Annotated in this window: 196 protein-coding genes, 1 tRNA gene and 19 pseudogenes (2 of these 216 only partly in view); 97 read left to right on the plus strand and 119 right to left on the minus strand. The window is 65.9% G+C overall.

The window, feature by feature from the left end:
* The 4 genes in view from kdpB to M0765_RS07095 are tightly spaced (at most 12 nt apart) and all read right to left on the minus strand, a layout consistent with a single transcriptional unit that may run on beyond the window.
* Window positions 1-105: the start of a potassium-transporting ATPase subunit KdpB gene (gene kdpB / locus M0765_RS07080; protein WP_258502790.1), read on the minus strand. It extends 1,995 nt beyond the left edge of the window; the window shows 105 of its 2,100 coding nt (coding positions 1-105); its start codon is at window positions 103-105; its stop codon lies beyond the left edge, outside the window.
* Between the two features lie 12 nt (window positions 106-117).
* Entirely contained in the window at window positions 118-1,848 is a 1,731-nt protein-coding gene (gene kdpA, locus M0765_RS07085; protein WP_258502792.1) for a potassium-transporting ATPase subunit KdpA, read from the minus strand.
* Window position 1,849: 1 nt separating this feature from the next.
* A complete protein-coding gene (kdpF, locus tag M0765_RS07090; RefSeq protein ID WP_041943086.1) occupies window positions 1,850-1,948 on the minus strand; it encodes a K(+)-transporting ATPase subunit F in 99 nt (32 codons plus the stop codon).
* The gene (locus M0765_RS07095; RefSeq protein WP_258502796.1) at window positions 1,945-2,085 is read right to left on the minus strand and encodes a hypothetical protein; all 141 of its coding nucleotides are present in this window, start codon (window positions 2,083-2,085) and stop codon (window positions 1,945-1,947) included. The genes kdpF and M0765_RS07095 overlap by 4 nt, the downstream gene beginning before the upstream one ends.
* A 177-nt stretch (window positions 2,086-2,262) precedes the next feature.
* Between M0765_RS07095 and M0765_RS07100 the strand changes: the two genes are divergently transcribed.
* Entirely contained in the window at window positions 2,263-2,931 is a 669-nt protein-coding gene (locus M0765_RS07100; protein WP_258502797.1) for a helix-turn-helix transcriptional regulator, read from the plus strand.
* A gap of 38 nt (window positions 2,932-2,969) precedes the next feature.
* Complete coding sequence (locus M0765_RS07105; RefSeq protein WP_258502798.1) at window positions 2,970-3,551, plus strand: superoxide dismutase; 582 nt, start codon at window positions 2,970-2,972, stop codon at window positions 3,549-3,551.
* A gap of 30 nt (window positions 3,552-3,581) precedes the next feature.
* Here M0765_RS07105 and M0765_RS07110 read toward each other — a convergent pair whose 3' ends face one another.
* Window positions 3,582-3,959: a VOC family protein gene (locus M0765_RS07110; RefSeq protein ID WP_258502799.1), complete on the minus strand. Its 378-nt coding sequence runs from the start codon at window positions 3,957-3,959 to the stop codon at window positions 3,582-3,584.
* Between the two features lie 207 nt (window positions 3,960-4,166).
* On the opposite strand from M0765_RS07110, the gene M0765_RS07115 reads away from it, so the two are divergent.
* Window positions 4,167-5,162 carry a Bug family tripartite tricarboxylate transporter substrate binding protein gene (locus M0765_RS07115; protein ID WP_258502800.1) on the plus strand — a complete coding sequence of 332 codons (996 nt, stop codon included), beginning with the start codon at window positions 4,167-4,169 and terminating at the stop codon, window positions 5,160-5,162.
* A 61-nt stretch (window positions 5,163-5,223) separates the two neighbouring features.
* Complete coding sequence (locus tag M0765_RS07120) at window positions 5,224-6,267, plus strand: MBL fold metallo-hydrolase (protein ID WP_258502801.1); 1,044 nt, start codon at window positions 5,224-5,226, stop codon at window positions 6,265-6,267.
* Between the two features lie 135 nt (window positions 6,268-6,402).
* Here M0765_RS07120 and M0765_RS07125 read toward each other — a convergent pair whose 3' ends face one another.
* From M0765_RS07125 to M0765_RS07140, 4 genes are all read right to left on the minus strand, one after another.
* On the minus strand, window positions 6,403-6,660 hold the full coding sequence (locus tag M0765_RS07125) for a hypothetical protein (protein WP_258502803.1): 258 nt from the start codon (window positions 6,658-6,660) through the stop codon (window positions 6,403-6,405).
* Window positions 6,661-6,689: 29 nt separating this feature from the next.
* A complete protein-coding gene (locus tag M0765_RS07130; protein WP_258502804.1) occupies window positions 6,690-7,454 on the minus strand; it encodes an SDR family NAD(P)-dependent oxidoreductase in 765 nt (254 codons plus the stop codon).
* 62 nt (window positions 7,455-7,516) lie between these two features.
* Window positions 7,517-7,987 carry a hypothetical protein gene (locus M0765_RS07135; protein ID WP_258502805.1) on the minus strand — a complete coding sequence of 157 codons (471 nt, stop codon included), beginning with the start codon at window positions 7,985-7,987 and terminating at the stop codon, window positions 7,517-7,519.
* Entirely contained in the window at window positions 7,984-8,754 is a 771-nt protein-coding gene (locus tag M0765_RS07140; protein WP_258502806.1) for a Crp/Fnr family transcriptional regulator, read from the minus strand. The genes M0765_RS07135 and M0765_RS07140 overlap by 4 nt, the downstream gene beginning before the upstream one ends.
* 84 nt (window positions 8,755-8,838) lie before the next feature.
* On the opposite strand from M0765_RS07140, the gene M0765_RS07145 reads away from it, so the two are divergent.
* The 7 genes and pseudogenes from M0765_RS07145 to M0765_RS07175 all read left to right on the plus strand — a co-directional run bounded on the left by M0765_RS07145 (window position 8,839) and on the right by M0765_RS07175 (window position 17,624).
* Entirely contained in the window at window positions 8,839-10,794 is a 1,956-nt protein-coding gene (locus M0765_RS07145) for an AMP-dependent synthetase/ligase (protein ID WP_258502807.1), read from the plus strand.
* A complete protein-coding gene (locus M0765_RS07150; protein WP_258502808.1) occupies window positions 10,791-11,579 on the plus strand; it encodes an ABC transporter ATP-binding protein in 789 nt (262 codons plus the stop codon). Before M0765_RS07145 ends, M0765_RS07150 begins: the two co-directional genes overlap by 4 nt.
* A gap of 168 nt (window positions 11,580-11,747) precedes the next feature.
* Window positions 11,748-12,677: a branched-chain amino acid ABC transporter permease gene (locus M0765_RS07155; protein WP_258502809.1), complete on the plus strand. Its 930-nt coding sequence runs from the start codon at window positions 11,748-11,750 to the stop codon at window positions 12,675-12,677.
* Between the two features lies 1 nt (window position 12,678).
* Window positions 12,679-13,737, plus strand: a pseudogene (locus tag M0765_RS07160) (branched-chain amino acid ABC transporter permease); the annotation flags it as partial.
* Between the two features lie 59 nt (window positions 13,738-13,796).
* Entirely contained in the window at window positions 13,797-15,128 is a 1,332-nt protein-coding gene (locus M0765_RS07165) for an ABC transporter substrate-binding protein (RefSeq protein WP_258502810.1), read from the plus strand.
* 88 nt (window positions 15,129-15,216) lie between these two features.
* Window positions 15,217-16,029: an ABC transporter ATP-binding protein gene (locus tag M0765_RS07170; RefSeq protein WP_258502811.1), complete on the plus strand. Its 813-nt coding sequence runs from the start codon at window positions 15,217-15,219 to the stop codon at window positions 16,027-16,029.
* A gap of 348 nt (window positions 16,030-16,377) precedes the next feature.
* A pseudogene (locus tag M0765_RS07175) lies at window positions 16,378-17,624 on the plus strand (phenylacetate--CoA ligase family protein).
* Here the strand turns inward: M0765_RS07175 and M0765_RS07180 are convergent.
* Both M0765_RS07180 and M0765_RS07190 read right to left on the minus strand, forming a co-directional pair.
* On the minus strand, window positions 17,615-18,625 hold the full coding sequence (locus M0765_RS07180) for a hypothetical protein (RefSeq protein ID WP_258502812.1): 1,011 nt from the start codon (window positions 18,623-18,625) through the stop codon (window positions 17,615-17,617). The pseudogene M0765_RS07175 and the gene M0765_RS07180 overlap by 10 nt on opposite strands.
* Before the next feature lie 126 nt (window positions 18,626-18,751).
* A pseudogene (locus tag M0765_RS07190) lies at window positions 18,752-19,872 on the minus strand (citrate synthase/methylcitrate synthase).
* Between the two features lie 77 nt (window positions 19,873-19,949).
* Between M0765_RS07190 and M0765_RS07195 the strand changes: the two are divergent.
* Window positions 19,950-21,116, plus strand: coding sequence for a citrate synthase (locus tag M0765_RS07195; RefSeq protein ID WP_258502813.1), 1,167 nt, complete (start codon window positions 19,950-19,952; stop codon window positions 21,114-21,116).
* Window positions 21,117-21,140: 24 nt separating this feature from the next.
* Here M0765_RS07195 and M0765_RS07200 read toward each other — a convergent pair whose 3' ends face one another.
* The 3 genes and pseudogenes from M0765_RS07200 to M0765_RS28990 form a co-directional block, all read right to left on the minus strand.
* Window positions 21,141-21,710, minus strand: coding sequence for a type 1 glutamine amidotransferase domain-containing protein (locus M0765_RS07200; protein ID WP_274708767.1), 570 nt, complete (start codon window positions 21,708-21,710; stop codon window positions 21,141-21,143).
* A 158-nt stretch (window positions 21,711-21,868) separates the two neighbouring features.
* A pseudogene (locus M0765_RS07205) lies at window positions 21,869-22,138 on the minus strand (peptidase M48); the annotation flags it as partial.
* A gap of 15 nt (window positions 22,139-22,153) precedes the next feature.
* Window positions 22,154-23,059 carry a M48 family metallopeptidase gene (locus M0765_RS28990; RefSeq protein ID WP_274708768.1) on the minus strand — a complete coding sequence of 302 codons (906 nt, stop codon included), beginning with the start codon at window positions 23,057-23,059 and terminating at the stop codon, window positions 22,154-22,156.
* A 204-nt stretch (window positions 23,060-23,263) separates the two neighbouring features.
* Between M0765_RS28990 and M0765_RS07220 the strand changes: the two genes are divergently transcribed.
* Window positions 23,264-24,241, plus strand: coding sequence for a tripartite tricarboxylate transporter substrate-binding protein (locus tag M0765_RS07220; RefSeq protein WP_258502815.1), 978 nt, complete (start codon window positions 23,264-23,266; stop codon window positions 24,239-24,241).
* Window positions 24,242-24,319: 78 nt separating this feature from the next.
* Here M0765_RS07220 and M0765_RS07225 read toward each other — a convergent pair whose 3' ends face one another.
* Window positions 24,320-26,440, minus strand: coding sequence for a PQQ-dependent dehydrogenase, methanol/ethanol family (locus M0765_RS07225; protein WP_258502817.1), 2,121 nt, complete (start codon window positions 26,438-26,440; stop codon window positions 24,320-24,322).
* 161 nt (window positions 26,441-26,601) lie between these two features.
* Here M0765_RS07225 and M0765_RS07230 point away from each other — a divergent pair, with 161 nt between their 5' ends.
* Window positions 26,602-27,885, plus strand: a complete 1,284-nt coding sequence (locus M0765_RS07230) for a helix-turn-helix domain-containing protein (protein WP_258502818.1) — start codon at window positions 26,602-26,604, stop codon at window positions 27,883-27,885.
* A 4-nt stretch (window positions 27,886-27,889) separates the two neighbouring features.
* On the opposite strand, the pseudogene M0765_RS07235 reads toward M0765_RS07230, so the two are convergent.
* The 5 genes and pseudogenes from M0765_RS07235 to xylF form a co-directional block, all read right to left on the minus strand.
* Window positions 27,890-30,356: pseudogene (locus M0765_RS07235) on the minus strand (membrane-bound PQQ-dependent dehydrogenase, glucose/quinate/shikimate family).
* Between the two features lie 140 nt (window positions 30,357-30,496).
* The gene (locus M0765_RS07240; protein ID WP_258502819.1) at window positions 30,497-31,657 is read right to left on the minus strand and encodes an ROK family transcriptional regulator; all 1,161 of its coding nucleotides are present in this window, start codon (window positions 31,655-31,657) and stop codon (window positions 30,497-30,499) included.
* Window positions 31,658-31,691: 34 nt separating this feature from the next.
* On the minus strand, window positions 31,692-32,468 hold the full coding sequence (locus M0765_RS07245; protein WP_126748502.1) for an ATP-binding cassette domain-containing protein: 777 nt from the start codon (window positions 32,466-32,468) through the stop codon (window positions 31,692-31,694).
* Between the two features lie 315 nt (window positions 32,469-32,783).
* Window positions 32,784-33,974 carry a sugar ABC transporter permease gene (locus tag M0765_RS07250; protein ID WP_258502823.1) on the minus strand — a complete coding sequence of 397 codons (1,191 nt, stop codon included), beginning with the start codon at window positions 33,972-33,974 and terminating at the stop codon, window positions 32,784-32,786.
* A gap of 133 nt (window positions 33,975-34,107) precedes the next feature.
* Complete coding sequence (gene xylF, locus M0765_RS07255; protein WP_258502824.1) at window positions 34,108-35,130, minus strand: D-xylose ABC transporter substrate-binding protein; 1,023 nt, start codon at window positions 35,128-35,130, stop codon at window positions 34,108-34,110.
* 243 nt (window positions 35,131-35,373) lie between these two features.
* Here xylF and M0765_RS07260 point away from each other — a divergent pair, with 243 nt between their 5' ends.
* The 5 genes from M0765_RS07260 to M0765_RS07280 all read left to right on the plus strand — a co-directional run bounded on the left by M0765_RS07260 (window position 35,374) and on the right by M0765_RS07280 (window position 39,760).
* Window positions 35,374-35,814 (plus strand): VOC family protein, encoded by a 441-nt coding sequence (locus tag M0765_RS07260; protein WP_258502825.1) that lies wholly within the window; start codon window positions 35,374-35,376, stop codon window positions 35,812-35,814.
* A gap of 14 nt (window positions 35,815-35,828) precedes the next feature.
* Window positions 35,829-36,740 carry an amino acid ABC transporter substrate-binding protein gene (locus M0765_RS07265; protein ID WP_258502826.1) on the plus strand — a complete coding sequence of 304 codons (912 nt, stop codon included), beginning with the start codon at window positions 35,829-35,831 and terminating at the stop codon, window positions 36,738-36,740.
* 67 nt (window positions 36,741-36,807) lie between these two features.
* Window positions 36,808-37,695: a LysR family transcriptional regulator gene (locus M0765_RS07270; protein ID WP_258502827.1), complete on the plus strand. Its 888-nt coding sequence runs from the start codon at window positions 36,808-36,810 to the stop codon at window positions 37,693-37,695.
* Between the two features lie 74 nt (window positions 37,696-37,769).
* Window positions 37,770-38,804 carry a thiamine pyrophosphate-dependent dehydrogenase E1 component subunit alpha gene (locus M0765_RS07275; protein ID WP_258502829.1) on the plus strand — a complete coding sequence of 345 codons (1,035 nt, stop codon included), beginning with the start codon at window positions 37,770-37,772 and terminating at the stop codon, window positions 38,802-38,804.
* Complete coding sequence (locus M0765_RS07280; RefSeq protein WP_258502831.1) at window positions 38,795-39,760, plus strand: alpha-ketoacid dehydrogenase subunit beta; 966 nt, start codon at window positions 38,795-38,797, stop codon at window positions 39,758-39,760. Before M0765_RS07275 ends, M0765_RS07280 begins: the two co-directional genes overlap by 10 nt.
* Before the next feature lie 34 nt (window positions 39,761-39,794).
* On the opposite strand, the gene M0765_RS07285 is transcribed toward M0765_RS07280, so the two are convergent.
* On the minus strand, window positions 39,795-40,526 hold the full coding sequence (locus M0765_RS07285) for an SDR family oxidoreductase (RefSeq protein ID WP_258508165.1): 732 nt from the start codon (window positions 40,524-40,526) through the stop codon (window positions 39,795-39,797).
* A 143-nt stretch (window positions 40,527-40,669) separates the two neighbouring features.
* Here M0765_RS07285 and M0765_RS07290 point away from each other — a divergent pair, with 143 nt between their 5' ends.
* The gene (locus tag M0765_RS07290; protein WP_258502833.1) at window positions 40,670-41,596 is read left to right on the plus strand and encodes a LysR family transcriptional regulator; all 927 of its coding nucleotides are present in this window, start codon (window positions 40,670-40,672) and stop codon (window positions 41,594-41,596) included.
* A gap of 72 nt (window positions 41,597-41,668) precedes the next feature.
* Window positions 41,669-42,684, plus strand: a pseudogene (locus M0765_RS07295) (Bug family tripartite tricarboxylate transporter substrate binding protein).
* Between the two features lie 12 nt (window positions 42,685-42,696).
* Here the strand turns inward: M0765_RS07295 and M0765_RS07300 are convergent.
* A complete protein-coding gene (locus M0765_RS07300) occupies window positions 42,697-43,023 on the minus strand; it encodes a DUF1840 domain-containing protein (protein ID WP_258502834.1) in 327 nt (108 codons plus the stop codon).
* A gap of 13 nt (window positions 43,024-43,036) precedes the next feature.
* Entirely contained in the window at window positions 43,037-44,305 is a 1,269-nt protein-coding gene (locus tag M0765_RS07305; protein WP_258502836.1) for an SAM-dependent methyltransferase, read from the minus strand.
* A 155-nt stretch (window positions 44,306-44,460) separates the two neighbouring features.
* On the opposite strand from M0765_RS07305, the gene M0765_RS07310 reads away from it, so the two are divergent.
* From M0765_RS07310 to M0765_RS07335, 6 genes are read left to right on the plus strand one after another with little or no spacing between them, the layout of a single operon-like run.
* Window positions 44,461-46,809 (plus strand): bifunctional salicylyl-CoA 5-hydroxylase/oxidoreductase, encoded by a 2,349-nt coding sequence (locus tag M0765_RS07310; protein ID WP_446751592.1) that lies wholly within the window; start codon window positions 44,461-44,463, stop codon window positions 46,807-46,809.
* A gap of 1 nt (window position 46,810) precedes the next feature.
* Entirely contained in the window at window positions 46,811-47,287 is a 477-nt protein-coding gene (locus tag M0765_RS07315) for a MarR family winged helix-turn-helix transcriptional regulator (RefSeq protein ID WP_126748516.1), read from the plus strand.
* Window positions 47,284-48,138 carry an enoyl-CoA hydratase family protein gene (locus M0765_RS07320; protein WP_258502839.1) on the plus strand — a complete coding sequence of 285 codons (855 nt, stop codon included), beginning with the start codon at window positions 47,284-47,286 and terminating at the stop codon, window positions 48,136-48,138. Before M0765_RS07315 ends, M0765_RS07320 begins: the two co-directional genes overlap by 4 nt.
* A 4-nt stretch (window positions 48,139-48,142) precedes the next feature.
* Window positions 48,143-49,336 (plus strand): acyl-CoA dehydrogenase family protein, encoded by a 1,194-nt coding sequence (locus tag M0765_RS07325; protein ID WP_258502841.1) that lies wholly within the window; start codon window positions 48,143-48,145, stop codon window positions 49,334-49,336.
* Window positions 49,337-49,341: 5 nt separating this feature from the next.
* Window positions 49,342-50,964 (plus strand): AMP-binding protein, encoded by a 1,623-nt coding sequence (locus M0765_RS07330; protein WP_258502843.1) that lies wholly within the window; start codon window positions 49,342-49,344, stop codon window positions 50,962-50,964.
* Complete coding sequence (locus tag M0765_RS07335; RefSeq protein WP_126748520.1) at window positions 50,961-51,359, plus strand: RidA family protein; 399 nt, start codon at window positions 50,961-50,963, stop codon at window positions 51,357-51,359. Before M0765_RS07330 ends, M0765_RS07335 begins: the two co-directional genes overlap by 4 nt.
* A 98-nt stretch (window positions 51,360-51,457) precedes the next feature.
* Here M0765_RS07335 and M0765_RS07340 read toward each other — a convergent pair.
* The 18 genes from M0765_RS07340 to rplN all read right to left on the minus strand — a co-directional run bounded on the left by M0765_RS07340 (window position 51,458) and on the right by rplN (window position 60,374).
* Window positions 51,458-51,534: transfer RNA gene (locus M0765_RS07340), tRNA-Met, on the minus strand.
* A gap of 18 nt (window positions 51,535-51,552) precedes the next feature.
* Window positions 51,553-51,951 carry a 50S ribosomal protein L17 gene (gene rplQ / locus M0765_RS07345; RefSeq protein WP_028258418.1) on the minus strand — a complete coding sequence of 133 codons (399 nt, stop codon included), beginning with the start codon at window positions 51,949-51,951 and terminating at the stop codon, window positions 51,553-51,555.
* Window positions 51,952-52,033: 82 nt separating this feature from the next.
* Window positions 52,034-53,023 (minus strand): DNA-directed RNA polymerase subunit alpha, encoded by a 990-nt coding sequence (locus tag M0765_RS07350; protein ID WP_009124827.1) that lies wholly within the window; start codon window positions 53,021-53,023, stop codon window positions 52,034-52,036.
* 128 nt (window positions 53,024-53,151) lie between these two features.
* Window positions 53,152-53,775, minus strand: a complete 624-nt coding sequence (rpsD, locus tag M0765_RS07355; protein ID WP_013544104.1) for a 30S ribosomal protein S4 — start codon at window positions 53,773-53,775, stop codon at window positions 53,152-53,154.
* Window positions 53,776-53,905: 130 nt separating this feature from the next.
* Window positions 53,906-54,310, minus strand: coding sequence for a 30S ribosomal protein S11 (rpsK, locus tag M0765_RS07360; protein WP_009124825.1), 405 nt, complete (start codon window positions 54,308-54,310; stop codon window positions 53,906-53,908).
* Window positions 54,311-54,322: 12 nt separating this feature from the next.
* Complete coding sequence (rpsM, locus tag M0765_RS07365) at window positions 54,323-54,688, minus strand: 30S ribosomal protein S13 (RefSeq protein WP_013544105.1); 366 nt, start codon at window positions 54,686-54,688, stop codon at window positions 54,323-54,325.
* Between the two features lie 23 nt (window positions 54,689-54,711).
* The gene (gene rpmJ, locus M0765_RS07370) at window positions 54,712-54,825 is read right to left on the minus strand and encodes a 50S ribosomal protein L36 (RefSeq protein WP_013544106.1); all 114 of its coding nucleotides are present in this window, start codon (window positions 54,823-54,825) and stop codon (window positions 54,712-54,714) included.
* Window positions 54,826-54,899: 74 nt separating this feature from the next.
* Window positions 54,900-56,213: a preprotein translocase subunit SecY gene (gene secY, locus M0765_RS07375; RefSeq protein ID WP_258502853.1), complete on the minus strand. Its 1,314-nt coding sequence runs from the start codon at window positions 56,211-56,213 to the stop codon at window positions 54,900-54,902.
* A 26-nt stretch (window positions 56,214-56,239) separates the two neighbouring features.
* Window positions 56,240-56,671 (minus strand): 50S ribosomal protein L15, encoded by a 432-nt coding sequence (rplO, locus tag M0765_RS07380; RefSeq protein ID WP_126748522.1) that lies wholly within the window; start codon window positions 56,669-56,671, stop codon window positions 56,240-56,242.
* An 11-nt stretch (window positions 56,672-56,682) separates the two neighbouring features.
* On the minus strand, window positions 56,683-56,868 hold the full coding sequence (rpmD, locus tag M0765_RS07385; RefSeq protein WP_009124818.1) for a 50S ribosomal protein L30: 186 nt from the start codon (window positions 56,866-56,868) through the stop codon (window positions 56,683-56,685).
* A gap of 35 nt (window positions 56,869-56,903) precedes the next feature.
* Window positions 56,904-57,422: a 30S ribosomal protein S5 gene (rpsE, locus tag M0765_RS07390; protein ID WP_042577478.1), complete on the minus strand. Its 519-nt coding sequence runs from the start codon at window positions 57,420-57,422 to the stop codon at window positions 56,904-56,906.
* Between the two features lie 18 nt (window positions 57,423-57,440).
* Window positions 57,441-57,806 carry a 50S ribosomal protein L18 gene (gene rplR / locus M0765_RS07395; protein WP_157616839.1) on the minus strand — a complete coding sequence of 122 codons (366 nt, stop codon included), beginning with the start codon at window positions 57,804-57,806 and terminating at the stop codon, window positions 57,441-57,443.
* Between the two features lie 14 nt (window positions 57,807-57,820).
* The gene (gene rplF, locus M0765_RS07400) at window positions 57,821-58,354 is read right to left on the minus strand and encodes a 50S ribosomal protein L6 (protein WP_009124809.1); all 534 of its coding nucleotides are present in this window, start codon (window positions 58,352-58,354) and stop codon (window positions 57,821-57,823) included.
* A 24-nt stretch (window positions 58,355-58,378) separates the two neighbouring features.
* The gene (rpsH, locus tag M0765_RS07405) at window positions 58,379-58,774 is read right to left on the minus strand and encodes a 30S ribosomal protein S8 (protein ID WP_021012928.1); all 396 of its coding nucleotides are present in this window, start codon (window positions 58,772-58,774) and stop codon (window positions 58,379-58,381) included.
* A gap of 20 nt (window positions 58,775-58,794) precedes the next feature.
* Complete coding sequence (rpsN, locus tag M0765_RS07410) at window positions 58,795-59,100, minus strand: 30S ribosomal protein S14 (protein ID WP_258502860.1); 306 nt, start codon at window positions 59,098-59,100, stop codon at window positions 58,795-58,797.
* Between the two features lie 8 nt (window positions 59,101-59,108).
* A complete protein-coding gene (gene rplE / locus M0765_RS07415) occupies window positions 59,109-59,648 on the minus strand; it encodes a 50S ribosomal protein L5 (protein WP_013544114.1) in 540 nt (179 codons plus the stop codon).
* A gap of 11 nt (window positions 59,649-59,659) precedes the next feature.
* A complete protein-coding gene (rplX, locus tag M0765_RS07420; protein WP_126748524.1) occupies window positions 59,660-59,992 on the minus strand; it encodes a 50S ribosomal protein L24 in 333 nt (110 codons plus the stop codon).
* A gap of 13 nt (window positions 59,993-60,005) precedes the next feature.
* Complete coding sequence (gene rplN / locus M0765_RS07425; RefSeq protein ID WP_009124801.1) at window positions 60,006-60,374, minus strand: 50S ribosomal protein L14; 369 nt, start codon at window positions 60,372-60,374, stop codon at window positions 60,006-60,008.
* A gap of 215 nt (window positions 60,375-60,589) precedes the next feature.
* Here rplN and M0765_RS07430 point away from each other — a divergent pair, with 215 nt between their 5' ends.
* Window positions 60,590-61,768, plus strand: coding sequence for an esterase-like activity of phytase family protein (locus tag M0765_RS07430; RefSeq protein WP_258502862.1), 1,179 nt, complete (start codon window positions 60,590-60,592; stop codon window positions 61,766-61,768).
* A pseudogene (gene proC / locus M0765_RS07435) lies at window positions 61,765-62,623 on the plus strand (pyrroline-5-carboxylate reductase). The gene M0765_RS07430 and the pseudogene proC overlap by 4 nt, the downstream one beginning before the upstream one ends.
* Before the next feature lie 6 nt (window positions 62,624-62,629).
* Here proC and M0765_RS07440 read toward each other — a convergent pair.
* From M0765_RS07440 to M0765_RS07465, 6 genes are all read right to left on the minus strand, one after another.
* Window positions 62,630-63,097, minus strand: coding sequence for a MaoC/PaaZ C-terminal domain-containing protein (locus M0765_RS07440; protein ID WP_258502863.1), 468 nt, complete (start codon window positions 63,095-63,097; stop codon window positions 62,630-62,632).
* Window positions 63,098-63,113: 16 nt separating this feature from the next.
* A complete protein-coding gene (gene ubiA, locus M0765_RS07445; RefSeq protein WP_258502864.1) occupies window positions 63,114-63,974 on the minus strand; it encodes a 4-hydroxybenzoate octaprenyltransferase in 861 nt (286 codons plus the stop codon).
* Between the two features lie 62 nt (window positions 63,975-64,036).
* Entirely contained in the window at window positions 64,037-64,612 is a 576-nt protein-coding gene (locus M0765_RS07450; RefSeq protein WP_274708769.1) for a Dps family protein, read from the minus strand.
* 152 nt (window positions 64,613-64,764) lie between these two features.
* The gene (locus M0765_RS07455; protein ID WP_258502865.1) at window positions 64,765-65,730 is read right to left on the minus strand and encodes a LysR substrate-binding domain-containing protein; all 966 of its coding nucleotides are present in this window, start codon (window positions 65,728-65,730) and stop codon (window positions 64,765-64,767) included.
* Window positions 65,731-65,800: 70 nt separating this feature from the next.
* Window positions 65,801-67,849 (minus strand): ATP-dependent DNA helicase RecG, encoded by a 2,049-nt coding sequence (gene recG, locus M0765_RS07460; RefSeq protein ID WP_258508169.1) that lies wholly within the window; start codon window positions 67,847-67,849, stop codon window positions 65,801-65,803.
* Between the two features lie 70 nt (window positions 67,850-67,919).
* Window positions 67,920-70,088, minus strand: a complete 2,169-nt coding sequence (locus tag M0765_RS07465) for a TIGR01777 family oxidoreductase (protein ID WP_446751541.1) — start codon at window positions 70,086-70,088, stop codon at window positions 67,920-67,922.
* 136 nt (window positions 70,089-70,224) lie between these two features.
* On the opposite strand from M0765_RS07465, the pseudogene queA reads away from it, so the two are divergent.
* The 3 genes and pseudogenes from queA to tgt all read left to right on the plus strand — a co-directional run bounded on the left by queA (window position 70,225) and on the right by tgt (window position 73,698).
* Window positions 70,225-71,267: pseudogene (queA, locus tag M0765_RS07475) on the plus strand (tRNA preQ1(34) S-adenosylmethionine ribosyltransferase-isomerase QueA).
* Window positions 71,264-72,505, plus strand: a complete 1,242-nt coding sequence (locus M0765_RS07480) for a PQQ-dependent sugar dehydrogenase (protein WP_258502866.1) — start codon at window positions 71,264-71,266, stop codon at window positions 72,503-72,505. Before queA ends, M0765_RS07480 begins: the two are co-directional and overlap by 4 nt.
* Window positions 72,502-73,698, plus strand: a complete 1,197-nt coding sequence (tgt, locus tag M0765_RS07485; RefSeq protein WP_258502867.1) for a tRNA guanosine(34) transglycosylase Tgt — start codon at window positions 72,502-72,504, stop codon at window positions 73,696-73,698. Before M0765_RS07480 ends, tgt begins: the two co-directional genes overlap by 4 nt.
* A 33-nt stretch (window positions 73,699-73,731) precedes the next feature.
* Here the strand turns inward: tgt and M0765_RS07490 are convergent, their stop codons facing one another.
* Window positions 73,732-74,115, minus strand: a complete 384-nt coding sequence (locus M0765_RS07490) for a hypothetical protein (protein WP_258502869.1) — start codon at window positions 74,113-74,115, stop codon at window positions 73,732-73,734.
* Window positions 74,116-74,241: 126 nt separating this feature from the next.
* On the opposite strand from M0765_RS07490, the gene M0765_RS07495 reads away from it, so the two are divergent.
* Window positions 74,242-75,030 carry an SDR family NAD(P)-dependent oxidoreductase gene (locus M0765_RS07495; RefSeq protein WP_258502871.1) on the plus strand — a complete coding sequence of 263 codons (789 nt, stop codon included), beginning with the start codon at window positions 74,242-74,244 and terminating at the stop codon, window positions 75,028-75,030.
* Window positions 75,031-75,098: 68 nt separating this feature from the next.
* Here M0765_RS07495 and M0765_RS07500 read toward each other — a convergent pair whose 3' ends face one another.
* From M0765_RS07500 to M0765_RS07530, 7 genes are all read right to left on the minus strand, one after another.
* Window positions 75,099-75,479, minus strand: a complete 381-nt coding sequence (locus M0765_RS07500) for a DUF3597 domain-containing protein (RefSeq protein WP_258502872.1) — start codon at window positions 75,477-75,479, stop codon at window positions 75,099-75,101.
* Window positions 75,480-75,569: 90 nt separating this feature from the next.
* Window positions 75,570-76,679: a zinc ribbon domain-containing protein gene (locus tag M0765_RS07505; protein ID WP_258502874.1), complete on the minus strand. Its 1,110-nt coding sequence runs from the start codon at window positions 76,677-76,679 to the stop codon at window positions 75,570-75,572.
* Between the two features lie 50 nt (window positions 76,680-76,729).
* Entirely contained in the window at window positions 76,730-77,533 is an 804-nt protein-coding gene (locus M0765_RS07510; protein WP_258502875.1) for a DUF2145 domain-containing protein, read from the minus strand.
* The gene (locus M0765_RS07515; RefSeq protein ID WP_258502877.1) at window positions 77,530-77,997 is read right to left on the minus strand and encodes a hypothetical protein; all 468 of its coding nucleotides are present in this window, start codon (window positions 77,995-77,997) and stop codon (window positions 77,530-77,532) included. The genes M0765_RS07510 and M0765_RS07515 overlap by 4 nt, the downstream gene beginning before the upstream one ends.
* 53 nt (window positions 77,998-78,050) lie before the next feature.
* Complete coding sequence (locus M0765_RS07520) at window positions 78,051-78,554, minus strand: YiaA/YiaB family inner membrane protein (RefSeq protein ID WP_258502879.1); 504 nt, start codon at window positions 78,552-78,554, stop codon at window positions 78,051-78,053.
* A 155-nt stretch (window positions 78,555-78,709) separates the two neighbouring features.
* Window positions 78,710-80,662, minus strand: coding sequence for an MFS transporter (locus M0765_RS07525; protein WP_258502880.1), 1,953 nt, complete (start codon window positions 80,660-80,662; stop codon window positions 78,710-78,712).
* A 14-nt stretch (window positions 80,663-80,676) separates the two neighbouring features.
* Window positions 80,677-81,534 (minus strand): hypothetical protein, encoded by an 858-nt coding sequence (locus tag M0765_RS07530; protein ID WP_258502882.1) that lies wholly within the window; start codon window positions 81,532-81,534, stop codon window positions 80,677-80,679.
* A 141-nt stretch (window positions 81,535-81,675) separates the two neighbouring features.
* Between M0765_RS07530 and M0765_RS07535 the strand changes: the two genes are divergently transcribed.
* On the plus strand, window positions 81,676-82,410 hold the full coding sequence (locus M0765_RS07535; RefSeq protein WP_258502883.1) for a helix-turn-helix domain-containing protein: 735 nt from the start codon (window positions 81,676-81,678) through the stop codon (window positions 82,408-82,410).
* A gap of 109 nt (window positions 82,411-82,519) precedes the next feature.
* Here the strand turns inward: M0765_RS07535 and pyrF are convergent, their stop codons facing one another.
* From pyrF to M0765_RS07565, 6 genes are read right to left on the minus strand one after another with little or no spacing between them, the layout of a single operon-like run.
* Window positions 82,520-83,344, minus strand: a complete 825-nt coding sequence (gene pyrF / locus M0765_RS07540) for an orotidine-5'-phosphate decarboxylase (protein ID WP_258502885.1) — start codon at window positions 83,342-83,344, stop codon at window positions 82,520-82,522.
* Between the two features lie 33 nt (window positions 83,345-83,377).
* Entirely contained in the window at window positions 83,378-84,187 is an 810-nt protein-coding gene (locus M0765_RS07545) for a uracil-DNA glycosylase family protein (RefSeq protein ID WP_258502887.1), read from the minus strand.
* Window positions 84,184-84,726, minus strand: coding sequence for a ribosomal protein S18-alanine N-acetyltransferase (gene rimI / locus M0765_RS07550; protein ID WP_258502888.1), 543 nt, complete (start codon window positions 84,724-84,726; stop codon window positions 84,184-84,186). The genes M0765_RS07545 and rimI overlap by 4 nt, the downstream gene beginning before the upstream one ends.
* The gene (gene tsaB / locus M0765_RS07555; RefSeq protein WP_258502890.1) at window positions 84,723-85,448 is read right to left on the minus strand and encodes a tRNA (adenosine(37)-N6)-threonylcarbamoyltransferase complex dimerization subunit type 1 TsaB; all 726 of its coding nucleotides are present in this window, start codon (window positions 85,446-85,448) and stop codon (window positions 84,723-84,725) included. Before tsaB ends, rimI begins: the two co-directional genes overlap by 4 nt.
* Window positions 85,441-86,469, minus strand: coding sequence for a DMT family transporter (locus M0765_RS07560; RefSeq protein WP_258502892.1), 1,029 nt, complete (start codon window positions 86,467-86,469; stop codon window positions 85,441-85,443). Before M0765_RS07560 ends, tsaB begins: the two co-directional genes overlap by 8 nt.
* A 47-nt stretch (window positions 86,470-86,516) precedes the next feature.
* Window positions 86,517-87,281 carry a DeoR/GlpR family DNA-binding transcription regulator gene (locus M0765_RS07565; protein ID WP_258502893.1) on the minus strand — a complete coding sequence of 255 codons (765 nt, stop codon included), beginning with the start codon at window positions 87,279-87,281 and terminating at the stop codon, window positions 86,517-86,519.
* A gap of 79 nt (window positions 87,282-87,360) precedes the next feature.
* Between M0765_RS07565 and M0765_RS07570 the strand changes: the two genes are divergently transcribed.
* The 3 genes from M0765_RS07570 (at window position 87,361) to M0765_RS07580 (ending at window position 91,130) form a co-directional block, all read left to right on the plus strand.
* The gene (locus M0765_RS07570; RefSeq protein WP_258502895.1) at window positions 87,361-87,948 is read left to right on the plus strand and encodes a GDP-mannose pyrophosphatase; all 588 of its coding nucleotides are present in this window, start codon (window positions 87,361-87,363) and stop codon (window positions 87,946-87,948) included.
* Window positions 87,949-87,955: 7 nt separating this feature from the next.
* Window positions 87,956-89,386 (plus strand): D-alanyl-D-alanine carboxypeptidase/D-alanyl-D-alanine endopeptidase, encoded by a 1,431-nt coding sequence (gene dacB / locus M0765_RS07575; RefSeq protein WP_258502896.1) that lies wholly within the window; start codon window positions 87,956-87,958, stop codon window positions 89,384-89,386.
* 175 nt (window positions 89,387-89,561) lie between these two features.
* On the plus strand, window positions 89,562-91,130 hold the full coding sequence (locus tag M0765_RS07580; protein WP_258508173.1) for an alpha/beta hydrolase family protein: 1,569 nt from the start codon (window positions 89,562-89,564) through the stop codon (window positions 91,128-91,130).
* 7 nt (window positions 91,131-91,137) lie between these two features.
* Here M0765_RS07580 and M0765_RS07585 read toward each other — a convergent pair whose 3' ends face one another.
* From M0765_RS07585 to purE, 3 genes are read right to left on the minus strand one after another with little or no spacing between them, the layout of a single operon-like run.
* A complete protein-coding gene (locus M0765_RS07585) occupies window positions 91,138-92,139 on the minus strand; it encodes an L-threonylcarbamoyladenylate synthase (protein ID WP_258502898.1) in 1,002 nt (333 codons plus the stop codon).
* Window positions 92,136-93,329: a 5-(carboxyamino)imidazole ribonucleotide synthase gene (locus M0765_RS07590; RefSeq protein ID WP_258502900.1), complete on the minus strand. Its 1,194-nt coding sequence runs from the start codon at window positions 93,327-93,329 to the stop codon at window positions 92,136-92,138. The genes M0765_RS07585 and M0765_RS07590 overlap by 4 nt, the downstream gene beginning before the upstream one ends.
* Window positions 93,326-93,877: a 5-(carboxyamino)imidazole ribonucleotide mutase gene (purE, locus tag M0765_RS07595; protein ID WP_258502901.1), complete on the minus strand. Its 552-nt coding sequence runs from the start codon at window positions 93,875-93,877 to the stop codon at window positions 93,326-93,328. The genes M0765_RS07590 and purE overlap by 4 nt, the downstream gene beginning before the upstream one ends.
* A 36-nt stretch (window positions 93,878-93,913) precedes the next feature.
* Here purE and M0765_RS07600 point away from each other — a divergent pair, with 36 nt between their 5' ends.
* The 4 genes and pseudogenes from M0765_RS07600 (at window position 93,914) to M0765_RS07615 (ending at window position 97,124) form a co-directional block, all read left to right on the plus strand.
* The gene (locus M0765_RS07600) at window positions 93,914-94,834 is read left to right on the plus strand and encodes a tetratricopeptide repeat protein (RefSeq protein WP_258502902.1); all 921 of its coding nucleotides are present in this window, start codon (window positions 93,914-93,916) and stop codon (window positions 94,832-94,834) included.
* Between the two features lie 124 nt (window positions 94,835-94,958).
* A complete protein-coding gene (locus tag M0765_RS07605; RefSeq protein WP_126748556.1) occupies window positions 94,959-95,267 on the plus strand; it encodes a helix-turn-helix domain-containing protein in 309 nt (102 codons plus the stop codon).
* Between the two features lie 41 nt (window positions 95,268-95,308).
* Window positions 95,309-96,606 (plus strand): annotated as a pseudogene (locus M0765_RS07610) (type II toxin-antitoxin system HipA family toxin).
* Between the two features lie 65 nt (window positions 96,607-96,671).
* Window positions 96,672-97,124, plus strand: coding sequence for an META domain-containing protein (locus M0765_RS07615; RefSeq protein ID WP_258502905.1), 453 nt, complete (start codon window positions 96,672-96,674; stop codon window positions 97,122-97,124).
* Window positions 97,125-97,152: 28 nt separating this feature from the next.
* Here the strand turns inward: M0765_RS07615 and M0765_RS07620 are convergent, their stop codons facing one another.
* From M0765_RS07620 to M0765_RS07630, 3 genes are all read right to left on the minus strand, one after another.
* Window positions 97,153-98,058 carry a phosphoribosylaminoimidazolesuccinocarboxamide synthase gene (locus M0765_RS07620; protein WP_258502906.1) on the minus strand — a complete coding sequence of 302 codons (906 nt, stop codon included), beginning with the start codon at window positions 98,056-98,058 and terminating at the stop codon, window positions 97,153-97,155.
* 104 nt (window positions 98,059-98,162) lie between these two features.
* The gene (gene fba / locus M0765_RS07625) at window positions 98,163-99,227 is read right to left on the minus strand and encodes a class II fructose-bisphosphate aldolase (RefSeq protein WP_258502908.1); all 1,065 of its coding nucleotides are present in this window, start codon (window positions 99,225-99,227) and stop codon (window positions 98,163-98,165) included.
* A gap of 136 nt (window positions 99,228-99,363) precedes the next feature.
* Window positions 99,364-99,873, minus strand: coding sequence for an Lrp/AsnC family transcriptional regulator (locus M0765_RS07630; protein WP_258502910.1), 510 nt, complete (start codon window positions 99,871-99,873; stop codon window positions 99,364-99,366).
* Window positions 99,874-100,008: 135 nt separating this feature from the next.
* Here M0765_RS07630 and M0765_RS07635 point away from each other — a divergent pair, with 135 nt between their 5' ends.
* Complete coding sequence (locus M0765_RS07635; protein WP_258502912.1) at window positions 100,009-101,025, plus strand: 1-aminocyclopropane-1-carboxylate deaminase; 1,017 nt, start codon at window positions 100,009-100,011, stop codon at window positions 101,023-101,025.
* A 6-nt stretch (window positions 101,026-101,031) separates the two neighbouring features.
* On the opposite strand, the gene pyk is transcribed toward M0765_RS07635, so the two are convergent.
* From pyk to M0765_RS07650, 3 genes and pseudogenes are all read right to left on the minus strand, one after another.
* The gene (gene pyk / locus M0765_RS07640) at window positions 101,032-102,480 is read right to left on the minus strand and encodes a pyruvate kinase (protein ID WP_258502914.1); all 1,449 of its coding nucleotides are present in this window, start codon (window positions 102,478-102,480) and stop codon (window positions 101,032-101,034) included.
* Window positions 102,481-102,564: 84 nt separating this feature from the next.
* Window positions 102,565-103,756 (minus strand): annotated as a pseudogene (locus M0765_RS07645) (phosphoglycerate kinase).
* Window positions 103,757-103,815: 59 nt separating this feature from the next.
* A complete protein-coding gene (locus M0765_RS07650; protein WP_258502916.1) occupies window positions 103,816-104,754 on the minus strand; it encodes a LysR family transcriptional regulator in 939 nt (312 codons plus the stop codon).
* A gap of 88 nt (window positions 104,755-104,842) precedes the next feature.
* Between M0765_RS07650 and M0765_RS07655 the strand changes: the two genes are divergently transcribed.
* The 6 genes and pseudogenes from M0765_RS07655 (at window position 104,843) to M0765_RS07675 (ending at window position 110,363) form a co-directional block, all read left to right on the plus strand.
* Window positions 104,843-105,403, plus strand: coding sequence for a VOC family protein (locus M0765_RS07655; RefSeq protein ID WP_258502917.1), 561 nt, complete (start codon window positions 104,843-104,845; stop codon window positions 105,401-105,403).
* Window positions 105,396-106,516 (plus strand): annotated as a pseudogene (locus M0765_RS29180) (alpha/beta hydrolase family protein). Before M0765_RS07655 ends, M0765_RS29180 begins: the two are co-directional and overlap by 8 nt.
* A 7-nt stretch (window positions 106,517-106,523) precedes the next feature.
* Window positions 106,524-108,173 (plus strand): FAD-dependent oxidoreductase, encoded by a 1,650-nt coding sequence (locus M0765_RS07660; RefSeq protein WP_258508174.1) that lies wholly within the window; start codon window positions 106,524-106,526, stop codon window positions 108,171-108,173.
* Window positions 108,170-108,373: a DUF2783 domain-containing protein gene (locus M0765_RS07665; protein ID WP_258502918.1), complete on the plus strand. Its 204-nt coding sequence runs from the start codon at window positions 108,170-108,172 to the stop codon at window positions 108,371-108,373. The genes M0765_RS07660 and M0765_RS07665 overlap by 4 nt, the downstream gene beginning before the upstream one ends.
* Entirely contained in the window at window positions 108,370-109,347 is a 978-nt protein-coding gene (locus M0765_RS07670) for an MBL fold metallo-hydrolase (RefSeq protein WP_258502919.1), read from the plus strand. The genes M0765_RS07665 and M0765_RS07670 overlap by 4 nt, the downstream gene beginning before the upstream one ends.
* A gap of 62 nt (window positions 109,348-109,409) precedes the next feature.
* On the plus strand, window positions 109,410-110,363 hold the full coding sequence (locus M0765_RS07675) for a Bug family tripartite tricarboxylate transporter substrate binding protein (RefSeq protein ID WP_258508175.1): 954 nt from the start codon (window positions 109,410-109,412) through the stop codon (window positions 110,361-110,363).
* A gap of 15 nt (window positions 110,364-110,378) precedes the next feature.
* Here the strand turns inward: M0765_RS07675 and M0765_RS07680 are convergent, their stop codons facing one another.
* Genes M0765_RS07680 through def form a run of 5 tightly spaced genes read right to left on the minus strand, consistent with a single transcriptional unit; the run spans window position 110,379 to window position 113,422 of the window.
* Complete coding sequence (locus M0765_RS07680) at window positions 110,379-110,717, minus strand: AzlD domain-containing protein (protein ID WP_258502920.1); 339 nt, start codon at window positions 110,715-110,717, stop codon at window positions 110,379-110,381.
* The gene (locus M0765_RS07685; RefSeq protein WP_258502921.1) at window positions 110,714-111,454 is read right to left on the minus strand and encodes an AzlC family ABC transporter permease; all 741 of its coding nucleotides are present in this window, start codon (window positions 111,452-111,454) and stop codon (window positions 110,714-110,716) included. Before M0765_RS07685 ends, M0765_RS07680 begins: the two co-directional genes overlap by 4 nt.
* Entirely contained in the window at window positions 111,454-112,407 is a 954-nt protein-coding gene (gene fmt, locus M0765_RS07690; RefSeq protein ID WP_258502922.1) for a methionyl-tRNA formyltransferase, read from the minus strand. The genes M0765_RS07685 and fmt overlap by 1 nt, the downstream gene beginning before the upstream one ends.
* A complete protein-coding gene (locus M0765_RS07695; protein ID WP_258502923.1) occupies window positions 112,404-112,898 on the minus strand; it encodes a hypothetical protein in 495 nt (164 codons plus the stop codon). Before M0765_RS07695 ends, fmt begins: the two co-directional genes overlap by 4 nt.
* A 2-nt stretch (window positions 112,899-112,900) precedes the next feature.
* Window positions 112,901-113,422 carry a peptide deformylase gene (def, locus tag M0765_RS07700; RefSeq protein ID WP_258502924.1) on the minus strand — a complete coding sequence of 174 codons (522 nt, stop codon included), beginning with the start codon at window positions 113,420-113,422 and terminating at the stop codon, window positions 112,901-112,903.
* A 161-nt stretch (window positions 113,423-113,583) separates the two neighbouring features.
* Between def and M0765_RS07705 the strand changes: the two genes are divergently transcribed.
* The 3 genes from M0765_RS07705 (at window position 113,584) to M0765_RS07715 (ending at window position 116,573) form a co-directional block, all read left to right on the plus strand.
* The gene (locus M0765_RS07705; protein ID WP_258502925.1) at window positions 113,584-114,798 is read left to right on the plus strand and encodes a LysM peptidoglycan-binding domain-containing protein; all 1,215 of its coding nucleotides are present in this window, start codon (window positions 113,584-113,586) and stop codon (window positions 114,796-114,798) included.
* Between the two features lie 30 nt (window positions 114,799-114,828).
* Window positions 114,829-115,974 carry a DNA-processing protein DprA gene (dprA, locus tag M0765_RS07710; protein WP_258502926.1) on the plus strand — a complete coding sequence of 382 codons (1,146 nt, stop codon included), beginning with the start codon at window positions 114,829-114,831 and terminating at the stop codon, window positions 115,972-115,974.
* An 80-nt stretch (window positions 115,975-116,054) separates the two neighbouring features.
* Window positions 116,055-116,573 carry a DUF494 family protein gene (locus M0765_RS07715; protein WP_126748578.1) on the plus strand — a complete coding sequence of 173 codons (519 nt, stop codon included), beginning with the start codon at window positions 116,055-116,057 and terminating at the stop codon, window positions 116,571-116,573.
* Between the two features lie 4 nt (window positions 116,574-116,577).
* Here the strand turns inward: M0765_RS07715 and M0765_RS07720 are convergent, their stop codons facing one another.
* The 5 genes from M0765_RS07720 to M0765_RS07740 form a co-directional block, all read right to left on the minus strand.
* Window positions 116,578-118,968: a DUF1631 domain-containing protein gene (locus M0765_RS07720; protein WP_258502929.1), complete on the minus strand. Its 2,391-nt coding sequence runs from the start codon at window positions 118,966-118,968 to the stop codon at window positions 116,578-116,580.
* A gap of 138 nt (window positions 118,969-119,106) precedes the next feature.
* Window positions 119,107-120,066, minus strand: coding sequence for a protein translocase subunit SecF (gene secF, locus M0765_RS07725; RefSeq protein WP_258502931.1), 960 nt, complete (start codon window positions 120,064-120,066; stop codon window positions 119,107-119,109).
* An 18-nt stretch (window positions 120,067-120,084) separates the two neighbouring features.
* The gene (gene secD, locus M0765_RS07730) at window positions 120,085-121,968 is read right to left on the minus strand and encodes a protein translocase subunit SecD (RefSeq protein WP_258502932.1); all 1,884 of its coding nucleotides are present in this window, start codon (window positions 121,966-121,968) and stop codon (window positions 120,085-120,087) included.
* A gap of 84 nt (window positions 121,969-122,052) precedes the next feature.
* A complete protein-coding gene (gene yajC / locus M0765_RS07735) occupies window positions 122,053-122,385 on the minus strand; it encodes a preprotein translocase subunit YajC (RefSeq protein WP_126748582.1) in 333 nt (110 codons plus the stop codon).
* A gap of 257 nt (window positions 122,386-122,642) precedes the next feature.
* Window positions 122,643-126,251, minus strand: a complete 3,609-nt coding sequence (locus M0765_RS07740) for an indolepyruvate ferredoxin oxidoreductase family protein (protein ID WP_258502934.1) — start codon at window positions 126,249-126,251, stop codon at window positions 122,643-122,645.
* 179 nt (window positions 126,252-126,430) lie between these two features.
* Between M0765_RS07740 and M0765_RS07745 the strand changes: the two are divergent.
* The 12 genes and pseudogenes from M0765_RS07745 to M0765_RS07800 all read left to right on the plus strand — a co-directional run bounded on the left by M0765_RS07745 (window position 126,431) and on the right by M0765_RS07800 (window position 138,018).
* Window positions 126,431-126,906: pseudogene (locus M0765_RS07745) on the plus strand (Lrp/AsnC family transcriptional regulator).
* A 76-nt stretch (window positions 126,907-126,982) separates the two neighbouring features.
* Window positions 126,983-127,741: a basic amino acid ABC transporter substrate-binding protein gene (locus M0765_RS07750; protein WP_258502935.1), complete on the plus strand. Its 759-nt coding sequence runs from the start codon at window positions 126,983-126,985 to the stop codon at window positions 127,739-127,741.
* Between the two features lie 38 nt (window positions 127,742-127,779).
* The gene (locus tag M0765_RS07755; RefSeq protein ID WP_157616379.1) at window positions 127,780-128,550 is read left to right on the plus strand and encodes an amino acid ABC transporter permease; all 771 of its coding nucleotides are present in this window, start codon (window positions 127,780-127,782) and stop codon (window positions 128,548-128,550) included.
* Window positions 128,551-128,665: 115 nt separating this feature from the next.
* Window positions 128,666-130,195 (plus strand): MFS transporter, encoded by a 1,530-nt coding sequence (locus M0765_RS07760; protein WP_258508176.1) that lies wholly within the window; start codon window positions 128,666-128,668, stop codon window positions 130,193-130,195.
* A gap of 146 nt (window positions 130,196-130,341) precedes the next feature.
* Complete coding sequence (locus M0765_RS07765; protein WP_258502936.1) at window positions 130,342-131,163, plus strand: creatininase family protein; 822 nt, start codon at window positions 130,342-130,344, stop codon at window positions 131,161-131,163.
* Window positions 131,160-131,948 (plus strand): ABC transporter ATP-binding protein, encoded by a 789-nt coding sequence (locus M0765_RS07770; protein WP_431769290.1) that lies wholly within the window; start codon window positions 131,160-131,162, stop codon window positions 131,946-131,948. The genes M0765_RS07765 and M0765_RS07770 overlap by 4 nt, the downstream gene beginning before the upstream one ends.
* Window positions 131,932-132,825: an ABC transporter permease gene (locus tag M0765_RS07775; RefSeq protein WP_258502937.1), complete on the plus strand. Its 894-nt coding sequence runs from the start codon at window positions 131,932-131,934 to the stop codon at window positions 132,823-132,825. Before M0765_RS07770 ends, M0765_RS07775 begins: the two co-directional genes overlap by 17 nt.
* Before the next feature lie 4 nt (window positions 132,826-132,829).
* Window positions 132,830-134,197, plus strand: coding sequence for an FAD-binding oxidoreductase (locus M0765_RS07780; protein WP_258502938.1), 1,368 nt, complete (start codon window positions 132,830-132,832; stop codon window positions 134,195-134,197).
* Window positions 134,198-134,597: 400 nt separating this feature from the next.
* Entirely contained in the window at window positions 134,598-135,626 is a 1,029-nt protein-coding gene (locus tag M0765_RS07785; protein ID WP_258502939.1) for an ABC transporter substrate-binding protein, read from the plus strand.
* Window positions 135,627-135,770: 144 nt separating this feature from the next.
* Window positions 135,771-136,361, plus strand: coding sequence for an NAD(P)H-dependent oxidoreductase (locus tag M0765_RS07790; protein ID WP_258502940.1), 591 nt, complete (start codon window positions 135,771-135,773; stop codon window positions 136,359-136,361).
* 17 nt (window positions 136,362-136,378) lie between these two features.
* Entirely contained in the window at window positions 136,379-137,350 is a 972-nt protein-coding gene (locus M0765_RS07795) for a PDR/VanB family oxidoreductase (protein WP_258502941.1), read from the plus strand.
* Window positions 137,347-138,018, plus strand: a complete 672-nt coding sequence (locus M0765_RS07800) for a TetR family transcriptional regulator C-terminal domain-containing protein (protein ID WP_258502942.1) — start codon at window positions 137,347-137,349, stop codon at window positions 138,016-138,018. The genes M0765_RS07795 and M0765_RS07800 overlap by 4 nt, the downstream gene beginning before the upstream one ends.
* Here M0765_RS07800 and M0765_RS07805 read toward each other — a convergent pair.
* From M0765_RS07805 to M0765_RS07845, 9 genes are all read right to left on the minus strand, one after another.
* Window positions 138,011-138,490 (minus strand): RidA family protein, encoded by a 480-nt coding sequence (locus M0765_RS07805; protein ID WP_258502944.1) that lies wholly within the window; start codon window positions 138,488-138,490, stop codon window positions 138,011-138,013. The two genes, M0765_RS07800 and M0765_RS07805, sit on opposite strands and share 8 nt — an antisense overlap.
* A complete protein-coding gene (locus tag M0765_RS07810) occupies window positions 138,487-139,683 on the minus strand; it encodes an amidohydrolase family protein (protein ID WP_258502945.1) in 1,197 nt (398 codons plus the stop codon). Before M0765_RS07810 ends, M0765_RS07805 begins: the two co-directional genes overlap by 4 nt.
* Window positions 139,680-140,498, minus strand: a complete 819-nt coding sequence (gene otnI / locus M0765_RS07815) for a 2-oxo-tetronate isomerase (protein WP_258502947.1) — start codon at window positions 140,496-140,498, stop codon at window positions 139,680-139,682. Before otnI ends, M0765_RS07810 begins: the two co-directional genes overlap by 4 nt.
* A 16-nt stretch (window positions 140,499-140,514) precedes the next feature.
* Window positions 140,515-141,180 (minus strand): class II aldolase/adducin family protein, encoded by a 666-nt coding sequence (locus M0765_RS07820; RefSeq protein ID WP_258502949.1) that lies wholly within the window; start codon window positions 141,178-141,180, stop codon window positions 140,515-140,517.
* A 308-nt stretch (window positions 141,181-141,488) separates the two neighbouring features.
* A complete protein-coding gene (gene otnK / locus M0765_RS07825; protein WP_258502950.1) occupies window positions 141,489-142,760 on the minus strand; it encodes a 3-oxo-tetronate kinase in 1,272 nt (423 codons plus the stop codon).
* A gap of 3 nt (window positions 142,761-142,763) precedes the next feature.
* Complete coding sequence (denD, locus tag M0765_RS07830; protein WP_258502952.1) at window positions 142,764-143,783, minus strand: D-erythronate dehydrogenase; 1,020 nt, start codon at window positions 143,781-143,783, stop codon at window positions 142,764-142,766.
* 18 nt (window positions 143,784-143,801) lie between these two features.
* On the minus strand, window positions 143,802-144,728 hold the full coding sequence (gene ltnD / locus M0765_RS07835) for an L-threonate dehydrogenase (protein ID WP_258502953.1): 927 nt from the start codon (window positions 144,726-144,728) through the stop codon (window positions 143,802-143,804).
* 15 nt (window positions 144,729-144,743) lie between these two features.
* Entirely contained in the window at window positions 144,744-146,072 is a 1,329-nt protein-coding gene (locus M0765_RS07840; RefSeq protein ID WP_258502954.1) for an MFS transporter, read from the minus strand.
* A gap of 147 nt (window positions 146,073-146,219) precedes the next feature.
* Window positions 146,220-146,996, minus strand: coding sequence for a FadR/GntR family transcriptional regulator (locus M0765_RS07845; protein ID WP_258502956.1), 777 nt, complete (start codon window positions 146,994-146,996; stop codon window positions 146,220-146,222).
* A 271-nt stretch (window positions 146,997-147,267) separates the two neighbouring features.
* On the opposite strand from M0765_RS07845, the gene M0765_RS07850 reads away from it, so the two are divergent.
* From M0765_RS07850 to M0765_RS07875, 6 genes and pseudogenes are all read left to right on the plus strand, one after another.
* A complete protein-coding gene (locus tag M0765_RS07850) occupies window positions 147,268-153,450 on the plus strand; it encodes a two-partner secretion domain-containing protein (RefSeq protein ID WP_258502958.1) in 6,183 nt (2,060 codons plus the stop codon).
* A complete protein-coding gene (locus tag M0765_RS07855) occupies window positions 153,447-158,723 on the plus strand; it encodes a hemagglutinin repeat-containing protein (protein WP_258502959.1) in 5,277 nt (1,758 codons plus the stop codon). Before M0765_RS07850 ends, M0765_RS07855 begins: the two co-directional genes overlap by 4 nt.
* A gap of 2 nt (window positions 158,724-158,725) precedes the next feature.
* On the plus strand, window positions 158,726-159,142 hold the full coding sequence (locus M0765_RS07860; protein ID WP_258502960.1) for a hypothetical protein: 417 nt from the start codon (window positions 158,726-158,728) through the stop codon (window positions 159,140-159,142).
* Window positions 159,087-159,740 carry a hypothetical protein gene (locus tag M0765_RS07865; RefSeq protein WP_258502961.1) on the plus strand — a complete coding sequence of 218 codons (654 nt, stop codon included), beginning with the start codon at window positions 159,087-159,089 and terminating at the stop codon, window positions 159,738-159,740. The genes M0765_RS07860 and M0765_RS07865 overlap by 56 nt, the downstream gene beginning before the upstream one ends.
* Window positions 159,741-159,825: 85 nt before the next feature.
* Window positions 159,826-161,527, plus strand: a pseudogene (locus M0765_RS07870) (ShlB/FhaC/HecB family hemolysin secretion/activation protein).
* Between the two features lie 37 nt (window positions 161,528-161,564).
* A complete protein-coding gene (locus M0765_RS07875) occupies window positions 161,565-162,077 on the plus strand; it encodes a hypothetical protein (protein WP_258502963.1) in 513 nt (170 codons plus the stop codon).
* Window positions 162,078-162,114: 37 nt separating this feature from the next.
* Here the strand turns inward: M0765_RS07875 and mdeB are convergent.
* Window positions 162,115-164,780: pseudogene (mdeB, locus tag M0765_RS07880) on the minus strand (alpha-ketoglutarate dehydrogenase).
* Window positions 164,781-164,885: 105 nt separating this feature from the next.
* Here mdeB and M0765_RS07885 point away from each other — a divergent pair.
* Complete coding sequence (locus tag M0765_RS07885) at window positions 164,886-165,350, plus strand: Lrp/AsnC family transcriptional regulator (RefSeq protein ID WP_126749627.1); 465 nt, start codon at window positions 164,886-164,888, stop codon at window positions 165,348-165,350.
* Window positions 165,351-165,406: 56 nt separating this feature from the next.
* Here M0765_RS07885 and M0765_RS07890 read toward each other — a convergent pair.
* Window positions 165,407-167,673, minus strand: a pseudogene (locus M0765_RS07890) (PhoX family protein).
* A gap of 130 nt (window positions 167,674-167,803) precedes the next feature.
* Window positions 167,804-168,952: a murein transglycosylase A gene (gene mltA, locus M0765_RS07895; RefSeq protein ID WP_258502965.1), complete on the minus strand. Its 1,149-nt coding sequence runs from the start codon at window positions 168,950-168,952 to the stop codon at window positions 167,804-167,806.
* On the opposite strand from mltA, the gene M0765_RS07900 reads away from it, so the two are divergent.
* The 3 genes and pseudogenes from M0765_RS07900 to M0765_RS07910 all read left to right on the plus strand — a co-directional run bounded on the left by M0765_RS07900 (window position 168,951) and on the right by M0765_RS07910 (window position 170,647).
* Window positions 168,951-169,112, plus strand: coding sequence for a hypothetical protein (locus tag M0765_RS07900; RefSeq protein ID WP_258502967.1), 162 nt, complete (start codon window positions 168,951-168,953; stop codon window positions 169,110-169,112). The genes mltA and M0765_RS07900 overlap by 2 nt on opposite strands.
* A gap of 197 nt (window positions 169,113-169,309) precedes the next feature.
* Window positions 169,310-169,970: pseudogene (locus M0765_RS07905) on the plus strand (OmpA family protein).
* Between the two features lie 113 nt (window positions 169,971-170,083).
* A complete protein-coding gene (locus tag M0765_RS07910; protein ID WP_258502968.1) occupies window positions 170,084-170,647 on the plus strand; it encodes an OmpA family protein in 564 nt (187 codons plus the stop codon).
* 4 nt (window positions 170,648-170,651) lie between these two features.
* Here the strand turns inward: M0765_RS07910 and M0765_RS07915 are convergent, their stop codons facing one another.
* Genes M0765_RS07915 through M0765_RS07930 form a run of 4 tightly spaced genes read right to left on the minus strand, consistent with a single transcriptional unit; the run spans window position 170,652 to window position 178,357 of the window.
* On the minus strand, window positions 170,652-171,278 hold the full coding sequence (locus M0765_RS07915) for a response regulator transcription factor (RefSeq protein WP_157616401.1): 627 nt from the start codon (window positions 171,276-171,278) through the stop codon (window positions 170,652-170,654).
* Between the two features lie 42 nt (window positions 171,279-171,320).
* A complete protein-coding gene (locus M0765_RS07920; RefSeq protein ID WP_258502971.1) occupies window positions 171,321-173,369 on the minus strand; it encodes a two-component system sensor histidine kinase NtrB in 2,049 nt (682 codons plus the stop codon).
* Complete coding sequence (locus M0765_RS07925) at window positions 173,370-174,185, minus strand: carbon-nitrogen hydrolase family protein (protein ID WP_258502973.1); 816 nt, start codon at window positions 174,183-174,185, stop codon at window positions 173,370-173,372.
* Entirely contained in the window at window positions 174,182-178,357 is a 4,176-nt protein-coding gene (locus M0765_RS07930) for a YhdP family protein (protein WP_258502975.1), read from the minus strand. The genes M0765_RS07925 and M0765_RS07930 overlap by 4 nt, the downstream gene beginning before the upstream one ends.
* A gap of 25 nt (window positions 178,358-178,382) precedes the next feature.
* Here M0765_RS07930 and glnE point away from each other — a divergent pair, with 25 nt between their 5' ends.
* Window positions 178,383-181,181 (plus strand): bifunctional [glutamate--ammonia ligase]-adenylyl-L-tyrosine phosphorylase/[glutamate--ammonia-ligase] adenylyltransferase, encoded by a 2,799-nt coding sequence (gene glnE, locus M0765_RS07935; protein WP_258502976.1) that lies wholly within the window; start codon window positions 178,383-178,385, stop codon window positions 181,179-181,181.
* On the plus strand, window positions 181,174-182,340 hold the full coding sequence (locus tag M0765_RS07940; RefSeq protein WP_258502977.1) for a septal ring lytic transglycosylase RlpA family protein: 1,167 nt from the start codon (window positions 181,174-181,176) through the stop codon (window positions 182,338-182,340). Before glnE ends, M0765_RS07940 begins: the two co-directional genes overlap by 8 nt.
* A gap of 11 nt (window positions 182,341-182,351) precedes the next feature.
* On the opposite strand, the gene M0765_RS07945 is transcribed toward M0765_RS07940, so the two are convergent.
* The 3 genes from M0765_RS07945 to M0765_RS07955 all read right to left on the minus strand — a co-directional run bounded on the left by M0765_RS07945 (window position 182,352) and on the right by M0765_RS07955 (window position 184,709).
* Window positions 182,352-182,813, minus strand: coding sequence for a carboxymuconolactone decarboxylase family protein (locus M0765_RS07945; RefSeq protein ID WP_258502978.1), 462 nt, complete (start codon window positions 182,811-182,813; stop codon window positions 182,352-182,354).
* 89 nt (window positions 182,814-182,902) lie between these two features.
* Window positions 182,903-183,784 (minus strand): RNA polymerase sigma-70 factor, encoded by an 882-nt coding sequence (locus tag M0765_RS07950; protein WP_258502979.1) that lies wholly within the window; start codon window positions 183,782-183,784, stop codon window positions 182,903-182,905.
* A gap of 67 nt (window positions 183,785-183,851) precedes the next feature.
* Window positions 183,852-184,709 carry a ferritin-like domain-containing protein gene (locus tag M0765_RS07955; protein WP_258502981.1) on the minus strand — a complete coding sequence of 286 codons (858 nt, stop codon included), beginning with the start codon at window positions 184,707-184,709 and terminating at the stop codon, window positions 183,852-183,854.
* Window positions 184,710-184,837: 128 nt separating this feature from the next.
* On the opposite strand from M0765_RS07955, the gene M0765_RS07960 reads away from it, so the two are divergent.
* Window positions 184,838-185,467 carry a glutathione peroxidase gene (locus tag M0765_RS07960; RefSeq protein ID WP_446751542.1) on the plus strand — a complete coding sequence of 210 codons (630 nt, stop codon included), beginning with the start codon at window positions 184,838-184,840 and terminating at the stop codon, window positions 185,465-185,467.
* Between the two features lie 326 nt (window positions 185,468-185,793).
* Here M0765_RS07960 and M0765_RS07965 read toward each other — a convergent pair whose 3' ends face one another.
* Entirely contained in the window at window positions 185,794-186,405 is a 612-nt protein-coding gene (locus M0765_RS07965) for a glutathione S-transferase N-terminal domain-containing protein (RefSeq protein WP_126749582.1), read from the minus strand.
* 119 nt (window positions 186,406-186,524) lie between these two features.
* Here M0765_RS07965 and purB point away from each other — a divergent pair, with 119 nt between their 5' ends.
* The 4 genes from purB (at window position 186,525) to M0765_RS07985 (ending at window position 192,014) form a co-directional block, all read left to right on the plus strand.
* Window positions 186,525-187,904: an adenylosuccinate lyase gene (gene purB, locus M0765_RS07970; protein WP_258502983.1), complete on the plus strand. Its 1,380-nt coding sequence runs from the start codon at window positions 186,525-186,527 to the stop codon at window positions 187,902-187,904.
* Window positions 187,905-188,051: 147 nt separating this feature from the next.
* Window positions 188,052-189,200 carry a PepSY-associated TM helix domain-containing protein gene (locus tag M0765_RS07975; RefSeq protein WP_258502985.1) on the plus strand — a complete coding sequence of 383 codons (1,149 nt, stop codon included), beginning with the start codon at window positions 188,052-188,054 and terminating at the stop codon, window positions 189,198-189,200.
* An 80-nt stretch (window positions 189,201-189,280) separates the two neighbouring features.
* Window positions 189,281-191,419: a TonB-dependent receptor family protein gene (locus M0765_RS07980; protein WP_258508179.1), complete on the plus strand. Its 2,139-nt coding sequence runs from the start codon at window positions 189,281-189,283 to the stop codon at window positions 191,417-191,419.
* Window positions 191,420-191,453: 34 nt separating this feature from the next.
* The gene (locus M0765_RS07985; RefSeq protein ID WP_258502986.1) at window positions 191,454-192,014 is read left to right on the plus strand and encodes a YaeQ family protein; all 561 of its coding nucleotides are present in this window, start codon (window positions 191,454-191,456) and stop codon (window positions 192,012-192,014) included.
* A gap of 14 nt (window positions 192,015-192,028) precedes the next feature.
* Here M0765_RS07985 and M0765_RS07990 read toward each other — a convergent pair whose 3' ends face one another.
* Window positions 192,029-192,334, minus strand: coding sequence for a putative signal transducing protein (locus M0765_RS07990; protein ID WP_258502988.1), 306 nt, complete (start codon window positions 192,332-192,334; stop codon window positions 192,029-192,031).
* Between the two features lie 13 nt (window positions 192,335-192,347).
* On the minus strand, window positions 192,348-192,815 hold the full coding sequence (locus M0765_RS07995) for a DUF3717 domain-containing protein (protein WP_157616416.1): 468 nt from the start codon (window positions 192,813-192,815) through the stop codon (window positions 192,348-192,350).
* 481 nt (window positions 192,816-193,296) lie between these two features.
* Here M0765_RS07995 and M0765_RS08000 point away from each other — a divergent pair, with 481 nt between their 5' ends.
* From M0765_RS08000 to M0765_RS08010, 3 genes are all read left to right on the plus strand, one after another.
* Complete coding sequence (locus tag M0765_RS08000) at window positions 193,297-194,040, plus strand: TerC family protein (RefSeq protein WP_258502989.1); 744 nt, start codon at window positions 193,297-193,299, stop codon at window positions 194,038-194,040.
* Window positions 194,041-194,121: 81 nt separating this feature from the next.
* Entirely contained in the window at window positions 194,122-194,586 is a 465-nt protein-coding gene (locus tag M0765_RS08005; RefSeq protein WP_126749590.1) for a hypothetical protein, read from the plus strand.
* 97 nt (window positions 194,587-194,683) lie between these two features.
* Window positions 194,684-195,037 (plus strand): phage holin family protein, encoded by a 354-nt coding sequence (locus M0765_RS08010; RefSeq protein WP_258502991.1) that lies wholly within the window; start codon window positions 194,684-194,686, stop codon window positions 195,035-195,037.
* Between the two features lie 33 nt (window positions 195,038-195,070).
* Here the strand turns inward: M0765_RS08010 and M0765_RS08015 are convergent, their stop codons facing one another.
* Window positions 195,071-196,636, minus strand: coding sequence for a M48 family metalloprotease (locus tag M0765_RS08015; protein WP_258502992.1), 1,566 nt, complete (start codon window positions 196,634-196,636; stop codon window positions 195,071-195,073).
* A gap of 54 nt (window positions 196,637-196,690) precedes the next feature.
* Between M0765_RS08015 and moaC the strand changes: the two genes are divergently transcribed.
* Window positions 196,691-197,173 carry a cyclic pyranopterin monophosphate synthase MoaC gene (gene moaC / locus M0765_RS08020; protein WP_028258305.1) on the plus strand — a complete coding sequence of 161 codons (483 nt, stop codon included), beginning with the start codon at window positions 196,691-196,693 and terminating at the stop codon, window positions 197,171-197,173.
* 18 nt (window positions 197,174-197,191) lie between these two features.
* Here the strand turns inward: moaC and M0765_RS08025 are convergent, their stop codons facing one another.
* Window positions 197,192-198,664: a PglL family O-oligosaccharyltransferase gene (locus M0765_RS08025; RefSeq protein ID WP_258502993.1), complete on the minus strand. Its 1,473-nt coding sequence runs from the start codon at window positions 198,662-198,664 to the stop codon at window positions 197,192-197,194.
* Window positions 198,665-199,058: 394 nt separating this feature from the next.
* Here M0765_RS08025 and M0765_RS08030 point away from each other — a divergent pair, with 394 nt between their 5' ends.
* From M0765_RS08030 to M0765_RS08060, 7 genes are all read left to right on the plus strand, one after another.
* Window positions 199,059-199,538: a type IV pilin protein gene (locus M0765_RS08030; RefSeq protein ID WP_274708770.1), complete on the plus strand. Its 480-nt coding sequence runs from the start codon at window positions 199,059-199,061 to the stop codon at window positions 199,536-199,538.
* Between the two features lie 7 nt (window positions 199,539-199,545).
* Window positions 199,546-200,154 (plus strand): GspH/FimT family pseudopilin, encoded by a 609-nt coding sequence (locus tag M0765_RS08035; RefSeq protein WP_258502995.1) that lies wholly within the window; start codon window positions 199,546-199,548, stop codon window positions 200,152-200,154.
* Window positions 200,148-200,612, plus strand: coding sequence for a type IV pilus modification PilV family protein (locus M0765_RS08040; RefSeq protein ID WP_258502996.1), 465 nt, complete (start codon window positions 200,148-200,150; stop codon window positions 200,610-200,612). The genes M0765_RS08035 and M0765_RS08040 overlap by 7 nt, the downstream gene beginning before the upstream one ends.
* A 1-nt stretch (window position 200,613) precedes the next feature.
* Complete coding sequence (locus M0765_RS08045; protein ID WP_258502997.1) at window positions 200,614-201,753, plus strand: PilW family protein; 1,140 nt, start codon at window positions 200,614-200,616, stop codon at window positions 201,751-201,753.
* Window positions 201,754-201,761: 8 nt separating this feature from the next.
* On the plus strand, window positions 201,762-202,460 hold the full coding sequence (locus M0765_RS08050; RefSeq protein WP_258502998.1) for a pilus assembly protein PilX: 699 nt from the start codon (window positions 201,762-201,764) through the stop codon (window positions 202,458-202,460).
* 42 nt (window positions 202,461-202,502) lie between these two features.
* Entirely contained in the window at window positions 202,503-206,411 is a 3,909-nt protein-coding gene (locus tag M0765_RS08055; protein ID WP_258503000.1) for a pilus assembly protein, read from the plus strand.
* Window positions 206,412-206,511: 100 nt separating this feature from the next.
* The gene (locus M0765_RS08060) at window positions 206,512-207,078 is read left to right on the plus strand and encodes an energy transducer TonB (protein WP_258503001.1); all 567 of its coding nucleotides are present in this window, start codon (window positions 206,512-206,514) and stop codon (window positions 207,076-207,078) included.
* Window positions 207,079-207,667: 589 nt separating this feature from the next.
* Here M0765_RS08060 and M0765_RS29185 read toward each other — a convergent pair.
* The 8 genes and pseudogenes from M0765_RS29185 to sucC form a co-directional block, all read right to left on the minus strand.
* Window positions 207,668-208,147: a pilin gene (locus M0765_RS29185; protein ID WP_342455991.1), complete on the minus strand. Its 480-nt coding sequence runs from the start codon at window positions 208,145-208,147 to the stop codon at window positions 207,668-207,670.
* 204 nt (window positions 208,148-208,351) lie between these two features.
* Window positions 208,352-209,155 (minus strand): 3',5'-cyclic-nucleotide phosphodiesterase, encoded by an 804-nt coding sequence (locus M0765_RS08070; protein WP_258503003.1) that lies wholly within the window; start codon window positions 209,153-209,155, stop codon window positions 208,352-208,354.
* Window positions 209,156-209,184: 29 nt separating this feature from the next.
* A pseudogene (locus M0765_RS29410) lies at window positions 209,185-211,444 on the minus strand (CHASE2 domain-containing protein).
* A gap of 26 nt (window positions 211,445-211,470) precedes the next feature.
* Window positions 211,471-212,121 (minus strand): FHA domain-containing protein, encoded by a 651-nt coding sequence (locus M0765_RS08085; protein WP_258503006.1) that lies wholly within the window; start codon window positions 212,119-212,121, stop codon window positions 211,471-211,473.
* A gap of 70 nt (window positions 212,122-212,191) precedes the next feature.
* A complete protein-coding gene (locus M0765_RS08090) occupies window positions 212,192-212,926 on the minus strand; it encodes a Stp1/IreP family PP2C-type Ser/Thr phosphatase (RefSeq protein WP_258503007.1) in 735 nt (244 codons plus the stop codon).
* Between the two features lie 97 nt (window positions 212,927-213,023).
* Complete coding sequence (locus M0765_RS08095) at window positions 213,024-213,710, minus strand: TerC family protein (protein WP_258503009.1); 687 nt, start codon at window positions 213,708-213,710, stop codon at window positions 213,024-213,026.
* Window positions 213,711-213,808: 98 nt separating this feature from the next.
* Window positions 213,809-214,701 (minus strand): annotated as a pseudogene (sucD, locus tag M0765_RS08100) (succinate--CoA ligase subunit alpha).
* A gap of 10 nt (window positions 214,702-214,711) precedes the next feature.
* On the minus strand, window positions 214,712-215,878 hold the full coding sequence (gene sucC / locus M0765_RS08105) for an ADP-forming succinate--CoA ligase subunit beta (RefSeq protein ID WP_258503010.1): 1,167 nt from the start codon (window positions 215,876-215,878) through the stop codon (window positions 214,712-214,714).
* 206 nt (window positions 215,879-216,084) lie between these two features.
* On the opposite strand from sucC, the gene argC reads away from it, so the two are divergent.
* Window positions 216,085-217,008: an N-acetyl-gamma-glutamyl-phosphate reductase gene (argC, locus tag M0765_RS08110; protein WP_258503011.1), complete on the plus strand. Its 924-nt coding sequence runs from the start codon at window positions 216,085-216,087 to the stop codon at window positions 217,006-217,008.
* A gap of 21 nt (window positions 217,009-217,029) precedes the next feature.
* Here argC and M0765_RS08115 read toward each other — a convergent pair whose 3' ends face one another.
* The 3 genes and pseudogenes from M0765_RS08115 to recA all read right to left on the minus strand — a co-directional run bounded on the left by M0765_RS08115 (window position 217,030) and on the right by recA (window position 219,520).
* The gene (locus tag M0765_RS08115) at window positions 217,030-217,761 is read right to left on the minus strand and encodes a hypothetical protein (RefSeq protein WP_258503013.1); all 732 of its coding nucleotides are present in this window, start codon (window positions 217,759-217,761) and stop codon (window positions 217,030-217,032) included.
* Between the two features lie 141 nt (window positions 217,762-217,902).
* A pseudogene (gene recX, locus M0765_RS08120) lies at window positions 217,903-218,352 on the minus strand (recombination regulator RecX); the annotation flags it as partial.
* 49 nt (window positions 218,353-218,401) lie between these two features.
* Complete coding sequence (gene recA, locus M0765_RS08125; RefSeq protein ID WP_258503014.1) at window positions 218,402-219,520, minus strand: recombinase RecA; 1,119 nt, start codon at window positions 219,518-219,520, stop codon at window positions 218,402-218,404.
* A 146-nt stretch (window positions 219,521-219,666) separates the two neighbouring features.
* Between recA and M0765_RS08130 the strand changes: the two genes are divergently transcribed.
* From M0765_RS08130 to M0765_RS08140, 3 genes are all read left to right on the plus strand, one after another.
* Entirely contained in the window at window positions 219,667-220,152 is a 486-nt protein-coding gene (locus M0765_RS08130; protein ID WP_258503016.1) for a MarR family winged helix-turn-helix transcriptional regulator, read from the plus strand.
* Between the two features lie 67 nt (window positions 220,153-220,219).
* Window positions 220,220-220,894: a response regulator gene (locus M0765_RS08135; RefSeq protein WP_157616436.1), complete on the plus strand. Its 675-nt coding sequence runs from the start codon at window positions 220,220-220,222 to the stop codon at window positions 220,892-220,894.
* A 38-nt stretch (window positions 220,895-220,932) separates the two neighbouring features.
* Window positions 220,933-222,378, plus strand: a complete 1,446-nt coding sequence (locus M0765_RS08140) for a sensor histidine kinase (RefSeq protein WP_258503017.1) — start codon at window positions 220,933-220,935, stop codon at window positions 222,376-222,378.
* Between the two features lie 12 nt (window positions 222,379-222,390).
* Here M0765_RS08140 and M0765_RS08145 read toward each other — a convergent pair whose 3' ends face one another.
* From M0765_RS08145 to M0765_RS08155, 3 genes are read right to left on the minus strand one after another with little or no spacing between them, the layout of a single operon-like run.
* The gene (locus tag M0765_RS08145) at window positions 222,391-222,594 is read right to left on the minus strand and encodes a sporulation protein (RefSeq protein WP_258503018.1); all 204 of its coding nucleotides are present in this window, start codon (window positions 222,592-222,594) and stop codon (window positions 222,391-222,393) included.
* 8 nt (window positions 222,595-222,602) lie between these two features.
* Window positions 222,603-223,427, minus strand: a complete 825-nt coding sequence (locus tag M0765_RS08150; protein WP_258503019.1) for a biotin--[acetyl-CoA-carboxylase] ligase — start codon at window positions 223,425-223,427, stop codon at window positions 222,603-222,605.
* A gap of 2 nt (window positions 223,428-223,429) precedes the next feature.
* Window positions 223,430-224,071 carry an SET domain-containing protein gene (locus M0765_RS08155; protein WP_258503020.1) on the minus strand — a complete coding sequence of 214 codons (642 nt, stop codon included), beginning with the start codon at window positions 224,069-224,071 and terminating at the stop codon, window positions 223,430-223,432.
* Between the two features lie 183 nt (window positions 224,072-224,254).
* Between M0765_RS08155 and M0765_RS08160 the strand changes: the two genes are divergently transcribed.
* A complete protein-coding gene (locus tag M0765_RS08160) occupies window positions 224,255-227,197 on the plus strand; it encodes a DNA topoisomerase III (protein WP_258503022.1) in 2,943 nt (980 codons plus the stop codon).
* Window positions 227,194-228,189 (plus strand): Bug family tripartite tricarboxylate transporter substrate binding protein, encoded by a 996-nt coding sequence (locus M0765_RS08165; protein ID WP_258503023.1) that lies wholly within the window; start codon window positions 227,194-227,196, stop codon window positions 228,187-228,189. The genes M0765_RS08160 and M0765_RS08165 overlap by 4 nt, the downstream gene beginning before the upstream one ends.
* A 12-nt stretch (window positions 228,190-228,201) precedes the next feature.
* Here M0765_RS08165 and M0765_RS08170 read toward each other — a convergent pair whose 3' ends face one another.
* Window positions 228,202-228,704: the 3' portion of a LysR substrate-binding domain-containing protein gene (locus M0765_RS08170; protein WP_258503024.1), read on the minus strand. 421 nt of this gene lie beyond the right edge of the window; 503 of the gene's 924 nt are visible here — the last part of the coding sequence; the start codon falls outside the window, past its right edge — the gene reads right to left on this strand; it ends in the stop codon at window positions 228,202-228,204.

Consider the following 228,704-nt stretch of genomic DNA (forward strand, 5'->3'; position numbering starts at 1 on the left):
GCGCCACTGCGTGCGCGGGCTGAGCTTGGCGAAGGCGCCCCACAGCGCAGGCTTGACCAGCGCCGCGTCGAGCAGCGAGAGAGAGGTTTTTGTATTGGCAGTCATGGTGCGCGCCCGTTATTTCCAGAGCACCAGGTGTTCGACAACGGGCCCGAGAGCCAATGCCGGCACATAGTTGAGCAGGCCGACCAGCAGCACGGTGCCGATCAGCAGCGAGACGAACAGCGGCCCGTGCGTGGGCAGGGTGCCGCCGGTGACCGGCAGGCGCTTCTTCGCGGCCAGCGAGCCGGCAATGGCCAGCACCGGCACGATCATCGCGAAGCGGCCCAGCCACATGGCCAGCCCAAGCAGGCCGTTGTAGAACGGCGTGTTGGCCGAAAGGCCCGCGAAGGCGCTGCCGTTGTTGTTGGCGGCCGAGCTCAGCGCATACAGAATTTCAGAGAACCCATGCGCACCCGGGTTGGCGATGCCGGCCTTGCCGGCGCCTGCGATCACCGCCACCGCGGTGCCGGCCAACACCAGGATGGGCGTGACCAGGATGGCGATGGAGATCAGCTTCATCTCGCGCACCTCGATCTTCTTGCCGAGGTACTCAGGCGTGCGGCCGATCATCAGGCCCGCAATGAACACCGCGAGCATCGCGAAGATCAGCATGCCGTAGAGGCCGCTGCCCACGCCGCCGAACACCACCTCGCCCAGCTGCATGAGCACCAGCGGCACCATGCCGCCTAGCGGCGTGAACGAGTCGTGCATGGCATTGACCGCGCCGCAAGATGCCGCGGTGGTCACGGCCGCGAAGAGCGCCGATGCGTCGATGCCGAAGCGCACCTCCTTGCCTTCCATGTTGCCGCCGCTTTGCAGCGCGCTCGCCGCCTGGTCGACCCCCATCGAAGCGAACAGCGGATTGCCGGTATGTTCGGCGGGAATGATGGCAATCACCGCAAGCACGAACATCACCGTCATTGCCGCAAGCACGGCCCACCCTTGCCGCATGTCGCCGACCACGCGGCCGAATGCGAAGCACAGCGCCGCCGGAATCAAAAAGATCGCGATCATCTGCAGCAGGTTGCTGAGCGCGGTCGGGTTTTCATACGGGTGTGCCGAGTTGGCGTTGAAGAAGCCGCCGCCGTTGGTGCCGATCATCTTGATGGCCTCCTGCGAAGCGACAGGGCCCATGGCGAGCGTCTGTGTTTGCGTTCCTGCAACCGCCTCGACCGTTTGCACGGTCTTGTAGGCGTCGAAGTTCTGGATCACGCCCTGCCCGGCAAAGGCCACCGCCAGCGCGAACGACAGCGGCACCAGCAGCCACAGCGTGATGCGTGTGATGTCCGCCCAGAAGTTGCCGACCAGGCCACCGCTCTTGCCGTCGCCGCGGCGCGCGAAGCCGCGCACCAGCGCAAAGGCCACCGCAATGCCCGTGGCGGCCGAGAAGAAGTTCTGCACCGTGAGCCCGAGCATCTGCGTGAGGTAGCTCATGGTCGATTCACCGGCATAGCCCTGCCAGTTGGTGTTGGAGACGAAGCTCACCGCGGTGTTGAAGGCCGAGTCGGGCGACACGCCCCCCATGCCGGCGGGGTTGAGCGGCAGCCAGCCCTGCAGGCGCTGCAGCGCGTACAGAAAGATCGCGCCAACGGCATTGAAGGCCAGCAGCGCGAGCGCATAGCGCAGCCAGTGCATCGATTGCCCGGGCTTGGTGCCCGCGAGCTTGTAGAGCGGCGCCTCGATGCGCTGCATCCAGCGCGGCAGGCGTCCGTCGCACAGCGCGGCAAGAAGCTTGCCGACCGGCCATGCCAGCAGTACAAGCGCCGCGAGAAAGAGGGCCAGCAAGGACCAGGCGGAGGCGGTCATTTCAGAACTCCTCCGCGCAGATCAGCGCGAACACCAGGTACGCGAAGAGGACGACGGCAATCAACGCGCCGAAGCCGTAGAGCGCTTCGAGGCTGATCATGGCCGCTCTCCTTCGCCCGTGTTCAGCTCATTCGGCGCATTCATTGCGCCCGGCCCTTCGAGCCGGTTCAGCCCGAAGGCCATGGCCGCCAGCGCGGCCCACAGCGCCAGCAAGACGCCCATCCAGACGAAATCCATTCATTGCTCCTGCAGCGAAACCAAGGCATCGAGTCTCGGCAGGGGCCCGTAAAAACGGGGAACAGAGTCGGCGAGGCCGCATAAAGAAACCGTAAAGACGTCCCGTCTTTCGCAAGGCCCTCGACAGCGGATGCACAGTCATTCAATAATCAAAGCCAAACCTGTGAAATAAAAAGGATGACCACCCGCCCCCTCGACCTGAAGCCCGCCTGGACGCCGCACCAGCCGGCGGACCGCATCCTGTCCACGCTCAAGACCCGCGGCGCGCTCGGCATTCCCGACATTGCCAAGGTGCTCGACGTGACGGTGGAGGCGGTGCGCCAGCAGATGGTCAAGCTGCAGTCCGACGGGCTGGTCGACGCCGAGAGCCGGCCGGCGGGCCGCGGCAGGCCGACGCAGATATGGCGGCTGACCGGCGCCGGGCACGCACGCTTTCCCGACACGCATGCCGAGATGACGGTGCAGATGATCAGCGCCGTGATCACCGTGTTCGGCGAGAAGGGCATGGACCAGCTCATCGGCGCGCGCGAGGAATCCATGCGCGCCAACTACCGCGAGGCGATGCTGGGCGCGCGCAGCCTGAAGACGAAGCTCGAACGGCTAGCCGAAATCCGCAGCCGCGAAGGCTACATGGCCGAGTTCCGGCCCGAGGGCGAGGGCTTTCTGTTCATAGAAAACCATTGCCCCATCTGCACCGCGGCGCGGGCCTGCACGGGCTTTTGCCGCAGCGAACTGCAGCTCTTCGAAGAAGTGCTGGGAACCGACGCAAGCGTGAGCCGCGTCGAGCATGTGCTTGCGGGCGCGCGGCGCTGCGCCTACCAGGTAAGCCCCAGGAACGCGCCTTGATTCAGACTGTTTTCAAAACCCGAAAGGAAAGACCCACCATGGAACACACCCTCCCACCCCTGCCCTACGCCCTCGACGCGCTGGCACCCGAGTACTCGAAGGAAACCCTCGAGTACCACTACGGCAAGCACCACAACGCCTACGTGGTGAACCTGAACAACCTGCAAAAGGGCACCGAGTTCGAATCGATGACGCTCGAGGAGATCGTCAAGAAGTCCAGCGGCGGCATCTACAACAACGCCGCGCAAATCTGGAACCACACCTTCTTCTGGAACTGCATGAAGCCCCAGGGCGGCGGTGCTCCCAGCGGCGCGCTGGCCAAGGCCATCGATGCCAAGTGGGGCAGCTACGACGCGTTCAAGGAAGCGTTCGTGAAGTCGGCCGTGGGCAACTTCGGCTCGGGCTGGACGTGGCTGGTGAAGAAGGCCGACGGTTCGGTGGACATCGTGAACATGGGCGCCGCCGGCACGCCGCTGACCACGGGCGACACCCCGGTGCTGACGGTGGACGTGTGGGAACACGCCTATTACATCGACTACCGCAACCTGCGCCCGAAGTTCGTCGAGACCTTCCTGGCCAAGCTGGTGAACTGGGACTTCGCGGCCAAGAACTTCGGCTGATGCCAGCCGAAGTTCCCGCCGGCGGCATCCTCACTCGTTGACGAGGTTGAGGATGTTGCCGTCCGGGTCCTTGAACCAGGCGACCTTCATCTTGTCCATGACGTGGATGTCGCCCGCTAGCGTCGTGTTCGGCATGTCGTAGTGCTCGAAGCGCACGCCCTTGGCCTTGAGCGCCGCCACGAGCCCTTCGATGTCGCCGCCGACCGCCCAGGTCACGGCCGTGGCCTGGTTGGTGCCGGCGAATGACGAGCAGTAGACATTGATACGGGTGTTACCGCTGCGGTAGGCGATCATGTCCTCGCAATCCGTGTCGGCCGGCGTCAGGCCCAGCGTGTCTTCGTAGAAGCGGCGGGCCACGGCAAGGTCCTTCACCGCGAGGTTGGGCACCGCATTGATGTTTCCGAGCATGGCTGTCTCCTGTGTGGATGGGCACCCATCTTCTGCCCCGCAACGGACATGTCAAGCCGCCGCTACCCGATACGGGGCCCATCTCGAACGAAGAAAACCGCACTGCCGGGCTTCCGGCACACTGCACCCTTGGTGCAGTGCTTGGCAAGGCCTGAAAATCTGCCCCTTGATCCGCACCCGACAAGCCCCCGATACAGAGACAAACCCATGATCCGCAAACTCACCCGCCCGCTGGCCCTTGCGCTGGCCCTTCCCCTGGCCGCCCTTGCCCTCACGTTCGCCGCCCCTGCCGCGCAAGCCCAGGCCTACCCCGCCAAGCCCATTCGCATGATCGTGCCCTTCCCGCCCGGCGGCGGCACCGACATCCTGGCGCGCCTCGTGGCCCAGAAACTCACCGAAGCCAACCACTGGACCGTGGTGCCCGACAACCGCGGTGGCGCCGGCGGCACCATCGGCATTGCCGAGGCCGCGCGCGCCGCGCCCGGCGGCTACGACATCGTGATGGGCCAGAAGGACAACATGGTCGTTGCGCCCTGGCTCTACAAGAACCTGAGCTACAACCCGGTGAAAGACCTCACCGCCGTGGCCCATGTGGCCTACACGCCCGTGGTGATCGTCACGCAGGCCAACTCCAAGTTCAAGACGCTGAACGACGTGGTCACCGCCGCGCGCGCCGCGCCCGACACCGTCACCTACGGCTCGCCCGGAAACGGCACCACCATTCACCTGGCCGGCGAAATCTTCAACGGCGCCGCGCAGATCAAGATGCGCCATGTGCCCTACAAGGGCTCCAACGCCGCCATGATGGATGTGCTGGCGGGCAACGTCGACCTGATGGTGTCGTCGGTGCCTTCGGCGCTGGCGCAGATCAAGGCAGGCAAGCTGCGCCCCCTGGCCGTGACCTCGGCCAAGCGCAGCACCTCGCTGCCCGACACGCCCACCGTGGCCGAGCTCGGCTACAAGGGCTTCGACGTGTCCACCTGGTACGGCGTCTTCGTGCCGGCCAAGACGCCGAAGGACGTGATCGCCACGCTGAATACGGAAGTGAACAAGCTGCTGGCCACGCCGGAGATGAAGGCCGCCATCATTGCCCAGGGCGCCGAGCCGCAGGCCATGACGCCCGAACAATTCGAGACGCTGCTGAAGACCGACTACGAGAAGTGGAAGGGCATCGTGCAAGCCTCGGGCGCGACCATCGAATAAGCACGCGCCGTCGCAGAATGGCGTCTCCACCACAGGCCGCACCGGCGGTACGGAGACAGCGATGGCACTGCGCAAGAATTCCAACAACGCCTTTCTGCTGAACACCACCGCGCTGGCCGCGGTGGCGGTCGCCCTGTTGCAGGGCTGCGCGCAGACGCCTCAGCAGCAGATGGCCCCGTCGCAGGCCAGCGTTGCCTCGCATGTCGCCACCGCCACGCGCGCCGCCGGCACCGACCTGACGGCACTGCTGACCCTCTGCAAACCCGCTCCCGCCACCCGGCCGCCGCAGGCCGAGCTGGACAAGGGCCTGGCCGCATTCATCGCGCGGCCCGCGCCGCCGCCGGGCCAGGCTTTCGACAACCTGTATTTCGTGGGTGCCGACTGGGTGAGCGCCTGGGCCATCAAGACCACGGACGGCATCATCCTCATCGATGCGCTCAACACCCAGGCCGAGGCCGCGGCGCTCATCGAAGGCGGCATGCGCAAGCTCGGCCTCGACCCGGCGCAGATCAAGTACGTGATCGTCACGCACGGCCATGGCGACCACTACGGCGGCGCGCCCTACCTTGCCGAGAAGTACCGCGCACGCGTGGTGATGAGCGAGGCCGACTGGACCATGACCGAAACCCGGCTCGAGTTTGCGACGCCGATCTGGGGCGCGCCGCCCAAGCGCAGCGCGGGCGGCATTTCCGCGAAGGACGGCGACCGCATCACGCTGGGCGACACCAGCGTGACGCTGTACCTCACGCCCGGCCACACCATGGGCACGATCTCTCCGGTGTTCGACGTCGCTTCGAACGGCCAGAAGCACCGCGCCATGCTCTGGGGCGGCACGGGCTTCAATTTCGGCAAGGACGTGCCGCGGCTCGACAGCTACATCGGCGCGACGGAGCGCATGGGCGCGATCGTGCAGACCCAGCGCATCGACGTGCTGCTGTCGAACCACTCCAACATCGACGGCTCGCAAGCCAAGCTGGCCGCGCTGCGGCAGCAGCCTGCTCCGGCCGCAAACCCCTTTGTGCTGGGCACGCCCACGGTGGAGCGGTCGCTGGCGGTAATGGGCGGGTGCGCGCGGGCGCAGCGCGACAGGTTCTTGCTGCAGTAGGCGACGTTGCCCTGCTCCTTCCCCCTCTGGGGGAAGGCTGGGATGGGGGCGGCTCCCGCATTGGAGGCTGCGCGGCAATGAAAGCCGTCGTTCCCCACCCCTGCCCTCCCCGGAAGGGGAGGGAGAAAAGACAGGTCAGTCGGGCGTGAACTTCTTGTTGAAGATCTCCACGTCCGACGGCAGCTCGAACGTTGCGACCTGCCCCATCTTTCCGTCGCTGAGGCGGCAGGCGGAGAACAGGCTGTAGCGGCCCTTGAAGTAGAACTCGTCCATCACGATCAGCGCGTACGGATACGGCACGAAGACCTGGTGCTCGAAGACGATGCGGTGCACGTTCCTCGGCGAAGGAAAGAGCTTGTAGTCGTTGGTGTCGATCGACTTTGCGGTGGCCATGTTCGTTCTCGGCTTTTTGTGCCCGGCGTTCAGGCCGGGTCGCGCACGTCGGCCACGGGGTTGCTGCCGAAATCCGCGCGCGCCAGGTACTTGAGCACCTTGGCCGCGGCGGTCTCGGGGCTGTCGAGCATGCCTTCGTTCTTCAGCTTTTCGAAGCGCCCGCGGTCCGGAAACTTCTCGGCCGACGCACCGCGCAATTGCACCTGCATGTCGGTGTCGATCACGCCCGGCGCCAGCGACACGATGCGCGCGCCGTTCGGCGACTGAGCCTCTTCGAGTGCCACGGCGCGCGAGTAGTGGTCCATGCCCGCCTTGGCGGCGCAGTAAGGCGCCTGGCTGCCCATGGCATTGCGGCCCAGGCCCGACGAGATGTTCAGCACCTTGCGCGCGCCGCGCCATTCGCGGGTGGCACCCAGGAAGGCGGCGGTCAGCAGCATCGGCGCTTCGAGACCGATGCGAAGAGCCTGCGCCAGTTCGGCCGGCACTGCGCTCGCGAGCGGCGCCGGGTTGCCGACGGTGCCCGCGTTGTTGATCAGGGTTACGCCGTCGAAGCGCTGGCCGTCGAGCGTCTTGAGCCAGGCGGAGAGGCGCGCCGCTGCGGCGACAGGCTCCGACAGGTCCTGCTCCCACTGGATGAGCTCGGCGCCGGCCTTGGCGGCCAGCTCGGCCAGCTGCGGGTCTTGCCTGCGCGAGATGCCGAGCACCATGTGGCCGGCCTGCAGCAGCTGCGCGGCCATGGCACGGCCCAGGCCGCGCGACGCGCCGGTGATCAGGGTGAGTTGGGAGGTGGTCATCAAAAGAACTTTCTTGAACGAAGGCGGAAGGTTAAGCGGTATGCAAACAAGGGCCCGGCGGCTCAACCGGTGCGGAACTGCTTGCGCAGGAAGTTGCGATGCCGCGCGATGTGCTGCAACTGTGCCGGTGCGATGGTGCCGCCCAGGTCGACCTCGTCCGCACCGTTGAGCACCGCATTGGCGTGGGTCATGGCGCGCGCCACGACTTCTTCCTCGCTCACGCCGAGTTGCGCCGCAAGGTCGAGTGCCACGCGCCGCATGGCGCGCTGCGAAAGCATCCACATGGCGCCGAAGCGGTCCCATGCAAGAGCGGCCTCGTCGGCCTTCTCGCGCTCGGCAAGGATTTCGGCAAGCGGCTTGGCGAGCACCGCGTCGAGCGCATCGAGCTTCTCGGTGAGTGCCTCGTTGCGCGCCATCGCTTCTTCGAGCGTGGGGCCGGTCTCGCCGGTGTCTGGTTTGCGCGTCTCGGGCGGCGGAACAAGGGCCGCCTCGGCATTGGCGGAAACGATCTGGAGCTGGTCTTCGAGGGTCATGAGGTTTCCGTTTCCGGTGAGGTGTTCTTCTTGTTCGATATCGCGGTGGCGCGCAGGCCCGGCAGGTCGAGCACGCGCAGCCCACCGTACTCGACACGGATCAACCCCTGCGCCGAAAGGCCGTTGAGCGCCTCGTTCACGCGCTGGCGCGAAAGGCCGACCAGGTAGGCCAGCTCCTGCTGCGTGATGCGCAAGACTTCGCCCACGCCGGGGTACAGCACCGGGTTGAACAGCGACACCAGGTTGCGCGCCACGCGCGCGTCGGGGTTGTTGAGGCGGTCGATCTCCAGCGCCGCAATGAACTGGCCGAGCCGCTCGTTGAGCTGGTTCATCACAAAGCGGTTGAAGCCGATCGAGTGATCCAGCAGCCAATGAAAGCTGTCGATCGGCAGGCCCGCCACCACGCTGCGCCGCAGCGCCTGGATGTTGTAGCGGTAGGGCTCGCGCTTCATGACCGTGCCTTCGCCGAACCAACCGCCCGGCGGTATGCCGGCATAGGTGACGGAGCCGCCGTCGGCGTTGTCGTTGCTCATCTTGAGCAGGCCTTCGACCACGCCGAACCAGTAGGTGGGCGAGCGGCCGACACGGCACACCAGGTCGCCGACCTCGGCCTCGCCCACCACCAGCGCGGCTTCCGCGCGGCGCCGCTCGGTGGGCGTGAGCGCGGGCAGCCACGGAATGCCGTCGAGCTCTTCGGCATTGGGAGAACGCGCGCGGTCCTTGATCGAAGCGCCGTGCAGGCTGTGGTTTGAATGGCCGTGAAGCATCGGGAAACTCCGGGGAGTAGTGTCCCTAGGATTGTCGTTGGAACGACAACCCAGCGTCAAAGTGAGGCCTACGATCCGCCCACTGTGCAAACCACCGACCCCACCTTTCCCCGCCTGCTGCTCGCCCACGCCCAGGCCCAGCCCGATGCGCCCGCCGTTCGCGAGAAGGACCTGGGCATCTGGCAGACCTGGAGCTGGAGCGCCGTGGCCCAAGAGGTGCGCGAGATGGCCTGCGGCCTCGCGAGCCTGGGCTTCAAGCCCTTCGACAACCTGTCCATCGTGGGCGCCAACCGCCCGCACCTGTACATGGCGGTGCTCGCGGCACAAAGCCTGCGCGGCGTGCCGGTGCCGCTCTACCAGGACGCGGTGGCCAGCGAAATGGTCTTCATGCTGCAGGACGCAGCCATCGACTTCGTGATCGTCGAAGACCAGGAGCAGGTGGACAAGCTGCTCGAGTGCCGCGAGCTGCAAAAGAACGAACAGCACGGCATCCGCCACATCATCTACGACGACCCCAAGGGCCTGCGCCATTACGACCAGCCCGGGCTCATGAGCTACGACCAGCTGCGCGAACTGGGCCGCACCTTCGACGCGGCGAACCCCGGCTACTACGACCGCGCGGTGGCCAGCGGCGAGGCAAGCGATGTCGGCGTGATCCTCTACACCTCCGGCACCACCGGCCGGCCCAAGGGCGTGTGCCAGACGCATGCGAGCTTCATCGCGGCGGGCCGCGGCGGCGTGGAAACCGACAAGCTCGGCCCCGGCGACAACATCATGAGCTACCTGCCGATGGCGTGGGTGGGCGACCACCTGTTCTCGGTGGCGCAGTGGCTGGTGGGCGGCTTCACGCTCAACTGCCCCGAGTCGAGCGAGACGGTGATGAACGACATGCGCGAGATCGGCCCAAGCTATTACTTCGGCCCGCCGCGCACCTTCGAAGGGCTGCTCACGGCCGTGTCGATCCGCATGGAAGACGCGGCGGCGCCCAAGCGCTGGCTGTATGCAAAGTTCATGGCGCTTGCGCAGCGCGTGGGCGCGGACATCCTCAACGGCGCGCCGGTGGGCACGGGCGACCGGCTGATGTACAGCCTGGGCAACCTGCTGGTGTATGGGCCGCTGCGCAACGTGCTGGGCATGAGCCGCATTCGCGTGGCGTACACCGCCGGCGCGGCCATCGGGCCCGACCTGTTTCGCTTCTACCGCTCCATTGGCGTCAACCTGAAGCAGTTCTACGGCCAGACCGAGACCTGCGCCTATGTGTGCCTGCAGCAGGACGGCAAGGTCAAGCTGCAGACGGTGGGCACCGCCGCACCGGGCATCGAACTGAAGATTGCCGACGACGGCGAGGTGCTGGTGCGCGGCGTGTCGGTGCTGAAGGAATACTACAAGCGCCCCGACGCCACCGCCGAAGTGCTCGACGCGAACGGCTACTTCCACACCGGCGATGCGGGCGTGCTCGACAGCGAAGGGCACCTGCGCATCATCGACCGTGCGAAGGACGTGGGCCGGCTCGTGAGCGGCGCGATCTTTGCGCCCAACTACATCGAGAACAAGCTCAAGTTCTTTCCGCAGATCAAGGAAGCCGTGTGCTTCGGCAACGGACGCAACGAAGTCTGCGCGGCCATCAACATCGACTTCGAGGCCGTGGGCAACTGGGCCGAGCGGCGCGGCTTGGCTTACGGCGGCTACGTCGACCTGGCCGGCAAGCCCGAGGTGCTGGCGCTGGTGGGCGAATGCATCGCCAAGGTGAATGCAGACCTTGCGAGCGAAGCCGGCATGGGCGAGACGCAGATCGCGCGCTTCCTGGTGCTGCACAAGGAGCTCGACCCCGACGACGACGAGCTCACCCGCACACGCAAGGTGCGCCGCGGCTTCATCGCCGAGAAATACGCGGTGCTTGTCGATGCGCTCTACGGCCGCAAGACCGAGCAGTTCATCGAGACCCAGGTCAAGTTCGAGGACGGACGCACGGGGGTTGTCAGCGCCACGCTGAAGATCGTCGAGGCCAAGACCTTCCCCATCGTGAAGGCGGCGGCATGAGCAGCAACAGAAAAATCGGCGACGTCATTCTCGACGTACAGAACATCTCGCTGAGCTTCGGCGGCGTGAAGGCGCTCACCGATATCAGCTTCAACGTGCGCGAGCATGAGGTGCGGGCCATCATCGGCCCCAACGGCGCGGGCAAGAGCTCGATGCTGAACTGCATCAACGGCGTGTACTGGCCGCAGCAGGGCTCCATCACCTTCCGCGGCCAGACCTTCAAGCACATGAACTCGCGCCAGGTGGCCGAGATGGGCGTGGCGCGCACCTTCCAGAATCTTGCACTCTTCAAAGGCATGAGCGTGCTCGACAACATCATGACGGGGCGCAACCTCAAGATGAAGAGCGGCCTGTTCGCGCAGGCGCTGCGCTGGGGTCCGGCCGAGCGCGAAGAGCTGAAGCACCGCGAGTTCGTCGAGCACATCATCGACTTTCTCGAGATTCAGGCACACCGCAAGACGCCCGTGGGCCGCCTGCCCTACGGCTTGCAAAAGCGCGTCGACCTGGGCCGCGCGCTTGCCATGGAGCCGCAGGTGCTGCTGCTCGACGAGCCGATGGCCGGCATGAACGTGGAAGAAAAGCAGGACATGAGCCGCTTCATCCTCGACGTGAACGACGAGTTCGGCGCCACCATCGTCCTGATCGAGCACGACATGGGCGTGGTGATGGACATCTCCGACCGCGTGGTGGTGCTCGACTACGGCAAAAAGATCGGCGACGGCACGCCCCATGAGGTGCGAAACAACGAAGACGTCATCCGGGCGTACCTGGGTGTGGAGCACTGACGCCATGCCACACCCGACGCTGATGCATTGCTCCTTCCCCCTCTGGGGGAAGGCTGGGAAGGGGGCCCGACAGCCCTCGCTACACGGCCGCGCTTCATCGAGCGCCGCCTGCCCCCCACCCCAACCCTCCCCGGAAGGGGAGGGAGAAGAACAAGAGAGACATTGACCATGGGCTTTTTCCTCGAAACCCTCTTCGGCGGCCTCATGGTCGGCATGCTCTATTCGCTGATCGCCATCGGCTTCGTGCTGATCTACAAGGCCTCGGGCGTCTTCAACTTTGCGCAGGGCGCCATGGTGCTGTTCGCGGCGCTGGCCATGGCGCGCTTTGCCGAGTGGTTTCCGCAGTGGTTCGGCTTCGAAAGCCAGATCCTCGCGAACATCCTGGCCTTTGTCGCGGCCATGGGCGTAATGGTGATCGTGGCCTGGCTCATCGAGCGGCTCGCGCTCAGCAAGCTGGTGAACCAGGAAGGCATCACGCTCCTGATGGCCACGCTGGGCATTGCCTACTTTCTGGATGGCGTGGGCCAGACGATCTTCGGCAACGACATCTACAAGATCGACGTGGGCATGCCCAAGGAACCGCTGATGGTGCTGCAGGGTACCTTCCAGGGCGGGCTGCTGCTGAGCCAGGAGGACCTGATTGCCGCGCTGGTGGCAGCGGGCCTTGTGGTGGTGCTGGCCATCTTCTTCCAGAAGACCGCCACGGGCCGCGCGCTGCGCGCGGTGGCCGACGACCACCAGGCCGCGCAGTCCATCGGCATTCCGCTCAAGCGCATCTGGGTGATCGTGTGGTCGGTGGCCGGCTTCTCGGCTCTGGTGGCCGGGATCATCTGGGGATCGAAGCTGGGCGTGCAGTTCTCGCTTTCGCTGGTGGCGCTGAAGGCGCTGCCGGTGGTGATTCTGGGTGGCCTCACCTCGATTCCGGGCGCCATCATCGGCGGCCTGCTGATCGGTGTGGGCGAGAAGCTTTCTGAAATTTATCTCGGCCCCATGCTCGGTGGCGGCATCGAGATCTGGTTTGCCTACGTTCTTGCCCTGGTCTTCCTGCTGGTTCGCCCGCAAGGCCTGTTCGGCGAGAAGATCATCGATCGGGTTTGAGATGTTCTATAGAGAAAACGGCCAATTCAAGTCGAGCTACAGGGCCGACCAGCAGATCTTCCCGATCGCGCAGGACCGCATCGCCATCCTGGTGCTGCTGCTCGTGGCTTTCATCGTGGTGCCGCTGGGCGTGTCCGACTACTGGATGCGCGCCATCCTCACGCCCTTCCTGATTCTTTCGCTTGCGGCGCTGGGCCTCAACATCCTGGTCGGCTACTGCGGGCAGATCTCGCTGGGCACCGGCGCCTTCATGGCGGTGGGCGCGTATGCGGCCTACAACTTCCAGGTGCGCATCGACGGCATGCCGCTGATTGCATCGCTGCTGCTCGGCGGCCTCTGCGCCACGATCATCGGCGTGCTGTTCGGTATTCCCAGCTTGCGCATCAAGGGGCTGTACCTCGCGGTGGCCACGCTGGCGGCGCAGTTCTTCACCGACTGGGCGTTTCTTCGCATCCAGTGGTTCACCAACAACTCGTCGTCGGGTTCGGTGAGCGTGGCGGGGCTCAACGTGTTCGGCGTGCCGATCGAGTCGCCGGTGCAGAAGTATCTGTTCTGCCTGGTCTTCGTGGTGGTGTTCGCGCTGCTCGCCAAGAACCTGGTGCGCAGCGCCATCGGCCGCGAGTGGATGGCCATGCGCGACATGGACGTGGCCGCCGCGGTGATCGGCATTCGCCCGGTGTACGCCAAGCTCACGGCCTTTGCGGTGAGCAGCTTCATCGTCGGCGTGGCCGGCGCGCTGTGGGGCTTCATTCACCTGGGCGCATGGGAGCCGGCGGCGTTCAGCATCGACCGCTCGTTCCAGCTGCTCTTCATGGTGATCATCGGCGGGCTCGGCTCAATCATGGGCAGCTTCTTCGGCGCCGCGTTCATCGTGCTGCTGCCGCTCTTTTTGAACCAGCTGCCCGGGTGGCTGGGCTTCTCGATTTCGACCGCGCTGGCCTCGCACCTGGAGACCATGATCTTCGGCGCGCTGATCGTGTTCTTCCTGATCGTGGAGCCGCACGGCCTTGCAAGGCTGTGGTCCACGGGCAAGGAGAAATTGCGGCTCTGGCCCTTCCCCCAGTTGATTTTCTTCGTTCGTAGAAACCGGCACAGAGGTGCCCACATAAGGAGACAGGCATGAAACTGAAATCGCTCGCTCTGACCGCCGCCCTGGTGGCCGGCACTGTCGGCACGCTGCTCGCGCCATCGCTCGCGCAAGCCCAGGCCAAGGAACAGTTCTTCCCGCTGCTGGTGTACCGCACCGGGCCGTACGCGCCCAACGGCACGCCATGGGCCAACGGCAAGCAGGACTACATCAAGTACGTCAACGCCACAGGCGGCATCAACGGCGTGAAGATTGCCTACGAAGAATGCGAGACCGGCTACGCGACCGACAAGGGCGTGGAGTGCTACGAGCGGCTGAAGGGCCGCCCCGGCGTGACGCTGTTCGACCCGCAGGCGACCGGCATCACCTTTGCGCTGACCGACAAGGTGCCCACCGACAAGATCCCGCTCATCACGCTGGGCTACGGCCTCTCGGCGTCGCAGGACGGCAGCGTGTTCAAGTGGAACTTCCCGCTGATGGGCAGCTACTGGACCGCGGCCGACATCCTGGTGCAGCACATCGGCAAGAAGGAAGGCGGCATGGACAAGCTCAAGGGCAAGAAGATCGCCCTTGTCTATCACGACTCGCCTTTCGGCAAGGAGCCGATTCCGCTGCTGCAGGAGCGCGCCAAGCAGAACGGCTTCGAGCTGTCGCTCATTCCGGTCACCGCGCCCGGCGTCGAGCAGAAGTCCGCCTGGCTGCAGGTGCGCCAGTCGCGTCCCGACTACGTGCTGCTGTGGGGCTGGGGCGTGATGAACTCCACCGCACTGAAGGAAGCTGTGGCCACGGGCTACCCGCGCGAGAAGATGTACGGCGTGTGGTGGGCCGGCGCCGAGCCCGACGTGAAGGACGTGGGCGCCAATGCCAAGGGCTACAACGCGCTGGCGCTCAACACCTCGGGCACCGAGCCCAAGGTGATCCAGGAAATCCTCAAGCAGGTGCACGACAAGGGCCAGGGCACGGGACCGAAGGAAGAAGTGGGCTCGGTGCTCTACACGCGCGGCGTGATCATCCAGATGCTCGGCGTCGAAGCCGTGAAGCGCGCGCAGGAGCGCTTCGGCAAAGGCAAGGTCATGACCGGCGAGCAAGTGCGCTGGGGCATGGAGAACCTGGCGCTCGACCAGAAGAAGCTCGACTCGCTGGGCTTCTCGGGCGTGCTGCGTCCGCTGAGCACATCGTGCCAGGACCACATGGGATCGACCTGGGCGCGCGTGCACACCTGGGACGGCGCCAAGTGGGGCGGCATGTCCGACTGGTACCAGGCCGACGAGCAGATCATCAAGCCGATGGTGAAGGTTGCGGCCGAGAAGTACGCGGGCGAGAAGAAGCTCACCCGCCGCGACGCGGCGGACTGCAGCTCCTGATGACCTGACGACGGTGGCGGCTCGCAAGAGCCGCCATTCGAAAGAACAGCCTCCTGTCGTTGTTCTTTCGAATGCTTCGGAACACACCATGAGCGAATCCAAAATCCTTCTCGACGTCAACGGCATCGAGGTCATCTACAACCACGTGATCCTGGTGCTGAAAGGCGTTTCGCTCACGGTACCCGAGGGCGGCATCGTGGCGCTGCTCGGCGGCAATGGCGCGGGCAAGACAACCACGCTGCGCGCGGTGAGCAACCTGCTCGCGGGCGAACGCGGCGCGGTGACCAAGGGCACCATCGAGTTGCGCGGCGAGCGCATCGAGGCGCTCTCGCCCTCCGAACTGGTGAAGCGCGGGCTGATCCAGGTGATGGAAGGCCGCCACTGCTTCGCGCACCTGACGATCGAGGAAAACCTGATGACCGGCGCCTACACGCGCACCGACGGCAAGGCGGCGGTGCAGCAGACGCTGGAGAAGGTGTATGCGTACTTCCCGCGCCTGAGGACGCGGCGCACATCGCAGGCGGCCTACACCTCGGGCGGCGAGCAGCAGATGTGCGCCATCGGCCGCGCGCTGATGGCCAACCCGACGATGGTGCTGCTCGACGAGCCGTCGATGGGCCTGGCGCCGCAGATCGTGGAGGAGGTGTTCGAGATCGTGAAAGACCTGAACACCAAGGAGCGCGTGACCTTTCTGCTGGCCGAGCAGAACACCAACATGGCGCTGCGCTACGCCGACTACGGCTACATCCTGGAGAACGGCCGCATCGTGATGGACGGCGAGGCCAAGAGCCTGCGCGAGAACGAGGACGTGAAAGAGTTCTATCTTGGCGTCGGCGGTGCGGACCGGAAGAGTTTTCGCGACGTGAAGAGCTACAAGCGGCGCAAGAGGTGGCTGGCGTGAAGCACCGGTGCGCTGCTGTTCAGGGCGCGATCCCGCCGACGGGGTACCTTGCTCCGCGAATGTCCCCCGCCTTCGGCTCCTCCTTTATTTCGCTGCGCAAGGCACCCCATCGGCGTGCTCGTTGCACAGAGCAGTGGTTGATCAGCGGTACACCAGCAGCGTGCCCCGGTGCACAGGGCATCGGGTGCTCCCCGCAGCGAAATAAAGGAGGAGGGGCGCAGCCCCGGGGGACATTCGCGGAGGGGGAGTACCCGGTGGCCTTTGCACACGCCCTGAGGGCTCCCGCATTGCACAGCGCCGCAAACCAGCCTCACGGAATAACAGAACTGAAAGATGAAGGGTACGGACATGACCGACCACTACGACAAGCTAGAAATCCGTGACCCCGCCGAACGCGAGCGCGACCTCCTGGCCGCGTTGCCGAAGCAGATTGCGCAGGCCCAGACCGCCGCGCCCGCTTTCGCAAAGATTTTCGACGGCGTAAAGCCCGCCGACATCACGACACGCGAAGCGCTCGCCAAGCTGCCCGTCACGCGCAAGACGGAACTGCTCGAACTGCAGAAGCAGCGCCGCGCCGACGACCCTTTGGCGGGTTTTCTGCCATCGGCCGCGGCACCCGCATGCCGCGCGTGTTCGCAAGCCCCGGCACCATCTACGAGCCCGAAGGCGAAGCGCGCGACTACTGGCGCACCGCACGTGCATTGCATGCGGCGGGCTTTCGCACCGGCGAGCTCATCCACAACAGCTTCAGCTACCACATGACACCGGCCGGCTCCATCATGGAGAGCGGCGCGCGTGCCATGGGTTGCACCGTGTTTGCTGGCGGCACCGGCCAGACCGAGCAGCAGCTCGAAGCCATGGTCGACCTGAAACCCGAGGGCTATGCAGGCACGCCGAGCTTCCTGAAAATCTTGCTCGAAAAGGCCGAAGAGAAAGGCCTGAAGCTGCCTTCGCTCACCAAGGCCCTTGTTTCCGGCGAAGCCTTTCCGCCCAGCCTGCACGACTGGATTGCTGCGCATGGCGTGAAGGGCACGCAGTGCTATGCCACTGCCGACCTCGGCCTGATCGCTTATGAGACCAGCGCACGCGAAGGCCTGGTGATCGACGAAGGCGTGCTGGTCGAGATCGTGCGCCCCGGCACCGGAGATCCGGTGCCCGACGGCGAGGTGGGCGAGATTGTGGTGACCACCTTCAACCCCGACTACCCGCTGGTGCGCTTTGGCACCGGAGACCTCTCCGCGGTGCTCGCGGGCACCTGCCCTACCGGCCGCACCAACAAGCGCATCAAGGGCTGGCTCGGCCGCGCCGACCAGACCACCAAGGTGCGCGGCATGTTTGTGCATCCTTCGCAGGTGGCCGAGATCGCGCGACGTTTTCCGGAGATCGTGCGCGCGCGCCTCGTGGTGTCAGGCGAAATGGGCGACGACCAGATGACCTTCAGGCTCGAGTGCGCCGGCGCGCCGGCCGGGCTCGATGCGCGCATTGCCGATGCGGTGCGCGAAGTGACCAAGCTGCGCGGCACCATCGAGCTGGTGGCGCCGGGCACGCTCCCAAACGACGGCAAGGTGATCGAGGACGCGCGCAGCTACAAGTAGCGGCGGTAGAGGCGGCGCGTGATGGCGCGCACCAGCACCACCAGCAGCACCAGGTAGACCGCCGCCATTGCGATGGCGAGCATCAAGAGATTGCCGTCGCTGCTGCGACCCGAAAAGCTCACGCTGGCAACCCACACCAGCCCGCCGACGGCGAGGGCAATGCAGACCGCCTGCAGCATGGCAAAAGCCGTAACCGCCGCCGCCACGGCCCTGAAAGGACGCGTTTGCACGGGCGCCGGCGCGGCGCCGAGCCATGCGCCCCAGAACGCCAGGCCATAGACCAGCAGCGGCACCGCGAACCAGCCGAGAAGAAGCGGCAGCAGGTCGGAGTCCCTCGACGTGTCGACCCAGCCGCTTGCGACGTTGCCGACCCACATCTGCAGCGAGACGAACATCGCGGCGATCACGAGCGCCACCGCGCGGCGGGTCGATGTTGCGGCAGCGGGCGCGTCATCCTCGATGGCCATGCCGCGCTCGCGCAGTGCGAAACGGGCGGCAAGCCACACGCTCGCAACCAGAACAATCATCTGGATGACCGACTGCACCAGCATCGACATGGCCATGATCGAGCGAAGGCCGTACATGTCGACCGTCTCGTGCAGCGAGCCGCCCGGCATGAAGAGCACCTGTGCCTGGTAGAACAGCGGCGTCAATGCAAGCGCATTGATGACCATCGCCGGCAGGAACACGGCGGCAAAACGGCTCGTTGGACTGCGAAGCTGCGCAACACGGGCGGCGCCGCGCTCGTCGAGCGCCTTGCGCGCATGGCACCACGCCAGCGTAGCGGCCAGCAGCCACACCGTGGCAACGCGAGACAGCAGCGGAACCCACACGCCCGGCTGCGCGTACACGCTGCGCATCTGCTCGCTGTGCGGCGACGAAGGCAGCAGCTGCACCGTCATGTTCACGATGAAGAGGGCCGCATCGATCGCCACCACGATCCATGCGAAGTCCATGGGCAGGCGCTGCGCGCGCTCGAAGGAAGATGGGGATGCCGCCATACGATGGGAATACTTTCGCCTTGATGAATCCGTCGCCCGGCGTGCGTGGGCCGGGCGATTCGAAAACGGCGAGCGTACCGGAACGCGGCGGCAATCCGGAGACCACGCGATGCGGCCTGCTTGAGCTCAGTGCGCGAGCGCGGCCTCGGCCTCTTCAGGCGCGGGCCCCACGTACACCGATTGCGGCCTTATCAACCGCCCCTTCTTCACCTGCTCGCGCGCATGCGCGATCCATCCGCTCACGCGTCCGGCGGCGAACACGCAGGTGAAGCTCTCGCGGCCGAAGCCCAGCGCTTCGAGCAGCAGCGCGGTGTAGAACTCCACATTGGTTTCGAGCGCGCGGCCGGGCTTCTTCTCGCGCAGGATGGCGAGCGCGGCTTTCTCGGCAGCCTCGGCCAGTTCGAAGCGCGCCGCATTGACGCTGCCCTCGGCGCCCAGCCGGCGCAGCGCCCCTTGAGCGCATCGGCGCGCGGATCGCGCACGCGGTAGATGCGATGGCCGAAGCCCATCAGCCGCTGGCCGTCGGCCACGGCCGCTTCGAGCCAGGCCCGGGCATTGGCCGCGGTGCCGATGGCATCGAGCGCGTCGAGCACCGGGCCCGGCGCACCGCCATGCAAGGGGCCCTTGAGTGCGCTGATGCCGGCGAGCACCGCCGACGCAAGCCCCGCGCCGGTCGAGGCCACCACCCGCGCGGCAAAGGTCGACGCATTCAGGCCGTGATCGCAGACGGTGACCAGGTAGGTGTCGAGCGCGGCAACCCGCGCCTCGGTGGGGGTGCGGCCGTGCAGCATGCGAAGCATGTCGGCAGCCTGCGGCAGCGCTTCGTCGGGTGCGAGCGCCTGCACGCCCAGCCGCCAGCGCGTCACCGCTGCGGTGTAGACCGCAGGCGCCGCCACCAGCCGCAGCGCGGTGGGCAGGTCGTCGCCGTCGGGCAGGCGCGCCAGCAGGGCACGGACCGCTTCGATGGGCGGCAGCTTGCGCAGCATGGCATCGTCATTGGGTTGCAGCCGCTCGAAGGCCTCGCGCCGTGCGCGGCCCAGCCCTGCGCGCAGGCCGGCTGCGTCGGGCAGTTTGTCGAAGAAGCCCTGGAACAGCAGCGCCACCGCTTCTTCGTAGCGCCAGTGCTGCGCGATTTCATCGAGCTCATGGCCGCGAATCACCAGCCGGCCGGCGGCGCCATCCACTTCGGACAACACCGTGTGCGCGGCCACCACGCCTTCGAGGCCGCCGCCATCTTCGTCGTTCATTTCTTGCACTCCTTGATGAGATGGCGTTCATTCTGTCGGCGCTAACATTGACGTCAATCTTGATTTAATCCATCAACATGACCAAACCACCGCTCTGGCTGCCCGCCGCAGAGGCGCTCGAACTGATGCAGGTGCGGCCGCAAACCCTCTACGCCAGCGTGAGCCGTGGCCGCATTCGCGCCAAGCCCGACGCGGCGGACCCGCGCCGCAGCCTCTACAACCGCGACGACGTGCAGCGCATTGCTGCGCGCACGCGCGGGCGGCGCAGCAGCGAGGCGGTGGCAAGCGAAGCCATTCAATGGGGCGAGCCGGTGCTGTCCTCCGGCGTGTCCACGGTGGCCGAGGGGCGGCTCTGGTACCGCGGGCAGGACGCCTGTCTGCTGGCGGAGCATGCAACGCTGGAAGACGTGGCGGGGCTGCTGTGGGAGAGCGCACCGCAGCGCTTCGCATGCACTGCCTCCCTACCGGTGAGCAACACCAAGCAAGCGACGTCCTTGCAGGCGGGCCTGCTCGCACTCGCGGCGCGAGCCGCGGTCGATCTGCCCTCGCGCGGCCGCTCACGCGCGGTGCTGCAGGCCGAGGCAGCGGAAGCGATCGGCACGCTGGCCAATGCACTGCTGGGGCCGGCCTCTTCGGCCGCCTTGCCCTTGCATGCGCGGCTTGCCGCGGCCTGGCGCCGCCCCAAAGCGGCCGATGCATTGCGCCGCGCGCTGGTGCTGATGGCCGACCATGAACTCAACGCATCGACCTTCGCGGCGCGCGTGACTGCATCGACCGGTGCTTCGATGGCGGCGTGCCTGCTCACCGGCCTTTCGACGCTCACAGGTCCGTTGCATGGCGGCGCGGCGGCGGCGGTCCAGGCGCTCGTGCGCGACGCCGCCGCGTCGGGCAGCGAGGCCGCGGTGCGCGAGTGGCTCGCGCACGACCGGCCGCTCGCGGCTTTCGGCCACCCGCTGTATCCGCAAGGCGACGCGCGCTGCGCGGCGCTGCTCGCGGGCATCGAGCTTCCGCCCGTGTTCGCGGAGCTGCGTGCCGCGGGCGAAAGGCTGCTGGGCGAAGCGGTGAACATCGACTTTGCGCTGGTGGCCATGGCGGCCGTGCACAAGCTGCCGGCCGATGCACCGTTCATGCTTTTTGCGCTCGCGCGCACGGTGGGCTGGACGGCCCACGTGCTCGAGCAGCAGGCCACAGGGCAACTGATAAGGCCGCGTGCGCGCTACACGGGGCCGGACTTCACACCCTGAATACCGGCCCCGTTCCAGCCCGCATCAATGAATGGCGTCTTCGTAAGAGAGTTCGAACACCTTCGTCATCTCGCGGTTGAACGCGGGCAGGTCATCGGGTTTGCGGCTCGTCACCAGGTTCTGGTCGACCACCACTTCCTTGTCGAACCACTTCGCGCCGGCGTTCTGCAGGTCTGCGCGCAGCGACGGCCACGAGGTCATCTTGCGGCCCTTGGCGCCGCCCGCGTCGATGAGCGTCCATGGGCCATGGCAGATTGCGGCAATGGGTTTGCCCGCTTCGACGAACGCGCGCACGAAGGCCACGGCCTTCTGGTCGATGCGCAGCGCATCGGGGTTGACGACACCGCCGGGCAAAAGCAGTGCATCGAAATCATCGGCATTGGCGTTCTTGAGCGGCACGTCGACTTCGAAGGTGTCGGCCGGGTCGAGGTGTCTCCAGGCGCGCACGCTGCCGTCGAGCGGCGAAACGATCTGCGTCTGCGCGCCGGCGCCTTCGAGCGCCTTGCGCGGCTCGGTCATCTCGGCTTGCTCGAAGCCGTCGGACACGAGGATGGCAACCTTCATTCCGTCGAGTGAAGAAGAAATTACGGACATGGGTGAAGACTCCTTGGACAAGAGTTCACCCTAAAGCCCACCCCCACGGCGTGCATCGGCACCGGCCGGGTCCGCCTGTCGGACAGTTCGACAGGCGGAAAACTTCTCTTACGCTTTGATGGCCATCACCTGGCCGTCACCTGGCCATGACCCGGCCGTCACTTGCGGCAGGAAACCGGCAAGGCTTTTTGCGACAGGTCGTCGCCGGCCACGCAGTTCCAGGCAATGCCTTCCTCGGTAGCCGAGGGTTCCATGCGCAGCGTGCCCTTTGCCTTGGGGAGCTCCACGTCGACCACCATGGTGTCGGTATCGAGCGTCAGCACAGAACCGCCGGGCAAGGCCTCGGGCGCGCCGGCGGTTGCAAGGGATTCGGGAATCTCCTGCTTCTCCTTGTAGTAGTTGCCAAGTGCTTCGCGCACCGGCGCGGCTTCCGTCCAAGCCTGCTAAACCGCGGCGCGCGACTCGTAGTCCTTGTAGGCCGGCAGGGCCACGGCAGCCAGCACGCCGATGATGGCCACCACCACCAGCAGGCCAAGCGCGCCGCCGCCGGCGCGACCGGTGTAGGGCACGAAGATCGCGAGCACATAGGCCAGCGGATTGCGGCTCGGCAACTTGGCGGCCGGATCGATGGTGCGCGCCACGCGCTTGGTGAGCCACGGATAGCCGGCGATCAATTCATGGAACGAGGCCCAGAAACCGCTGTTGCCGGCCGATTGGTTGGCATAGCGCTGCAGGTCGACATTGCGCCATTGCTGCGCGCCGGCCGCCAGTGCCACGAGTGCGCGGGGTGGGGAGTCGGCCTGCTCGCAGCAGGCGGCGCCGTGCAGGTCGCAGGTGTATTCCTGCGCGCGCGAATAGGCGGCGCCGAGCAGCGGAATCCAAAGCACCGGTGCGCGCCAGATGTGGCCCGTGAGGTGGCCGCGGCGGATGTGGCCGAGTTCGTGGCCGATGTAGAAGTTGATGCCGTCGGGCTGCGCTTCCATGGCGTCGACCACGTCGGACAGCAGCACGACGAAGTTGCGGCCGAAAAAGCGCGTGGCAAAGGCATTGAAGATGCCGTCGCCGTGCAGCAGGTAGGCCTCGGGCGGCTCCTCGATGCCGAGATAGCCGCAGCACGCCTGGAAGCGTGCATGCAGCTCAGGCAGCTGCGTGGGCGAGAGCTTGACGGCCGTGCCCTTGATCCAGGCAATGACGGCCGATTGTGCGAATACGTAGCCGATGAAACCAAGCAGCACATAAATAAGTGCAATGCCGAAAGTGCCGAGCACCAGCGCCGCCCAGACCAGCAGGCCGAGCCCGAGCGTGATGTTGCCGAGCCAGCGCTCGCGCGGATAAACCCAGGGATCCATTGAAATTCCTCCTCGATGCGGCCTTGGGGCCAGCAGTGTTGTGGTTATTTTTTCGCGCCCCCTCAGGCGCGAGTTGCGAGCGCGCATCATGCCCCAGGAAAGGGCATATTTCGGGCCCGTCCTAAGGGCTATTCGCTAGAGGTCAGGTCACGGTCAGCCCTTATGATCGCGGCCATTTTCAATTTCACCGTCTCCGGAGACACCATGAAGAAACTGCTTGCACTCACGGCGCTTGCCGCTGCCGCCGTCGGCGTCCATGCCCAGGATTTCCCCGCAGGCAAGACCGTCACCATCGTGGTGCCGTTCACGGCCGGCGGCCCAACCGACCGGGTGGCCCGCGACCTGGCTGAATCGCTGCAGAAGACCCTCGGCGCGACCATCGTGGTGGACAACACCGCCGGCGCCGGCAGCTCCATAGGCACCGCCAAGGTGGCCCGCGCCGCACCGGACGGCCACACGCTGCTGTTGAACCACATCGCCATGTCGACCATGCCGGCGCTGTACCGCAAGCTGCCGTTCAACGTCGAGAACGACTTCGAATACCTCGGCATGGTCAATGAAGTGCCGATGACGCTCATCGGCAAGCCCGGCCTGCCGGCCAACAACTACAAGGAACTGACGGGCTGGATCGAGGCCAACAAGGGCAAGATCAACCTCGGCAACGCCGGCCTGGGCGCAGCCTCGCACCTGTGCGGCCTGCTGTTCCAGAGCGCCCTCAAGACCGAGATGACGCCGGTTCCCTACAAGGGCACGGCACCGGCCATTGCCGACCTGCTGGGCGGCCAGATCGACCTGTTGTGCGACCAGACCACCAACACCACGTCGCAGATCGAAGCCAAGAAGGTCAAGGCCTACGCCGTGACCACGTCCAAGCGCCTGACCACGCCGGCGGTGCTGAAAGACCTGCCCACGCTCTCCGAATCGGGCCTGAAGGACTTCGAAGTGACCATCTGGCACGGCGTGTACGCGCCCAAGGGCACGCCGGCACCGGTGCTGAAGAAGCTCAACGAAGCCATCAAGGCCGCCATGAAGGACCCGGGCTTCATCAAGCGCCAGGAAGGCCTTGGCGCGGTGATCACCACCGACAAGCGCGTGGAGCCGGCCGAGCACAAGAAGTTCGTCTCGGCTGAAATCGCCAAGTGGGGCCCGATCATCAAGGCCGCAGGCGTGTACGCCGACTGATCGTTTTCGAATCTTCGGACAAGTAAAAAGCCGCCGGACCTCAGGTCCGGCGGCTTTTTAATGCTGCGGCTGGTTGCTTTACTTGGGCCGTATCGCGTCCGCCGTGCCCTGGATGAAGGCCTTGATGCTCTCGATGTCGTCACCCGAGAGCTTGCCCGTGAAGTCGGGCATGCCGCGCGCCATGGCCGGGCCCTTGAGCACGAACTTGTCCAGGTTCTCGATGTACGCCGCGTCCATGTAGCCCAGGTTGGGGATGTTGCCGCCGCGGTCCACGCCCGGCACGCCGTGGCAGAACACGCAGTTGCTCACGTAGAGCATGGTGCCGGCCTGCACCTTGGCGGGGTCGTACTTCACGCCTTCGACCAGCTTGCTCATGCGGTACTGCACGAAGTCCGGCATCTTGGCGGTGCCGCCGACGGCAAAGGTGTACACGGTGCCCGGGCCCTGCCTTTCGGTGGCGCGCTGCGCCAGCCCGTAGACGCCGCCCCAGCCCACCGCAACCGACACGTACTGCTTGCCGTCGACCATGTAGGTCGAGGGTGCCGCGACCACGCCGGTGCCGGTGGGGGTTTCCCACAGCTTCTCGCCGGTCTTGGCGTTGTAGGCCAGGAGGCGCCCGTCGGCGGTGCCCTGAAACACCAGGTTGCCCGCGGTGGTGAGCGTGCCGCCATTCCACGGCGAGGCGTAGTCGACGCCCCATGCTTCCTTCTGGGCCACCGGGTCCCATGCCACCAGCCGGCCGAAGGGCTTGCTCTTGGGCGGCTCGGCATTGGCGAACATGGCGGTGTTCCAGCCCATGGCGCCATGCGGGCGGCCGGGCACGTTCTGGTCGAACTTCCAGTCCTTGTCGTCCATCAGGTTGAGCGGCACATGCTGCGCGGGCACATAGGCCAGGCCGGTCTGCGGGTTGAACGACATCGGGTGCCAGTTGTGCGCGCCGAAGGGCCCCGGAATGCTGTCGCCGGGCTTTTCGTTCTGGCGCGCGGCGGCAATCTCGATCGGGCGGCCGTTGGTGTCGTAGCCGGTGGCCCAGTTCACCTCGACAAAATTCCTGGCCGAGATGAACTTGCCGTTGGTGCGGTCGATGACAAAGAAGAAGCCGTTCTTCGGCGCATGCAGGATCACCTTGCGCGGCTTGCCGCCGATCTGGATGTTGGCCAGGATCATGGGCTGGGTCGACGTGTAGTCCCAGTTGTCGCCCGGGGTTTCCTGGTAGTGCCACACGTACTTTCCGGTGTCGGGGTTGAGGGCCACCACCGAGCCGAGGTAGAGGTTGTCTCCGCCGCCGGGGCTGCGCTTGCTGCGCGCCCACGGCGAGCCGTTGCCGGTGCCCACGTACATCAGGTTGAGCTCGGGATCGAAGGCGAAGGTGTCCCACGCGGTGCCGCCGCCGCCGGCTTCCCAATATTTGCCGCTGGGGTCCCAGGTCTTGGCCGCGCGCGCCATCGACTCGTCCTCGAAGGGCTTGGACGGATCGCCCGGCACGGTGAACCAGCGCCACTTCTGCTCGCCCGTGGCGGCGTCGTAGGCCGTGACGTAGCCGCGCACACCGTACTCGGCGCCGCCGTTGCCGATGATGACCTTGCCCTTGAAGACGCGCGGCGCGCCGGTGATGGTGTAGGAGCCCTTCTGCCCCTCGATGGTGTTCTTCTCCCAGACCTTCTGGCCCGTGGCCGCATCGAGTGCGATCAGGCGCCCGTCGTAAGCGCCCACGTAGACCTTGCCCTCGTACAGCGCCACGCCGCGGTTCACCACGTCGCAGCAGCCCCTGAAGCCCTTGGACTTGTCGACCTGCGGATCGAAGGTCCAGAGCCTCTGCCCGGTACGCGTGTCGACGGCGTGCACCACGCTCCACGAGGCCGTGACGTACATGATGCCGTCCACCACCAGCGGCGTGGCCTCCACGCCGCGCGTGGACTCCAGGTTGTACGACCACACCAGGCCGAGCTGCTTCACGTTGCCGGCGTTCACCTGGTCGAGCTTGCTGAAACGGGTCTCGGCGTAGTCGAGGCCGTAGCTTGGCCAGTCGGGTGTCTTCTTCTGGGCCGCGTTGGCGCGAATGAAGTCGCCGTTGACCTTCTTGACGGCAGCGCCCGCGCGGTCTTGTGCGCTGGCGGAACCCTGCGCGGTGGCCACCGGCGCGCACAGGCTCAGCAATGCACCGGCAAGCACAAGCAGGCCGGAGTGGATCTTTTTCATCGTGAGTCTCCTTTGTGCCGCAAGGATCGTTTTTGCCGCACTCGCCTTCACCCTCGGGATTTCCCCAGTCCGGCGCTGTTCCATTGCGGAACACATTCGCAGGGGTCAGCAACTCCCCTTCGTCCCCTCCGATTTCCCCGTTTCGAGGAGCAGCGAACAGCATGGCTTTCGAAAGGCTGGGCAAGGCCAATGCGCCGCGCCAACTCTTTTCAACGACGCCGGCGCAGCGCGTGGCGCTCGCGCGGCAGCAGTTCTTCGAGGAAGGCGTGCGGCCCTCGGGGCTGGTCGGCGAAGCAGTGATCCAGTCGTGGCTGCGCTGCACCCGCACGCACAGCGACAGGCAGCGCATCGTTCCCTTCGACGCGGTCACGCCCAGCCGGCTGCACGCCACGCTGGCGCGCAACCGCGAGCTGCTCGAAGTGGCGCGGCAGGAACTCGCGAGCATGGAAAGTGCGCTCGCGGGCACCGATTGCCGCGTGATCCTGACCGACGGCGAAGGCGTGGTGGTGCATGTCACGCAACAGCCGGCCGCCGCATACCAGCCGGTGCTGCGCAAGACGGCGCGCGTGGGCGTGAACATTTCCGAACGCATCGTCGGCACCACCGCGCCGGGTATCGTGGCGACCACCGGGCAGGCCTGCACCGTCGACGGGGCGGAGCACTACTTCGACGTGCTGTCGCAGATGCAATGCGCCGCAGCGCCCATTCGCGGCGTGACAGGCCAGCTGGCCGGCGTGCTCGACATCACGATGGAAGCGCGGCGCTTCGGTTTCGACGCGGCGTCGATGGTGGCGCTGTACGCGACGATCATCGAGAACCGACTGCTGCAGGCACAGTCGTGCGATCACCTGATCCTGCGCTTTCAGGCCAGCCCCAACCTGCTCGGCACGCCGATGGAAGCGCTGGCCGGCGTGGCGCCCGACGGCACCATTGCCTGGCTCAACGGCGCCGGCGCGCGGCTGATCGGCCGCCTGCCTGAAGACACTTGCGAGCGCGCTGTGGAGTCGATGCTGGGCCACGATCTGGCGAGCCTGCTGCGGCTGGGCCGTCGCGAGGCCGCGCAGCCGATGCGCTTGGCGAGTGGCCTCGGCGTTTGGGTGCAGGCGCGGCTGAAGGCTGCGGACGGCGCCGACTTCAGGAACGCGGTGGCCATGCCCGGCGAGGCCGCGCCGGTGTTGCCGGTCGAACCTGCAGCCGCGATGAAGGCGCCTGTGGCAGAAGGTTGCGCGGACCCGGCCATGCCGAACCCCATGCAAGCGGAAGCGTCGCATGGCGAAACCCTGCGCGAGCACAGCCGCAAGCTGATCGAGGAAGCCCTGGCGGCGCAAGGCGGCAACGTGTCGCAGGCGGCGCGCCAGCTGGGCGTGTCGCGCGGCACGCTGTACCGCCGCTTGCGCGGCTGGCGCGAAGAGGACGGCCAGGGCGCGCCGCTCGCAGCGGGCTGAGCCCTCAGCGCTTGGGCAATGCGTAGGCGATCACATGGTCGCCCGTGCTCGTGCCGAGGGAACCATGGCCGCCCGCGGCCACCACCACGTATTGGCGTCCGTCGCTGCCAGCGTAGGTCATGGGCGTGGCCTGTCCGCCGGCCGGCAGGCGGCTGCGCCACAGCTCCTTGCCGTTGGCGACGTCATAGGCGCGCAGGTAGTAGTCGAGCGTGCCCGACAAGAAGGCCACGCCACCGGCCGTCATGATCGGTCCGCCGAGGCTGGGCACGCCCATCGCAAAGGGCAGCGGCAACGGCGAGCTGTCGCGCACGGTGCCGTTCTTGTGCTTCCACACCACCCTGCCGGTGCGCAGGTCGGCCCCCGCCACGTGGCCCCAGGGCGGTGCCTGGCACGGCAGGCCCAGCACCGAGGTGAAGGCGCTGAGCTGCACCGCGAAGGGCGCACCGAAGTTCTCGTTGAGCGCGGGCAGGCTGTCGTTGGGCCGGTCCTTGCCCTGCACGTAGAGCGAGGTGTCGTCCTTGCGCGGAATGAGCTTGGACACGAAGGCCAGCGAGGCGGGCGTGGTGAACGCCATCTGCCGCTGCGGATCGACGGCGACGCTGCCCCAGTTGAAGACGCCGAAGTTGCCCGGGTAGATCAGCGAGCCCTCGGTCGAAGGCGGTGTGTAGCGGCCCTCGTAGCGCAGGCGATGAAATGCGATGCGGCACGCGAGCTGGTCGAACACGGTGCCGCCCCACATGTCGGCCGGCGTGAGCGCGGGCGGATCGAAAGACAGGTCCGACACGGGTTGCGTGAGCGAAGTGTGGTCGCCTTCCGCCGGGCCTTGCGGCGCGGGCCGCTCATGCACGTTCACCACGGGTTTGCCGTCGCGGCGGTCGAGCACGAACAGCTCGCCCTGCTTGGTGGGCTGCACCAGCGCGGGCACTGTCTCGTTGCCTACGCGCAAGTCGATGAGGCTGGGCTGCGAGGGAACGTCGTAGTCCCACAAGTCGTGGTGCACGGTCTGGAAGCTCCAGCGCACACGGCCGGTGGCCAGGTCGAGCGCCACCACCGACGACGAGTAGCGCTCCGCCCCTTCGGTGCGCTTGCCGCCCCACTGGTCGGGCGGCTGGTTGCCGGTGGGCACGTAGACCATGCCCAGCGCCTCGTCGACGCTGGAGATCGACCAGCTGTTCGGCGAATTGGCGGTGTACGTGCGGTCGGCCGCAATGGGCGCGGTTTCATCCGGGTTGCCCGAGTCCCAGTTCCACACCAGCGCGCCGGTGTCGATGTCGAAGGCGCGGATCACGCCCGAGGTCTCCTGGGTCGAGACGTTGTCGAGCACGGTACCGCCGACGATGATGAGCGAGCGCGTCACGACCACGGGCGAGGTCGAGTAGTAGGAGCCGGGCTTCACGTTGGGCATGTTCTTCCAGAGGTCGATCTGGCCGGTGCCGCCGCCGAAGCGCATGCAGGGTTTGCCGCTCTCGGGGTTGAGCGCGAGGATGCGGCCATCCGCGGTGGGCATGAAGAGCTTGGCGTCGCAATCGCCACCGGCGGGTGCGGGTGCGGGTGCTTGCGCAGCGGGTGCCGGCGTAGCAGTGGAAGCGGCCGCGGGCCGCACGGCACTGCCGGGGTCATACGAAAGGCCGCGGCAAGTCAGGTGCTGCAATGCGAGGGGGCGGCGAATCTCGGGCGTGTAGCGCCACAGCTGCTCACCCGTGGTCGCGTTCAGCGCCACCACCGACTGGTGCGGCGTGCAAAGAAAAAGCCGCTCGCCGATTTTCAGCGGCGTGACCTCGAAGGTCGTCTCCTCGGGGTCGCCGCTCTGGCCGCGCACGTCGCCGGTGCGAAAGTGCCACGCTTCCTGAAGCTGGCCGACGTTGGCCGGCGTGATCTGGTCGAGCGCCGAATAGCGCTGGCCCATGCCGTTGCCGCCATAGGCAGTCCAATCCTGCCTGGGGGGCGGCGGGCTGGCGGGTGTAGCGGCGGCGGCCACAGGTGCCGTGGGTGCGGGCATGGTGCCTTCCACACGCGTGGCGGGGTCTCGCGTCCACGAAACCAGCGCGGCCAGCAGAAAGGCCAACAGCACCACGCCAAGAAAACCGCGCGCGGGCGCCACGCCAACGGCGTTGCGGCGCACAAGCGCGCGCCGCCACCCACGGGGTGAGCAGGAACACGCCGATCACGAAGAACACATCGCCGCGCGCCGCCAGCGGCCACCAGTCGAAGCCCACCTCCCACAAGGCCCATGCCAACGTGAATGCCACCACGAGCGCATAGACCCACACGCCCGCGCCGCCTCCGCGCGGCAGCAGCACCGCGGCAAGGATGAGTCCGAGCCCCGCAGCCACGTAGTACCAGGAGCCGCCGAGCACGACGAGCCACGCGCCCGCCGCACCCAGCGCCAGGCCCGCAAGGCCGATGACCACCGCGGTGACAGTCAGCAGCGTGGAAGAAGGCGCACGTAGGCGCGCGGCGGCGTCGGGCATGGCATGAAGCTCCTTGTTGTTCCCGGGTTCTTGGAGACTGCGAAGTCAAGAACCTAGGCCAAGGCCACGGCGACGCGCGTAGGCGGTTTGCGCATGTGGCCGTGCAATGCCGGTGGCGATGCCGCTTTGAAGAGAGTCTTTTAGTTCGAAGGTACTCGGTCTTCGCGCGCGGCGCGGGCACGGCGCGTGCGCGCATCGGGCTGCAGCGGCCGCAGGTATTCATGCAGCGCCAGTGCCGCAGCGCCGACAGCGGCTGCAAGTTCGCCGTAGCGCGCCAGGCGCAGGTCGGGCGCGGGCATGCCGGCCGCTTCGGCCTGGCGCTCGACCACTTTGAAGGCCGCTTGCAACAGGCCGGGATGGTTGGTGCACGACTTGCCGCCGAGCACGATGGCGCGTGGATCGAAGGTGACCCACAGGTTCTGCAGCAGCACACCGAGGACGGCGGCCGCATGCGCCATGCCGGGCGCTTCGCGCTCGAGCGCGCGCGAGCCGAAGAAGGCTTCGGCGCAGCCCCGGCGGCCGCACGAGCACAGCGGCCCGTCGATCTGCAGGATGGTGTGGCCGATCTCACCGGCCATGCCCTGCGCGCCGGTGAAGAGGCGGTCGTTCAGCACCACGCCGGCGCCCACGCCCACGTCGCAGCTGACGAAGATCAGCGGGTCTCCGCCTTCGCTGCCGAAAAATTCATACTCGCCGAGTGCGCCGGCATCGGCATCGTTCTGCAGCTGCACGGTCACGCCCGGAAGCCCCGCAGCGGCAAAGGCTTTCTCTAGCGCAGGCAGCAGGCTCACATTGCGCCAGCCGAGATTGGGCGCGAAGCGGACCACGCCGGTGCAATCGTCCACCGCGCCCGGCACGCCGACACCGATGCTCGACAGGCGCAGCCCGAGGCTTTTCAGCCGCGCGTGCGCCGCCGCGGCCATGCGCGCGACCTGCGCGCATACGCCCGCGGGCGTGCCGTCGGCCAGCGCTTGCGTGTCGGCATGAAGCACTTCGCCCTGCAGCGAGACGCACACGAGACGCACCGTTTCGACCGCGATCTCGACGCCCATCAACGCGCGCACGCCGACGTTGATCTGCAGCGGCGTGGAGGGGCGCCCCAAGCCATCGGCAACAGTGGCACCCGCTTCGCTGAGCCAGCCCTCGTCAAGCAGTTCGCGCACCAGCAGGCTCACGGTCGATTTGGTGAGCCCGCTTTCCGCGGCCAGCCGCGCACGCGACAGGCCGGGCCGCGCGCGCAGCAGGCGCAGCAGTGCGCTGCGGTTCATTCGCTTGAGGAGTTGCTGGTCGCCGATGGTCATGAACCAGCCCCCAGCGCACGAACCACGACCGCGTTCACCTGTGCGCCTGCTCTTTTCCTTCGGGGCGCTTGCCGGCGATGATCATGCCGAGCACTTCGTCTTCGGTAACGTCGGCGGTGCGGTAGGTGCCCACGAGCTTGCCGTTCTTCATGACGGCGACGCGGTCGCTGAGGGAGAACACATCGGGCATGTCGTGCGTGATCAGGAAGATGCCGACACCGTCGGCCTTGAGCTGCTTCACGAGCCCGCCGACCATGGCGGTTTCTTCGGGCCCGAGGGCGGCACAGGGCTCGTCCATGATGAGAATGCGCGCGTTGAAATACAGCGCGCGCGAGATCGCCACCACCTGCCGCTGTCCACCCGAGAGCCTGCGCACCGGAATGCGGATGTTGGTGAAGTTCTTGTTCAGGCGCTGGAACACCTTGCGCGCCTGCACTTCCATGAAATGATCGTCGAGCGTGTTCCAGCGCGTCATCTTCTCGCGGCCGAGAAAGAGGTTGGACACGGAGTCGAGGTTGTCGGCCAGCGCGAGCGTCTGGTAGATGGTCTCGATGCCCAGCGCCTGCGCCTCGGCGGGGGTGCGGATGTGGACCTTCTCGCCCGCGATCAGCGTGTCGCCCGAATCGATCGGGTAGGCGCCGGCGAGCATCTTCATGAGCGTGGACTTGCCTGCGCCGTTGTGGCCCAGCACTGCGACCACTTCACCGGGGTGGAGGTTGATGCTCACACCGTCCACGGCTTTTACGCCGCCGAAGGCTTTGCGGATTTCGCGCAGTTCGACCAAAGGTTTTGCGGTGTCTGGCGTGGTCATCTGGCTTCCGTTGCTGTGGGCACGTTGTTGTTCAGGGCGTGTGCAAAGGCCACCGGGTACTCCCCCTCCGCGAATGTCCCCCGGCCTGCGGCCTCCTCCTTTATTTCGCTGCGTGGAGCACCCGATGCCCTGTGCACTGGGACACGCTCTTGGTGTACCGCTGATCAACGACCGCTCTTTGCAACGCTCCCGCTGGCGGGGTGCCTTGCGCAGCGAAATAAAGGAGGAGGCCGCAGGCCGGGGGACATTCGCGGAGAAAGGTACCCCGTCGGCGGGTGCGCGCCCCGAACCAGACCGTGAACGACGCAAGTTCATCTAGTTCTCCCCAAACTTGCGCCGATACAGCACGTCGAACACAACAGCCACGATCAGCACCTGCCCGATGATCACCATGCGCTTGCCGATGGGGACGTCGAGCAGCAGCATGCCGCTGTCGAGCGACTGCATGATGAGCGCGCCCAGCACCGAGCCGAAGATCGAGCCGGTACCGCCCGCGAGTGCGGTGCCGCCGATGACGGCCGCCGCGATCACGTACAGCTCCATGCCGGTGCCCAGCGAGTTGGTGCCGGCATTGAGGCGTGCAATCGACACGATGGCCGCCACCGTGACCAGCACCGCGAGCAACGCGAACAGCATCAGCGTGACGCGCTTCACCGGAATGCCCACCAGCGCCGCCGCATCGGGGTTGCCGCCCATCGCGAAAACGTAGCGACCGAAGCGCGTGCGGTGAACGATGAACGAGAGCACGATAGCCACCACGGCCCAGATCAGCACCGGAATCGGCAGGCCCTGCGGCGCGTCCTTAGAGGCAATCTGGTAGTTGTTCATGACCGCCGCGAAGACGAACACCACGGCTGCGGGCACCGCCGTCAGCAGCACCTCCATCCACAGCGGCTCGTTGGGCATTTCATGATGGGCGCGGGCGCGGCGCTTCTGCAGCATGCGGGCGAACAGCACCAGTGCCACGAAAGCAGCGATAGCCCAGGTTGCCGTGGTGCCAATGCCGCCGTCGTAGCCTCCGCCGAGCCTCTGAAAGAACTCGTCGTTCACCGGCTGTGTCTTGCCGTCGGCCACCAGGAAGGCTGCGCCGCGAAACGACATCAGGCCGCCCAGCGTGACCACGAACGACGGTACGCCCAGCATGGCGGTGAGCCAGCCCTGGTAGATGGACACCAGCAGCGCCACCGCAAGGCCCGCCAGGCAGGCCGTGGGCCACGACCAGCCCGAGGTGTATTGCAGGTAGGCGATCAGCACGCCGACGAAGCCCATGACGGAGCCCACCGAGAGGTCGATGTGGCGCGCGACGATGACCAGCACCATCACCGTCGACACGATGCCCACCACGGCCGTCTGCTGCGCCACGTTGTAGAGGTTCTCGGGCGAAAGAAACACGCCGCCGGACATCACGTTGAAGACCACGCCCATCGCGATCAGCAGCACGCTCATCAACAGCAGCCGCAGGTCGACGCCGGTGCGCCGCCACCAGCCTGGTGTTTGGTTGCTCATTTTTTTTGTGCCCTCTCGAAGGTACAGGTGTGCGGCAGCTCTCCGGCCGGGCCCGCGGGCCGGCCGGCGCAGTGCTGCGCCGATCAACAGCGAGCGGTTGTGCTCGCAGCCGTCGTTGTTGCTGCTGTTGTCACTACTTGCAGGCCGCGGGCGCGCTGGCCGCCGGAACGCCCTTGCAGAGCTCGTCCTTCTTGATCCAGCCGGCCTTCACGACCACGTCGAGGTTGTCGCGCGTGACTGGCACCGGCGTGAGCAGGCGCGACGAGAGCGAGATCTTCTTCGGCCCGGAATTCCAGGGCGCGGCCTTTTCGACCGGCTTGCCTTGCGACAGTGCGATGGCAGCGCTGGCGGCCTCGCGTCCGAGCTCGCGCGAGTCCTTGAAGATGGTGGCGGTCTGCGTGCCCAGTGCAATGCGGTTGAGCGCCGCAAAGTCGGCGTCCTGGCCCGACACCGGAATGCCGCGCAGGCCCTTGGCCGTGAGCGCGGCCACCGCACCGCCGGCGGTGCCATCGTTCGCTGCCACCACCGCGTCGACCTTGTTGCCGACCTTGGTGAGGATCTGCTCCATGTTCTTTTGCGCGACCTCGGGCTTCCAGCCTTCGGTGTATTCGTCGCCGACGATCTTGATGTCGCCCTTCTTCACGGCGGCGTCCAGCACCTCCTGCTGGCCCGCACGCAAAAAGTCCGCGTTCGGGTCGCTCGGCGAGCCCTTGATGATCACGTAGTTGCCCTTGGGCTTGACCTTGAACACCTCGCGCGCCTCCATGCGGCCGACCTCGACGTTGTCGAACGTGATGTAGAAGACGCCGGGCGCTTCGATCAACCGGTCATACGCCACCACGGGCACCTTCTGGCGCGTGGCCTTGGTGATGGCGGGCAGGATCGCGTCCTTGTCCATCGCAAGCACGATGAGCGCCTTGGCCCCCTTGGACATCAGCCCCTCGATATCGCCCAGCTGCTTTTCAGGCGAACCACCCGCATCGGCGCTGATGTACTTGGCGCCGAGCTTCTCGAGCTGGGCCTTGATGGCAGCCTCGTCCGTCTTCCATCGCTCTTCCTGGAAGTTGGACCAGCTCACGCCGACCACGGTCTGGGCCAATGCGCTCACTGCGGTGAGGCCGAAGGCCATGGCGGCCAAGGTGTGCTTGAGTTGCATCGATGTCTCTCCTGTGGTGGTGCCCGGCGAAAACGCCGTGTAAGAAATTAGTTAGTTTGAAGGGCGAACTAACTATCCCATTGGTGTTGGGCCAAGGTCATCCGGGAATTCCCGATAAGCCTGGTTTCAAAGTGCAAGGCGGCTGCAAAGCATTGAAGAAATCGATGCTCAGCAACGAGATATATCGTTTTCGGTTATGAGGCTCGCTGCTTAAAGTTTGCCCACCTTCAACTCCCAGCTGCGATGTCCGCCATGAACGCTCCCCACGAAAGAATCCCTTTTCACCTGGCTTTTCCGGTCCGCGACATTGCCGAAGCGCGTGCGTTCTATGGCAATCTGCTCGGATGCCCCGAGGGCCGCAGTGCGCCCGAATGGGTCGACTTCGATTTCTACGGCCACCAGATCGTGGCGCACCTCGCCCCCGACGAATGCGGCCACAAGGCCAGCAGCGCGGTGGACGGGCACGACGTGCCCGTGCGCCATTTCGGCGCCATTCTTCCAATGGACAGGTGGCAGGCCATGGCCGACAAGCTCGTCGCGCGGCAAACCAGGTTCGTGATCGAGCCCTACATCCGCTTCAAGGGCGAGCCGGGCGAACAGGCAACGATGTTCTTTCTCGACCCCTCGGGCAACGCCATCGAAATGAAGTCGTTCGCGAATCTGGATTCGCTGTTCGCCGTTTGAGAAAGAAGCGCCGCATGAAAACTCCTTTGCTCATCGCGAGCGCCGCTGCTGCGGCTCTGCTGCTTTCGACGGCGAACGCTTCTGCGCAAACCGACACCTTGAAGAAGATCAAGGAATCCGGTGCCATCACCATGGGCGTGCGGGACGCTTCGGGCGCCATGTCCTTCACGCTCGGGCCAGGCAGCTACACGGGCTTTCATGTCGAAGTCTGCGAGCGTGTCATCGCGGACATCCGAAAGGCGCTGCAGCTCGAAAAGATCAATGTGAAGTACCAGCTGGTCACGCCGCAGAACCGCATTGCCCTGGTGCAGAACGGAACGGTCGACATCGAGTGCGGCACCACGACCAACAACACGGCGCGGCAGAAAGACGTGGCGTTTGCGCCCACGCTCTACGTCGAAGGAGTTCGCATCGCCGTCAAGGCAGCTTCCGGCATTGCTTCCCCGGCCCAGCTTGCCGGCAAGGCCGTGGCCGCGACAACGGGCACCACGTCTGTGCAAATCCTGCGAAAGCTCAAGCGCGATGGTGCGGGCGAAATTGCGGAGGTGCTGGCCAAGGACAACAGCGAGGGCTTCCTGCTGCTCGAATCGGGCCGCGTGGACGGCTTTGCGGCCGATGGCCAGATTCTTGCCACGCTGATCTCCAAGAGCAGGGAGCCGGCGCAGTACAGGCTGCTCGACCAGGTGCTCAGCGTGGAGCCGATTGCAATCATGCTTCCGAAGGGCGACGCGGCATTCAAGAAGCTCGTCGACCAGAGCGTGGTGTCGCTCGCCAGGAGCGGAGAGGCCGCGCGCATCTACGACAAGTGGTTTGTGCAGCCTATTCCGCCCCACAACTCGAAGGTCGGCCTGCCGGCAAGCGCACTGACCAAGGCCGCTTGGGCGAACCCGACCGACAAGCCGATGGAAGAGTACGAGGCGCGGTAACGGGTCGATGCATGGCTCCGAGCGATGAGTCGTTGAACCGGGCATCGATTCTTGAGATGCTCGGGCCATGATCAACGAGCTCAGAACCTTCATTGCCGTGTGCCGACACGGCACGTTTGCCGCCGCGGGCGAGCGCATCGGCCTGACGCAATCGGCCGTCAGCAGCCAGATCAAGCGGCTCGAAGAGGCGTTGGGATTCGAGCTCTTCGACAGGACGGGCCGGTCGGCCACCTTGAACGCGGCGGGCGAGACGACGCTGACACGCGCGGAAGAAATCTGCACGCTCTATGCAAAGCTCGGCGAACTGCCGGAGGAAGCCGCCCATGGCGGACTGCTGCGGATCGGCGCCATCGCCTCGACCCAATCGACGCTGCTCGCGCGGGCGCTTGCCAGCCTGCGCAAGGAGCTTCCGCAACTTCGCGTGCATGTGTCGCCCGGCGTGTCGATGCGGCTGATGGACGACCTGGACGCCGGTGTCATCGACGCGGCGGTGATCATCAGGCCGCCCTTCGGCATTCTTCCGGACCTGACGTGGCAATCGCTGGTGCATGAGCCGTACGTGCTCATTGCACCCAGGAAAATGCCGGGGAAAGACTGGCGCACCCTCATCCAGGAGCAACCGTTCCTGCGCTACGACCGCGCATCGTTCGGCGGACGCATGGTGGAACGGTTCCTGCGCCGCGAAGGCATAGTGGTCAACGACTCGATCGAGCTCGACGAAATTCCGGGGCTCATCCACATGACATCGAAGGGGCTGGGCGTTGCCCTGGTGCCGCTGGTCGAGGCGCACCTTCCGCTGCCTGCGAGCGTTCGCGTGCTCTCGCTCGGCGAGCTCACGTTCTACAGGGAGGTGGGCCTTCTCCAACGAAAGCCGCGAGCCAGTCCGCCCATCGTGGGACGGCTCGCGCAGTGCCTGCAAGAAGCGGCCGAGGCAACCGAGACGCGTCGGGGGTAAGCCCCGTGCCGAAGGCTTGTCACGCTTGATACCATTTTTTCCCATGCGCCCGCATCACCGGCGCTGGAGACAAAATGGTTTCGAGCAATTCAAACGCCACGCCAGAAATCATCGGCAAGGCGCTGTACCGCACCATGGTCCGCATCCGGGCCTTCGAGAACGCCGCCGAAGCGGCGAGCCAGGGTGGCGTGAGCGCCTATGGCCAGCAGGCCGCCGGTTCCGCCAAGGTGCGCGGGCCGCTGCATCTTTCAACCGGACAAGAGGCGGTGCCGGCAGGCGTGTGCGCCCATCTGCGCGTGAGCGATTACCTCACCTCCACGCACCGCGGCCACGGCCACACGCTGGCGAAGGGCGCTGACCTGGTCCGCATGATGTGCGAGCTGTTCGGCAAGGCCACGGGCTTCAACGGCGGCAAGGGCGGCTCGATGCACATTGCGGACTTTTCGGTCGGCATGCTCGGCGCCAACGGCGTGGTGGCGGCCGGCCTGCCGATTGCCGTGGGCGCCGCACATGCGCAAAAGGTGCTCAAGAAAAACGGTGACATCACGGTCTGCTTTTTCGGCGACGGCGCAATCAACCGCGGCCCCTTTCTCGAGGCGCTGAACTGGGCGCGCGTGTACGACCTGCCGGTGCTCTTCGTCTGCGAGGACAACCGCTGGAGCGCCACCACCGCAAGCGGGCCGATGACGGCGGGCGAGGGTGCATCGGCGCGTGCTGCCTCCATGGACATTGCAGCTACGCAGGTCGATGGCAACGATGTGTTCGCGGTGCATGAAACCGCTGCGCGACTGGTGCGCGAAGTGCGCGACGGCGGCGGGCCGCGCCTGCTGCATGCGCTGACTTACCGGGTGAAGGGGCATGTCTCGGTCGACTTGGCGGCGTACCGCGATCCGGCCGAACTCGCGGCGGCGCTCGAAACCGATCCGATTGCACGGGCACGCGGACACCTGTTGTCGCACGGCGTCAGCGCTGCCACGCTCGACGCGATTGAAAACGCTGCCCGCGATGAAGTCGATACCGCCCTGGCCATTGCCGATGCGGCACCCTGGCCCGACGCCACCGCCGCTTTCAGCGACGTGCAGAACATCGGAGCCGGCCAATGGCACTGAACAAGGATTTGAGCTACTCCGAAGCCGCGGTGCTCGCGGTTCAACGCGAAATGGAAGCCGATGCACGCGTGGTGGTGCTCGGCGAAGACGTGGGCCGCGGCGGCATCTTCGGCCAGTACAAGGGGCTGCAGCAGACCTTCGGCGCCGAGCGTGTGATCGACACGCCGATCAGCGAGGCCGCGATCATGGGTGCCGGCGTGGGCATGGCACTCGCAGGCCTGCGCCCGGTGGTCGAGATGCGCGTGGTCGACTTTGCGCTGTGCGGCATGGATGAGCTGGTGAACCAGGCTGCCAAGAACCGCTTCATGTTCGGCGGACAGGGCCGGGTGCCGCTGGTGGCGCGCATGCCGGGCGGCATCTGGGACGCTTCGGCCGCGCAGCATTCGCAGTCGCTCGAAGCGTGGTTCGCGCACCTGCCGGGCGTGGTGGTGGTCAGCCCTTCGACGCCGCAGGACAACTACAGCCTGCTGCGCGCCGCCCTGCAGTGCGGCGATCCGGTGGTCTACATCGAGCACAAGACGCTGTGGGGCCTGCGCGGTAACGTGGACGAAGACATGGCCGTGCCGCTTGGCAAGGCGCGGCGCGTACGCGAAGGCAACGCGATCACGATCGTGAGCTGGAGCAAGCAGGTGCAGGCATGCACAGCCGCCTGCGATGCGCTCTCGGCCGAAGGCATCGAGGCCGACCTGATCGACCTGCGCACGCTCTGGCCGTGGGACCGCGAGACGGTGCTTGCTTCTTGCGCGCGCACGCAGCGGCTGCTGGTGATGCACGAGGCGGTGCAGGTGGCCGGCTTCGGTGCCGAGATTGCGGCCAGCGCCGCCGAAGCCACCGGGTGCCGCGTGGCGCGGCTCGGCGCGCCGCGCATTCCGGTCGGCTATGCGCCGGTGCTCGAAGCGCAATCGCGCGTCGACGCCGAAGCCGTGGTGGCGGCCGCGAAAAAACTGCTGGGCTGATGCCGGGCCCTGAGGGACCCATCAGTTCAGCCGTTCAGGCCGCGAAGCCGCCGTCGATGTTCAGGCTCGCGCCCGTCACAAAACCGGCCTCGGGGCTGGCCAGGTACGCCACCATGCCTGCAATTTCTTCGGGATGCGCATGGCGGGCGAGCGCCATCAGGCCGTGCATGGCGGCGGCGTTCGGGCCGTCGACCGGGTTCATGTCGGTGTTGACCGGGCCGGGCTGCACGTTGTTGACCGTGATGCCGCGCGGGCCAAGGTCGCGCGCGAGGCCCTGCACCAGCCCTTTCAGCGCCGACTTGCTCATGGCATAGGCGCTGCCGCCGGGCCAGGGCATGCGCTCGGCGTTGGTGCTGCCGATGTTGATGATGCGGCCGCCTTCGCCCATGTGGCGCGAAGCCGCCTTGGCCGCGACGAACACGGCGCGCACGTTGATGTCGAGCGTCTTGTCGAAGTCCTCGAGCGAAAAGTCGTCGAGGCTGCCGCCGAGGAACACGCCGGCGTTGTTCACCAGCACGTCGATCTTGCCGAACGTGCGGGCCGCTTCGTCGATACCGGCGGTGAGCGCGGCGGCATCGGCGCTGTCGATCTTCAGCGCCAGTGCGCGGCCGCCTTCGGCTTCGATGCTGCGCGCGAGTTCTTCGGCCGGAGCGCTGGAGCTGGCGTAGCTGAAGGCCACTGCGGCGCCGTCGCGAACCAGGCGGCGCACGATGGCGGCGCCGATTCCGCGCGAACCGCCGGTGATGAAAGCGACCTTGCCGGCCAGGACGGGAGTGGTGGGTTGGGGGTGGAGGCCATGTTGTTTCCTGCAGTTGTGAAGTGGAAGACCTTCAGTGTCAGGATTTCATTACCCTCGCGGTAGCCGTCAATTGGTGCAATCAAATTCAACCATTGGTTGAAAATGAGCGAATGGAACCGCTCAATCACCTCGATTCTTTTGTCCAGAGCGCGGAAAGCGGCAGCTTCTCGGCCGCCGCCCGAAGGTTGGGGCTCACGCCCGCGGCGGTCAGCAAGAACGTTGCCCGGCTCGAAGCGCGCCTGGGCGTCAGGCTGTTTCAGCGCAGCACGCGCCGCCTCACGCTGACGGAGGGCGGCGAGCGGTTCCTGGGGCAGATCGGCGGGGCGCTCGCAACGCTGAAAGACGCGGTGGCCGATGTCTCGAAGGACGACGGCCAACCGGCCGGCACGCTGAAGGTGAGCATGGGCCAGGCGTTCGGCCGCGAGCATGTCTTGCCGCTGATGGGCGAGTTTCTTGCGCGCTACCCGTCGATCCTGCCCGACTGGCATTTCGACAACCAGCAGGTGGACCTGGTGGGCGAGGGCTTCGACGCGGCCATTGGCGGCGGCATCGAGCTGTCGCCCGGCATGGTGGCGCGCGAGCTGGCGCGCATTCACGTGGTGGCGGTGGCCGCCCCGGGGTACCTGGCGGGCCGCACGCTGCCCGGCCATCCAGCCGAGTTGGCGCAGTTCGATGCGCTGCTGCGCCGTTCTTCGCCGACAGGCCGGCTGCGCAGCTGGACGCTGCAGCACGCCACCGGCGACCAGACCACGGTGGAGCTGCCCCGGCCGCGCGCGATCTTCAACGACCCGGAAGCAATTGCACATGCCGCGCTGATGGGTCTGGGCGTGGCCATGCTGCCGATGCCGTTCGTCGAGCGGGGGCTGCGTACCGGCGATCTGGTGCGCCTGCTGCCCGAGTGGCATTTCGATGCGGGCGCGGTCTGGATTTATTTCCCGAGCAAGAAGCTGCTGCCGGCCAAGACGCGGGTGTTCATCGACTTTGTGCTGGAGCGCTTTCGCCGCGAGCGCTTCGCCGAGCGGATGCAGGTGGCCTAACCGGCATACCCGGCGCGCCACCGGGGTTTTTACCCGCGACGCACCATGCCCTTCACCTGTACAAACGCGCGCATGACTTCTTCAACCTTCAAATCGAATCGCCGGGTTGCGCTTGCCGCTTCCGCTGCGGTGATCGCCCTTGCGGCTGCTCCTTCGTGGGCCCAGAACACCTGGCCGAACAAGCCGGTGCGCATCGTCGTGCCCTTTGCTGCCGGCGGCACTACCGACATCCTGGCGCGTGCCGTTGCGCCCGAACTATCCAAGGCCTTCGGCCAGCAGTTCATCGTCGACAACCGCGCGGGCGCGGGCGGCAACGTGGGCGCCGAGCTTGTCGCGCGCGCGCCGAACGACGGCTACACACTGCTGATGGGCACGGTGGGCACGCACGGCATCAACCGCGCGCTTTATCCCAAGCTGCCGTTCGACCCGATCAAGGATTTCGTGCCGATCACACTGGTGGCCGCCGTGCCGAACGTGATGGAAATGAATGCCGACAAGGCCAAGGCACTGAACATCCGCAACGTGCAGGATTTCATCAAGTACGCCAAGGCCAACCCGGGCAAGCTCAACATGGCTTCCAGCGGCAGCGGCACGTCCATCCACCTGGCGGGCGAGCTCTTCAAGAGCATGACCGGCACCTACATGGCGCACATCCCGTACAAGGGCTCGGGCCCCGCGCTGCTGGACCTGGTGGGCGGCAATGCCGACCTGATGTTCGACAACCTGCCTTCCTCGATGGCGCAGATCAAGGGCGGCAAGCTCACGGCCCTGGCCGTGACCAGCGCCCAGCGCTCCCCGGCGCTGCCCGATGTTCCGACGGTCGAGGAAGCGGGTGGCCCGGCGCTCAAGGGCTTCGAGGCGAGTTCCTGGTTCGGCTTGCTCGCACCGGCCGGCACGCCGCCCGACATCGTGAACCGCATCCAGCAGGAAGTGGCCAAGTCGCTCGGCACGCCCGCCATCAAGGAAAGATGCTGGCGCAAGGCGCCATTCCGAGCGGCAATTCACCCGCCGACTTCACCAAGCTGATTGCCAGCGAGCATGTGAAGTGGGCCAAGGTGGTGAAGGACTCCGGCGCAAAGGTCGACTAACCCCCGGCCTGGTCAGGTGCCCCAAGTGACGTCTTTTTTCTCGGCCAGCGAATCTCGCAGCATGTGAAGCAGCGGCGCGGCGCGCTGGTGCAGGCTCACATGCTGCTTTTCGGCGTCATCGCCGTGGCCTTCGACGACGTGGTCGTCGTGGTTGTGGGGGGCGTTGCTGGCCTCGCGTGCCAGCGCCGACTCGAGCGCCGCGATGGCGGCGGGAATCTGCTCGACGGTGATGATGCCCTGGGGCGCGGCCGGCTTGCCGACGATGTCGAGCAGCTGGCGCGCATGCACCTCCAGCATCACGAAGTCAGGCGTAGCCCGCGACTGAAATTTATACAGCATGGTTTGTTTTTACTCACTTGTAGATGTAGTCACGGGCAAAAGGGTACACCGATTGCGAACCGCGCAGCGCACCGTGCTCCACCCTGCCGTCCGGCTTGGTGGAAAGCATCTGGTGCAGTGAGATCCACCCCTGCTCGAAGCTCATGGCGGAGCCCGCCAGGTACAGGCGATACGCCCGCAAGATGCGCTCGGCATTGCGGCTCTGGGGCCCGCCGGTGCGCTCCAGCACTTCGCGTGCGGTGCCGAGCTGCGCCTCGAGCGCGTCCGACCAGGCCCAGAGCGTGCGCGCGTAATGCGGGCGCAGGCTTTCTGTGTCGACCATCTCCAGCCCCGCGGCAGCCGTTTCGCGCAGCACATGCGTCACATGCAGCAGCTCGCCGCCCGGGAAGATGTACTTCTCGATGAAATCGCCCATGCCCGCGCCCAGCTGCCGGTAGTCGAGCTGGCCCGAGGTAATGCCGTGGTTCAACACCAGGCCGCCGGGCTTCAGCAGCGAATGGATCTTGCGGAAATAGGTCGGCATGTTGGCCGCACCCACGTGCTCGAACATGCCGACCGACGCGATCTTGTCGAAAGGCGCATCGGCGGAAAGCTCGCGGTAGTCGCGCAGCTCCACGCGCACCCGGCCCTGCAGGCCTTTTTCGTCGATGAGCCGCTGTACATGCGCATGCTGGTTCTTCGACAGCGTGATGCCGGTGGCGTCCACGCCGTAATGCTCGGCCGCCCACATCAGCAGGCCGCCCCAGCCGGAGCCGATGTCCAGGAACCTCTCGCCGGGCTGCAGCAGCAGCTTGCGGCAGATGTGGTCGAGCTTGGCTTCCTGCGCCTGGGCAAGCGTCAGGTCGGGGGTGCGGAAGTACGCGCACGAGTAAACCCGGCGCGGGTCGAGCCACAGCGCGTAGAAGTCGTCCGAAACGTCGTAGTGAAACTGGATCTGCTCCGCATCCTTGTTCAGTGAGTGCGAGCCGCGGGACTTGGCGAGCCGGGCCAGGCGGGTCCACCAGGTGGTGTTGGTCTCGGCGGGGTTGCCGGGCAGCATGCCGACCGTTGCGTCGATCAGGTCGCGCATTGCGCCTTCGATCTGGACCTTGCCTTCTACATACGCCTCGCCAATGGCGCCCACCTGGCGGGCGGCCAGCTTGGCCAGCGCCGACCACTCGCTGAACGCCAGGGTGACACGGGACCCCGGCTTGGCAACTCTTCGGCCATCAGGCAATTCCAGCGCGATGGGCACGGGCAGCGACGCAAGCTGCGACTCGATCTTGGGTATCAAGCTTTGCATGGTGCGGCCATGGTATTGATTTTTTCAGTTTTTTGCATGACATCGCAACCTGCAAGGTACCCCCTGTGGTAGTGGTCCCGTTGACAGCAGATTGTTTATGCTTAAACTATTCAATCATGAACAGCCTTACCGTCGGCGCTTCAGCCGCACCCGCCATGGACCTTCAACGCATCCTGTGCATCGGCGGCGGGCCCGCCGGGCTGTATTTCGCGCTGCTGATGAAGGCGCGCAACCCGGCGCTCGACATCACCGTGGTCGAGCGCAACCGCCCGTTCGACACCTTTGGCTGGGGCGTTGTGCTCAGCGACCAGACGCTGGCCAACCTGGCGGCGGCGGACGGCGAGACCGCGGCGCTCATCGGCAACGAGTTCCATCACTGGGACGACATCCAGGTGTTCTTCAAGGGCCGCCAGGTGCGCTCGGGCGGGCATGGCTTCTGCGGCATCGGCCGCAAGCGGTTGCTGAACATCCTGCAGGAGCGCTGCCTGGCGCTGGGCGTGAAGCTGGTGTTCGAAACCGACGCGACGGACGACCAGGCGATTGCCGCCCAGTACAACGCCGACCTGGTGATTGCCAGCGACGGGCTCAACAGCCGCATCCGCCAGCGCTATGCCGATGTGTTCAAGCCCGACATCGACCTGCGCAACTGCCGCTTCGTGTGGCTGGGCACGAACCAGACTTTCGACGCATTTACCTTTGCTTTCGAGCAGACCGAGCACGGCTGGTTCCAGGCGCACGCCTACCAGTTCGACGACAAGACATCCACCTTCATCGTCGAAACGCCCGAGGCGGTGTGGAAGGCCCACGGCCTCGACCAGATGGAGCAGCCCGAGGCCATCGCCTTCTGCGAGAAGCTGTTCGCCAAGTACCTGGGCGGCCATCCGCTCATCAGCAACGCCACGCACCTGCGCGGCTCGGCCAACTGGATCCGCTTTCCGCGCGTGGTGTGCGAACGTTGGACGCACCGCATCGACGTGCAGGACCGCTCGGTGCCCGTGGTGCTGATGGGCGACGCGGCGCACACGGCGCATTTCTCGATCGGCTCGGGCACCAAGCTCGCGCTCGAAGACGCGATCGACCTGGCGAATGAATTCGAGCGCGGCGGCACTGTCGACCACGTGCTCGAAGGCTACGAGGCACGCCGCAGCGTCGAGGTGCTCAAGATCCAGAACGCGGCGCGCAACTCTACGGAATGGTTCGAAAACGTGCCGCGCTACACCGGCATGCAGATCGAGCAGTTTGCCTATTCATTGCTCACGCGCTCGCAGCGCATCAGCCACGAGAACCTGCGCGTGCGCGACACCGAATGGCTCGGCGGCTACGAGCGCTGGCTTGCGGGCGGCAAGCCGGTGGCGCCCATGCTGATGCCGCTTACCGTGCGCGGCCTCACGTTGAAGAACCGCATCCTGGTGTCGCCGATGGCCACCTACAGCGCGGTCGACGGTGTGCCGCAAGATTTCTTGCTGGTGCACCTGGGCGCGCGCGCGCTCGGCGGCGCCGCCATGGTGTTCGTCGAAATGACGAGCCCGACGCCCGAAGGCCGCATCACCCCCGGCTGCACCGGCCTCTACGACGACATGCAGCAGGCCGCGTTCAAGCGCATCGTCGACTTCGTGCACACGCAGTCGAGCGCGAAGATCGCCATGCAGCTCGGCCACAGCGGGGCGAAGGGTTCGACGCGCGTGGGCTGGGAAGGCACCGACGAGCCCCTGGAGAGCGGCAACTGGCCGCTGCTGTCCGCCAGCGCGGTGGCCTATGGCGAGCAGAACCAGTTGCCGGCCGCCATGACGCGCGAGCAGATGGACGACATGCGCGAACGGTTCGTCGAATCCACCCGTCGCGCGGCCGAATGCGGCTTCGACTGGCTCGAGCTGCACTGCGCGCACGGCTACCTGCTGTCAGCCTTCATCAGCCCGCTGACCAACCTGCGCACCGATGAGTACGGCGGAGGCATCGAAGCGCGCTGCCGCTACCCGCTCGAAGTGTTCCGCGCGATGCGCGCTGCCTGGCCTGAAGACAAGCCGATGAGCGTGCGTATCTCCGCGCACGACTGGGCGCCGGGCGGCAACACCGACGCGGATGCGGTCATCGTCGCCCGGCTCTTCAAGGAAGCCGGCGCCGATTTCATCGACGTGTCTTCCGGCCAGACCACGCGCGCCGCAAAGCCCGTGTATGGCCGCATGTACCAGACGCCGTTCTCGGACCGCATCCGCAACGAGGTCGGCATCTCGACCATTGCAGTGGGCGCCATCACCGATGCGGACCAGGCCAACAGCATCATTGCGGCCGGACGTGCCGACCTCTGCGCCATCGCGCGCCCGCACCTTGCCGACCCCGCCTGGACGCTGCACGAAGCCGCGAAGCTGCAGAGCCGCGATGTCGATTGGCCGAAGCAGTACCTGAGCGGCCGCGACCAGATGTACCGCGAGATCGCCAAGCAGCAGCAGATGGCCGCGGCGGCCAATGCCGCAATGGCCGCGCAGAACAACGAGGAGACGCACTGACATGGACCTCGAAGCGCGCGCCCACAGCGAACACCCCGAGGCCTTGCGCCTCTGGCTGCGGCTCCTCACCTGCACGCAGCTGATCGAGAAGCAGGTGCGCAACGAACTGCGCTCGCAGTTCTCGACCACACTGCCGCGCTTCGATTTGATGTCGCAGCTCGAGCGCGCGCCCGACGGCCTGAAGATGAACGAGCTCTCGCGCCGCATGATGGTGACGGGCGGCAACGTGACCGGCATCACCGACCAGCTGGTGACCGAAGGGCTGGTGGAGCGCGTCGACGTCGAGGGCGACCGGCGCGCCTGGCGCGTGCGTCTTACCGCCCGCGGCCGCAAGCTCTTCAATGAAATGGCGCAGCAGCACGAAGACTGGATCGTCGATGCCTTCGCGGGACTCAGCGCCAAGGAGATCGCGCAGCTTCACAAGCTGCTCGGCAAGGTCAAGCAACACTCACACAGCCAGATGGCGGAGGCCGAATGAAGCACTACATCGGAGCGGGCAATCCCATGCGCGCGCAGTTCGAGGCCAAGGCGCCTTACGAGGCCAAGCACTTCGCGTGGAGCTATGAAGCCGGCGTCGGCACCGTCACGCTGAACCGGCCCGAGCGCAAGAACCCGCTCACATTCGACTCGTACGCCGAGCTGCGCGACCTGTTTCGCGCGCTGAACTACGCCACCGACGTGAAGGCCATCGTCATTACCGGCGCGGGCGGCAACTTCTGCTCGGGCGGCGACGTGCACGAGATCATCGGCCCGCTCACCGGCATGCGCATGCCCGAGCTGCTGGAGTTCACGCGCATGACGGGCGACCTCGTCAAGGCGATTCGCGCGTGCCCGCAGCCGATCATCGGCGCGATCGACGGCGTGTGCGCCGGCGCCGGCGCAATGATTGCGCTGGCCTGCGACCTGCGATACGGCTCGCCCGCCACCCGCACTGCCTTTCTTTTCACACGCGTAGGCCTTGCCGGCGCGGACATGGGTGCCTGCGCACTGCTGCCGCGCGTCATTGGCCAGGGCCGTGCATCGGAGTTGCTCTTCACCGGCCGCGCAATGACGGCGCAGGAAGGCCATGCCTGGGGCTTCTTCAACGCGCTGCACGAAAGCGATGCACTGCTCGAAGCTGCCACCAAGGTGGCACGCGAACTGGCCGAAGGCCCTAGCTTCGCGCACGGCATGACCAAGACGATGCTTTCGCAGGAATGGTCGATGACCATCGACCAGGCCATCGAAGCCGAAGCGCAGGCGCAGGCCATCTGCATGCAGACCGAAGACTTCAAGCGCGCCTACGAAGCCTTCGCCGCCAAGCGCAAGCCGGTGTTCGGCGGGGACTGACGCCATGATGACGAAGATTCCCGCTCCACCTTCGACGGCGCATCTCGCGCTGCCCTTCTTCGACGAAGCCCATCGCTCGCTCGCGCGCGACCTGCTGCCCTGGTGCGCAGCGCAAGAGATCGATGAGCGCGACGACCGCGCAGCCTGCCGCGAGTGGGTAAGGCGCCTTGGCGATGGTGGCTGGCTACGCTACGCCGTGCCCGGCAGCGCGGGTGGCACGCTCGAGCGTCTCGATTCGCGCGCGCTCGTGCTGCTGCGCGAAACACTGGGCTACCACTCGCCGCTGGCCGACTTCGCTTTTGCAATGCAGGGGTTGGGCAGCGGTGCGATCACGCTTGCGGGTACTCCGGAGCAGCAGTCGCAGTACCTCACGGCCGTAGGCAAGGGCGAGAAGATCGCGGCCTTTGCGTTGAGCGAACCCGATGCGGGTTCGGACGTGGCCGCGATGGCGATGCGCGCCGAGCCCACCGCCGAGGGCTGGCGGCTGAACGGCACGAAGACCTGGATCAGCAATGGCGGCATCGCCGACTTCTATTGCGTGTTCGCAAAGACGGACCCAACGGGCGGTACGCGCGGCATCACGGTGTTCATCGTCGATGCGAAGACACCCGGGCTCGACACGTCCGAGCACATTGACGTGATGGCACCGCATCCGTTGGCTACGCTGCGCTTCGACAACTGCGTTGTGCCGCGCACGGCGCAGCTGGGTGAGCTCAACGGCGGCTTCAAGCTGGCAATGCGCACGCTCGACATCTTTCGCGCCTCGGTGGCAGCCGCCGCGCTGGGCATGGGACGCCGAGCACTCGCCGAGGCCGTCACGCATGCGAAGAGCCGCCGCATGTTCGGGCAGACGCTCGCCGACTTCCAGCTCACGCAGGCCAAGCTGGGTGAGATGGCTGCATTGATCGACAGCGCCGCATTGCTCACCTATCGCGCCGCGTGGATGCGCGACGACGCCGAGCAGCGCGGTGTAGCCGCAGTGGGCGATGTGTCCGCTGCGGCAGCCATGGCCAAGATGTGCGCCACCGAGAACGCGAGCCGCGTGATCGACATGGCACTGCAGATGCACGGCGGCCTTGGCGTCAAGGTTGGCACGAAGATTGAAAGCCTCTACCGCGACATCCGCTCGCTGCGCATCTATGAAGGCGCGACGGAGGTTCAACAACTGATCATTGGCAAATCCGTTCTGCGGGGATAAATACCGTGTCTGCCCAAGTCGACCGCTTCGTTCACGACCGCCTGCCGCCCGCCGAGCAGTTGCCGGTCTTTCGCTACGACCTTCCGGAGTTGCAGCTGCCCGATCAGCTGAACCTGGTCGAAGAGCTTCTGGACAAGGCGCCCGCCAAGGGGTTCGGCGACAAGCCGATGCTGCGTTCGCCGACCGGCATGTTGACCTACTCGCAGGCGGCTGTCGAGGTCAACCGTATCGCGCAGGTGCTCACCGAAGATCTGGCGCTCGTGCCGGGGAACCGTGTGCTGCTGCGCGGCGGCAATTCGGTGGCCATGGCGCTGGCGTGGCTCGCAGTGGTCAAGGCCGGCCTGATTGCAGTGGCCACCATGCCGCTGCTGCGCGCCAAGGAACTGGGCGACATCATCGAGAAGGCGCAACCGGTGGCGGCGCTGTGCGACGGCCGGCTGCTCGACGAACTCTCGATTGCGCAGCGGGAGCATCCGGTGCTCGCATCGGTGATTGCCTTCAACAAGCCCGATGCGCCCGATTCGCTGTCGGCACGTGCGGCGGCCAAAAGCGGTGTGTTCACGGCGTGCCCGACGGCGTCGGACGACATCGCATTGCTTGCATTCACATCGGGCACCACCGGCAAGCCCAAGGCACCGGTCACCACGCACCGCGACGTGCTCGCGATGTGCGAAACGTGGCCGCGCCACGTGCTGCAGGCACGAAGCGACGACATCGTGATCGGCTCGCCGCCGCTGGCCTTTACCTTCGGACTTGGCGGGCTGCTGGTGTTTCCGATGTGGGCCGGCGCCTCGGTGTACTTTGCCGATGCGCCGTTCACGCCCGAAGGGCTCGTGAAGCTCATCAACGAGGTCGGTGCGACCATCTGCTACACCGCGCCCACGTTCTACCGACAGATGGCGCCCTTCGTTCGCCAGCACGGCGCGCCGAGCCTGCGCATCTGCGTAAGCGCGGGCGAGGCGCTGCCCGACGCGACGCGGCAGCTCTGGAAGGAAGCCACCGGCATCGAGATGCTCGACGGCATCGGCGGCACCGAGGTGTTCCACATCTACATTTCCGCAGCGGGCGACCAGGTGCGCCGGGGTGCGGTCGGCAAGGTGGTACCGGGTTTCACGGCAAAGGTGGTGGACGACCAAGGCAACGAAGTCCCACGCGGCACGGTCGGCAAGCTGGCGCTGCAGGGCCCGGTGGGCTGCCGCTATCTGGACGATCCGCGGCAGGCCGACTATGTGAAGAACGGCTGGAACTACCCCGGCGATTCGTTCGTGCAGGACGACGACGGCTACTTCTTCTACCAGGCGCGCGCCGACGACATGATCATCACGGCCGGCTACAACGTAGGCGGCCCGGAGGTGGAAGATGCGCTGCTCAAGCATCCGGCGGTGGCCGAGTGCGGCGTCATCGGCAAGCCCGATCCGGACCGCGGCATGATCGTGAAAGCCTTCTGCGTGCTGAAGCCCGGCCATGAAGGCGACGACGCACTGGTCAAGGCGCTGCAGGACCACGTGAAGGCCAGCATCGCGCCCTTCAAATACCCGCGGGAGATCGAGTTTGTGACGGTGCTTCCGCGCACCGAGACCGGCAAGCTCCAGCGATTCAAACTGAGACAACTCAACAGCACAACATGATGAACAAACTCTTGCAGCCACCGGGCTGGCTACCTCCCAAGGGCTATGCGAATGGCGTGGCCGCACGCGGCACCATGGTGTTCGTTGGCGGACAGATCGGCTGGAATGCGCAGCAGCAGTTCGAGTCGGACGACTTCATCGACCAATGCGGCCTGGCGCTGCGCAACATCGCCGAGGTGCTGCGCGAAGCGGGCGCCGGCCCAGAGCACATGGTACGCATGACCTGGTACGTGACGGACCGCGACGAATACAGCCGGCGGCTGGCCGAACTCGGGCCCGTGTACCGCGAAGCGATGGGGCGCAACTTTCCGGCCATGACCTGCGTGCAGGTGGCGGCGCTGGTCGAGCACCGTGCCAAGGTCGAGATCGAGGTGACGGCGGTCATTCCCGACTGACCGGCAGAGCAATAAAAAGCCCTCGCGAAGAGAGCTTTTTATTTGGATTCATCGACCAAAGAAAAAAGGCCCTTTGAATTTCAAAGGGCCTTTTAAATTGGTTGCGCGAGCAAGATTTGAACTTGCGACCTTTGGGTTATGAGCCCAACGAGCTACCAGGCTGCTCCATCGCGCGGCAAGATGGAATTATACCTTATTCAGCAGCGCCTTGCTCGGCGGCTTCTTCTTTAATTTCAGGACGGTCGACCAGTTCGACCAGAGCCATGGGTGCATTGTCGCCAACGCGGAAACCCATCTTCAGGATGCGGGTGTAGCCGCCCGGACGCGCTGCGAAGCGCGGGCCGAGTTCGCCGAAGAGCTTGACGACGCTGTCGCGGCTGCGCAGGCGGTCGAAAGCCAGGCGCTTGTTGGCAAGCGTGGGCTTCTTGGCGAGCGTGATCATCGGTTCGATGACGCGGCGCAGTTCCTTGGCCTTGGGGACCGTGGTCTTGATGACTTCGTGCTCGATGAGCGAATTCATCATGTTCTGCAGCATCGCAAGGCGGTGCGAGCTGGTGCGGTTGAGTTTGCGGAGTCCGTGTCCGTGACGCATGGTGCTTTTCCTTTACTTTATTAAACAGGCAGCCGTATCAGGTACTGCCCGGGCACGAGCCCTCATGGGCTCAATTCAAAAATCAACGCTTGTCGAGACCGGCCGGCGGCCAGCTTTCAAGCTTCATACCCAAGGTCAGGCCGCGCGAGGCAAGCACTTCCTTGATTTCGTTGAGCGACTTGCGACCCAGATTCGGGGTCTTGAGCAGCTCGTTCTCGGTGCGCTGGATCAGGTCGCCGATGTAGTAGATGTTTTCGGCCTTCAGGCAGTTGGCCGAACGCACGGTGAGTTCGAGCTCGTCGACAGGGCGCAGCAGGATCGGATCGAATTGCTGAGCGCTGCGCGGTGCCGGCGCATCGAATGCAGCCAGTTCGCCGCCTTCGAGCTGTGCAAACACGGCCAGTTGCTCGACCAGGATTTTAGCCGAGGCGCGCACGGCGTCTTCAGCGGTGATCGCACCGTTGGTTTCGATCTCGACCAGCAGTTTGTCCAGGTCGGTACGCTGTTCGACACGAGCGCTTTCGACGGTGTAGCTCACGCGCTTGACGGGCGAGAACGAGGCGTCCAGAACGATACGGCCAATCGACTTGGTCGGCTCGTCGGCGTAGCGGCGCATCGTGCCGGGCACGTAGCCGCGACCCTTTTCAACCTTGATCTGCATGTCGAGCTTGCCGCCTTGCGACAGGTGCGCGATCACGTGGTCGGGGTTGATGATCTCGACGTCGTGCGGGGTCTGGATGTCGGATGCCAGGACCGGGCCTTCGCCGTCCTTGCGCAGGCTCAACGTGACTTCATCGCGGTTGTGGAGCTTGAACACCACGCCCTTGAGATTCAGCAGGATGTTGACGACATCTTCCTGCACGCCGTCGATCGACGAGTACTCATGCAGAACGCCGGCGATCGTGACTTCAGTGGCCGAATAACCGACCATCGACGACAGCAGAACGCGACGCAGCGCGTTGCCGAGCGTGTGGCCGTAGCCGCGCTCGAAAGGCTCGAGCGTGACCTTGGCCTTGTTGGCGGCAAGTTGCTCGACCTGAATGGTCTTGGGTTTCAGCAGGGTGGTTTGCATGCAGACTTCCTCTCAATACCCCCGGCTCGTTACACCGGTAAGGCTGGTGAAGCACCCATCGGAAGTGCCTCCCGATGGGAACAAAAAAATCAAATTCGGGCCGCGAAGAGCGGCCCGTTATCGTCTGTTTAGCGCGAGTACAGTTCGACGATCAGCGATTCGTTGATGTCGGCTGCGAATTCGTCGCGATCGGGCACCTTCTTGAAGGTACCTTCGGCCTTGTCGGCGTTCACTTCGACCCAGGCCGGAATACCGACTTGTTGGGCGAGCTGGAGCGCTTCGGCAATGCGGGTCTGCTTCTTCGACTTGTCGCGCACGGCGATCACGTCGCCGGTCTTCACCAGGTACGACGGGATGTTGACCGACTGGCCGTTCACCGTGATCGCCTTGTGCGACACGAGCTGGCGCGCTTCGGCGCGCGTCGAACCGAAGCCCATGCGGTAGACCACGTTGTCCAGGCGCGACTCGAGGATGAACAGCAGGTTGGCGCCGGTGTTGCCACGGCGACGATCGGCTTCTTCGAAGTAACGGCGGAACTGCTTCTCGAGCACGCCGTACATGCGCTTGACCTTCTGCTTTTCACGCAGTTGCAGGCCGTAGTCAGACGTGCGCTGACCCGAAGTGCGGCCGTGCTGGCCGGGCTTGGAGTCGAACTTGGCCTTGTCTTGAATCGAGCGGCGGGCGCTCTTCAGGAACAGGTCGGTGCCTTCGCGGCGGGAAAGTTTGGCCTTGGGGCCGAGGTAGCGTGCCACGTGGTTTCCTTTGTGTCATCTGCCGCAGTTGCCTGCGGGAGCCATCGGCGAAAACGCGGATGGCGGTGGGCTTAGTTAAAAAACAAATGCGCAGCCGCTCAAGAGCCGGCTGCGCCTTGCGGACTGACGATCAGATGCGGCGACGCTTCTGGGGACGGCAGCCGTTGTGCGGAACGGGCGTCACGTCGGCAATGGAATTGATCCGGATGCCGAGCGCAGCCAGTGCGCGCACCGACGATTCGCGACCGGGGCCGGGGCCCTTGATCTCGACGTCGAGGTTCTTGATACCTTGTTCGACAGCAGCACGGCCGGCCACTTCGGAAGCCACCTGCGCAGCGAACGGCGTCGACTTGCGCGAGCCCTTGAAGCCCTGGCCACCCGACGAAGCCCACGACAGGGCGTTGCCCTGGCGATCGGTGATCGTGATGATGGTGTTGTTGAACGAGGCATGCACGTGGGCGATACCGTCCGCAACGTTCTTGCGAACCTTCTTGCGAACGCGCTGTGCGGCGTTGTTTGCAGGTGCTTTAGCCATGCTGGTCTATCCTTATTTCTTCAGGGACTGCGCAGCCTTGCGCGGACCCTTGCGGGTGCGGGCATTGGTGCGCGTGCGCTGGCCGCGCATCGGCAGGCCGCGACGGTGACGGAAGCCGCGATAGCAGCCGATGTCCATCAAACGCTTGATGTTCATCGTCGTCTCGCGACGCAGATCGCCTTCGATGGTGAACAAGGCGATCTGGTCGCGGATCTTTTCGAGATCGGCGTCAGTCAGGTCCTTGATCTTCTTCGAATATTCGATGCCGCTCGCTTCGCAGATTTGACGGGCGCGCGTGCGACCGATGCCGAAGATGGCGGTCAGGCCGATTTCAGCGTGCTTGTGCGGCGGAATGTTGATGCCAGCAATACGTGCCATGTGCGTCCTCTAATACTCTTCAATCAACCCTGGCGCTGCTTGTGGCGCGGGTCGGTGCAAATCACACGCACCACACCTTTACGGCGGATGACCTTGCAATTACGGCAGATGGTTTTGACCGAAGCCGAAACTCTCATTTCATTCTCCTAAAACTGTTTAACGTGGCGGTACACCGCCCACACCCAAATTCTCAATACTGAAACTCACGGCCCTACGATGTCTTGAAGTTGGCCTTCTTCAGCAGCGATTCGTACTGCTGGGACATCATGTAGTTTTGCACCTGGGCCATGAAGTCCATCGTGACGACCACGATGATCAGCAGGGAGGTACCACCGAAGTAGAACGGTACGTTGTACTTCAGGATCAGGAACTCGGGCAGCAGGCAGACGAAGGTGATGTACACCGCGCCGGCCAACGTCAGGCGAACCAGAATCTTGTCGATATAGCGAGCGGTCTGGTCACCCGGGCGAATGCCAGGAATGAAAGCACCACTCTTCTTCAGGTTGTCGGCCGTTTCCTTGCTGTTGAACACGAGTGCCGTGTAGAAGAAGCAGAAGAAAACGATCGCGGCAGCGTACAGCAGCACGTAGATCGGCTCGCCCGGGCGCAGTGCGCTGGCAATGTCCTTGATCCAGCGGAAACCGCCTTCACCGGTGCTGAACCAGCCGACCACCGTTGCGGGCAGCAGGATGATCGACGAGGCGAAGATCGGCGGAATCACACCGGCCATGTTCAGCTTCAAGGGCAGGTGCGACGACTGGCCGCCATAGACCTTGTTGCCGACCTGACGCCGCGCATAGTTCACGAGGATCTTGCGCTGGCCGCGTTCGACGAACACCACGAAGTAGGTGACCAGCACCACGATCGCGATGATGAAGAGCGCGATGATCGGATTCATCGCACCGGTCGTCACCAGCGACGCAAGGCCGCCAATGGCGCTCGGCAGACCGGCCGCGATACCTGCAAAGATCAGGATCGAGATGCCGTTGCCCAGGCCGCGCTCGGTGATCTGCTCGCCGAGCCACATCAGGAACATCGAACCCGCCGTCAGGCTCACCATCGCGGTCAGGCGGAAGCCGAAACCGGGGGAGTTCACCAGACCGGCCGACGACTCGAGCGCCACCGCGATGCTGAACGACTGGAACAAGGCCAGGCCGAGTGCACCGTAGCGCGTGTACTGCGTGATCTTGCGACGGCCAGCCTCGCCTTCCTTCTTCAATTGCTCGAAGGTAGGAACCACGTAGGTCATCAACTGCATGATGATCGACGCCGAGATGTACGGCATGATCCCCAACGCGAACACGGTGAAGCGCGACAGCGCCCCGCCCGAGAACATGTTGAACAGGCTCAGAATGCCGCCTTGCTGGCCCTGGAACAACGCAGCCAGCTGGTCCGGGTTGATGCCCGGCACAGGAATGTGCGCGCCGATCCGATAGACCACGAGCGCGAGCAGCAAAAAGACGAGCCGGCGGCGGAGGTCGCCGAACTTGCCTGTTTTTGCGATCGTTGCCGCGTTAGTTGCCACGAAGAACTTCTTTCAGTCCAGTGTGATCAGGCGATGCTGCCGCCGGCTGCTTCGATTGCAGCCTTGGCACCAGCGGTTGCGCCCACGCCCGTCAGCTTGACGGCCTTGGTGAGTTCACCGGTCTTGACGACCTTGACGACCTTGGCGAGCTGGCCCACGAGGCCGGCTTGCTTGAGCGCCAGGATGTCCACTTCGGCCAGGCCGAGCTGCTCGAGGGCAGTCAGCGTGACTTCGGCGTTGAACTTCAGCAGGTGCGACTTGAAGCCACGCTTCGGCAGGCGACGCTGCAGCGGCATTTGACCGCCTTCGAAGCCAACCTTGTGGAAACCGCCTGCGCGCGACTTCTGACCCTTGTGACCGCGACCTGCGGTCTTGCCGATACCGGAGCCGATACCGCGGCCAACACGGCGCTTGGCGTGCTTGGCGCCGGCTGCCGGCTTGATGCCATTGAGTTCCATATCAGTCTCTCTTATAGAACTTTGACCAGATAACTGATCTTGTTGATCATGCCGCGCACCGCCGGGGTGTCTTGCAGCTCGCTCACGCTGTTGAGCTTGCGCAGGCCGAGGCCACGCACGGTCGCGCGATGCGATTCCTTGGTGCCAATCGGGCTCTTGACCAATTGCACCTTGAGGGTTTGTTGTTGCGTCGTCATTTGAATGTTTCCTTCAGCCTTGCGAGAGCTTGCGCTCAGGCGAAGATTTCTTCGACGGTCAGGCCGCGCTTGGCAGCCACTTCGGACGCGGTCGTCGAGTTCTTCAACCCGTCGAGCGTGGCGCGAACCATGTTGTAGGGGTTCGACGAACCATGGCTCTTGGCCACGATGTCGGTGATGCCCATGACTTCGAACACGGCGCGCATCGGGCCGCCGGCGATGATGCCGGTACCCTTCGGGGCGGGGATCATGACGACCGAAGCGGCGCCGTGATGACCCGTCACGCGGTGGTGCAGCGTGCCGTTCTTGATCGAGATCTTGGCCAGGTTGCGACGGGCTTCTTCCATCGCCTTTTGCACGGCGGCAGGCACCTCCTTCGACTTGCCCTTGCCCATGCCGACGCGGCCTTCGCCGTCGCCCACGACGGTGAGTGCTGCGAAACCGAGGATACGACCACCCTTCACCACCTTGGTGACGCGGTTGATCGCGATCATCTTCTCGCGCAAACCGTCTTCAGGGCCTTCGTTCTGCGTTCTTGCTTGAATCTTTGCCATTTTGAATCTCGTGTCCGGTTAGAACTGCAGACCGGCTTCGCGGGCCGCCTCGGCGAGCGCCTTGACGCGGCCGTGGTACGCGAAACCTGCGCGGTCGAAAGCGACCTTCTCGACGCCGGCAGCCTTCGCCTTTTCAGCGATGCGCTTGCCGATGGCCGTTGCAGCGGCGGCATTGCCACCCTTGCCCGAGCCGCCAAGTGCAGCGCGCACTTCGGCTTCGGCCGTCGATGCGGTGGCGATCACCTTGGTGCCGTCGTCGGAGATGACGGTGGCATAGATGTGCAGGTTGGTGCGGTTCACCGTCAGGCGAGCCACGCCCTGCGTCGCGATGCGGATGCGGGTCTGGCGCGAGCGGCGAAGACGCTGTGCTTTTTTGGTCAACATCATTTTGCTGCCCCTTACTTCTTCTTGGTCTCTTTGATCACGATCTTCTCGTCCGAATAACGGATGCCCTTGCCCTTGTAAGGCTCAGGCGGACGAACAGCGCGGATCTCAGCGGCGATTTGACCAACGCGCTGACGGTCAGCACCCTTGATCACGATTTCGGTCGGGGTCGCGGTGGCCACCGTGATGCCTTGCGGCATGTCGATGTTGACCGGGTGCGAATAACCGACTTGCAGGTTCAACTTGTTGTTGGACGCTGCGGCCTTGTAGCCGACGCCGACCAGGTTGAGCTTCTTCTCGAAGCCCTTGGTCACGCCAACCACCATGTTGTTCACCAGCTGACGGATCGTGCCGCTCATTGCGTTCGCTTCACGCGATTCGTTGGCGGGTTCGAAGTTCAGCTTGCCGTCATTGCTGACGATCTTGACCAGCGCGTTGCGTGCGAGGTTGAGCGTGCCGCCCGTACCCTTGACGCTGATCTGGTCTTCCTTGATCGACACATCCACGCCTGCGGGGATGGTGATCGGCATTTTTCCTACTCGGGACATTTCAGTTACTCCTCGATGTCTCGGTTAGGCGACGTAGCACAGCACTTCGCCACCGACACCGGTAGCGCGCGCCTTGCGGTCGGTCATCACGCCCTTGGGGGTCGTGACGATCGCAACACCGAGGCCGTTCTGGACTTGCGGAATGGAAGCACTGGCCTTGTAAACGCGCAGGCCGGGGCGGCTCACGCGCTCGATGCGCTCGATGACCGGACGGCCAGCGTAGTACTTCAGGGTAATGACGAGTTCGGACTTGCCGTCTTCGGTCTTGACCTGGAAACCGTCGATATAGCCCTCGTCCTTCAGGACCTGCGAGATCGCGATCTTCACCTTGGAAGACGGGACCGACACAGTGGGCTTCGCCACCATCTGCGCGTTACGGATACGCGTCAGCAGGTCGGCAATGGGATCACTCATGCTCATGTTGTTTGCTCCTGCCTGGCTTACCAGCTGGCCTTGGTGACACCGGGGATGTCGCCATTGAAAGCCAGTTCGCGGATCTTGGCGCGGGCCAGACCGAATTGACGGAAGGTGCCACGGGGGCGACCGGTGATTTCGCAGCGGTTGCGCTGACGCGTGGGGTTCGCGTTGCGCGGGAGCTTTTGCAGGCCCAGGCGGGCAGCAGCGCGCTCTTCGTCGCTCTTCTTCACGTCGTTGGAAATTGCCTTCAGTTCCGCGTGCTTCGCAGCGTACTTGGCGACCAGCTTGTCGCGCTTGAGTTCGCGCTGGATCAAAGATGCTTTAGCCACAGATCACCTCAGTTCTTGAACGGGAAACGGAAACCAGCGAGAAGCGCCTTGGCTTCTTCGTCGGTCTTGGCCGTCGTCGTGATGCTGATATTGAGACCGCGCAGGGCATCGACCTTGTCGTATTCGATCTCGGGGAAAATGATCTGTTCCTTGACGCCGATGTTGTAGTTGCCACGGCCGTCGAACGCACGGCCGGAGATGCCGCGGAAGTCGCGAACACGCGGCAGCGCGATGGTCACGAAACGGTCCAGGAACTCATACATCTGCACGCCGCGCAGCGTGACCATGCAGCCGATGGGCTGGTTTTCGCGGATCTTGAAACCGGCGATAGCCTTCTTCGACTTGGTGACCACGGGCTTCTGGCCGGCGATCTTGGTGAGGTCGGCGACAGCGTTGTCGAGAACCTTCTTGTCGGCGACAGCTTCACCCACACCCATGTTCAGGGTGATCTTGGTGAGGCGGGGGACCTGCATCGGCGACTTGTAGCCGAACTTTTCCGTCAGGTCTTTCGCGATCTTTTCGCGATAGTGTTGTTGGAGACGTGCCATGTGAGTACCTCTTAGGCGAACTTGATTTCGTCGCCGCTGGACTTGAAGACGCGAACAGCCACGCGCTTGCCGTCAGCACCCTGGGTGATCTTGATGCCCACGCGATCGGCCTTGCCGGTCGCGGCATTGAAGATCGCCACGTTGGATTGGTGGATGGGCATGGTCTTCTCGACGATGCCGCCGGTCGTACCCTTGAGGGGGTTCGGCTTGGCGTGCTTCTTGACGATGTTCACGCCCTCGACGACGAGGTGCGAATCATCCTTGCGCAGCGACACGACGCCGCGCTTGCCTTTGTCGCGCCCGGCCAACACGATGACCTGGTCGCCTTTGCGAATCTTGTTCATGGCGTTGTTGTCCTTACAGAACTTCGGGGGCCAGCGACACGATCTTCATGAACTTTTCGGTGCGCAGCTCGCGCGTCACCGGTCCGAAGATGCGGGTGCCGATCGGCTCCAGCTTGGCGTTGAGCAACACAGCTGCGTTGCCATCGAATTTGACGAGGGAGCCGTCGGCGCGACGGATGCCCTTGGCGGTGCGGACCACCACTGCGCTGTAGATCTCGCCCTTCTTGACGCGACCACGCGGAGCGGCTTCCTTGATGCTGACCTTGATGACGTCGCCCACGCTGGCATAACGCCGCTTGGAGCCACCGAGCACCTTGATACACAGGACGGACTTCGCGCCTGTGTTGTCGGCCACTTCGAGCCGGGATTCAGTTTGGATCATTGCTAGTAGTTCCCAACTTGTACCGATGCGCCTCCAGGAGGGAGACGCTGCGGTCAGTCTTGGGCCCGTCGTCTGCACCTCGAACCACTCGAGGCACTTCCGCTTTGGGCTGAAAGCTTCGCCTTTTTGAAGCGAAGCCAGCGATTGTGGCACGCAGGCAAAAGGCTGTCAACTGCCTTCTGGCCCGGAAATGCGCTGGAACTAGACTTGGCGGCGTGCGCACCGTTATTCCAGCCCTCCAGGAAGTCCCTTCACCCGCGCGTCGCCGGCTGCTGCTGGCCGGCGGCGCCGCCGCTTTGGCAGGCTCGGGACTGTGGGGCTGCGGGAGTCCGGCGGTGCCGCTGCCAGGGGCGGGACGACTGCGTCGCATCGTGGAGGCCCACTGGCCGCACCGGCTGAATATACAGGGCACGACGGCGGGCGGCCTTTCCGGCGTGGACTACAACGCAGAAAGAAGCGAGTACTTGCTACTCAGCGATGATCGATCTGACTTGAGTCCGGCACGTTTCTATATCGCCTCCTGGCCCGCGCCCTGGACCGAGGCACCCGCCCCGCGAGATGTGGTTCAGCTGCAACGACCCGGCGGCGGCCCTTGGCCCGACCGGCGCCGCGCCGAGCCGGGCACCCCTGTGGCAGACCCCGAATCGCTGCGCCTGCGGCCAGGGGCCGGCACCCTGCTCTGGGTGAGCGAAGGGGACGTGCTGCGCGGATTCGGGCCCGCTCTCTATGAATCGGCACGCGATGGCCGCCTGCTGCGTGAATTCGCGCTGCCCGCCATGTTCAGCCCCGATCCGGCCCGGCAACGCGGTCCGCGCGACAACCTGGGTTTTGAAGGCCTCGCAGTGACGCCGGACGGCCGCCATGCCTGGCTCGCGATGGAGAACGCCCTGATCCAGGACGGCCCGGTTCCCACCACCCAAGCGGCCGGGGGCCCTTGCCGGCTGACCCAGGTCGACCTGGAAACCGGTCGGGCCGTTCGCCAGATCGCCTATGTTCCCGACCCGATTCCGCTGCGGCCGCTCCTCCCCGGCGGCCATGCGGACAACGGCATCAGCGAGATCCTGATGCTCGACAACAAGCGGATGCTGGTGCTCGAGCGCGCCTACGCCACTGGCGCCGGAAACTCGCTGCGCCTCTATGAGATCGAAACCCGCGACGCGACCGATGTGCTGAATACCGACGTGCTCGCCACAGGCAACCACCGGCCGGCGCCAAAAACGCTGGTCGCCGACTTCGCCTCGCTCGGCCTTTCGCGCCTGGACAACACCGAAGGCCTTTGTTGGGGCCCGGCATTGCCGGACGGCAAGCGCATGCTGGTCGTGGTGAGCGACGACAATTTCAACCCGCTGCAGACAACCCAGTTCGCGGCATTCGAATACACCGACCGACCATGACCATCGCAGTCACTTTCCTGCCCCGCACCGCGCCGGCCCCGCTTCCTCCCGTGGCCTTCATCGGCGGCGGCAACATGGCCAGCGCCATCATCGGCGGCCTCATCAAGCAGGGCACGCCCGCCGACGCTTTCGAGGTGGTCGAACCCTTCGAAGAAGCCCGCCAGAAGCTGGCGCAGTCCTTCGGCATCACCGCGCAGGCCGAGGCGAGCGAGGCCCCTCTCGCGCTGCGCCGTGGTGGTGTGGGCGGTCAAGCCGCAGACCTTTGCGGAAGCCGCCCGCCCGGTGCGCGCCTTTGCTGAAGACGCACTGCACCTGAGCGTCGCGGCGGGCATTCCGTCGGGCAGCATCGCGCGCTGGCTCGGCAGCGAGCGCTTGGTGCGCGCCATGCCCAATACGCCGGCGCTGGTCGGCCAGGGCATGACCGGTCTCTACGCGCGGCCCGGCGTGGACGCTGCCGACCGCGCACTGGTCGCGCAATTGCTGGCGCCCACCGGCGAGCTGCTCTGGGTCGACGACGAGGCCGCGCTGGACGCGGTCACGGCCATGTCCGGCTCGGGCCCGGCCTATGTGTTCTATTTCATCGAGGCGATGGCCGAGGCCGGCGTCGAAATGGGCCTTTCGTCCGACCAGGCCCTGCGGCTGGCGGTCGGCACCTTCACCGGCGCCTCGGCGCTCGCGCACAGCGCAACCGAGCCGCCCTCGGTGCTGCGCGAGCGCGTGACGTCGAAGGGTGGAACCACCTATGCGGCCCTCACATCGCTCGAGGGCGCCGACGTCAAGGCGAAGTTCAAGACCGCCATTCGCGCGGCCCAGCAGCGCGCCGCTGAACTGGGCGAGGAATTCGGCCGCGCCTGAACCTCGTCAGGCCGGCAATGCGCGCGGCCCGAGGAAGACCAGCCACTCGGCCGCGAGCGTGACGGTGCCGTCCTCGAGTTCGAGCAGCACCTCCTCCTTCAGCAGGAAGCTGTCGCCAGGCTTGGGCGTCACTTCGAGAATGCGCACCCGCGCCCGGAAGCGCGCACCCACCGGCATCGGCCTGACAAAGCGCAACCGGTCGAATCCATAGTTCAACGCGTGGTTCGCATCGAAGGGCAGCAACGTCCGCATGGCCTCGCCGGTCAGCCGGATCAGGTGCGACACCTGGAAGAAGCCCGGGACGATCGTTCCGCCGTAGTTCGCCTCGCGTGCGGCGCGCTCCGGGTCGAGGTGGATCCATTCGCCCTCTCCGTCGCCCGACAGTGCCGCATACCGGTCGACCATCTCCTGCGTGATGAGGTGCCATCCGGACAGGCCTTCCTGGCCGATCTTCTGCGTCAGGTGATCGAGCATGGTGCGTCCTGTCTGTCTAGCGAATGGCGTAGCCGGCCGCGATGCCGGCGAACACGGTGAAACCCAGCCAGTGGTTCAGCCGGAAGGCCTTGAAGCAGCCGTCGCGGGTGCGGTCGCGAATCAGCCGCCAGTGACAGCCCGCCTGCGCCGCGGCAATGGCAATGGCTGCAAAAACCACCCCGCCCAGCCCCCGGCTGGCACCGGCCCAGGCCCAGACCGCCAGGAACAGGCCGTAGCTCGCCATGACCGCGGCCACGTCGAAGCGTCCAAAAGTGATGGCCGAGGTCTTCATGCCGATCTTGAGGTCGTCGTCGCGGTCGACCATGGCGTATTCGGTGTCGTAGGCCAGCACCCAGAACAGGTTGCCGGCGAGCAGCCAGGCGGCGAACACCGGCACGGTGGACTGCACCGCCGCAAATGCCATCGGAATACCGAAGCTGAAGGCAATGCCGAGCACCGCCTGGGGAACCGAGACGAAGCGCTTGGCAAACGGATAGACCAGCGTGATGGCCAGCGCCGCGAACGACCACAGCACCGTCACCCGATTGGTCGTGAGCACCAGCGCAAAGGCCAGCAGCGCCAGCACCGCGCCCAGCACCAGCGCCTCCCTGACCGAGACCGCCCCGCTGGTGACCGGCCGCTGCGCGGTTCGCTTCACATGGCGGTCGAAATCGCGATCGGCCACGTCGTTGACGCAGCAGCCCGCGCTGCGCATCAGGATGGTGCCCAGCACGAACACGGCCAGCAGGTGCCAGCCCGGCCATCCCTCGGCCGCAAACCAGAGGGCACCGAGCGTGGGCCAGAGCAGCAGCAGCCAACCGGCGGGACGGTTCCAGCGAATCAGGTCGAGATAAAGCGCAAAACGGCGGGCGAGCATGCGGCAGGCAACAAAAGAGCGGCCATTGTGCCGCTCTCGGGGGTTCGGGTTTGCGTGCCCGCTCAGTCTTCGAGCAGCGAACGCAGCATCCATGCGGTCTGGTCGTGCACCGTGCAGCGCGCGGTCAGCATGTCGGCCGTCGGGTCGTCGCCGGCCTCTTCCGCCACCGGGATGAACTCGCGCGCGATACGCGACACGGTTTCGTGGCCCTTCACCAGGATGCGCACCATCTCCATTGCCTTGGGCGGGGTCTGCGGCACATCGGGCACGGTGGCGATCTTGCTGAACTCCGCATAGGAGCCCGGCGCATAGTGGCCCAGCGCGCGAATGCGCTCGGCAATGATGTCGGTCGCACCCCAGAGCTCGGTGTACTGCGTCATGAACATGGCGTGCAGCGAGTTGAAGTGCGGCCCCGTCACGTTCCAGTGAAAGTTGTGCGTGGTGAGATAGAGCGTGTAGGTGTCGGCCAGCACGCGGCTCAGGCCCTCGGCAATGGCGGCACGGTCCTGGCGCTCGATGCCGATGTTGATGATCGGCGCATTGCGGCTGCCCGACTCCTGGGCCACCAGGGCATCACCCTTCTTGGGCACCTTGCCCGATGAAGAGGACGACGACGCTTTCTTCGAATCTTTTGCCATGGCGTGAAACTCTTTCTTCAAGTTTTAGGGACACCGTTATTCTGAAAGCCGGCCCGCGGCTTCGCAACAGCGTCACTCTATCCCAGCGATGAATGAATTCGAATGGCCTCCACGTAGGCCAAGTTCGCGAGTTTGCCTCTCTTGCGGCAGCCTTATGACAGGCGCTTGACGCCCGGCAGCTCGCACGCATAAATGGCATTGCGCAACGCGGCAATCGCCTCGTAGCGCGTGAAGGTGCGGCGCCAGGCCAGCACCACGCGCCGCGTGGGCGGGTCGCGGTCCTGCGCGTCGCGCACCGGCAGGTAGCGCACCATCTGCTCGGGCTCCCTGCGGCCCTTGACCTTGGGCTTGAGCGCCTCGGCGGGCACCGAGAGGCGCGGCACCAGCGTCACGCCCATGCCCGACGCCACCATGTGCTTGATGGTTTCGAGCGACGAGCCCTCGAAGCTTTTCCGGATGCCCTCCGCATTGCTCGAAAAGCGGGCGAACTCGGGGCACACCTCCAGCACATGATCCCGAAAGCAATGGCCGGTGCCCAGCAGCAGCATGGTTTCGTTCTGCAGCTCGTCGGAGGTCACCGATTCCCGGTCCGCGAACTTGTGCTTCACGGGCAGCGCCGCCATGAACGGCTCGTCGTAGAGCGGCGCCATGGCCAGGCCCGTATCGGGAAAAGGCTCGGCCATGATCGCGCAGTCGATCTCGCCCGCGCGCAGCATTTCGAGGAGCTTGGCGGTGAAATTCTCTTGCAGCACCAGCGGCATCTGCGGCGTGCGCGAAATCACCTGGCGCACCAGATCGGGCAGCAGGTATGGGCCGATGGTGTAGATCACGCCCAGGTTCAGGGGCCCGGCCAGCGGGTCTTTTCCGCGCTTGGCAATTTCCTTGATGCTGGCGGCCTGGTCGAGCACGCTTTGCGCCTGCTGCACGATCTGCTCGCCCAGCGGCGTGACGGTCACTTCGCCCGCGCTGCGCTCGAAGAGCTTGACCTCGAGCTCGTCCTCGAGCTTCTTGATGGCCACCGACAGCGTCGGTTGGGAGACGTAGCAGGCCTCTGCCGCCTTGCCGAAGTGCCGTTCGCGGGCTACTGCGACGATGTATTTGAGTTCTGTGAGAGTCATAGCTTGCGTCAATTATGCGCAAGGGTGTGTGACCGGGCGCTGTCTGGGGTCGCCTTTCGGGTAAGGAGACCTATGCCTTCAGGTACTCGGCCTTGGTGCCGAGCCAGCGGTCGATATGCCGCTGCGCCAGGTCCGGGTGCTTTTCAAGCATGACGGGCGCGAGTTCGCGCGCCCAGTCGAGCAGCATCACATCGGTGGTCAGGTCGGCAAAGCGCAACAACGGCGCGCCCGACTGGCGTGCGCCCAGAAACTCGCCGGGGCCGCGAATCTCGAGGTCGCGGCGTGCGATTTCGAAGCCGTCGCTGGTTTCGGCCATGGCCTTGAGCCGGGCCCGCGCCGCCTCGCCGACGCGCCCGCTGTCGCCCGGCGCATAGAGCAGCACGCAGGCCGATGCCGCGGCGCCGCGTCCCACACGGCCGCGCAGCTGGTGCAGCTGAGAGAGGCCGAAGCGCTCGGCGTGCTCGATCACCATCAAGGAGGCGTTCGGCACGTCCACCCCCACCTCGATCACCGTGGTGCTGACCAGTACCTGGATTTCGTTGGCCGTGAAAGCCGCCATCACGGCCTGCTTCTCGGCGGTGGGCATGCGCGAATGCAGCAGCCCGACGTTGACCGCGGGGCCCAATGCGTCGGCCAGTTCGTCGCGCGTCTCGGTCGCGTTGCGCAGGTCGACGGCCTCGCTCTCCTCGATGAGCGGACACACCCAGTACACCTGCCGCCCCTGTTCGACCTGCGCCTGGATGCGATCGATCACCTCGTCGCGCCGGTGGTCGGCCACCAGCTTGGTGACGATGGGCGTTCGGCCCGGCGGCAGCTCGTCGAGCGTGGAGACATCCAAGTCCGCGTAGTAGCTCATCGCCAGCGTGCGCGGGATGGGCGTGGCGCTCATCATCAGCAAGTGGGGTTCGAGGTGCCCGACTGCCTTGCCGCGCAGCGCGAGCCGCTGGGCCACGCCGAAGCGGTGCTGCTCGTCGATGATCGCGAGCGCCAGGTTCTTGAAGCGTACCTTTTCCGAAATGACGGCATGCGTGCCGATCACCAGGGCTGCCTCGCCGCTTTCCACCGCGGCCGACATGGCGTCGCGCTCCTTCTTCTTCTGGCTGCCCGTGAGCCACGCCACGCGCAAGCCCCGCTCGGCCAGCAGCGGATCGAGCCAGCCCACCAGCTTGCCGAAGTGCTGGGCGGCAAGGATTTCTGTCGGCGCCATCAACGCGCACTGAAACCCCGCATCGATGGCCCGCGCCGCGGCAAGCGCCGCCACCACGGTCTTGCCCGAGCCTACGTCGCCCTGCAGCAAGCGGTGCATCGGAATCTCGCGGCCCAGGTCGCGCGTGATTTCTTCGCCCACGCGTTGCTGCGCGCCGGTCAGGCCGAAGGGCAGCACCGCAAGCAATTGCGCATGCAGCGAGCTCGGCTCCGGCTCAGTCGAAGAGGGCAGCGCCGGTGCGCGCTGCGCCGCCCGCTCCAGCCGCGCCTGCAGTTGCGAGAGCTGCTGCGCCAACAACTCCTCCGCCTTGATGCGCTGCCAGGCGGGGTGGCTGTGGTCCTCGAGCGTGGCCATGGCCACGTCGGGCGTGGGGTAGTGCAGAAAGGTCAGCGAACTGCGCAGGTCCCAGGCGCCTCGCAGGCCGATCTGCACCGGAATCGTCTCGTCGAGCACCGCACGCGCCAGGCCCGAACGCACCTCGCGCCGGAGCACGGGCTGCGGGAGTCCGGCCACGGTCGAATACACGGGCGTGAGTGCCTCGGGCAGCGAAGTGCCGGCCGCCTTGACGGTCGGATGCATGATCTGCCGCCCGACGAAGCCGCCGCGCATCTCGCCCCGCACGCGCACGCGCGCACCGACCGCGAGCTGCTTCTGCTGCGAAGGATAGAAATTGAAAAAGCGCAGCTGGCAGGTGTCGCTGCCGTCGTCGATGGTGGCAATCAACTGCCGACGTGGACGAAACACCACCTCGCACTCCGTCACCACGCCTTCGACCTGCGCCATGTCGCCGTCGCGCGTGTCGGCCAGCCGCACGATGCGGGTCTCGTCCTCATAGCGCATCGGCAGGTAGAGCGCGAAGTCGATGTCGCGCACCAGGCCGAGCTTGCGCAGTGCGCGCTGCACGGCGCTCAGGCCGGCGCCGGGCGGTTGCGCCGGCGCGGCGGGGGAGTCGGTTCTTTCTTTGCGGGCACGGGCAAGGCTTCTAGCGTGGACGGCAAAGGTCCGTCAAGGCGCTGCGGGCATCGGGAAACATGAACTGGAAGCCGGTGCGCAGCAGCTGCGCCGGCACTACGCGCTGGCCTTCGAGCAGCAGGTCGGCCTGCTCGCCGAGCAACCACTTCACGGGCGCGGCGGGCGTGGGCATCCAGCAGGGGCGATGCAACACACCGGCCGCGACACGGGTGAAGGCCTCCTGGCCCAGTGTGCCCGGCGCGGTGACGTTGAAGGCCTGCGCGGCGACGGGCCCGGAGGAAGATTCGGTCGCGGTCCACACGTGTGCGATGGCACGAATCAGGTCGTGCACATGCACCCACGAGAGCCACTGCCGCCCGCTGCCCAGGCGCCCGCCCATGCCGAGCTGCACCGGCATCAGCAACTGCGGCAGCGAGCCCTGGTGGCCCAGCACGAATCCGAAGCGCAGGCAGGCCACGCGAACGCCGTGCGGCACGGCCGCATGCGCCGCCTGTTCCCAGCGCTGGCACAGCGTCGACATGAAGATGCCTTGCGGCGGCGCGTCTTCGGTGAGTTCGGTGGTCTCGCCCTGCGGCTGCACGCCGTAGTAGCCGATGGCGGAGCCCGAGAGCAGCAGCCACGGCTTGCGCGGGCGCGCCGCAATCCATGCGACGAGTTGCTGCGTCAGCCCTTCGCGGCTTTGCAGCAGCTGCTGCTGGCGCCGCGCGCTCCAGCGCTGGCCTAGGATGCGCGCGCCCGCAAGGTTGACGATGACATCGATGGCGTCCGCCGCAGGAATCTGGTCGAGCGCCTCCACGCAGCGCACTGCGCCGCCGAAGCCCCAGGCGGCGGCGCGCGCGTTGCGCGTCCACACCGTTACCGCGTGGCCATCGGCCAGCAGGTGCCGCACGAGGATCTGGCCGATGAAGCCGGTGCCGCCCGTCACCAGCACCTGCCGCGGCTTCGTGCCGAAGTGCACCCGTGCCTGGGCGTCGCGCGCCTGCGCCTGCTTCTGCTGTTTGAACAGCGCGCGCGCCGCAAAGCCGTCGCGCAGGCCCGAGATGCCGACGCCCACGCCGCACAGCGCGAGGAAGGCGCTGAGCCAGCCGTGCGGCTGCCAGACCATCGCGGTCGATTGCGCGGCCCAGCCGACCGCGCTCATCGCCAGCAATACGATGAACGCGCCGGCGTTGATGGCCAGCACCGTGTGCGTCACGCGTTCGGTCGGCGGCAGCAGGCGGCTGCCGTCTTCGACCACGAAGTCCCACAGCGTGAGCACGATCTCGACGCCGAACACCGCGAGCAACACCCACGCCCACGCGCCGTGCCAGGCCCACGCCGACAGCCCGAGGAACAGCACGCAATAAATGGACGAGCGCGTGGCGTGGATCGCCAGTTCGCGCCCCGCCGTGCCGCGGCGCGGCAGGGCTTCTGTGCCTTCGTGGTGGTAGAGCGTGTCGAAAGCGCCCAGCGCGCCCTGCACCGCCATGAGCTGCAGGGCCAGCAGGTGCGTGTCGATCATGCGGCCACCGCCCGCCTGCGGCTGCGTCACTTCTTCGAATACGCCGACCTGCGTGAAGGTGGTGCCCATGAGGCAGTGGCGAATCTCGATGCGGATGTTGAAGCGCTCGGGCGTCTCGTTGTGGTGCCACAGAAAAGTCTTGCCCGGCGTGAAAAGGCCCGGCAGCGGAATGCGCCAGCCGAACAGTTCCCAGAAATAGCCGTCGCTCTGGAAATGCAGGCTGCCGTTGGCTTCCACGCTCAGCACCAGCTTCATGCCCAGCCCCATGCCCACGTACTCCAGCACCTCGCCGCGTTCACTCTCGCGCATGAAGCTGGTGAACTGGATGGGTTGGCGCCCATGCAGGCGGTAGATGCGCTGCTTGTAGATGGCCGGGTCGCCGGGCCGGGCGTAGACCTGGATTTCGACCGGGAAGTGGCTGTCGCTGTAGGGGATCAGCGCGCCCTGGATCATCGGCTGCGTGAGGTGCCCCAGCAGCTTGCCGAAGCGCGAGCAGCGCAGTTCGCTGAGCGCGCCCAGGTAGTGCAGCGCCTTGCCCGGCAAGGGGTTCTTGTCGAAGCGCCGGCGGATGTCGGGGTGCAGGCCCATCCAGGCACCGCCCAGGATCTTCTTGAAGAGCTCGCCTTCGGAAGGAGGAGCAGGGGACGGCGTGACACGCGCGACAGAGGAATCGACCATGCGTCGATTCTGCCTCGGCAACCCCGGGCCAACCCCTGAGCAGTGCTGTGATTCCGGGCCATGGGACAATCGCCGCTCTCCGCCTTTTTCTCTTCCCACGCCTCCTTGGCACGGGCCCGTCCGGCCCTCAAGTACCATGCGCGCCTTTACGCTTTCCGATTTCGATTTCGACCTGCCCCCGAACTGGTGGCGCAGCACCCGGCCACCGAACGCACTTCGTCCCGCCTGCTCGACGGCACCGACAGCGAGCCGGTCGACCGCATCTTCAAGAGCCTGCCTTCGCTGCTGCGCGCGGGCGACCTGCTGGTCTTCAACGACACGCGCGTGGTCAAGGCACGCCTCTTCGGCGAGAAGCCGACCGGGGGCAAGCTCGAACTGCTGGTCGAACGCGTGCTGCAGGGCAACGAGGTCGTCGCACACATGAAGGTCAGCAAGAAGCCGCCTGTGGGCACCACGCTGCAGATGGTGGGCGGCTTTCGCGCGACGCTGCTGGGCCGCTGGCCCGAAGAAGACGGCGCGCTGTTCCGTTTCAGCTTCGAGAGCGATACCGGCGAAGACCCCTACGCGCTGATGGCCCGCTGCGGCCACGTGCCGCTGCCGCCCTACATCACCCACACCGATTCGGCCGATGACGAGAGCCGCTACCAGACCGTGTTCGCGCGCGTGCCCGGCGCCGTGGCCGCACCAACGGCAGCGCTGCATTTCGACGAAGCGCTGCTCGACGAACTCGAAGCCCGCGGCGTGCAGCGCGCCAACGTCACGCTCCACGTGGGCGCCGGCACTTTCCAGCCGGTCAAGACCGAGAACATCGCCGAGCACACGATGCACGCCGAGCGCTACGAGGTGCCCGAAGCCACGCAGCGCGCAATTGCCGAGTGCAAGGCACGCGGCGGCCGCGTGGTCGCGGTCGGCACCACCACCGTGCGCACGCTCGAATCGTGGGCCAAGAGCGGCGAAACGAGCGGCGACACGCGCATCTTCATCACGCCGGGCTTCGCCTTCGAGCACGTCGACCTGCTGATCACCAACTTCCATCTGCCGAAGAGCACGCTGATGATGCTGGTCTCGGCCTTTGCGGGCTACGAGCGTGTGATGGCGCTGTATGCCCACGCCATTGCCCATCGATACCGCTTCTTCAGCTACGGCGACTCCATGCTGCTGGCGCGCTCTGCCCCATGAAGATCAAAGCCTCTCACCTTCGGCTGGCCGCACTCGGATGCGCGATGCTGCTGCCGACGGCCGGCCATGCGCGCGGCTACACGCCTCAGGGGCTCTGCGGCGAGTACGCGCGGCTCGACATCGGCAGCCCCGCAGGCACCTGCGTCGCGCTGCTGGCCGACGAGGCGCAGGGCCTGCGCGCGCCGCGTCGCATTCTCGAGGTCGCACCCGGCCGCTACTGGGTGGTCGACATGGGATCGTGGGAACCGCGCCGCGGCCGCCTGCTCGAGATGGTGCTGCCCACCGACGGTCCGGCACCGCGGCGCGCGCGCTTCAGCGTTCTGGCCGAGCAGCTCGACCGGCCCCTGGGGCTCGTCGCCGGACCTGACGGCAAGATCTACATCGGCGAATCAGGGACGGTCTGGCGCACGGCTATTCCTTCGCCCGGCGGCGCACTGCAGCGCGAAACGGTGATCGACGGGCTGCCGGTCGACGGCACGCATCCGCTCAAGGAACTGGCGTTCGGACCCGGCGGGCGCCTCTACGTGAACGTCGGCTCCGATTCCGATGCCTGCCGCGATACGTCGTCGAAGCAATACCCGCTGCCCTGCCCCGACTTGGCCGGACCGAAGCCGCGCGCCGCGGTGTACGAAGCCGTGCTCTCCGGGCCAGATTACAAGCTGCAGAGCTTCAAGCCCTTTGCCACGGGGCTGCGCAACTCGGTCGCATTGACGGTGCTGCCGGACGGCCCGGCCAAGGGCACCGTGCTGCAGGGCGAGAACTCCATCGACTACGAAGACGTGGGCCAGCCCCCCGAAGAGTTGAACCGGCTTCAGGCCGGGCGCGACTACGGCTGGCCCTACTGCGTCGGCAACCGCCGGCCCGCGCGCGGCTACGAGAACCGGCACGACTGCAAGGCCACCGAAGCCCCGCTGATGCTCTGGCCCGCGCACGTGGCGCCGCTGCAGATGATCGTCGGGCCCGCCGGCAGCCGCTTCGCCGGCCAGCTGCTGGTGGCGTGGCGCGGCCACCAGGCGCCCGGCCACCGCGTGGTGGGCTACAAGCTCGATGCGCGGGGCCTGCCGTCGGGCAAGCCGATCGAATGGCTCGCCGGCTGGAATCCCAAGCCCGGCATGCGACCCATGGGCCGCCCCACCGGCATCACCGTCGACCGGCAGGGCCGCCTGCTCGCGGTCGAAGACTTCAACCGTACCATCCTGATGCTGCTGCCGGACGCCGGCGCCGCCACCCAGAAATGACCGACACCACGTCCCTGCCGCGCCTGAAGTTCGAACTTCTCAAGACCGACCCCGACAGCCATGCGCGCCGGGCCACGCTCACGCTCAACCACGGCGTGGTGCAAACGCCGATCTTCATGCCCGTGGGCACCTACGGCACCGTCAAGGGCGTGATGCCGCGCAGCCTCGAAGAGATGGGCGCGCAGATCATCCTGGGCAACACCTTCCACCTGTGGATGCGCCCCGGGCTGGACGTGATGGCGAGCTTCGGCGGGCTGCACCAGTTCGAAAAATGGAACAAGCCCATCCTCACCGACTCGGGCGGCTTCCAGGTCTGGTCGCTTGGCGCAATGCGCAAGATCAGCGAAGAGGGCGTCAAGTTCGCATCGCCCGTCAATGGCGACAAGCTGTTCCTCACCCCCGAGGTCTCGATGCAGATCCAGACCATTCTCAACAGCGACATCGTGATGCAGTTCGACGAGTGCACGCCCTACGATACCAAGGGCCACATCACCACCGAAGCCGAGGCGCGCATCTCGATGGAGCTGAGCCTGCGCTGGGCCAGGCGCTGCCAGCATGAATTCGCACGGCTCGACAACCCGAACGCACTCTTCGGCATCGTGCAGGGCGGCATGTTCGAGAACCTGCGAGAAGAATCGCTCGCCGCGCTGGTGGACATGGATTTTCCGGGCTACGCCATCGGCGGCGTGAGCGTGGGCGAGCCCAAGGAAGAGATGCTGCACATCATGGGCCACACGCCGCACCGGCTGCCGGCCGACAAGCCGCGCTACCTGATGGGCGTGGGCACGCCCGAGGACCTGGTGCAGGGCGTGGCCGACGGCGTCGACATGTTCGACTGCGTGATGCCGACCCGCAATGCGCGCAACGGCACGCTGTTCACGCGCTTCGGCGACCTGAAGATGCGCAATGCGCGCCACAAGAACGACCCGCAGCCCATCGACCCGAGCTGCACCTGCCATGCCTGTGCGGGCACCTCGGGCGTGAGCTGGAACGACGGCGGACGCGAGGGCTTCAGCCGCGCCTACCTGCACCACCTGGACCGCTGCGCCGAGATGCTGGGGCCGATGCTCACCACCATCCACAACCTGCACTACTACCTGAACCTGATGCGCGAAATCCGCGCATCGCTCGAGGCGGGCACTTTCACGGCTTTCAGGGCGCGCTTCAAGGCCGACCGCGCGCGCGGCGTGTAGCCGCCGCACCGGGCCCGGTCGAACCGGCTCGCTCTACTTTGCAGCGGCGGGCGCCTTGACGGCAAGCGGCGTGGCGTACGGCTCGATGCGCAGCAGGTCGTTCTTGAAGACGGCCACCTGGCGCAGCGGCGCCTGCACCAGCGCACCTGCGGCATCTTTCTGCGATGCGTATTGCCAAAGCGTGAGCTGCCCCTTGGCCGCCAGCAGCTCGGCCAGGCGCTGCACGCCGGGGCCGGCCCCGGTGCCGAGCTGCGCCGCCTCCACCCCGACGATGATCTCGTCTTTCGGCGAGACCAGCTTGAAGAGCTGGATCGGCGCCGGCGCTTGGGCGCGGGCGGGCCGCACGGCGGCTGCCAAGGGCAGAAGCGCCAGGGCGGAAAGGCCGCTCAGCGCGCGGCGGCGGTAGGAATTGTTCATGGGCGACAAGCCTACCCACGCAGGCGCCCGCTGCCCACATGCCGGAAGCCATACGCCACGTACACCGGAGGTACGCAGGACTAAACCGGGTTCGCCTGCAGACGTACATCCGCTACGCTAAACGCCATGACCACCGCTTCTTCATCACCACCTACCGCATACACCGCCCGCTACCCCTCGCTGGCCGGCCGCACCGTGTTCATCTCCGGCGGCGCCACCGGCATCGGCGAAGCGCTGGTGCGGGCCTTCCACAACCAAGGCGCGAAGGTCGGCTTCTGCGACCTCGATGCTGCGGCGGGCCGTGCGCTCGCGGGCCAGCTCCAGGACGGCAACCCGGTGCTGTTCTGCGAATGCGACGTAACCGACACCGCGGCCCTCAGCGCCGCCATTGCCGCGGTGCGCGCACAGTTCGGCCCCATCGGCGTTTTGCTGAACAACGCGGCCAACGACCGCCGCCATGAAATGGCCGACGTGACCAGCGAAGATTTCGATCGGCTCGTGGCCGTCAACTTCAAGCACCAGTTCTTCGCCGCGCAGGCGGTTGCGGACGACATGCGCGCGCTGAGCGGCGGCTCGATCATCAACTTCGGCTCGATCAGCTGGATGATCAAGGGCCGGGGCTACCCCGTGTACCAGGCCTGCAAGGCGGCCGCGCGCGGGCTCACGCGGTCGCTGGCGCGAGACCTGGGCAAGGAGAACATTCGCGTCAATTCGATCGTGCCGGGCTGGGTCATGACCGAGCGGCAGATCAAGCTGTGGGTCAAGCCCGAGTCCGGCGCCGAGATCGATGCCGCGCAGTGCCTGCCAGGCCGCGTGATGGCCGAAGACATTGCCGCCATGGCCCTGTTCCTGGCCGCCGACGACTCAAGGATGTGCACCGCGCAGGATTTCGTGGTGGACGCCGGGTGGACCTAAGCCCTGTTGCTGATTTTTCAACGCAAAAGCCCGGCATGCCGGGCTTTTTGCTGGGTTGACGACGATGCTCAGTCGCGCAGTTCGGCCGGCACCTTGCCGCCGTTGGCAGCCAGCTTGGTCATGACCTGGCGGTGCAGCCAGATGTTCATCTTCGCGCTGTCGCTGGTGTCCGCGCCGTAGCTGAGCTCGGCCGCGAGCTGCTTGCGCGCGTCGAGGCTGCTGTCCAGGCCCAGCAGCTTCATCAGGTCGACGATGGAAGTGCGCCAGTTCAGGCTGCTTGCGCCGGGCATGCCGTCGAGCAGTGCCTCGACGTCGACCACGGTGATGGCCGCCGGCGGTGCCGCCGCAGCGGGTGCGCCGGCGGGCGCCGGTGCTGCCGGAGCAGCAGGGGCGGTGGCGGCGTTCGCGGACGGGAAAATCTTGGAAAGAATGCTGCCGAAAATGCTCATGCGTGTGCTCCGTCAATGTTGAGAACTGAAAACTTGCGGCAACAGTTGTGTCGCCGCCGGACGTTGTAGCACGGCCCTGCGGCGCCCCCGCTACACGGCGGGCCGAACCGCCGCGCCGGATGTGAACGAATCCGCAGACTCCGCGGCCGATGCGAGCGGCACCTGCGGCGCAGCGGACGTGCCGCAGGCGTGGCAGAACTTCGAGAACGCGCTCTTGCGGGTGTCGCACTGGCCGCAGTGGTCGAACAAGCCGATGCCGCAATGCGGGCAGAAGTCGATCTCGTTGTTCTTCAGGTCCACCGGCCGCTCGCAGCCGGGGCACACGTTCTTGCCGAGCCGCGTGAGCGCGGTGTCGTAGCTGAGCTCTTCGCGCCGCACCTGGTCGGGCTGCTGCTCGGCCAGCTTCTGGCGGGCAAGGTAGCGGTTCAGCGCGACGATGGCGTAGCGCCCCACGAGCACCGTGACCAGTATGCCCACCACGTAGCGCACGTAGCCGCCGTAGCTCGGCATGTAGGGCACCAGCTCGACGAAGAAAGCGAACAGCGCAAAGAAGATGAAGCCCCAGACAAAGGGCCAATAAGTGCCCTTGCGCTTCTTCACGAACAGCCAGCCTGCCACCGCCAGCAGCGGCAGCGTGAGCGCAAGCCGGTAGCCGAACACGCGCAATTCGACGCGGCGGTACTCGGCGTCCAGCTTGTCCTGTGCGTCGCGCTCCAGCACCGCCAGCGATTCGCGCGCACGCTGCTCGCCCTGCCGCGCATCGACCACGATCTGGTGCTGCGCATCCACCTTGCGCTGCACGGCGTCTTCCTTGTTCTTGAGCGCGTCGAGCGCCTTGGTGCGCGCGATGAGCTCCGTGTCCTGGTCGGGCTGCGCGGTGGCGCGCCGCGTGGCAATCCAATTGCCGAAGGTCTCGCGGGCGTTGGCGCTCGCCTGCTGCGCGGCACTGAGCTGCAGGCTGATCTGCTCGAGCTCCCGCGACGCGGCCAGTTCGGTCTTTTCCGCTGCCTTGATGGTCTCGCGCAGCGGCGCTGCCGCGGCGCGGTCGATGAAGTCGTCGAGTTCGAGCGCCCGCTCGACCCGCGGCAGATCGCCCACCACAGTACCGCCGAGCCCGATCAGGAAACTCGCGAACACCAGGGCCACCAGCCACAGGCCGCGGCGAAACCACTTCTCGGACAGACGCAATGACTTGCTCATTTGTCTTTTTCCTCTTTTTTTCTTCTGAAGCGCGCACGCTCCCGTTGCAACTACAGCTTGAAAGCCACCGGCGCCGCGCCGAGCCCCGCGCGCGGCAGCCATGCAAACACCGAATCGACCGTGACCGTTTCGATGCGGTCCGAGAACCGCTTGTCGTTCGGGTGATCGTCGAAGGCCACATTGGCCGACCCCACTCGGCCGCCCAGACGAGTGAGCGGGCCGAGCCGCAGTGTCGTCGGTTCGTAGCCCTTGAACTGCATCCACGCCTGCGCCTGCCCGCGGCTGCCGATGGTGGCCGGCTCCATGGCCGCGGCCAGCGTCTCGACGGCCCACTGGTTCGATTGCTGGTACTTCTGCCCCCACACGTAGCTCACGATGCTGTAGGGCGCCACGTTCAGCCGCACGATGCGGGGCGGCGGCTCTTGCAGTGCGGCCAGCAGCTGGGCCTGCACCTGCGGCGTGGGCACCACCCAGGCCGCCTCATAGCGCCAGAGGTCGTCCAGAAAGAACTCGCCGAGCCCCTGCCGGTACACCGCGGCCACGGCCGTGCCGCATTGGTTGAGCTTGTGCACCACGCGCCACGGGCCTTGCTCGGTCTTGTAGGCGATGCCCAGGTGCGAATAGCGCAGGCCGTACTTGCTCAGGTCTTGTCCGGCGCGGGCCAGCAGCACGACGCGGGCGCCGCTTGCATCCAGCTGCTGCGACGTGCGCTCGGCCAACTGCATGCCCTTGACAATCAACTCTGCCGTCGGCTTGGCCTGCTCGCAGGAGCGGCCGGCCTGCGCTTGCAGCGGCAGCGCCGTTGCAAGCGCCAGGAGCGCCGGAAATAGCGCCTGGACGAGTGCGCGCTTCACGACAGCCTCTCGTTGTGCAACAGCGCGCGGCCGATGGCATTGGGCACAAAGGCCAGCACGTCGCCCGCGGCGGACAGCACGATGCCGGTGCCGATCACGCTGACAAGCACGCCCGTGCCGACCGAGGCGGATACGCCGTTGGCGGCGCGGCCCATGACCTTGACGCTGGCGCGTGCGCCGTCCGAAGCGCGCTCCAGCACGTAGACGGTACCGTCGGCCGAAGCCTCGACCGCCACCACGGTGAGCACCGAGCCGCCCACCGAAAGCGCGGCAGGCACCGCGACCACTGCCGTAGCCGAAGCCCCGACGGCGGATGCAGCCCCCGCCACCGAGGCCACCGGTAGCAGCGAGAGGGCGGCCGAAGCCTCGGAAGCGTGGTTCTGAGCTTGGACGTGAAGGGGAAGCGCAGCACCTGCGAACGCGGTGCAGGCAGCGACCAGAAGAGCGGCAATCGACTTTTTCATGACGGTCTTTCGTTGGTTGAGATGTGGGTCAAAACAAAGCGAAGAAGCAGCGCTCATTCGGCCGAGCCGGCGGCAGCGGCTTCCTGGCGGGCGGCACGGCGGCCTTGCAGGCGCGCTTCGACAAGATCGGCTTCGTGGCGGTCGCGCAGCGTCTTCGCCAGCGTGAAGGCCGAGCTGATCAGGAACAGCCAGCTCACACCCAGGAAGGCCTTGTAGGCATCGTTGATCTCCATGCGGATCAAGCCCCAGCCGGTCAGGCCCATGGCGGTGAAGAAGCTGCCCCAGACCACCAGGCGCCACATCGGCACGTCGCGGCCTGCGGTGCCACCGGCGTCCGCGTGCTGGTTCTCGCGGATGAACTTGGCCAGCATGAAGGCGGTGCTCAGGCAGAACACATAGCCCATCACCATGAACGCGCGGTCCAGCGCCTCGCCCGGCAGCCAGCTCAAGCCGGTGGCACACAGGAACACGGCAATGGCGAAAGAAGCCCAGACCTGAAGCTGCCAGGCCCGCGTATCGCGTTGGATCGAAACGGTGGTGGAAGGGAAGGGTTGCATGAATGCCTCGCGGCGTAGTGAAGGTGGGCGAATGATGGTTCGCCCCCGCGCCGCGAGGATCAAATGCTTCGACCAGTTCTGGTTTGAGCCGCTATCGGTATCCCGTCAAGATACTTTCCGGCGCCTTGCGCGCCGGCGAGCCGTGCCTCTGCGCGTCAGGCTGCCAGCAACCCGCTCACGCGCTGCTGCAGCGCCTCGGGCTGCACTTCGACCGGCGGCACCGCATGGCCGACGTTCAGCCCCACGCGGCTGAAGAAACCGCGGCGGAACGGCTTGGCCATGGCCACGTTCTGTCCGCCGCGCAACTCGATGCGGCTGAAGTACGAGCCCCAGAGGTTGGTCAGCGCCATGGGGATCACCGGCGGCTCGATGCCTTCGGCGCGCGCGCTTTCGATGATCTTCATCACGCCGCCCTTGAACGGCTGCAGTTGGCCGTCGCGGGTGATGGCGCCCTCGGGAAAGATCGCCAGCAGGTCACCCTCGCGCAGCACCTGCAACGCGCGGGCAAAGGCGGCTTCGTAGGCGGCGGGATCTTCCTTCTGCGGCGCGATCGGAATGGCCTTGGCCAGCTTGAACAGCCAGCCGAGCACCGGCACCTTGAAGATCCGGTGGTCCATGATGAAACGGATGGGCCGTGGGCTCGCCGCCATCAGCAGGATGGCGTCGATGAAGCTCACGTGGTTGCACACCAGCACCGCCGCGCCTTCGGTGGGAATGTGCTCGTCGCCCTTGATCTCGAAGCGATAGACGAAGTGCGACAGCATCCACGCAATGAAGCGCAGCAGGTACTCCGGCACCAGCATGAAGATGTAGAACGCCACCACCGCGTTGGCAATGCCGGTGAACAGGAAGATCTGTGGAATGGTGAAGCCGGCGCCGAGCAATGCGCCCGCGAGCACCGAGCTGCCGATCATGAACAGCGCGTTGAGGATGTTGTTGGCCGCAATGATCCGTGCGCGGTGCGTGGGCTGGCTGCGCAGCTGGATCAGCGCATACATCGGCACGCTGTAAAGCCCCGCGAAGAGCGACAGCAGCGCCAGGTCGGCCATCACGCGCCAGTGCGCGGCCTGGCCCATGAAGGCGCCCAGCCCCATGCCGGAGGAAGGCGGCAGCGCGCGCGATGCAAAGTACAGGTCGATGGCGAACACGCTCATGCCGATGGCGCCCAGCGGCACCAGGCCGATTTCCACCTGCCGGCGGCTCAGCGTTTCGCACAGCAGCGAACCCACGCCGATGCCCACCGAGAACACCACCAGCAGCAGCGAGGCCACCTGCTCGTCGCCATGCAGCACTTCCTTCGCAAAGCTGGGAAACTGGCTCAGAAAGACGGCGCCGAAGAACCACATCCACGAAATGCCCAGCAGCGAGCGGAACACCACGATGTTGCCGTGCGCGAGCTTGAGGTTGCGCCAGGTCTCGCTGAACGGGTTCCAGTTGATCACCAGCCCCGGGTCGGTGGCCGGTGCCTGCGGAATGGCCTGCGCCACGCCGCGTCCGAGCAGTGCCAGCAACACGCAGGCCACCGCCACCGTGGTGTGGCCGATTTGCGGCAGCGCCACCAGCAGCCCGCCCGCCACCTGCCCGAGCAGGATGGCGACGAAAGTGCCCATCTCCACCATGCCGTTGCCGCCGGTGAGCTCGCGCGAGTCGAGCACCTGCGGCAGGTAGGCGAACTTGACCGGGCCGAACAGCGTGGAATGCAGGCCCATGAGGAATACGCAGCCCAGCAGCACCACCGCATCGGCACGCATGAAGCCCCATGTCGCAATCAGCATGATCGCGATCTCGAAGTTCTTCACGAACCGGATGATCTTCGTCTTGTCGAACTTGTCGGTGAGCTGCCCCGCCGTGGCCGAGAACAGCAGAAACGGCAGGATGAACAGCGCACCGATCACCAGGCCCGCCATGGCCGGCGGCATCCAGCTCAGCTGGAGCTGGTAGGTCACCATGACGGTGAAGGCGAACTTGAAGAGGTTGTCGTTCGCCGCGCCCGCGAACTGCGTCCAGAAGAAAGGCGCGAAGCGCCGCTGCTTGAGAAGAGCGAACTGGTTGGCGTGGGCGTTCGCTTCGTGGGGCGCGGTAACGGCAGCAGCGGCGGGGTTTGTCATTCGAAGAATTCTCCTCAGGCCGTCAGTGCGGCTGCGTCGGGATTGTGCCGCAGCAACGTTGCCCGCCAGCCCATATCGAGCTTCCGGAGCGCCGCCAGGACCGGCAAGCCCGCGAGCGCCGCCACCAGGTGCTTCAAGCTGTGGCCGGAGATCAGGTGCCCGGAGGCCTCGTAGATCTGGTGGTCCGCCAGCTCGAAGGCCTTGGCCACCACATAGAAGAAGATCACCCAACCCAGCTTGAGGCCGACCGCGCCGCGCATCGGCGTGGCAAGCGCAAGCGTCAGCACCAGCGCCATGCCGCCGAACTGCACAAGGGCCCAGGGCAGGACATTGCCGGTCTCCTGGACCACCTCTGCCGCGAGCAACCCTGCCGTCAGCACGAACCAGGCCGCGGGCCAGCCGGCACGCTGGCTCACGCGTTCGCAGACCGCAATGCCGATCAGCCCCGCAAAGGCCACGGCCATGCCGGCGCGGTCGGCCGCGAGGCGGGGTGCGTCCGGCAGCAGGTGATAGAAGGCGGAGCCCGCCGCGGTGGCGATCAGGCCGGCGAAGAACAGCCAGGCGCAATCGAGCGTGTTGTCCGGCGGGTCGCTGGCCGGGGGTGCCAGGGGAAACTGGGCCAGCGCCTGCTGATGGGCCCGGTCGATGCGGTTGAGCCGGTACAGGCCCCAGCAGCCGATCAGCAGGAACGGCAGGTTGCTCAGCACGTCCATGGCATTGGGCAGGCCGTGCCAGGTGCGGTTGTCGGCAAACACCGAGGCAATTGCCACGTCGGCCGCGGGCAGCGCGGGGCCGAACAGAGCCACCAGCGCAAGCAGCGCAAACGTGAAGAGCAGCGCGCGTTCGCGGCGGCTGAGAGTGGGCAGGAACATGGCGGGCCTCGTTGGTTGGGTGGTACGAGCCGCGGAATTTAGTTGCCAGCCTCTCTGTAGGCATCGAGAATCGATACGAGGTATTAATTCACACCTTTCGGTATCCTTTTTCGATACCCCTCCCCGCACAAGCCACCTTTCATGAGCACCACCGTCGACCTCGTCCAAGCCCTCAAGAACGAACTCAAGAGCGCCCGCATGACCTACGCCGACCTGGCGCGGTCGCTCGACATGGCGGAATCCAGCGTCAAGCGCATGCTCGCCAAGAGCGACATGCCGCTGTCGCGCGTCGATGCGATCTGCCGCGCGCTCAAGATCGACTTTGCCGAGCTGGCGCGCCGCGTGGCCGACGCCCAGCCGCTGCTGAAGGAGCTCACGCAGGAGCAGGAAAGGGCGGTGGTCAAGGACAAGAAGCTGCTGCTGGTGGCCATCAGCGTGCTGAGCCAGTGGACGCTGGAGCAGATCGTGGCCTCGTACCGGATCACCGAGGCGGAGTGCATCGGCTTCCTGGCGCAGCTGGACCGCATCGGCATCATCGAACTGCGGCCGCTCAACCGCTACCGGCTGAAGCTGGCCAAGACCTTCCGCTGGCGGCCGCACGGCCCGGTGATGGAGTTCTTTCGCGAGAACGTGGTGCTCGACTACTACCGCGGCGGTTTCGACGGCCCGGCCGAGGGGCTGCTGCTGGTGCACGGCTCCATCAGCCGGTCATTGGCACCGGCGTTTTTGGAGCGCCTGCAGCGCGTGGCGCAAGACTTTGCGCAGCAGCACCAGACGGACCAGAAGCTCTCGGCCAAGGACCGCGAGGGCTACACGCTGCTGCTGGGCATGCGGAATTGGGAGTTCGAAGCCTTTACCCGGCTCCGCCGCGCCTGATTGGCTCTCCCCAGGCTTCGCGCACTTCGTGTCGCTTCTCCAACCCCTCACCGGGGGCAACACCAGCGGCCCGGCAAGCCGGTTCCGCGGTGTTCCACGAAAAAGCCCGTCAGGCCTTGGCGGCTTCTAGTGCGTCGCGCGTGGTGCGTGCGGCGCTCTTCGCTGCGACCGCGAAGTCGTCGCCCGAGGAGGCGTAGATGATGGCGCGCGACGAGTTCACGATGATCGGCGCATCGGCGCGCCAGCCGGCGCGCACCGTGGCCACTGCGTCGCCGCCCTGGGCGCCGACGCCCGGAATCAGCAGCGGCACCGTAGGCGCGAGTTCGCGCACGCGTTCGATCTCGGCCGGATAGGTGGCGCCCACCACGAGGCCGAGTTGGCCGTTGAGGTTCCACGGGCCTTGCGCGAGCTTGGCGACGTGCTCATAGAGAAAGGGCTGGCCCTCGATGTCCGCGAGGCGCTGGCCCTGCAGGTCGGAGCCGCCGGGGTTGCTGGTACGGCACAGCAAAAAGGCGCCCTTGCCTTCGTGCTTGAGGTACGGCGCCACGGAGTCGAAGCCCATGAAGGGCGACAACGTGACCGCGTCGGCGCCATAGCGCTCGAAGGCCTCGATGGCATATTGCTCGGCGGTGGAGCCGATGTCGCCGCGCTTCGCGTCCAGGATCACCGGCACATGGGGCGCGTTGCGGCGCATGTGCTCCATCAGTTGTTCGAGCTGGGCTTCGGCGCGGTGGGCCGCGAAGTAGGCAATCTGCGGCTTGAAGGCAATCACCAGGTCGGCGGTCGCATCGACGATGCGCGCGCAGAAGTCATAGATGCGGCTCGCGTCGCCCTTGAGTTGCCCCGGGAACTTGGCTGGCTCCGGATCGAGCCCCACGCAGAGCAACGAACCGTTTTTTTGCTGTGCGGTGGCCAGCTTGTCGAGGAAAGTCATGGGGCCCGATTTTAAGGACCCGCCGGCCGCCGCTTATTTCGACGGCATTTGCTGGTCGGCTGCCAGGCACAGGTCGGCCCAGGCGCGCGCCTTGTCGGCGGGGTTTCGCAGCAGGTAAGCCGGGTGGTAGGTGGCGACCACCGGCACGCCGTTGACCGAGTGCAGCGGCACGGCGCGGCCGCGCAGCTTGCCGAGCGGGTCGGTGCTTTGCATCAGGCTTTGGGCGGCCAGCGGGCCCATGGCGAGCACCATGCTGGGCGCAAGCGCGGCGGCATGTTCCTCGAAAGCCTCGGCCATGGGACGCGGGCTGCCGGGCTGTCCTGCGCCCACGCCGCGGTGCGTGCGCATCAGGTGGACCGGCGTCTTGCCGTCGTGCAGCTTGAGGGCGCGAAGCATGTTGTCGAGCAGCTTGCCGGCGTCGCCCGCAAAGGGCTCGCCGTGGCGGCCGTCGGCTTCGGGCGGCATGTCGGCCACGACCAGCCAGCCGCCTTGGGCCGACTCGGTGCTTCCGGCCTCGGCATAGAGGCGACGGGGCGTTTCGACCAGCACGGCGGCGCCATGGGCGAGCGGTGCCGCGGCAGGTGCAGTTGCTGGGCGAGCGACCGGCCCCGGTGCCGCGGCGGGCCTTGCGGCCGGTGCATGCGCAGGCGCGGCCACGGGCGTTTCGGCGACGTACGGTTCGCGCTCGTCGACGGGCGGCGGCTCTGCGACAACTGCTTGCGCCTCTGCAACGACGGGGGTCGCCTCGACGGCTTCGGGCATCGGCCACCAGACCTTCACGCCCATCTCGTCGAGCATCGCGCGCTGGCGCGCATCGAGCTTCAGTGTCTGTACCGCACTCATCGCAAGGCTCCCCAGGCGGAGCCTGTTTCGTTCAATCTCAGGCTCATGACCACGGCGTCTTCGCGCTTGCCCTCATGCGCCGGGTAATAGCCCTTGCGCACGCCGACGCTGCGGAAACCCTGGCGCACATAGATGTCGAGCGCACGCCGGTTGCTTTCGCGCACCTCGAGCCACAGCCACTGCGCGCCTTCGCCGCGCGACCACCCGGTCAGCGCCTCGAGCATCAACGGCGCCCAGCCCTGGCGCTGGAAAGCCGGCGCCACGGTGATGTTGAGCAGATGCACCTCGTCGACGCCCTTCATGGCGACGTAGTAGCCGATCAGCGTTTCGCCGAGGCTGGTAACCGGCGTGGCCAGGTTCGGCAGCGACACCGGCGCGAGCAGGCATTGGCAGTGGTAGCCAACGGCCATGGAATCGATGAAATTCCCGCGCGTCCACGGATGGCTGTAGGCCGTGTGCTCCACCGCGCAGACAGCCTCGAGCCGCTCGATGGTGAGCGGTTCGAGTCGGGCTTCGACGGGCTGGAGAACGGCACTCATGGGTGGGTCACTGGTGAAATCGCAACCGCGGCCACCTTGATGGCGGCACGCTCTTCCGTGGTTTGCGCCACTTTATCGCGAACATACAGCGGCCAGGCATGTGCCGCATCCACAGTGCGTCCGGCGGCCAGCAGCGCCGGCGCGAGCCGAAGCATGGCGGCGGCCGTCGGCAGCACCTCGTGGCGCGCTGCCGCCGGCGCCAGGCGCGGGCCGTAGGCCGCAAAGGCATTGCCGGCGAGCGACCAGCCGGCGGGCACTTCGAGCGCCTCGGGGGCCAGCAGCAGCGGCTCGTTGTCGTTGCCTTGCAACGCGCCAAGTTCGCCGCCGCCTTCGAAGTCGTAGCGGGCGGCATACAGCTGGTCCATGCGCGCATCGAGCACCGCAACCACCTGGCGGGCGCCGAAGGCATGGCGCGCTTCCTCGGCCACGGCCAGCAGGGTGTCGACCGGCAGCAATCGCACACCGGAGCCGAAGGCCAGCCCCTGGGCCACCGAGCAGGCGGTGCGCAGGCCCGTGAAGGAACCCGGCCCGCGGCCGAAGGCGATGGCGTCGAGCGCGGCCAGCTCGAGCCCGGCCTCGGCCAGCAATTGCAGGATGAGCGGGATCAACGTGCTCGACGCCTGGGCGCCGCCAGCGCCGCTGTGCGTGAACAGGCGCTCGCCGTGACACACCGCGACGGACAGGTGTTCAGTGCTGGTGTCGAAGGCCAGGAGCTTATGCATCGCGGCGTCCCATGGCTGCGGCAGCCGGAACCGCGGGTACTGCGGGTACTGCGGCATTGCGCGCTCCGACGGCCTTCTGCACGCCGAACAGGATGCCGGCGGTCACCAGCAGCAGGCCGGCGATCAGGTTCCAGTACAGCGGCTCGTCGAGCCAGATCACCGCGCCGAAGGCCGAAAGGCCGGGCACCAGCGCCGTGATCATGGTGCTGCGCACCGGCCCGAAATATTGAATCATTTTCGTGAAGGTAATGCCCGAGATCACCACCGAGCCGATGCCCTGGAACAGCATCTGAAACGCCATCTCGCCCCAAGGGGCGGAGCCGATGTGGCTCACGACCGCGCCGCCCGCCACCAACAGGCTGTACACCGGCACATAGGTCAGCAGTGCGAACACGGTAATGGCAATGGTCGCGCGCACGGCGTCGAGCCCATGGCGGCGTGCCACCACGCTGTAGCAGGCCCAGCAGAACGCTGCGCCCATGAAAAGCAGGTCGCCCTTCCAGACCTCGCCGCCCTCGAAGGCGTGCAGCAGGCTGCGCCCGCCGACCATGAGGTCGCCGGCAACGATCAGCGCCAGGCCGAAGGCCCGGCCCGGCGTGATTCGGTCGCGCAGCACCAGGGCGGCCAGCAGCGTGGTCCACAGCGGCAGGCTGCCCGGCATCAGCACCGCGGCATGGCCCGCGGGCGCAAAGAAGAAGCCGCTGTACGCAAGCATGGCGTAGGCGAGGCCGCCGAAGACGCCGGCGGTGGCGGTGACGCGCAGGGAAAGAGGCGAAAGCCCGAACAGCGAGGAGGCCGTGCCTCCCTGCTGCTCGCGCCGGCTCTTCATGACCAGCCACGCACCCCATGGAACCAGCACCATGCTGGCGCCGCAGATGCGCGCCAGGGCCAGGTCGAAAGGCGTGAGCGAGCGGCCGGCCGAGGCCCGGGCGATGACGATGAAGGCGGTCCAGACCAGCACGGTGACCACGGCCGCGCCGATGCCGAGCGTGCGGGGCGAAAAACGGGGCGTGGCAGGCATCCCCCGATTATCGAGGGCTCGCCGCCGCCCCGCCGGCCAGGGGCGAATCAGCCGCCGTCGCTGCGCAAGATGGCCAGCCCCGCCTTGCGCAGCGCCGCCAGCGCCGGGCCCGGCGCCTCGGGCGACACCAGCAGATGGGTGGCGGCCGAAACCGGGTTGATCACCCAGGCCGAAGCGGCGCCGATTTTTTCCGATGAGGCCAGCACCACCGTCTCGGCCGCCGCCGCCATCAGCGCGCGCTTGATCGCGGCCTCTTCGTCATCGCCGGTCGTCAGCCCTGCTTCGGCCTGCACGCCGGTCACGCCCATGAAGAAGGTGTCGGCATGGATGCGCGAGATGGCGTCCATGGCCGCGGCGCCCACCGCCACCATCGAATGCCTGAAAAGCCGCCCGCCGATCAGCACCACCTCGACGGCGACGTGGCCAGCCAGCTCGACCGCCACCGAGGGGCTGTGCGTCACCACGGTGGCACGCAGGCTTTCGGGCAGGTGCCGCGCCATCTGCACGGCCGTGGTGCCGCCGTCGATGAACACCACCTGCCCCGGCCGCACCAATCGCGCAGCGGCACGGCCGATGGCCACCTTCTCGGCGGTTGCCAGCTGCAGGCGGCCCGCAAAGTCGGCCTCGGCCCTGGCGAGCGGCAGCGCACCGCCGTGCACGCGCTGCAGCAGCCCTTCGGCGGCGAGCTCCCGCAGATCGCGGCGAATGGTGTCTTCCGACAGCGCGAGCTCCTCGCTGAGCGACTTCGCGACAACGCTGCCGTCGCGCTGCAGGACCGAGAGGATGTGTTGTTTGCGCTGGCGGGTAAGCATCGGGCGATCGTATCCGGCCAAGCTGCAGATTGCACGAATTTTCTTGTTGATGCACGAATTTACGCATAAGCTTTGCATCATGACCCTTCAAGACCGCGTCCGGGTGCACGAAGCCATCCTTCTTTCCGACAACTGGTACACGCTGAAGACCACCGCCTTCGACTGGCGGCGCAACGACGGCAAGTGGCAGCGCATGCACCGCGAAACCTATGACCGCGGCAATGGCGCCACGCTGCTCCCCTACGACCGGGCCCGGCGCACGGTGCTGCTGACGCGGCAGTTTCGCTACCCGGCTTTTGTCAACGGCCACGACGACCTGCTGATCGAAGCGGCCGCCGGCCTGCTGGACAACGCGGCGCCCGAGGAGCGCATTCGCGCCGAGGTGGAAGAAGAACTGGGCTACAGGCTCGGCGCGGTGCAGAAGATCTTCGAAACCTTCATGAGCCCGGGCTCGGTGACCGAGAAGCTGCACTTCTTCATCGCCGAGTACGAGCCTTCGATGCGCGTGGGCAATGGCGGCGGCCTGGCCGACGAGGGCGAGGACATCGAGGTGCTCGAACTCGGCATCGACGAAGCGCTGGCCATGGTGGCGGACGGGCGCATTGCCGATGCCAAGACCGTCATGCTGCTGTACCACGCGCAGCTGCATGTTTTTCCGCCGAGATAATCGGCCGATGGTTCTTCCTCGTCTCTCCTTCCTGCGGCCTGTCTGCGCGCTCTCCCTTGTCACGCTTTTCGCCTCCGGCGCCCACGCGCAGCAAGCTTTTCCGACCGAAGTAGAGACGGCCCTCGCACGCGCCAGGGTGCCGCGCGACTCGGTAACCATGCTGGTGGCCGATGCCGACGGCGTGCGCCCGCCGCGCTTGGCGTGGCGCTCGCAGGTGCCGGTGAACCCCGCATCGATCATGAAGGTGGTGACCACCTACGCGGCGCTCGACCTGCTCGGTGCGGCCTACAGCTGGAACACGCCGGTCTACGTCGACGGCACGGTGAACAACGGCGTGCTCAACGGCAACCTCTACATCAAGGGCCAGGGCGACCCCAAGCTGGTGCTCGAGCGCGTGTGGCTGCTGCTGCGCCGCGTGCAGGGCCTGGGCATTACCACCGTGAACGGCGATATCGTGCTGGACCGCAGCACCTTCGAGAACACGGCCGAAAACGATCCGGCCGCCTTCGACGGCGAGCCGCTGCGGCCCTACAACGCCTCGCCCGACGCGCTGCTGGTCAACTTCAAGTCGGTCAACATGACCTTCACGCCCGAGCGCGGCGGGCAACAGGCGCGCATCAACTACGAGCCCCCGCTCGCCAGCGTGTCCATGCAGCCCACCATCGCGCTAGCGCCCGGCGAATGCGGCGACTGGCGCACGGCGATCAGGCCCGACTTCAGCGACCCGAACCGCATCCGGTTCAACGGTGCGCTGCCGACCGCCTGCGGCGAGAAAAGCTGGGCCGTGGCCTATGCCGACCCGCGCACCTACGGGCTGCGCGCCGTCGGCGGCATGTGGGCCGAGATGGGCGGCCGCGTCGGCGGGCAGATGCGCGACGGCCGAGTGCCGCCGGGCCTGAAGCCGGTGTTCGAGTTCGGCTCGCCGCCGCTCGCGGAGGTGATTCGCGACATCAACAAGTACAGCAACAACGTGATGGCGCAGCAGGTGTTCCTGACGCTCGGCCTCACGCAAAAGAACCGCGGCACTTTCGAAGCTTCACGCAATGCGCTGGGCCAATGGTGGCGCGACCGCATCGGTACGGGCGAGGGGCAGCCGGTGTTCGACAACGGTTCGGGCCTGTCGCGCGAAGAGCGCATCAGCGCCGCGGCGCTCGGCAAGATGCTGCAGGTCGCGTGGCGCTCGCCGGTGATGCCCGAGTTGGTGTCGTCGCTGCCCGCCTCGGGCGTGGACGGCACGCTCAAGCGGCGCGCGCTGCGCTCGGGCGGCGCGGCGCACCTGAAGACGGGCACGCTGCGCGACTCGTCGGGCGTGGCTGGCTACGTGCATGGCGCGAGCGGACGGCGCTACGTGCTGGTGGCCATTGCCAACGGCGAGAACGCGGGTGCGGCGCGGGCGGCGTTCGACGCCCTGGTCGACTGGGCTTACCAGGACAACTAGGCGCCTGGTCGCTTGGTCGCCTGGCCTGCCGCACCGTGTACTGAAAACTTCTGTAGGTGATAGCCGCTTGCGCGCGGCAGGGGCGCTGCACAGAATCGGACGCCCGTTCGATTCGACACCCGTGCAACACAGGAGATACGCCTTGAAGACACCGCAACAACCTTCCCGCCTCTCGATGCAAAGAGGGGCGGCATCGGCGGCGCTCATCGGCGCCGCGCTGCTGCTGGCGGCCTGTGGCGGAGGAGGCGGCGGTGGTGGCGGAGGCGGCATCGGAATCGGCCTTCCTCCGCCCGCGACGGATACGGGCCGAGGCTCCGTCGTGACGGACCCGCCCGAGCAGGCGTCGAAGCTGACCGCCGACCAGTTCAGGTCGCTGCTCGAGGCCGATGCTTCGGGCAGAGCGCTGCTTCAGGTGACCGGCACGCCCAAGTGCGGCATCGAGACGCGCTATCTCGAATACCGCACCATCGGCGGCAAGAACGAAGCCACCAACGCCACGGCCGCGGTCATGGTGCCCTCCGGCGCCGACGTGGCCTGCAACGGCGCGCGGCCGGTGGTGCTGTATGCCCACGGCACCACCGCCGCGCGCAACTTCAACATGGCCAAGTGGACCGAAGCCGGCCAGCCCGCGGCCGGCGAAGGCCTTCTGGTTGCCGCCATGTTCGCGGCGCAGGGCTACCTCGTGGTGGCGCCCAACTATGCGGGCTACGACAAGTCGACACTGCCCTATCACCCGTACCTGAACGGCGACCAGCAAGGCAAGGACATGGTCGATGCGCTCACCGCGGCGCGCAAGACCTTCTCGGGCATCAACGCGACCGATGCGGGCTCGCTGCTGATCACCGGCTATTCGCAGGGCGGCTACGTGGCCATGGCGGCGCACCGCGAGATGCAGGCCACGGGCAAGGCGGTCACCGCGTCGGCGCCGCTCTCGGCGCCATCGGCCATCGGCCTGCTGGCGGACTACACCTTCCAGGGCTGGCCGGCGCTGGGCAGCACGCTGTTCGTGCCGCTGCTCTCGGCCAGCTGGCAGCAGCAGTTCGGCGACGTGTACGGCAGCACCAGCGACATCTACGAATCGCAGTACGCCCCCGGCATCGACACCCTGCTGCCGAGCCTGACGCCCATCACCACGCTTTTCGCGAATGGAAAGCTGCCGCAGCTGGCGCTCTTTCCGGCGGGCGCCACGCCGGGGCCGGTGAGCCCCGACCTGTCGATCTTCTATGGCGCCAACAACCTGATCCGCCAGAGCTACCTGACGCAGGCGGCCAGCGACATCCAGGCGAACCCCTGCCCTGGCAATGCGCTGCCTCCCACGGCGAGTTCGCTCAGCACGACTTCGCCGCTCGATTGCCGGCCGGCCGTGGGCTTTAGAAAGGCGGCGCGCGCCAACGACCTGCGCAACTGGCTGCCGACCCGGCCGGTGCTCATGTGCGGCGGCGCCAACGACCCGACCGTGAATTTCCTCAGCACCCGCGCCACCGCCGGCTACTTCCGCGCCCGCGGCATGCCCGCCGCCGCGCTGACCGTGGTCGACCTGGAAGACAACGCCACCACCGACGCCTATTCCGCCGCGCGCGCCGGCTTTGCGCAGGCCAAGAGCACCCTGGCGCAGAACAGCCCGGGCAGTGAGGCCGACAAGGCGCGAGCGGTCACTCTGGCCTATCACGGCACGCTGGCGCCGCCGTTCTGCCTGGCTTCGGCGCGTGGCTTCTTCCAGGGCGTGCTGGCCGCCGGCGGTTAACCCTTGGTCAGCCCATCGACGCGCGTTGAAGGCGATCGCGTACGCCTTCCCACTCGGGCGTGTCCGGCGGCGTCTCGACCCAGATCAGCTTGACGCCTTGCGCGTCGAATTCGCGCAGCACCGCGAACAGCTGGTGCGCGCTGGCCGCTGCGTCGTCGGGCATGCGCCGCTGCAGCACGCGCTGCGAATGGCTGCGCACCCCGACGCGCGTCCACACCGCGATGTTCGCGGCGCCGGCGCCGAGCACGTCGAGCCCGGTCTGAATGGCCTTGGCATCCATCAGCCGCAGCTTGGCATTGGGGGCGTAGTGCGCCTCCAGCGTGCCGGGGGCGCGTGGATCGGGCGTTTCGAGCACCTCGCGGTCGCTCAGGCGCTCGCCCAGCGCGGCCTCGACCTGCGCGCGCGTGATCAGGCCCGGCCGCAGCAGCACGGGCGCGCCGCGGCTGCAGTCGATGATGGTCGACTCGATGCCCACCTCGCAGGCACCGCCGTCGACCACCGGCAGCGAATCGCCGAATTCGTCGAACACATGCTGCGCGGTGGTCGGGCTCACGCGGCCGAACCGGTTGGCGCTGGGCCCCGCTAGGCCGGGGACGCCCTGCTCGGCGCAGGCCTCGAGCAGCGCCTGCGCCACCGGATGCGAAGGGCAGCGCAAGCCGATGGTGTCTTGCCCGCCCGCCGCCGCGGCCGCAACGCCGGGCTGGCGCGTGACGATCAGCGTGAGCGGGCCGGGCCAGAAGGCCTGCACCAGCTTCTGCGCGAACGGCGGAAGCGGCTGCGCAAAGCGCGACAGCGCCTCGGTGCCCTTGATGCCGGCCGCCACGTGAACGATCAGCGGATGGTCCGAAGGCCTCCCCTTGGCCTTGAAGATGCCGGCCACCGCCATGTCGCTGGTGGCATCGGCGCCCAGGCCATAGACGGTTTCGGTCGGAAACGCGACCAGCCCGCCCGCGCGCAGCACGCGCGCGGCTTCGGCGATGGCCTGGGGAGACTGGCCGTCGAGAATCATGCGAAGTCGGCCGCCGTGAGCGCCGGCAGGCCGAGCAGTGTGGAGGCTTGCGACGCCGCGGCGCGCACGCCCTCGAGCGTGGCGCCGGTGAAGGTGATGTGGCCCATCTTGCGGCCGCGTCGCGGTTCGACCTTGCCGTAGAGGTGCAGGTGGGCGCCCGGCAGCGCGAGCACGTCGCTCCAGCGCGGCGTTACCGGCTTGTCGCCGCCCTCGGCGGTGAACCACAGGTCGCCCAGCAGGTTCAGCATGATCGCCGGGCTGTGCTGCCGCGGCGGGGCCAGCGGCAAGCCGGCAAGGGTGCGCACCTGCAGTTCGAACTGCGACACGTCGCAGGCCTCCATGGTGTAGTGGCCGCTGTTGTGCGGCCGCGGTGCCATTTCGTTCACCACCAGCGAGCCGTCGGTCAGCACGAAGAACTCGACGCACAGCACGCCCACGTAGTTCAGCCCGGAGGCAATGCTCTTTGCCGAGTTGATGGCGGCCTGCGCCACCGTCTTGGGCATGTTCTGCGCATGCACCTCGGTCACGGCCAGGATGCCGCCCCGGTGCAGGTTGCGCTGGGGCGGAAAGTGCACGATCTGCCCGTCGCGGCCGCGCGCCACGATCACCGAGCATTCGAACTCGAGCGGCAGCAGCTTTTCGAGCACGCACGGCACGCAGCCCGCGGCCTGCCAGGCGTCGATCAGCTCGGCCCGGGTGGACACGCGCTGCTGGCCCTTGCCGTCGTAGCCGAGGCGGGCCGTCTTGAGAATGCCGGGCAGCAGCCCGTCGTCACCGGCGGCAAGCTGCGCCGCCGTCTCGATGACGGCGTACGGTGCACAGGCCACGCCGCAGCGCGTGAAATGAGCCTTTTCGGCCATGCGGTCCTGCGCGATGGCAATGGCCGCCGCGTCGGGCGCCACGGGCCGGGCGACGGACAGCTTGTCGAGCGACGGCGCGGGCACGTTCTCGAACTCCGTCGTCACCGCGTCGGCCAGGCCCGCGAGCCGTGCCAGGCCGTCCACGTCGGCGTAGTCGGTATGGATGTGGTGATGGCTCACGCGGCCGGCCGGGCTGTCGGCGTCGGGGTCGAGCACCGCCGTGAAATAGCCCATGCGCTGGGCGGCGTGGGCGAACATGCGGCCCAGCTGGCCGCCGCCAAGCACGCCGAGCGTGGCGCCCGGAAGAATGGGAAGGTCGTTCTTGCTCACAGTGCACCCCCGCCTTGCGGCGAAAAAGGCGATACGGCGCCGGCCTCGGCCGCGGGAGGTGGCGGCAGCGTCATGGCCTCGGCCGCGGCGGTTTGCGCGGTGCGGAAGGCGTCGAGCCGGGCGCGCAGCGCCGGATCGCTCACCGCCAGCATCGCCACCGCGAAAAGGGCCGCATTGGCGGCCCCCGCATTGCCGATGGCAAAGGTCGCCACCGGAACGCCCTTGGGCATCTGCACGATGCTGTAGAGCGAATCGACCCCCTGCAGGTGGCGGCTGGCCACCGGCACGCCCAGCACGGGCACGGTGGTCTTGGAGGCCAGCATGCCCGGCAGATGCGCCGCGCCGCCCGCGCCCGCGATGATTGCGGTGAGCCCTCGCCCGGCGGCGCTTTCGGCGTACGCGAAGAGCGCATCGGGCATCCGGTGGGCCGAGACCACCTTCGCTTCGTGCTTGATTCCGAATTGCTGGAGAATCTCGACCGCGTTGCGCATCGTCTCCCAATCGGAGCTCGAGCCCATCACTACACCGACCTGAATGGTTTCGTTCATGGTTTCAATTTTACGTTTCACCCCCAGCTGGTTCCGATGATCGACATCACTCTCGAAAATTTTCAGGCCGAACTGATCGAAGGCTCGGTCGCCACGCCGGTGCTGCTGGACATCTGGGCCGAATGGTGCGGCCCGTGCAAACAGCTCGGCCCGGTGCTCGAAAAGCTCGAAACCGAATACGCCGGCCGCTTCACGCTGGCCAAGCTCGACGCCGACAAGGTGCCCCAGATTTCGTCGCAACTGTCGGAGATGTTCGGCGTGCGCAGCATCCCGTTCTGCGTGATGTTCAAGGACGGCCAGCCGGTCGACGGCTTCGTCGGCGCCATTCCGGCCGACAAGATCCGCGAATTCCTCGACAAGCACGTGCCCGGCGCCGAAGAGGTCGAGGCCGCCTCCGAGGAAGCCGCAGCCCAGGAAGCGCTGGCCGAGGGCGACACCGAAGGCGCACTCGAGCGGCTGCAGCATGCGGTGGCCACCGACCCGGCCAACGACGATGCGCGCTTCGACTACATCAAGCTGCTGCTGCAAGAGGGCCGCATCGACGATGCCAAGGTGGCTTTCGCCCCCGTCATCGCCAAGACCACGCTGGTGCGCCGCTTCGATTCGCTGCAGCGCTGGATGGACGCCATCGACTTTGCGGCGCCGGCATCCGGAGCCGCGCCGTCATTGGCTGATTTCGATGCCAAGATTGCCGCCGGCAAGCGCGACTTCGACGCCCGTTTCGGCCGCGCCCGCCTGCTGGTAGCCGAGCAGCGCTGGACCGATGCCATGGACGAACTGCTCGAAATCCTCATGCGCGACAAGAGCTGGAACGAAGAACTCGCGCGCAAGACCTACATCGCCATCCTCGATCTCATCGAGCCGCCGAAGGTGAAAGTGGCCGACGGGCAGATTCCACCGGACGATCCGCTGGTGGCCACCTATCGCCGCCGGCTCAGCAGCGTGGTGTTGAGTTGAGCAACGAATTGCTCATTGCAATGAGCAATTAGATAAAAAAGCGACTTGAGAGTCGCTTTTTATTGCCCTTCCCAGTCTCATATAGATATCATTACTACTCAATTCGATGTAAAAGCGTACGCTAATGATCCAACTCACTGAAGAACTCGAAAAGGCCCGGAAGGCAGCAAGCCTGAGCCAGGAGGCCTTGGCGACCCAAGCCGGCCTTTCGCGCATGACGGTGCAGCGCATCGAAAGCGGCCAGATCGATCCGCGGCTTTCAACGCTGCTCGAAATGGCGCGCGTGCTGGGGCTCGAACTCATGACGGTGCCCGCCGCGCTGCGCCCGCAACTGGAAGACTTCGTGCGATCGGGCGGCCGGCTGCTTGGCCAGCCCGCGGGCGCGGGCGCGCCGCCCTCCATTGCACAGAGCCTGGCTGACGAAGGAAGGTGAGCACCCGCGCCGCGTTCAACACCGGCATCCGCTATCTGCGGATGTACCTGCATGCGCCCGGCGACAATGCCCAAGCCGCGGACGGGCGGCGCGCCATTGGCTATCTCTCGCAGTACGGCGACATTCTTCGCGTGTCGTTCGACGAGGCCTACATCGCCGATCCGGCCCGACCCACACTCTCGCTCGCCTACCGGGGTGCCGACGAGGCCGCGACCCGGGCCATCCTGGCCTCAGCCCGCGATGCCCGGGTGTCGCGCAGCGACGGCCACTGGCCGAGCTATTTCCAGAACCTGCTGCCCGAAGGCCACAACCGTGAGCGCCTCGCCTTGCAGCGCGGCTGCAGCGCGGACGACGAGTTCGAACTGCTGGCCGCCGCCGGACACGACCTCATGGGCGCGCTCGAGGTCGAGCCCGTGCCCACGGCCGAAGGCATTCCCGACACGGTCCGGCACTGGCACACCGCGCTCGGGCTGGACGTGCTCGAACCGGGCTTCGTCGAACTGCCGGTGGAAGACGCGGCCGCCATTCCAGGCGTGGTGACCAAGTTCTCCGCCGTGCAGGATGGCCGGCGCTACGTGGTGCGGCGTCACGGCGCAGCCGGCTCATTCATCCTCAAGCTGCCGACCACGCGCCACCCCGACCTGGTAGCCAACGAGCACACCGGGTATCGCCTGTGCGGCGCACTCGGCCTTGACTGCGCCGAGGCCAGCGTGATCGAGCGCACCGAAGCCGACCTGCCCGAGCAGGTGCCGTTCGGACAGATCCTTGCCGTGCGCCGCTTCGACCGCACGGCCGATGGCGGCCGCATCCACATGGAGGAGTTCGCCCAGGTGCTGCAGTACGAGCCGCGCCAGAAGTACGGCCGCGGGCTCAACGTCGACTGGCCCGCCATGCTGCGCGTGCTGGACCGGCTGTCGCCCAACCCGGTGGCCGACGTGCGCGAATGCGTGCGACGCATCGTGGCTTTCATCCTGCTGGGCAACAGCGACGCCCACCTGAAGAACTGGGCATTGCGCTACCCCGACGGCGTGGCGCCGGTGCTGGCGCCGCTCTACGACCCGGTGTGCGTGGCGGCTTTCTTCGAAGACGTGCCGGCGGTCGACTACGCGGTCAACCGCGCCATCGATGCACGCCTGCGCGCCTTCGACTGGCCAGCGCTCGAAGCGCTGCTGCGCGCGGCCGGGCTGCTGCGCCCCCCCGGCTCATGGCCATCGCCCGCGACACCGTGCGCCAAGCCCAGGCCGAGTGGCCCGCGCTGCTCGACGACGAGGCCACGCCGGCCAGCGTACGAAACTGCGTTCGCGCCCGTTTGGCAGGCGGCACGGCATTGGCGAGCTAGGCCGGCGTCGAATACGATTGCAGGCGATTCAACTTGTTGCAATTGAGAAGAAGGAAAAACCGGCCATGCGTTTCCTCGCCCGCCATCGCGCCCGCCTCGCGCTTCCCGTTTTCGCGGCCGTCGTCCTCGGGGCCGCGCTGTCCGGTTGCGGCAGCGGCATCAGCCTGGACGAACCGATCGAGGGGCCGGTCTGGCGCCTCGTGCAGCTGGGCAACGAGCCCGTGGCGCCCGGCGGCGATGCGCAGATCCAATTCGACCGCAGCAGCGGCCGCGTCAGCGGATCGGGCGGCTGCAACCGGGTGTCGGGGTCGTTCACGCGCAGCGGCAGTACGCTGCGCATCGGCCAACTGGCCTCTACCCGCATGGCCTGCGCCGACCCTGTGCGCGGCGCGAATGAAGCGCAATTCATCTCGGCGCTGCAGGCCGCCGCCACCTATCGGTTGGCCGGCCCGGGGCGGCTTGCATTGCTCGACGCAAGCGGCCGGACGGTGGCAACGCTGAACTCGGCCAGCCGCTGAGGCGGCCGGAGCCGGCTACCCAGCGAGCTCAGCCGGTGAGGCGCTCCAGCGCCTCGCGGTACTTGGCCGCGGTCTTCTCGATCACTTCGGCCGGCAGGCGCGGCGCGGGCGGCGTCTTGTCCCAGGGCTTGCCGTTGATCTTGGTGGCCTCGAGCCAATCGCGCACAAACTGCTTGTCGTAGCTCGGCGGGTTGGCGCCGGCGGCCAGCGCGGCCTGGTAGCCCTCGACCGGCCAGTAGCGCGAGCTGTCGGGCGTCAGCACTTCGTCCATCAGCACCAGCGTGCCGGCTTCGTCCAGGCCAAACTCGAACTTGGTGTCGGCAATGATCATTCCCTTGGTGAGAGCGATCTGCGCGGCGGTTTCGTAGATCTCGAGGCTGGTCTCGCGAATCTGCTGCGCCAGCTTGGGGCCGACGATCTCGACCACGCGGTCGTAGCTGATGTTCTCGTCGTGCTCGCCGGCCGCGGCCTTGGCGGCGGGCGTGAAGATCGGGCGCGGCAGCTTGCTTGCGTTGGTAAGCCCTTCGGGCAGCGGAACGCCGCACACGGAGCGGCTTTCCTGGTATTCCTTCCAGCCGCTGCCGGCCAGGTAGCCGCGCACCACCGCCTCGACCGGAATCGGCGTCAGGCGCTTGACCAGCATCGAGCGGCCAGTGACCTGCGGCACTTCTTCGGCCGTGACGACGCTCTCGGGCGCTTCGCCCGTCAGGTGGTTGGGGCACAGCTGGCCAAGCCGTTCGAACCACCACAGCGCCATTTGCGTGAGGATTTCGCCCTTGCCCGGAATCGGCTCGCCCATGATCACGTCGAAGGCGCTGAGCCGGTCGCTCGCGACCATCAGGATGCGGTCTTCGCCGACGGCGTAGTTGTCGCGCACCTTGCCGCGCGCAAGCAGGGGCAGGCTCTGGATGGAGGAGGTGTGGACGGTGGTCATGGGGGCGATGCTGTGCGGAAACGGGTGACGGGGGAAAACGGATTGTGCGCGCAGAAAAAAGCCACCGCGAACGGTGGCCTGCGAATCGCGGAAAAAGTTTTTCTTCAGACCACTTCTTGCGCGAGCTCGCCCTTGGCGTACTTGGCGGCGACCACTTGCAGCGTCTCGCCCTTGATCTTGGCGCCCTGGCCTTCGCAGCCGAACTCGATGTAGCGCTGCTTGCAGATCTGCTTGGCGGCTTCGCGCGCGGGCTTGAGCCATTCGCGGGCGTCGAACTTCTCGGGGTTCTCGGCCAGGAACTTGCGCACCGCGCCGGTCATGGCCAGGCGGATGTCGGTGTCGATGTTGATCTTGCGCACGCCGTACTTGATGGCTTCCTGGATTTCCTCGACCGGCACGCCGTAGGTTTCCTTCATGTTGCCGCCGTACTTGCGGATGATCTCGAGCAGGTCTTGCGGCACCGACGACGAGCCGTGCATCACCAGGTGGGTGTTGGGCAGGCGGGCGTGGATTTCCTTCACGCGCGAAATCGACAGAATGTCGCCCGTGGGCTTGCGGGTGAACTTGTATGCGCCGTGGCTGGTGCCGATGGCAATGGCCAGCGCGTCGAGCTGCGTGGCCTTCACGAACTGGGCGGCTTCCTCGGGATCGGTGAGCAGCGCGGAGTGGTCGAGCACGCCTTCGGCGCCAATGCCGTCTTCCTCGCCGGCCATGCCGGTTTCGAGCGAACCCAGGCAGCCCAGTTCGCCTTCGACCGTAACGCCGACCTTGTGCGCCAGCTGCACGACCTTGCGGGTCACGTCGACGTTGTAGTCGAAGGAAGCCGGCGTCTTGCCGTCTTCGTGCAGCGAGCCGTCCATCATCACCGAGGAAAAGCCGAGGTCGATGGCGCCCTGGCAGATGGCCGGGCTCTGGCCGTGGTCCTGGTGCATGACCAGCGGAATGTTCGGGTACTGCTCGATCGCGGCCTGGATCAGGTGCTTGATGAAGGCTTCACCGGCGTATTTGCGGGCACCGGCGCTGGCTTGAAGGATGACGGGCGCGCCGGTTTCCTTGGCGGCCTCCATCACGGCCTGGACCTGTTCGAGGTTGTTGACGTTGAAGGCCGGAATGCCGTAGCCGTTGGCGGCTGCGTGATCCAGCAGTTCGCGCATCGAGACGAGTGCCATGGGAAATACCTCGCGGAAATAGGGGAAAAAGAAGGCGGAAAGACGAGAGAAAACTGCCGCAATTCTATCGAGCCCCCTTGTGGGACGGCACTGACAGGTACCTCAGGGGAAATGGGCCGTACCGTGGCGGGCGCCCCTAGATCGGCAATTGCGTGGTCGACAGCACCTGCTTGAGCACCACGAAAGTCCGGATCTGCCGCACGCCCGGCAAATACAGCAGCTGCTCCGCGTGCAGGCGGTTGAAGCTGTCGTTGTCGCGCGTGCGCACGAGCATGAAGTAGTCGAACTCGCCCGTGACTACGTGGCATTCGAGGCAGCCGGACACCTTTTGCGCCGCCTTTTCGAAGTCGGCAAACGAGTCGGGCGTGGAGCGGTCGAGCACCACGCCGATCATCACCAGCATCCCGAGCTCCAGCGCGTCGGCATCGAGCAGCGCCACGATGCCCTTGATGAGCCCGGCGGCCTTGAGCCGCTCCACGCGGCGCAGGCAGGCGGGCGCGCTGAGGTTGACCTTGGCGGCCAGCGCCACGTTCGACACCGAGGCGTCGCGCTGCAGGGCGCGAAGGATGGCGCGATCGGTGCGATCTAGCTCTGCCGCCGCCTCGGCCGCCTGTGCCGGCGCGGCACGCAACTTTGTTTTGCTCATCTTTGTCTTGGCGAACCAAAAATCTCTGATCGCCCGATCTTGTCTTTTTTACGCCGTAATTCCACCAAAGTTTGCAAGCACGTTTCGGCGGCTTCTTCCTACCATCGATGGCATCCCTTTTCTGGAGCAGCACCGATGAATCTCAAGAAATTCCCCCGCCACGCACTCACCTTCGGCCCCACGCCGATTCACCCGCTCAAGCGCCTGAGCGCTCACTTGGGCGGCGAGGTCGAGCTCTACGCCAAGCGCGAGGACTGCAACAGCGGCCTGGCCTTCGGCGGCAACAAGACGCGCAAGCTCGAGTACCTGATTCCCGAGGCGCTCGAAGGCGGCTACGACACGCTGGTGTCGATCGGCGGCATCCAGTCGAACCAGACCCGGCAGGTGGCGGCCGTGGCCGCGCACCTGGGCCTGAAATGCGTGCTGGTGCAGGAGAACTGGGTCAACTATTCCGATGCGGTGTACGACCGCGTCGGCAACATCGAGATGTCACGCATCATGGGCGCCGACGTGCGCCTCGATGCTGCGGGCTTCGACATCGGCATTCGCAAGAGCTGGGAAGAGGCCATGGCCGACGTGCGCAAGGCCGGCGGCAAGCCTTTTCCCATTCCGGCCGGCTGCTCGGAGCATCCGCGCGGCGGCCTGGGATTCGTGGGCTTCGCTGAAGAAGTGCGGCAGCAGGAGGCCGAACTGGGCTTCAAGTTCGACTACATCGTGACCTGCTCGGTCACGGGCAGCACGCAGGCCGGCATGGTGGTGGGCTTCGCGGCCGATGGCCGAGCCGACCGAGTGATCGGCATCGACGCCTCGGCCAAGCCGCAGCAGACCTTCGAGCAGATCGTGCGCATTGCCAAGGGCACGGCCGAATTGGTGGAGCTGGGCCGCGACATCACCGAGAAAGACGTGGTGCTCGACCGCCGCTTCGGCGGCCCCGAATACGGCCTGCCCAACGAAGGCACGCTGGAAGCGATTCGCCTCTGCGCGCGCCTCGAAGGCATGCTGACCGACCCTGTGTACGAGGGCAAGTCGATGCACGGAATGATCGAGAAAGTGCGCTTGGGCGAATTCCCGGCCGGCTCGAAGGTGCTGTACGCGCACCTGGGCGGCGTGCCCGCGCTGAACGCCTACAGCTTCCTGTTCAGGAACGGCTGAGCGGACTCAGCTCGCGCGGCAGATCTTCAGCATGTTGGTGCCGCCCGGGGCACCCATCGGCTCGCCGCAGGTGATCGCGTAGACGTCGCCGGTCTGCACGATGCCGCGCTTCTTCAGGTGGGCTTCGGCCTGCTCGAGCGCGGTGTCACGGTCGCTTTCGGAATCCATCAGCAGCGGGCGCACGTTGCGGTAGAGCGCCATGCGGCGCTGCGTGGCAAGGCGCGAGGTCAGCGCGTACATCGGAATGTGCGCGCGGTGGCGGCTCATCCACAGCGGCGTGGAGCCCGACTCGGTGAGCGCCACGATCGCCTTGGCGCCCAGGTGGTGCGCCGTGAACAGTGCGCCCATGGCAATCGACTGGTCGATGCGGCTGTAGGTCTTGCCGCTGAAGTCGGCGTCAAGGGTCTTGTCTTCGGCCGATTCGGCGGCTTCGCAGATGCGGCTCATCTCCTGCACGGTTTCGAGCGGGTAGCGGCCCGAGGCGGTTTCGGCCGAGAGCATCACCGCGTCGGTGCCGTCGAGCACGGCGTTGGCCACGTCGCTCACTTCGGCGCGGGTGGGCACGGGGTTGGTGATCATCGACTCCATCATCTGGGTCGCGGTGATCACCACCTTGTCCATGTCGCGCGCCATGCGGATCATTTTTTTCTGCAGCGCGGGCACGGCGGCGTTGCCGACTTCAACCGCCAGGTCCCCGCGCGCCACCATGATGCCGTCGCTCGCGCGCAGGATTTCTTCCAGCTTGGGAATGGCTTCGGCGCGCTCGATCTTGGCGATGAGCCCGGGCTTGTGCCCGTACGCGGCCGCGGCCACGTTGCACAGCTGGCGCGCCATTTCCATGTCGGTGGCGTTCTTCGGAAAGCTCACCGCCACGTAGTCGGCCTGGAAGCTCATCGCGGTCTTGATGTCTTCCATGTCCTTGGCGGTGAGCGCCGGCGCCGTGAGGCCGCCGCCCTGCTTGTTGATGCCCTTGTTGTTGGAGAGCTCGCCGCCCAGCTTGACGGTGGTGTGCACCGCCTCGCCCCGCACCGCGTCGACCGTGAGCACGATGAGGCCGTCGTTCAGCAGCAGCCGGTCGCCGGGGCGCACGTCGCGCGGCAGGTCCTTGTAGTCGAGGCCGACGGCATCGGCATCGCCCGGCTCGGTGCGCGAGGCGTCCAGCACGAACTTGGCGCCCGGCTCGAGCCAGACCTTGCCCTGCGCGAACTTGCCGACGCGGATCTTGGGGCCTTGCAGGTCGGCCATGATCGCCACTTCGCGGCCGATCTTGCGGGCGGCCTCTCGCACCATGGCGGCGCGGTCGATGTGGTCTTGCGCCGTGCCGTGGCTGAAGTTGAGCCGCACCACGCTGACCTTGTTCAGGATCATCTGTTCCAGCAGCTCGGGCGTATTGGAAGCCGGGCCGAGCGTGGCGACGATCTTGGTGGCGTGGCGGGGAAGGCGATCCGTGATCATTGAGCTTGTCTCCATTTTGTATCCGCTACTGTATACACTTTGTGTGACAACAGGAAGCGGGCACCGCGGCGCGGGCGCGAAAAATCAGCCCGCAGCACGCTTGGCAAGGATTTCGAAGGCCGGGAGGGTCTTGCCCTCGAGCACCTCGAGGAAGGCGCCGCCGCCGGTCGAGATGTAGCCGACCTGCTTCTCGATGCCGTACTTGGCAATGGCCGCGAGCGTGTCGCCGCCGCCTGCGATCGAGAAGGCGCTGCTCTCGGCAATGGCCTGCGCAATGGCCTTGGTGCCGCCCGCGAAGGCGTCGAACTCGAATACGCCCACCGGGCCGTTCCAGACGATGGTGCCGGCTTCGCGCAGCTGCGCCGCAAGGATCTCGGCGGTCTTCGGACCGATGTCCAGGATCAGGTCGTCATCGGCCACGTTGCTCGCGTCTTTTACCGTGGCGGGCGCGTCGGCCGCAAAGGTCTTGGCCGTGACCACATCCACCGGAATCGGCACGTCGGCGCCGCGCGCGCATGGATTCGATCACTTCCTTGGCTTGGTCGACGAGGTCGGGCTCGGCCAGCGACTTGCCGATCTTGAGGCCGGCCGCGAGCATGAAGGTGTTGGCAATGCCGCCACCGACGATCAACTGGTCGACGTTGGCCGACAGGCTCTTGAGGATGGTGAGCTTGGTGCTCACCTTGGAACCCGCCACGATGGCCACCAGCGGCCGCTTGGGCAGAGCCAGCGCCTTCGAGATGGCGTCGAGCTCGGCTGCGAGCAGCGGGCCGGCCGCGGCCACCTTGGCGAACTGCGCGATGCCGTAGGTGGTGGCTTCGGCGCGGTGCGCGGTACCGAAGGCGTCGTTCACGTAGATGTCGGTGAGGGCCGCGAGCTTGCGGGCCAGCGCTTCGTCGTTCTTCTTCTCGCCCTTGTTGACGCGGCAGTTCTCGAGCAGAACGACCTGGCCGGGCTTCACGTCGACACCGTCGACCCAGTTGGCTACCACCGGAACCTCTCGGCCCAGCAGCTCGCCCAGGCGCTTGGCCACGGGGGCGAGCGAGTCTTCGGGCTTGAACTCGCCTTCGGTCGGGCGGCCCAGGTGCGAGGTGACCATGACGGCGGCGCCGGCGTCGAGCGCCAGCTGGATGCAGGGCACCGAGGCGCGAATGCGCGTGTCTTCGGTGATGTTGCCTGAGTCGTCCTGCGGCACATTGAGGTCGGCACGGATGAAGACGCGCTGGCCGGCGGCCTTGCCCTGCGCGCAGAGGTCGGTGAATCGAATGACGTTCATGGTCTGTGTTTCGTGGAAGACAAGTCGCCTTGCATTGTAGGTTTCGCTCAGCGGCAGCTCTACACGCCTCTTGCGGCGTTCCGATGCTTTGCGTCAACCTTTCGGCTGCGCCCTGGCGAAGCGTTCGAGCACTTCGACAAAGCTCGCCGCAGCCGGCGACAGGGCGCGCGCGCGGCGCTGTAGATGCAGACCTCGCGGTGGAAATCGGGCGACTCCAGCCGCACCATCTGCAGGCCGTGGGCACGCACGAGCGATGCGGAATAGGTCGGGCATACGGTAAGCCCCAGCCCCGAGGCCACCATGCCGAGCGCGGTGGTCATGTACGACACCTCCTGGGTGCCCGGGCGCAGCATGTAGTCGCGCTCCGCCGGGCCCAGTTCGGGCAGCACGCGCTGGCGAAAGTCGCGCGTGGGGGCAATGAAGGTGTACGGCCCGAGCTCATGCCAGCGCACCTTGCGGCGCCTGGCAAAGGCGTGGTCCGGCGGACAGATCAGCCAGTGCCTGTCGCGCAGCAGCGTGCGGCGTTCGATCGCGCCGTCAACGGCCACGTCCTGCCCTACAGCGAGTTCGACATCGCCGGCCGCAACGCCGGCGAGCAGGTGTTCGGGCAAGGTATCGGCAAGGCGAACGTCGACATCGGGGTACGCCTCGCGATAAAGAGCAATCACCCGCGGCATCAGTGTGCAGGCCATCAGCTGGGGCGCTGCAAGGCGCAACACTCCTTTCTTCTTGTCACGCAAATCCGTCACGCCGGCCACCGCGCTCGTCAGGTCGCCGAGCAACCGGTGCACGGAAGGCAGGAACTCGCGGCCCGCTTCTGAAAGCTGCACCCGCCGGGTATGACGGTCAAGCAATTTCACGCCGATTTCGCGCTCGAGTTCGCGCACCAGCACGCTGAGCGCCGATTGCGTGAGATGCAGTTGCTGCGCCGCAGCAGTAAAGCTGCCGGTCTCGGCCACCGCAGCGAAGGCGCGCAACTGGCGCAAGGTCAGATTCATATGTCTATTTCATCAATCGATGAATTAATTTCGATTGCATCATAAGACGCGGCGTCGCCCAATAACGGCTCACCGGAGACAAGAAGCCATGCCCACGACCGACCACACGGCGCCCCCACCCGCCCCACCAGTGCGTGGACTGCACCACTTTGCCTGGCGCTGCCGCGACAGCGAGGAGACCCGCCGCTTCTACGAAGACCTGCTGGGCCTGCCGCTCGCGCACGTGATCAAGAGCGACCACGTGCCGAGCACGGGCGAGTACTGCCCCTACGTGCACATCTTTTTCCAGATGCGCGACGGTTCGTACATCGCCTTCTTCGACCTGGGCGACGACATCGCCGCGCTGCCTTCACCCAACACCCCCGCGTGGGTGAACCACATCGCGCTGCGGGTGGACTCGGTGAGCGACCTGCTCGCCGCCAAGGCGCGGCTGGAGAACGCCGGCGTTGAAGTGCTGGGCGTGACCGACCACCACATCATCGAATCGATCTACTTCTTCGACCCCAACGGCATTCGCGTGGAGCTGACCACGCCGACCGTGCCGCAGGCCGAGATGGAAGCGCATGTGCTGCGCGCCCGTGCGGATCTCGACGCGTGGACCGTGCGCAAGGCCGCGCTGCGCGCAGCGAAAGGCATGGCAAATGTCTGAGCGGCAACTCGCCGTCATCGACGTGAAGCCTGGTGCGGCAATGGAAAGCCAGTCGGGCCTGCAAATGCTGCGCCCGCGCATCTACGGAGCTTTTCGCGCGCCGCAGGGTCCGAAGAAGATCGCGGCCATCGTGATGCACCCGACCAGCAACTTCATGGGCCACTACCTCATCGGCCCGCTGGCCGAGCGCGGCATCTGCTGCATGGGCCTGAACTCGCGCTATGTGGGCAACGACACGGTGCTGCTGATGGAGCGCGCCATCCAGGACCTGGGGGCCGGCGTGCAGTACCTGCGCGCGGCCGGCTACGAGAAGGTGTTCCTGGTCGGCAACTCGGGCGGCGCGGCACTCGCCAGCTTCTACCAGGCGCAGGCCGAGAAGCTCACTGCCACGCACCTGCCAGACGGCGACCCGACGCACCTGCACCCGAGCGATCTGCCGCCTGTGGACGGCATCGCGCTGTGCGCGGCGCACCTGGGCCGCACGCGCCTGATGCGCGACTGGATCGATCCGTCCGTGACCGACGAGCACGACCCGCTTTCGGTAGACCCCGAGCTCGACATGTACGACCCGCGCCACCGCGTGCCCTACGAACCCGAATTTCTCGAGCGCTTCAGCGCGGCGCAGAAGGCACGGCTGGACCGCATCGAGCAGTGGTGCGTCGACCGGCTCGCGCTGCTGCGCAGCAGACCGGGCGCGCCGCGCGACCAGACCTTCATCGTCTACCGCACGCACGCCGACCCGCGCTGCGTGGATCTTTCGCTCGATGCCAACGACCGGCTGCCGGGCAGCGTATGGGGCGATGCGCGGCAGGTGAACTACTCGGCCAACGCGATGGGGCGCACCACCTCGCTCACGGCGTTTCTTTCGCAGTGGTCGTCGCGTTCGCAGGCGGACGGGCCCACCAACCTCGGACGTACTTCCGTGCCGAAACTGCTGCTCACCTACACGGGCGACCAGTCAACCTTTCCGAGCACACGGGACGCGTGGATGGCCGCCGGTGGATCACGCATCCGCAATGTCGACATCGTGGGGGCAACCACTATCTCGCAGGACAGCCCGATCTGGTTCCTAAGGCGGCGGATGCAATTGCCGAATTTGCCCACGCGCTGTAGACCGGACATGGAAACCTTTGCATTTGCGCCAGCCTACGAGCTGCCGAGCTGGCCTTTCACACCGCCGCCCGAAATGGGCGGCACGAAGATCGTTCGCCACCCGATCGTGATCGTCGGCGCTGGGCCTTCGGGCCTCACGTTGGCCTGCGACCTGGCACAGCGCGGCGTGCGCGCCGTGCTGCTCGACGAGGACGACACCGTTGGGGTGCGCGGCGCCTCGTCGCGCGGTATTTGCTATGCGCAAAAGAGCCTGGAGATCTTCGAGCGCCTGGGCATCTACGAGCGCATGGCCGCCAAGGGCATCACCTGGTCATTCGGGCGCACCTTCTCGGGCGAGCAGGAGGTCTACAACTTCAACCTGCAGGCGAACAGCGTCTCCAGGCAGCCGCCTTTCATCAACCTGCAGCAGTTCTACGTCGAATGGTTCCTGGTCGAGCGCATCCTCGAGCTCGGGCTGACCGACGTGCGCTGGAAGAACCGCGTCAGCAGCGTCGAGCAGTTGCACGACGGCGTGCGCATCGAGGTCGAGACGCCCGCCGGCCGCTACACGATCGAGGCCGACTGGCTGATCGACGCCACCGGCGCCAATAGCCCGATCCGCGCAAAGCTGGGCATCGATGCACACTCGTCGCGCAGCACCGATCGCTGGTGCATCAGCGACGTGCGCTTCAAGAAGCCGCTGCCCACCGAGCGCTGGACCTGGGTCGACGCGCCCTTCAATGAAGGCCGCGGCGTGTGGCAGCACCTGATGGCCGACGGCGTGTGGCGCATCGACTACCAGATGCCCGAGGACTGCGACACGAGCTACATCAGCAAGCCCGAAGTGGCCGGCGCGCGGCTGCGCGAACAGCTGGGGCCGGGCGTGGAGTTCGAGTTCGTGTGGATCGGACCTTACGGCTACCGCGACCACCTGCTCGACAGCTTTCGCCATGGCAACGTGTTCTTCATCGGCGATGCCGCGCATGTGGTGAGCCCGTTCGGCGCGCGCGGCGGCAACAGCGGCATCCAGGACGCGGCGAACCTCGGCTGGAAGCTGGCGCTCGTTGCGCAAGGGCAGGCGAGCGATGCGCTGCTCGACAGCTACGACGCCGAACGCCAGCCCGCCGCGCAAGAGAACCTGCGGGTGACGAGCCGCTCGGCGCGCTTCCTCGCACCGCGTTCGCCGGCCGAGCACACGCTGCGCCGCGCCGTGGTGTCGCTGGCCGCGCGCCATCCGTTTGCGCGGGCGCTGGTGAACACGGGCCGCATGTCGGTTGCGAACGACTATCCACCCGCGCCGCAATTGCCTGAAGGCGGGCGCAGCGTGCAGAACCTGCCGCTGCGCTGGGCCGACGGAAGCGAGACGACGCTGATGCAGCTTCTGGCCGATGGCACCCAGTGCATCGGTCTGTGGCTGGCGCCGACACGCACCGAGGCCACGGCGGCGATGAAAGCGACCGCATCGTTGCCGCTGCGCCTGCTGGCCATCGGCGGCGACAGCGGCTTGCCGACGCTGCAGGTCGACGACCGGCTCACGAACCACCTTGGCCTGCGCGACGCGGGCAGCCTGGTGCTCGTGCGCCCCGACGCCTACCGCGCCGCGACGTTGACGAATGCCTCGTCCGCGGCCATTGCCGACGCGCTGCGCACAGCCCTTGCCCGGAACACCAACTCATGATCACCGAGCCCCGCATCCCCAATCCGGACGGCTTCTACGCCGCCCTGCTCGCAGCGCACGAAGGCCTGGGCGAAGCGCAGAGCGCCGACCTCAACGCCCGCCTCGTGCTGCTGCTGGCCAACCAGTGCGGCGACCAGGCCGTGCTGCTCGACTGCATCCGTGCAGCGGCCGAAGACCCTACGACCATTCAAGCCCCATGAACGCCAACGTCTCCTTCGCTTCCGCCTCCGACACACGCGAGCAGCAACCGCAACTGCGTGAGCTCGCGCCCGGCGTGTACGGCTACATCAGCGACTTCGATCCGAACTGCGGCTTCGTGGTCGGCGACGAGCAGGTGGTGCTGATCGACACCCGGCCCACGCCGCGCATGGCCCGCGACTTTCTCGCCGCCATTCGCACGGTGACCGACAAGCCGATCAAGACCATCGTACTCACGCACTACCACGCGGTGCGCGTGATGGGTGCAAGCGCGTTCGACGAGGTCGAGGCCATCATCGCGAGCAACGGCACGCTCGACTGGATCCGCACGCGCGGACAGGCCGACTTCGATTCGGAGGTCGGGCGTTTTCCGCGCCTGTTCGCGGGGGTGGAAGAAATTCCGGGCCTCACTTTTCCGACGATGAGCTTCGAGCGCGAGATGAGCCTGTGGCTCGGTCCACGACCCGGCCTGGGCCGTGAGTTGCGCCTGATGGCACTGGGCCGCGGCCATTCGAGCGGCGACACGGTCGCGTGGCTCCCCGACTGCGGCGTGCTGTTCTCAGGCGACGTGGTGGAGAACCACTGCGGCGTGTACGCGGGCGATGCCTACATCGGCGACTGGGCCGGCACGCTCGACGCGGTGCGGGCATTGAAGCCGCGCGTGCTGGTGCCCGGACGCGGCGCCGTGCTGCAAGACGAAGCCGCCTGCGCCGAAGCCATCGGCCTCACCCAGGCTTTTCTTGGCACCCTGCTCGACAGTGTGAAAGCCGGCATTGCCGCGGGCGAAACGCTCAAGGGCTGCTTCGCGCGCGCAGAAGCTGCGATGACCCCGCGCTTCGGCGCATGGCCGGTGTTCCAGCACGTGCTGCCCTTCGACGTGTCGCGCGCCTATGACGAACTGCGCGGTATCGAACACCCCGTGGTGTGGACGGCCGAGCGCGACCGCGAGCTCTGGCAGACGCTGCGCGGGGACTGACCCACTACCGATTTCAAAACAAGCAACGGAGACACGAACGATGAAACGATTTTTTTCCCCTGCTGGCCGCAACCCTCGCGCTGGCCGCCGCGCCTTTTGCATCCGCTCAACAGGCGGGTTACCCGAGCCAACCCGTCAAATGGATCGTGCCCTACGTGGCAGGCGGCGGCACCGACAACCTGGCGCGCGCGCTGGCCGAGGCCATGCAGCCTTCGCTCGGGCAGCCGCTCATCATCGACAACCGGCCGGGCGCATCCACCAACATCGGCGTGTCGGTGCTGATGCAGGCCAAGCCCGACGGCTACACGATCATGCAGGCCGAAAACGCGGCGCTGCTTTTCAACGAGCACATGTTCGCCAAGCTGCCCTACAAGCCTGCGAGCGACTTCACCTACATCGGCACCATCGGCCGCTTTCCGGTGGCGCTGGTGGTGCACCCGGACTTTCCCGCGAAGAACGTGGCCGAGTTCGTGCGCTACGTAAAGGCCAACCCCGAGAAGGTGAGCTACGCGTCGCCCGGCAACGGCTCGCCGCACCACATGGCGATGGAGCTCTTCAAGCAGAAGGCCGGTATCAGCATCACGCATGTGCCGTACAAGGGCGCCGCACCCGCCATGACCGACCTGATGGGCGGGCAGGTGCCGACGATGATGCTCGACCTCGCTTCAGGCCTGCCGATCATCAAGGCGGGCAAGGTGCGGGTGCTGGCGATTGCGCTGCCGCAGCGTGCGGGCGCGCTGCCCGAAGTGCCGACCTTCGTCGAGGCCGGGTTCAGCGACGTGAACGCCTATGCCTTCCACGGCCTGATCGGCCCGGCCGGCATGCCGCCGGAAGCGGTCGGGCGCATCAACAGCGAGCTGCAGAAGGCGATGAAGGCACCCAAGGTGGTGAAGCTGTTTGCGGATTTCGGCTTCGAGCCGCTGCCGGGCACGCCGCAGGAGTTCTACAAACTGTCGCGGGCGGAGAGCGAGCGCTGGGGCAAGATCATCCAGGCCGCGGGCGTGAAGCTGGACTAGAGAAAGTGCCGCCGGCTACCAGCCGAGCCACAGGTGCAGTGGCAGGTACACCGCCATGCCCGCCAGCATCGTGCCGAGCACCCCGCGCCGCCAGTAGTAATAAGCGGCGCCAACCACCGTGGCGTACAGGCGTGCATCGTGCAGCGTGGTGATCAGGTGGCCCTGGGTCATCACGATCTCCGGCGCGATCACGCCTGCCAATGCCGCGGCCGGCGCATAGTGCAGCGCGCGGTGCGCCCAGTCGGGCAAGCCCCAGGGGCGGTCGAGAATGAAGAAGAAGCACCGCGTGAGCACGGTGACCCCGGCCAGTCCGACGATGATTGCGAGCGTCCAGAAATCGGTGGTGGCGCTCATTTGTTGTCTTCCGCATCCGGGTCGAGCCCGAGCTGCTTCTCGAGCCAGAAGCACAGCAGCACCGCCGTGCCGATGGCCACCACGATGTTGAGCTTGAGCGGCAGCGCATAGGCCGCCACCGCGGTAACGCTGGCAATCAGCGCGGCCAGCATGCGCAGCGGCGTGGTCGCCATCGAGCAGACGATGGCCACCAGGCTCAGCACGCCCGCAAAACCGAGGCCCCAGTTCTGCGGAATGAAGTTGGCCAGCGCAATGCCCAGAAGGCTCATGCCCATCCACGAGCACCAGGTCACGAAGTAGTTGCCGGTGAGATAGGCCTCCTGCGCCTTCTGCTCGTCGGGCCCGACCGGCGGCGACGTATACCGCCGGGTGAAGAGCGCATAGCTCAGGTCGGCGGTGAGATAGCCGTGTGTCATGCGGCGCCAGCGCGGCATGTGCATGAGGTATGGCCGAAGGTGCAGGCTGAAGACCACGAAGCGCAGGTTGACGCAAAAGCCGGTGGCCAATATCACCCAGGCCGGCGCGCCTGCGAACAGCAGCGGAATGGCGGCGAGCTGCGAACTGCCGGCGTAGACCAGCAGCGTCATTGCCACGGATTCCAGCACGCTCATGTTCGACTTGACCATGGCAACGCCGGTCATGAGGCCCCAGGCGCCGATGCCCAGAGCGGCCGAGGACATGTCGCGGATGCCGGCGCGGAATTCTGGGCGGCGGCGGATGGCTGCGGACAGGAACATCAGCCGAACACCTGCCCGGGCTTCAGGTCGAAGCCGCGCAGGAAATCGGCCACGGCCAGGCGCTTGCCGCCGGGACGCTGGAGTTCGGTGACCATCACGATCGAGCCGGCCGCGGCCACCGCAACGCCCGCGTCGGTAACAGCGAGGATGGTGCCGGGTGCGGCCGATTGTTCGGCGGGCGCGGCGTAGGCGGCCCAGAGCTTGATGGTTTCTCCATCGAGCACGCTGTTGGCACCGGGAAAAGGATCGAACGCGCGAATGCGCCGCACGATGGCGTCGGCAGGCTGGTTCCAGTCGACCTGCGCTTCGTGCTTTTCGACCTTGTTGGCGTAGGTCACGCCTTCGGCAGGCTGCGGGGTGCGCGCCAGGTTGCCGATACGGGCCAGCGCCTCGACGATCATGCGGCCGCCGAGTTCGGCCAGCCGGTCGTGCAGGCGGGCGGTGCTGTCGTTGCCGATATCCACCGACTCGCGCAGCAGCATGTCGCCCGTGTCCAGGCCGGCGTCCATCTGCATGATGGTGATGCCGGTTTGCGTGTCGCCGGCTTCAATGGCGCGGTGGATCGGCGCCGCACCGCGCCAGCGCGGCAGCAGGCTGGCATGGATGTTGAGGCAGCCGAACTTCGGCAGGTCGAGCACCCATTGCGGCAGGATGAGCCCATAGGCCGCAACCACCATCACATCGGGATTTGCCGCCAGAAGGGCCTCGCGCGCGGCCGAAGCGTCTTCGGGGTACTTGCCGTCGAGCCGCAGGCTGCGCGGCTGCGCCACGGGCCAGTGGTTGGCCACGGCACATTGCTTGACGGGAGAGGCCTGCAGCTTCATGCCGCGCCCGGCGGGTCGGTCGGGCTGGCTCAGCACCAGCACCACTTCATGTCCGGCCGCGGCAATGGCCTCGAGCGCGACGCGCGCAAACTCGGGCGTGCCCGCAAAAACGACCTTGAGCGGGTTCAATCCCGGATCCGATCGAGTTCGAGGTCATCCCCCGTGTGATAGCGGCGAACCACGCCGGTGGGGTCGATATAGATATAGAGCATGCGGCGCTCGTTCACGGCCTTGTAGCGCCAGGTCCAGACGGTGCCGTCGAAAGAACTGACGCGGCTGATTTCATAGGGCCGGCCATAGAAGGCGACCACGTCGTTCTGGCGCCATCGGTCGACCTTGATGTCGTGGCCGAAGCGCGCCTCGTTGAGCACCTGCGTCACGGAAATCACCTTGCCGGAGGCATCGACGTCGATGTCGATCACCTCGTAGCCGGCCGGCATCCGCGAATACTGCAGGCGCTCGCCGCCGCCGGTGAGCGGGTAGCGGCCCGTCGGAGGCCCCAGGCGCTGCAGGGTTTCGGCCGCCGTGGTGCCCGGCACGATGCGCGTCGGTTCGCTGGCGCAGCCGGCCAGCAGCAGCGCGGCGGCGACGATAAAAGCACTCGGCCAGGCAAGGCGCATCCTCAGGCCCTGCCTTCCCTGGCCTCTTCGCGCTGCTGCTTGAGCAGCTTGCTCTTGATACGGTTGCGCTTGAGCGGCGACAGGTATTCGACGAACACCTTGCCCAGCAGGTGGTCGAGCTCATGCTGGATGCACACGGCGAGCAGGCCTTCGGCCTCGATGGTGCGCAGCTCGCCGTTTTCGTCCAGCGCCTGCACCTTGACCGACGTGGAGCGCATCACGCCGTCGTAGATGCCGGGCACCGAGAGGCAACCCTCTTCGTTCAGCACCTTTTCGTCGCTTGCCCAGATAATTTCGGGGTTGATGAGCACCAGCGGCTCGTTGCGCTCTTCGGAAACGTCGATGACGACCAGGCGCTCGTGCACGTCGACCTGGGTGGCGGCCAGCCCGATGCCGTTGGCGTCGTACATGGTCTCCAGCATGTCGGCAACCAAGGCCTTGATGCGTGCATCGACGCCCTGTACCGGCTTGGCAACCGTGTGCAGTCGCTTGTCCGGGTAACTCAGAATGATTCGTTTGGCCATGAAAAACGGGAAAAGTTGTGGCTATTTTCGCCAATTCCGCGACGCGATGAGCTCGGATCGCCTGAAAACGTTGCCCTTTAAAGGGCTTCGGGCGCAGAATTCGTAGCAAATTGTGAGATTCGTATGCGCGCCGATACTTTGATGCGCTCACCCATCCAGACATGAAAAAGCTCCGAACCCCTGTCCGCCAGCGCACGCATCTTTTCGCCACGTTGGCAGCCCTTGCGGTAATCAGCGGTGGCACGACGGCCTGGGCTCAGAACTACCCCGTCACTCCGCAGCAACGCGCCACGGCACAGCAAACCGCCCAGAACGGCGTTCCGCTGAGCGAACTGGCGGCCAGCGCACCTGACGAATACACGGTCAAGCCCGGCGATACGCTCTGGGCCATTTCGCGCCTCTACCTGTTGCGCCCCTGGCGCTGGCCGGAACTGTGGGGCATGAACATCAACGAGATCGCGAACCCGCACCGCATCTACCCGGGCCAGGTTCTCTACCTGGACAAGACGGGCGGCCGCGCGCGCCTCACCATGCGCCGCGGCTCGGGCGGCAGCGCAGACGGCGGCACCATCAAGCTGTCGCCGCGCACGCGCTTCGATTCGCTGGCCGGCATGGCGCTGCCCACGCTCAACCCGAGCATCATCGAGCCGTTCCTGAGCGAGCCGATCGTGGTGGACGCCGACACGCTGCAAAGCGCGCCGCGCATCGTGGCCGGCAACGACAGCCGGGTGCTGCTGTCGCGCGGCGACCGTGCCTATGCGCGCGGCAATGCCGATACGCCGTTGCTCGAAACGCCGGGCCCGCTGAAGAACTTCCGTGTGTTCCGCAGCGCCACGCCGCTCAAGGACCCGGGAACCGGTGAAATCCTCGGCTACGAGGCGCAGTACCTGGGCAAGGCCCAGCTCCAGCGCGGCGAATCGACCACGGTCGAGACCCAGAAGGACAAGGACGTCATCACGGTGGTGCCGGCCAGCATCGACATCATCGCGGCACGCGAGGAAATCCGCGCCGGCGACCGCCTGCTGCCCGAGCCGCCGCGCCAGCTGCTGAGCTACGCGCCGCGCGCGCCCTCCACGCAGGTCGAAGGCCGCATCATCTCGGTCTACGGCAATGCGGTTCAGTTTGCGGCGCAGAACCAGGTGGTGGCCATCAACAAGGGCACGCGCGACGGCGTCGACAGCGGCCACGTGCTGGCCATCCTGAAGAACGGCGAAACCATTCTCGACCGCACTGGCGAACGCAAGGAAACGATCAAGCTTCCGAACGAACGCATCGGCCTGCTGATGGTGTTCCGCCCGTTCGAAAAGGTGTCGTACGCGCTGGTGCTCGAAATCACCGACACCCCGCGCGCCGGCGACTTCCTCGTCAATCCCTGACGCCTTCACGCTTTCCATTTTTCGCTTCGTTTGGAACGCGCAGAACTCGCAGGCTGGTTGCGGCTTTCACTGACGCCGGGCATCGGCGACGGCGCCGCACGCAAGCTTCTTGCGGCCTTCGGGCTGCCCGAGAGCATTTTTGCGCAGCCCGCCGCGGCGCTCCGGCAGGTGGTGTCCCAGGCGCAGGCCGACGCCTTGCAGCAGCCGCCCAACGGCCTTCAGGCGCAAATCGACTTGACCTGGCAGTGGCTGCAATCCGGCCCGGATGACGGCACCGCCCGCCGTATCGTGACGCTGGGCGATGCGGGCTATCCGGCGTCGCTGCTCGAAATGGTCGACCCGCCGCTGATGCTCTATGTGCTGGGCGCAGCGGACTTCGACCTGACACAGCTCACCAACAGCATTGCGGTAGTGGGCAGCCGTAACCCCACGCCGCAGGGTGCCGCGAATGCGCGCGCCTTTGCACGGGCGCTGGGCGACGCGGGCTTGCCGGTGATTTCGGGGCTGGCGCTCGGCGTGGACGGCGCCGCGCACCAGGGCGCGCTTGACGCGGCCGGCGATGCGCCCCGGCTCGCGACCGTGGCCATCGTGGGGACCGGCCTCGACCGCGTCTACCCGGCCCGGCACCGCGACCTGGCGCACCGCATCACGCAGCACGGACTGATCGTGAGCGAGCTGCCGCTCGGCACGCCTCCGCTCACGCAGAACTTTCCGAAGCGCAACCGCCTCATTGCCGGCCTGGCACGCGGCACGCTGGTGGTGGAGGCCGCGCTCCAGTCGGGTTCGCTGATCACGGCTCGCCTGACCTCGGAACAGGGCAAGGAAGTGTTCGCCATTCCGGGCTCGATCCATTCGCCGCAATCGCGGGGCTGCCACGCGCTGATCCGCCAGGGTGCAAAGCTGGTCGAGTCCGTCAACGACATCATCGAAGAACTGCCCGACCTGCGCGCAGCCAGCGCGAATGCGGGTCTTTTCGGCGATGCGGGCGCCTCCTCTTCAGCCGCTGAAAATCCGCTGCTCGAGGCCTTGGGCTTCGATCCGGTGAACCTCGACGCCCTCAGCGCACGCACCGGCTGGAGCGCCGCCGAGCTGCAGGCCAAGATGCTCGAGCTCGAACTCGACGGCCATGTGGCGCGCCTGCCCGGCGGGCTGTTCCAGAGAACGGCGGCGGCTTAGTATTTTTCTCCCCCCAAAAAGGAGGGAAGAAGTGACATGAAGCCCGGGAGCTCGCAACAAGCTTCGGCTATATTGGGCTCATGTTCGAAGTGCTTGTTTTTGTCTACGAAAACTATTGGCGCGGCGATGCCTGCCCCGAACCCGGACAACTGGGCCGCAAGCTCAGTGCCCACGGCTTCGAGGCAGAAGAGATCCGCGATGCGCTGCACTGGCTTGACGGCCTGAGCCTTGCAACCCAAGGCATGCAACTCGAGCGAAGCGCCGATGACGACGCCATTGCCACCGTCACGCTGCGGGGCGCCCCCGAAGCCGCGCTGCCCCAGTCGAGCAATGCCATGCGGGTGTATTCCCAGGCCGAACAGGAGCACCTGGGCGCCGACTGCCTTGGCTTCATCCGCTTTCTCGAGTCGTCGAACGTGCTGTCTTGCGGTTTGCGCGAAATCGTCATCGAACGCGCCATGGCCGCACCGGGCGACCCGGTTGCGCTCGACGAACTCAAGATCATCGTGCTGATGGTGCACTGGAGCACCGGCATCGAGCCCGACGCGCTGGTGCTCGACGAACTCTGCGAAAGCCGCGAGGGCCGCATCGCGCACTAGCCGGCTAGTTCAGCAGGCGCTCCGGGTTGGCGTCGAGCTTGGCGAGCGCCTCGCGCGTGGCGCGCACCGTGAGTGTTTCTTCCTCGGCCGGTACCAACAGGCCGGCTTGCAGGTAGTTGGCCAGCCGGCCGACCTGGATGAGAAAGCTGCGGCCGTCGGCCGAAGCGAACAGGTGCAGCTGCTTGCGGTCGCTGCGCCAGACGAATTGAACCTGGCTCACGCGGTCGTTGTGGTCGAGCATGAACCAGTTGCCCACCTGGAGTTCGTGTGCCCACTCCAGCATGTCTTCGGCCACAACGGCGCCGGAGGTATCGGGCACCACCTCGATCGAGGCCGCATCCACGCCGAGCAGCAGCTCGATGCTGTTCGCGTCGAGCGGCAGGTTGGAGGCGCCGCCTTCGTCGCTCACAAAGTCTTCCAGGTGCGCCAGGCGCTCGGCCATGGCCTCGATCTTGGCGGCGGGAATGGCCTCGGTCTTCGACAGGAAGGCATCGGACAAGGTCGCGCCGATGGTCTTGATGTGGGCTTCCTGGGGCTCGTCGATGATGCCCAGCAGGTTCATGCCCAGGCGCAGTCGCTGAAGCAGCTGCGGCAGGTCCTGGATCACGCGGGCGCGGTCGGCGCGGTTGGGCTTGGCGCTCGCGGCCCACACCAGTTCGGAGGCGACGCGCTTGAGCATGACCGTCTGCTCGCCCTGGGCGCCGTAGCGCAGTGCGGCAATGGCCAGCACCTCGGCCCAGACCTTGAAGAGAAACTCGCGGATCTCGTCGCGCACCGGCATGTCGTTGAGCATCTTGCGCAGCTCGATGGTGTACTGGATCGCCATCGTTTCCTTCTGCTCGACCTGCTGCGCCACGCTCATGACACGCTGGGTGGTGTCGCTTTGCGTGAGATAGCGCCCGAGGAACGCGACGAACTCGTCGAACACCAGCTTGAAAACGCGCTGCCCGGTCTCGGGGTATTGCTCGATCACCTGCACCACGCGGCGAATTTCGCCTTCGAGCGCACTGCCCGAAATGGCCGCGGCATCGAAGCCCATCACGCAAGAGCCCATGCGGTCGATCAGCATGCGCGCCGGATGCTGCAGGGTGCCGAAGAACTCGGGCTCGGCAATGGCCACGCGCAGCACGGGCATCTGCAGCCGCGCAAACCACACGCGGGCCGAGAAAGGAATGCGCTCCTCCGCGAGGATGGCCTGGAACATGAGCGCCACGATCTCGACGGTGGCCTTGTCGGCCGTAGTGGGCGCGCGCTTCTTGATCTCGGCGCTGCGCCGACGCAGATCGACCGACGCCTGCTGGAGCATGGTGGCCTGGTCGCCGGGGCTGTTCTGCATGTACTGCGTGGCGGCCATCCTGTAGGCGGCTTCGGCATCGGCGATCACGGCTGCAAAGGTGTTGGAAACGGCCCGCGAAGTGCCGCCACCCCCGCCGGCGCCGCCCGCGGGCGCGCTGCCGTCCGTTCCGGCGACCGACTGCGGCGACGAAGACATGGTGGACTGCATGTCTGCCGCACCGATGCGGGCGGCGACAAAGCGCTTGAGGCTGAGCAACGCCGTTTGCGCGCGCTGGCGGGCAAGCAGCAGCGGCGAGCCGCCGGTCGTTGCGAGCGGCACCGACGGCGCAAAGCCCCGCGCTTGCGGCGGCGCTTCCGACGAGCCATGGCGCGAGGCGGCACCCGGAGCCTGGCTGGCACCGCCGCCGGCATATGGCGACCCGGGCACCGTCGCCGGTCCGCTGGAGCCGCCGGTTCGGCGCACGAAATTCTTGAGATCGATCTCCTCCATCACGCCCTTGGAGACCAGGAACGCGTTGGCGTCTTCGTAGGCCTTGACGACCGCGCCGACCAGGAGCTGCTGCACGGTGTCCTGCACGCGGGCCCAGAGCGCGCGGCTCAAGCCGGCCGCCAGCCACTGGTCCACCAGCAGCTTGGACAGCGCTTCGGGCCTGAGCACGTCATGGGCGTCCAGCTCGGTGGTGCCTTCGAGGTGCTGGATGCGCAGCCGCAGGTCGCTGAGTTCGAAGCTCGCTTTTTCCTGGATCGCCTGCGCGAGGCGGGACGACAGGATGTTGCTTTCCATCACGTCGTCGCCGATCAGTTCGAGCCGCAGCCCGCCTGTGGACGATGCGCCGGCCGCCGCACCCGGCGTGTTCACCGACTTGCGCCAGCTGGTCTGGGCCAGCGAAACCCATTGCGTGGCCTGCCCCTGGAATGCCACGAAATCGTCACGGCTTTCCTGCATGGCGCGCGCGCTGCCGACTTCCGAAGCCTGCCTGGTCAGGCGGTCCCGGATGGCCTGCGCCAGGGGAACGATGACGCTCCCGGTCGCCAGCACGAAACGCTCACGCGTCTCGCGTGCGAGCTGCAAGGAAGAGGCGGACCGCGCAATACTCATTGAAAGATCGGGAAGGCCGGTGAAGCTCTATTCGGCAACAGCCGAGAGCTTGCATCGGGAAAAGCAACTGCACAAGTGTGCATCAGCTTCCTTGCAGTTGCTGACTTCCCGCGGCACTTTCGTTCGGATCCGGTGCCGTCAGACCACGGCGCCGGCGTTCGGGTCGTCCTCGGAATCGCCGTCGCGCTTGACCGGGGTGCCCTTGATCAGGTCTTCGCGCTTGATGCCGAGCCACATGGCGATGGCCGCCGCCACGAAGCACGATGAGTAGATGCCGAAGCAGATGCCGATGGTCAGTGCCAGGGCAAAGTAGTGCAGCGTCGGGCCGCCGAAGAAGAACATCGAGAGCACCACCAGCTGCGTCGAGCCGTGCGTGATGATGGTCCGGCTGATGGTCGAGGTGATCGCGTTGTCGATGATCCCCACCGTGCTCATCTTGCGGTAGCGGCGGAAATTCTCGCGCACCCGGTCGAAGATTACGACCGACTCGTTCACCGAATACCCCAGCACCGCGAGCACCGCCGCCAGCACCGCAAGCGAGAACTCCCACTGGAAGAAAGCGAAAAATCCCAGGATGATGACCACGTCGTGCAGGTTGGCCAGCACGGTGGCCACCGCGAACTTCCATTCGAAGCGCACCGCCAAGTAGATCATGATGCCGATCACCACCATGCCGAGCGCTTTCAGCCCGTTGGTGGTGAGCTCGTCGCCCACCTGCGGCCCGACGACTTCCAAGCCGCGCTGCGTGGCCGAGGGGTCGACCGACTTGAGCGCCTGCATGACCTGCGCGCTTTGCTGGTCGGAGCTCATGCCCTTTTGCGCCGGCAGGCGGATCTGCACGTCGCGCGACGTGCCGTAGCTCTGCACTTGCACGTCCGGATAGCCGAGCTTGCTGACGGCCTCGCGCACCTTGCCGATGTCGGCGGACTGCTGGTAGGCCACCTCCATCACGGTGCCGCCCGTGAACTCCACCGACAGGTGCAGCCCGCGATGCAGCAGGAAGAACACCGCCAGCGCGAAGGTGGCAAAGGAAATGATGTTCAGCACCAGTGCATGGCGCATGAACGGGATGGTCTTGTGGATGCGGAAGAATTCCATGGCGCTTGTCCTTGACCTTTACTTGCCGTCAGCCACGGCGGTGCCGTCGGTCTTGGGCCGCCACACGGTGCCGATCGACACCGACTTGAGCTTTTTCTTGTTGCCGTACCAGAAGTTCACGAGACCGCGCGAGAAGAACACGGCGGAGAACATCGAGGTGACGATGCCGATGCAGTGCACCACCGCAAAGCCGCGGACAGGGCCCGAGCCGAAGGCCAGCAACGCAATGCCGGCGATCAGCGTGGTCACGTTGGAGTCCAGAATCGTGCCCCAGGCGCGGTCGTAGCCGGCATGAATGGCGGCCTGCGCCGAGGCGCCGTTGCGCAGCTCTTCGCGCACGCGCTCGTTGATCAGCACGTTGGAGTCGATCGCCACACCGATGGCCAGCGCCATGGCCGCAATGCCGGGCAGCGTGAGCGTGGCTTGCAGCATCGAGAGAATGGCCACCAGCAGCATCAGGTTGACGGCCAGCGCAATCGACGAGAACAGGCCGAACAGCGCATAGTAGGCGCACATGAACACCATGATGGCCAGGAAGCCATACATCACGCTCTTGAAGCCCTTTTCGATGTTGTCGGCGCCCAGGCTTGGGCCGATGGTCCGTTCCTGGATGATTTCCATCGGCGCGGCCAACGAGCCGGCGCGCAGCAGCAGCGCGAGGTCGGCCGCTTCGGCCACCGTCATCGAGCCCGAAATCTGGAAGCGGTTGCCGAGCTCGCCGTTGATCGAAGGGGCCGTGAGCACTTCGCCCTTGCCCTTTTCGAAGATCAGCATGGCCATGCGCTTCTTGTAGTTCTCGCGGCTCACGTCGCGCATGATCCGGCCGCCCTTGGCGTCCATGGTCAGGTCGACCTTCGGCTGGTTGCTCTGCTGGTCGAAGCCGGGCTGCGCGTCGGTGAGGCTTTCGCCGGTGACGAGCACCTGCTTCTTCACGATCACCGGGCGGCCGTTGCGCTCGAAGAATTTCTCGGAGCCGAAGGGCACCGGTCCGCCGCTCAGCTCGGCCGCGCGGCCCTCGGCGCTTTCGTCGACCAGGCGCATTTCGAGCGTAGCGGTGCGGCCCAGGATGTCCTTGGCCTTGGCCGTGTCCTGCACGCCGGGCAACTGCACCACGATGCGGTCCAGGCCCTGCTGCTGGATCACCGGCTCGGCCACGCCGAGTTCGTTGATCCGGTTGTGCAGCGTGGTGATGTTCTGCTTGAGCGCCGCGTCCTGGAGCCGGCGCGCGGCCTCGGGCTTGATGGTGGCGGTGAGGCGCCAGTTCGCGCCGTCTTGCGCTTCGGTGGTCGCGAGATCGGGGAACTGGTCCTGGATGAGCTGCTTGGCCGTTTGCAGCGCCGCCGCGTCGCGGAACGAGACCTCGATGGTCTGGCCGTTGCGGTTCACCGAGGTGCCGCGAATGCCCTTGTCGCGGAAGGTGGTGCGCAGGTCACCCGCGAACGACTCGGCCTTCTTGTCGATGGCGCCCTTCATGTCGACCTGCAGCAAGAAGTCGACGCCGCCGCGCAAGTCGAGGCCCAGATACATCGGGAACGCGTGCAGCGACGTGAGCCACGCCGGGGAACGCGAAACCAGGTTCAGCGCCACCACGTAGGGCGGGTCGGACGCATCGGGCACCAGCGTGCGCTGCAGAACGTCGCGCGCCTTCAGCTGCTCGTCGGGCGTGGCGAAGCGCGCGCGCAGCGAGCCGCCTTCGAGCGTGAGCAGGTCGGGCGTGAGCCCGGCTGTTTTCAGCGCCTCCTCGACCCGGCCCTGGGTAGCGGCGTCGACCTTGACGGTCGACTTGGCCGCGGACACCTGCACGGCAGGCGCCTCGCCGAAGAAATTGGGCAGGGAATAGATCAACCCCACAAGCAGCACGATCACGATGATCGCGTACTTCCAGACCGGATAACGGTTCATGAGAGAGCGCTTTTCAGAAACGAAACACGGCGTGACTTGAGGCCTTGCTCCACAAAGCGCAAGGCCGGGCCACGCATTTATTGCTTACTTGACGGCGCCCTTGGGCAAGACCTGGACCACAGCGCTGCGCTGGATCTTGATCTCCACGCCATTGGCGATCTCGAGGCCGAGGTACTGGTCGCCGAGCGAAGTGATCTTGCCGAGCACGCCGCCGGCCGTGGCCACCTCGTCACCCTTGGCGAGCGCCTCGATCATGGCGCGGGCTTCTTTCTGGCGCTTCATTTGCGGGCGGATCATCACGAAATACAGCACCACGAACATCAGCACCAGGGGCAGCATGCTCCCGAGCGAGGACAACATGTCGCCACCGCCGGAAGCAGCGGGCGCGGTTTGGGCGAAAGCAGAGGAAATGAACAAGAGAGTCTCCAGCAGAGAGAAGAGGAATGTCAGAAGCGCGGAACGGGCCCGCGGTTCCGCGGCCCCGTGGAAAAGGCCGCGAGTCAGAGCGTGAAGCGGCATCGGCCGCGCACAGCAGCGGGCATTGTATTCGTGGCAATGCCCCGCTCCGCGCGCTTATCCGGCGCGCCGGGCAGGGCTTTCCAGGGCTTGGGGCGCGCGTCTGGCGCTATCTTTTCGGGAGCACAGTACAGCCGGAGGCCGGCTGCTCCCAAGAATCAGGCCGCCACGCGCTGCGCCGTCTGCGGGTTGCGCCACTTGGCGAGCAGTTCGCTCCAGCGGGTGCGCGCGGCAGCCAGGTTGCGCTCCTTCACATGGCCGTAGCCGCGAATCTGCTCGGGCAGGCTGGCAATCTCCAGCGCCAGCGCGTGGTTCTCGGCGCGGAGGCCGGCAATCACCTCTTCGATGCTCGCGCGGTATTCGCCGATGAGCGCGCGCTCGGTCTTGCGCTCTTCGGTGCGGCCGAAGATGTCCAGGGCCGTGCCGCGCAGGCCCTTGAGCCGGGCCAGCAGCCTGAAGCCGGAGAGCATCCACGGGCCGAATTGCTGCTTCTGCAGCTCGCCCTTGGTGTTCTTCTTGGCGATGATGGGCGGGGCGAGGTGGTAGTTGAGCTTGAAGTCCTTGCCCATCTCGCCCTCGAACATGCCTTCCACCCGGTCCAGGAAGCTGCGGTCGGTGTGCAGGCGCGCCACTTCGTACTCGTCCTTGTACGCCATCAGCTTGAACAGGTAGCGGGCGACCGTTTCGGTCAGCGCGGTCTTGCCCAGCGCCGATTCAGCCTGCTGCACCTTGCCCACGAACTGACGGTATTCGTCGGCATAGGCCGCGTTCTGGTAGCCCGTCAGAAATTCAGCCCGGCGCGCCACCAGGCTTTCAACGGTTTCGCGCTTCTTGAACTCGATGACCTGGCCGGGGCGCACACGCTTTTGCAGCGCGCCCGGGTTGGCGGCCGCCTGGCGGCCCCAGGCGAAGGCGGTCTTGTTGTTCTCGACCGCCACGGCGTTGAGTTCGATGGCGCGCAACAGCGACTCGAGCGCCAGCGGGATCCAGCCCTTTTGCCAGGCAAAGCCCAGCAGCATCGGGTTGGCGTAGAGGCTGTCGCCCATCAGCGTGGTGGCGGCAGCGTCCGCGTCGAAGGTGCCGAGCGCATCGGTGCCCACGACGCGTGCGATCTGGTTCGCGCAGTCGTCTTGCGGATTGACCCAGTTGGCGTTGCGCACGAAGGCGGCCGTCGGCGTGCTGTGCGTGTTGAGCGCCACGTGCGTGCGCCCTTCGCGCATGCGCGCCAGGGTTTCGGCGTTGACGGCCACCAGTGGATCGGCCGCCAGAATGAGGTCGGCCGCGGCGGTGCCGACGCGCGTGGTGCGAATCGCGTCCTGCGATTCGCCGATGAGCGCATGGCTCCACGTGGCGCCGCCCTTTTGTGCAAGGCCCGCCGCGTCCTGCGTGACGATGCCCTTGCCCTCGATGTGCGCCGCCATGCCCAGCAACTGGCCAATGGTGATGACGCCCGTGCCGCCCACACCGGCCACCACGATGCCCCACACCTGGTCACGCGCCAGCACCGGCACGGCCGGGTCGGGCAGCGGGCCGAGTTCGAGCGGCGTATCGGCCTTGTTCTTCGCCTTCTTCTTGAGCTGGCCGCCTTCGACGGTGACGAAGCTCGGGCAGAAACCCTTGAGGCAGCTCATGTCCTTGTTGCAGCTGCTCTGGTTGACGGTGCGCTTGCGGCCGAATTCGGTTTCGAGCGGCTCCACCGACAGGCAGTTGCTCTTCACGCTGCAGTCGCCGCAGCCTTCGCAGACCAGGTCGTTGATGACCACGCGCTTGGCCGGATCGACGGCCGTGCCCCGCTTGCGGCGGCGGCGCTTTTCGGTGGCGCAAGTCTGGTCGTAGATGATGGCAGTGGTGCCCGGAATGGCGCGGAACTCGCGCTGGATGTCGTCCAGCAGGTCGCGGTGCTTCACCTCGACGTGGTCGCCGGGGATGTTCACGCCCTCGTACTTCTCGGGCTCGTCGGTCACGATGACGACCTTCTTCGCGCCTTCGGCATGCAGGCTTTCGGCAATCTGCAGCACCGAGTGGCCCTCGGGCCGCTCGCCGACCTGCTGGCCGCCGGTCATGGCCACGGCGTCGTTGTAGAGAATCTTGTAGGTGATGTTCACGCCCGCCGCGATGCTCTGGCGAATGGCCAGCAGGCCGCTGTGGAAATACGTGCCGTCGCCCAGGTTCGCGAAGATGTGCTGGTCGGTGGTGAAGGGCTGCTGGCCCACCCATGGCACGCCCTCGCCGCCCATTTGCGTGAAGCCGATGGTGGAGCGGTCCATCCAGGTGGCCATGAAGTGGCAGCCGATGCCGCCCATGGCGCGCGAGCCCTCGGGCACCACCGTGCTGGTGTTGTGCGGGCAGCCCGAGCAGAACCACGGCTGGCGGTCGGCGCCTTGCACGCCGCCCACCTTGAGCGCTTCCATCGAGCGCTCCTTGGCTTCGAGGATGGCGATCTGCGCATCGATGCGCGCATGCATGTCGGCGCCGGCCTGATCCAGGATCCCGAGCTTGCGCAGGCGCTGGGCAATGGCCTTGGCGATGAGCGCGGGGTTCAGGTCGGCATTTGCGCGCAGCAGCGTGTTGGCGGTGGGGTTGGGCATGGCCCATTCGCCGCCCGAGAAATCGCCGTCGAGCTCGTTGAACTTGCCGAGCACGTTGGGCCGAACGTCGGCGCGCCAGTTGTAGAGCTCTTCCTTCAGCTGGTATTCGATGACCTGGCGCTTCTCCTCGACCACCAGGATTTCCTGCAGGCCGGTGGCAAAGTCGCGCGTGAGCTGCGCCTCCAGGGGCCACACCACCCCCACCTTGTGCAGCCTGATGCCCAACTGGCGGCAGGTGGCGTCGTCCAGGCCGAGGTCGATCAACGCCTGCCGTGTGTCGTTGTAGGCCTTGCCGCTGGCCATGATGCCGAAGCGATCGTTCGGGCCTTCGATCACGTTGTGGTTGAGCCGATTGGCGCGGATGTAGGCCAGCGCGGCGTACCACTTGTAGTGCATGAGGCGCGCCTCTTGCTCGAGCGCATGGTCGGGCCAGCGGATGTGCAGGCCGCCGGGCGGCATCTGGAAATCGGTGGGAATGACGATCTCGACGCGATCCGGATCGATCATGGCCGTGGCGCTCGACTCGACGATTTCCTGGATCGTCTTCATGCCCGACCAGACGCCCGAGAAGCGGCTCATCGCAAAGGCGTGAATGCCCAGGTCCAATATTTCCTGCACATTGGCCGGAAAGAACACCGGCGTGCCGCAGGCCTTGAAGATGTGGTCGCTCTGGTGCGCGGCCGTGCTGCTCTTGGAAATGTGGTCGTCGCCTGCCACCGCAATCACGCCGCCCCATTCGGTGGTGCCGGCCATGTTGGCGTGCTTGAAGACGTCGGAGCAGCGGTCCACGCCCGGGCCCTTGCCGTACCAGATGCCGAAGACGCCGTCGAACTTGTTGGTGCCCGCGGGCGAGAAGCCCAGTTGCTGGGTGCCCCAGAGCGCCGTGGCGGCAAGCTCTTCATTCACGCCGGGCTGGAAGACGATGTTCTGTTCCTTCAGGAACTTGCTGGCCTTCCACAGCGCCTGGTCATAGCCGCCGAGCGGAGAGCCGCGATAGCCGCTGATGAAGCCCGCGGTGTTCTTGCCGGCCTGCTTGTCGCGCAGCCGCTGCAGCATGGGCAGCTTGACCAGCGCCTGCACCCCGCTCATGAAGGCCCGGCCGTAGTCGAGGCTGTATTTGTCGTCGAGCGTGACGGTTTCCAGCGCCTTGCGGATGTGCTCGGGCAGCGGTGCGTTCATGTTTGTCTGTCTCCGTGTGGCAGGGCCTTGTGGGCCTGGCTGATGGGTGTGGGTCTGTGCCCGGGTCGGGCGCGAGCCCATGATCACGCAAAGTGTATGCCGGGGCCAGCGACAGGTGTTTGCGTTCTTCGCCTCAAAAAAACGCCTTTTAGAAAGAATCTTGCTTAATATCGGTACTTATGGAAAGCATTGACAAGTTCGACCTTGCAATCCTGCAAGAACTGCAGGCCGATGGCCGCCTGACGAATGCCGAGCTTGCGCAGCGCGTAGGCCTTTCGGCCGCACCCTGCTGGCGCCGGGTGCGCGCGCTGGAAGAAGCCGGCTTCATCAAGGGCTACCACGCCGAGATCGACCGCCACAAGATCGGGCTTGGCGTGCTCGCTTTCGTGCGCGTGGACACCGAACGTGTGACCCACGACGCCACGCAGCAACTCGAGGACGCCATCCGCAAGCTGCCCGAGGTGGTGGCCTGCCACTACATCAGCGGCACCGGCACCTTCGAGCTGCAGGTGGTGGCGCAGGACCTGGACAGCTTCTCGGCCTTCGCGCGGCGCCACCTGATGAACCTGCCCAACGTGAAAGACCTGCACACCAGCTTCTCGCTGGGGAGGTGAAGGCCAGCAGCGCCTGGCCGCTCGGGCACTTGGCACGCTAGCTGCAACCTAGAATTCCCGCCCACCCCATACATATAGATGCCGCCAGCTGGCGGAACAAGAGGAAGAGGACCCCGCATGAACTCCATCCGCCGCGCCCTGGCGCTCGGCCTTGCCGCCGCCACGCTCGCCTTCGGCGCCCAGGCACAGAACCGCGAACTCACCGTGGCCTCCAGCGCCACCTACGCGCCCTTCGCCTTCGAGAACAAGGACAAGCAGATCGTCGGCTTCGACATCGACATCATCAACGCCATTGCCAAGCAGCAGGGCCTGAGGATCAAGGTGGTCAACACGCCGTTCACCGGCATCTTCGGCGCGCTCAACAACGGCGACGTCGACCTGGTGATTTCGGGCGTGACCATCAACGACAAGCGCAAGCAGAGCTACGACTTCACGCCGCCCTACTTTGCGGCGCGACAGCTCATCGCACTGCCCAAGAGCAGCACGGTCGCGTCGCTGAAGGATCTTGCCGGCAAGAAGATTGCCGTGGTGAGCGCCTCCACCGCCGACGACATCGCCTCGCGCGAGTTCGGCAAGACCAGCCCCAACATCCGCCGCTTCGAGAGCACGCCGCTCATCATTTCGGAGCTGGCCGGCGGCGGCGTCGATGCCGCCATGGGCGACAACGGCGTGATCGCCTACCGCGTGGCGCAGAACCCCGAACTCAAGACCATCGACGACAAGTCCTTCCCTGAAGAGGGCTTCGGCATCGTGGTGAAGAAGGGCGACAAGGCGCTGCTCGACAAGCTCACGGCCGGCCTGGCCGCCATTCGCGCCGACGGCAGCTACAACACGATCTACAAGAAGTGGTTCAGCAAGGACCCGAACGCCCGATGAGCAGCAGCACGTCCGGCCCGGGCGCAAGGGAGCACTAGATGGAACAGCCGATCCTGTTGTTCGGATGGTTCCGCTGGGACATCCTGGTCGAATACAAAGACCTGTTCTGGCAAGGCGCCTGGATGACGCTGCGCATGACGGTGGTGTGCGTGCTGCTGGGCGCAAGCTGGGGCCTGTGCCTGGCGCTGGCGCGGCTCGCGCAGCCGCGTCATGCGCCCTGGACGTGGGTTGCGCGGTTCTTCCTGCGCTGGCCGGCCACGGTGTACGTGAGCTTCTTTCGCGGCACGCCGCTCTTCGTGCAGATCCTGCTGATCCACTTCGCGGTGATGCCGGTGTTCATTCACCCGAGCACGGGCCTCCTGATCGACGGCGACCTGGCGCGCACGCTCAAGCAGGAACACGGCGCGCTCATTTCGGGCGTGGTGGCGCTCACGCTCAATTCGGCGGCCTACATCTCCGAAGTGTTCCGCGCCGGCATCCAGTCGATTTCGCGCGGACAGTTCGATGCGGGCCGGTCGATCGGTTTCACGCCCGCGCAGGTCATGCGCTACGTGGTGCTGCCGCAGGCCTTCCGCCGCATGCTGCCGCCGTTGGGCAACAACGCAATCGCCTTGCTCAAAGACACGTCGCTGGTCTCGGCCATCGGCCTGGCCGAACTGGCCTACGCCGCACGCACGGTGGCCGGCGCCTATGCGCGCTACTGGGAGCCGTACCTTGCGATTTCGGTGGTGTACTGGGTGATGACGCTGGTGCTCACCACGATGCTGCGGCGGCTCGAACACCGCCTGGCGCGCAGCGACAGGGGATAGGCACAATCGGGCGACATGCCACCGATTTCCCCCGAAGAAACACCCGTTCCCCCCGGCGCGGCCGCAGCCGCCGAAGTTCGCGGCGCTGGAGCCGCTCAAGCTGCCCGTGTTCCGCATGTTGTGGAGCACCTGGCTCATCGCCAACATCTGCATGTGGATGAGCGACGTGGCGGCGGCGTGGATGATGACTTCGCTGACCACCTCGCCCATCTGGGTGGCGCTGGTGCAGTCGGCCTCCACCTTGCCGGTGTTCCTGCTGGGCCTGCCCAGCGGGGCATTGGCCGACATCCTCGACCGCCGGCGCTGGCTCGTGGCCACGCAGTTCTGGCTGGCGGGAACGGCCATCGTGCTGTGCGCGGCCATTGCGCTGGACATGATGACCGCGCCGCTCTTGCTGGCGCTCACTTTCGCCAACGGCATCGGCCTGGCGCTGCGCTGGCCGGTGTTCTCGGCCATCGTGCCCGAGCTGGTGCCGCGGCCGCAGCTGCCGGCGGCGCTGGGCCTGAACGGCATTGCCATGAACGCGTCGCGCATCATCGGCCCGCTCACGGCCGGCATGCTGATTGCCAGCGCGGGCAGCGTCTGGGTGTTTGCGCTCAACGCGGTGCTGTCGGTGGCCTCGGGCTTCGTGGTGCTGCGCTGGCGGCGCGAGCACAAGCCCAATCCGCTGGGGCGCGAGCGGCTCATCAGTGCCATGCGCGTGGGCGTGCAGTTCGTCTGGCAGTCGCAGCGCATGCGGGCCGTGCTCTCGCGAATCACCATCTTCTTCTTTCATTCGACCGCGCTGCTGGCGCTGCTGCCGCTCCTGGCGCGCAACCTCGAGGGCGGCGGCGCCGGCACCTTCACGCTGCTGCTGGCGGCCATGGGCTCGGGCGCGATCGTCGCTGTGCTGTTCCTGCCGCGGCTGCGTCAGGCGCTGGGGCGCGACCAGCTGGTGCTGCGCGGCACGGTGCTGCAATCGCTTGCCACCGCGGTCATGGCCTTTGCGCCCAACGCGTGGGTGGCGGTGCCTGCCATGTTCTTCGGCGGCATGGCCTGGATCACGGTGGCCAATTCGCTCTCGGTGTCGGCCCAGCTCGCGCTGCCCGACTGGGTGCGCGCGCGCGGCATGTCGACCTACCAGATGGCCATCATGGGCGCGAGCGCGATCGGCGCGGCCCTTTGGGGTCAGGTAGCCACCGTGACCAACCTGCGCTCCAGCCTCGAAATTGCCGCGGTGAGCGGCACGCTGCTGATGCTGGCGGCGCTGCGCTGGGTGACCGACGTCTCGGGCGAAGAAGCCGACATGAGCCCCGCGCAGGCCGGCTGGGCGGCGGGCCCGCCGGCGGAAAAGCCCGAAGAAAACGGCCGAGTGGTCATCACCATCGAATACATGATCGATCCCGCACGCGCGGCGGCCTTCCACCTGGTGATGCACCAGACCCGCCGCGCGCGGCTCGGCCAGGGCGCCATCGGCTGGGAACTGCTGCACGACATCTCGGAGCCCGGCCGCTACGTGGAAGAGATCGTCGACGAAAGCTGGACCGACCACCTGCGCCGCTTCAACCGCGCCACGGCCGCCGACATGGCCTTGCGCGAACGGCGGCTGGCGTTTCACATCGGCGAGTCGCCGCCCGTGGTGACGCGCTACGTGGTGAAGCGCTGAATCAGACCGGGCGCTCAGGTTTGCAGCAATTGGTTTTACGGGCGATCGGCCTGTCTGGGTAACTACCGATCCATGTTTTTTTGACCGATTGGATAATTTAGACCATCATCCCGCCCTGATTGCCCGTCACCACGAGGTACGCCACGATGAACCCGGTCCCCCTGCGCAGCCGCTTCTGGTCCGACCTGACCAGCGAAGAGTTCTCCCGCCTCGACCGTGAACGGCTCATTGCCGTGCTGCCGGTGGGCGCCACCGAACAGCACGGCCCCCATCTGCCGATGTCGACCGACACGGCCACCATCGACGGCATGGTGCGCGCCACCCTCCCGCACCTGCCCGACGACCTGCCGGTGCTGTTTCTCCCCACCGTGCCCTACGGCAAGAGCAACGAGCATTCGCGCTACCCCGGCACGCTCACCGTGTCCGCGAACACGCTGATTTCGCTGTGGAAAGACATCGGTGCCTGCGTTGCGAAGGCCGGGGTGCGCAAGCTGGTGCTCTACAACAGCCACGGCGGCCAGATGAGCGTGATGGACATCGTCGCGCGCGACCTGCGCGAGGAGCACGACATGATGGTCGTGGCCGCCAACTGGTACACGCTCGGTTTGCCCGAAGGGCTTTTCACCGCGCACGAGGGCAAGCACGGCATTCACGCGGGTGACCTCGAAAGCTCCGTGATGCTGCACCTCACGCCCAACTACGTGCGGAAGGACCAGTTCCAGAACTTCAGCTCGATGACCGAGCAGTTGGCCGCCGAAAACAAGTTTCTCTCCATCACGCCCAGCGGCAAGCTCGGCTGGCAGATGCACGACATCAACCCTTCGGGCGCCGCCGGCGATGCCACGCGCGCCACTGCCGAGAAGGGCGCCGCGGTGCTCGACCACGTGGGCCGGCGCTTCGTCGAACTGCTGCACGAGGTCGACCGCTTTCCGCTCTCGCGCCTTGCCAACGAGCCCGCCTGGAAATGAGCTCCACCGCCACCCCGCCGCTGGTCAGCCTGCGCCACGTCAGCAAGCGTTTTGCCAACGGCACGCTCGCGCTTCAGGGCATGACGCTCGACATCGGCGAGCACGACTTCATCAGCTTTCTCGGCCCGTCGGGCTGCGGCAAGAGCACCGCGCTTCGGTTGATTGCCGGGCTCACCCGGCTCAGCTCGGGCGACATGCATTGGTCGGGCGCCAACACCGGAAAGACGCAAAGCGACCGCGACCTGGGCTTCGTGTTCCAGGAGCCCACGCTCATGCCCTGGGCCAAGGTGTTCGACAACGTGTGGCTGCCGCTCAAACTGGCCGGCATGAGCCGCGATGCGGCCGCGCCGGTGGTGCAGCAGGTGCTGGAGATGGTCGGCCTTTCGCGCTTCGCCGACGTGTACCCGCGCGAGCTTTCAGGCGGCATGAAGATGCGCGTGTCGATTGCGCGCGCACTGGTCACGCATCCACGCCTGTTGCTGATGGACGAGCCCTTTGCCGCGCTCGACGAAATGACGCGCATCAAGCTCAACAACGACCTGCTTGCGATCTGGCGCGAGCACCGCTTCTCGGTGGTGTTCGTCACGCACAGCGTGTACGAGTCGGTGTACCTCTCCAATCGCATCGTGGTGATGGCCGCGCGCCCCGGCCGCGTGATCGACGAAATCCGTATCGACGAACCGTATCCGCGGGGCGAAGAGTTCCGCACCTCGAGCCGCTACAACGCGCACTGCACGGCGGTGTCGCAATCCCTTCACGGAGCGCTGCATGACGTCGATCACTGAGCCCGTGGTGCCGCCGGCTGAGGTGGCGGTGAACCCGGCCGACGCGGCACCGTCGGAAGCGATGCTGCGCGCGCATGAAGACAGGCTGCGCCGCCGCGACTCGATGCTGCGCATCGTGGTACCGGCCGCCATCGTCATTGCGCTGCTGCTGGCATGGGAATGGATGGTGCGCGCCAACAACATTCCGCACTACATATTGCCCGCGCCCTCGCTCATCCTGCGCACGCTGTTCGACAACTGGGCGTCGCTTTCGAGTGCGCTGTGGTTCACGGTCAAGCTCACGCTGCTGGCGCTGGCCGCGGCCATCGTTGGCGGTGTGCTGCTGGCCATTGCGTTCGCACTCTTCAAGTGGGTGGAGATCGGCCTTTTCCCTATCGCCGTGATCCTGCAGGTGACGCCGATCATTGCGATTGCGCCGCTGATATTGATCTATGTGTCCAGCACCACCGCGGCGTTGCTGTTGTGCGCGTGGATCGTGGCTTTCTTTCCCATCCTGTCGAACACCGTCGTCGGCCTGAAAAGCGCCGACAGCAATCTGCGCGACCTGTTCCAGCTCTACAAGGCCTCGCCCTGGCAGACCTTCCGCTACCTGCTCGCGCCCAGCGCGCTGCCTTACTTCATGGCGGGCCTGAAGATTGCCGGCGGACTGAGCCTGATCGGCGCGGTGGTGGCGGAATTCACGGCCGGCACGGCGGGCAAGGAAACCGGGCTGGCTTCGCGCATTCTCGAATCGAGCTTTCGCACCGAGATCCCGATGATGTTCGCGGCGCTGCTGCTGGTGTCCCTGCTCGGCATCGTGATCTTCATTGTGTTCGCTGCGTTGTCGCGCCTTGTGCTCGGGCATTGGCACGAGAGCGAAATGCGCCGTGAACGCTAGCACCATGGCAGCAGCGCAAGTCGACTGGAGCGCCCTGCATGCGGACCTGCGCGGGCTCAACGTCATTACCGCGCCAAACCAACGCAAGCAGCTGTCGAAAGACTTCTACTGGTACAGCCCCATCCTCACCGCGCAGCTCGCGGGCTGCGTGGCAGACCTCGTCGTGAAGGTCAGCACCGAGGACGACGTGCGCCAGGCCGCGGCCGTGGCCGCCAAGTGGAAGCTGCCGCTCACCGTGCGCGCCGGCGGCACCGGCAACTACGGCCAGTGCGTGCCGCTGGAAGGCGGCATCGTGCTCGACGTGACGCAGATGTGCCGCGTGCTCGACATCCAGCCGGGCCGCATGCGCGTGGAGGCCGGTGCGCGCATGCACGACATCGATCTTGCCGCGCGCGAAACCGGGCAGGCGCTGCGCATGTGGCCCTCGACTTGGCATGTGGCCACTATCGGCGGCTTCATCGCGGGCGGCTTCGGCGGTATCGGCTCCTTCCGCCACGGCATCCTTCGCGACCCGGGCAACCTGCTGCGCGCGCGCGTGATGACGGTGGAGCGCGAGCCGCGCACCATCGAGCTGCACGGCGACGAAATCCAGCAGGTGCACCACGCCTACGGCACCAACGGCGTGATCCTCGACGTGGAGGTGGCGCTAAACCCGGCAGTCGAATGGGTGCACTGCACGGTGCTGTTCGACACATACCGCGGCGCACTCGACTTCGGCATTGCCGCGCAGGCGCCGACGCTGGACATCTTCTTGCTCTCGACCGTCGAAGCGCGCTTTTCGCCCTACTACACGGCGATGCGCGACCGCTTCCCAAGCAACCGGCATGCGGTTTTCACCATGGTCTCGCCCGAATCGATGGCGGATTTCCGCGCGCTGGCCAATACGCACGGCGGCACGATCTCTGTCGCCGGCACGGAGGCCGAGCTGCTCGCCGACGGTCTGCCGCCCGCCTATGAATGCGCGTTCAACCACACCACCCTGCAGGCGCTGAAGGCCGACCGCGGCTGGACGTACCTGCAAGTCGCCTACGCCCAACCATTCGACCCGGCAGTTGTCGAGCGCCATCTGCAAATCTTCGGTGACGACGTTCTGCAGCACCAGGACTTTGCACGCGCCGGCGGCGAATGCGGCACCTTCGGCATCCTGCTGGTGCGATGGAAGGGCGAGGCCCACCAGTACGAAGTGATTCGCGAGATCGAATCGCAGGGCGGCTGCCAGATCTTCAATCCGCATGTGTTCACCATCGAGGACGGCGGAATGAAGACCATCGACACGCAGCAGATCGAGTTCAAGAAGCGCAGCGATCCTATGGGTTTGATGAACCCTGGAAAGACGCGCGGCTGGACTTCAGATATGGCTGTGGAGCGCTGAGATGACGTCGTGCTTTGTCGTTCGTTGGGTTGGCTTTCGGGGCTGCTGTTCGGGGCGCGCACCCGCCGACGGGGTACCTTTCTCCGCGAATGTCCCCCGGCCTGCGGCCTCCTCCTTTATTTCGCTGCGCAAGGCACCCCATCAGCGGGTGCGTTATCCAGAGCAGTCGTTGATCAGCGGTACACCAGCAGCGTGCCCCAGTGCACAGGGCATCGGGTGCTCCGCGCAGCGAAATAAAGGAGGAGGGCGAAGCCCGGGGACATTCGCGGAGGGGAGTACCCGGTGGCCTTTGCACAAGCCCTGAACAGCAGCGCCAAGTTCCGCGCGCCAAAAGTTTGTTCCCTCACACGCCCGCTGACATGAAAATCCCCCGCAGCATTCAACCCAGGAGTCCACTGCCATGCGCGTTCCCGCTCTGACCATCCGTCCGCTTGCTCTAGCCCTTGCCCTCGCGGCCGCTGCCTTCGCCGCACAGGCGCAGGAAAAAGTGGTGTTTGCCACCAACTGGAAAGCACAGGCCGGCCACGGCGGCTTCTACCAGGCACTGGTGGACGGCACCTACAAGAAATACGGCCTCGACGTCGATATTCAGCAGGGCGGCCCCATGGTCAACAACCGGCCGATGCTGCCGGCCGGCAAGGTCGACTTTCTGATGACCGGCAACCTACTGCAGTCCTTCGACAACGTGAAGAACGGCGTGCCCACCGTCGTGGTTGCGGCCTTCTTCCAGAAAGATCCGCAGGCCATGTTTGCGCACCCGGGCCAGGGCTTCGACACCTTCAAGGACATGGCCAAGGCCCCCGTCGCCTTCATCGGCAAGGACGGCCAGTTCAGCTTCTGGCAGTGGATGAAGTCGGAGCACGGCTTCAAGGATTCGCAGCTCAAGCCCTACACCTTCAACGTGGGCCCGTTCCTGGCCGACAAGAAGTCTATTCAGCAAGGCTACGCCATCTCGGAGCCGCTGTCGATCAAGGCGCAGGCCGGCTTCGACCCCGTGGTGCAGCTGCTGGCCGACAACGGCTTTTCGACCTACTCGACCACCATCGAAACGCGCGCCGACCTCGTCAAGACCAAGCCCGAAACCGTGCGCAAGTTTGTCGAGGCCTCGATCATCGGCTGGAACAATTATCTCTACGGCGACAACAAGGCAGCCAACGAGATGATCGCCAAGATCAATCCCGACTCGCCCGTGGCCGCATCGCAGGGCTCCATCGAACTCATGAAGAAGATGGGCATCGTCGACAGCGGCGAATCGCTCACCAAGGGCATTGGCGCGATGGACGAAGCACGTGTGAAGGACTTCTACGACAAGATGGTGAAGGCCGGTTTGTACAAGCCCGGCGAGATCGACCTTTCGAAGGTCGTGACCACGCAGTTCGTCAACAAGGGCGTCGGGCTCGACGTCCGAAAGAAGCTCGCCGGCAAGTAACCGGCACGCTTTTCTCTCGCGGGCCGCGCGGGGCTTGCGCCGGGGTCAGATGCCGGCGCCTGGGTTGCCATAAGGCACTGCGCGGCTCTTTGCTCCCTGGGCTCTGACCCCGTCTCGCCGACAGGCGAACCGGCCCTCTCTTTCATGAAAACGCTCGTCGTCCACTGCCATCCGAACCCTGAGAGCTTCAACCACGCGCTCTACCGCACGGCCCTTGCGGCGCTGGAGCCGCGGCACCCCGTCAAGGCCATCGATCTGTACGCCGAGGGCTTCGACCCGACGCTGACGCGCGAAGAGCGCATCGCCTACTTGGACAACCCCGAACTCATCCGCGAACGCGTGAAGCCCCATGTCGAAGCGCTGCTGTGGGCTGAGCACCTGGTGTTCGTCTACCCCACCTGGTTTCATGGACCGCCGTCCATGCTCAAGGGCTGGCTCGAGCGCGTGTGGCTGCCGGGCGTTGCATTCCTGCCCGCGGAGCGCAAGGGGCAGGTCGCAAAGTCGGGCATGCGGCACATCCGGCGGCTGACGGTCGTGACCACGGGCGGCTCGCCGCGCTGGTTCGTGATGCTCATCGGCGACCCGGGCCGGCGGCTCTTCACGCGCGCGCTGCGGGCGCTTTTTGCATGGCGCTGCAAGGTCACGTGGCTGCAGCTGCACGACATGAACGCCGTCACCGAACGCGACCGCATCCATTTCATCGAACGCGTGTCGCGCAAGCTGCAGAGCATCTAGCCAGGGAGACACACACCATGAGCCTTGAACGCATGCTCACCGTCCGCGTCGAACGCATCTCGCGGCAGACGCCGGAAATTCTGGCTTTCGAGCTGGCGCATCCGTGGGGCCGTGGACTGCCGGGCTATGAAGCCGGCGCGCACATCGATGTGTTCATGCCCGGGGGCTTCTCGCGCCAATACTCGCTGGCGCGATGGTCTTCCGATGCGCCGTCGAATGCCGCCTCGTACGTGATCGGCGTGAAGCGCGAGGCCCAAAGCCGCGGCGGCTCGGCCTCGATGCACGAGCGCGTGCGCGAGGGCGACCTGCTGGCCATCAGCGCGCCGCGCAACACCTTTCCGCTGCGCGAAGCGGCAACGCGGCACTTGCTGCTGGCCGGCGGTATCGGCATGACGCCGCTGCTGGCCATGGCCCAAGCGCTTGCGGCACGCGGCGCCAACTTCACCCTGTGCGTGTTCGCGCGCAGCGAAGAGCACCTGGCCTTTGCAGACGCACTGCATTCGCCGACGCTCGCACCGCACCTGCGGCTGCACCTGGACCAGGGCGATGCCACGCAGCGCATCGACCTGCGTGCGCTGCTGGCCGAGCGTGCACCCGGCACGCACCTCTACGTCTGCGGTCCCGGCGGCTTCATGAAGGCGGTGCGCGAAGCGGCTGCGCACTGGCCCGAAGACGCGCTGCACGCCGAATACTTCGCCGCGCCGGCCGATGCGAACACCAGCACCGGCCTGCCCTTCACGCTGAAGCTCGCGCAGCGCGGCATCACGGTGCCGGTTGCAGCCGACCAGACCGCCGTCGATGCGCTGCATGAGGTCGGCATCGACATTCCGGTGTCGTGCCAGCAGGGCCTGTGCGGCACCTGCGTGGTCGAAGGCGACGGCGACGGCGCGGAGCACCGCGATTTCTGCCTCACGGGCACCGAGCGCCGCACGAAAGTGGCCTTGTGCTGCTCGCGCGCCAAGGGCCAGGAACTGGTACTGCAGCTGTGAATGCGCGGCCCGCAATCGGCACTACCGACGAAAGCATCGGCGAGGCGCCCGCCACGCGCGGCCGTTCGCGCAAGTACACCCAAGTGCTCGGGCTCATCAACCAGGCCGCCATCGAGGTGTTTGCCAGCGAAGGGCTGGCCGGCGCATCCACCCAGGCGATTGCCGACAAGGCTGGGCTTTCGAAGGCGCAGCTGCACTACTACATCGAGAGCAAGGAAGCGCTGTACCGCCAGATCCTGCAGGACATTCTCAACGACTGGATCGTGGTGTTCGGCTTTGCGGACGAGGCCTTCGGCCCGCGCAAGGTGCTGGGCGACCTGATCCACCGGAAGATGGTGTTCTCGTTCGAGCACCCGCTGCGCTCGCGTATTTTTACGGCCGAGATGATGCACGGCGCCCCCGTGCTCAACAGCATGATGAACACGAGCAAGCAGCGCACCGACCAGGCCGCCGCCGTGATCCAGAACTGGATGAACCAGGGCCTGATGGACAAGGCCGACCCGATGCTGGTGCTGTTCCACATCTGGGCCGTGACGCAGTTCTATGCCGACCACGCCACGCAGGCCGCGTATTTCCGCAACGTTGCGCAAGACGGCGACGACAGGGACCGGCGCTACCTGATCGAGCAGGTGACCGAGTTCCTGCTGAAGGGCGCGGGCGTCAAATAGGCCGGTGCTGCGGGAGGTACATGGTGGCTTCCACTTCCACCAGCACTTCGTCGCCCGGCAGGAAGCGCGACACCTCGACCACCGTGCTCACCGGCGGCTCGCCCGGATAGAAAAGCCCGCGCACGCGGTTGTAGAACGCATAGTGCGGCAGGTGCCGAAAGTACTGCACCAGCTTGACCACGTCTTCCATGGTGCCGCCGTGCTCGGCGGCAATCTGGCGAATGCGTTCGAGCACGAACCAGCTCTGCGCCACGATGGGCGCCTCGAAGATGTCGACCGACATCTGCCCCGTGGCATAGCCCACGCCCTGCAAGGCCGTGCGGGCTTCTTCGGGAATGGCGTCGTAGCCGGCCACGGCGCGTCGCGTGGCCGGATCGACCGCGACCACGCCGCTCATGAAGACGAAATCGCCCACGCGCTTGGCGGCGGCGTAGTTGGCCATTGGCTTGCCCATACTCGTCGTGCTTTTCATTGTGTTTGCTCCAGAATTTGACCGGCACGGATCACGGTGCGTTGGCGCCCGCGCGGGCCGATGAGTTCATGCTCAGCGATGGCCGCGAGCAGCACCAGGTCGGCGGGGCAGCCCGGCGCAATGCGTCCGTCCCACGCAAGGCCGAGCGCCTTCGCGGGGCTGACCGTGATCGCGTCGAACCATTCGCCCGCGGGCGCGAGGTGCGCCATTTGCACGCCAAGGCCGAAGGTCTCGAGAAGATCGTAGCTGCCATAGGGATAGAAGGCGTCCTGCACGTTGTCCGTTGCCAGGCTCACACGCAAGCCCCGTGCCGCCGCCTCGTGGATGCGCGTGATGCCGCGCTGCACAGGCGTGTGGTCCCAGGCGCCCTGAAGGTAGAGGTTGGTGGTCGGCAGCGAAACGATGTGAAGACCCGCGCCGGCGCACAGTGCCAGCGTTTCGTTGGCCATCGCATCGTCCTGCATGGCCAACGAGCAGCAGTGGCCGCAGACCACGCCGTGCCGGAACTCGCGCGCGCGCATCAGCTGCGCAATGCTGCGCAAGCCGCTCGCGTCGGCGTCGAGGCCTTCGTCGACATGAAAGTCGAGACCCAGGCCGTGGTCTTGCGCGAGGTCGAAGACGCGGCCCAGCTTGTGCACCAGGCCTTCGTTGCGATAAACGAAAGCGCCCAGCGTGCCGCCCGCACGTTTGACCTCGCGCGCGATGCGCTCGCCGGCGGCAAGGTCCGCAAACAGATCCAGCGGAGTGAGAGAAACAAACTGCAGCTCGATGCGCCCGCGCCATTCTTGCCGCAAGGCTTCGAACACCGCGAGTGCGGCCGGCGGATCGGCCTGCACCCAGTCGATGTGCGTGCGCAGCGCGCGCGTACCCGATTGCCAGGCGTCCTGCAGCGCGCGCTCCATGCGCGGGTGCAGCGCTTCGCCGGTCCAGCCCGCGCGGTGCTTGTCCATGCGCTCGATGGCCGCGAACAGGTTGCCCTCGGCCGCGCCGACTTCCTGCACGGTGTAGTTCTTGTCGATGTGCGCGTGCGCTTCGACCAGCGCACTCAGCAAGATGCCGCGCGCGCCCGACTGCGATGCGCTCGGCACGACGGCCTGCACGCGATCGCCGGCCAACGTCACGTCGAACACCTGCGCATCGCCCGCGGCAAAGCCCCGCAGCCGCGTCGGAATGCGCACGGACTCGAGCTTCATGTGCGCTGTTGCAATGCCCGCAGCCAGCCCAGGCCGGCCGAAGTGCCGCCGGGTTCCATGCCGCGGCTGGGCCGGTATTCGCAGCCGATCCAGCCCTGCCAGCCGCACTGCGCCGAGACTTCGTCGATCAGGTCGAACAGGTATGGATAGTTCTGCTCGCCGATGTCGGGCTCGTGGCGCTCTGGAACGCCGGCAATCTGGATGTGGCCCACGCGGCCGGTCGGCAGGTACTTTCGGATCTTCATGGCCACGTCGCCCTCGACGATCTGGCAGTGGTACAGGTCCATCTGCACCTTGAGGTTGGGCGCGCCCACCATGTCGACGATTTCGTGCGCGTGGTCTTGTCGGTTCAGAAAGAAGCGCGGAATGTCGCGCGTGTTGATCGGCTCGATCAGCACGTCGCGGCCGGCCTTGGCGGCCTCGGCGGCGGCCCAGCGCAGGTTGTCCACGTACACGGGCTGCACGGCCTCGCGCTCCAGGCCTTCAGGCACCAGGCCCGCCATGATGTGGATGCGCGGGCAGCCGAGAGCCGCGGCGTAGTCGATGGCCTTGGCCATGCCTTCGCGAAACTCGGCGTCGCGGCCCGGCAGGCAGGCAAGGCCCCGCTCGCCGCCGTCCCAGTTGCCCGGAGGGCCGTTGAAGAGCACCTGCTGCAAGCCGTTGTGCTTCAGGCGCGCAGCAATCTCGTTGCGGTCGAAGGCATAAGGGAACAGATATTCGACGGCCTTGAAGCCATCTTTCGAGGCGGCTTCGAAGCGGTCAAGAAAGTCGAGCTCCGGATAGAGCATCGAGAGGTTGGCGGCAAATTGAGGCATGGGGTGCTTTTTACTATTACCAGCGCGCGCCGAAAGTGCGGCGCAGTTCGTCGATCTGTTCATCGCTCAACGGCTGGGGTTTGGCCATGCCGGTGAGCAGATGGAGCTTTGCGGTTTCTTCGAGTTCCTCGAGCACGGCCATCGCCGCGCCCGGTGTCTCGTGCCACACATTGGGGCCGAGGCGTTCGAGCATCACGGCGCGAATCGGCGTGCCGGCGGCACCGTGGCGCTCGATGGCTTGCGCCACCAGCTCGGCCGCTTCGGGCGCGCCGGGGCGGTGATAAGGAATGAGCGGCACGTGGCCGACCTTCATCACAAAATATGGCGTGAGGGCGGGCAGGAGTTCGTCGCCTTGCGTGCCAAGCGTGAGTGCAACGCAGTGCGTGCTGTGCGTGTGAATCACGCAGGCCGTGCCTGCATCAAATTTGCGCGCCGCCGCATAGATGCGGGTGTGCAGGGCGATGGTCTTACTGGCTCGGTCGCCGGCGGTCTGGTTGCCCTGAGTGTCGAGCTTGGCCAAGCGCGCGGGGTCGAGGAAGCCGAGGCAGGCATCGGTTGGCGTAATGAGAAAACCGTCGTCGAGCCGCACGCTGATGTTGCCTGCCGTCGCATGCACATAGCCGCGTTCGAAAAGACTGCGGCCTACGCGGCAGATTTCTTCGCGGGCTTCGGTTTCTTTCATTTCGGCTTTCTATGCGCGCTGTGTAGATGCTTTTTCAGGGCGTGTGCAAAGGCCACCGGGTACTCCCCTCCGCGAATGTCCCCCGCCTTCGGCTCCTCCTTTATTTCGCTGCGCGGAGCACCCGATGCCCTGTGCACCGGGACACGCTGTTGGTGCTTCGCTGATCAACGACCGCTCTGAATTACGCACCCGTCGATGGGGTGCCTTGCGCAGCGAAATAAAGGAGGAGGCCGCAGGCCGGGGGACATTCGCGGAGAAAGGTACCCCGTCGGCGGGTGCGCGCCCTGAACAAGTACCCGGCATGCAATTCATCCCAGCACTGTAAATGCCTTGGTGAAAAAATCATCCCCCCCAAAGTTGCCAGACTTGAGCGCAATGTGCACCGACGTGCCTTCCGCAACATCAGTACGCGCGTGGCACCACGGCACGCCGGGATCGATCTGCGGACCGATCTGCATTTGCGCAATACCCAGTGCCTGCACGCATGCGCCGGAGGTTTCCCCGCCCGCCACCACTAGTTGGCGCACGCCGCGTTCGACGAGGCCGTGCGCGATGGCTGCGATGGTGCGCTCGACCATGGCACCGGCCTCTTCGACGCCGAGCCGACCCTGCACCGACTTGACGGCGCCCGCCTCGGCTGTGGAATAGACCAGCACTGCTTGCTTGTCGACGAGCGGTGTCGCCCACGCCAGGGTTTCGGCCGCCACATCGACGCCTGCGGCAATGCGCAGCGGATCGATGGCCAGTGCCGCGCCGCCACGCTGGATGAAGTCGAGCACCTGGCGGTTGGTGGCCAATGAGCAACTGCCTGACACTACGGCACGCAATCCGCCCGCGGCTGGCAGCGCGCTGGCTTGCGACGACGGTGCGAGGCCGAAATTGGCAGGCAAGCCGATGGCCACGCCCGAGCCGGCGGTGACCAGCGGCATCTTCGCAATGGCCGGGCCGAGTCGCAGCAGGTCGTCGTTCGACACCGCGTCGACGATGGCGATCGACACGCCCTCGCCTTTCAGCTGTTCGATGCGCTCTGTAATGGCCGCCGCACCTCGCGCGACTACCGCATGGTCCACGAGCCCTACCTTGCGCTTGCACTGCGCCTGCAGCACGCGCACGAGGTTCGGGTCTGTCATGGGCGTGAGCGGATGGTTCTGCATGCCGCTCTCGTTGAGCAGCACGTCGCCCGCGAACAGGTAGCCCTTGAACACGGTTCGCTTGTTGTCGGGGAAGGCTGGCGTGGCAATGGTGAAGTCGCATTGCAGCGCGTCCATGAGCGCTTCGGTCACCGGGCCGATGTTGCCCTGCGGCGTGCTGTCGAAGGTGGAGCAGTACTTGAAGTAGATCTGCTGCGCGCCCTGCGCCTGCAGCCAGCGCAGCGCGGCAAGCGACTGCTCGATGGCTTCCGCCGGGGCGATGGTGCGCGACTTGAGCGCGACCACCACCGCATCGACTTCCGCATCGAGCGGCGTGGCCGGCACGCCGATGGCCTGCACCACGCGCATGCCGGCGCGCACGAGGTTGTTGGCCAGGTCGGTGGCGCCTGTGAAGTCGTCGGCAATGCAGCCGAGCAGCAGCTTGGGCATTGCTCAGTCCTTTGCGGCCACGGCCAGCTTTACGGCCTGCGGGTTCTCGCGCACATAGTCACGCAAGATGGCGTCAAAACTCGCATCCGCCTTCAGGCCCAGCGCCTCGGCGCGCGCTGCGTGAATGCGGCTGGGCCAGCTGGTCACGATCTTGGCGATGTTCGCATCGGGCTCCCAGTCGATCAGCGACGTTGCTTCTTTGCCGGCGATGCGCTCGAGCGCTTCCGCCATTTCGCGCACGGTGGTCGTCAACGCGGGCAGGTTGATCGCGGTGCGCGCACCCCACTCAGCGGCGCTGGCCGTGGCCGCGCGGATGATGCCAGCGACGGTGTTGCCGGGCGATGCGAGAGCGACTGCGGTCTCGGGCGCCACCGGGCAGCGCGCGCGTTCGCCGGCCAGCGGCTCGCGCAGCATGCCGCTCAGGAAGCTGGAGGCCGCGCCGTTGGGTCGGCCCGGCCGCACCGACACCGTCATGAGCCGCACGTTGCGGCCCTGCACGAAGCCCTTGCGCGTGAAGTCGGCCACGAGCTGCTCGCCGATGAACTTCTGGATGCCGTAGCTGTTCTGCGGTGTCGGCAGCGTGGTGTCTTCGATCACCTCGGGCAGGCGCTGCTCGGGCGAATCGCCGAAGACCGCGACCGAGCTGGAGAACACGAACACCGGCGCGTGGCCCGCGCGGCGGCAGGCTTCGAGCAGCGCGCGCGTGGTGTCCAGGTTGCTGCGCATGCCCAGGTCGAAGTCGGCCTCGCATTCGCCGCTTACGGCGGCGGCAAGGTGGAACACGGCATGCGTGTCGGCCAGCGGCAGCACGCCGCTCACGGCCTGCTCGTACAGGTCGCCTTGCACAAAGTGCACGCGGCCATCGGCTTGCAGGTCTGCGGGCGGCGGCACGCGGTCGGCCAGCGTGATGCGTGCGACGGGCTGGACCACGCCGCCGGCCAGCGCCAGCGGGCCACCCGCGAGCAGCGTGCGCGCGAGCCGCGCACCCACAAAACCGCAACCTCCGGTGATGAGAATATTCATGATGCTTGTCTTCCTTGTTCAGGCTTTCTTGTCGGCAGCCGGCAGTTCGATGCCGGGAAATATCTTGATGACCGCGCTGTCGTCCTCGCGCGCAAAACCCGCGGTAGACGCCTGCATGAACATCTGGTGCGCGGTGGACGAGAGCGGCAACGGAAACTTGCTGGCACGCGCCACGTCGAGCACCAGGCCCAGATCCTTCACGAAGATGTCGACGGCCGAGAGCGGTGTGTAGTCGCCTGCGAGCACGTGCGCCATGCGGTTCTCGAACATCCAGCTGTTGCCCGCGCTGTGCGTGATCACCTCGTACAGCGCGGCCGGGTCCACGCCTTCGCGCAGGCCCAGCGCCATGGCCTCGGCCGCTGCGGCAATGTGCACGCCGGCCAGCAACTGGTTGATGACCTTGACCTTGCTGCCCGCACCCGCGCGGTCTCCAAGACGATAAACCTTGGCCGCCATGGCGTCGAGCACCGCGCCGGCCTTTTCATAGGCCGCGGGCGTGCCGGCCGTCATCATCGTCATCTGGCCGCTCGCGGCCTTGGCGGCGCCACCGGAAATCGGCGCGTCGAGGTACAGGATGCCCTGCGCGGCCAGGCGCGACTCGAGCGCGACCGACCAGTTCGGATCGACCGTGGAGCACATCACGAACAGGCTGCCGGGCTTCATCGACGCCGCGCAGCCGGGCGTGGTGCCGTCGCCAAACAGCACCGACTCGGTCTGCGCCGCATTGACGACCACGGAAACCACGATGTCGCACTGCGCGCCAAGCGCGGCCAGCGTGTCGCAGGCCACGCCGCCGTCGCGCGCAAAGGCGTGGGCCACGTCCAGGCGCACGTCGAAAACGTGCGGCTCGTAGCCCGCGCGGCGCAGCGATTGCGCCATGCCGCTGCCCATGGCGCCAAGGCCCACGAGGCCGACGACCGGTGTGTTGTTGGTGTTTGAAGTCATCAGGGGTTCTTTCGATCAGCGATTCACGAGTTGCTTGGGCGTGAGCCACACGCCGATGGCCCCAAGCACCAGCGCAGCGGCCAGCACGTACATGCCGATCTGCGTGCTGCCGGTGAGGTCTTTGAGGTAGCCGATGAGATAGGGGCTCACGAAGCCCGCAAGGTTGCCCACCGAATTGATGACCGCAATGCCCGCCGCCGCCGCGGTGCCCGAAAGAAAGGCGGTGGGCAGCGACCAGAACAGCGGCGCGCAGGTGAGCACGCCAGCTGCGGCAAGCGAGAGGAATGCGAGCGACAGGACCGTATTCTGCGTGTACGAGGCCGCCACCGTGAAGCCGATGGCGCCCATCAGCGCGGGCACGATCAGGTGCCAGCGGCGCTCCTGCCGGCGGTCGGCGCTGCGGCCGAAAAGGTTCATCGCGACGATGGCACAGATGAACGGAATGGCGCTCAACAGGCCGATGTGCAGGTTGCCCTTGACGCCCGTGGCCTTGACCAGCGTGGGCAGCCAGAAGGTGAGCGCGTATTGCCCCATGACGAAGGCGAAGTAGATCAGCGCCATCCACCACACGCGCGCATCGCGGAACATGGCGCCCACCGAGTGCGGCCCTTTGGCGCCGTGCGCCTGGTCGCGTTCGACCTCGCGCTGCAGCAGGCGCTTTTCTTCGGGGTCGAGCCAGCGCGCCTGCTGGATGCCGTTGTCCAGGTAGACCAGCACCATCACGCCGACGATCACGGCCGGAATCGCTTCGATGATGAACATCCATTGCCAGCCTTCCATCGAGGACACACCGTGGAACGCATCCATGATCCAGCCCGAGAGAGGATTGCCGAAGATGCCCGCCACCGGAATGGCCGACATGAAGACCGCGATGATGCGCGCGCGCCGATGCGCCGGGTACCAATGGGTGAGGTACAGGATCACGCCGGGGTAGAAGCCCGCCTCCGCCACGCCGAGCAGGAAACGCAGGATGTAGAAGCTGGTCGGCGTTTCCACAAACACGAAGCACGCCGAAAGCACGCCCCAGGTGATCATGATTCGCGCAATCCAGATTCGCGCGCCCACGCGGTTGAGCAGCAGGTTGCTCGGCACCTCGAACAGGAAGTAGCCCAGAAAGAAGATGCCGGCTCCCAGGCCGAACACGGTTTCGCTGAAGCCCAGGTCTTGCCCCATCTGAAGCTTGGCAAAGCCCACGTTCACGCGGTCGAGATACGCGACCACATAGCAGAGCATCAGAAAGGGAACGAGGCGCCAGAACACCTTGGTGTAGGCACGCTTCTCGAGCGCGACATCGGCCGGCGTGTCCGCAGTGGCAGCCAGCGGCGCGTGGAGTGTTGAAGTCATTGGAGGAAGTCCGTTTGGATGATGAACCGGGTCTCGCTTGGGCGGTGCATGCGGCGCGCCGCCCTTATTTGTCAGGTCATCATACAAATCTGAAACAGGCGATCTGCTTCGGGTAAACCCGCAAGCTACACCTCGTTTCCTTTTCTTCTAATGGCCCGCCGGCCAGCCTTCGACCAGCGGCCGGGCGAGTTGCGCGCCCTCCTGCTGCCAGAAGGCAGGGTCGGCCTGCTCGATGCGGCGAATGGCGTTGTCCATGTGGGACTTGGCGGCTTCTCGCGCGCGCAGCGGGTCCCCCGCCTCGATGGCCTCGACGATCCGCGCATGCTCCTGCGCCACCTCGCGCGCAAAGTCGGCCCGGCGCGCCTCGTTGGCGCGCGTGACACGCGTGGCGCCATGAAGAAACTGCCGCAGGTACTGCAGCGTGCCGATCAAGAAGGGGTTGCGCGCCGCCTCGGCAATGGCGCGATGAAACCGCACGTCTTCGTCGGCGCCGTTGCGCCCCGCCGCCACTGCGGCGTGCAGCGCCTCGATGGCTTCACGGATGCGCTCTACGTCTTCAGGCGTGCGCCGTTCGGCGGCGAGCGCGGCCACTTCGGCCTCGAGCGCACGGCGCAGTTCGACCATCTGGATCACCGCTTCACGCGAAGCCACATGCGGCATCTCGAAGCGCAGCGGCTCCACGCCTGCCGCGCGCACATACACGCCGCTGCCCTGCCGCGAATCGAGCAGCCCCAGCGACTTGAGCCGCGAAACCGCCTCGCGCACCACCGTGCGGCTCACGCCGAACTGCTCGGCCAGCGCAGCCTCGGTCGGCAGACGGTCGCCTGCCGACAAGCGCCCGCTGCGCACCTCGGCCGCCAACGCATCGGCCACCTGGTCGGCGAGGCGGACTGTGGGAGCGACGGATTGAAATCGTGCGGTCATGAACGCGTGGGGCGGTGGGCTGCGACTCTAACGCAGGCCCTTGCGCCGGACTCCTAGAACTTACGGGTTACACACGATTGACGAGTGTTGTTCTGATGCTCTTTACGCGTGTGAAAAATCTGACGATTCCTCTGCCTATCTGCACTCTTCCATTGATTTTGACATTCATTAACTCTTTGTAACGAGAAAATCCCATTCGTCGGCATCGGTGCCGGCGGGTCGCACGCCTTCCAAAGCGGCGTGCATTGCTGTCACGCAGAGAGATCAGGGAATGAATAAAAATTTGCACCGCATTGTGTTCAATGCGAAGCGCGGGCTGCGCATGGTCGTTCAAGAAACGGCCAAGAGCACGGGCAAAGGCACGTCCAAGGCCACCACCGGTGCCGGCGGCGCAATTGCCGCAGGTGCGGCAGCCCTGGCGCCCATGCTCGTGGGCGCAGCGCTCGCGGGCATGCTCTCGGCTTCACCCGCCCAAGCCCAGATCGTCGGCGCGCCCAACGTTCCCGCCAACCTGCGCCCCACCGTGATGGTCGCGCCCAACGGCGTGCCACTCATCAACATCCAGACGCCCAGCGCCGCGGGTGTTTCGCGCAATGTGTACCAGCAGTTGAACGTGGCGCCCAACGGCGCCATCCTGAACAACAGCCGCACCAACGTGCAGAGCCAGCTCGGTGGGTTCGTCCAAGGCAATCCGTATCTCGCGACCGGCCCCGCGCGCATCATCCTCAATGAAGTGAACGGCGGCAGCCCGAGCCAACTGCGCGGGTACATCGAAGTCGCGGGGCAGCGCGCCGAAGTGATCATCGCCAACCCGGCCGGTATCAGCGTCAACGGCGGCGGCTTCATCAATGCCTCACGCGCCACGCTGACCACGGGCACGCCGCAGTTCAATGCCGTGGGCGGCCTGGACAGCTTTCTGGTGCGCGGCGGCACCATCACCATCGACGGTGCGGGCCTGGACGCCAGCAAGACGGACTACGCCGCGATCCTCGCGCGTGCGGTCGAGGCCAACGCGGGCATCTGGGCCAGCGAGCTGAAGGTGGTGACGGGTGCGAACACCGTGAGCGCCGACCACAGCCAGGTCACGCCCACCAGCGGCACCGGCACGGCGCCCACCTTTGCGCTGGACGTGGCCGCGCTCGGCGGCATGTACGCCGGCAAGATCACGCTCATCGGCACCGAGGCCGGCCTGGGCGTGCGCAACGCCGGCACGATCCAGGCCGCGCCGGGTGCCACCGCGCTGATGGGCGCGGGCCAACTGGTCGTCACCAGCGCCGGGCGCCTGGAGAACATCGGAACCATCCAGGCCACCGCCGACGCGAACCTCTCGGCCTCGGGCCTGGCCAACAGCGGCCGCGTGGTCAGCGGCGGCAACCTCAAGGTCACGACCCAGGGCGACCTGGCCAATGCATTGAACGGCACCGGCGGCACGCTCGAAGGCGCGCGGCTGGAACTGGCCAGCACGGCGGGCGACCTCGACAACCGCGGCGGCACGATCCGCCAGACCAGCAGCGCCGGCTTGATGCTGAGCGCGCCTGCTTTGAGCAACACGAGCGGCGGCGTCATCGGCGCGGAGCCCGTGGCGGCTGCGCCGTCCACGCCCGACACCGGAGCCGGTGGCGGCACGGGAACAGGAACTGGTACAGGCGGCACCGCGAGCCCGACCACGCCGCCCGCAGGCACCGGCACGGAGACCGGCTCCGGCGGCACCATCGCGCCCGCACCGTACGTGCCGCCGTCGCCGGGTGCGATCACCGCCGCCGGCACGATCCGCAACGACGGCGGCAAGATCTACGCCGGCGGACCGATCAGCCTGCAAAGCGCCAACATCAACAACAACGGCGGCACGCTGAATGTTGCCAACATGGCCGTGAGCCAGCCGACCTTCGACAACCACGGCGGCACGCTGAATGTCAGCAACGGCTTCAGCGCGAATGTCGATCGCTTCGACAACACCGGCGGCACGCTGAACGCGGGCAGCCTGAACATCACCACGACCGGCGACCTGGTCAATGTCGACGGCAAGCTGACCAGCGCGGCCGACGCCACGCTGACGGTTGGCGGCCAGGCCGACAACACGCGCGGAGCGATCTCGGTAACGGGCGCGCTGACGGCCAATGTGGCGGGCGCAGTCAACAACACCGGCGGCACGCTGGTCGCGAACCAGGGCGTCGCGCTCGGCGCCGGCAACCTGGACAACACCCAGGGCAGCATCCAGTCGGCGCAGGCCGGGGTGCAGCTGGCGGTGGCGAGCCAGTTGACCAACGGCAGCGGCGGCACGATCGGTGCGGCCACCGACCTGAAGGTGCAGGCGGGTTCGCTCGTCAACGCCAATGGCGCCAGCCTGCGCGGCACCAACGATGTCAGTGTCGCGGTCGGCGGCGCGCTCGCCAACGACGGCAGCATCACGGCCGGGCGGCACACGACGGTCGCGGTCGGCAGCCTGCAAAGCGGCACCACAGGCGTGCTGGGTGCCGGCATCCAGAGCGACGGCCAGCTTGGTGCGGCGGGCGACCTGGTCGTGACCACGGCCGGCGCCCTGGTCGCCAACGGCACCAACCTTGCGGCAGGCAATGCCACGCTGCAGGGCGCGAGCGTCGATCTCTCGGCCAGCCAGACCAGCGCGGCGAACATCACGGTCACGGCCATGCAGGGCAACGTGACCACAGATAAGGCCACGGTCACAACGCCGGGCACCTTGACCGTCACCGCCAACGCACAGCCTGGCCAGACGCTGGTCAACCAGGGCGGCAAGCTCAGCGCCAATCAGCTGGACCTGCGTGTTTCCAATCTTGCCAACACGAACGGCGGCGAGATCGTGCAGACCGGCACGGCCGCAACCACCATCACGACGTCGGGCGCCATCGACAACAGCGGCGCCACGCTGGCCAGCAACGGCAGCCTCACCTTTACCGCAGCCAGCCTGAACAACCGGGGCGGCACGCTGCAGGCCGCCCAGGCATCCGATCTGAGCGTCAATGTGACGGGTCTGCTGGACAACAGCCAGGGTGAGATCAGCGCGGGCGGCAACACGACCCTGCAAGCCGGCAGCCTTGCCAACGATGCCGGGCGCGTCACGGCCACGGGCGATGTCGCAAGCACCACGAGCGGCGCCACCAGCAACCGGGGCGGCACCATCGCCGCCAATGGCAACACCGCATTGAATGCGGGCAGCCTGGACAACAGCGGCGGCACCGTTTCCGGGCTGAACAGCCTGGCGATGAACGTCCAGGGCGCCGCCGACAACACAGCTGGCACGCTGGCCGCCAATCAGGCTCTGACTCTCAGTGCTGGTTCGCTCGCCAACGACAAGGGCTCAATCCAGTCGGCCCAGGCCGCGACCCAGGTGAACGTGACTGGCGCTTTGACCAACGGCCAGGGCTACATAGGCGCAGCCACCGACCTCGGCCTGCAAGCCGGCAGCCTGAGCAACGCCGCGGGCGGCACCCTGCGCGGGGCCAATGACACTGCCGTGGCAGTGGGAGGCCTGCTGACCAACGACGGCAGCATCACGGCCGGGCGAAATGCCACCATCACCACCGGCAGCCTGCAAGGCGGCAGCACCGGAGTGCTCGGTGCAGGCGTCCAGAGCGATGGCAAGCTCGGTACGGCGGGCGAGTTGAGTGTGACGGCCTCCGGGGCGCTCGCCACACACGGCACCAACCTGGCAGCCGGCAATGCCGCGCTGCAAGGCGCCAGTGTCGATGTCTCGGCCGGTCAGACCAGCGCGGCGAACATCGCGATCACGGCCACGCAGGGCGACGTGATCACCAGCAAAGCCACGGTCGTCACGCCGGGAACCCTGAGCGTCACCGCCAACAGCAAGGCGCCGCAGACCCTTGTCAACGACGCAGGCCAGCTCAACGCGAAACAGCTTGATCTGAAGCTTTCGAACCTCGCCAACACGAACGGCGGCGAGATCGTGCAGACGGGCACGGGCGCGACCACCATTGCGACCACCGGCACCCTGAACAACAACGGCGGGCGCATCGCCAGCAATGGGCAGGACCTGAGCCTGAGTGGTGCCAGCATCATCAACACCGCCGGCAAGATCGAGCATGCCGGTGCCGGCACGCTCGCCATTGCTGGCGGCAGCTACAACGGCACCAACGGCCAGGTCACGGCCAATGGTGCGCTGACCGTCGCCATGTCCGGCGCGTTCAACCAGGACGGCGCAAAGGCCGCGATCAGCGCCAAACACATCACCATCGACGCCGGATCGCTCGGCAATCGCGCCGGCGCCCAGATCGTGCAAACCGGCGCCGATGCCACGCGCATCACAGTGGTGGGCGCGCTGGACAATAGCGCTGGCACGCTGGCCAGCAATGGCAACACGACCGTCGCGGCCGGTAGCCTGACCAACCAGGGCGGCATCCTCCGTGCCGCCGAGACCTCCGACCTCGGCCTGACCGTGGGCGGCCTGCTCGACAACAGCAGCAAGGGCGTGATCGGCTCGGGCGGCACCACCACCGTCGCGGCCGGCAGCCTGAGCAACAACGCGGGCAGCGTGACCGCTGCCGAAGCCCTGACCGTTACCGTCGGCGGGGCCGCGACCAACGTGGGCGGCACACTGGCCGCGAACGGCAACACGACGCTTGTAGCCGCAACGCTCGACAACAGCAGCGGAACCGCAGCGGCGGTCAATGGCAACCTGAACGTCATCACGACGGGCGCGACGACGAACAACGGCGGCACCTTGCAGGCCGGCGCCGCGACCACGCTGCTCAATAGCGGGCTGAACAATGTCGGGGGCAAGGTCTTCGGCAACAGCCTGGCGGTGAACACGCGCGCGAACGGGCAGAACAATGCGCTGAACAACACGCAAGGCACGCTGGCGGCCACCACCACGGTGGCGGTGAATTCGGGCGCGCTGATCAACGCTGCCGGCCTGATCCAGTCAGGTGGGGCGATGACCATCGACACGAATGGTCAGACACTCACGAACACGAATGCGGCCGGGTACATCAATAGCCAAGGCGGCATCAGCAGCGGCGGCACGCTGAACCTGACCACCGGGTCAGTCAACAACAACGCGGGCTTCATTGGCGCGAAGAACGCCGTGACGGCCGGCACCCAAGGCTTCTCCAACACGGGCGGAGGCGTGGTGCTCGGGCAGTCCACCGTCGCCATCAACACCAACGGGGCTGGCTACGACAACAGCGGCGGCCGCACCCTGGCCGCGGGCGACCTGGCCGTGAACGCCGGGACGCTGACCAACACCAGCGGCCTGATCCGCTCGGCGGCCACGACGACGCTGAACGCCGGCAGCATCGTCAACACCAGCACTCTTGGCACCGAGCAAGGCATCGAAGGCCTGAATGTGGCCATTGGCGCCGGCAATCTCGACAACAACTCGGGTGCCATCCGCGCCGACGTCAACGCCACCATTACGAGTGGCGGCACTGTCAACAACACGAACGGGTTGATCTCGGCGGGGGACACGCTCACCATCGCCGATCCCAATGCAGCCAACCCGGGCGCCAAGACGCTCAACCTGGTCAATACCGGCGGCACGCTGGTGGCCGACAAGAGCCTGAAGATCGATGTCGCGACCTTCAGCGGCGACGGCCGGGCCGTCTCGGGCCAGGACCTGAGCATTGCGCTCCAGCAGGACATCGTGAACAACGGCGAGGTGGCTGCCAACGGCAACCTGACCTACACCACCACGGGCAATTTCACGAACAACGGCAAGCTGCTGGCAGGCCAGACGCTCACCGTGGGCGGCAACAACGTGGACAACACGGCGAATGCGGAGATGTCGGGGACGAACACCATCGTCAACGCCGGCGGTACGCTGACCAACCGCGGCCTGATCGACAGCCGCGGTGCCACGCAGATCAATGCAGGCACGCTGAAGAACATCGGCACCGGGCGCATCTACGGCAACGATATTTCCATCGGCGCCGGCACGCTCGAGAACGATGCCGAAAGCGTCAACGGCGCGACCAAGGCAGCAACCATTGCCGCGCGCAACACCCTGAACATCGGCGCGGGAACCATCAACAACCGCGAGCATTCGCTGATCTTCAGTGGCGGCCTGGGTGCAGGCTCGATGAACATCGGCGGGGCGCTCGATGCCAATCGCAAAGCGACCGGCCAAGGCGCAGTGCTCAACAACCTGAGCGCCGACATCGAATCCCTGGGCGACATGTCCATCTCGATGGCGCAGGTCAACAACCGCGACGTCCATGTCCAGAAGGGCACGCCCACGGTGACGCCGAGCACCCTGACCGGCGTCGCACCCAACACGCTCGTGGGCAGCGGTGTTGGTAGGACTACCACCTATCCGATGGACGAAGTCAATGTCGATGCCGTCAACGGTTTCGTCTATCTCAAGGCCACCGGCGAGCTCGTCGGCATGGGGGCTACGCCGTCTGGCACAACTCCATCACGACGACCGAAGACACGGCGATCAACATCGACCCCGCCCATCTGGTGGCGGGCGGCAGCATGAACGTCAACGGGCGCCTGTACAACGAGAACAGCCAAGTGCTGGCCGGCGGGACGATCACGGCCACTGACTACCAGTCCTACCAGCTGACGGGTACGCGCACGGTCACGGGCTCTGCCATCGTGATCGACAACAAGAACCAGGTGCAGGCACCGAACGTGCCGCTCATCCTTCCGCCACAGACCATTTCCCTGGGCGCCTACAAGTACCAGGAAAACATCAACGCGGCCGTCGGCTACAACGCGGGCGTCGCACCGGTCGGCAGCGGGACAGGCGGTGCGACCGGCAAGGGCGCGGTGGGCGGCGGCCAAGGTCCGGCCACCATTGTCGAAGTGCCGGCGAATGTGGGCGACACGGTCAAGGTCGATGGCCAGAACGCTGGCAACGCCACAGGGGCGACCGGGCCCGATGGCACGACGGCAACGCAGTCGGGCACGGGCGCCACGGACGTGGGTGGCAGCGGCGCTGCGACCGGCACGGCTTCGTCGGCCCAGGCCGGCGCGAGCCGGACCGTCCCGATGGTCGTGCGCACCAGCATGCCCAACGTGCGTATCCCGAATGCCAGCCTGTTCAACCTTCGTGCCGGTCCGGGCAGCTACCTGATCGAGACCGACCCGCGCTTTGCCAACTACCACAACTGGCTCAGCAGCGATTACCTGCTGAACAGCCTTGGTCAAGACCCGTCCAACACCCTCAAGCGACTGGGCGATGGCTTCTACGAGCAGAAGCTGATCCGAGAGCAGGTGGCGCAGCTCACGGGCTATCGCTACCTGGATGGATTCAACAGCGACGAAGACCAGTACATGGCGCTGATGGACGCCGGCGTGACTTTTGCGAAGCAGTACGGATTGCGTCCGGGCGTGGCGCTGAGCGCGGCGCAGATGGCGCAGCTGACCAGCGACATCGTGTGGCTCGTCGAACAGACGGTGACCTTGCCGGACGGCACGACCCAGCACGTGCTGGTGCCGCAGGTGTATGTGCGTGTGCGGCCCGGTGACATCGACGGCTCGGGGGCACTGCTGAGCGCGGACGCCACGGTCATCAAGAGCTCGGGCGATGTCACCAACACGGGCACCATCGCCGGCCGCAGTCTGGTCAAGATCGATGCCGAGAACGTGAACAACCTCGGTGGTCGGATTGCCGGGGGCAACATCGGCGTCAACGCCCGCAACGATCTGAACAACATCGGTGGCAGCATCACGGCGCGGGATGCTGCGGTGCTGACCGCCGGCCGCGACATCAACATCGAGACGACGACGCAGAGTGCGAGCGGCAATACCGCCATCGACCGTGTTGCCGGCGTGTATGTGACCAATCCGGGTGGGGTGCTGATTGCCTCGGCGGGACGGGATACCAACCTCATCGGCGCTGCGTTGGTCAGCGACGGCAGCGTGTCGGTCGGAGCAGGGCGCAACATCAATCTCGGCACCGTCACAGAGAGCTACACCATCGCGGGGACGGGCAAGGGGTGGGCAGGGATTTCGTCCGGAAGCCGTGAGGTCGGTTCGGTCATCCAGGGGCAAGACAACGTACGCCTCGCGGCCGGCAATGACCTGAACATCCGTGCCGGTGCGGTGGCCAGTCTCGATGGCGCGTTGGTCGCGACCGCGAAGAACGACATCAATCTCACAGCGGGGCAGTCCACGACCAGTGTTACCACGGCCACGCAGAAATCTTCGAAGAGCCTGCTCAAGAAGAGCAGCTCCAGCACCTTCGACAGTACCACCACCACGGAGGTGCTCTCCAGCAGCCTGAGTGGCAAGGCGGTGTCCCTAGTAGCTGGCAACGACATTAACCTTCAGGCCGCGCAGCTTCACTCCGACGAGGCCATGAGCCTGTCGGCCGGGCGTGACATTAATCTCACCACTGCCAACCGGAGCACGCAGGAAGCTCACGCCAAGCAGAGTAAGTCCGGCGCGACCGGGCTCGCGAACCAGATCGGGATGTCCATGGGACCGGACACCCCGGGTGGCGCCGCCATGAGGGGCGGCAAATCCAACATGTCGGCCAGCACAAGCATCACCACCGAGGCGGTGGGGAGCAGCATCTCTGCCGGCAGCTTGCAGGCAATAAGCGGTCGAGATATCACACTGCAAGGTGCGACCGTCGTCGCGGACAACGACATCACGATGATGGCCGGGCGTAATCTCACCATCGAAAGCGCACAGAACACCAGCGCCGAGAGCAACTACAACGCCAGCAGCAAGACCGGGATGGTCGGCACCTGGTACAACCCGGCCGTCGGGCACGTGAAGGGCTCGGAGGCCGTGGCCACGACGCGCACAACGCAGGCCAGCAGCCAGGTCGCGAGCCTGCAGGGCAATGTGACCCTGGTCGCAGGCGACACCTACCGCCAGACCGCCAGCAGCGTGATGGCGAGCGGCCAGGCGGGGCCGCTGGCGGGCGGCGACGTCAACATTCTCGCGAAGAACGTCGTCATCAACGAGGCGTTCAACACCGAGCAGTCGGTCACCCTGACGCGTAGCGCCAGCAGCATCTTGGGCGGCAGCGCGAGCATCGGCGGCATCAGCACCGAGACGCTCAAGGGCGGATCCAGCACCATCAAGGCCATGGGCGAAACCGGTGACGGGCGCATGCAGGCGCTCGGTGCCATCAATCTCGCGATGAGCGGCAAACAGGCCTTTGACACCGCCAGCGCGCTCGCAGGCGGAGGCGGCGGGCTGAGCTACGGCGTCAGCGTCAACGTCAGCCGCAACACCAGCCAGAGCAGCAGCATCACCACCAGCAGCCAGGCGGTGGGTTCGGGCATCGTGGGAGCCAACAACGTCAACATCGTGGCTACGGGTGGCGGCAAGGACTCCAACATCCGCGCCGTGGGCTCCACCATTGCGGCAGGCAACACCGTCAACCTGGCGGCCGACAACGACATCTCGCTCGAAGCCAGCAAGAACACCAGCTCGACGGTCGGCCAGAACTCCAGCCACGGCGCCAACGTGGGCGTCACCTTCGGGGCCGGCGCGCAGAACGGCTTCAGCATCCAGCTGGGCGTGAGCAACGGCAAGGGCAAGAACAACCAGAACGAGGTCAGCTACAACGCCACACAGGTCAGCGGCGGCAAAGCCGTCAATATCAGCTCAGGCGGCGACCTGAACATGCGCGGCGGCATCGTCGAAGCCAACCGTGTCACGGCCGACGTGGGCGGCAACCTGAACATCGAGAGCCTGCAGGACGCGAGCGTGGGCCAGTCGCGCCAGAGCAGCTCGGGTTTCAACCTGAGCCTGTGCATCCCGCCTATTTGCTACGGCGTGGTCGCCACGGTGGGCGCCAGCGCGGCCGGAGCCAAGGCGGACGGCATCTTCATCAGCCCGGCCGTGCAGTCGGGCATCAAGGCCGGCGACGGCGGCTTCGACGTGAAGGTGGCGGGCAACACCGACCTGAAGGGGGCAGTGATCGAGAGCACGCAGGCGGCCATCGATGCCGGTAAGAACAGCTTCAGCACGGGCGGCGTGCTCACCATGAGCGACTTGCAGAACGTGAGCCAGTCGAGTGGCAGCAGCTACGCGGTCAGCGGCAGCGTGGGCCTGGGTTACACCACAAGGACCGACGCCACTCCAACGTGGAATCCCAAGGAGGGACAAGCTGCTGCACCGCCTGGCGGCAGCGCGGGCGTGGGCAGCGTCAGCGGCAGTAACCAGAGCAGTGTCACGAGATCCGGCATCTCGGGGATTGCGGGCGACCAGAGCGTGAGGACGGGTGACAACCGCAGTGCGGGCACCTTGGTCAAGGACTGGAACACGCAGACCATCATCAAGGATGTGCAGGCGCAGGCGCAAATCTCACAGCAGTTCAATCAGAACGCAGCAAGGGAAATCGGCACGTACGCAGACAAGAGACAGAACGAGCTGAAAAACACGGATCCTGCGGAAGCGGCCAAGTGGGGTGAGAAGGGGGAGTACAGAGTCGCATTGCATACCGCCGCGGGCGCACTCGGTGGAGGCGTGGCCGGCGCATTGGGAGCAGGCGCTAGTGCAGCCCTCATGCCAAGAATCGGTGAGGCCATCGCAGAGATGGGGCTGCCGACGCCGGTAGCCCAGGCGCTGGGCGCCGTCACCGCCGCAGCAGTCGGTGGGATGGCCGGAGGCGTCGCAGGAGCGGCGAGCGCTTACAGCGTGGACGTCAACAATAGGCAGTTGCACTCGTACGAGCGCCAGCAGTTAGCTCAAGAGGCGAAGCGAGTGGTACGCGAGCAAATCCAAGGATTTGAGCAGTTGTCGCCTGAGCAGCAGGCTAAGGTCGAGAAGTACTGGTACGACCAGTTGGCTCAAGCCACGGTTGCGCGAGTGGACGACGATGGAAAGGGTAAACGCGACGCATTCCTTGCGGCCGCCGCGGGAATGAGCCAGTTGCCGTATCAAGGGTACTTTTCATCTTCGCAAGTCATCGCGGATGCTGCTACCGCTGATCGCATCATCGGCGATCTCGCGAGCCAGAACCAACCCATCCTGAACATATACGGTGAACCCGTCCGGGCTGGAGGAAGCGCGCTCATCGCTTTCAACGCTACTGAAGAGCAGAGAGCTAACAGCTATCTTTTGAACACACCGACAGCCGAGGCCGAACGTCAACAGACCGCGAATCAACGACAAGCCACACTCACCTATCTTGGTGCAATTAACGGAGGAGCGCCGCGCGACTACACCTTTGAGGAGGTAGTTCTGGGCGGAGCGATCGGTGGCCGTGTGGTTAATGCGGTGGCAGGGGCATTGGAGCGTTCTTCCACAATTCTCACGTCTCGATCTCCAGTCCGTACTGGCACATATGACGGGGCGAGCCTGACCGTTGACGACGCGAGAGCGGTGTTCGTGGAGAGAGAACTGCCCGCGGCGAAAGGCACTTTGACCGGGCCCCGGGAGCTTCCGCCACCCAATGCCAACGCAGAGCAGATCCGCTCTTTTGCTAGACAAGACGAAGCAGCCGAAATTCTTTCAGAGCGCGGATTAAAAGTGGAACGATTAGAAAATGACGGGGGTCGATCAAAGGCAAAGCAGCCAGACCTCAAGATCAACGGAGAAATCGCTGATGTCTATTCACCGAGCTCGGCCAATGTGCAAAGCATATGGGATGGGATCAGCAAGAAGGCTAATCCAGCGGAGGTCAAGACTTTCCAAGCAAACAATGTGGTTGTGAACTTGGCAGACTCACCGCTGAGCGCATCCGAGATTGCGCAGTTTGTGCAGCGAAATCCGATTGGTGGACTGCGTAACCTGATCATCATCAAGGACGGGCGGGTTACGAATTTGAATGGAGGATGGTGACCATGGCACTTGATATGTACCTTGAGATGGGTGGCAGCGCCAAGGATTGGGAAATCACAAAAGAGATCCTTTACGAGTTGGGAATGGAGCGTCTCCCGGAGCATCGGCTCGACGCAGTTTGGTACACGCTCGGCAATGGTGAAGTGTTCTGTGAAGCCGAGTGGAGGCGACCATCGCGCCGAACCAAAGAAATCATTGCGGAGGGCGATCATGGCTGTTCGTTCCTTGTCGATGCGGAAATTTCGTTTCGCATCAATAACTCGATGTACGACGAGGCCGTCGAAACCATGAAGTCGGTCTTGACGCGATTGACCAAGAAAACGGACATGCTGTTCGTGCTTTCCTTTCAGTACGAAGGGGTGTATGCAATTCGAGATCGAGAGCGTGGCTTCGAGTGGTTTTGGAATGATCCTAGATAGGGCTTCAGCGATGAACCATTCGGGGATTTTTTTCTTAGTATTCAGCGCTGTGCTCCCGGCTTGCACCTACAGCAGCATCAACCCCGACGCTGCGCTCGCCGACATCCGCGCCAACAACGGCTATGACGAATTGCGCGATGTCGAGCCAGGCACAGCCAGGCTCATCTTGCGAGCCTCGGGCTCGGGCTACCCGGCACATTTCTCTGTCAGCACGTCGCCGCAGGCCTGTCAGAACTTCGCGCTCTTGGGCAATGTGGCTTACGCCGGCCGTGGCATCGTGTACCCCTGGATCGCCAATGCAGTGCAACGTGGACGCAGGACTGAGCCTTACCTTGTTCATGAAGCCAAGCCCGGTGAACCGATCCAGGTGCGTGGCCACGGCTCCTGGGCGGACGGCACAGGCTCTGGTTATCGCTCCGGCCATTGCGGGCCTGTGACGGCCAAGTTCGTGCCACAGGACGGGCATGCCTACACCGTGGATTTCGTGTGGGGCAACAAGCCCGCCTGCAGTTTGAGCGTCATGGATGCCACCGATCCGGATGCCCCCGTGTCTATTTCAGTGGAAGCCATCGAAGGTTGTCCCGCGCCACTTCGCTGAACATCGCCGGCTGGGTCAACGCTGATCTCGGCCAAAAACAAGAAAGAGGGAGTTCCACTTGAAACACAACCTGCTGCTCGCCGCGATGGCGACGGCGCCGCTGTGGGCGCAGGCCCAGCAAACACCCACCACCCCCAGCCCTTCATCGAGCAACAGCGCCAACAGGAACGCGAACGCGCCCTGCGCGAGCAGAACGAGCGCACCGTTGACCAGCGGCCGCAGGCGGCCCCGCCTGCACCGGTGGCACGCATCCCCGAGACCGAAGCGCCGTGCTTCCGGATCGACCGCGTGCTGCTGGTCGGCGAGCGGGCCGAGGCCTTCCAATGGGCTGTTTCCGATCTGTCGGGTCCGGACGGCAATGATTCCCCGGTTGGCCGGTGTCTCGGCACTGCGGGCGTGAACGTGGTGCTCGCGCGCGCCCAGCAGGCGGCCATCGCGCGCGGCTTTGTCACCACGCGGGTACTCGCTGCGCCGCAGGACCTCTCTACCGGCACCCTGACCCTGTCGCTGGTGCCCGGGCGCATCGCGGCCATCCGCCTGACGCCGGATTCTTCGCCCACGCTGCTGGGCAGTGGTGCCTTGCTGGGTTCGGCCATTCCGGCCCGGCCAGGCGATCTCTTGAACCTGCGCGACATCGAGCAGGGGCTGGAGAACTTGAAGCGCGCCCCCACCGCCGAAGCCGACATCCAGATCGAGCCCTCGACCGCGCCCAATGCCGGGCCGGGCGACAGCGACCTGGTGGTCAAGTACGTGCAGGCCAAGAAGTGGCGCGTGGCCTTGAGCCTGGACGACAGCGGCACCAAGGCCACCGGCCGCTACCAGGCCGGCGCCACGGTGTCGGTGGACAACCCCTTTGGATTGAACGACCTGTTCTACCTGAGCGCCAACCACAGTATCAACAGCCACTTTCTCTCGGAGCCAAGCTACGGCACCGAGGGCCAGACGGTGCATTACTCGCTGCCCTACGGCTACTGGATGCTGGGGTTCACGGCCTCGAACAGCCAATACCACCAGAGCGTGGCCGGGCTGAACCAGGACTATGTGTATGCGGGCAAGACCAACAACGCCGAGGTCAAGCTCTCGCGCCTGCTGTACCGCGACCAGAGCCGCAAGACCACGCTGGCGCTCAAGGGCTTCCGGCGCGAGTCGCGCAACTTCGTGGACGACACCGAAGTCGACGTGCAGCACCGCGTGGTGGGTGGCTGGGAGCTCGGCCTCAATCACAAGGAGTTTATCGGCGAGGCCACGCTGGAGGGGACGCTGGCGGTCAAGCACGGCACGGGCGGCTTCGGTTCCATTGCGGCGCCGGAAGAAGAATTTGGCGAAGGCACTTCGCGCATGAAGCTGTACACGGCCGAGGTGAGCCTGAATGCGCCGTTCAAGCTGGGTGCGCAGAAGCTGCGCTATTCGGGCCTGATCCGCGCGCAGTGGAACCGCACGCCGTTGACGCCGCAGGACCGGTTTTCGATTGGCGGGCGCTACACGGTGCGCGGCTTCGACGGCGAGACGAGTCTGATGGGGGAGCGGGGCTGGCTGATCCGCAACGACATCGGGTGGGCCATGGGCCAGAGCGGGGCGGAGCTGTATGTCGGCGCCGACTACGGGCATGTGGGGGGCGCTCGACCGAGGACCTGCTGGGCCGCAGCCTGGCGGGTGCGGTGGTCGGGGTGCGGGGGCAGTGGAGCAAGTTGAGCTATGACTTCTTCATGGGCGCGCCGATCCGCAAGCCCGAGGGGTATCGCACGGCCAGGACCACCTTTGGGTTCAATCTCAACGCGAGTTTCTGACTAATTGACGCGACCTCCGCACATGAAGTTGAGGGTAATGCAGCGTGAAGGATGTATTGAAAGGCAAATGATGAAGGCAATATTTCTTTCCACCATCGCTCTCGCACTGGGCGGTTGCGCAACGAAGTATGAGTTGCCTTCAGGTGCGCCGTACGCGACCGTCAATGGCGAAGTGATTGGTAGATCAAGTTCTCGCGACGGTGGTGCAATCAGCGTGAGCGAGGTGCGCTGCGGTACCTTGTTTCCAAAGACGCTGTTCGTCGCCTCGCGCGGACGAACATTGCCGAAAGAGGCTGTACACGTCACCGCAGGCAAGGCGATCTGGTTTCACTACAACCATCGAAGCGCAATTAGCTCTGTGCAGGAGGCCGTCTGCAATATCAACGCGCAGGTTGCTCTGGAAGAGGGTGAAACCTACACCGCGTTGGCGTCTCAGATCTTCCCGCCGGGCAGTCCTGACGCAGCTCCACTCTGTTCGTTCACGATAAAAAATGTCCGAACGGGAGAGGCGGCTCAGCGCACGAATTTCTCGTGTGCGAAAGAAAAGTAGCGGAAGAAGGCATCCGTGAGCTGCCCCATCTCTCCAACTACGCAGAAACCAGCGCATACCGCGCCGCCCGCGCAATGCTCCCTGCATCCACCCCAAAGAACTTCCGTAGCGCCGCACGCGTGTCACTGCGGCCAAACCCATCCGTTCCCAGCGTGAGATAGCGGCGGCCTTCGGGCAAGAAGGCGCGCACGCTCTCCGGCACGGCACGCACGTAGTCGGTGGCGGCGATGATCGGGCCCTTTCCGGCACCGAGCTGCTGCGCAACGAACGGCACACCGGCTTTTTCTCGCCCGCAATCGCGCGCTGCTCGCAAGCCAGGCCATCGCGCGCAAGTTCGCTCCAGCTCGTCACACTGAACACCTCAGCCTCGATACCTTCATCGGCCAACAGCTGCGCAGCCTTGACGACTTCGGTGAGGATGGCGCCCGAGCCCATGAGCGTGACGACCTTCTTCGTTTTCGCCTTGCCTGAAGCCGGCGCATACACGCCGAATCGATAGCAGCCGCGCAGGATGTCCGCCTCTGCACCCTCGGGCACATCGGGCTGCGCGTAGTTCTCGTTCATGAGCGTGACGTAATAGAACATGTCCTTCTGCTCGACCATCATTTCGCGGATGCCCGCATCCACGATGACCGCCATCTCGCCCGCGAAGGCAGGGTCGTAGGCCTTGCAGTTGGGAATGGTCGCGGCCACGAGGTGGCTGCTGCCGTCCTGGTGCTGCAGGCCTTCACCGCCGAGGGTGGTGCGGCCCGAGGTGGCGCCGAGCAAAAAGCCGCGCGCACGCTGGTCGGCGGCGGCCCAGATGGCGTCGCCCACGCGCTGAAAGCCGAACATCGAGTAGTAGATGTAGAAGGGCAGCATCGCCAAACCATGCACGCTGTAGCTGGTGGCGGCTGCCGTCCAGCTGGCAATGGCACCGGCTTCGCTGATGCCTTCTTCCAGAATCTGTCCGTCGGTGGCTTCGCGATAGCTCAGCACCGAGCCGATGTCTTCGGGCGCATAGCGCTGGCCTACGCTCGAATAGATGCCGACTTGCTTGAACAGGTTGGCCATGCCGAAGGTGCGCGCCTCGTCGGCCACGATGGGCACGATGCGCGGGCCGAGCGCCTTGTCCTTCATGAGGTTGCCCAGCATGCGCACGAAGGCCATGGTGGTGCTCATTTCCTTGCCGGCCGCGGCTGTCGCGAATTGCGCGTAGCTGGCAATGTCGGGCTTGGGCACGACGTCGCATGCGGTCTCGCGGCGGGGCATGGCACCGCCGAGTGCAGCGCGGTGGCTGCGCAGGTACTGCATCTCGGCGCTGTCTTCGGGCGGGCGGTAGAAGTCCATTGCAATGGCCTGCGCGTCGGTGAGCGGCAGGTTGAAGCGGTCGCGAAACTCGATGAGGTCGACGTCGCCCATCTTCTTGTGCGAGTGCGTGGTCATCTTGCCTTGCGCGGCGCTGCCCATGCCGTAGCCCTTCTTGGTGTGGGCGAGGATCACGGTCGGTTGACCCTTGTGCGCGGCCGCGGCGGCATAGGCGGCGTGGATCTTCACCAAGTCATGGCCGCCGCGCTTCAGGCGGTCGATCTGCTCGTCGGTCATGCCTTCGGCCAGGCGCGCGAGTTCGGGGTTCTGGCCGAAGAAGTTGTCGCGGTTGAAGCGGCCGTCCTTGGCCGCGAAGGTCTGCATCTGGCCGTCGACGGTGTTGGCGAACACGCGCGCGAGCGCGCCGCTCACATCCTGCGCGAACAGGCCGTCCCAGTCACTGCCCCACACGAGCTTGACGACGTTCCAGCCCGCGCCGGCAAAGAGCTTCTCGAGCTCGTCGATGATGCGGCCGTTGCCGCGCACCGGGCCGTCCAGGCGCTGCAGGTTGCAGTTGACGACCCACACGAGGTTGTCGAGCTTCTCGCGCGCGGCAAGCGTCAATGCGCTCATCGATTCGGGCTCGTCCATTTCGCCGTCGCCGAACACGCCCCACACTTTGCGGCCCTCGCAGTCGAGCAGGTTGCGGTGCGTGAGGTAGCGCATGAAGCGTGCGTGATAGATCGAGCTGATCGGGCCGATGCCCATCGAGCCGGTGGGGAACTGCCAGAAGTCCGGCATCAGGTAGGGATGCGGGTAGCTGCTGAGGCCGCGTGCGCCGCTGCCTTGGGTGAAGGCGGGCGCGGTGAGTTCCTGGCGGTAGTGCTTCAGGTCTTCTTCGCTGAGGCGGCCTTCGAGGTAGGCACGCGCATAGACGCCGGGCGCGCTGTGCGGCTGGAAGAACACCAGGTCGCCTCGATGCTTTTCATCGCGCGCATGAAAGAAGTGATTGAAGCCGGTCTCGAACAAATCGGCCGCACTGGCATAGCTGGCAATGTGGCCGCCCAGTTCGCCGTACGCCTGGTTGGCCTTCGCCACCATCGCGAGCGCGTTCCAACGCATGAGCGAAGCCAGGCGCTCCTCTACGGCCAGGTCGCCAGGAAACGGCGGCTGGTCTTCCACCGCAATGGTGTTGACGTAGGGCGTTGCGAGTTCGGGCTGCCATCCGATGCGTTGCTGCCGCGCAAGCCGGGCAAGCTCCACCAGCATCTGCCGCGCACGCTGCGGGCCATGCGTTTGCGCCAGCGCCAGGAAAGCGTCGCGCCATTCGGCGGTCTCCGCAGGGTCGGGGTCGTGCGAGAGCGGCGTGTCGAGCAGCAGCGCGCGCATCTGGTCGGATGAAATCGGGGCATTCATGCCGGCACTTTAGGCCGCAACGGCAAGAATTAGCTACCGGCCTGGGCATACCCATGGCACCAGCGCAGCATAAAATTCCTGAAAACCAACCGAACGCCGCATTTCGTGCAACTCGACACCATTGACCTGCGCATCCTCGACGAGCTGCAACGCGACGGCGGCTTGTCGAACGTGGAGCTCGCGCGCCGCGTTCAGCTGTCGCCCTCGCCTTGCCTCGCGCGCGTGAAGGCGCTGGAAGCCGGCGGCGTAATCGACCGTTATGTGGCGCTCGCGAATGCGAAGGCGCTGGGCCTCGGGCTCAATGTGTTCATCTCGATCAGCCTCACCACGCAAAGCAAGCAGTCGCTCGCCGACTTCGAGCAGCGCATTGCGGAGCACGACGAAGTGATGGAGTGCTACCTGATGACGGGCGACAGCGACTACCTGATCCGCATCGCAGTGGCGGACATGGCGGCGCTGGAGAAATTCATCCTGGAACAGCTCACGCCGATTCCGGGCATCGAGAAGATCCGCTCGAGCTTTGCGCTCAAGCAAGTGCGATACAAAACGGCGCTGCCGTTGCCCCGCTAGCTCGCTGGGCTCCCACGGATTGCGCGCGCAACCCGGGGAGTGAACGGCACAACCGATCAGAGGCCGATCAAGCCGCCGTCGTCCTTGGTGATGACGACCGTGGCCGAGCGCGGGCGGGCCGTGCCGCCTTCTGGCCAATGGCTGCCGAACTTGGTCGGGTCGCTGATGTTTGCCGCAGCGGTGGTTTCACCCGGGTGCTGGATGTTGACGAACAGCGCGCGGCCGTCGCCCGATTCGGCGATGCCGGTGATTTCGCAGTCCTTCGGCCCGACCAGGAAGCGGCGCAGGCCGTCGGTGCCGGGTGCCTTGCCGATAAAGGTAGCCTGCGTCGCGCTGGTGGCGCCGTCGACGTTGGTGATCGTCTTCGCCGCGCCGTCTCCCACCTGGCCCGGCAGTGCCGCAAGCATCATGCAGTTGGTCACGTCGGTGTACTTGCCATCGTCGGTCTGCAGCCACAGCAGGCCGGCGGTCGCGTGGCTGAACCACATGCCGTCGGGGCTGGAGAAGTCGTTGTCGGCAACCAGGTTCGACAGGTTGACGTCGGCCGATGCCGTCGAGCGCGCACCGAACAGGTAGACGTCCCAGTTGAAGGTGACGGCCGCGGGGTCGCCGCCGGCGTCGGCAAAGCGAACGATGTGGCCGTTCGGGTTGCCCTTCTGCGCCGTTTGCGCCACGCCCTTGGGGTCGTTGTAGTAGCGCGGGTTGGCGGCATCGGTCGTGCTGATGGTGCGCGCGGCGTTGTTGGTGAGGGTGAGGTACACGTCGCCGTTCTTCGGATTGACGGCGGTCCACTCGGGGCGGTCCATCTTGGTCGCACCGGCCACGTCGGCTGCAAGGCGCGCGTTGATCACCACGTCGGCCGCATCGGCGAAGGGGTACGTCGCGTTGCCGGAGGTGATGCCGTTCACGCCCAGCGAGAGCTCCAGCCAGTTGCCCGTGCCGTCGGCGTTGAAGCGCGCGACATAGAGCTTGCCATCGTCCATGTACTTGTCGCCGGCCGCAATGCCGCCGCCGATGTCGGCCGCATCCCAGGCCTTGGTGGAAACGAACTTGTAGAGGTACTCGTTCTGCGAGTCGTCGCCCATGTACCAGACCAGCGGCTTGCCGACCACCACCGGGCCGAGGCAGGCGCCTTCGTGGCCGAAGCGGCCGAGCGCGGTGCGCTTCTTGGGCGTGCTGGCAGGATTGAAGGGGTCGATCTCGACCACCCAGCCGTAGGTGTTGGCGCCATTGCGGAAGTCGTCGGTGGCGGTGGCGCCGGTCACCTGGGTGTTCCAGCGGCCGTAGATGTTGTCGGCCGTGTCGGGCGTGACGGTTGCCCACAGTTCGCGGCCGGTGCTCGAAACACCGTAGCGGCTGAACGATGTGAGTTCCTTGGCGGTGCGGTTGGGGTTGTCGGTAGCCGGAATGCGGCGGAAGTAGCCGGCCCAGTTCTCTTCGCAGGTCAGGTAGGTACCCCAAGGCGTGGTGCCGTTGGCGCAGTTGTTGAGCGTGCCGCGGGTCTTGCTGCCGTCGGTCGAATACTTGGTCTTCAGGTAGTCGGTCTTGGCGGCCGGGCCCGAGAACGTCATTTCGGTGAGGGTGTGAACGCGGCGGTTCAAGCTCGAGTCCTGCTTGTAGCTCCAGGCGCTGCCGTTCTTGTTGACCTCGATCACGCTCACGCCGTGCAGGTAGAACTCGCGCAGCACTTCGTCTGCGACGGTGCGGACTGCGGCATTGCCGGTGCCGGTAATGGTCTGGCCGGTGGGGTGCAGGAACAGCGGCGTGATGGCTTCGTGGTTCATCACGAGCAGGCCGCGCGCCGCGTTGGCGGGGTCCCACTTGTTCGAGCCGTCCATGCCGAAGAAGGTCATGCCGTCGTGGTGGTCGCCGGCACGGCGGTCGTAGGTGGCAGGATCGTCGGTGCCATCGTTCTTGTAGGCAGCCACGCCGTTCGCAATCGGATCGCCCAGGCGGTAGAGCACGCTGGCGGTGTAGCCGGCAGGCACGCTCACCACGTCGTCCAGGCTCTTGGCCACGGCATTGAAGTTGAGCTTGAGCGGTGCGGGCGCCGGTGCCGGCGGAGCGGGTGCGGGCGGTGGCGGTGCCGGTGGTGCGGGAGCCGGTGCGGGGGCAGCACGGGGAAGCCAACGCCCCCGCCGCCGCCACCACCGCCGCATGCCTGCAGCAACGCGGTGCCGGCCGTGCCGACGCCCAGGCCGAACAGATGGCGGCGGCTCAGGCGCGACGCGATCAGGTCGGTGAAAGAGGGATTCGAAGTGGGGTTGGTGCCGATGTCGTCAAGGTCGATCGAAGGATCGTCGCTGCGGGAGTTTGCGGTCATGCGCAATATCTTTCGTGGGTTGAACAAGAAATCAACCCGCGAAGGTAGTCAGTTCGCATGACACGAGCGTGAAACGCTCAGCCTCCGGTCAGCCGCGCTGACTCGCCCTCCGATCGGCAACTGGCGCCGGTCAGGGCGCCGGCATTTGCCTCGGCCACAGCGCCCACAAGCGCAGCGGCTGGTTCATGCTCGCAGCCAGCCGGCCGGCATCGGCACCGGTGCCGGCAAAGTAGTCCGCGCGCACGGCGCCGACGATGGCGCTGCCGGTGTCCTGCGCGACCACGAGCTTCTGCAGCTGTGCGGCGGGGCCGCTCGAGGCGAGCCACACCGGCGTGCCGTACGGAATGCTTTCGCGGTCGACCGCGATCGAGCGCCCCGCCGTGAGCGGCACGCCCTGCGCGCCGCGGGGGCCGAACGAAGCGTCCAGCTCGCTCATCGTCTCTTCGCGGAAGAACACATAACGCGGATTGCTCCACAGCAATTGCGACACGCGCTGCGGGTTCTGCGCGGCCCATGCCTTGGTGTCGTCAGGCCATTTGCCGACCTTCGACACGCCTTGCGACATCAGCCATTGCTGCACGCTCTTGTAAGGCTGCTCGTTGGTGGCCGCAAACGCCACGCGCACGGTGCGCTGCACGCCGTTGGCTTCGGTGATGCGAAGGCGCCCCGAGCCCTGGATGTGCAGCATGAGCGCATCGATGGGGTCGGCCATCCACGCGATCTCGCGGCCGCGCAGCGCCGCCTGAGCCTCGGGCAGGGTTTCGATCTCTTGCCGGGTGTACCAGGGGCGGCGCGGCACCAGGCCTTCCGGCGCCTGGTAGATCGGAACGTTGAAGGTGGCGGTGGGCACGCGCGAGGCGTCGTACACCGGCTCGTAGTAGCTCGTGAGCTTGCCTTCGCTGGAGCCCGCGAGCGACTCGACCCGATAGGGCTGCAGCCGGTCGGTCATCCACTGGCGCTGCTCTTCGGGCGTGGCAATGGCCAGCTGGCGCACGTCGCGGCACAGCGGTGCAAAGGCGGCATTGGGGCGCGCGCAGTTGGCAAGCAACGCAATCCAGGCTTCGTGCAGCGGATCGTCGCTGAAACCCGGAAGCTCCGACCAGCCGACGGGCACCCATCGGCTCTTGGGATGCGCCAGCGAGCCGGTCAGGGGGCCGAGGTCGCGCGGGGGCGTGACGGTGGGGCGCGCCGGGGTTTCCGGTGCGCGTGGGCTGAGCGAGCAGCCCGCCATCGTTGCTACGATCGCGAGCCCTACCAGCCACTGGAGTCCATTTCTCATGGGATTGATTTTGCTTGAAGCCCTCGGGGCAGGGCTCGTGCTCATATTGATCGTCTGGTGGACCATGTTTTCCGGTCGAAAGAAGGGTGAGCTGCACGAAGAAGATGAGACCGCCAATGACAACGAGTCCTCCAAGCAGGGCCGCCCTCCAGAAGCGTGAATTTCTTGCGTAGCCGCAAGTCGCAGGGAAATGTCGGAGAAGAACCCATTAGCTATTACTTTAGTAGCAATCATCCTAGCATTCATCGGACGCGGCGAAAGGTTTTCCTGTTTTCGGCGGATCGGTAAGGCCGTACCATCGCATGCTTGCCGAAGCTAAGCTGTGGCCCGCCTGATTCATCCTTGAAAGGGAAAGCCATGAAAAAATTCGTTCTCGCCACCTCCGCCGCCGCCCTCGTCCTGTCCGGCTGTGCCGGCGGCATGACCGACACCCAACGCAACACCGGCATCGGTGCCGGCATCGGCGCCTTGGGCGGTGCGGCCATCGGCTCCGCCACCGGCGGCAACCGCGGTGCCATCGGCACCGGTGCCGTTAGTGGGTGCCGCAGCCGGCGCGCTCGGCGGCTACCTGTGGTCGCAGCGCATGGAAAACCAGAAGCGCCAGATGGAAGCCGCCACGCAAGGCACCGGTATTGCGGTCACGCAAACCCCGAACAACGAGCTCAAGCTCCAGATTCCGAGCGATGTGTCGTTCGACGTGGGCCGCTCCAACATCAAGTCGAACTTCGCGCCGGTGCTCGACCAGTTCGCAAGCGGCCTGCGCAACAACCCGAACGCCGAGGTGCGCATCATCGGCCACACCGACAACACCGGCTCGGACGCCATCAACAACCCGCTGTCGGTCGACCGTGCCGCCAGCACGCGCGACTACCTGGTGGCACGCGGCGTGAGTGCCGCGGCCTTCCGCATCGAAGGCCACGGCTCGCGTGAGCCGATTGCCGACAACAACAGCGATGCAGGTCGGGCCCAGAACCGCCGCGTCGAAATCTTTGTGGGCGAGCGCGCACCGCGAGGCTGAACTCGCCAGTAGATAGAAAAATAAGTAAGCCAGACAAGAAGAAAAAAGCCGGCCGGGCGGGAGCGGCCGGCGTCCATCGTTATCGTTTCAATGTCAATCCAGAGGGAAAACTCATGAGGAAGTTTGTTGTTTCGGGTGCGGCTGCGGCCGCATTGTTCATTGCGGGCTGCGCTTCGCAATCGCCTGCGCCGGGTGCTGCAACCGCACCGGATGCCCAGTCGGCCGCGCCATCCAACAGCTGGACCGCGCGCCTGGCGTCGCTCAAGACCGAGCTGGAAAATTCCACCAAGGGCACGGGCGTGGTGATCGAGCAGACCGCGGACAACCAGCTGCACCTTGTGGTTCCCAACGAGCTTTCGTTCGACGTGGGCCGCTCCAACGTGAAGCGCAATCTTGCCCAGGTGCTCGACAAGGTCGCCGAAGGCCTGCGCAGCGCCACGGCAGCCAGCGTGCGCGTGGTGGGCCACACCGACAACACCGGCAGCGAAGAAGGCAACGAGCGTCTCTCGGTGAGCCGTGCCGACAGCGTGCGCAACCATCTGGTGGCGCGCGGCGTTTCGACCACCGCCATCACCACCGACGGCCGCGGTTCGCGCGAGCCCCTGGCCGACAACGGCACCGCCGCCGGCCGTGCGCAGAATCGCCGCGTAGAAATTTTCGTCGCGGAAAAAAGCTGATCTCTTAGAGATCTCTCAAGCGGTTGGCCAGCTCAACCGCTGACTTCACTTCCATCTTTTCGAACACGCGCGCGCGGTGGACCTCCACCGTGCGCACGCTGATCGCGAGCTGGTCGGCAATCAGCTTGTTCGGCAGGCCTTCGACCACGAGCCGCATCACGTCGCGCTCGCGCTCGGTGAGTTCGGCAATGCGGCCGGCCAGGCTGCGCCGCACGCGCTGCACCTCGAGCGCCCGAAGCGAAGCACCCAGCGCCTGCTCGATGCGGTCGACCAGCGCGTTGTCCGAGAACGGCTTCTCGCAAAAATCGAATGCACCGCGCTTCACCGCGTCGACCGCGGTCGGCACATCGGCGTGGCCGGTCAAAAAGATCACGGGCATGGCATCAAGCAGGCCGCGCTCCGCAAGCCGGTCGAACAGCACCAGCCCGCTGGTGCCGGGCATGCGCACATCCAGCAGCAGGCACAGCGGCTGCTGAGGCAGCGGCCCTTCGGCCAGGCGCTGCTCGAAGGCCTCGGCGCTTGCAAAGTGCTCGCTCTCCAGTCGGCGCGAGCGCAGCAGCCAGGCCAATGCCTCGCGCACACTGGCGTCGTCGTCCACGATGAAGATGAGGCCGTCGATCAGCGGTTGCATATCAGTCGTTTCAAAAATGTGGCCGCGGCAAACTTGCAAGGGTCATGCCGCCGGCAGGGTAAAGCGGAACACCGTGCCCCGAGGCTGATTGGGCTCGAACATCAACACGCCGCCGTGCTGCTCCACCACGGTGCGGCACAGGCTGAGACCAAGCCCCATGCCGTCGGCGCGCGTGGTGAAGAAGGGTGTGAAGAGGCGGCTCGCCACCTCTTCGCTGATGCCGCTGCCGAGGTCGGCCACCGAAAACTCGAGCCAGCGGCGCGCGTCTTCCACGCCCGTGCCGCCCACGGCCACGGCGCGCGCCACCCGCAGCCGCAGCACCCGTTCTCCGGCATTGTCCGGCGTGTCCATGGCCTGCATGGCGTTGCGCGCCAGGTTGAGCAGCACCTGCTCGACCAGTGTGCGGTCGCACATGGCCTGCGGCAGGCGGTCTTCGAGCAGCACCTCGATGATCACGCCGAGCTTGCGCGCCTGCAGCCGCACCAGCGGCAGCACCGCATCGACAAGTGCCTGGGGCGCCACGGCCTCGCGCGTGCGGTCGCGCCGGCGCACGAAGTCGTGCACGCTGCGAATCACCTGGCCGGCGCGGTCGGCCTGCTCGGCAATGCGCCGCACAGCCATGGCCACTTCGGCCTGCTCGCCCTTGGCATGGGGGCCGAGCATGTTGAGCGAGCCGGTGGCATAGCTGGCAATCGCGGCCAGCGGCTGCGTGAGCTCATGGCTCAACAGCGATGCCATTTCGCCCACCGTGGCAAGCCGTGCGCTGGCCTGCAGGCGCTCCTGGCTCGCGCGCGAGAGTTCTTCGATGCGGCGCTGCTCGCTGATGTCGATGAAGGCGCTCATCCAGCCGGTCTGCACGCGCTGCGCATTGATGAGCGGGGCCTCGAAGATGAGCACCGGAAAGCGCGTGCCGTCCTTGCGCATGAAGACCGACTCGAAGCCCTCGCGGGGCGGCATGCCGCCGGCCAGGCGCCTGGCTTGCCGCTGCTGGTATTCGTGCGCCAGCTCGGTGGGCCAGTAGGGCACCTCGGTCGATTCGCCGCTGCCGGCCATCAGCTCTTCGGGGCTGAAGCCGACCATCTCGCAGAACGCCGGGTTGACGTAGGTGATGCGGCCCTGCAGGTCCCGCGCGCGCAGGCCTGTGATGACCGAGTCTTCCATCGCCTTGCGAAAGGCCAGCGCATCGGCCAGGTCGCGCTCTGCGCGCAGCCGGCGGCGCGTGTCGCGCGCCAGCAGCACCAGCACCGACACCAGCGCAATCGATATGCCGGTGACCAGCGCCGTGAGCACGTTCGGAAAAAGATCGGGCGCCGCGCGCCAGCCGTCGACTCGCAGCATCAGCGCGGCTCCGGGCAGGTCGATGAGCTGCTGCGAGGTGAAGACGCGCGTGCCGGTACGGCGCGACGTGCCGAGCGCCACCAGCCGCGTGCCGTCGGTTTCGGTAAACGCCACTTCCTGCCCGCGCGTGAGCGTGGGGCCGACCAGTTCGATGAGCGTGTCGCGCAGCGAGTAGCTCGCGACCAGGAAACCGCCCGCGTCGATGGGCACGCAGAGCTCCATCACCTCGACGCCGCCTCCGCCGAGCACCGGCACGAAGTGGCTCGGCGAATAGGCGGGCGCACCGAGCTTGCGCGCGGCGGTGCAGGCCAGCGCCACGTCGGTCTGGTCGGCACCGCGGCTTTCCTCGTCGATAAGGCGCATGCGGTAGGGCGTGTTGGCCGACTCCAGCGGACGCAGCGCGGCGTCGCGCCACTCGAGGCGAAGCCACTCGCGATGCTCCCTCAGCAAGGTGGCCGCGGCCTCGGGCCAATGCGTGCGGTCCAGGCCCGAAGCCTGCGTGGCGCGCAGGCTCTGCGCATTGCGCTGCAAGCCGATGCGAAGGTCGGACACCGCATCGGCCGTGTCGCGGTCGAGCGCCGCCTGCACCTGCTCCACTTCATGCCGCCCCGCGAGCCACACCACGGTAACGAGCAGTGCGGACACCAGCACGGCCAGGATGAGCCAAAGAAACCAGCGCTTCCACAGCGAGCGCAGGCGCGCGAACGCCAACAGCGCCCACCGTGGCGACGCGGCGGTCAGCACATCCTGCATCTAGAGCACGCAGTGCGAGAGCACCGGCAGCTGCGTGCGCATGCGCCCGGTCTGCCCGGCATCGATGTCGAACAGCACCACGCCTTCTTCGAGGGCCTGCTGCGCAACCACGGTGCCCCACGGGTCGACCACCATCGATTGGCCCCACGTATGGCGGCCGTTCTCGTGCGTGCCGCCCTGCGCAGGCGCGACCACCCAGGCCAGGTTTTCGATGGCACGCGCGCGCAGCAGCACCTCCCAATGCGCGGCACCGGTGGTGCGGGTGAAGGCGCTGGGCACCAGCAGCAGGTCGGCGCCCTGCTTGGCAAGCGCGCGGTACAGCTCCGGAAAGCGCAGGTCGTAGCAAACGCTCATGCCCACGCGCCAGCGGTGGCCGTCACGCGAGGGCAGGTCGAACACCACGGGCTTGGCGCCCGGTGCGATGACGCGGCGCTCGTCGTAGCGCTCGGTGCCGTTGTCGAAGTAGAACAGGTGGATCTTGTCGTAGCGCGCCACGCACTGGCCATCAGGCGAGTAGCACAGCGAGCTGTTGAACACGTGCTCCGCATCGTTGCTTTCGATGGGCAGCGTGCCGCCGACGATCCACAGGCCGAACTCGCGCGCCGCATTGGCAAGAAAGCCCTGCACCGTGCCGGCGCCGGCGGTTTCGCGCAGGCCCAGCTTGTCGGTGTCTCGCGCGCCCATCATGCAGAAATACTCGGGCAGCACCGCCAGCTCGGCGCCGGCCGCGGCGGCTTGCGCGAGCAGGTCGTGGGCGCGTGCGAGGTTCGCTTCGCGGGCGATGGCCGACACCATCTGGATGGCTGCGACTTTCATTGCGTGGTCTCCGTTTTCCGGCCTTCGGCGGCGGGCGCCGGCGCGGGAAGATTCAGGGGATTGGGCAGGATGGACCGCGGCACCTTGGCTATCTTGGGGTCGGCCCAGGTGCCTTCGATGTGAAACTCCTGCGTGGCGGCGGCTGCGAGCGGCTTGCTCAGCACCCATTGGGCCAGGAAGGTGCCCAGCCCGATGGCGGGGTTGATGGCGGTGGCCACCAGCGCGGCCGTGCCGGCATTGATTTCGGGCACCACCACCACGCGCAGGTCCTGGGTTTCGCGCACGATGTCCGCCGAGCCGTCCATGAGCGCGGCGGCGTTGACGCCCTTCATCTGCAGGTTGTTGGTGCTCGCAATGCCGTTCGTGATCTTCGCGTCGCCGCGGATGAAGTCGAAGGCGAAGCCCTGGCTGAACACATCGCGGAAGTCGAGCGTGAGCCGGCGCGGCAACGCCTGCAGGCTCAGCACGCCAAGCAGCTTGGCAAGGCCGGGGTCGGCCTTGAGGAACTGGCCCGATCCCACGTTGACCTGCAGCTGCCCGCCCAGGCTGGGGTAGTCGAGCGAGAACGGCGAACCGCGCCAGTTGACGTCGCCCTCGAGCCGCCCGCTGCCGCGCCGCAGCACGCCGGGCATGCCGAAGCGCGCAAGCAGGTCGCCGGCATCTGCAATGTCGAGCCTGAAGGTCATGGCGGTGCGGCGCTGCTCGACGCGTCCGGCCCTGCCGCCCGGCACGGCAGCCCAGGTGCCCTTGGCCGCGAAGCTCGCCTCGGGCATGGTGAAGCTCAGCTTGTTGAGCAGCCATTCGCGGCCGGCGCCGCCGCGGTTGACCGCATCGATCTCGGCGCGGCCGAGCCGCTTGCCGAGCAACTCGAAGTCGTCGATGACGATGTCGAGCGCGGGCAACGTGCCGGGCTGTTCGTCGAGCAGCGTCTCGACCTGCGTCGCCTCGGTTGGCGCGATCTTGAGCCGCGCGAGCCGCGCATGGAGCCGCCCGGCCTGCGAGTGGCTGTACTCGGCATAGCCGCTGAGCTCGGTGGCGTCGATGTTGGCGCGCCAGAGCGAGCCGTCGCGCGTGCCGCCCAGCACCACGTTGTGCAGCGTGCGGCCCGCAATGCCGAGCTCCTGCGCGCGCACGGCAATGCGCGTGGGAAGGTAGCCCATGGCCGCGTCTTCGGGCCGCTCGGCGCCACCCGCTTCAGCCGCATTGGTTGCGGTGTCGCCGACCAGGGCTTTCCACGCAGGCATATCGAGCTTGGCGACGTTCACGTTGGCGAGCACGCCCCTGTCGGGCACGCTGGCCGTTTCGCCAGGCGCCAGGCCAATGCCGATGCTTCCGCGCAGCACCCGCGCCTCGGCGCCCGAGATGTCGCGCACATATTGGGCGCTGCCGATGCGGCCGAGCTCCAACGAAAGCTGGTCTTGCACCGCAACGGCGGCGCCCGCACGGGTTTCGCGCTGAAGCACTTTCTTTTCGATGCGCAGCGGCATCTGCTCGTCCGCCGTCTTCACGAGTGGGACGGGCAATTGCAGGGCCAGGCCCTGCAAGGTGCTGGTGAGCAGGAACTCCGGCGCGCCGTCTCGCATCGAGAAAGTGACCGCGTAAGGCGTGCTGCCCGTAGCCTTGGCCGCGATGCGGGTCAGCCACTCGGCCTCGCGCGCACTGCGAAGGCCTTCGGCGGTTGCGGTGCCCTGCGCTTTGAGTGTTACTTCGCGGTTGGCGCCGGCAAAGCGGCCGCGGCCCTCGATGCGGACGTCGCCGCCCAGCAGCCTGGCGTTGAGGCCGGCCAGCGAAAAGTTGGTTTCGGTAAAGCCGACCACGCCCTTTGCGTGCGTGAACGACGGCGCCTCGGGCGCCAGCTGCAGCTCGTTGTCCGACAGCGCAATGCTGGCCTGGACCTTGGCCGCGTCCATGTCCTCGAGCGGCAGCTCGAGGTGCAGCCGGTAGTCGGCCGTGCCGGTGGCGCGCGCACGCGACAGCACCTCGCCGGTTTCGCCGGCCAGCGGAGCGCCCACGCGCAGCAGTTCGCCGAGCGGCCCCTTGGCCTGGGCGTCGACGCGCAGCAACGAGGCGTGGTGCGACATGTCGGCAATCTGCGCCTCGGCCTTGGTGACCTCGATGCCGGTCGCTCCAGCCAGCCGGCCGCGCGCGTTGCGCACCAGCATGCCCGCGCGCTCGAACACCAGCTCGCCCGAGACGCCGGTCAGGGCGGGCCAGACCGCCGCGGGCGTACCGGGCCGTGCCGAGGCGGCGGCTCTGGAGGCGGTGGACGCCGCGGTGGCGGAGGCCGGGGGCACGTAGGCGTAGTTGACATCGGCCACCTTGGCCACGATGCGGAACTCGCCCTGCTTCGGGTCCATGAAGGGCATGTCGTGCAGGTCGCCGCGCACGCGGAAGTCGACGCTGCTGGCCGTGCCCTTGGTGACTGCCTGGCGCACGTAGTCGCGCGTGTGCTGGGGAATGTCGAGCGGCAGGTAGCGGAACACGCGCGTGCCGTCGGCGCGGGTCAGCTTGCCCTGCAGGTCGAGCACACCGGGGTAGAGCGACTGGCCGGCGGAAATGGCGGGATCGCTGGTGCGCCAGCTGGCTTCGGCCTCGCCCTCGGCATCGGCGTTGGCGAAGCGCAGCTTGGACACCTGCAACTGCGCATGGCCCTTGTCGAGCTTCCACTGGAGCTGGGCCGCCAGCCGGTCGATGGGAATGACTGGCTCCTCGAACACGCCCGGAAACTCGAGCGTGCCCTGCGCCATGGACAGCGCGGCGGTGCCGCCGTTGTGGGTGGCGTCGAAATCGATGGTGGCGCCGCTCAGGCCGGGCGAACCGGCGTGCGCGTGGGGAGTGGTGGCCGGGGCGCCGGCTTTGGGAGCTGCGGCAACCACGGGCGGGGCGGGTTGCGACGCGACCCGCAGGCCGCTGACGCGCCCCTTGGCCTGATAGCGCTCGGGCGCACCCAAAGAACCCTGCCAGTTCAGGTCGATGCGCTCGACCAGCCCACGCGGCGCATAGGCATCGAGCACACGGTGCGTGGCCTCGCCCAGCGGCAGGCGGTCGGCAATGAGGGCCAGCGCCGCCAGGTCGAGCCGGTCGGCGCGCAAGGCGCCGTGCTCCGGCGTGCGGCCGCGCGCGGGCGAGTGCTGCATCCACAGGTTGCCGCCGGGCCAGCGCATGCCGTCGGCGGTGTCGAACTGCAGCGCGGCGGTCGAGAACTCGAAATTCTCCTCGTTGAGCTGGCCGGCAAGCCGGCCGGTGACCGAGCGCAGCACCAGCGGCTGCAATCCCCGTCCCAGCGAGGCGTCAACGCGGTTGAGCCCCAGGTCGGCGGCGCCGCCCACGATCTGCCCGTCTTTCACGTCGGCCCAGACGCGCAGCGCGCCGCTGCCTTCGCGGATGCGCGCGTCGATGGAGACGTAGCGGCCGAGGCGGGTCACGTCCATGTAGGGCAGGTCGGCGTAAAGCTGGCCGTCCCACGTCTGCCAGCGGCCCGAGCGCACCGACAGCAGGGGCTGGCGGAACTGGCCGCGCAGGGTGAAGCGCTCGCCCCAGCCGGCCGGCGGGGTGGCGTCGAGCCGCAGCCCATGGCGGCGGCCGCCGTTGCGGGCCACAAAGCGCACATCGGTCAACAACAGGGGCTCGGCCTGGCGCTGCTCGTCGGTCCAGCGGACGGTGCCGCCTTCGACCACCAGTTCGCGCTGGGCGAAAAACCAGTCGGCGGCGCGGGTCTCTCCGGTGGTGTCGTTGGACATGTGCAGGCCGGCCACGTGCAGCTTGCCCAGCACGTCGCGGCGCACGTCGACCTGCGGCCCCTCGATGTAGAGCTGCTCGAAATTGAGGCGCCACAAGGAGCGCGGCGACACGCTCGCCACCACCCGCACAAGGCGCAGGGCTTCGCGTTGGCTGGCATCATGCAGCACCACGTCGCGCAGCTCGAAGGCAGGAAACAGACTATCCGAACGGGCGGTGATCGACCCGATGCGCACAGGTACCCCGATGGCCTTGCTGGCTTGTGCCTCCAGGGCACCACGGTAATCGCCGATTCGCGGCACAATCCACGCGTGTAGGACAACCACTGACAGTGCAAGCAGAAGCCATGCAGCGATCAGTAAACCCAGCAGCCAGCGCGCCGTCGCAGCGGTGATCTTGAGCAGACGTGAAGGGGGAGACGCCGTGTCGTTCATTGAGGATCGCGCTGTGTCGGGAATTATGACCGCCAGCCATCAGAGGGGTTCCACGGAAACCAATATCAGTGTGAACCAGTTGCCAACCACGCCCACGCCACCTATCGCGATCGAGCTCGCGTTTTCTTCCTATTCGCGCTTCGTGCAGCGCCTGCGCCGCAGGTATGCGGCCGAACTTGCATTGCTTCCTCCCGGCGCGCCGCTGCGCGAGTCGATATCCAGGGCCTACGAGGCATTGCGCGGGCGCGGCGACAGCGTCGGCGATGCGCTGCGCATTGTGCGGCAGCTCGTGATGGAACGGCTTGTAACGCTCGATTGCGATGCCCAGGCACCGCTCGCCGTGGTAACCACCGCCGTGACCGAGCTCGCCGAATTCGCGCTCGACATCGCGTGCCGCGACGCCTGCCAGGAGCTCGACGCGCTGCATGGCGCGCCGCTCGGCCCCGAAGGCCAGCGCGCGCAGCTCTGGGTGGTGGGCATGGGCAAGCTCGGCGCGCGCGAGCTCAACGTGTCGAGCGACATCGACCTGATCTACCTGTACGACCTGGACGGCGAAACCCGCGGCGATGCCGACGGCCGCGGCCGGTTGTCGAACCAGGAGTATTTTTCGCGCGCGGTGAAGCGCATCTATGCGCTGGTGGGCGACACCACCGAGCACGGCTTCGTGTTTCGCGTCGACCTGGCGCTACGGCCCAACGGCAATTCGGGGCCAAGCGTGGTCTCGCTCGACGCGCTGGAGGAATATTTCCAGGTGCAGGGCCGCGAGTGGGAGCGCTTTGCCTGGATGAAGAGCCGGGTGGTGGCGCCGCGCGACATCGTGTCCGAAGGCCATGCGCAAGGCCTGCGCGCCACGGTGCTGCCCTTCGTGTTCCGCCGCTATCTGGACTACAGCGTGTTCGATTCGCTGCGCACGCTGCACCGGCAGATTCGCGAGCAGTCAGCGCGCCGCAGCGCGGGCCGGCCCGAGCGCGCGAACGACGTCAAGCTGTCGCGCGGGGGCATCCGCGAGATCGAATTCACCGTGCAACTGCTGCAGGTGGTGCGTGGCGGCCAGTTCCCCGAGCTGCGCACCCGGCCCACGCTCGACGCGCTGCAGCGCCTGGCGCGCGCCGGCCTGATGCCGCAGGAAACCGCCGATGCGCTGGCCTCGGCCTACGAGTTTTTGCGCCGCGTGGAGCACCGCATCCAGTACCTGGACGACCAGCAGACCCACATGCTGCCGGTGGGCGACGACGACCTGCGCTGGATTGCCCAGACCATGGGCTATGCCAACTGCTGCCCCTTTCTCGAGCAGCTCGATACGCACCGCGAACTGGTGGCGCAGGAGTTCGACAAGCTGCTCGGCGGCGAGAAGCCCTGCAACGGCAAGTGCAGCGGCAAGAAGGCCGCCGCGCCCGCCGACCTGGCCGATCTGCTCGACGACCTGCCGCCGGTGTTTGCCGAGCGCATTCGCAACTGGTGCGAACAGCCCCGCGTGCTCGCCCTGCGTGAAGAAACGCGGGCCCGGCTGCGCCAGCTGGTGCAGCGCACCGGACAGTGGCTGAAAGAGCCCGACGGCGACGGCCCGGGGCAGACGCCGCGCCATGCGGACGCCGCATTGCGCTGGGCCGACTGGATCGAGCCGCTGCTTCGGCGCGAGAGCTACCTGGCGCTGCTGGTCGAGCGGCCTGCGGTACAAGAACGGCTGCTGCGGCTGCTGGGCGCCGCGAAGTGGCCGGCGCGCTACCTGATGCAGCACCCGGGCGTCATCGACGAGCTCGCGAGCGACGAAATGCTGTCGGGCCGCTTCGTGGCGGCCGAGTTCGAACGCGAACTGGAAGCACGCCACGCCTCGCTCAGCCGCACCGGCGAAGCGGACGAAGAGCGCCTGCTGAATCTGCTGCGCCACGCCCACCATGCCGAGGTGTTCCGCACGCTGGCACGCGACGTGGACGGCCGCATTACCGTGGAGCAGGTGGCCGACGACCTGAGCGCGCTGGCCGACACCACGCTGCGCGTGACCGCCCGCTGGTGCTGGCCGCACGTGCGCAACCGCCATCGCGAAGCGCCGCAGTTCGCCATCATCGGCTACGGCAAGCTGGGCGGCAAAGAGCTGGGCTACGGCAGCGACCTGGACATCGTTTTCGTCTACGACGATGACGACGAGCGCGCCGGCGAGGTGTACGCGGCCTATGTGCGCAAGCTCATCAACTGGCTCACGGTAAAGACGCGCGAGGGCGACCTGTTCGAGATCGACACCGCGCTTCGGCCGAACGGCAATTCGGGCCTGCTGACCACCAGCTTCGAAGCCTACGAAAAGTACCAGCTTGGCCGCGGCAGCAACACGGCATGGACCTGGGAGCACCAAGCCATGACCCGCGCGCGTTTTGTGCTGGGCAGCGCCGAACTGGGCGCGCGCTTCGACGACGTGCGCCAGGCCGTGATCGTGTCGCCGCGCAATCGCGAGGCGCTGAAGGCCGAGATCATTGCCATGCGCGACAAGGTGCGCGGCGCACGGCCGGTGAAGGCCGACCGCTTCGACGTGAAGCACAGCCCGGGAGGCATGGTGGACGCCGAGTTTGCGGTGCAGTTTCTGGTGCTGTCGGCCTCGGGCGAGCACCCGGAGCTGATTCCCAATGTCGGCAACATCGCGCTGCTGGTGCGCGCCGAAGAAGCCGGCTTGCTGCCCGCCGGCGTCGGCCGCAATGCCGCGGCGGCGTACCGCGAACTGCGCCGTGTGCAGCATCGCGCACGCCTCAATGAAGAACCGACCCAGGTCACCCCGCCTGCACTGGCCGCCGAGCGCGATGCCATGCTGGCCTTGTGGAAGGCTGTATTTGGCTGAGCGAGCTGTTTCTCCCGCCCCCACCGCGCTGGCTGCGTGCGCGGTGGCCGTCGCTGTTCTTCTTGCGGGTTGCGCGAGCGGCACCCGCAGCGGCGGCGGCGCGCTGAGCGGCCGCGACGGCCCGGGCACGAACATTCCGTCGGACCTCGACCGGGTGCCCGATGCCGAGCCCCGCATCGAAGCCATCCGCAGCAGCGGCGGCACCAGCAAGCCCTATACGGTGCTGGGCCGGGCGTACCAGCCGATCACCGACGACCGGCCGTTCCGCGAATCGGGCATCGCCTCGTGGTACGGCCGCAAGTTCCACAGCGCGTCGACCGCCAGCGGCGAGCCCTACGACATGTACGCCATGACGGCCGCGCACAAGACCCTGCCGCTGCCGAGCTACGTGCGGGTGCGCAACCCGGCGAACGGGCGCGAGGTGATTGTGCGGGTGAACGACCGCGGCCCTTTCGTCGACGGCCGGATCATCGACCTGAGCTACACGGCGGCGCTCAAGCTCGACCTGCTGCGCGGCGTGGCGCCGGTGGAGATCGAGCGCATCACGAACGAGGACATCCGCACCGGCGCCTGGCGGCGGGACTCGGGAACCGCGTATGCCGCGGCCCCTGCGTCAGCACCACCATCGCGGCGCGCGGCGGCTGCATCGGTGGCCGTGCCTTCGGCCTGGGTGGCGCCGGTGGCGATGAATGCGCCGGAGGCCTCGACGATGCCGGTCGTGCCGCAAACGCCGGTGGTACCAATGGCCCCGATGCCGCAGACAGAAACTATCGCGCAAGCGGCACCGACAACGCTCGAGGCCGATGCCGCGCCGCCGCCGCGCCAGCCCATGGTGGTCACCGACCTTGCGCCCATAGCACCCCTGTCTGCGCCGACGGCACCGGCACCGGCCGCGCCGGCCGCCGCACCATCATCCGCCGCGGTGGCGGGCTTCTGGGTGCAGCTCGGCGCCTTCCGCGAGCGCGATGGCGCGGAAAGCCTGCGCAGCCAGGCGGCGCGCGGCCTGCCTTCACTGGCCCCGCAACTGCGCGTTTTCAGCGAGGCCGGCACGCATCGGCTGCAGGCAGGACCCTTTGCGTCGCGCAATGAAGCCGGCGAGGCTGTCACGCAGTTGCGCGACAGCCTGCGCATTGCGCCGATGGTCGTCGAGCGCCGCTGAAAGAGAGACGCTCAGTCCAGCGCCTTGGCAGCGACAGGCACGCGCATGCCCACGTTGATGCGGTTCCAGGTGTTGATCTGCGCGACAGCCACGGTGAGCTCGGCAATCTCGACATCGCTGAACTGCGCCTTCAAGGCTGCGAACTCGGCTTCGCGCTCGTCGTGATGATCGGCCAGCCGCGTGAGCGATTCGGCCCACGCCAGCGCCGCGCGTTCGCGATCGTTGAAAAAGCTCACTTCACGCCAAGTCGCCAGGCTGTTGATGCGCTGCCATCCCTCGCCCTGCTTGCGCAGGTCGCGCACGTGCATGTCGAGGCAGTAGGCGCAGCCATTGATCTGCGAGACGCGCGCGAACACCAGATCGAGCACCGTCTTGCCGACGGTGCTCGAATCGATGCTGGCACTGACCGCCAGGATGGCTTCGAAGGTCTTGGGGATGGTCTTGAACCAGTTCAGGCGCGGGGTCGTGTTCATGAAAATGCTCCAGTGGTTTGGGTTTGAAAGATCTGCTTCCTACCCACTGAAGACGGGCCGGCACCCAGCCCTGTGACACGCCGCGCGAACTACTGCGAAGAAAAAAGCCGAGCGATGCGCGCCAGCTTGTCGGGATTGCGCTGGGCGCGGATGCGCACGATGCGCTCGCCCTCGATCTCGAAGGTTTGCGCCGATTCGAGCTGGCCGTCGAGAAACCGCAGCAGCCCGGGCTCGCCGTTGATGTCCACCAGTTCCATGCGCACCGCGGGGCCCATGCGGCGCCAGAGCGCAAAGTAAAGCTGCGCCAGCCGCTGGCTGCCGCGCAGGACCTTGCTGAAGGTCTGCACCTTGCCGCCGCCGTCGCCGATGAGCTCAACGTCTTCCGCCATCAGCGCCTTCAGGTCCTGCAGGCTGCCGCGCGCGGCCGCATCGGCAAAGGCCTGAAGCAGGCGCTGGTGGGTTTCACGCGAAACCTGGAATCGCGGGCGCGCCTCCTGCACCTGCGCCTTGGCGCGGTGCACCAGCTGGCGGCAGGCGGCCTCGCTCTTGCCGAGGGTGCGGGCAACTTCTTCGTAGTCGGCGTCGAACACTTCGCGCAGCAGGAAGGCGGCGCGCGCCTCGGGCGCCAGGCGCTCCAGCACGGCAAGGAAAGCCACCGACACGTTGTCGGCGCGCTCGAGCAGCTGCTCCGGCGTGGCGGGGGCATCGGTGAGCGTGGGCTCGGGCATCCAGGCGCCGATGTAATGCTCGCGCTGGACCTTGGCGGCGCGCAGCCGGTCGATGGAAAGCCGTGTGACGACGGTGACCAGCCAGGCCTCGGCGCTGTCGAAACCGGTCTTGTCGGCCTCGTGCCAGCGCAGCCAGGCGTCTTGCACCACCTCTTCGGCCTCGGCGACGGTGCCGAGCATGCGGTAGGCAATGCCCTGAAGGCGGCGGCGGTGGCTGTCGAAGGTAAGGGTGGCGTCGTCCATGGTCACAAGACGGGCGAGCGGCCTGGTTTGTGACAGGCCATTTCGCGGGACGCGCCCCTTTATTCCTTCAAGCGCCCTGGTACTCGGCCTTCGGCCCGAGGTTGGCGGAGACTTCCTTGCGGTAGCGGTTGAGCTCCTGCACGGTCTTGAAGCTGCGGTTCATGAGCAGGCTCAGGTTGTGCAGGATGCGCTCGCCGACCTTGCCCTCCCAGACGGCATCGAACTTGATCTGCTTGTCCAGCCAGTGCTCGAGCCAATCCGGGTCGGGCATGCGGCTCTGGATGGTGTCGTTGGGGAACAGCGCCTTGTTGACGTGCAGGTTGGTGGGGTGCAGCGCCTGCGCGGTGCGGCGCGCGCTGGCCATCAGCACGCCAACCTTGGTGAAGGCGGCGCGGGCTTCGTCGCCGAACTTTTCGAGCGCGCGCTTCATGTAGCGCAGGTAGGCGCCGCCGTGGCGGGCTTCGTCCTGGCTCAGCGTGGTGTAGATGTGCTTGATGACCGGCTCGGTGTGCCACTGGGCCGCGCGGCGGTACCAGTGGTTGAGGCGGATCTCGCCGCAGAAATGCAGCATGAGGGTCTCGAGCGGGGGCGCCGGGTCGAAGTCGAAGCGCACTTCGTGCAGCTCCTGCTCGGTGGGCGCATGCTGGGGGCTGAAGCGCTTGAGGTACTCCATGAGCACCAGCGAGTGCTTCTGCTCCTCGAAGAACCAGATCGACATGAAAGCGGAAAAATCGCTATCGTGGCGGTTGTCGCGCAAGAACATTTCGGTGGCCGGCAGCGCCGCCCACTCGGTAATGGCGTTCATCTTGATGGTTTGCGCCTGTTCTTCGGACAGCAGCGAAGCATCGAACGACTGCCAGGGAATGTCCTTGTCCATGTCCCAGCGGACAGATTCGAGTTGTCTGAAGAGTTCCGGATAAAGCATCAAAATCTTTCTAAGGCCGCCGATTTTAGTCGGCCTGCTTGGCGCGCTCGTGACAGACACGCGATGATGCGGCCATGCGCCCCCTGACGGCACGGATACATACCCCCATTTTTGTACCAGGAGCCCCTATGCCAACCCCCACCCGATCGCCCGTGCCGATGCGCCTTGCACAGGCCGCCGCGCTCGCGGCTTGCCTGCTTGCCGCTGGTACGGCGGGTGCCCAGGCCCCCTCTGCCGGGCCATCTACGGCTCCGGCCACCGCACCCGCCGACGCGGCCTGCCCGGCCACTCTGCAACACACCTTCCCGAGGCTGCAGGACGAAAAACCCCAATCTTTGTGCCAGTACTCCGGCAAAGTGGTGCTGGTGGTCAACACCGCGAGCTTCTGCGGCTTTACCCCGCAATACAAGGGGTTAGAGGCGCTGGACAGCAAATATCGATCGCGCGGGCTGGTAGTGCTGGGCTTTCCGTCGAACGATTTCTCCCAGGAGTCGGGCTCCAACAAGGAAATTGCCGATTTTTGTGAAAGCACCTTCGGCGTGAAGTTTCCGATGTTTGCGAAATCCTCGGTGCGCGGTCCGAATGCCAACCCGCTGTTCAAGCAACTGGCGCTGGCCTCCGGCACCACGCCGAAGTGGAACTTCTACAAATACCTGATCGGGCGCGACGGCAAGGTGGTTCAGGCGTGGTCGAGCATGACTGCACCGGACGAGGCCGCCTTCGTGAAGGTGGTGGAGAGCCAGCTCGCCGCCAATTGACCGAGAGCCCCCGACCTGCTCCTTCTCGCATCGGAGTCTTGTAGTACGCGTGAACTGATCGTCACAAACGTTTACCACTGAACCGGGAACCGCGCTGGCACACTGTCCTCATAAAAGACGTGGACAGCAAATGTCCTCCGGTTTTCATGTTGCGAGGTCTTCCAGGCGTTTCTCGTCTGGTCGAAATCCCGAGGTGATTCTTCTCCTCCTCCCTCCCTCCCTCCTTCGCGTCGGGGCGCCTCGCAGCATTTTTGTATTCCACGAAAGGGGGCGCCGCACAACGGTGCCCCGGAATTGAAAAAGGCGCCCGGGGCGCCTTTTTCAATTCATGGTTGCGTGTCGATGAAGCTGGGCCGCAGCATCAGCTTGTCGTACAACTTTCCGAGGTTCGGGTGCTCGCCGCGCCAGTCGATCTCGGGAAAGCGAAACCCCACCCAGCCCAGCGCGCAGCCGACCGCGATGTCCGACAGGCTCAGGTGAATGCCGCTGCAGAAAGGTTTGTCGCCCAGGCCCTTGGCCATGGCGGCAATGCCGCCCTCGACCTTGGCGCGCTGGCGCTCGATCCAGGTGGCGCTGCGCTCGCCGTCGCCGCGGCCGCTCCAGGTGGCTTCCAGGCGCCAGAGCACGCCGGCGTCCATGACGCCATCGGCCAGCGCTTCCCAGGTCTTGACCTCGGCACGCTCGCGGCCCTGCTGCGGAATGAGCTTGCCCACGGGGGACAGCGTGTCCAGGTATTCGACGATCACGCGCGAGTCGAACATCGCCTCGCCGCCTTCCATGATGAGGCAAGGCACCTTCCCGAGCGGGTTGGAGTGGGCGATGGTGGTGTCGGCGGACCAGACATCTTCGATCACGAACTGGTAGTCGAGCCGTTTCTCGGCCAGCACCACGCGCACCTTGCGCACATAAGGGCTGGCGGCCGATCCGATCAGTTTCATGAAGGCTCTCTCCCTTTGCTTTGATAACGATTGTTCGTGGCTATTTTAGGGGAACGCTGAAAAAGGCAGCTTCGAACTGTCGCAAACGGGCCTCGGCGCGGGCCGCCTAAAATTCGGGCATGAGCTTCTCCACCGTTTCCGCCCTCTCCCCACTGGACGGCCGCTATGCGGCCAAACTCGCGGCATTGCGCCCGCTGATGAGCGAACAGGGCTACATGCACCGGCGCGTGCAGGTCGAGGTGGCGTGGTTCATTGCGCTGTCCGACTGCGGCTTCGCTGAATTCAAGCCACTCACGGGCGGCGCCCGCAAGTACCTGCTGGGCCTGGTCGCCCATTTCTCGGAGGCCGACGCGCTGGCCATCAAGGAAATCGAAAAGACCACCAACCACGACGTGAAGGCGGTCGAGTACTGGATCAAGTCCAAGTTCGAAGCCCGGCCGGAACTGCTGGCCGCCGCCGAATTCGTGCACTTTGCCTGCACCAGCGAAGACATCAACAACACCAGCCATGCGCTGCAGATCCAGGCCGCCCGCGAGAAAGTGGTGCTGCCGGCCATCGACGGTCTGATTGCCAAGCTGCGCGAAATGGCGCACCAGTTTGCCGGCGTGTCGATGCTGTCGCGCACGCACGGCCAGACCGCGAGCCCCACCACCGTCGGCAAGGAAATCGCGAACGTGGCGGTGCGCCTGTCGAAGGCCCGCGCGCAGATTGCGGCGGTGCAGCTGCTTGGCAAGATGAACGGCGCGGTGGGCAACTACAACGCCCACCTTGCGGCCTGGCCAGACTTCGACTGGGAGGCATTCAGCCGCAAGGTGATCGAAACGCCAGCGCCGCTGGGCCTGGGTCTGAGCTTCCAGCCGTACAGCATCCAGATCGAGCCGCACGACTACATGGCCGAGCTGTTCGACGCCGTGGCGCGCGCCAACACCATCTTGATCGACTTCTCGCGCGACATCTGGGGCTATGTGAGCCTGGGCTACTTCAAGCAGCGGCTCAAGAAAGGCGAAATCGGCTCTTCGACGATGCCGCACAAGGTCAACCCGATCGACTTTGAAAACGCCGAGGGCAACCTGGGCCTGGCCAATGCGGTGCTGCGCCACCTGAGCGAGAAGCTGCCGATCAGCCGCTGGCAGCGCGACCTGACCGACAGCACGGTGCTGCGCAACATCGGCGTGGCCTTCGGCTACGCCACGCTGGCGTATGCGAGCCTGGCCACCGGGCTCGGCAAGCTGGAGCTCAACGAAGAAGCGCTGGCCGAAGACCTCGACGCCTCCTGGGAAGTGCTGGCCGAGCCCATCCAGACGGTGATGCGCCGCTACGGCGTGCAGGGCGCCTACGAGCAGCTGAAGGAAGTGACGCGCGGCAAGACGGTCACCGCCGAGGCGCTGCACGGCCTGATCCGCTCGCTCGAGATTCCGGAATCCGAAAAAGAGCGGCTCCTGGCCATGACGCCCGCGAGCTACGTGGGCAAGGCCGCGGAGCTCGCCAGTAGAATCTGAGGCTTCCCGCACCGATGCACCAGCCGCCCGAGGGCGGCTGTTCGCTTGGCGCTTTCGCCTTTCGTTTGCCGAGATTTCCAGCCAACGCGCCGTGACCGGCGCGCCAGCCAACAACCGTGACGGGACGCCTCGAAGTCCCCGTTGTTCATGCGCGCCCCCCTGAGACGCCTCTGGCTCAAGATTCACCGCTGGATCGGCCTTTCGCTCGGACCGGTACTCGCCCTCACGGCGCTGCTTGGCGCCGTGCTGGTGGTGGCCTTGCCGATCGATCGCTACGCGCATCCCGCCTTTTTCGTCGCGCGAAGCGCGGCCGATGCGGGAACAGCAACGGCCCCCGCCGCGCTGCCGCTCGAGCCGCTGCGCCAGCGCATCCTGGCCGAGTTCGGTCCCACCACCAACTTCACGCTGCGGCCACCGCGCAAGCCCGGCGAAACGCTCTGGGTGTACGTGCGCGGGCCGTGGGAAGGCACGCTCTACCTTGACCCGACAACCGGGGCTGAGCAAGGCCGGCGCGGGTCTCACGAAGGCGCCTACAACCTGCTGTTCGAACTTCACAGCAGCCTGCTGCTGGAAGACACGGGCAAGGGCATCCTGGCCTTCGTGGCACTGGCCTACCTCTTCCTGCTGGTCACGGGCGTGGTGCTCTGGTGGCCCACGCGCTGGCCGCCTTCGCTGCGCATCGTGCTGAACCGCGGGCTGCTGCGCGGCTTGTTCGATTTGCATCGCACCGGCGGCGCGGTGCTCGGGCTGCTGATTGCGGTGTCGATCTTCACGGGCGCCTACATGGCCTGGCGTCCGCTCGGCAACTTCATTTCAGCCGCGGTCGGGCAGCAGCAGGTCAAGCCGCCCGTGGTGCCCAAGGGCCCCGCGTCAGGCCCCCGGCTTTCGCTCGACGAGCTCGTCGCACGCGCCCAGCAGGTGTTTCCGGGCCAGCCGATCGGCTACGTGCAGGTGCCGGCCAAGCCCGACCGGCCGCTGCGCGTGCGCTTCCGGCTGCCCGACGACCCGCATCCGAACGGCATCGGTTCGGCCTGGCTGCATCCGCTGACGGGCGAGGTGCTGGCGGTGCGCCGCTGGCAGGACCTGGACGTGGGCAACGGCGCGGTGGTGGTGATTTACCCGCTGCACACCGGCGAGCTGGGCGGGCTGGTGCACCAGGCGGTCACGGTGCTGCTCGGCCTTGCCCTTTGCGGCCTGGGCGTGAGCGGCGTCTGGCTCTGGTGGCGGCGCCGCGCGGTGGCCGCGGCGGCAGCCCGCGACCGGGCACTTTCCGGCAGCACCCGCACCACGTCTTGAGCGGAGCGCCGCAGCAGCTTTCGATTATTGATATCCGAGGAGAAACCTTGTTCAAGCAGAAAAAGTGCGCCGCGCTGGTCATGGCGCTGTTTCCCATCAGCTTCCAGAGTTTTGCGGCCGACGCGGAGCCTGCCGATGCCGCATCGGGCGCTAAATCGCTGGAGGCGGTGACCGTCACCGGCGACTGGCTGGGCTCGCCCAACGAGACCAAGGTGCTCGAGCATCCGGGCGCGCGCAGCATCATCGAGCGCAAGCAGATCCAGGAAAGCGGATCGAGCAGCGTGCGCGACGTGCTGCGCCAGGTGCCCGGCGTGCAGGTGCAGGAGAGCAACGGCACGGGCGGCAGCGACATCTCGCTCAACGTGGGCGTGCGCGGGCTCACCTCGCGGCTGTCGCCGCGCTCGACCATCCTGCTGGACGGCGTGCCGCTGGCCTATGCGCCCTATGGCCAGCCGCAGCTGTCGCTGGCACCCCTTTCCCTTGGCAGCCTGGAGGCGGTCGACGTGGTGCGCGGCGCGGGCTCGGTGCGCTACGGCCCCCAGAACGTGGGCGGCATCATCAACTTCGTGACGCGGGCGATTCCGAAGCAGTTCGCGGGCGAAGTAGGCGTGGGCGTTGAAAGCGCCAGCCACGGCGGCGGCCTCAAGACCACGCCCACGCTGTTCGTGGGCGGCACCAACGAGAACGGCCTGGGTCTTGCGCTGCTGTATTCGGGCACGCACGGCGACGGCTTTCGGCAGAGCAACGACCACACCAGCATCAACGACCTGATGCTGAAGGGCGCGTATCGCATCTCGAAGACCGACGACATTGCCGTGTCGCTGCATCATTTCGAAGGCAAGGGCCGCATGCCCGGCGGCCTGACGACGGCGCAGTTTGCGGCCAACCCGTTCCAGTCGGACCGCCCTTTCGACGAATTTTCCGGACGCCGCACCGACGGCTCGATCAAGTACACGCACAACGACGGCGTGAACAAGTTCGAGATGCTGACCTACTACACGGACTCGTACCGCAGCAGCTACCTCGAGCAGGAAGGCACCGGCGCCAACACCGGCCGGCGCCGGCTCACCACGGCTCCGCGCGACTACAAGACCTTTGCCATCGAACCCCGCTACTCGCGGCTGATCGATTCGGGCAGCGTGGTGCAGGAAGTGAGCGTGGGCCTGCGCTACCTCAAGGAAGAAGCCTCCGAGGTGGCAACGCGCAGCAGCTACTACACGCCCACGCCCGGCTACAACGCCTACACGCGCGCGCAGCCGGCGTACCAGACCAGCAAGGGCGGCACGACCGCGCATGCCTTCTACATCGACGACCGCATCGACTTCGGCAACTGGACGATCACGCCCGGCGTGCGCTACGAGTCGATCCGCTCGCACAACGATGTCTTCACCGTGGCAAACAACCGGGTGACGGGCGCGATCTATCCGAAGATCGATTCGAACGAAGTGCTGCCGACGCTGTCGGTGCTCTACCGCATGAGCGAGCGCTGGTCGGTATTTGCGAACGCCGGCGTGTCGTTCGGCCCGCAGCAGTACGCCCAGCTTGCGCAGTCCACCACCGGCCTGCATCCCGAGAAGGCGAAGACCTACGAAATCGGCACGCACTACAAGGGCGAGACCTGGAGCGGCGAGCTGACGCTGTTCAACATCAATTTCGACAAGGAACTGCAGCTGGCCCGCTCCATCACCGGCGACGTCGGGCAGTGGACCGACCTGGGCGCCACTCGGCACCGCGGCCTGGAGTCGGCGCTGCGCTACGACATGGGCAGCCTGAGCGATTCGCTCAAGGGCCTGTCGCTGTCGGCCACCTACACGTACACGCAGGCCACCTCCAAGGCGGGCGCCTTTGCGGGCCGCGACCTGCCGTTCTACTCGCGCCAGGTGGCAACGCTCGGCGCACGCTACGAGCGCGGGCCGTGGACCTTCAACGCCGACGTGTACGCGCAATCGAAGCAGCGTTCACCGGGCTCGCCCGACGACGGCGCGAACTACATCACGCTCGAAGATTCGACCGGCCGGCTCGGCAACATTCCGGGCTACGCCACCATGAACCTGCGCGCGGGCTACGACTTCGGCCCCTCGATGAGCAACCTGAAGCTGGCCGTGGGCGTCAAGAACCTGTTCGACCGCCGCTACTACAACCGCTCGGTCGACAACAACGGCGGCAAGTACGTGGGCCAGCCGCGCACGCTGTACCTGCAGGCCTCGGTGGCGTTCTGACGGCGCCCGTGGGGGCGCATACACTCGCGCACCCATGGCCCTCAAATCCACCATCTTCAAGGCCGCCCTCGCGGTGGCCGACATCGACCACGGCTACTACGCCGACCATGCGCTGACCCTGGCGCGCCACCCGAGCGAGACCGACGAACGGATGATGATCCGGCTCGTCGCGCTCGCGCTCAATGCCTACAAGCTGCAGGACGTGTGCCAGGGCGACGGCACGCTGGCCTTCGGCGCGGGTCTGTCGAACGTGGACGAGCCCGATGTGTGGCTGCGCGATTTCACGGGCGAGACCAAGCTGTGGGTCGAGGTCGGCCAGCCCGAGGACAAGCCCATCATCAAGGCCTGCGGCAAGTCGGACGAAGTGATCGTCTACTGCTTCAACCATGCCGCCGAGATCTGGTGGCGCGGCATCGAGAACAAACTCACGCGGCCGCAGAACCTGTCTGTCTATCGCGTGCCGACGGAGGCCTCGCAAGCGTTGGCCGCGCTGGCGCAACGCAGCATGCAGCTGCAGGCGACCATCCAGGAAAACACGCTGACGCTGGGCGACGGCACCCACAGCATCGACGTCGAACTGCTGCGCTGGAAGTAAGCATTCAACAGGCGCTAGGCCGCCGGCATCATTGCGCCGCAGTGCCAGCACTGCTCGAAGCCGCCTTCGATCCGCTCGCCGCAGGCGCACTGCCAGTTGCGCTGCGGCCGGTGCTGCGCCGCATGCAGCACCTGCTGCGCGCGCTCGAACTGGGTTTCGTCGTCGATCCAGATTTCCGGCAGGCACTGGTCGGGCGGCAGTTGGCCCATCACCGCGCCGAGAAATTCACGCTGAACGGTTGCCTCGACGCCCTCCTCGCGCAGCGCATGCACCCACAAGGTCGCGATTGCGAGGTTCGGCGCTTGGGCGAGGCGGCGCATGCGTGGGCCTCTTTCAGGGCGTGTCGTCGGGGCCGAGGGGCTCGGCGGGATCTTCGTCCGGCCATTGCGGCGGCTCGGCTTCGCGCGCCCGCTCGGCGTATTTGTTGAAGCGCCAGGCCGTGTCTTCCATGGTGATGCGGCGCCACGTGACGCGCTTTTCGGCCGGCGACATGGCGGGCCAGTGCTGCACCTCGTCGAAGCTGCGGCCGCAGCCCTTGCATTGGTCGTCGCCCTGGCTCGTGGAGCAGATGGCGATGCACGGCGTGTCGGGCGTGCTGTGGTACCAGTCGAGCCAGGCGGCCCAGGCTTTTTCAGGGAAGCCCTGCTCGTCGACCTCGTCTTCATGGTGGAACACCATGAGCGCATAAACCTCCGCGAGCGCGCGCAATTCGGGCGCCAGCGTGATGCCGTCGGGCGAGGGACTCTTCTCGCGCCAATGGTTGATGGCGGCCTCGATGTCTGTGATGTGAATGGCGGCCATGGGAGAGAAAAAACAGCGAGCGGCGATCATAGTCCGGCAATGCCCCGCAGCCGCTGAAGGTTATGTGCGCTACCAAAAATGAAGCGCCGGAGGCCCTGTTCGCGCGCGTTTTGGCGCGTCATCCCCAACCCGCAGAAAACTTTTGGTTGCCAGGGCGGGGGCTCGATGATCTAATCCCCCACGAAGGGGAGTAGCTCCCGACTGCCGTCCAACGGCGGAAAACGCCAGGTCGTCAATACGAAGCACAACACTTCCGGCCTGTCGGGCAACGCGTGCCTGCGGTATGCGCTGTCGAGCAAGACCTTCGATTTGAACCTGTGCAGGTTTGATCGAAGCGTTCCTGAATTCCCGGTTCCACCACCGGTCTTCGTCATGCTTCGAACAGCCCGCACGGGATGAATCGAAACGAACGAATGCGCCAAACTGCCGCCATTCCTCTTAGGATGGATGGCCGAATGGCGCGCGAAGACAAGAGGAACCTATGGAACAGTTCATGGCCCCGGAATTCTGGGTCGCGGTCGGTCAGATCATCATGATCGACATTCTTCTCGGTGGCGACAACGCCGTCGTCATCGCCCTGGCTTGCCGCAAGCTTCCGCCTGCGCAGCGCACCAAGGGCATTCTCTGGGGCACCGCCGGTGCCATCGTGCTACGCGTGATATTGATCTTCTTCGCGCTCACGCTGCTGGCGATTCCGTTTCTCAAGCTGGTCGGCGCCGCGCTGCTGGTGTGGATCGGCGTCAAGCTGCTGGCCCCCGACCATGACGATGCGCACGGCAACATCCAGGGCAGCGACAAGCTGTGGGCCGCCGTGAAGACCGTCATCGTGGCCGACCTGGTCATGAGCGTGGACAACGTGATCGCCATTGCCGGCGCCGCTCAAGGTGCCGGCCAGGGCCACCAGATGCCGCTCGTGATCTTCGGCCTGCTGGTGAGCATTCCGATCATCGTCTGGGGCAGCCAGCTGGTCATCAAGCTGATGGACCGCTTCCCGATCATCATCACGATCGGCGGCATGCTGCTGGGCTGGATTGCCGGCACCATGGCGGTGTCCGATCCCGCGCTGTCGAACACCGCGGCCTGGACCTGGGTGCCGAAGGTGCCTCAGAGCGACACCGTCAGGTACGCCGCCGGTATTGCCGGCGCGCTGCTGGTGCTGGTCATCGGCAAGCTGGTGGCCATGCGCCGCCCGAAGCACGCCGAAGAAGCCGCGACGACGAGCTGATCGCCCGCAGCCGCCATCGGAGAAAATGCTCTTCCTCTATGGAACAGTCTCTGCCACTCTAACTACTTGAAGGAGCGCCTCATGGAAAAGATCATTCTCTATGTCGACGACGCTGGCTATGCCGCCGAGCAGTTCGCAGAACTCGCACCGGACGCCGGCAGCGTCGTGGCGCGCCATTGGGTACTGGTGGCCTGCGCTCCGCGCATGACGCACCGCATCAGCAAGTGGGTGAGCCACAGCGCGCGCGAAAACTGGCGCGCCAAGTGGTTCAGCAAGGTGCAGGCGCAGCTGCTGCCCATGCTGGAGCGCAATGGCGGGCAGGTGACGGCGGTGCTTGCCAAGGGCCCGCTGACCGAACTGACGCAGCAGCTCAAGCGCGAACATGCGGCCACGCACGTGGTCGATGCGCGCCGTCCCAAGATCGGTGTCGACCTGGAGCCGGTCACGCACGAGCAGACGCCGCCGCGCCAGTCGGGCTGGGCGTTTCCCGGTGCCGTGATGGGCATGGGTGCGCTGCTGGTGCTTGCGAACGAACTGGCCGAATAAGCCGCCGGTTCAACGCTGCGAAACGTCCCCTGACGAGCCCCGGTGCGGCAACGCCCGGGGTTCGTTGTTTTGGAGCCGCTGGGGTATCCTGCGGCGCATGCGAATCATCATCAAATGGCTGCTCAGCGCCGTCGCGCTGCTGGCGGTGGCCTATCTCTACAGCGGCGTCCAGGTCAACAGCTTCGGCTCCGCGCTGATTGCCGCCGCGGTCATCGGCCTGCTCAACATGATCGTCCGGCCAGTGTTGGTGGTGCTGACGCTGCCGGTCACCATCGTCACGCTGGGGCTGTTTCTGTTCGTGATCAATGCGCTGCTGTTCTGGGCCGCATCGGGCCTGCTGGGCGGCTTTCAGGTCAGCGGCTTCGTCGCGGCGCTGATCGGCTCGCTGATCTATTCGCTGCTGGGGCTGATCATCGAAGCCGCGCTGGGCGGGCTTCTTTCGAAGCGCTGAGCGAGAGCTCCCGCTCGCGTCACCCGACCCGGCTCAGCGCAGCGGCGGCTCTTCAGCCTGCCGCTTCACCATCGCTTCCACCGCCCGCGCACGGGTGTCGATGATCGACGCCTCGTAGTGGTCGATGGGCGCACCGGGCTTGCGCACCAGCTCCTGCGCGGCCTTGAAGCGGTCGCGTGCAGCGGGGTAGTCGAGGATGGCCACGTTCGCTTCCGCATCGGCCCGCACGGCGCGCAAGGTGTCGTTCTGTGCGCCGTAAAGATTGGCCAGCGCCCGCCAGGCAGTGGCGTCGCGCGGATGCGTGGCCACCCAGTCGCGCAGCACGGGCACCATGGGCGCAGGCTGGCGGGTGGCCACGGCGGCCTCGGCTGCGAGCAGCATTTCCGGCCGTTCCCTGGATTTCACGTCGAGCAGGGTGGCGGCCTTGGGAGCACCGCCGCCGGCGAGTTCGATTTCGGCGTTGAGCCATCGCGCCAGCTTGGCGGCGGATGCGTCTTCGGCGGTGCGCGCAGTCAATCGCTCGGCCAGTGCACGCGCCGATCTGAAATCGCGCAGCTCCTTGGCCGACAGCGCTGCCGCGTAGAGCGTGCCGGCCTGCTGGGCCGGGCTGCTCCTGGCGAACTCGCCGCTCGAGGCGGCGTCGACCCAAAGCCGCAGCACATCGACACCCGGCCGCGTGAGCACCCGCGCGCGCGCCGCAATCATCGCGTGGTCCATCACCAGCGGCATGGCCGGGGCCGCGTCCATGCGGAACTGGAATCGCCCCTGCATGTCCGAAATGCGCTCCGAGGTGAGCGGGTGGCTGCGCAGATAGGGGTACGAGCCGTTGTCGTTGAGGCGCGCGGCGTACTGCAGCTTCTCGAACATGGTCGCCGCGCCCTGCGGTGCAAAGCCCGCCTGGGTCATCACGCCAAAACCGACACGGTCGGCCTCGCGCTCCATGTCGCGCGAGAAGCTCAGCTGGTTCTGCATGAAAAGCGCCTGGCTCCCCATGATCACGGCCTGGCCCGCATCGGCGTTACGGCTCTTGCTGGCCGCGATCATGCCGAGGATCAGCCCCGCCAGCATCAGCGGCATCTGCTTGCCCTGCCGGCTCATGATGCGCGAGATGTGGCGCTGCGTGACGTGCGAGAGTTCATGGCCGAGCACCGTCGCCAGCTCGTCGCGGCTGCCCACGGTGGCAATCAGGCCCATGTTCAGCCCCAGGTAGCCGCCCGGCAGCGCAAAGGCGTTGATGTTGCGGTCGCGGCCCAGCAGAACGACCCAGGCAAAACGCTCGTCGAGCTCGGGCGTGAGCTCGCCGCGCTCGCGTGCGGCAGTCATCAGGCGCTGCCAGATTTCCTGCACGTACGCGCCGACCACCGCGTCGTCGATATAGTCGGTGTCGCGATAAAGCTCGCGCGCAATCTGGTCGCCCAGCTGGCGCTCGGCGCTGGCCGTCATTTCGCCGCCGTCGCCCAGCCCCGGCAGCACCTGCAGCTGCGCGCGGGCAGGCACCGGCAACAATACCTGGCAAGCTATCAAAACAGTAGCGCACAACGACCGCAAAGCGGGCGCGGCAGAACTTTTTTTCTTGGCAAAAGGAGTCAAGCGCGGCATTCCTCGTCCATGGCTCGGGCTCGTATGATGCACCTCCACACCGAACGTTCACACATGAGCTCCCTCACCCATTTCGACGCTCAGGGCCAAGCCCACATGGTCGACGTCGCGGCCAAGCCCGCAACCCACCGCGTGGCCGTGGCCACCGGCCGCATCGAGATGCAGCCCGCCACGCTGGCGCTGATCGAATCGGGCACCGCAAAGAAAGGCGACGTGCTCGGCATCGCCCGCATTGCCGGCATCCAGGCCGCCAAGAAAACCAGCGACCTCATTCCGCTGTGCCACCCGCTGGCGCTCACACGCGTGGCGCTGGCGTTTGCGTTGGCCGAAGAAGGCAACGCGCCGCAGGTGGTGTGCACGGCAACGGTTGAAACCGTGGGGCCGACAGGCGTCGAAATGGAAGCGCTGACCGCCGTGCAGGTGGCGCTGCTCACGATCTACGACATGTGCAAGGCGGTGGACCGCGGCATGCGGATCACCGACGTGCATGTGCTCGAAAAGCACGGCGGAAAGTCGGGGAGCTACGTCGCTGGTTAGCCTGCCAGCTAGGTAAATCTAGGGCGACCGCGCGTCGACTGGCTGGCCCCTCAGCCACCGCTCGTATTCCACCGGAAAGGCGATTCGGAAGCGCTCCGCCTGTTCCCAGGCCTCTTGGTCCCGCCCCGTCAGTTCGGCGCTTTCGATCAGCTTGACGATCACGCGCGGCTCGGGCGAGAAATGCAGGGTGCGCGCGGCCAGGGAATGCATTTCGGCGGCATTGGCAGCGGTCACCCGCGTGAGCGTCAGTTCGGCAAAACCCACCTGCCGTACAAAGAGCCAGGACTTCTTCGCCTTGGCCAGCGTGTCGTCTTCGTAAGCCGGCAAACGTTCGTCGCGCGGCAGGTAGATCTGGCTGATGCGGATGTAGTCCCAGGTGGCATAGCCGACCACAATCGCCAGCGCAGTGGCCGCCACGGCGGGCAACACCGGCGCGTTGAGCCACCTGGCTTTGAGCCGTTGCCGCGACGAGACAACTCGCACCGGCCACAGCATTCCCAGGCACAGCCCGAACACCAGCTGGAACGGCCCATACCAGAGCGGATATTCCAGCAGGCTGTGCAGCACGATCGCCCCCAGCATGCCCCACGCCATGAGCCGCGCCGGGTCGCGCTCGCGCCAGGGCCGCGCCGCCAGCACCATCCAGATGAACCCGCCGCAGATCAGCACCGATGCCGGTATGCCCAGCTCCACGGCCAGGTGCAGCGGCAGGTTGTGCGCGTTGTCCAGAATCTCCGGGAACCGTGGCCCTGAATACAGCGTGCTGTAGTGCGCAAAGGCCAGCTCGCCCCAGCCCCACCCCGTCCACGGATGCTCGGAAATCAGCGTGAGCACATTGCGCCAGAGAATCACTCGCGTGTGGTCGCCTGGGGCGCCTTCTTGCAGGCGGCGCATCATGCCTTCGACTTCGCTGGCGGTGAGTTGGGGCAGCACCCATGCGATGGCGAAATAGATCGGGATCATCGCCAGCAGCACGAGCGGCGGCGGCAGGCTGAAATGCTTCCTGTCGCTTTCAGGCGCGCTGCGGCGTTCGCGCCACGCGATCAAGGTTGCGACGCCTACGATCGATAGCAGCTGAAGCAGGCCGGTGCGCGACGTCGACGCCGCCGCGGCCACCAACAGCAGCGAAGCAGCCAACACCAGCCAACGCCTGATCTGCACCGACGGCTGCGTGGCGTGAATCCAGAGTGCTGCCACCAGCGCCATGCTGATCAGCGTGGCGAACTGGTTGCGCTGGCGCAGGTTGCCGTATGCCTGGCCGAGCGCGGGCGTGGTGGTCCAGGGCACCAGCGGTTCGGCAAGCCCGTAGTACTGGAGCAGGCCGAGGACGGCGCTGACGAGGCCGGCCGCGAGGATGCCGGTCGCCAGTACCGCTGGGGCGTAGGGGCCGCCCCGGGCGATGCCGGCGCCCACGCAGGCGGTTGTTGCAATGGCGCCCAGCACTACGACGGCGGGCAGCCACAGAGCGGGCGAGCCGTGAGAGGAAAGCATGACCACCGCCATTCCGGTCGCTAGCCAAGCCCAGATGCCCCGCGCGGGCGCGCCGGGAGGGATTGCGAGAAGCAATGCTGCAAGGCAGATCCAGGTGGCGAACAGCTGCCAAACCTGGACCGAAGGACCGGCCACGAGGGGGCAGAGAAACGGGAGCGCGACCAAGCCGGCCCCCAAGGGACCCACTGCTTTTGACGGAAGTGCGGCCGCCTCGACGGGCGCAACGTGGGAAGTCATTCCGCTAATTGTGCCGACCGGCCGGGCCGACGAATGGCAGTGAGCGGGAGACGAGCGGTTTTGCAAAAAAACACAATTAGAGACATTCTTTGACAACTGTCTGCAACTGTTGCCGCCCCTCTGGCGGAAGGCCTGAAATCGGTCTGAAAGGTGTCTCTTGAAGAAACAAGCAAGCTTTTTGCGTCGCGCTTCTCAGGCGCGACGCGGTTCGTGTGGCTTTACGTTGATCGAAGTGATGATCGTTGTGGCAATCATCGGTATCTTGGCTGCCGTCGGAGTGCCGGCCTACAACGACTATGTGCGCCGTGGGCAGTTGCCGGAGGCTTTCAATACGCTATCCACCTATCGGGCAACGATGGAGCAGTATTACCAGGACAACCGAAGCTACGGTCCTGCCGGGACGAATTGCGCTGCCAATGCAGCGGCCGCGTTCACACCCTCTGGCGCCAAATACTTCAGCTACAGCTGTTCAACTTCCAACAACCAGCAGAACTATGTGATCACTGCCACTGGAAGCGCAGGACAAGCGGTCGGTCACACCTACACCATCAATCACAACGGCGATCGGACTACCACCCAGTTCAAAGGCAGCAACGTAACGCAATCTTGCTGGCTTACGAGTGCTAGCACCTGCTGATTGAGCTATGGCGATCACCATGCGACAACGCGGCTTCACACTGGTCGAGCTCATCGTCACCATCGCGGTGCTGGCACTGATCCTTTTCTCAGTCATGCCGAACATCAGCACATGGCTGGAAAATACCCGTATACGCAACGTTGCCGACTCGCTGCAGAACGGGCTTCAGCTGGCGCGCGGCGAAGCCGTGCGTCGCAATCAGAACGTGTCGCTCTGGCTGGTGTCGCTCGACGATCCGGCCGTGCTGAGCGATGACTGCTCTCTCTCAGGCGCCAGCGGTGCCTGGATAGTGAGCGTGAATTCGCCGATTGGACATTGTGCCGACGCTCCGTCAACGACCAGTTCTCCCATGATCGTTACAGGTCGCCCGTCCGGGGACAGCAGTGGAAGAGTCTCCGTCACCGCGATTCAGTCCGCTGACGGGTCCACCGAAGGCACAAGCGTTACTTTCAACGGTTTTGGCCGCATTGCCAACAGCGATGCCATTGGACAGATTGACGTAACCGGTACCAGTGGCACCAGGGCATTGCGAATCGTTGTCTCGCCTTCAGGCGCCGTACGCATGTGCGAGCCGTCCATTGTCGACAGCACTGCAAAGGATCCCCGCAAATGCTGAATCGAGTGAATCGCAAGCCGGTGCACGGCGGAATCAAGAACGCGCGCCGCCCATGTGAAGTCCGTCGCTCTCAAGGTATCGCATTGATTGAAGTGCTCGTAGCCTTGCTGATCTTCATGCTTGGGGTGCTCGGGCTGGTCGGCCTGCAAGCGTCGATGACGCGTGCCCAGACCGATTCCAAGGTACGCGCCGACGCCGCCTACCTAGCCAGTGAATTGAATGGACGCATGTGGTCCGACCTTACAAATCTGGCTGGTTACAACGGCGCCGGATGCGCCGCGCAAGCTCGATGCAGCGAATGGCAGAGCAAAGTCAGAAGCAGCCTGCCTAGTGGGAGCGGAGCCGTCACCGTCAATGCAAGCTCTGGCGATGTCGCCGTCACCATCAGCTGGACGATGCCGAACGGCGAAACGCACCAGTACGTCACGCACACCACCGTCTCCAAGGCTGCGAACTGAGATGCGCACCGCTAAATACATCCTCTCCAAGCATCCTTCCCAGCGGGGTTTCACCCTGGTCGAGCTCATGGTCGGCCTTGTTTTGGGTCTGCTCACAGTGCTGGTCATCAGCCAGGTGCTCGCGCTCGCCGAAGGCAAGAAGCGCTCAATCACCATGGGCAGTGACGCGCAGGTCAATGGTGCGCTATCGCTTTTCACCCTTCAACGCGATGTGCAGATGGCGGGCTACGGTGCGGCGGCAAGCCCAGATGCACTCGGCTGCTCAGTGACGGGGAAGTACGACGCGGGCGGCGCGTCATTTGTCTTTCCGCTGGCACCGGTCGTTATCACCAACGGCAGCAGCACCGACACCGACGCGCCGGACATGATCACTGTCTTGCAAGGCCGAACCACAAACTTCTCGGCCCCCATGGTCCTCAAGGAAGACCACCCACAGTCCAGCAACTACTTCGAGGTAGCGTCCTCATTCGGCGCCGTGGTCGGCAACATGATGATCGCCGTGCCAAAAATACAGGGTACCGGCCTGGGGTGCACATTGTTCAGCGTGACAAACGACACAACGTCCCCAGCCACGACGCTGGGACCCACACGCGTACCTCACGCCGCCACCGCTGCGAGCAAATGGAACCAGAACAGCATATTCCCGGAGAGTGGATACGTGTCGGGCAGTTATCTGCTGAACATGGGTTCGATGGTCTATCGCAGCTACTCCGTCAGTAGCGCCAATAGCCTCCAAATGGTCGAACGCTCCCCTGTAAACGGGGCGCTGACGAACCCGCCGTTGGAACTCTATCCGCAGATCGTCAACGTCCAAGCCATGTATGGCAAGGACACCAATGGCGACGGCGTTGTCGACACATATGACAACACCACGCCCACCAGCAACGCGGGCTGGCTGCAGGTGCTCGCGATTCGTATTGCAGTGGTGGCACGCAGCAATCAGTACGAGAAGGAGACGGTCACCGCGGGTCCGCCTCAGTGGGACGTCGGTGCGAACGCCACCATCGCAGGCACCGCCACCTGTCATGGGACCAGCAAGTGCCTTGGGCTGAAGGTGAGCCACGTCCCCGAGTGGGAGCACTACCGCTTCAAGGTCTACGACACGATCGTGCCTCTGCGCAATGTTCTCTGGAATTCCTGAGCCATCCCATGCAAATCAGACTCTTGAATCTCTCCCAACGTCGGCGCGCTCAACGCGGCGTCTCACTGCTTTTCGCTCTGCTGACCCTGGTCGCGCTTTTGCTTGCAACATTGGCGCTGGTACGTTCGGTTGACACCAGCACGCTGCTGCTGGGCAACATGGGTTTCAAGCAGGATGCCACTTCGTCCGCAGACCAGGCCGCGCGCCAAGCCATTGACTGGTTGACTGCCAACAGCGCCAGCCTAAACACCGACGCTGCTTCGAGCGGCTACTACGCAAGCACGCAAGAGCTTGCCGCCGATGGCATTACGGCAAAACCACCGATCGATGTAACCGGTCGGCAACTCGCCGCCAGCAACAACCGCCAACTGATCGATTGGGATGGGAATAGCTGCCAGTCAGCCACGACCGGCACGTACAACGGCTGCACCGTAACGACCGCGGATGCCGGCACCATCAACAACAACGACGCCCGCTTTGTCATCTTCAGGCTGTGCTCCAAACCGGGCAACTACCTCACAGATGCAAGCATCAGTTGCGCCAAGCCAATTTCGAGCAGCGGTGCCAGCGTTACCAAGAAGGGCGAAATGAACTACGCCGAGCAGCCTTTTGCCGGTGGTGCATCCGGACCGTATTACCGGATCGTGGTCCGCGTGCTGGGCGCGCGCAACACAGCCAGCTTCACCGAAACCATTGTCCATTTCTGATGAGGGAGCGCCAATCCGGCGCCAGACGGAAAACCCAACACCATGAAAAATAGACTCACTCCTGTCCTCAATCGAAAGCCCCAAAGGCAGGCCATCTGCTGTGCGGCAATGGTCTGTGCATTTCTGGTGGGTTTGTTCGCCCCCGTTGTCGAGGCAGCCTCCACAGACCTGTCGAACCAGCCGATGGCCACGCTGCCTGCCGTTCAAGCCAAGCCGAACCTGTTGTTCGTCCTGGACGATTCGGGGAGTATGGACAACGACTACATGCCGGACCAAATGACCAGTGGCAGGTATGGATACAGTTCCGCGCAATGCAATGGCGTGGCCTACGACCCCACCATGACCTATTCGCCACCGCTCAATGCGGACGGAACGACTTATCCCAATGCGGTTTTTACAGCCGCACGCGACGATGGCTACAAAGCGGCGAATCCCACCACCAATCCCACCACTGATCTCAGCAACCGGGTCTATTACACCTACAGCGGTACTCAGCCCAAGATGGGCTGGGCCTACACGAGCGAGGGAGCTGTCCGGAACACGTTCTATAACGAATGCAGAACCGCGACCACCTCAGCGACCACGCTCTTTCACCCAGTGAGGGTCACCAGCGCTTCCGCCGAAGCTCAAAACTACGCCAATTGGTATTCGTACTACCGCAAGCGCTACCTGTTGATGCGCACCGCCATGGGCCGGGCGATTGCGGCGCTCGACTCGAGCTACCGCGTTGGCTTCAGCACAATCAGCGATGGAACCGCGGTGGATGGCGAAAACCATTTTCGCGATGTTAAAGATTTCGATATTGCGCAAAAAACCAACTTCTACAACAGCCTCTATAGTGCCTCGCCGAACGGGTGGACACCTTTGCGCTCGGCCCTGTCCAAGGCGGGAAGGTATTTTGCGAACAAGGCTCCTGAGCAGAGCTACGACCCCGTCCAGTACTCCTGCCAACGCAACTATGCGCTCCTCTCGACGGACGGCTACTGGAACAAGACCAAGGGCCTGAAGCTCAACGGTACCAGTGAGATCGGGCAGCAAGACGGTACCGAGGCTCGCCCGATGCGGGACGACGCCCAAGTCATCGTCACAACCGTGACGCCCTACACCCAGGCGCTGACGAGAAACTCGGTTTCCACGCAGACGCAAACCAGAACCTGGACGCGCACCTCCACCACTGTTTCATCAACGCCAAAAGCCAGCAATCCGAACAGGGGGCAGTATGCCGTCACCACGCGTACGAATCAGCGCTACACCGAGACGCAAACCCGGACCCGTACGACGCCTCAATCCGCAACCTTGTCCTACTCCGAGACGGTAGTGACAACCGACGGTGTCGAGACTTCCAGAAGCACCAGCACGCCAGTCACTTCCACCTGGACCAGCACTGCGACACCGACCGAGTCGCTCACAGGCGATGGCCCTCCCACCGCCAGCAGCAGCTTCACGGCCGGAACCGCAAACACAACCTACCAGACAGCTAAGGGCGACAACGTAACGGTCTATTCGACTCCCGTCGCAGGAACCTGGAGCGCATGGTCTACACCGGCAGCCATAACCAACTCGACGCCGGTTGCCCAGGCTCCTGTTACAGGCACGCCAACCCAAACGCAGTCCACCTCAGGGGGTACCGGCAATACGCTGGCCGACGTTGCCCAGTACTACTTTGCAACGGACCTGCGCACCAGTGCGCTCGGCAATTGCACTTCGAGCAGTTCCGGCAGCAGCCAAGATGTTTGCAGCAACATCGTGCGCCCGGTGGGAAGTGACAGGGCTTCATGGCAGCACATGAATTCGTTCACCATCGGTCTTGGCGTGAGTGGCACCTTGCCTTATGACAAGAACTACCTGACCCAGACGGCCGGCTCCTATGTTGACCTGACCAGCGGCAGATTGAACTGGCCGGTGCCCGAAGGCGCGGACCTGAATGACGGCGAGGGCGGCAACGCCACAAACGTGGACGACCTGTGGCACGCAGCCGTCAACGGCCGCGGCCAGTATTACTCGGCACTCAATGCCAGTGCGCTGAGCGAAGCCATCAACGGCGTCGTTACATCAGTGCAACAGGTTTCGGGGTCGGGTGCCACGGCATCGACCAGTTCGCTCCAACTGGTGGCCGGGGACAACAACTTGGTCTTCCGCGCCAGCTACACCACGCAGCTTTGGACCGGCGATCTGCAAGCCTTTGCGATCAATGGTTCAACGGGCGTCATCGCGAATACCGCCACGTGGTCTGCGCAGGCAAAACTCGATGCGACCCCCGCTTCGGATCGCAGGATCTACTTCAGCAACGGTTCGGCCCTTCGGAGCTTCGAATATGGGAACCTGAGCACCGCACAGAGAGGTTACTTCGACAATTTCTGCAGCCAGAGCCTCATTGCCGCGCAGTGCGCGGTGCTCTCGGACAACAACAAGACGCTGGCCAATAATGGCGCCAATCTCGTCGACTACCTGCGCGGCGTACGCACCTATGAAACGGCCAGCGTCGACGCGTCAAACAACAGCATTGCCGCGCTCTATCGCAAACGCGAACACGTGCTAGGCGACATCATCAATGGCGCCCCGGTCTATGTCGGAAAGCCGCCCTTCCGCTATGCCGACGCCGGCTACGCCGACTTCGTTACGGCGCAATCAACCCGCGCGCCCGTGGTGTACGTTGGCTCGAACGACGGCATGCTACACGCCTTCTCGGCCGCCAGCGGCAGCGCAGGGGGCACTGAGCTCTGGGCCTATGTTCCGGGCGCAGTCATGCCCAACCTCTACAAGATGGCTGACACAAGCTATGGCTCGAAACACCAATATTCCGTGGACGGAGCGCCGGTCATGGGCGACATCAAAATCGGCACGACCTGGAAGACCATTGTTGTCGGCGGCCTGAACAGCGGCGGCCGCGGCTACTACGCACTGGACATCACCGACCCCAACGATCCCAAGGCTCTTTGGGAGTTCACCGATCCCAACCTGGGCCTGAGCTTCGGCAACCCGGTGATTGCAAAACGCAGCGACGGCACTTGGATCGTTGCATTTACCTCCGGCTACAACAACACCAATGGCGACGGCAAAGGCCATCTCTATGTTCTGAACGCCAACACCGGTGCCCTGCTGCTGGACATTCCCACCAGCGAAGGCAGCAGTGCGGACCCAAGCGGCCTCGCAAAAATCAACGCCTGGATTGAAAGCTCCAGCGACAACACAGCCAAGCGCTTCTACGGAGGCGATCAGCAAGGCAACCTCTGGCGCTTCGATATAGACGGGCTCCTGCAGCCCAACCGGGCAGCGATGCGGCTCGCGAAATTCCAGATCAACGACTCGACCCCGCAACCCATCACCACAAAGCCGGAGACCGTGGAGATTTCAGGCAAGCCAGTAATCGTGGTTGCGACTGGCCGGTACTTGGGTTCGTCAGACATTGCGGACTCGACGCAGCAAAGCATCTATGCGGTGAGGGACACGCTGACCGCCACGGGCTGGAGCGACGTGCGCGCCGACACTGAAAACTTCGTCAGGCAGACATTCACGCTGAATGGTCCTGCGGCAACGGCAACATCGGCTTCGGTATCCAACACGTCGGTCAACTGGGCGACCAAGGGCGGGTGGTGGATCGATCTGCCGCATTCGCGTGAACGCGTGAATACCAACCTGGGCCTGCAGTTCAGCACCCTGTCGGTTGCCACCGCCATCCCGAACGGCGATGCTTGCGCGTCGGGCGGCACGGCTTGGCGCTACTACCTCAATGTGGCCAATGGCGGCGTCGTCACAACCAACCCGGCTGGCGGGCTCTTCAGCACCGACGGGCTGATCATGGGCATGACCTGGGTGCAGGACAGCAACGGCAATGCCCGCATCATTTACCAGAAGAGCAATGGCGACAACGTTATAGAGACGCCGCCGGTAGCGACATCGTCCGGCTCGGGCAGCGTGCATAGAACTTCCTGGCGCGAGCTGGTGGACTGAACCTCAATGAGATAAAGATAGCGGTTTCGGCCCGACAGGCTGGGCAGGGTCGGGCCGGATAAGGATGCGATACGTACTTCTTGTGAGCGCAATACTCTCCATGACGCTTCACGTTGCAGTACTTTCGATACGGATTTCGCCCGTTGACTCGAAAGATGCCGTGGATGGGAGTGCCGCATCCGCCGTCATTCGGGTACGAGCGACCTTACTCCTTCCACCCTCACCTCCGTTGCCGGTTCGCGAGTCCCTTCAGATCAACAAAGCGATTCATGCGCCTGACCGCGCATCCCTTCCGGCCTCCGGGCAAAAACACTCGACAGAAGCGCTGCCCCCGACGCCTCCGCTCTCGATTGCGGCCGAAGTCGATACCGGCATCTATATGACACGGAGTCAACTATCCGCGCCGCCGGTCGCCAAAACGGCCATCGTGCTCGAACCTCCGCCGGGCCAGCTAGTAGCCGGCCGCGTTGCTGGAATTCTGTTGCTCTTCATTGACGAGCAAGGTCGCGTCCAGCGCGTCGATGCTGAAGAGTCGGCACTTCCTCCGGCGTTCGAGCAAGCTGCACGCGAAGCTTTCATGGCCGCGGAGTTTTCTCCCGGGGAGATCGACGGCCGCGCAGTCAAGTCGCGGCAGAGGGTTGAAGTGGTCTTCGACTTCACCCCCTGACGCGGAACGAGGTGCGTACGGTCCGTACCTCGAACCTTTTCGGCACGAACAATACATTTAGCAGCGAGCCGATTGTCCTCTTGGCTGCCACGACGTAGCAATCCGTTAGCCTAGCTAGCACGGTACACAGACCGTGCGAGCCCGATCACACGTCAGGGCACATTGTATGCAGCCAAGGACGTGCGGCAAAGCTCGAGGCCTCGTGTGATCGCAGCTGCAGTGCCAACAAAAAAATCCTTCCGAACGCCGACGGTGTAACCTGAACAGAAGATTTCACATCGCTGAAGATCCAGCGTCGCGGTGCCGTTGAATGGAGGCTTGGTCGATATCGGGAAGAATGGCCGTGAAGTGCCGCCGCGATCGAGCGATCTTGACGCTTAGCGTTTCAAGACCTACCTGCGTCGGGCTCCTCTTTCTGTCTGATCAGTTACCGCGAGCCCAAAGTCGTACATGTAGTCTTGACCCGTGTTCTGAAGACTGCTTTCGTCTGCCCTGTGTTCCCTTGAAGAAAAGCGTCAGTCCAATCAGAGTGATTCACGCAGACGAAAAAAAGCCGCCCGAAGGCGGCTCGCTGGCAGACCGTATTAAATTACGGGCAATCGCCTTGGCCAGGCTTCAGGCCCCTGGTCGAATTGCAGATCGTGCCCGATTGAGTGAAGACCATCGTGGGTTGGCCGGCAGCAGGAACCGTCGGGGTGAGAATATAGGTCAATGCCGTGCCGCCAGCGTCCGTTGCGCCGGTCGTTGCGTTGATGGCACCCGTTGCTGCGGTGATGGTTACAGCGGAAGTGATGTTTTTCGTCGTGGCGGTCGGGGTATTGGGGATTCCATTCGTGCCCAGCGTCACGCAATTTGCAAGCACGTTGCCCTGCTCAGACATGCAAACAGCAAAGGCTTGCTTGAAGGCTGTCATTTCAGCAGCAGCGCCAGCTGCACGCGTACGCGATGTGTAGTCAGAGTACTGAGGAATAGCAATAGCAGCCAAGATACCGATGATCGCCACAACGATCATCAATTCGATAAGGGTGAAACCCTTTTGCACGTTGCGTGCGATAGAACGACGGTTCATTTGAAAAAACTCCAGGTTGGTTTGTACAGCCCGGGAACCAAGCCCGGAGCTCAGTACCTACCGCAGCATCCGTGCCACCTGGTTTCGGGCCTCTGGCCGACGAAACCGGTCACTTCATGCGTACACAAGTTACATCGAGTGACACAAAACGCTTGCAAAGGCTCCAAAGCGTGACAAATTTGTCATGCCAATCCTGGTTGCGGCTCAAAAAGTCAGCACCCCATTCGCCTTCAACCACCGGATATCCCGCTGCGCCAACCCCGGCACCTGGTGCCCGGCGAGCAACTGAATTTGGCTCATGATTTCTTCCGTTTCCGCCGGCTTCGTGTGCGTGATGTAGATCGGGTACTGCTTGCCCGGATCGATATGCGCCAACTCGTCGGCCAGCACATGCGGTGACAGGTGCAGGCTGCGTTCGGCCAGCGCCTGCTCCCGGTTGCTGAAGGCGGTTTCGATGACCAGCATGGCCACGTCGAGCGCATTGACACGGTCCCAGAAGGGGGCGTTGCGTTCGGTGTCGCCGGTAAATACCCAGTTGGCGCCGCCCTCGGCGCGGCACACGGCAAAGCCGCAGGCGGGCACGGTGTGCACGGCGGGAAGCACTTCGATGCGCTTGGGGCTTGCGCTGCCAAGCTGCAGGATCTGGCCGACTGTTATGTCGTGAAAGCTTACGAAAGGCGCCTGCGGGCTCGGAATGGTCTCGAAGTCCGGCCAGATGACGTTGTTGAACACATGGGCGCGCAGCGCCTCGATGGTGGAGCGCAGGGCGTGTACGCGCACGGGGCGGGTACGGCGAGCGCCGACGGCGTCGAGCATGAGGGGGAGCGCGGCGATGTGGTCGAGATGGCAGTGAGTAAGCACTACGTCGTCGATGCCGGCCATTTCGTCGAGCGTGAGGTCGCCCACGCCGGTGCCGGCATCGACGAGCAGGTCGGTGTCGACCAGGAAGGATGTGGTCCGGCAGTCCTTGGCGATGGCGCCCGAGCAACCCAGCACGCGAACCTGCATTGTGAAAGACCCCCTGCTTGTGCCTGTCGTCATTTGGTTTCGAACCGGGTTGCGCCGTCCCATTCAGGGTCGTAAGGCCGCAATGCCATGGAGGCTAATCGCTGGGCGTAGAGCTGGTAAAGGACTTTTTGGCATCCGCTGCGAGCAGCGGGTCCAACAAGTTTCGGCCCGCAGCCCAGTCCTGTCGGCGGTAGGCGTCCAGAACGCCGGCCCAGCGGTGCAGTTGCTCGGCTTGCTGCTGCGCGGCGGCGGTTTGGGGTGCGGCGTCGGGTGCGAGAGGAGTGAACACGGTAATGGCCTGGGCCTTGCCTTTGACGAGCACGCTGTCGAGCTCCTGCCAGAGAAAGCCGGGCGCGAGTTCGCGGGTGGCGCCGCTGGCGACGATTTCCACGCCGTAGTGCGCGCTCAGGCCTTCGAGCCGCGACGCGAGGTTGACCGCATCGCCCACGACGGTGTAGCTGCGCCGCGCCGCCGACCCCATGTCGCCGACGCTCATCACGCCGCTGTTGATGCCGATGCCCACGCTGATCTGGGGGCGCCCGTCGGCAATGTGAAGCTTGTTGATGTCGCGCACGGCTTCGGCCATTTCGAGCGCGGCGCGCACGGCAAGGGTGGCGTGGTCGGGGGTGTCGATGGGCGCGCCCCAGAAGGCCATGACGCAGTCGCCCATGTATTTGTCGACGGTGCCGCGGTGCGCGCTGATCACGCTGGTGAGCCGGTTGAACAGGGTGTTGAGAAAAGCCTGCAGCTCGGCCGGCGTCATCTGTTCCGAAAGGCGGGTGAACTCGCGCATGTCGCAGAACATGACGGTCATGTTCTTGCTCTCGGCGCGCATGCTGTAGCGGCCGGGGGTCACGAGCATTTCGTCGACGAGTTCGGGCGGCACGTAGGTGCCGAAAAGCCGCGCCAGCCCGCGCCGCGCGCGGGCCTCGATGAAGTAGCCCCAACCCATGTTGAAAACGAAAGCCAGCGCCGCCATGGCCAGCGCCGACGCCAGCGGGAGCACGAGGCTGTGGTTCTGGTAGAGCCAGGCGTTCACGCCGACCAGCACGGCGACCGTGACGATTCCCAGCACGACGGCGCGCGGCGCCGGCAGCAGCGTGAGGCCCAACGCCAGCACGAGCCCCGCGGCCAGCACGTTCAGCACCTCGTAGCCGGGCGCGTAGTCGGGCACCGCGAGCAGGCGGCGGTCGAGCATGGCCGACACCACGTTGGCATGCACCTCGACACCGGGAAACGCAGCGCCAACTGGCGTGGCGCGCAGGTCTTGCAGGCCCGGCGCGGTAGCGCCCACAAGCACGATGCGGCCCTTCAGTTCGCCCGGCGCGAGGCGGCCCTCGAGCACGTCGCTAGCCGGCACATAGCGGAACGAGCCGCCACTCGCCCCGCCCGGACCGCGGAACGGCACCTGCATGCTGGCTGTTGCGTCGACCGGCACGCGCAAGCCGCCCACGATGAGCGATTGCAGCCGGGGCACGGCGCCGCCCGATGCAAAGGCCGGCAGCACGGGGGCGTGCCATTGGCCAGCCTGTAGACGGCCAGGCCCAACGATTCGTAATACCCTGGCCGGCCACGGTCACCCTCATAACGGGCGATGAGCGGCACGCTGCGGATGATGCCCTCGTCGCCGGAGCTGACCAGCGTGTTGAGAAAGCCCGAGGCCGGCGCGGCGGCCGCCAGCACCGGAAGGTTGGCGCCGAAGCCGTTCCACTCCGTGGCATAGCCGTGGTCCGCCGGAAATGCTTCGGGCGGCAGCAGCGGCGCCCCCGGCAACTGGCCCTTGGCGCTGGGCTTTTCGGTTCGCGTGAAGTAATAGCCGAGCGCCACGCGCTGCCCGTCGAGCGATCTCGCAAAGATGGCGTCGTTGTCGAGCGATGGCGCCACGCGTTCGATTTCGCCGGCAAGCCCCGGCATGTCGCGAAGCGGGCCGCGCGCAATCTGCCGCAGCTTGTCGAGGCCGGAGCTTCGGTCCGGCTCGACGAACATCACGTCGAAGCCCAGCACCGCCACTTGCTGGCGCCCCGTGAGTTCCCTGGTCAGCCGGGCCAGCTTGTCGCGCGCCCAGGGCCATTGCCCCTGCCGCGCCAGGCTGGCGTCGTCGACGTCCACGATCACGATGCGGGGGTCGAGCGTGCCCGGCATGGTGGCGCGAAGGCGGGTGTCGTAAATCAGGTGGTCGAGGTGGTCGAGCACGCTCAGGCGCCAGGCGCCGGTGGCGTGCGCCAAGGCCAGCAAAACCGGCAGCAGGGTAATGACGATGCGTGGCCAATGCCGCCGGAGCGCATTCATGGCGTCGGCGCTACGCGGGCCTGAGTTCAGACCCGCACGAACTGCATGCGCGTGGCGCCGCCGAGTTCCAGCACGTCGCGTTCCTGCAATCCGACGGCATCGGTACCGAGGGGATTGCCGTTGAGCCTGACCTCGCCCATGACGCTGGCCGCCACATAGCCTTGGCGCCGGCGCGTGACAACCGCCACGGCAACGCCGGGCTTGCCGATGGTGGTGACAACCTTCTGCAGCGGCAGGTCCTGGCCGCCGCCGGTGTCCGAGAGTTCACGCAGCACCGGAACGCCCAGTTCGACCAGCGCGCCGGCTTCGGTCGGTGCGGACGAGAGGGGAATGGGGGACGAAAAATCGTCCGACACGTTGTGTACCGAGCCCGCGCCGGGCTCCAGGTTGTTGCGGGCGCGAAAGTGAATGCGGCAGCCGCCGAGCTCGATGACGTCGTTGTCCTTGAGCACCTGCTTCTGGACGACGAGCGCATTGACGTAGGTGCCGTTGGTGCTGTTGAGGTCTTCAATTTCGACTTCGCCGCCGCGCATGTGCAGCACGGCATGCTCGCCGCTCACCGCCAGGTTGTCGATGACGATATCGTTGTAGGCGCGCCGTCCCAGCGTGGTGCGGTCCTTGGCGAGCGCCACTTGTTCGATGACAACGCCATCGATCGAAATGATCATTTTCGGCATTGCCGACTCCCCGATTTACAGAAATTGGTTGGTGGCAGGCGGAACAACGGGCGGTCGCTCGGGCCTGGGGCTAGGCGGCAGCAGGCGCATCGCCGACGCGCGCTTTTGCCAGGACAACGGAAATGTTATCCCGTCCGCCATTGTCGTTTGCAATTGCAACCAAAAGTGATGCTTTCTGCTGAAGTCCGACATCGTGGTTCAAAAGCGTGAAAAGCTGCGCATCCGAAATCATCTCGCTGAGTCCGTCGGAGCACAGCATATACAGGTCGTCGGGCCTTGCGGTGTGCTCATGCATTTCGAGCACCACCTGCGCCTCTACACCCACCGCCCGGGTCACGAGGTTGCGATGGGGCGAATGCAGCGCCTCCTCGGCGGTGATTGCGCCCGCGTCGAGCTGCTGCTGGCGCAGCGAATGGTCGCGCGTGAGCTGCTCGAGCTTGTTGTTGCGAAGCCTGTAGCAGCGCGAATCGCCGATGTGGCCGACCAGCACGCGCTGGGGCCGGAAAGCCGCCAGCACCAGGGTCGTTCCCATGCCCTGCAGCTCCTCGTTGGCAATGCCGGCTTCGAGAATGGCCGAATTCGCCTCGTCGGTGGCGGCCTGCAAGGCACGCCGGATCACCCGCGCGGGCGCCTGGGGGCCGGCTTGCGCGAACCACCGGGCAAAACTTGCGTGCACCAGCGACACGGCCATGGCACTGGCCACTTCGCCGCCCTTGTAGCCACCCATGCCGTCGGCCAGCACGGCAAGGCCCAGCGCCGGATCGACATGGAGGTCGTCCTCGTTGTGGGCGCGCGCCCGCCCCACGTCGGTGAGCGCGGCGAACTCCCAGGACAGCGGGGGCCGATTGGAAAGAGGGACGCGCCGACGCTCACCATTGTGTACAAGCGTGGGCGCGCGGCATTCAGTGCCCGGCCGCAGCGCGTGCGCGCTGCTGCAGCAAGCGGCCGGCGGCCACGACAAAGAACGCACCGGCGGCCGCGGCCGCATAGTGCAGCCAGGGGTTGGCCGCGAGCACGCCATGCAGCGAGACGTCGCTTGCAATCGTCTCCCCGCCGACCCAGCCGATCAGGGCGGCACCCAGCATGACGATGATCGGAAAACGTTCCATGAGCTTGATCATGAGCGTACTGCCAAAAATCACCAGCGGAATGCTGATTGCGAGGCCGAGCACCAGCAGCACCATGCTGCCTTGCGCGGCAGCCGCCACGGCAATGACGTTGTCCAGGCTCATGACCAGGTCGGCCAGCAGGATGGTGCGCACGGCAGCGAGCATGCTGCCGTATTCCTTGGCCTCGCCGTCATCCTCTTCTTCCTCGCCCAGGAGCTGCAGGCCGATCCACAGCAGCAGCAGGCCGCCGACGATCTGCAGGTACGGCAGCGCCAGCAGCCTGGCCGCCACGAGGGTCAGCACGATGCGCAGCACCACGGCCGCGCCCGAGCCGAACAGCACGGCTTTTTGCTGCTGCGCGGGCGGCAGGGAACGGGCAGCCATGGCAATCACCACGGCGTTGTCACCCGAAAGAATGATGTTGATCCAGACAATCTTGACCAGGCCGATCCAGAAATCGGTGCTTTGAAGGAGTTCCATGTCTCTTTTCCACTGTGTTGTAGTGAAAAAAGCGCCCGCAGGGTTTGCGGGCGCTTTTTTCTTTTTGCGTGGTGCGCAGAGAGAAGGTCTGCTGCGGTTTAGAGCTGTGCCTTGAGCAGCTTTGCCAGCTCCGAGAAGTTGCGCGTGACGGTGAAGCCGCACTCTTCCATGATGGCGAGCTTGGCATCGGCCGTGTCGGCGCCGCCCGAGATCAGCGCGCCGGCGTGGCCCATGCGCTTGCCGGGAGGAGCGGTAACACCGGCGATGAAGCCGACCACCGGCTTCTTCATGTGTTCCTTGCACCAGCGAGCCGCATCAGCCTCGTCGGGGCCGCCGATTTCGCCGATCATGATGACCGCGTCGGTGTCCGGATCGTCGTTGAAAGCCTTCATCACGTCGATGTGCTTCAGGCCGTTGATCGGGTCGCCGCCGATGCCCACTGCCGACGATTGGCCGAGGCCGATTTCGGTGAGCTGCGCCACGGCTTCATACGTGAGCGTGCCCGAGCGCGAGACCACGCCGATGCGGCCCTTGCGGTGGATGTGGCCGGGCATGATGCCGATCTTGATTTCGTCGGGCGTGATCAGGCCGGGGCAGTTCGGGCCCAGCAGCAAGGTCTTCTTGCCGCCGGCCGCTTCCTTGGCCTTCATCTTGTTGCGCACTTCGAGCATGTCGCGAACCGGAATGCCTTCGGTGATGCAGATCGCCAGGTCCAGGTCGGCCTCGACGGCTTCCCAGATGGCGGCGGCGCGCCTGCCGGCGGCACGTAGATCACCGACACGGTGGCGCCGGTTTGCGAAGCAGCTTCCTTCACCGAGCCGAAGATCGGGATGTTGAAGATCGACTCGCCGGCCTTCTTGGGGTTCACGCCTGCCACGAAAGCGTTCTTGCCGTTCGCGTATTCCTGGCACTTTTCGGTGTGGAACTGACCGGTCTTGCCGGTAATGCCTTGCGTGATGACTTTGGTGTCTTTGTTGATGTAGATCGACATGACTTGTTCCTTAGGCCTTCTTGACTGCTGCCACGACCTTCTGGGCCGCTTCCGCCATGGTGTCGGCGCTGATGATCGGCAGGCCCGATTCGGCCAGCAGCTTCTTGCCTTCGACTTCGTTGGTGCCCTTCATGCGCACGACCAGCGGTACTTGCAGGTTCACGGCCTTGCAGGCTGCGATCACGCCGGTGGCGATGGTGTCGCACTTCATGATGCCGCCGAAGATGTTGACGAGGATGGCCTCGACATTCTTGTTCTTCAGCATGATCTTGAAGGCTTCGGTGACCTTCTCGGGGGTGGCGCCGCCGCCCACGTCCAGGAAGTTGGCCGGCTCGCCGCCGAACAGCTTGATGGTGTCCATGGTGGCCATGGCCAGGCCGGCACCATTCACGAGGCAGCCGATGTTGCCGTCGAGCGAGATGTAGGCCAGGTCGAACTTGGAGGCTTCGACTTCGGCTGCGTCTTCTTCGTCGAGGTCGCGCAAGGCCACGATTTCAGGGTGGCGGAACAGCGCGTTGCTGTCGAAGTTGAACTTGGCGTCCAGCGCCATGACGTTGCCCTTGCTGTCACGGTTGAGCGGGTTGATCTCGACCAGCGAGGCGTCCGTCTCCATGTAGCAGGTGTAGAGCTTCTTCAGGATGTCGACCGTTTGTGCGGTCGAGTCGGCCGGCATGCCGATGCCGTCGGCAATTTCCTTGGCTTGCGCGTCGGTCAGGCCTTCCTTGGGGTCGGCGTAGACCGTGATGATCTTTTCGGGCGTGGAGTGGGCCACTTCCTCGATGTCCATGCCGCCTTCGCTCGATGCGATGAACGCGATCTTCTGCGTGGCGCGGTCGGTCACGGCCGAGACGTAGTATTCCTTGTTGATGTCGGCGCCATCTTCGATGTAGAGGCGGCGCACCTTCTGGCCTTCGGGGCCGGTCTGGTGGGTCTTGAGCTGCATGCCGAGGATTTCGCCGGCGAGCTTCTTGACGTCCTCGATGGACTTGGCGACCTTGACGCCGCCGCCCTTGCCGCGGCCACCCGCGTGAATCTGGGCCTTGACGACCCAGACCGGGCCTCCAAGTTTCTGGGCGGCCTCGACCGCCTCCTGAACCGTATAGGCCGGAATGCCGCGCGGCACCGGCACGCCGAACTTGGCAAGAATTTCCTTGCCTTGGTACTCGTGAATCTTCATGAGGGTTGTCTCTCGGAAGGAGGAAGTTGAGAACGGGAGATCTGGGGTCTGAGGCGTCTTTGGCTCTGTTGTTCGCGGGCGACGGCAACCTGACGGCTGGGGGCGGCGAACAACCGCGGACTGTATCATGGTGCGGCGCACCAATACTCGACGTGACCTTGCGGTCAATACGTACTTTCTTCTAGCGACCCCACGGATACTCCGATATGGCCAAGGTTTTCATCGACGGCGAAGCCGGCACCACCGGTTTGCAAATTCGCGAGCGGCTCCAGACGATGCCGCAAATCGAACTCGTGAGCATTGCGCCCGAGCTGCGAAAAGACGTGAACGCCAAGCGCGAACTCATGGCCGGTGTCGACCTGGTGGTGCTGTGCCTGCACGACGACGCGGCCCGCGAATCGGTTGCGCTGATCGACCAGCTGTCGGGCAAGAAGCCCAAGATCATCGACGCATCCACCGCGCACCGCGTGGCGCCCGGCTGGGTGTTCGGCTTCCCTGAACTGGTGGAAGGCCACTGGCAGGCCGTGGCCGCGGCCGACCGCGTCGGCAACCCGGGCTGCTATGCCACGGGCGCCATCGCCATCGTGCGCCCGTTGGTCGATGCGGGCCTGCTGCCGGCCGATTTCCCGGTTTCGCTGCCCTCGGTCAGCGGCTATTCGGGTGGCGGACGGGCCATGATCGAGGACTACGAGGGCGGCAAGGCGCCGCTCTTCGAAACCTACGCGCTCGGCCTCAAGCACAAGCACATTCCTGAAATCATGAAGTACACCGGCCTCACCCGCCGGCCCGTCTTCATTCCTTCGGTGGGCAATTTCAAGCAGGGCATGCTCGTGCAGCTGCCGCTGCACCTCGACCTGCTGCCCGGCAAGCCGAAGGCCGGCGACCTGCACGACGCCATTGCCGCGCACTACGCCAGGAGCAACACGCCCGAGCAGTTCGTGAAGGTGCTGCCGCCTACCGACAACGGCAAGCTCGACGCGCTGGCGCTCAACGACACCAACGAGCTCGAAATTCGCGTGTTCCCGAACGAAGACCACCGCCATGCGGTGGTGATTGCGCGGCTGGACAACCTGGGCAAGGGCGCCAGCGGCGCCGCGGTGCAGAACCTGAAGCTGATGCTGGCGCTCTGAGCGCCAGCCATCGTTCCCGGTTCACCTGACGAGCCAGAGGCCGACGCCCAGCAGCACCGCGTGCGCGCCCAGCGCAATGTAGAGCGGCTTGCTTGAGGGCTCCGCCATCTCCTGCAGCGTTTCGTTGATGCGGCGCGTGAGCAATGCGCGCAGCGCCGGGTCTTGCGCGGCGCCCTCTTCTGCTGCCGCCAGCTCGCCATGTTCCGCACGGCCTTGCTGCCATTCGGCGAGCATGTCGCTCAATGGCAAACGGTTGAGCACAAAGCCGACCACCGCGCGCACCGCCTTGCCCTCACCCAGCACCGGCGCAAGCTGCTTGCTCAGCGCGTCGACGGACAGCCAGTCGGCCGCACGCTGCAGCGTGCCGTGCGTGCGCGGCATGGCTTCGATGCGGCCTGCGATAGCGCCGCCCAGCCGCTCAGACACGGCCTCGCCCCGCGCAGCCACCAGGTGCTGCATGGCCTTGGCCCGGCCCTGCTGCACACCCAGCATCACGTAGACGACCACGAAGAGAAACAGCAGCACCGCGACCAGCAGGGGCGGCGAAGTGAGCAGCGCGAGCGCGGCACCGGCGCCGCCCGCACGCGCGCCCGCATTGCCGGGCCCCTGCAGCTGGCTCAGGTAATAGAAGAAGGCGCCGCCACCGAGGATGAGCGAGAGCAAGCCGCCCTTGACCACCGATCCGATGAAGGCGGCGCCGGCCTTGGCACCCGCGCGCATGAGCGACGGCTGGCCTGCAGGTCCTGAAGACATGAGAGTTCCTCCTCCGAAGTTTTATATGAAGGCGGTCCTCGTGCGGGACCGGCCCGCGCCGATCATGCCATCGGCGGCATCTTGAGCATCACCGCCGCGGCGGCGCAACGGCGCTACCCGCTTCATTCGCCGCCGGTCGCTGTCGCCGTCGAAATCGCTCCGGAGCACCTTGGCCACCACCGCGCCCGAAAAGCCGCGCGCCATCAGAAAGCGCATCTGCTTGGCGCGCTCCTTCGCATCGGTGGGCGGTGCATCGAAACGGCGGCGCCACAACGCAGTGGCGCGCTCTACTTCGGTGTCTTGCAGGCTGGCCACGGCTTGTGCGATGGCTTCGGGCGTGATGCCCTTGGCCTGCAATTCCTGGCGCACACGCAATGCGCCCGAGCGGGCGACGCGCTGGTTCAGCACCGAGGCCACCACCCGCGGCTCGCTGATGAAGTCCTTGGCGGCCAGTTCGTCGAGCGCGCGGGCCAGCGTACCGGGCTCTTCTTCATGCCTGGCCAGCTTGCGCTCCAGTTCCGCGCGCGAATGCTCGCGCTGGCTCAGGAGCCGCAATGCGCGGCCTTTGAGTGAGGGGGCACCGAATGCCATGCCGGGTGGTCGCTTGCGCGGCCCCGCGAGAGGCCGCGCCGTACCTTGCTTACTCGCCCTTGTCGGCCTTCTCGGCCTTGGCTGCCTTCGCAGGCTTCTCGGCCTTTTCGGTGGCCGGGGTGTCGGCATCAGCCGCCAGCAGCGGAATGCCCAGCGACTCGCGCACCTTGTTCTCGATTTCGCGCGACAGCTCGGGGTTCTCGCGCAGGAATTCGCGTGCGTTGTCGCGGCCCTGGCCGATCTTTTCGCCGTTGTAGGCGTACCAGGCGCCCGACTTGTCGAGGATCTTGGCGTTCACGCCCATGTCGATGATTTCGCCTTCGCGGCTGATGCCTTCGCCGAACAGGATGTCGAACTCGGCCGTCTTGAACGGGGGCGACACCTTGTTCTTCACCACCTTCACCTTGGTTTCGTTGCCGATGGCTTCGTCGCCCTTCTTGATGGTGCCGATGCGACGGATGTCCAGGCGCACCGAGGCGTAGAACTTCAGCGCATTGCCGCCGGTGGTGGTTTCGGGCGAGCCGAACATCACGCCGATCTTCATGCGGATCTGGTTGATGAAGATGACCATGCAGTTGGTCTTCTTGATGGTGGCGGTGAGCTTGCGCAGCGCCTGGCTCATCAGGCGGGCCTGCAGGCCGGGCAGCGAATCGCCCATTTCGCCTTCGATTTCGGCCTTGGGCGTGAGCGCGGCCACCGAATCGACCACGATCAGGTCGACGGCGCCCGAGCGCACCAGCGAATCGACGATTTCGAGCGCCTGCTCGCCGGTGTCGGGCTGGCTGATCAGCAGGTCGGACAGGTTCACGCCGAGCTTCTGGGCGTATTGCACGTCGAGCGCATGCTCGGCGTCGACGAAGGCGCAGGTGCCGGCCTGCTTTTGCATGGCGGCGATGACCTGCAGCGTGAGCGTGGTCTTGCCCGACGATTCAGGACCGTAGATTTCGATGACGCGGCCGCGCGGCAGGCCGCCGACGCCCAGCGCGATGTCCAGGCCGAGCGAACCGGTGGAGACCACCTGGATGTCTTCAAGCGCCTCGCCTTCGCCGAGCCGCATGATCGTGCCCTTGCCGAACTGCTTTTCGATTTGCGCCAGCGCGGCTTGCAGGGCCTTGGCCTTTTCACTGTTGGCGACCGAGATGCTTGCGCCCTTGACGACTGCGTCCATGTGGAAATCTCCTTGAAAATCAACGGTTTGTGTGTGACTGCCATCCATCTGCTTTTAATTACAGGCTGGATGCTTGAACAGTAGTGTAGGGGCTCATTGGTTTCAGTAAACTCATTTTTTAGTCAGTTTGCTTTACCATTTGGCGGATGGCTGACAATGCTTTTCCGACCGATCCCGATGCTTGGCGGCAAACCCACCTGGGCCGCCTGCTGGGCCATGCGATGCGCCGCTTCGACGAGCGCGTGCTCGAACTCATGGCGCATGACGTCGAAGTGCCGCTGGCGCTGTCGAACCTGGCCGCCCGGGCCCAGGTGAGCGCCGCGCACATCCACATCACGCGGCACCTGGCGCGCGAAGGTTCGCGCCTGACCGAACTGGCCGAACGGGCCGGCATGACCAAGCAGGCCATGGGTGCGCTGGTAGACCAGTGCGAAGCCTGGGGCCTGGTCACCCGCGGGCCCGACCCGCTCGATGCGCGGGCGCGGCGCGTGCTTTTCACCGCCGACGGATTGGCATGGCTCGACGCCTTTCGCGGCGCAGTCACGCAGGCCGAGCGCGAATTCCGCGCCAGCGTCGGCAACGACGTCGCCACGGTGGTAACCATCGGTCTGGAAGCGTACACAGCGGGCTAGACTCGGCTGGGAGAGAGACAAATGTGAACGGCGCCGGCGCGGCGCCCGAACCGGCCGGAGGTGGCTCATGCGGATTCTGATTGCCGAAGACGACCAGGTGCTGGCCGATGCCCTGCTGCGCAGCCTGCGCACCTCGGGCGCGGCGGTCGACCACGTGGCGAACGGTTCGCAGGCCGACACCGCGCTCATGACGCACAGCGAGTTCGACCTGCTGATCCTCGACCTCGGGCTGCCCAACCTGCACGGCATCGAGATCCTCAAGCGCCTGCGTGCGCGTGGTTCGCAGTTGCCCGTGCTGGTGCTCACCGCGGCCGACAGCGTGGAAGAACGCGTCAAGGGCCTGGACCACGGCGCCGACGACTACATGGCCAAGCCCTTCAGCCTGCAAGAGCTCGAAGCGCGCGTGCGGGCGCTCACGCGGCGCGGCATGGGTGCCACCAGCAACACCATCCGGCACGGTCCGCTGGTGTACGACCAGGCCGGCCGCGTGGCGACCATCGACGGCAAGATGGTCGAGCTCTCGGCGCGCGAACTCGGCCTGCTCGAGGTGCTGCTGCAGCGCGCGGGCCGCTTGGTCAGCAAGGACCAGCTGGTGGAGCGCCTGTGCGAATGGGGCGAGGAAGTGAGCCTGAACGCGATCGAGGTCTACATCCACCGCCTGCGCAAGAAGATCGAGAAGGGGCCGGTGCGCATTGCCACGGTTCGCGGCCTCGGCTACTGCCTCGAAAAAATCCAGCAATGACACGCGGGCTTGCCCCGCGGCTTCGGAGGCCGTAAGCCTTGAAACTGTTCCAGCGCGCGCAGCGCTCCCTGTTCGGCGAGATCCTCGACTGGATGCTCACGCCGCTGCTGCTGCTGGTGCCGGTGAGCATCGGCGTCACGTGGCTGGTGGCACAGGGCATTGCCAATGCGCCCTTCGACCGCGCGCTCGAATACAACGTGCAGACGCTGGCGCGGCTCGTCACGGTACAGCAGGGCCAGACGCAGTTCGTGCTGCCGCAGCCGGCGCGCGAAATCTTGCGGGCCGACGACGCCGACCGCGTGTACTACCAGCTGCTCGACAGCCACGGCAAGCTGCTGAGCGGCGAGTCCGACGTGCCGCATCCCAACACCGACGAGCCCCCGGTGCCGGGCGTGGTCACGTTGCGCAACGGCGAAATGCGCGGCAAACCGGTTCGCGTGGCCTCGCTCTGGCTGGCCAATGACGACGACGACTCGGCGCCCGCGCTGCTGCAGGTGGCCGAGACGCGCGAGAAGCAGTCGGTGCTGGCCACCGAAATCATCAAGGGTGTGCTGCTGCCGCAATTCGCGATCCTGCCGCTCGCGGTGCTGCTGATCTGGCTGGCGCTGGTGCGCGGCATCAAGCCGCTGTCGGTGGTGGAGGCGCGCATCCGCGAGCGCCGTCCGGGCGACCTGAGCCCGCTCGACGAATCGTCGGTGCCGCTCGAAGTGGTGCCGCTGGTGTCTTCGGTCAATGAGCTGCTCGACAAGCTCAACGACTCGATCCACACGCAAAAACGCTTTCTCGCCGACGCGGCGCACCAGCTCAAGACGCCGCTCGCGGGCCTGCGCATGCAGGCCGACCTGGCGCAGCGTGAAGGCGCCAACGCCGACGAGCTGAAGCAGTCGCTCAAGCAGATCGGCCGCGCCAGCGTGCGCGCCACGCACACGGTGAACCAGCTGCTCTCGCTCGCGCGCGCCGAAAGCACCGGTGCCGGCACGGGCCGCCAGCCCTGCGATCTGGCCCGGCTCACCATTGAAGTGGTGCGCGAAGCCGTGCCGCGCGCCATCGAAAAGCGCATCGACCTGGGCTACGACGGCGCCGAAGCGGGGGCGCCCGGCGTGGTGCTCGAAGGCAACCCGACTCTGCTGAAGGAACTGGTGCGCAACCTGGTCGACAACGCCATCAACTACACGCCGTCGACTCCTGAGCGGCCGGGCGTGATCACCGCGCGCGTGCTGGCCGACCCCTTCGGGCATGTGGTGTTGGTGCAGGTGGAAGACAACGGCCCGGGCATCGCGGAATCGGACCGCGAGCTGGTGTTCGAGCCGTTCTACCGCGTGCTCGGCAACGAGGCCGACGGTTCGGGGCTGGGCTTGCCGATCGTGCGGGAGATTGCCAACCAGCACCATGCGCAGGTCAAGCTTGAAGACGCGCATCCGGGCCGGCAACCGCCGGGCGCGCGCTTCACGGTGCGCTTCGAGGGCGAAGAACTGGCGCCTTGAGCGGCAGCGTGTTCAGGGCGCGGCGGTGGTGTTGCCGGTCTTGCCGTCCTTGCGGATCTGCAGCCACTCGGGATGAACCTGGCGCGAGAGGCGCTGCGGCTCGCGCTCGGTGATGCCGGCGGGCATCAATCCGAAGCCGGCAAGGTCGCCGCGGGCCCACAGCCAGTAGCCGACATTGGCCAGGACGAGAACGATCAGTGCAAGGCGCAACTTCATGGTGAATCTCAAAAAGCCATGCCGCGAGGACGCACGCTGACCTCGTCGCTCGAGACCATCTGCAAGCCCGCGGCCGTGCGCACCTGCAGTTCGCCGCCCCAGGCCACGCCTTCGCATGTGCCAAAGCTGCCGTCGCTGAGCTGGACCTCGCGCCCCCGCAATGCGTCGCGCGCGGCAAAACGCTCGGCAAAGGGCGCGAAGCCTTGCGCCTCGAAGGTCTGCACGCTGCGCACCAGCGGCGCGGCAAGTTCGGCAAGCACTTCGGGCCCTGTGGCGTCAGGGCGCCATTGGCGCAGCCACGCGGGCGGCGTGCGCATGCCCTCGGCTTCGCGCGGGCCGATGTTGATGCCGATGCCGATCACCAGGTAGCGCGGCGCGGCCGCCGCATCGGCACGGCCCGCATGCGGCATGGCGGTTTCGATCAGGATGCCGGCCAGCTTGCGGTCGTTAATCCACAGGTCGTTAGGCCACTTGAGCGCCACCTTCGCATCGCCGGACGGGTCGAGGCTTTCCGCCACGCTGACACCCACGGCCAGCGAGAGCCCCGACCAGTCGCGCGGCGCGAGCGGCAGGCCCAGCGAAAAGGTGAGCGAGGCGGCGTTTTGCTGCTCGCCCTGCTGCGCGCTTTGCCAGGGCCGGCCAAGGCGGCCGCGTCCGGCGGTCTGGCGCTCGGCCACCAGCAGCACCGGCTCGGCGCGGCCGGCGCGCGCGCGGCGCATGAGCTCGGTGTTGGTCGAGTCGATCTCGGCCACGGCCTCGACCGCAAAGCCGGGCAAGAGCGGCGCCACTGCCGCGGCAATCCGGTCTTCGAACCTGTCGGCCGTGGTGCTCATGCTCAGCCCTTGTCGGCCTCGTCCTTTTTAGACTTCTTTTTCTCGGACTTCTTTTCAGCCTTTTTTTCGGCTTTCTTTTCTGCCTTTTTGGCTTCTTTTTTCTCGGCCTGTTTCTCGGCTTTTTTCTTTTCGGCCTTCTTCCTGGCTTTTTTCTTCTTTTTCTTTTCTTCGTCTTCGTCCTTGGGCGTCAGCAGCGTGCCGCGGCAATTCTCGGAGCCGCACCAGCACGGAAACTCGGCCAGCAGCTTGGGCGTGTAGGGCTCGTCGATGATCAGGCCGTAGTCGTAGTTGAGCTCTTCTCCTGCAGCGATGTTGCGCAGGGCCTTGATATAAACGCGCCCGTTGACTTCGTCGGCCTCGCAGTTCGGCTCGCACGAGTGATTGATCCAGCGCGCGGCATTGCCGTTCACGTTGCCGTCGATCACCCGGCCGTCGTCGATGTGGAAGTAGAAGGTGTGGTTGGGCTGGGAGGGGTCGTGCGGATGGCGGCGCAGCGCCTCTTTCCAGCTGATGACTTCGCCCTTGTATTCGATCAGCGTCTCGCCTTCGGCCAGGTCGTCCACGGCGAACACGCCGTTGCCGTGGACATCCGAACGCCGCATCTGAATGCGGCGGCCGGCGAATTGTGGGGATTTGGAAGGCATCGCCGAAGTCTGTTAGGTTGAATATGCACACATGCGCGTGTGCGCGTGCGCACACGCGGGAAGCCGCAGATTGTATGTGGCCCCCACGCTCTCGCACTGCGTGTCGTCGCTGCCCCCCGAAGGGGCCGCAGGCCGCCTTGAGGCGGCTCGGCGCCGGCCTGGGAACTCTTTTAGGAATTGTTGATGAAGACTTTGGTAATTGCAGAAAAGCCGTCGGTGGCACAGGACATCGTCCGCGCCCTCACGCCGGTGGCCGGCAAGTTCGACAAACATGACGAGCATTTCGAGAACGAAAGCTACGTTGTGACCAGCGCTGTCGGCCACCTGGTCGAAATCCAGGCGCCCGAGGAGTTCGACGTCAAGCGGGGCAAGTGGAGCTTCGCGAACCTGCCGGTCATTCCGCCGCACTTCGACCTGAAGCCGGTCGACAAGACCAAGACGCGCCTGAACGCCGTGGTCAAGCAGGCCAAGCGCAAGGATGTGACGCAACTCATCAACGCCTGCGACGCGGGCCGCGAGGGTGAGCTGATCTTTCGCCTCATCGAGCAGTACGCGGGCGGCAAGACCGGCCTGAACAAGCCGGTGAAGCGCCTGTGGCTGCAGTCGATGACGCCGCAGGCCATTCGCGACGGCTTCGATGCGCTGCGCACCGAAAAGCAGATGCAGGGCCTGGCCGACGCCGCGCGCTCGCGCTCCGAGGCCGACTGGCTGGTGGGCATCAACGGCACGCGGGCCATGACGGCCTTCAATTCGCGGGACGGCGGCTTCTTTCTGACGACCGTGGGCCGCGTGCAGACGCCCACGCTCTCGGTGGTGGTCGAGCGCGAGGAAAAGATCCGCAAGTTCGTGAGCCGCGACTACTGGGAAATCCACGGCGTGTTCCAGGCCGAGGCCGGCCAGTACCCCGGCAAGTGGTTCGACGCGAACTTCAAGAAGCCGCCCGCGGGCCCGGACGGCGCAACCGACGCCGAGATTCGCGCCGACCGCGTGTGGAGCGAGCGCGAAGCCCGCGAGATCGCCGATGCGGCGCGCGGCAAGCCCGCCACCGTCACCGAGGAAAGCAAGCCGACCACCCAGGCTTCGCCGATGCTGTTCGACCTGACCTCGCTGCAGCGCGAGGCCAACGGCCGCTTCGGCTTCTCGGCAAAGACCACGCTGGCGCTGGCGCAGAGCCTGTACGAACGCCACAAGGCCCTGACCTATCCGCGTACCGACTCGCGCGCGCTGCCCGAGGACTACCTGCCGGTGGTGAAGGACACGATGAAGATGCTCGCCACCAGCGGCATGAAGCATCTGGCGCCCTTCGCGCAGCAGGCGGTCGACGGCAGCTACGTGAAGCCGAACAAGCGCATCTTCGACAACGCCAAGGTGTCGGATCACTTCGCCATCATTCCGACGCTGCAGGCGCCGAGCGGCCTCTCCGACGCCGAGCAGAAGCTCTACGACTTCGTGGTGCGCCGCTTCATGTCGGTGTTCTTCCCGAGCGCCGAATTCCAGGTAACCACCCGCATCAGCACGGTGGAAGCCGGCGGCAAGAAGTACCCCTTCCGCAGCGACGGCAAGGTGCTGGTCAAGCCGGGCTGGCTCGCCATCTGGGGCAAGGAAGCCATCAATGACGACGATGAGAAGGACGGCAAGAACCTGGTGGTGGTGAAGCCCGGCGAGACGGTGAAGACCGAATCGGCCGACCTGAAGGCGCTGAAGACCCGGCCGCCGGCGCGCTATTCGGAAGCCACGCTGCTGGGCGCCATGGAAGGCGCCGGCAAGACCATCGACGACGACGAACTGCGCGAGGCCATGCAGGAAAAGGGCCTCGGCACGCCAGCCACGCGCGCGGCCATCATCGAAGGCCTGATCAACGAGAAATACATGCTGCGCGAAGGCCGCGAGCTGATTCCGACGGCCAAGGCCTTCCAGCTCATGACGCTGCTGCGCGGCCTGGGTGTGGAAGAACTCTCCAAGGCCGAGCTCACGGGCGAGTGGGAATACAAGCTCGCGCAGATGGAAAAGGGCGCGCTCAGCCGCGACGCCTTCATGCGCGAAATTGCCGAGATGACGCAGCACATCGTCAAGAAGGCCAAGGAATACGACCGCGACACCGTGCCGGGCGACTACGCCACGCTTGCCACGCCCTGCCCCAACTGCGGCGGCGTGGTGAAGGAAAACTACCGCCGCTACAGCTGCACCGGCAAGGCCGGGCAAGAGCCCTGCGGCTTTTCTTTCGGCAAGTCGCCGGCGGGCCGCACCTTCGAGGTGGCCGAGGCCGAGGCGCTGCTGCGCGACAAGCACATCGGCCCGCTGGAAGGCTTCCGCTCCAAGGCCGGCTGGCCCTTCACGTCGGAGATCGTGCTGAAGTTCGATGACGAAGCGAAGAACTGGAAGCTGGAGTTCGACTTTGGCGACGACAAGAACGCCGACACCGGCGAGATCGTCGACTTCAGCGAGCAGGACACCGTGGGCCCCTGCCCCATCTGCGGCGCGCCGGTGTTCGAGCACGGCAGCAACTACGTCTGCGAAAAGTCGGTGCCCACCAACGCGCAGCCGACGCCGAGTTGCACCTTCAAGACCGGCAAGATCATCCTGCAGCAGCCGGTGGAGCGCGCGCAGATGGAAAAGCTGCTGGCCACCGGCAAGACCGACCTGCTCGACAAGTTCGTGAGCATGCGCACCCGCCGCGCCTTCAAGGCCTTCCTGACCTGGAATGCCGAAGAAGGCAAGGTGACCTTCGAATTCGCGCCACGCGAAGGCGGCAGCAAGTTCCCGCCGCGCAAGACCTTCGGCAAGGCGGCGCCTGCGGGCAAGACGGCCGCGGCCAAGAAGGTGGCGGCAAAGAAGACACCGGCCGCTAAAAAGGCACCGGCTGCGAAGAAGGCCGCCGCGCCGCGCAAGCCCGGCGCGGGCTTGAAGCCGAGCGACTCTTTGGCTGCGGTCATCGGCGCCGAGCCGGTGGCGCGCACCGAGGTCATCAAGAAGCTGTGGGACTACATCAAGGCCAACGGCCTGCAGGACGCGACCAACAAGCGCGCGATCAATGCCGACGCCAAGCTCAAGCCGGTGTTCGGCAAGGACCAGGTGACGATGTTCGAACTGGCGGGCATCGTGGGCAAGCATCTGTCGGCACCATGAGGGTGCAGCGCAGGCGTTTCGCCGCTGCCTTGGCGGCCGGTGCGGCGGTGTTGTTTGGCGTCACGGCCGGCCTCGCGCAGGCCGCCGCGTGGCCCGACCGGCCCGTGAAGCTGGTGGTGCCCTTCCCGCCCGGGCAGGCCACCGACATCTTCGCGCGCGCCCTGGCCGAACAACTCGGCAAGCGGCTGGGCCAGCCGGTCATCGTCGACAACAAGGCCGGAGCCGGCAGCAACATCGGCACCGAGTTTGTGGTGCGCTCGCCGGCCGACGGCTACACGCTGGTGGTGGCCGGAAGCGCCATGGCAGTGAACCAGACGCTCTACGCGAAGCCGGGCTTCGATCCGCGCAAGGACCTGGTCGGCATTTCGCTCATCGCCACGGTGCCGCTGGTGTTCCTGGCCACGCCCGAAAGCGGCATTCGCAGCATGACCGACCTGGCGGCGCGCGCCAAGGCCGAGCCCGGCAAGCTGAGCTACGCCAGCGCCGGCATCGGCGGCACGCAGCATCTCTCGGGCGAGATGTTCAAGTCGGCGGCTCGCGTCTTCATCACCCACATTCCGTACCGCGGCAGCGGGCCGGCGCAGGCGGACTTCCTGGGCAATCAGGTGCCGCTGATGGTCGATTCGGTGACGGCCGCGCTGCCGCACATCAAGTCGGGCCGCGCGATTGCGCTGGCGGTGACCTCGGCCAGGCGCACCTCGCAGTTGCCCGACGTGCCGACGGTGCGCGAAAGCGGCGTCTCGGGAACGAAGGACTTCGAAGCCGTCGGCTGGCTCGGGCTGATGGCGCCGCGCGGCACGCCGCCCGAGATCACGGCGCGTCTGAACCAGGAAGTGACCGACATCCTGAAGAGCGAACAGATGGCGCGCTTCATACGCGAGCGGGGCTCTGAGCCCACGCCCACCACGGGCCCCGAGTTCGACCGCTTCGTGGCAAGCGAGATCCAGCGCTGGGGCGGCGCGGTGAAGGCATCGGGCGCCAAGTCCGAATAAGCGCCACGCCCGTCAGGCGGCGGCCGGCGGCGTTCCGGCGTTGCGATCGACCTCCGCCAGCAGCCAGCGGCGGAAATGGTCCAGGGTGGCCAGCTGGCCGCGGCCCTCTGGGTAGCAGAACCAATAGCCTTCGTTGCCGCGGTAGCCGCCGCCCGGCAGCGGCTCGTCCACCAGCCCCGAAGCGATTTCATCCTGCACCAGGCAGCGCGGTACCAGCGCCACGCCCATGCCCACCATCACCGCGCGAATCATGGTCTGGAACTGGTCGAACTGCGGGCCGGCCAGCGGATCGAGCCCGCGCACGCCGTGCGTCTCGCTCCATTGCAGCCACGATTGCGGCACGGTCACATGGCGCAGCAGCGTGCAGCGCGCCACGTCTTGCGGGGTGCGAATGGCCACCTCTGCGTGGCCGGCACGCGGCGCGATCAGCGCCACATCTTGCCCCGCCAGGTAGTGCGAACGAGCCCCCGGCCAGTGGCCGTCGCCGAAGAGGATGGCGCAGTCGAGCTCGGGCC

This window comes from Variovorax sp. S12S4 (assembly GCF_023195515.1).
In the GTDB taxonomy this organism is placed as follows: domain Bacteria; phylum Pseudomonadota; class Gammaproteobacteria; order Burkholderiales; family Burkholderiaceae_C; genus Variovorax.

Coding starts and splice junctions, on each gene's coding strand:
- kdpA (WP_258502792.1), bottom strand. CDS start 1,848: ATGACCGCCTCCGCCTGGTCCTTGCTGGCCCTCTTTCTCGCGGCGCTT.
- kdpF (WP_041943086.1), bottom strand. CDS start 1,948: ATGATCAGCCTCGAAGCGCTCTACGGCTTCGGCGCGTTGATTGCCGTC.
- M0765_RS07095 (WP_258502796.1), bottom strand. CDS start 2,085: ATGGATTTCGTCTGGATGGGCGTCTTGCTGGCGCTGTGGGCCGCGCTG.
- M0765_RS07100 (WP_258502797.1), top strand. CDS start 2,263: ATGACCACCCGCCCCCTCGACCTGAAGCCCGCCTGGACGCCGCACCAG.
- M0765_RS07105 (WP_258502798.1), top strand. CDS start 2,970: ATGGAACACACCCTCCCACCCCTGCCCTACGCCCTCGACGCGCTGGCA.
- M0765_RS07110 (WP_258502799.1), bottom strand. CDS start 3,959: ATGCTCGGAAACATCAATGCGGTGCCCAACCTCGCGGTGAAGGACCTT.
- M0765_RS07115 (WP_258502800.1), top strand. CDS start 4,167: ATGATCCGCAAACTCACCCGCCCGCTGGCCCTTGCGCTGGCCCTTCCC.
- M0765_RS07120 (WP_258502801.1), top strand. CDS start 5,224: ATGGCACTGCGCAAGAATTCCAACAACGCCTTTCTGCTGAACACCACC.
- M0765_RS07125 (WP_258502803.1), bottom strand. CDS start 6,660: ATGGCCACCGCAAAGTCGATCGACACCAACGACTACAAGCTCTTTCCT.
- M0765_RS07130 (WP_258502804.1), bottom strand. CDS start 7,454: ATGACCACCTCCCAACTCACCCTGATCACCGGCGCGTCGCGCGGCCTG.
- M0765_RS07135 (WP_258502805.1), bottom strand. CDS start 7,987: ATGACCCTCGAAGACCAGCTCCAGATCGTTTCCGCCAATGCCGAGGCG.
- M0765_RS07140 (WP_258502806.1), bottom strand. CDS start 8,754: ATGCTTCACGGCCATTCAAACCACAGCCTGCACGGCGCTTCGATCAAG.
- M0765_RS07150 (WP_258502808.1), top strand. CDS start 10,791: ATGAGCAGCAACAGAAAAATCGGCGACGTCATTCTCGACGTACAGAAC.
- M0765_RS07155 (WP_258502809.1), top strand. CDS start 11,748: ATGGGCTTTTTCCTCGAAACCCTCTTCGGCGGCCTCATGGTCGGCATG.
- M0765_RS07165 (WP_258502810.1), top strand. CDS start 13,797: ATGAAACTGAAATCGCTCGCTCTGACCGCCGCCCTGGTGGCCGGCACT.
- M0765_RS07170 (WP_258502811.1), top strand. CDS start 15,217: ATGAGCGAATCCAAAATCCTTCTCGACGTCAACGGCATCGAGGTCATC.
- M0765_RS07180 (WP_258502812.1), bottom strand. CDS start 18,625: ATGGCGGCATCCCCATCTTCCTTCGAGCGCGCGCAGCGCCTGCCCATG.
- M0765_RS07195 (WP_258502813.1), top strand. CDS start 19,950: ATGACCAAACCACCGCTCTGGCTGCCCGCCGCAGAGGCGCTCGAACTG.
- M0765_RS07200 (WP_274708767.1), bottom strand. CDS start 21,710: ATGTCCGTAATTTCTTCTTCACTCGACGGAATGAAGGTTGCCATCCTC.
- M0765_RS28990 (WP_274708768.1), bottom strand. CDS start 23,059: ATGGATCCCTGGGTTTATCCGCGCGAGCGCTGGCTCGGCAACATCACG.
- M0765_RS07220 (WP_258502815.1), top strand. CDS start 23,264: ATGAAGAAACTGCTTGCACTCACGGCGCTTGCCGCTGCCGCCGTCGGC.
- M0765_RS07225 (WP_258502817.1), bottom strand. CDS start 26,440: ATGAAAAAGATCCACTCCGGCCTGCTTGTGCTTGCCGGTGCATTGCTG.
- M0765_RS07230 (WP_258502818.1), top strand. CDS start 26,602: ATGGCTTTCGAAAGGCTGGGCAAGGCCAATGCGCCGCGCCAACTCTTT.
- M0765_RS07240 (WP_258502819.1), bottom strand. CDS start 31,657: ATGACCATCGGCGACCAGCAACTCCTCAAGCGAATGAACCGCAGCGCA.
- M0765_RS07245 (WP_126748502.1), bottom strand. CDS start 32,468: ATGACCACGCCAGACACCGCAAAACCTTTGGTCGAACTGCGCGAAATC.
- M0765_RS07250 (WP_258502823.1), bottom strand. CDS start 33,974: ATGAGCAACCAAACACCAGGCTGGTGGCGGCGCACCGGCGTCGACCTG.
- xylF (WP_258502824.1), bottom strand. CDS start 35,130: ATGCAACTCAAGCACACCTTGGCCGCCATGGCCTTCGGCCTCACCGCA.
- M0765_RS07260 (WP_258502825.1), top strand. CDS start 35,374: ATGTCCGCCATGAACGCTCCCCACGAAAGAATCCCTTTTCACCTGGCT.
- M0765_RS07265 (WP_258502826.1), top strand. CDS start 35,829: ATGAAAACTCCTTTGCTCATCGCGAGCGCCGCTGCTGCGGCTCTGCTG.
- M0765_RS07270 (WP_258502827.1), top strand. CDS start 36,808: ATGATCAACGAGCTCAGAACCTTCATTGCCGTGTGCCGACACGGCACG.
- M0765_RS07275 (WP_258502829.1), top strand. CDS start 37,770: ATGGTTTCGAGCAATTCAAACGCCACGCCAGAAATCATCGGCAAGGCG.
- M0765_RS07280 (WP_258502831.1), top strand. CDS start 38,795: ATGGCACTGAACAAGGATTTGAGCTACTCCGAAGCCGCGGTGCTCGCG.
- M0765_RS07290 (WP_258502833.1), top strand. CDS start 40,670: ATGGAACCGCTCAATCACCTCGATTCTTTTGTCCAGAGCGCGGAAAGC.
- M0765_RS07300 (WP_258502834.1), bottom strand. CDS start 43,023: ATGCTGTATAAATTTCAGTCGCGGGCTACGCCTGACTTCGTGATGCTG.
- M0765_RS07305 (WP_258502836.1), bottom strand. CDS start 44,305: ATGCAAAGCTTGATACCCAAGATCGAGTCGCAGCTTGCGTCGCTGCCC.
- M0765_RS07310 (WP_446751592.1), top strand. CDS start 44,461: ATGGACCTTCAACGCATCCTGTGCATCGGCGGCGGGCCCGCCGGGCTG.
- M0765_RS07315 (WP_126748516.1), top strand. CDS start 46,811: ATGGACCTCGAAGCGCGCGCCCACAGCGAACACCCCGAGGCCTTGCGC.
- M0765_RS07320 (WP_258502839.1), top strand. CDS start 47,284: ATGAAGCACTACATCGGAGCGGGCAATCCCATGCGCGCGCAGTTCGAG.
- M0765_RS07325 (WP_258502841.1), top strand. CDS start 48,143: ATGATGACGAAGATTCCCGCTCCACCTTCGACGGCGCATCTCGCGCTG.
- M0765_RS07335 (WP_126748520.1), top strand. CDS start 50,961: ATGATGAACAAACTCTTGCAGCCACCGGGCTGGCTACCTCCCAAGGGC.
- rplQ (WP_028258418.1), bottom strand. CDS start 51,951: ATGCGTCACGGACACGGACTCCGCAAACTCAACCGCACCAGCTCGCAC.
- M0765_RS07350 (WP_009124827.1), bottom strand. CDS start 53,023: ATGCAAACCACCCTGCTGAAACCCAAGACCATTCAGGTCGAGCAACTT.
- rpsK (WP_009124825.1), bottom strand. CDS start 54,310: ATGGCTAAAGCACCTGCAAACAACGCCGCACAGCGCGTTCGCAAGAAG.
- rpsM (WP_013544105.1), bottom strand. CDS start 54,688: ATGGCACGTATTGCTGGCATCAACATTCCGCCGCACAAGCACGCTGAA.
- rpmJ (WP_013544106.1), bottom strand. CDS start 54,825: ATGAGAGTTTCGGCTTCGGTCAAAACCATCTGCCGTAATTGCAAGGTC.
- rplO (WP_126748522.1), bottom strand. CDS start 56,671: ATGGAACTCAATGGCATCAAGCCGGCAGCCGGCGCCAAGCACGCCAAG.
- rpmD (WP_009124818.1), bottom strand. CDS start 56,868: ATGACGACGCAACAACAAACCCTCAAGGTGCAATTGGTCAAGAGCCCG.
- rpsE (WP_042577478.1), bottom strand. CDS start 57,422: ATGGCAAAGATTCAAGCAAGAACGCAGAACGAAGGCCCTGAAGACGGT.
- rplR (WP_157616839.1), bottom strand. CDS start 57,806: ATGTTGACCAAAAAAGCACAGCGTCTTCGCCGCTCGCGCCAGACCCGC.
- rplF (WP_009124809.1), bottom strand. CDS start 58,354: ATGTCCCGAGTAGGAAAAATGCCGATCACCATCCCCGCAGGCGTGGAT.
- rpsH (WP_021012928.1), bottom strand. CDS start 58,774: ATGAGCATGAGTGATCCCATTGCCGACCTGCTGACGCGTATCCGTAAC.
- rplE (WP_013544114.1), bottom strand. CDS start 59,648: ATGGCACGTCTCCAACAACACTATCGCGAAAAGATCGCGAAAGACCTG.
- rplX (WP_126748524.1), bottom strand. CDS start 59,992: ATGAACAAGATTCGCAAAGGCGACCAGGTCATCGTGTTGGCCGGGCGC.
- rplN (WP_009124801.1), bottom strand. CDS start 60,374: ATGATCCAAACTGAATCCCGGCTCGAAGTGGCCGACAACACAGGCGCG.
- M0765_RS07440 (WP_258502863.1), bottom strand. CDS start 63,097: ATGCTCGATCACCTGACGCAGAAGATCGGCCAGGAAGGCCTGTCCGGA.
- ubiA (WP_258502864.1), bottom strand. CDS start 63,974: ATGCTCGCCCGCCGTTTTGCGCTTTATCTCGACCTGATTCGCTGGAAC.
- M0765_RS07450 (WP_274708769.1), bottom strand. CDS start 64,612: ATGGCAAAAGATTCGAAGAAAGCGTCGTCGTCCTCTTCATCGGGCAAG.
- M0765_RS07455 (WP_258502865.1), bottom strand. CDS start 65,730: ATGACTCTCACAGAACTCAAATACATCGTCGCAGTAGCCCGCGAACGG.
- M0765_RS07465 (WP_446751541.1), bottom strand. CDS start 70,088: ATGGTCGATTCCTCTGTCGCGCGTGTCACGCCGTCCCCTGCTCCTCCT.
- M0765_RS07480 (WP_258502866.1), top strand. CDS start 71,264: ATGAAGATCAAAGCCTCTCACCTTCGGCTGGCCGCACTCGGATGCGCG.
- tgt (WP_258502867.1), top strand. CDS start 72,502: ATGACCGACACCACGTCCCTGCCGCGCCTGAAGTTCGAACTTCTCAAG.
- M0765_RS07490 (WP_258502869.1), bottom strand. CDS start 74,115: ATGAACAATTCCTACCGCCGCCGCGCGCTGAGCGGCCTTTCCGCCCTG.
- M0765_RS07495 (WP_258502871.1), top strand. CDS start 74,242: ATGACCACCGCTTCTTCATCACCACCTACCGCATACACCGCCCGCTAC.
- M0765_RS07500 (WP_258502872.1), bottom strand. CDS start 75,479: ATGAGCATTTTCGGCAGCATTCTTTCCAAGATTTTCCCGTCCGCGAAC.
- M0765_RS07505 (WP_258502874.1), bottom strand. CDS start 76,679: ATGAGCAAGTCATTGCGTCTGTCCGAGAAGTGGTTTCGCCGCGGCCTG.
- M0765_RS07515 (WP_258502877.1), bottom strand. CDS start 77,997: ATGAAAAAGTCGATTGCCGCTCTTCTGGTCGCTGCCTGCACCGCGTTC.
- M0765_RS07520 (WP_258502879.1), bottom strand. CDS start 78,554: ATGCAACCCTTCCCTTCCACCACCGTTTCGATCCAACGCGATACGCGG.
- M0765_RS07525 (WP_258502880.1), bottom strand. CDS start 80,662: ATGACAAACCCCGCCGCTGCTGCCGTTACCGCGCCCCACGAAGCGAAC.
- M0765_RS07530 (WP_258502882.1), bottom strand. CDS start 81,534: ATGTTCCTGCCCACTCTCAGCCGCCGCGAACGCGCGCTGCTCTTCACG.
- M0765_RS07535 (WP_258502883.1), top strand. CDS start 81,676: ATGAGCACCACCGTCGACCTCGTCCAAGCCCTCAAGAACGAACTCAAG.
- pyrF (WP_258502885.1), bottom strand. CDS start 83,344: ATGACTTTCCTCGACAAGCTGGCCACCGCACAGCAAAAAAACGGTTCG.
- M0765_RS07545 (WP_258502887.1), bottom strand. CDS start 84,187: ATGAGTGCGGTACAGACACTGAAGCTCGATGCGCGCCAGCGCGCGATG.
- rimI (WP_258502888.1), bottom strand. CDS start 84,726: ATGAGTGCCGTTCTCCAGCCCGTCGAAGCCCGACTCGAACCGCTCACC.
- tsaB (WP_258502890.1), bottom strand. CDS start 85,448: ATGCATAAGCTCCTGGCCTTCGACACCAGCACTGAACACCTGTCCGTC.
- M0765_RS07560 (WP_258502892.1), bottom strand. CDS start 86,469: ATGCCTGCCACGCCCCGTTTTTCGCCCCGCACGCTCGGCATCGGCGCG.
- M0765_RS07565 (WP_258502893.1), bottom strand. CDS start 87,281: ATGCTTACCCGCCAGCGCAAACAACACATCCTCTCGGTCCTGCAGCGC.
- M0765_RS07570 (WP_258502895.1), top strand. CDS start 87,361: ATGACCCTTCAAGACCGCGTCCGGGTGCACGAAGCCATCCTTCTTTCC.
- dacB (WP_258502896.1), top strand. CDS start 87,956: ATGGTTCTTCCTCGTCTCTCCTTCCTGCGGCCTGTCTGCGCGCTCTCC.
- M0765_RS07580 (WP_258508173.1), top strand. CDS start 89,562: ATGCAAAGAGGGGCGGCATCGGCGGCGCTCATCGGCGCCGCGCTGCTG.
- M0765_RS07585 (WP_258502898.1), bottom strand. CDS start 92,139: ATGATTCTCGACGGCCAGTCTCCCCAGGCCATCGCCGAAGCCGCGCGC.
- purE (WP_258502901.1), bottom strand. CDS start 93,877: ATGAACGAAACCATTCAGGTCGGTGTAGTGATGGGCTCGAGCTCCGAT.
- M0765_RS07600 (WP_258502902.1), top strand. CDS start 93,914: ATGATCGACATCACTCTCGAAAATTTTCAGGCCGAACTGATCGAAGGC.
- M0765_RS07605 (WP_126748556.1), top strand. CDS start 94,959: ATGATCCAACTCACTGAAGAACTCGAAAAGGCCCGGAAGGCAGCAAGC.
- M0765_RS07615 (WP_258502905.1), top strand. CDS start 96,672: ATGCGTTTCCTCGCCCGCCATCGCGCCCGCCTCGCGCTTCCCGTTTTC.
- M0765_RS07620 (WP_258502906.1), bottom strand. CDS start 98,058: ATGACCACCGTCCACACCTCCTCCATCCAGAGCCTGCCCCTGCTTGCG.
- fba (WP_258502908.1), bottom strand. CDS start 99,227: ATGGCACTCGTCTCGATGCGCGAACTGCTGGATCACGCAGCCGCCAAC.
- M0765_RS07630 (WP_258502910.1), bottom strand. CDS start 99,873: ATGAGCAAAACAAAGTTGCGTGCCGCGCCGGCACAGGCGGCCGAGGCG.
- M0765_RS07635 (WP_258502912.1), top strand. CDS start 100,009: ATGAATCTCAAGAAATTCCCCCGCCACGCACTCACCTTCGGCCCCACG.
- pyk (WP_258502914.1), bottom strand. CDS start 102,480: ATGATCACGGATCGCCTTCCCCGCCACGCCACCAAGATCGTCGCCACG.
- M0765_RS07650 (WP_258502916.1), bottom strand. CDS start 104,754: ATGAATCTGACCTTGCGCCAGTTGCGCGCCTTCGCTGCGGTGGCCGAG.
- M0765_RS07655 (WP_258502917.1), top strand. CDS start 104,843: ATGCCCACGACCGACCACACGGCGCCCCCACCCGCCCCACCAGTGCGT.
- M0765_RS07660 (WP_258508174.1), top strand. CDS start 106,524: ATGGAAACCTTTGCATTTGCGCCAGCCTACGAGCTGCCGAGCTGGCCT.
- M0765_RS07665 (WP_258502918.1), top strand. CDS start 108,170: ATGATCACCGAGCCCCGCATCCCCAATCCGGACGGCTTCTACGCCGCC.
- M0765_RS07670 (WP_258502919.1), top strand. CDS start 108,370: ATGAACGCCAACGTCTCCTTCGCTTCCGCCTCCGACACACGCGAGCAG.
- M0765_RS07680 (WP_258502920.1), bottom strand. CDS start 110,717: ATGAGCGCCACCACCGATTTCTGGACGCTCGCAATCATCGTCGGACTG.
- M0765_RS07685 (WP_258502921.1), bottom strand. CDS start 111,454: ATGTTCCTGTCCGCAGCCATCCGCCGCCGCCCAGAATTCCGCGCCGGC.
- M0765_RS07695 (WP_258502923.1), bottom strand. CDS start 112,898: ATGCGCCTTGCCTGGCCGAGTGCTTTTATCGTCGCCGCCGCGCTGCTG.
- def (WP_258502924.1), bottom strand. CDS start 113,422: ATGGCCAAACGAATCATTCTGAGTTACCCGGACAAGCGACTGCACACG.
- M0765_RS07705 (WP_258502925.1), top strand. CDS start 113,584: ATGAAAAAGCTCCGAACCCCTGTCCGCCAGCGCACGCATCTTTTCGCC.
- M0765_RS07715 (WP_126748578.1), top strand. CDS start 116,055: ATGTTCGAAGTGCTTGTTTTTGTCTACGAAAACTATTGGCGCGGCGAT.
- M0765_RS07720 (WP_258502929.1), bottom strand. CDS start 118,968: ATGAGTATTGCGCGGTCCGCCTCTTCCTTGCAGCTCGCACGCGAGACG.
- secF (WP_258502931.1), bottom strand. CDS start 120,066: ATGGAATTCTTCCGCATCCACAAGACCATCCCGTTCATGCGCCATGCA.
- secD (WP_258502932.1), bottom strand. CDS start 121,968: ATGAACCGTTATCCGGTCTGGAAGTACGCGATCATCGTGATCGTGCTG.
- M0765_RS07740 (WP_258502934.1), bottom strand. CDS start 126,251: ATGAACGCACCGCTGCCCGAGCACATCCGCAAGGCGCTGGAAACCGTC.
- M0765_RS07750 (WP_258502935.1), top strand. CDS start 126,983: ATGAACTCCATCCGCCGCGCCCTGGCGCTCGGCCTTGCCGCCGCCACG.
- M0765_RS07755 (WP_157616379.1), top strand. CDS start 127,780: ATGGAACAGCCGATCCTGTTGTTCGGATGGTTCCGCTGGGACATCCTG.
- M0765_RS07760 (WP_258508176.1), top strand. CDS start 128,666: ATGTTGTGGAGCACCTGGCTCATCGCCAACATCTGCATGTGGATGAGC.
- M0765_RS07765 (WP_258502936.1), top strand. CDS start 130,342: ATGAACCCGGTCCCCCTGCGCAGCCGCTTCTGGTCCGACCTGACCAGC.
- M0765_RS07770 (WP_431769290.1), top strand. CDS start 131,160: ATGAGCTCCACCGCCACCCCGCCGCTGGTCAGCCTGCGCCACGTCAGC.
- M0765_RS07775 (WP_258502937.1), top strand. CDS start 131,932: ATGACGTCGATCACTGAGCCCGTGGTGCCGCCGGCTGAGGTGGCGGTG.
- M0765_RS07780 (WP_258502938.1), top strand. CDS start 132,830: ATGGCAGCAGCGCAAGTCGACTGGAGCGCCCTGCATGCGGACCTGCGC.
- M0765_RS07785 (WP_258502939.1), top strand. CDS start 134,598: ATGCGCGTTCCCGCTCTGACCATCCGTCCGCTTGCTCTAGCCCTTGCC.
- M0765_RS07790 (WP_258502940.1), top strand. CDS start 135,771: ATGAAAACGCTCGTCGTCCACTGCCATCCGAACCCTGAGAGCTTCAAC.
- M0765_RS07795 (WP_258502941.1), top strand. CDS start 136,379: ATGAGCCTTGAACGCATGCTCACCGTCCGCGTCGAACGCATCTCGCGG.
- M0765_RS07805 (WP_258502944.1), bottom strand. CDS start 138,490: ATGAAAAGCACGACGAGTATGGGCAAGCCAATGGCCAACTACGCCGCC.
- M0765_RS07810 (WP_258502945.1), bottom strand. CDS start 139,683: ATGAAGCTCGAGTCCGTGCGCATTCCGACGCGGCTGCGGGGCTTTGCC.
- otnI (WP_258502947.1), bottom strand. CDS start 140,498: ATGCCTCAATTTGCCGCCAACCTCTCGATGCTCTATCCGGAGCTCGAC.
- M0765_RS07820 (WP_258502949.1), bottom strand. CDS start 141,180: ATGAAAGAAACCGAAGCCCGCGAAGAAATCTGCCGCGTAGGCCGCAGT.
- otnK (WP_258502950.1), bottom strand. CDS start 142,760: ATGCCCAAGCTGCTGCTCGGCTGCATTGCCGACGACTTCACAGGCGCC.
- denD (WP_258502952.1), bottom strand. CDS start 143,783: ATGAATATTCTCATCACCGGAGGTTGCGGTTTTGTGGGTGCGCGGCTC.
- ltnD (WP_258502953.1), bottom strand. CDS start 144,728: ATGACTTCAAACACCAACAACACACCGGTCGTCGGCCTCGTGGGCCTT.
- M0765_RS07840 (WP_258502954.1), bottom strand. CDS start 146,072: ATGACTTCAACACTCCACGCGCCGCTGGCTGCCACTGCGGACACGCCG.
- M0765_RS07845 (WP_258502956.1), bottom strand. CDS start 146,996: ATGACCGCACGATTTCAATCCGTCGCTCCCACAGTCCGCCTCGCCGAC.
- M0765_RS07850 (WP_258502958.1), top strand. CDS start 147,268: ATGAATAAAAATTTGCACCGCATTGTGTTCAATGCGAAGCGCGGGCTG.
- M0765_RS07855 (WP_258502959.1), top strand. CDS start 153,447: ATGAACGTCAACGGGCGCCTGTACAACGAGAACAGCCAAGTGCTGGCC.
- M0765_RS07860 (WP_258502960.1), top strand. CDS start 158,726: ATGGCACTTGATATGTACCTTGAGATGGGTGGCAGCGCCAAGGATTGG.
- M0765_RS07865 (WP_258502961.1), top strand. CDS start 159,087: ATGCAATTCGAGATCGAGAGCGTGGCTTCGAGTGGTTTTGGAATGATC.
- M0765_RS07875 (WP_258502963.1), top strand. CDS start 161,565: ATGCAGCGTGAAGGATGTATTGAAAGGCAAATGATGAAGGCAATATTT.
- M0765_RS07900 (WP_258502967.1), top strand. CDS start 168,951: ATGGGATTGATTTTGCTTGAAGCCCTCGGGGCAGGGCTCGTGCTCATA.
- mltA (WP_258502965.1), bottom strand. CDS start 168,952: ATGAGAAATGGACTCCAGTGGCTGGTAGGGCTCGCGATCGTAGCAACG.
- M0765_RS07910 (WP_258502968.1), top strand. CDS start 170,084: ATGAGGAAGTTTGTTGTTTCGGGTGCGGCTGCGGCCGCATTGTTCATT.
- M0765_RS07915 (WP_157616401.1), bottom strand. CDS start 171,278: ATGCAACCGCTGATCGACGGCCTCATCTTCATCGTGGACGACGACGCC.
- M0765_RS07920 (WP_258502971.1), bottom strand. CDS start 173,369: ATGCAGGATGTGCTGACCGCCGCGTCGCCACGGTGGGCGCTGTTGGCG.
- M0765_RS07925 (WP_258502973.1), bottom strand. CDS start 174,185: ATGAAAGTCGCAGCCATCCAGATGGTGTCGGCCATCGCCCGCGAAGCG.
- M0765_RS07930 (WP_258502975.1), bottom strand. CDS start 178,357: ATGAACGACACGGCGTCTCCCCCTTCACGTCTGCTCAAGATCACCGCT.
- glnE (WP_258502976.1), top strand. CDS start 178,383: ATGACCGCCAGCCATCAGAGGGGTTCCACGGAAACCAATATCAGTGTG.
- M0765_RS07945 (WP_258502978.1), bottom strand. CDS start 182,813: ATGAACACGACCCCGCGCCTGAACTGGTTCAAGACCATCCCCAAGACC.
- M0765_RS07950 (WP_258502979.1), bottom strand. CDS start 183,784: ATGGACGACGCCACCCTTACCTTCGACAGCCACCGCCGCCGCCTTCAG.
- M0765_RS07955 (WP_258502981.1), bottom strand. CDS start 184,709: ATGCTTTATCCGGAACTCTTCAGACAACTCGAATCTGTCCGCTGGGAC.
- M0765_RS07960 (WP_446751542.1), top strand. CDS start 184,838: ATGCCAACCCCCACCCGATCGCCCGTGCCGATGCGCCTTGCACAGGCC.
- M0765_RS07965 (WP_126749582.1), bottom strand. CDS start 186,405: ATGAAACTGATCGGATCGGCCGCCAGCCCTTATGTGCGCAAGGTGCGC.
- purB (WP_258502983.1), top strand. CDS start 186,525: ATGAGCTTCTCCACCGTTTCCGCCCTCTCCCCACTGGACGGCCGCTAT.
- M0765_RS07975 (WP_258502985.1), top strand. CDS start 188,052: ATGCGCGCCCCCCTGAGACGCCTCTGGCTCAAGATTCACCGCTGGATC.
- M0765_RS07980 (WP_258508179.1), top strand. CDS start 189,281: ATGGCGCTGTTTCCCATCAGCTTCCAGAGTTTTGCGGCCGACGCGGAG.
- M0765_RS07985 (WP_258502986.1), top strand. CDS start 191,454: ATGGCCCTCAAATCCACCATCTTCAAGGCCGCCCTCGCGGTGGCCGAC.
- M0765_RS07990 (WP_258502988.1), bottom strand. CDS start 192,334: ATGCGCCGCCTCGCCCAAGCGCCGAACCTCGCAATCGCGACCTTGTGG.
- M0765_RS07995 (WP_157616416.1), bottom strand. CDS start 192,815: ATGGCCGCCATTCACATCACAGACATCGAGGCCGCCATCAACCATTGG.
- M0765_RS08000 (WP_258502989.1), top strand. CDS start 193,297: ATGGAACAGTTCATGGCCCCGGAATTCTGGGTCGCGGTCGGTCAGATC.
- M0765_RS08005 (WP_126749590.1), top strand. CDS start 194,122: ATGGAAAAGATCATTCTCTATGTCGACGACGCTGGCTATGCCGCCGAG.
- M0765_RS08010 (WP_258502991.1), top strand. CDS start 194,684: ATGCGAATCATCATCAAATGGCTGCTCAGCGCCGTCGCGCTGCTGGCG.
- M0765_RS08015 (WP_258502992.1), bottom strand. CDS start 196,636: ATGCCGCGCTTGACTCCTTTTGCCAAGAAAAAAAGTTCTGCCGCGCCC.
- moaC (WP_028258305.1), top strand. CDS start 196,691: ATGAGCTCCCTCACCCATTTCGACGCTCAGGGCCAAGCCCACATGGTC.
- M0765_RS08025 (WP_258502993.1), bottom strand. CDS start 198,664: ATGCTTTCCTCTCACGGCTCGCCCGCTCTGTGGCTGCCCGCCGTCGTA.
- M0765_RS08035 (WP_258502995.1), top strand. CDS start 199,546: ATGGCGATCACCATGCGACAACGCGGCTTCACACTGGTCGAGCTCATC.
- M0765_RS08040 (WP_258502996.1), top strand. CDS start 200,148: ATGCTGAATCGAGTGAATCGCAAGCCGGTGCACGGCGGAATCAAGAAC.
- M0765_RS08045 (WP_258502997.1), top strand. CDS start 200,614: ATGCGCACCGCTAAATACATCCTCTCCAAGCATCCTTCCCAGCGGGGT.
- M0765_RS08050 (WP_258502998.1), top strand. CDS start 201,762: ATGCAAATCAGACTCTTGAATCTCTCCCAACGTCGGCGCGCTCAACGC.
- M0765_RS08055 (WP_258503000.1), top strand. CDS start 202,503: ATGAAAAATAGACTCACTCCTGTCCTCAATCGAAAGCCCCAAAGGCAG.
- M0765_RS08060 (WP_258503001.1), top strand. CDS start 206,512: ATGACGCTTCACGTTGCAGTACTTTCGATACGGATTTCGCCCGTTGAC.
- M0765_RS29185 (WP_342455991.1), bottom strand. CDS start 208,147: ATGAACCGTCGTTCTATCGCACGCAACGTGCAAAAGGGTTTCACCCTT.
- M0765_RS08070 (WP_258503003.1), bottom strand. CDS start 209,155: ATGCAGGTTCGCGTGCTGGGTTGCTCGGGCGCCATCGCCAAGGACTGC.
- M0765_RS08085 (WP_258503006.1), bottom strand. CDS start 212,121: ATGCCGAAAATGATCATTTCGATCGATGGCGTTGTCATCGAACAAGTG.
- M0765_RS08095 (WP_258503009.1), bottom strand. CDS start 213,710: ATGGAACTCCTTCAAAGCACCGATTTCTGGATCGGCCTGGTCAAGATT.
- sucC (WP_258503010.1), bottom strand. CDS start 215,878: ATGAAGATTCACGAGTACCAAGGCAAGGAAATTCTTGCCAAGTTCGGC.
- argC (WP_258503011.1), top strand. CDS start 216,085: ATGGCCAAGGTTTTCATCGACGGCGAAGCCGGCACCACCGGTTTGCAA.
- M0765_RS08115 (WP_258503013.1), bottom strand. CDS start 217,761: ATGTCTTCAGGACCTGCAGGCCAGCCGTCGCTCATGCGCGCGGGTGCC.
- recA (WP_258503014.1), bottom strand. CDS start 219,520: ATGGACGCAGTCGTCAAGGGCGCAAGCATCTCGGTCGCCAACAGTGAA.
- M0765_RS08130 (WP_258503016.1), top strand. CDS start 219,667: ATGGCTGACAATGCTTTTCCGACCGATCCCGATGCTTGGCGGCAAACC.
- M0765_RS08135 (WP_157616436.1), top strand. CDS start 220,220: ATGCGGATTCTGATTGCCGAAGACGACCAGGTGCTGGCCGATGCCCTG.
- M0765_RS08145 (WP_258503018.1), bottom strand. CDS start 222,594: ATGAAGTTGCGCCTTGCACTGATCGTTCTCGTCCTGGCCAATGTCGGC.
- M0765_RS08150 (WP_258503019.1), bottom strand. CDS start 223,427: ATGAGCACCACGGCCGACAGGTTCGAAGACCGGATTGCCGCGGCAGTG.
- M0765_RS08155 (WP_258503020.1), bottom strand. CDS start 224,071: ATGCCTTCCAAATCCCCACAATTCGCCGGCCGCCGCATTCAGATGCGG.
- M0765_RS08160 (WP_258503022.1), top strand. CDS start 224,255: ATGAAGACTTTGGTAATTGCAGAAAAGCCGTCGGTGGCACAGGACATC.
- M0765_RS08165 (WP_258503023.1), top strand. CDS start 227,194: ATGAGGGTGCAGCGCAGGCGTTTCGCCGCTGCCTTGGCGGCCGGTGCG.